This window comes from Streptococcus parasanguinis, assembly GCF_009717775.1.
GTDB lineage: Bacteria > Bacillota > Bacilli > Lactobacillales > Streptococcaceae > Streptococcus > Streptococcus parasanguinis_AG.
The window spans coordinates 573,607-804,292 of sequence record NZ_WMZF01000001.1 but is presented as its reverse complement, the minus strand read 5'-3'; the positions used below and the strand labels follow the sequence as shown (position 1 = coordinate 804,292).

Below are 230,686 nucleotides of genomic sequence, written 5' to 3'. Positions count from 1 at the left end.
AAAAAGAAGTGATTCAAATCATCACGCGCCTTCCTTTTGACAATCCTAAAGATTATATGGTTCAAAAGCTGAATACAAAACTCAGAGAACAGGGGAAAAATCCCTTTTACGACTATAGTCTTCCAGTCGCGATTTTAAGGCTAAAACAGGCTATTGGGAGAACCAGCCGTTTTCAAGATCAGGAATCTCTGGTCCTCTTATTGGATCAGCGGGTGGTAACCAAGCGATATGGAAAACAAATTTTGGACGGGTTGCAACAAGTGTTGCCCCTTCACACGACATTGAGAGAGCGGCTTGTTGAGCAAGCAGCTGACTTTTTTGAAAGGAATTGAGAAAATGAAAAATAAAGGATTTGGACTTGCAATTGCATTTGTACTGGCACTTTGTGCTATGTTGTTGGGAACTTTCTTTCCCATTATTGGCTCCAGTGTTTTTGCCTTAATTTTAGGAATTGTCCTTAATGAATTTGTGGATTTGCCGGAGAATTCACGACCAGGCTTGAACTGGTCCGGTAAGAAATTGTTGCAGTATTCGATTATCTTCATGGGATTTAGCTTGCCCATTGCGACAGTTGCCTCTACAGGTTTATCTTCTTTAAAGATTAGTCTGCCGACGATAACCGTTGCCTTTCTTGCAGCGATTATTTTTGGGAGAGTCTTCCACCTGAAATCTCATCTACGGACCTTAATTGGGTTTGGTACAGCTATTTGTGGTGGATCTGCTATTGCAGCAGCAGCTCCGATCATTGAAGCAGACGAAGAGGAAATTGCCCTATCTATGTCAACTATCTTCTTCTTCAACATTTTGGCTGTCTTTATCTTTCCAGTATTAGGGCATTTATGGCATATGTCTAATTTCCAATTTGGCCTCTGGTCAGGAACAGCCATTAACGATACGTCATCTGTTGTAGCAGCAGCATTTTCATACAGTAAAGCAGCGGGGCAAATGGCTACAATTGTTAAGTTAACACGCGCCCTGATGATTGTACCAGTTTGTTTGGGCTTGATCGGTTTAAAATGGTATAGGAGTAAACAACAAGGAAGAAACAAAGGAATGTTAAAGAAAATTATTCCTTGGTTTATTATCTGGTTTATTGTGGCTTCCATTCTTTCTTCTATTGGCCTGGTACCTAAAGTGGTCCTACCTTACCTAAATGACCTTTCTCACCTCTTTATGGCCATGGCCTTGGTTGGAATCGGAAGCAAGGTTTCTTGGAAACAGTTCCGTGCGGCAGGAGCAGCCCCCCTTCTGGTAGGTTTGATTGCTTGGTTCTGTGTGGCAGGATCTAGCTTGATTCTACAGATGTTGTTCTATTAATTAATTTGATGATTCTCACAGAAAGGAATGTGAATGAAGAAAAATCATTTTTGGACGATCCACCTGGATTATTCGATCATTGGAATTGTCTTCACCCTACTTATGATAGGGATCTTATCCGTTTATGTGGCAGTTTCTCATGATTATCCCCAAATGGTGTGGCCTTTTTTGGGGCAGCAATTAGCCTGGATTGGTGTGGGATGTATCATTTGCCTGATTGTGACGATTTTTAGTACGAAATTTCTTTGGAAAATCACTCCCTTTCTTTACCTACTAGGCTTGGCCTTGATGGTTCTTCCTCTTGTTTTTTATAATCCAAACTTGGTGGCTTCAACAGGTGCAAAAAACTGGGTAGCTTATGGAAACATCACCTTATTTCAGCCTTCAGAATTTATGAAGATTCCCTTCATCCTGATGCTGTCACGTTCTATTGTTCGATTTTTACAAAGAAATAAGGGGCGTGAGCGATTGTTACGACAAGATTGGTTTTTAATTCTAGAGTTGACCATCTATACAATTCCGGTCTTTGCCTTATTGGCCCTCCAGCAGGACTTGGGAACGGCCTTAGTATTCTTGGCCATCTTTGCGGGCTTAGTGCTCGTTTCAGGAGTTTCTTGGAAAATAATCTTGCCGGTCATCTTGCTTCTAGCAGGTGGGTTAGCAGGCTTTCTCTTTCTCTTTCTATCAGAAGGGGGTCGGGCTTTTCTGCACCAGCAAGTAGGGATGCCAACCTACCAAATGAACCGTATTTTAGCCTGGTTAAATCCTTTTGACTATGCACAAACAACCACCTACCAGCAGGCGCAAGGACAGCTAGCCATTGCCAGTGGTGGCCTCTTTGGTCAAGGATTTAATGTATCTAATTTATTGGTTCCCGTAAGGGAAAGTGATATGATTTTTACAGTAGTAGCAGAAGACTTTGGCTTTGTTGGAGCTCTTGTGCTGTTGATTTTATATGTGACCCTGATTTACCGTATTTTAAAAATCACCCTCCAGTCCAACAACCAATTTTATACCTATATTTCCATCGGATTCATTATGATGCTGGTCTTTCATATTTTTGAAAATGTCGGAGCGGTAACGGGCCTTCTCCCTTTGACGGGGATTCCTCTCCCCTTTATCTCACAAGGAGGATCGTCTATTATTAGTAATCTGATTGGTATTGGTCTGGTCCTCTCAATATATAATCATAGTAGCAAAAAGAAAGAGCCAGAAGAAGGGCCTCTAATCCGTAAAAAAATAGTCCTTAAAAAGGCGCAATAGATAGAAAGAAGGAATGAAAATGAAAAAAGTAGCAACGATTTTAGCAAACGGTTTTGAAGAAATTGAAGCCTTGACCATTGTCGATGTTTTGAGACGGGCTGGGATCGACTGTGACCTCGTTGGGATGGAAGAAACGGTCACAGGTTCTCACCAGATCACAGTGGAAGTCGACCGCCTCTGGAATGGAGACCTGTCAGATTATGATGGAATCTTCTTACCAGGTGGGATGCCAGGAGCTGCGAATTTGCGAGATAATCCGGAATTGATTGCAGCTCTCCAAGAAGAAAGTAGGAAAGGAAAAATCATTTCTGCGATTTGTGCAGCACCAATTGTCTTGGCACGTGCCGGCTTCTTAAAAGATAAACACTATACCTGTTACGATGGTTTTGAAGAAGAGATTCAAGATGGGTACTATCAGAAAGAAACAGTGGTGAAAGACGGGAATCTCTTGACCAGTCGTGGTCCTTCAACTGCACTTGCCTTAGCCTACGCCTTGGTAGAGCAATTTGGAGGAGATGCCCAAAGCCTTCGGCAAGGAATGCTCTATCAAGATGTCTTTGGAGATGCTTAACAAAGCTCTTTTGGACACCATATTTTCTGGTGAAAGATCACATTCTATGTCGGAAAATGACTTCTCTTTGATTTAAAATGAAATGACCGTAAAAAATGGCTAAAATCCCCCCTAAATGAGGGTTTTTAGCTTATTTTTTTTGTCCATTTGTGGTATAATATTGACTATGAATTATCATGATTTTATATGGGATCTTGGTGGGACGCTATTGGATAATTACGAAACGTCCACAAATGCCTTTGTAGCGACATTGAAGGACTTTCACATCCAAGCTGATCATGATTCTGTTTATGCAGCATTAAAAATCTCAACACAGGATGCAATTCAAACCTTTGCACCTCATATTTCCAATTTTCGTACGGAATACAAGAAAAAAGAAGCCTTGGGCTTGCAAGAGCCGGTCTTATTTGAGGGAGCAAAAAAGTTACTAGAAGAGATCCAAGCACATGGAGGACGCCATTTTTTGGTATCTCATCGGGATCGCCAAGTTTTGACCCTTATTGAACAGACAGGTATTGCACCCTACTTTACGGAGATTGTAACAGCAGACGAGGGCTTTCCTCGAAAACCAGACCCAGCCTCTATGCTTTATTTGAAAGAAAAATATGGCATTCAAGACGGTCTGGTCATCGGAGATCGTCCGATCGATATAGAAGCTGGGAAGGCTGCAGGGCTTTCGACCTATTTATTTGATTCCATGCCACGCTTACACCAGTTTATATTTGAATAGAAAAGGGAAATTATGACAGAGGATAAACAGCAAGAAAATCAAGCACAAGAATATGATGCCAGTCAGATTCAGGTCTTGGAAGGACTAGAAGCCGTTCGGATGCGTCCGGGAATGTATATTGGTTCTACCTCAAAAGAAGGTCTTCATCACCTGGTCTGGGAAATCGTAGATAACTCGATTGACGAAGCCTTAGCTGGTTTTGCTAGCCATATTGAAGTTTTCATTGAAGCAGATAATTCGATCACGGTTGTCGATGATGGTCGTGGGATCCCAGTGGATATCCAAGAAAAGACAGGTCGACCTGCCGTCGAAACTGTCTTTACCGTACTTCACGCAGGAGGAAAATTCGGCGGAGGCGGCTACAAGGTTTCTGGTGGTCTTCACGGGGTAGGGTCATCCGTTGTCAATGCCCTCTCCACATCCCTCGATGTTCGCGTCTATAAAAATGGCAGTATCCATTACCAAGAGTATCGACGTGGACACGTTGTGGATGATTTGAAAGTCATCGGGGAGACAGATCGGACAGGGACAACCGTCCACTTTATTCCAGACCCAGAAATCTTCACGGAAACCACCGAGTATGATTTTGAAAAATTAAATAAACGGATTCAAGAATTAGCCTTTCTAAATCGTGGTTTGCGTATCTCCTTGACGGATAAGCGAGAAGGCCTGGAGCAAGAAAAGCATTACCACTACGAAGGCGGGATTTCTAGTTACGTTGAATACATCAATGAAAACAAAGATGTCATCTTTGAAACTCCGATCTACACAGATGGGGAAATGGATGATATTACTGTTGAAGTAGCCATGCAATATACCACCGGCTACCATGAGACGGTCATGAGTTTTGCCAATAATATCCATACTCATGAAGGTGGGACGCACGAACAGGGCTTCCGTACAGCTCTCACTCGTGTCATCAATGATTACGCTAAGAAAAATAAACTCTTAAAAGAAAATGAAGACAATCTAACTGGGGAAGATGTTCGAGAAGGCTTAACAGCAGTTATCTCAGTTAAACATCCAAATCCACAGTTTGAAGGACAAACCAAGACCAAACTTGGAAATTCAGAAGTTGTTAAAATTACCAATCGACTCTTTAGTGACGCCTTTTCGGATTTCCTTTTGGAAAATCCACAAATAGCTAAGAAAATCGTCGAAAAAGGGATTTTAGCAGCGAAAGCCCGCGTAGCTGCTAAGCGGGCGCGTGAAGTGACTCGTAAGAAATCAGGACTTGAGATTTCCAACCTACCTGGTAAATTGGCAGATTGTTCTTCAAACAATCCAGAAGAAACAGAACTCTTTATCGTCGAAGGGGATTCAGCCGGAGGATCTGCAAAATCAGGTCGAAATCGGGAATTCCAAGCGATTTTACCAATTCGTGGTAAAATCTTGAACGTTGAAAAAGCAAGTATGGACAAAATTCTAGCCAATGAAGAGATCCGTAGTTTATTTACTGCTATGGGAACTGGATTTGGTGCTGAATTTGATGTCACAAAAGCGCGTTATCAAAAATTAGTCATCATGACCGATGCCGATGTCGATGGCGCACATATTCGAACCCTTCTGTTGACCTTGATCTATCGCTATATGAAACCAGTCTTGGAAGCGGGATATGTTTATATTGCGCAACCACCAATCTATGGGGTCAAAGTCGGTAGTGAGATCAAAGAATATATCCAACCTGGTGCCAACCAAGAAGCAGAATTAGCTGCAGCTTTGGAACGCTATTCAGAAGGTCGCTCAAAACCAACCATCCAACGCTACAAAGGTCTTGGGGAAATGGATGATCACCAATTATGGGAAACAACCATGAACCCCGAACACCGCTTGATGGCACGGGTATCAGTAGACGATGCTGCGGAAGCAGATAAGATATTTGATATGTTGATGGGAGACCGCGTGGAACCACGTCGGGAATTTATTGAAGAAAACGCTGAATATAGTACACTCGATGTATAAAATTCAACGAACGCTTCCCATTAATGGATATTTTATGGTATAATTACTAGGATTACGTTCAAGTAATACGATGAAGGAGTTTTTATATGTCTAGTGGACTAATTGTTCTCATCTTTATTGTCGCCCTTATCTTGATTGTAGGATATGTGGTTGCAGTCATTTTGAGAAAACGAAACGAGGCCTTACTGGCAGCACTGGAAGAACGAAAAGAAAAGTTATATAACCTTCCGGTCAACGATGAAGTTGAGGCCGTAAAAAACATGCATTTGATTGGTCAAAGTCAAGTTGCATTTCGTGAATGGAATCAAAAATGGGTAGATTTATCCTTAAATTCATTTGCTGATATTGAAAACAATCTGTTTGAGGCGGAAGGCTACAATAATTCTTTCCGTTTCATGAAGGCTAAACAAGCTATTGACAATATCGAAAGTCAGATCCAGTTGATCGACGAAGATATCAAGGCGATTCGCCAAGCCCTTTCAGATCTTGAAGAGCAAGAACAAAAAAATAGCGGACGCGTGGTTCATGCCTTAGATATGTTTGAAGAACTTCAAAAAGAAGTCACTTCAGATCCAGATCGTTATGGCAGTGCGCTTCCTGAAATTGAAAAGCAAATTGGAAATATTCAATCTGAGTTTTCACAATTTGTCACCTTGAATTCTTCAGGTGACCCTGTTGAAGCAGCTGAAATCCTTGATACCGCTGAGAATCATATTGTGGCCTTAAAACAAATTGTTGAGCGAGTGCCAGAAATTGTCACCGATCTTCAGTCAAAACTTCCAGACCAATTAGAGGATTTGGAAAGTGGCTACCGAAAGCTTTTGGAATCTGGCTACCACTTCACTGAAACAGATATTGAATCTCGTTTCCAACAGTTGCATGCTTCCTTGAAGAACAATATGGCAAATGTATCCGCGCTTGAATTGGACAATGCTATTTACGAGAATGAGCAAATTCAAGAGGAAATCGATGCATTGTATCACATCTTTACTCGTGAAATCGAATCACAAAAAGTCGTGAAGAAGTTAGTGAAACAACTGCCTGGCTATTTGAAACACGCAAAAGATAACAATAGCAACCTTGCAGCAGAAGTGGAACGCCTTGGTAAAACATTCGTCTTGAATGAAGCTTTCAGCCAACAGTTAAAAGAGTTGGAAGCTGAGCTATCTTCACAAGAAAATGTGGTAGAAGATGCCTTGAAAGATTCATCTGAAACACAAAAGGCCTATTCTATCGTAGAAGAAGAATTAGAAGCCATCGAGGCTCGCTTGAAAGAAATCGAAGATGAGCAAATCGGCTTGAGTGATTCCCTTTCAAAAGTTGAAAAAGACGATGCCAATGCTCGCCAAAAAGTTAACATCTATGCTAACCGTTTGCATGCCATTAAACGCTATATGGACAAGCGAAACTTGCCAGGAATCCCTCAAGAATTCTTGGAATTATTCTTCACAGCAAGCAACAATACAGAGGCTTTGATGGATGAGTTGGAAGGGGATAAAATCAACATCGAATCAACCAATCGTTTGTTAGATATTTTGACCAATGATATGAATGAATTGGAAGAAGCGACTTATCGAATTGTACAAAATGCTACTTTAACAGAGCAGTTGTTGCAATACTCAAACCGTTACCGTTCATTTGATGATCATGTGCAAGCAGCTTTTGATGAATCCCTTTATATTTTCGAAAGAGAATATGACTATGCAGCTTCCTTTAAGGTCATCTCAGATGCTTTGGAGATGGTAGAAGCTGGAGTGACAGATCGCTTTGTTACTTCGTATGAAAAAACTCGGGAGCAAATTCGCTTCTAATAACAAAAAAACGACTTTTTAGGAGGTCGTTTTTTTTATCTTCAAATGATCATTGAAACTTGAAATTTAAACCCTATTTTTGTATAGTAAGGGAGAAATAAGAAGGGAAAGCGATGAAAGAAGTAACAGGTCTCCTCGTTATGGATGTAGATGGAACTTTGATCCAACAAGAAGGAATTGATTTACTAGCTCAAGAAGCTGGCGTGGGACAAAAAGTAGCAGAGATCACGGCACAAGCAATGAATGGCGAGCTGGATTTTTCAGCATCTTTAGAGGCGCGTGTCGCTTTATTGAAGGGATTAGAGGCCTCTATTTTTCCGAAAATTATAGAGCAGATGGACGTTACACCGGGAGCTAAGATTTTAATCACGGAACTTCATCAAAGAGGTTACAAGGTTGGCCTTGTTTCAGGGGGATTTCATGAAGTCATCGATCCTATCGCGAGGTCTTTAGGAATTGATCTGGTTCGTGCTAATCGTTTGCAGACTTTTGATGGCCGTCTGACAGGGAAAGTGCTCGGAGAGATTGTGACCCCTGAAAGAAAAAAAGACTCTCTCCTGACATGGGCGAGAGAAAATCATATTCCACGAAGTCAGACGATTGCGATGGGAGATGGTGCCAATGATCTTCCCATGATTGAAACAGCCGGAATCGGGATTGCCTTTATGGCAAAGCCGATCGTTGCCGAACGAGCTCCATACCGTATTGAAACGAGGGATCTAAGCCTTGTTCTTGAAATTCTAGACCAGCATAGAAAGGAAACAGCATGCATATCCTACTAGCACCGGATTCATTTAAAGAATCCTTATCCGCCAAACAAGTAGCAGAAGCCTTAAAAAAAGGATTTCAAGAGGCTCTACCAGATGCAACTTTTGACCTCCTTCCCATAGGGGATGGTGGCGAAGGAACCATGGATACACTCGCTGACGTTCTGAATTTAACCAAGAAGCATACTCAGGTAACAGGACCATTTGGGAAGCCTGTTTCAATGGCTTACTACCAAAAAGATGAGATGGCATTTTTTGAGATGGCCTCTCTTGTTGGCTTAGGCTCTATCCCAGCTGAAAAACGCAATCCACTAGAACTAGAGACACGAGGAATTGGTGAACTGATTTTGCAATTGGTTGACCAAGGGGTTAAAACGATCTGTGTGGGGATTGGTGGTTCAGCGACCAATGATGGTGGGATTGGGATGGCAGCCGGACTAGGGGTAGCCTTCTATGATGACCAAGGTCATCTGCTTCGTCCTGTAGGTGCTTCGATCGGTCGTGTTGATAGAATAGATACCAGTGCGGTTCCAAATGCTTTACATGACATCGAGCTCCTGGTCTTAACGGATGTCACCAATCCTCTCTGTGGCAGTCAAGGAGCAACCTATATCTTTAGCGGGCAAAAGGGTTTGAATCCCCTTCTGTTTCCAGCTGTCGACCAGGCTATGCAGGATTTTTACCAGCTAGCAGATGCCCGAATTTTATCCATGGCTGGCGCCGGAGCTGGAGGTGGCATGGCAGCAGGCTTGGTCGCTTTTGCGGGAGGTCAGATTTCCTCAGGAATTGAGAAAAGTTTGGATCTAATCGACTTCGATCGTAAGGCTCAAAAAGCGGATCTGGTCGTCGTGGGAGAAGGTAGGATGGACCTCCAATCTCTGTCTGGAAAAGCTCCTGTCGGGGTAGCCAAAAGAACACCAGAGAAGATCCCAGTGCTTGCTATTTGTGGTAGCTTAGCGGACGATTTGCCAGCATTCCCAAGTCATCATATTGAGGCTGCCTTCTCTATTGTGCCAGGTCCTTGTGAGGTGGCAGATGCACTCACTCATGCTGAAAAAAATCTGATTTCCTGTGCTCGAAATATTGGTAACCTCTTAAAAATGAAAGCAAACTAAAAAACCAATTGAAAAGGAATTTCCTTTTCAATTGGTTCTTTCTTTAGCCAAAGAGGCGTTTCCAAAATGATTTTTTTTCAGGTGCTGTGCTCTCTTCTTTCTTTTCAAACAAATTTGGATACTGGAGGCTGATATCGGTTGGAGAAATTCCAGATGGATGATCAGTATGGATGATGAGACCAAAGGGAGAGTGGCGACAGTCATCTGAAACAATGCTTGCCACAAGACCAAGATCCTTTGTCTTTTTCAAATATTGAAGTTGGCTGCTTTCATCCAAGGCAGGCGAAATCTTGACCAAAACAGGATGAAAGCGATCTGAAATATCAGTGAGGATTGTCGAATACTGCTCCAGGTATATCTTGTCCCTTGCCTCCTCCAAGGTGCATGAAGCAATCACCCGCTCCTCATAAGTCTCCAAAAATCGACGCTGCTCATCCGGATTGAATCGAGTAGGACCAGCAGCTTTTTCTAAAATCGTTTTATTAATATCTGTCATAAGCTTAGTATAGCATAAAGCGCAGTAGAAGAATAGAAGAATGCGAAAAAATTAAATAAGTCGGGAAATGAAAGAAAAAAAGAACGTGGAACCGTTTTCTTGTTAAAAACTTCTCAATTTTCGTAGATTTCCTTGTTTTTTCTTGAAAAAATAGCCTAATTACGATATGATAGAGGAGTAAAAAATATAACTCAATAAGGAGAGTAAGAAATGTCAATTATTACTGATGTTTACGCTCGCGAAGTCCTAGACTCACGCGGTAACCCAACACTTGAAGTAGAAGTTTATACTGAATCAGGTGCTCATGGACGTGGTATGGTTCCATCAGGAGCTTCTACTGGTGAACACGAAGCAGTTGAACTTCGTGACGGTGACAAATCTCGTTACGGTGGTCTTGGAACTCAAAAGGCTGTTGACAACGTAAACAACATTATTGCTGAAGCAATCATCGGCTATGATGTACGTGATCAACAAGCTATCGACCGTGCTATGATCGCTCTTGACGGTACTCCTAACAAAGGTAAATTGGGAGCAAACGCAATCCTTGGTGTGTCTATCGCTGTAGCTCGTGCTGCTGCTGACTACCTTGAAATCCCACTTTACAGCTACCTTGGTGGATTCAACACTAAAGTTCTTCCAACTCCAATGATGAACATCATCAATGGTGGATCTCACTCAGATGCTCCAATCGCTTTCCAAGAATTCATGATCGTACCTGCTGGTGCACCTACATTCAAAGAAGCTCTTCGTTGGGGTGCTGAAATCTTCCACGCACTTAAGAAAATCCTTAAAGGTCGTGGTCTTGAAACAGCCGTTGGTGACGAAGGTGGATTTGCTCCTCGTTTCGACGGAACTGAAGATGGTGTAGAAACTATCATCGCTGCTATCGAAGCTGCTGGTTATGTTCCAGGTAAAGACGTATTTATCGGATTTGACTGTGCATCATCAGAATTCTACGATAAAGAACGCAAAGTTTACGATTACACTAAATTCGAAGGTGAAGGAGCTGCTGTCCGCACTGCTGCTGAACAAATCGACTACCTTGAAGAATTGGTAAACAAATACCCAATCATCACTATCGAAGATGGTATGGACGAAAACGACTGGGACGGTTGGAAAGCTCTTACTGAACGTCTTGGTGGTAAAGTTCAATTGGTTGGTGACGACTTCTTCGTAACAAACACTGACTACCTTTCACGTGGTATCGAAGAAAAATGTGCTAACTCTATCCTTATCAAAGTTAACCAAATTGGTACTCTTACTGAAACATTCGATGCTATCGAAATGGCGAAAGAAGCTGGTTACACTGCCGTTGTATCACACCGTTCAGGTGAAACTGAAGATTCAACAATCGCTGACATCGCAGTTGCAACAAACGCAGGACAAATCAAGACTGGTTCACTTTCACGTACAGACCGTATCGCTAAATACAACCAATTGCTTCGCATCGAAGATCAACTTGGTGAAGTAGCTGAATACCGTGGATTGAAATCATTCTACAACCTTAAGAAATAATCTAGTTTACTAGACTAAAAAGATCCTTGAGTCTTCTCAAGGATCTTTTTTGCGATTGGTATAAACAAAAACTCCTCAACTAAAGCGTTGAGGAGTAGTTCTATTAGAACAAGCCTTTGATTTTGTCCAAGGCACCGCTGACCATTTCATTTCCAGATACAAGCCCTTTGGCTTGTTCAAGGTAGTCACCGAGGTTGTCTTTGTTGTCATCAACAAATTTCTTTGCAGCGTCGAAATCTTTCTTTTCGATCATTTCTTTTACTTGGTTAAATAAGTCCATTGGATTCATGCTTGGATCTCCTAAAATATAAGTTGTGAAGTCAGGCTCACGCCTTTTTATCATCTATTTAATCATTTTTTTAGAGGTTTGACAACTAAAACGACTTAATGAAAAACCGTACAAACAGCCTCTGGAACATAGAAGTCGTGGGATAGAAGGGTTAATTTTCCGCTAGCAGAATCTCGCTTGAAGACGGTGGCATTAGGTGAATCTTGATGGGCTGCGATCAAATAGTTTTGATCAGGACTAAGCGTGAAATCACGTGGATTGAGCCCTTGAGTTGGAACAATTTCAATGAGTTCTAGGCTACCATCAGCCACAACTTTGAAGACAGCGATGGAATTGTGAGCACGGTTAGATGCATAGAGGAATTTCCCATCAGCTGAGAGTTTGATCGCAGAAGCCCATTTTTGACCATCGTAGTCTGATGGAAGTGTGGAAACAGTTTGGAAGTGTTCGAATTCACCCATACCATCATAAAAGAGTACATCGATCGTAGCATTTAATTCATTGATGAGGTAAGCAGTCTTATAGTGGGGATGAAAGACCAGGTGACGAGGTCCTGCCCCTGGGGCTGTTTGATACTGATTGATCAGGGTTAGGTTTCCTTCCTCACTGACATCATAGACATGCAAACTGTCTGTTCCTAGGTCACACGTGATCAGGTACTGATCTGGTGTAAGGTCTGCATAGTGGGTATGTGGACTTGCTTGATTGGCATGAGGACCACTTCCTTGGTGGGTGTCTTGATCGACAAAGGACAAACGTCCATCTGCCTCTAGCTGATATACGAGAACTTGGCCTTTGTGATAGTTGGCTCCATAGACCAGTTGACGCTTGTCATCGACAGAGACATAGCAGAGTGGTGCTCCCTCTTCAACAACGTGATTGAGCGGCTGAAAATCAGCTGTAAAGCTTGCGATTCCTCCTTTTCCTTCTTCAGCTCCGACACTGTAGAGGTTGCCTTTTTCAGAAAAAGCGATATAGGTTGGATTGGGCTCAGCTGCCACTAGTTCAAGTTGGCTCAATGTCCCTGTTTCAGGGTCAAATTGTGCCTTGTAAATTCCTTTGGATTCTTTTTTGGTATAGGTACCGAAATAAATGGTTTGAGACATAGGTCACCTCGTATGATTTGTTAGGTTTATTATATCAAAGGTCCTATTGGAAGGCAATTGCTAGTTGAAAAGGGGAGGGCCTTTCTTTCTTATTTTGCTAGTTTTTTCGTAACTTCAAGCTCAAAAAATGCTAAAATAGAAACAGATTGAAATGAAAAGGAGTTCTCTGTGGATAATAAAGAAAAACAGTTTAGTTTGTCCTGGTTTTTTAGATGGTTTTTAGACAACAAGGCCATTACCGTATTTTTAGTTACCTTGCTGTTGGGCTTGAACCTTTTGGTTTTGAGTAAAATCACCTTTATTTTTATTCCTATTTTTGAGTTTGCAGGAGCTGTCATGCTGCCTGTTATTATCTCTGGTTTGCTCTATTACCTGCTTAACCCCATTGTTGACTTTCTTGAAAGAAAAGGACTCAAGCGGATTTTTGCGATTTCCTTAGTCTTTTTCTTGATTGCAGTGCTTTTAATTTGGGGTCTAGCTGTAGTGATTCCATCCGTCCAACGTCAAGTGGTGAGTTTCTTTCATAACCTGCCAACTTATTTGGAAAAGGCCAATGCAACCATCGATGATTTTCTAGATAATCGCGTCTCTTCAGATATCAAACCCCAATTAGATGAAATCACTAAGGAATTGTCTGCAAACATTACTTCTTGGGCGAGTTCGATCTCTGGGCGGGCTGTCAATTGGGTCAGTAACTTGATTGGAGTGGCTTCGCAAGTTATTGTTGCCTTGATCATCATGCCTTTTATTGTCTTTTATCTTCTTCGAGATGGCAAAAATTTAAAGGGCCACATTGTTCGCTTCTTACCGACTAAAATTCGTAAATCGGCTGAACAGGTTCTCTCAGATGTCAATACCCAACTCTCCAACTACGTTCGAGGGCAAATTACGGTAGCCATTGTCGTCGCTATTATGTTCATCATCTTCTTTAAGATCATTGGCTTGCGCTATGCGGTGACACTTGGGATCTCTGCGGGGATCTTGAATTTGATTCCTTACTTGGGTAGTTTCTTAGCCATGTTACCTGCCTTAGTATTGGGCTTGGTAGCAGGACCAGAGATGTTTATCAAGGTCTTGATTGTATTTGCAGTGGAGCAAACCATTGAAGGACGTTTTGTATCACCTTTGGTTTTGGGAAGCCAGTTAAATATCCATCCGATTACCATTTTATTTGTGCTCTTGACATCAGGATCTATGTTTGGAATCTGGGGAGTTTTCCTTGGAATTCCAGTCTATGCATCTGCTAAGGTGGTGATCGGAGCTATCTTTGAATGGTATAAGGTCGTCAGTGGTTTGTATGAAGAACATAATGAAGTAGAAGAGGAAACACACAGTGAGTCATAGTCAACAAATGGTAGAGGCTCTCGATCGGCAAGAGCTAGAAGAGGCAGAAGTTCAATTTCAACAGGCTTTGTTAGAAGATAGTGAAGCACAATTATTGGATTTAGGTCAATATCTTGAAAGTATCGGTTTTTACCCTCAGGCAAAGGAGATCTATGAACAGATTGCAGAAACCTATCCAGAAGTGTATCTAAGTTTGGCAACTATCCTTGCAGAGGAAGGTCAAATGGAAGAGGCCTTTGCTTATTTAGAAGAAATTGAGCAAGACTCTAACTGGTATGTGGCCAGTCTCTTGGTTAAGGCTGATCTCTATCAGATGGAAGGCCTAGCAGATGTGGCGCGTGAAAAATTAGTTGAAGCAGCCCGTCTGTCTGATGATCCCATCATTCAATTAGGGCTAGCTGAAATTGATCTGGAATTGGAACGCTACCAAGAGGCTATCCAAGAGTATGCCCAGTTGGACAATCGGGAGATTTTGGAAGCAACAGGAATTTCCACCTATCAACGAATTGGTTTTGCCTATGCCAATCTTGGTAAGTTTGAAGCAGCTGTTCCTTTCTTAGAGAAAGCTCTGGAGATTGAGTTTGATGACCAGATTGCTTACGAATTAGCGACCCTATTGTCTGACCAAGAAGAATTCCAAAAAGCCTTGATCTACTACAAACAAATTGATACCTTGTCGCCTGATTTTGAGGGCTATGAGTATGGTTATGCCTTGGCTTTACAGGCTGAAAATGACCGTGAAAAAGCACTTAAGATTGCTAAACAAGGGATCCAGAAGAATCCCTTTGATGCCCAATTGAAGCTCCTTGCTTCTCAGCTTTCTTATGAACTTCACCAGCCTGAACAGGCAGAAGCTTATCTATTAGAGGCTAAAGAAGTGGCAGATGATCTCGAAGAGATTGCTCTTCGCCTGACCACCCTTTATTTGGAACAGGAACGCTTTGACCAAGTCTTGGATTGGCAAAATGAAGAAGTCGAAACGGTTGTCACCCGTTGGAACATTGCCCGTGCTTTGGCTGCCTTGGAGAAAACAGAAGAGGCCGTCTCAGCCTACCAAGAGCTCTATGAGGATTTAAAGGACAACCCAGAATTCCTCGAAGCCTATGTTTATTTGTTGCGTGAGGCTGGAGATGTGTCTAAGGCGCGTGAAGTGGCTAATCAGTATTTGGCGATCGTACCAGACGATGTGCAGATGCAAACACTCTATGATAGCCTCTAATCAAAACCATATCGTGAAGATTCGGAATAGTTTGTGGTATACTGGTAGAAGATAGAATGAGGAGAGAAAAACATGGAACCAGTGAAACTTTTTCAATACAATACCTTAGGTGCCCTAATGGCTGGTCTGTACGGGGGTTCATTTACGATTGGAGAACTCTTGGAACACGGAGATCTAGGAGTTGGGACGCTTGATTCTATTGATGGAGAGTTGATCGTATTAGATGGTAAGGCATATCAGGCCAAGGGATCAGGGGATCATCCTGAAATAGTCGAAGTTTCTCCGGATGCCAAGGTTCCTTATGCAGCAGTTGTTCCTCACCAAGCAGAAGTCATTTTCCGCCAACGCTTTGAAATGACGGACGAGGAATTGGAAGCCCGTATCGAGTCTTATTATGATGGGGAAAATCTTTTCCGCTCCATTAAGATTCGTGGCGACTTTGCCAAGATGCATGTCCGTATGATTCCAAAATCCACACCAGAGATGAAGTTTGCAGAGGTTGCAACCCATCAGCCAGAGTATACACGGGAAAATGTCACTGGAACTATTGTCGGTTTTTGGACACCCGAAATTTTCCATGGCGTGAGTGTGGCTGGTTATCATTTGCACTTTATCTCAGATGACCACACCTTTGGTGGCCATGTCATGGATTTTGTCATCACAGAAGGGATTGTAGAGGTGGGGGCCATCGATCAGCTGGATCAACGTTTCCCAGTTCAAGACCGTCAGTACCTCTTTGCCAAATTCAATGTTGATGAGGTCAAAGAAGACATCCATAAAGCAGAATAAAAAGGTTGAGCGAAGCTCAACCTTTTAGAATGTAGACAAACTGTTCTAAGTATGCTGAAAAATAAAATGAGGTATACTTTTAGGCTCATTCAACATATATTGAAACTTTCCGCCGTGAGAAAAGTGCTTGAAATATAATCATTTCAAGCACTCGGGAGTTTTGAGACTTTAGGCTCAAAACTAAGTCATGGAACTTCTTCGAAGTTCGCTGACGTCCGTTCTCACCTAAGGAAAGTTTCTTAAATAACATTATCTTCAACACGAAAGGTTGAGCGTTGCTCAACCTTTTATTTTTGAAATCAGTCTGTTAGTTTCATGGCTTTGATTTTTTCTTCTTCTGGGGTGACCCGCAGAGTCTTCTGGCCGGTGTAGGTGACAAAGCCGGGCTTTCCACCAGTTGGTTTATTGAGTTTCTTAGCTTCGATCATATCTACTTGGACCAAGTTTGAGAGACGGGCCTTGGAATAGTAGGCGGCCAATTCTGCAGCGTCGGTTTTCACTTCATCTGTTGGATCGAGATTTCCTGTAATGACGACGTGGCTTCCCGGGATATCCTTGGCATGGAACCAGAGTTCATCTTTCTTAGCGATCTTAAAGGTCAGTTCATCGTTTTGCAGATTATTGCGACCCACTAAAATGATGGTTTTTCCATCACTAGCCAGGTATTTTTCTGGTTTTTTCCGTTTATGAATTTTTTCGCGGTTGCGCCGTTTGATAAAGCCGGTCTGGATTAGCTCTTCTCGAATCTCTGCCACCTCAGCCAGACTCGCTTGAGAAAGGGCTGTTTCAACCGTTTCAAGATAAGAAATGGTTTCCTTGGTTTCTTGAATGAGGATGGTCAAATGTTTGACGGCTTCTTTTAACTTCTGGTAGCGTTTAAAGTAGCGTTGGGCATTTTGATTGGGGGTCAGGGCCTTGTTGAGTTGGATGGTGATCGGTTCATTGGTATAGTAATTATCCAAAACAACCTGGTCTTGGTCGTTTGGTACCTGATGGAGGAAGGTGGTCAGTAATTCTCCTTTTTGGCGGAATTCTTCCGCATTGTCGGTCGCCGCTAACTCAGCTTCTTGTTTGGCTAATTTTTTTCGGTTCTTTTCAAGATCGTTTTCAACCTTGCGGATTAATTCACTGGCCTGTTGTTGCACCCGATCGCGCTCAGCCTTGTCTCGATAATAGTCATCCAGCAGATCAGAAAGTGTTTCAAAGGTTTGACTGGTCGCATCCTCAAAGGGGATAGCCGAGAAGGATTTGGTCGTTAGGCGTGGCTCAGTTGGAGCTTGGAAAAAGGCACGGAAGGTTTTTAATTTTTCATCCGTCTCAAGTCGCTTGGCCAATTCTTGAGACGTATCTCGCCCCAAACCTTGGAAACATTTTTGAAGGTTCTTTGGGCTTAACTCTTCTTTGTGAAGAAGGGCAAAAAGGGCTTCATCTCCAATTGTAAAAGGATTAACCGCGTCTGTTTTCGGAGGGGCTACATAGATTGATCCAGGAAGAATGGTCCGGTAGCTATTTTGTGAGAAGCCGACATGTTTGATGGCCTCGATGATTTTATTGCTGGTCCGGTCTAGGAGAATAATATTACTGTGCTTGCCCATGATTTCGATCATTAAGCTGACAGAAATGGCATCTCCAATTTCGTTTTTATTGGAGACACGGATTTCGAGAATCCGGTCGTTCTCCAATTGCTCAATCCCTTCGATGACAGCGCCTTGAAGATATTTACGCATGACCATAATAAAGGTATTAGGAAAGGCAGGATTTTCAAAGTTGGTTTGGGTCCGTTGGATCCGTCCGAAAACAGAATGGGCAGAGAGTAAGAGTTTTTGGTTTTTCCGATTGCCTCGGATTTGGAGTACCAATTCTTGCTCGAAAGGTTGATTAATTTTTTGAATGCGACCACTTAAGAGTTCGGCCTTCAATTCTTGCACCATATGGTGTAAAAAAAATCCATCAAAAGACATGGGATTCCTCATCATTCTAGCTGTTATTCTAGTAAATTATATCAAAAATAGAGCGGAAATCCCAGAAAGAAGCAAGGGGATGTAATATAGAAAATGCGAACGTTTCCAAAAAAATACTGAAAAAGTATTGACTTTTTTGAAAGAAAGCTTTAAAATGTAAGAAATTAGAAAAGTAGTAAATGAAAGTTTCAAGAGAGCCCACGGTTGCTGAGAGTGGGTAGCGGCAGTTTATGAAATTGGACTAATGATGAGATGAATTTGAAACAATAAAAATTCGGTTGGCACACCTTATCGTGCAACTTGTTGCTAGACAAGACAGAGATATGGGGGGAGACTATCCTTTTCCCATAAGTGAGGTGGCACCGCGATGACACGTCCTCACATAGCTTTTGCTATGTGTGGGCGTGTTTTTTGTTTTAGATGAGAAGGGAGAAAAGATATGAAGAAACGATGGCGTCGCATTCTTTAGAGGATGAAAAATAGAAGAAAATGAAAAAATAGAAGAGGTAGTAAAATGAAAAATAAACGGTTAATGGGAATTATTGGTTTGATTGCAGCAGCAGTCATTGGGACAGCGATCTATTCAGCTACAGCTGGTAAGGACAACAAGGCAGCAACTAGCAATGAAAAGGCAAAAGTTGGGGTCTTGCAGTTGGTCAGCCACCCTTCGCTTGATTTGATCTACAAGGGGATTCAAGATGGTCTAGCTGAAGAAGGCTATGACAAGGACAAAGTGGACATTGATTTCCTCAATGCAGAAGGGGACCAAAACAAGGTTGCAACTATGAGTAAGCAATTGGCAGAAAAAGATAATCAAGTCTTGATTGGGATTGCAACCCCATCTGCTCAAGGTTTGGCTAGTGCAACCAAAGACAAACCAATTGTCATGGGTGCTGTAACCGATCCAGTCGGTGCAAACTTGGTCAAAGATTTGAAAAAACCAGGTGGCAATATCACTGGGGTATCTGACCACAATCCTACTGAGCAACAGTTGAAATTGATCAAAGAGTTGACTCCAAACGTAAAAACAATCGGGGTTCTTTACTCAACCAGTGAAGACAATTCTAAATCTCAAGTAGAAGAATTTACAAAATTGGCTGAAAAAGCAGGCTACAAGGTGGTTCCGTATTCAGTTCCTTCTACAAACGAAATTGCTTCAACAGTATCGGTTATGTCAGGTAAAGTGGATGCTATCTGGGTTCCAATCGACAATACCATCGCATCAGCATTCTCAACTGTTGTTGAAGCCAATAAAGATGCTAAAAAACCAATCTTCCCAAGTGCGACAGCCATGGTAGAAGCTGGTGGCCTTGGTTCAGTCGTTGTCGACCAACATGATCTTGGGGTAGCAACTGGTAAAATGGCTGCGAAGATCTTGAAAGGTCAAAAACCTGCAGACACACCTGTTGAAATCTTTAGCCAAGGAAAATCTGTCATCAATAAAAAAGTCGCAGATGAATTGGGCATTACTATTCCAGAATCTGTCTTGAAAGATGCTGGACAAGTCATTAAATAAAAAGGAAACGAATCACAAGAGTAGCAGGAGAATTTGGCTTTGATAGGTCTTTTAATCGGGACCTTTGAGGAGAAAGAAATGAAAGTCAAGCTAACGGACCTTCATCCGACCCAACTATACTTATCAGAAAAGAAGTTACAAGCTATCCAGATGCTTGATCAGTCGGCAGAAATCATCAATATGGATCCAATTAGTATTCTTACATTTGGAAATCGCTTCTTGATTACAGACGGGCATCACAGGGCTTATCAGGCTTTGTTGGCGGGTCAAGATACTATTTCTGCTGAGTTTGATAGAGATGGTGGCGATGACTTGTATGCTCTCTATGCGCAAGCTTGCGAGGAAAGAAAGATAGACTCTGTCTTGGATTTAAAAAATCGTATCTTACCTCAAGATGAGTATGAAGCAAAATGGTATAACTGGTGTGATGGTTTTAACCAAGCAGCAACTCTTCTATTGAAAAGGAATGCAGATGAAACCGACCAGGCAAATAGATAATGCATTACGTCCTGTTCCTTCTTCTATTGAAATTAGTCTCATCTAACTTGTTTTTTAACTAAAAATCTGATAAACTAGATAGTAATTGAATAGAAATCTGCAAGACTAGTACCTCAAGGGAAGTGCGACAGGGAGAAGAGCCGTGACTGAAAGCTCTTTGCATGAAAGCTGGGTGAATTCACTTGCGCAAGGATTTAGAAATTAAGGTCTGGTTTACAGATAAAAAACGGATGGTACCGCGTGTCAACGCTCCGATTAGGAGAAGGCACGCGGTTTTTTTCTATGTCTGTAGGTGGACCATGATGGAGGAAATATGTCAACGATTGAAGAACAACTAAAAGCGCTTCGAGAAGAAACGCTGGCAGCCTTGAAGCAGATCTCTGCTGAAAATAAAAAAGAGATGCAAGAACTACGGGTCTCTGTTCTTGGGAAGAAAGGATCTCTGACGGAAATTCTTAAAGGGATGAAGGATGTCTCTGCTGAGATGCGTCCGGTTATTGGAAAACACGTCAATGAAGCCCGTGATGTCTTGACGGCTGCCTTTGAAGAATCAGCCAAACTCTTGGAAGAAAAGAAAGTCCAAGCTAAACTAGCTAGCGAAAGCATCGATGTGACCCTTCCAGGTCGTCCAGTTGCTAGTGGTTACCGTCATATTTTGACCCAAACCAGTGAAGAAATCGAAGATATCTTTATCGGGATGGGGTATCAAGTCGTTGACGGCTTTGAAGTGGAGCAAGACTATTATAACTTTGAACGGATGAATCTGCCTAAAGATCACCCAGCGCGGGATATGCAGGATACCTTCTATATCACAGAAGAAATCTTGCTTCGGACCCATACTTCACCTGTACAGGCGCGGGCTATGGATGCGCATGACTTTAGCAAGGGACCATTGAAGATGATCTCTCCAGGGCGGGTTTTCCGTCGGGATACGGATGATGCGACCCACAGCCACCAATTCCATCAAATCGAAGGCTTGGTCGTTGGGAAAAGCATTTCTATGGCCGACCTTCAAGGAACGCTTCAATTGATCGTGCAAAAGATGTTTGGTGCAGAACGTCAAATCCGTTTGCGTCCTTCTTACTTCCCATTCACTGAGCCATCTGTTGAGGTCGATGTCTCTTGCTTCAAATGTGGTGGAGCGGGATGTAACGTATGTAAGAAAACTGGTTGGATTGAAATCATGGGAGCCGGTATGGTTCACCCACGGGTCCTTGAGATGAGTGGGATTGATCCAACAATCTATTCAGGATTTGCCTTTGGACTTGGTCAAGAGCGTGTGGCCATGCTTCGTTACGGAATCAATGATATCCGTGGCTTCTATCAAGGAGATGTTCGCTTCTCAGAACAGTTTAAATAATCATGTTAGTTAGAGTAAAAATCGATCAATTAGAGACCTTACGTGACCTAGAAGTGGAAACCTATGGGGATACCTTTGGTCCCTATATTGTTGAGGAAGATTTGGAAGATTACTTCTCTACTGTGCTCTCTTTGGAGCAAATCGAGAAGGATCTGCTAGATCCAGAATCTGAAACCTATTTTGTCCTCAATGAAGATCAAGAAATCTGTGGTTTTCTCAAGATCAACTGGGGTCAGGCGCAGACCGAGCCAGTAGAGATGGATAAGTCCTTTGAGATCCAACGGATCTATGTCAAGAAGGAATGTCAAGGGGCTGGTTTCGGCAAGGAAATGTTTACCTTTGCGCTGGATCAAGCCAAGAGTCGTGGCTTTGAGTGGGCTTGGCTAGGTGTATGGGAACGCAACTTTAAGGCGCAAGATTTTTACTACCGCTTTGGATTTGAACGATTTAGTGAACACCAGTATATCACCGGAGATACCGTGGATACAGACTGGTTGTTGCGCAAGCATTTGAAGGATAATCCGTAAGCTTAATTGTGGGTTCAAATTGAGAGAAAGGAATTGAGAAGATCTCACCTAGTGGGATCTTATGATCGGAATTATGTTAGTATCATATAAATGGTTAAAACAATTGGTGGACGTGGATGTGCCATCAGAAGAGTTGGCTGAAAAAATGTCAACCACAGGGATCGAGGTAGAAGGTGTGGAATCGCCTGCTGATGGTCTCTCAAAAATTGTCGTCGGAGAAGTTTTGTCTTGTGAAGATGTGCCAGAGACACACCTTCATGTCTGCCAAGTTAATGTGGGGGAAGAAGAAGCGCGTCAAATCGTCTGTGGAGCACCGAATGTGCGAGCAGGCATCAAGGTCATGGTGGCTCTTCCAGGTGCTCGCATCGCGGACAACTACAAGATCAAAAAAGGGAAAATCCGTGGGTTGGAATCTCTCGGAATGATCTGCTCACTTGGTGAATTGGGCATTTCTGACTCCGTTGTATCGAAAGAATTTGCAGATGGGATCCAAATCTTGCCAGAAGATGCTGTTCCAGGGGATGAAGTTTTCTCTTATCTAGACTTGGATGATGAAATCATCGAGCTTTCTATCACTCCAAACCGTGCAGATGCTCTTTCGATGCGTGGGGTAGCTCACGAAGTAGCAGCCATCTATGACAAGGCAGTCAACTTCAAAGACTTTACCTTGACCGAAACAGACCAAGTTGCAGCGGATGCTCTTTCTATCAGCATTGACACAGACAAGGCGCCTTATTATGCAGCTCGTATCTTGGACAATGTAACCATCGCACCAAGTCCACAATGGTTGCAAAACCTCCTCATGAACGAAGGCATCCGTCCCATCAATAATGTGGTTGACGTGACCAACTATATTCTGCTTTACTTTGGTCAACCTATGCATGCCTTTGACTTGGATACCTTTGAAGGAACTGATATCCGTGTGCGTGAAGCGCGTGCAGGTGAGAAATTGGTGACATTGGACGGGGAAGAGCGTGAGTTGGAAACAAGTGACCTCGTGATTACGGTTGCTGACAAACCTGTTGCCCTTGCAGGTGTCATGGGGGGAGAGGCTACAGAAATCTCTGAAAAGTCTACTCGTGTCGTCCTTGAAGCCGCTGTCTTCAATGGCAAATCGATCCGTAAGACCAGCGGTCGCCTCAACCTTCGTTCTGAATCATCTTCACGCTTTGAAAAAGGGATCAATGTGGCAACCGTCAATGAAGCCCTTGATGTGGCAGCGAGCATGATTGCAGAGCTTGCAGGTGCCACTGTTCGTAAGGGAATCGTTTCAGCAGGCCAGCTTGATACCTCAGATGTAGAAGTTTCTTCTACCCTTGCAGACGTTAACCGTGTCCTAGGGACAGAGCTTTCCTACGCGGATGTCGAAGATGTCTTCCGTCGTCTTGGATTTGGTCTTTCTGGAAACGCTGAAGCCTTTACTGTCAGCGTTCCACGTCGCCGTTGGGACATCACCATCGAAGCGGACCTCTTTGAAGAAATTGCTCGGATTTATGGTTATGACAAATTACCAGCAACCCTTCCAAAAGATGACGGAACAGCAGGTGAATTGACAGCGACTCAAAAATTGCGTCGCCAAGTTCGGACCATTGCTGAAGGAGCAGGCTTGACTGAAATCATCACTTATGCGCTGACAACTCCTGAAAAAGCCGTGGAATTCACAACTGCGCCAAGTAACTTAACAGAGCTCATGTGGCCAATGACTGTGGATCGTTCAGTCCTCCGTCAAAATATGATCTCAGGAATCTTGGATACCGTAGCTTACAACGTCGCTCGTAAGAACAAAGATTTGGCCCTCTACGAGATCGGAAAAGTCTTTGAACAGACAGGCAATCCAAAAGAAGAATTACCAAACGAAATCAACAGCTTTGCCTTTGCTTTAACTGGCCTAGTCGCTGAAAAAGACTTCCAAACTGCAGCTGTTCCAGTTGACTTCTTCTATGCTAAGGGAATCCTTGAAGCCCTCTTTGCTCGCTTGGGTCTTGAAGTGACTTATACAGCAACACAAGAAATCAAGAGTCTCCACCCAGGTCGGACAGCCTTGATCTCACTTGGTGGCCAAGTGATTGGGGTCTTGGGACAAGTCCATCCTGTAACAGCTAAGGCTTATGATATCCCAGAAACCTATGTGGCAGAATTGAACTTATCTGCTATTGAAGCAGCCCTTCAACCAGCCGCAGCCTTTGTGGAAATCACTAAATTCCCAGCCGTGAGCCGTGATATCGCCCTTCTCCTCAAAGCAGAAGTGACCCACCAAGAAGTGGTTGATGCGATTCAAGCTGCTGGCGTGAAACGCTTGACAGACATCAAACTCTTTGACGTCTTCTCAGGTGAAAAACTAGGTCTTGGCATGAAGTCTATGGCCTACAGCTTGACCTTCCAAAATCCAGAAGATAGTTTGACGGATGAAGAAGTCGCTCGCTACATGGAAAAAATCCAAGCTTCTCTCGAAGAAAAAGTTAATGCAGAAGTACGTTAAAAATTTGATGAAAACAGTTGAGACATGCTCTTAGCTGTTTTTGTTTTATTACAATCTTATTACAAGTTTGTGAAAGAATTTACAAATATCATAGGATCGTTTATAATAGAAGAATAAACATTAGTAGATTTACTGAAAAAAGGAAGGAGAATGGGGATGTTAAATATGAGAAAACCTATCCTGTCACTTGTTGGTTTGTTGGCAGTAGTTAGTCTAGTTGGATGTCAACAGGCTGAGGGCAAGAAGGGAAATTCAAAGGAACTAAGTCAAGAACAAATTATCGACAAGGGGCTCCAGGCTTTTGAACACCTCAAAGATGGGGAAATCAAACTGGAGAGTAAGATTGAGAGAAAGTTTAGTGAACCAACAAGTGATGGAGATACACACGCAGTATATACTCTGACTTTTGAAGGATCCTTTGAATTAAAACCAGTGAGGGTACGTGGACTATATACGAACAACGGTACGAGTCAAGAAGAGTATTACGATGCCTTTCACGAGTATTCTAGACCAAAAGACTCATCAGAGTGGGAAATGTTTTCTTATTCTCAAGAGAATAAACAACCTGTGGGGGTAAATCAAGAAGCCATACGCTTCTTTCAGACACAGAAAGACAAGTTTGAAGTGACCAAGAAAAAGGACCAGTATGTCTTAACCTATAAGAGTAAGGATGTCAATCATTTACTAGAACCAAATAACGCCGTGTTGCAAGGCCCTGTTCCCATAGGAGTTAGTTATTTTGAAAATTCAGAAGGGAGCTACCAGATAGACCTCATCGTTTCTAAGGAGAACTTGACACCTTTAGGTGTTACTTATACTTGTACTTCTAATTCATCTTTTGCGAAAGAAAAATTAACGTGTAAAATTACCTATTCAAAACAAAATACTGGTGTCCAAGTAGAAGTACCAGAGGCTGTTGAAAAATTAGGTGGTATTTAGTTCAAAAGGAGTGAAGATATGAAACATAAAAGAAAATTATTAGTGTTTTTCTTATCTCTTCTTGCTTGTCTATTCCTTTCAGCTTGTCAATCGGCTAAAACCCCTTCAAAGGATACGACACAAGATAGTGGGAGTAAAGATGTGAAAACGTATATCCAAGCCATGAGAGATGCAAAAAACATGGAATATGTCAGTAAAATTTATCGAAAGAATCTACTTGAGGTAAAAGGTTCACAATCACTAATGTATGAAACAACCTTACGACATGGGAAAATTCAGTTTGACCCGCAAGTATATAATGAATTTTATACGAAAGATGGAGGAAATGGATCTACGATAGACAGTGATTCAGATCATTTTCGAAGTCTTGCCAATAAAATAGGTTCTACAGGTTATGGGGAGAAAATTTTGAGACTATATTCTCCTGAAAAAGGGGTTCTGTATAAAAAAATAAAGAAGGGAGACGATAGTTGGACTTGGAATAGAGTGGATGAAGCTACAGATCCAGATCTAATATATAAAAATAGAAAAGATCCAGAAGTGGGGCGTCATGAGCTTATTTTAAAACTTTATGAGAAGTATGCGGATCGATTTAAAAAAACTATCGATGGTCAGTATATCTATCTGGAATTTAAGGGTGATGTTAAGAAAGATATTGATCAAATTGGAGAATTTCAAAATACTTTGTTAGATAGTGAGCTTTACACCAAAGGGAAAAAGGAGATTCAGTCCGTCAAGTTGCACATTTATTTGTCTATGAAGAAAGACTCCTCAAATAAAGAAGAAAAATTAGTTCCTAGCGAGGCTAGGATTCAACTAGATACCAAATTGAAAAATGATAAAGGGCGAACGGTGAACAATGAAGACCATTTTGAATTTACTTATCGAGATATTAACCAGATAAAAGAAGTCAAAGCTCCCCAAGATTTTAATATCGTAGAGAATTAAATAGGAGGATAGAAAAACCATTGGTTCAATTGACCAATGGTTTTTTACGTTTCTGATTTCTGGTACACACCAATTCTTTACTGGTGGCGATGCGATTGGTGCATTTCGTCTTTGATGGGGCAGGAACACTTACAATCGCCACAAGAACCTTTTACCTTGAGGTAGGAGCGAAGACCTTGTCCAGCTAAAAAAATAAGGACGGTAATAAGAATAGTTGACATGGTAACCTCCTAGATATGAGTGGTAGATAAGTTTTTTAAGCTGATGAGTTGATCATTACTTTGCTGTGGCTTGTGGAAGATGCAGGGAACAAGGATGATGAAAATGATCAGAGCTAGCCTAGTCCTACTAGTTTAGACTTCATCGATATTAAACACGTGTAAGATTATCTTGTAGCGACCAAAGTTATATTTCTTACTATGGAAGTCTTTTCAGATTCATAGCAGGGAGAAAAGAATCTTTAAAAGGTGCGCAAATGCGGGCCTTTTATTTCTTACCTCAAAATATCCATGTCAACCATCCTTCTATTTTTGACAAATATTTTTTTTTTTTTGAAAAATATACTTGTCAAAAAGAAAAAGAAGTGTTACAATAATTTTAGTTGAAAGAAGGGGAGGTATTCTTATGGGAGCTATATGGATTCTATTTATCCCTTTTCTGGTTATCATTTATGCAAGCTCAGAAAAGAAGATAAAAAAGTTGAACAAACGTATTAAAAGATTAGAAAAACAAGTGAAAGGAAATCAAGAAATGTCTAGACTTTTAGAAGAATTAAAAGGCCAAACGGTCAAGGTGACAGTAAATGGATTTGGAACTACGTGGGAAATTGTTGATTTTGATGAAGATTGGGTCAAACTGACCCGTGTGATTCATAAACAACAGAGGGAAACCAAGTTAGTCCGTATCGAAGATATTCAAGGTATTCAACTATAAGGGGGCTGATGCCATGATTTTAAAAAATCGATTGAAAGAGCTGAGGGCGCGTGATGGACTCAACCAATCCGAGCTAGCCAAGCTAGCAGGGGTCTCGCGCCAGTCCATCAGTCTCTTGGAACGTGGTGAGTATACACCTTCTGTCATTATCGCCATGACCATTGCCCAGATCTTCAATGAACCAGTGGAGAATGTCTTTAGTCTAGTAGAGGGAGAAGAATAATATGAAAAAGCAACAACAAGAACGATCCGCTCGTTACCGGTTTTGGAGAAATGTCGGAATCATTACAGTTTCCGGCTTGATTGGAGGAGTCATTGTTTTTTTGACAGGCATGTTCGGATCCGAAAAACCCCTTGAAATCCAATCCTTCTTTAGTAAAGAAGGACTCCTTTGGGGTTCAATACTTTTGTTTCTTATCGTGTTTATGGTCACGATAGCCTTACTAATAAGCGCGAGAAAAGTCCATCAAAAAATGCTCCAGATAGAAGACGAAGAGGAAGCCTATCACTATGACATCCAGAAGGAAAAACTGTTTGGGTTAGCGACCATTTTTAAAGGAGTCATGATCTTGCCATACTTTTTAGTCATCATCTTTTATAGTCAATGGGTGTATATGGATAGACCTTCCACAGGGCACTTGGCTTTTATCTTTGGAGACTTTACCATGCTCTATCTCTTTCTTGTCTTGATTGCCCTATTTTTCCTATCGGATATCTTCTTTCGCAAGACCTTCCATCTGATTTATGGAAAACCGATTCCCCGCAATGCCAATGCCAAGGAAGTGCGTGAATTTATGATGAGTATGATGGATGAAGCAGAAAAGCAGATTAGCTACGAGGAAAACTATGAAATTATCATTAAGTTAAGCAATTATATCTTGCCGATTTCCTTAATTGCGATATTCTTAGTTGGCATTGCTTTCCATACAGATATCTTGTTAGCATTAGTAGTGGTATCACTGATTTATGTCTATATCTTGGTCTCTCAGTACAAGATTACCAAACGTTATTATAAAGAGTAGAGGAGTCATCCATGTTAGAAATTAGAAATTTAGAAAAAAGCTTTGGGAATAAGCAGGTTCTCTTCGGAGTAGATCTGACAGCTCAACAAGGGCATATCCTTGGCTTAGTTGGGAAAAATGGGGCTGGGAAAACAACTATTTTCCACAGTATCTTGCGCTTTTTGGACTACAGTGGCGAGATTCGCCTAGGTGGCAAAGCGATCACCCAAGAAACCTACAAGGAAATTGGCTATTTGCCAGAAGAACGTAGTCTTATGCCAAAACTCACGATTTTTGAGCAGGTCCGCTATTTGGCTGCCTTAAAAGGAATGAGCACTGCTGAGGTCAAGGAAAAATTACCGACCTGGATGGAAAAACTCCAAGTAAAAGGAAAATTGACCGATAAAATAAAGAGTCTCTCAAAAGGGAACCAACAGAAGGTTCAATTGATCATCACCTTGATCCATGAGCCTAAATTGATCATTTTAGATGAACCCTTTAGCGGCTTGGATCCGGTCAATACAGAAGTGCTCAAGCAGGTCATCTTTGAAGAAAAAGAGCGTGGGGCAACCATTATCTTTTCTGACCACGTCATGACCAATGTCGAAGAGTTGTGCGATGATATTCTAATGATCCGTGATGGTTCAGTTGTCCTTTCAGGGCCAGTCCAAGAGGTCCGGAATAGCTATGGCAAGACTCGCCTCTTTGTCTCTAACGACTTTAGCAAAGAAGAGCTAGAAGCTCTGCCACACGTGACCAAGGTCAGCATGACCAAGCAAGGGACTTGGAAGCTAATCTTGGATGATGCATCAGCTGGTCCAGAATTATTTGACCGCTTGACCAAGGGCCACTACCTAGCAACCTTTGACCACCAAGCCCCAACTATTGATGAGATCTTTAAACTTGAATCAGGAGTAGAAGTATGAAACAGATGTTTGTCGTAATGAAAGAAACCTATATCAGACAAGTAAAATCATGGAGTTTCCTCTTCATGGTCTTCGGTCCCTTCCTCTTTTTAGGATTGAGCATTGGAATCGTTTATCTGACAGGTTCTTCTACAGATGCCAAAAACCAGGTGGCCTTGGTGACAGACGTTCCAGCTGTCAAAGAAAGTCTCAAAGGAACTGATGGCTTGACCTTGGACTACAAGGATGAAGCTGCAGCTAAAAAAGCCATCAAGGATGAGAAAGCAGCTGCTTACCTAACGGTCGATGAAAAAGATGGCCAGCTAGAAGCCACTTATGTGGGCGACCAAGCCATGAAAATGGGATTGAAATCCCTTGTCACTGCGAAATTAAGCCAAGTCCAACAAGGAATCAATCTAGCGCGTGCCAATCTAAGCAAAGAACAACTGACAGCCTTGTCTCAACAGGTTTCTCTGAAAGAAAAGATTGATGAGAAAAAAGAAGGCTTGAAAATGGTGCAAACCATGGTTGCAGGTGCTCTAGGAATGCTGCTTTATATGATTTTGATGTTCTACTCTGGTATCACAGCCCAAGAAGTGGCCAGTGAAAAAGGAACCAAGATCATGGAAGTGGTCTTCTCTAGTATCAAAGCAACCGACTATTTCTTCGCACGCATGCTCGGACTCTTCGGTGTGATTATTACCCATATTTTTGTCTATGTAGTTGGGCTAGTAGCTGTTTGGATCTTTAGAGCAGATATCCCTGTTGTCAAGGATTTTCTCGCTCCAAACTCTCCAATTACCCAACACCTAGCAGAAGCGATCTCGCTCAATACCGTCTTCTTCATTATCCTTGGGGTCTTTATGTATGTGGTGCTCTCTGCCTTCTTAGGCTCCACAGTAGCACGACCTGAAGATTCAGGAAAAGCGATTTCGCCACTGATGATGTTAGTCCTCTTTAGCTTCTTTGGGGTAACCACCTTGGGAAGTGCCGGTGATGTCTTCTTATTGAAGATCGGTTCCTACATTCCATTCATTTCAACCTTCTTCATGCCTTTCCGTACCATTAATGGCTATGCGACTGGTCTTGAATCTTGGGCTTCATTGGGAATTGCGGTTCTCTTTACCATCGTGGGAACAGTGCTCATCGCTCGAATCTACGCGAGCTTAATCCTCCAAACCGATGACCTCGGACCGTGGAAAACTATTAAACGTGCTCTCAGCTATCGCTAATTAGATAAGCTCTCGGTTACAGCTGAGGGCTTTTTGAATGGAGGTTACAATTCTTTTGAAAGACTTGTCTCTAACTATTAATAAATTACAGATAATTTAGTATGTTTTTTCATGGAAGAAAGAGTATTTTTCTTCAAATTATGATATGATGGAGGGGAATAATAAGATTTGAGGGTGAATATATGGATAAACTCCAAATAAAATCCAGCCCAATTGATGCGCAAGCGGCTATTGGTGAGTTGACTGGTGTTGATGTATCACAAAATGAGAATAAACAAGTAGAGTTTAGTTATTCTGCTGGTATTGCAGGTATGGAGAAGGGAAAAGAAGTAAATAATCACTTACTTCAAGCTGTGGGGAAATTTAGTGAAGCTGTTCTAATTCAAGCTAATAAATTTCCTCAAATTGCCGCTGTGCTTGAAAAACGTGATGTAGAACAGGGTCAAAGATGGGAAAGCTAACCATGATGGAGGATGTTAATAAAAATAAGCGAGATAAACTATTCCAAGAAATTGTGAAAACAGAGCGACAAGAAGATCTTATTTTAAATTTAAGTCGTGAGTATCAACAAAGTTTAGATGAATTTTTAGAAGATCTTTCGTTGATCACACGAGAAGCAGAAGAAAAGTTGTCTATTTCATCTCAAAATATCTTATTTTTTCAAGAAAAGAATGAAATGGATTTAATTGCAAGAAATTATGTGGTTAGACAGATGGATGGTGTCAGTGAAGAGTTTCGGAATGTTTTAAAAAACTTAGACATTCAGAGAGAAAAATTGATAAAAGAAAGGAATAGTTTGCCGTGGGAGTGAGATACAGTTCATCAGAATCTGCTACTTTGATTGAAGCTATGAGCAGTAATATTCAAATTGCTACTCAGATTACAGAAAAACTTACTAGTGGAAGTGATCATTTAATTGCAGAAATCGAAGCAGGAATACTTCAAGGTGCTGCATATGAGGCAGGGAAAAATTTATTTGGGAATATTATTATCCCATGTATCAAAAAATTACAAGAAGCGATCGACGATATTCAGATTGAATTAAATTCATACAAAAACGCAGATGCAGTTGTATCAAAATATGGAGAATTAGATTTAGATGATTTGAAGACACAAAAACAGAATTGGGAAAAACAGCTTTCAAAGTATCAAGATCTAATCAGAAAAAATGAGGATTTTTTCAATCGTGTAGGAGCATTTCTTACCGCAAATCTGGATCAAAATTTATCAGAAAATAGAGTACTTCACGAATTGGCTGATAAAACACGGATGCAAATCAAAGATCTTGAAGAAAAAATTGAAAAATTAGAGTGGTTTGTTGAGCAAGTCAATCAGTATTTTTCAGACAGTCTTGAAATTCTTAATTTAGCGATTGAAGGAGCAGGGCAACTAAGTCAAATTATAGTTGATAGCAACGGAAATTACTATGCGGATGGTGTCGACATGACTTGGTTTGACAAAATGAAACAAACAAAAGTTGTTTCCTATGCTAAAAGAGACTATCAGGATGCCTTAACAAGGACTTTAAATCAAGCGTCGAGAGATATGTTATTATCAGATGATGGTGATACCTATTATCGGGAAGAGTTAAAAAAACGCTTAAAAGGACAGGATCGGTCACAGTGGAAAAAAATTATTGATGATTATAACCATACTCTAAAAATTGACAATGAAGGGAATTTAATTGAAATTTTTGATAATAGCGCTTATAAAGATCGTCATTATCAAAAAAATGATAATTTTTCTGTGCTAAAAAATGGGAAGTATGATAGTGTTTCTACGAAAATGATCAATGAAAAATATCAAGAACTTCTTCAAGAAAATTTTGAAGCTAATTCTGCTGAATTTTGGGGTGGAGTTAGTCAGATGTTATCAGGTTTACTGCTTGACTTTGCTAGCGTAGCAGCAGAAACTGGAGGTTTAGCTTTAGCTCCTGAGACAGGTGGGGCAAGTTTTATTGCTGGAACAACTGCAGCAGAGCTTGCTTTAGATGCAGGAAATGCACTCATATTTAGTGGTGTAGTATCTGTAGGATCTGCTATTAGTAAAACAGGTGGCGCAAACGCTGAAATTCAGGTTAATTATTCTAGCAACTACGACAGCTGGAAGGCAAATAAACCGACGAGTAAGTCTTTTGGAAAAAAGATTTCTGGACGAGTTAACGGTAAAAAAGTCGATAATATTCGAGTTGATGCGGAGCCAGATAGTGGGAAAATCCAAGTTCAATCGGGGAGTGGAAAATCAGGTTATGACCTCGACATAGATATCGAGGTTTCAAGGATTTCAAGTAGGCAGGATATTGTAGACTGGGTAAGCAAACGTTCTGAACTAAATGGACTTGGAAAAGGAGCTAAAGAAGAAGTTATCAAAAATATGTGGAAAGCTTTTAAATACTTGACGCAATAAGGAGTGAACAATGAAATTATATTTAAAAGGCGATTATACAAAAAGAGTACCTTATGGTTATTTAGAACTAGCTGGTAAAATGTGGTTTCCAGAAGATGAGCAAATTTCTTACTCAAATGCTGGGAACAATGATGCATTACAAGAAGATTTTTTCTCAAATTTATCCTTGAGGAAAGGCACTGCGGATAAGAGATGGTCTAGTGTCCCCCTAAAGGAAGGAGTACGAAGACTCTTTTCACATCTTGACGAATGTATTGAAATTAATTTTGAAGATGCATTTGCTACGGATTATAATGAAAAGGGAGACTATCTCCGTATTTTAACCACCCATCTAGAAGTTTTGACAGTTGATAAACGGGCTATGTACATTATGGCGCTTGAGATTGCAAAGGTGATTGACGGGCAAATTAGCGAGGATAATAAGAAGACATGGCTAACAGTCGAGAAGTTTAGGAAAAAGCACGAGGCTATTCTATCTCTAACTTTTGAAGAAGCAAATGAACGAAGTTTGAATGAAATTCAAACGATGGATGTGGTAGATGATCCTCTTTGGGAGGAAGAAGCCAATCGTCGAAAAGAATATATACTAGCACATGGAGGCGATATCTCAGATTTATGAGACTCTATATTAAAAGTGATTTTAAGAAAAAAATAACCTTTACGACAAGAGAACTTGTTTGGAAGATGTGGTTTCAAGAATGGAACGGCCATTTGATCACTACTTCTAATGTCGGTGATGATGAGATGCTACGAGATGATTTCTTTTTTGGAGTTCAATTTGATAAATGGCGATTTAATGATAAACGATGGAATCATATACCATATGACAAGAGTGATCCTTGGAATTCGTTTTCTGATGAAAATATTCAATTAGAATTTGAAAATGTTTTTATTACTGATGGGAGAGAACGTGGAGAATACCTTAGGATTGCGACTACCCATACGGACATTTTAACGGTTGATAAACGTGCTATGTATATCATGGCAGTCGAGGTTGCTAGTGCAATTGATGGAAAAATTAGTTCGGACGGCAAACAGACTTGGATAAATGTAGAGATTTTTAAGGAGTTGCACAAGGATGTCTTATCACTAACCTACGATCAAGCAACTGATATCAGTGTGGAGGAACTGAAAAGTATGAGACCTGTGGAAGATCCCTTGTGGGATGAAGAGGAGCGGCTTCGTGAAGAATACATCAAAATTCACGGCGAACGTGTTTATGACGACGAGGAAGATGAGTGAGACTATATCTTAAAGGAAACTACGAGACTAGTATTTATCAAAACTGTATGGAATTCCCTTGGAAAATGTGGTTTAAGGAACGTAAGGGAGTGGAAGTTGGTTTTTCTTACGCACGTGATGATGATTTCTATTTTAGCATTAGTTTGGATAAATTTTCTTCGAATGATGAGCGTTGGGGAATGGCTGATTTTAGAGTAGGCAACGACCCTTGGGCGACTTTTAAGCATGAAAATATAAATTTAAATTTTGAAGACTCCTATGAAAGCGATGGACGAGAAAAAGGAGACTATCTACGAATCATCACGACTCATAAGGATATTCTAACGGTTGATAAGCGAGCTCTCTATATCCTGGCGATTGAAGTAGCATCTACCATTGACGGTAAAATTAGCGAAGACGATAAAGAAACGTGGCTGAGTATTGAAGAATTTAAAACGAAACATGCAGATCTGTTGCATTTGAGCTACGACGAAGCGGTCGATATTAGTTTAGAAGAGATAAAGGTTATGAAAGCGATAGACGAGCCTCTCTGGGAAGAATTGGATAGGAAGCGCGAGGAATACATCAAAATCCATGGTGAAGTGGAGTTGGACGACGATGAGGAAGACGAATGAGACTCTATATAGAAAGTGATTTTAAGCAAAAAATAACATTTACTACTAGAGAGCTAGTTTGGAAGATGTGGTTTAAGGAGCGTAGAGGTAAGCAAATAAGTTTCTCCAATGTCGGGGATGATGAGATGCTACAAGATGATTTTTACTTTGGTGTTCGGTTACACAAATGGGCTTCTGTTGATGAAAGATGGGATAAAGCTTCTTTTATAATTCCGAGCAATCCTTGGTTGTCTTTGGAATATGAGAGTATAACATTGGAATTTGAAAATGATTTTATTACTGATGGGAGAGAACGTGGAGAATATCTACGTATCGCCACATCTCATACAGATGTGTTAACAGTAGACAAACGTGCTTTATACATTATGGCAGTCGAGGTTGCTGGTGCAATTGATGGAAAAATTAGTTCGGACGGCAAACAGACTTGGATAGATGTAGAGACTTTTAAGGAGTTGCAGAAGGAAGTTCTTTCACTGACTTATGATGAAGCGGTTGAACTTAGTTTGGAAGAATTAAAGACAATGGTACCGGTAAGAGATCCTCTATGGGAAGAGGAGGAACGGCTTCGAGAAGAATACATCAAAATCCATGGCGAACGTGTTTATGACGATGAGGAAGATGAGTGAGAATTTATATAAAAGGTGATTACACCAAAGAAATTCCGTTTGATTATTTAGAGCTAGCGAAGAGAATGTGGTTTGATGCTAAAGATGGTAAGCGAGTAGATTTTTCTTATTTTGGAAATACTCGCCCATTTAAAACAGTCCCAACTATTCACTTAAAATTAAATAAGTGGATGCATGATAATAGATGGAATAATGTTCGGTTGAAAGAAGGGCTTACCAACGAATTTGGAAGTCATGTATATGAAAACCTTGAATTAGATTTTGAAGATCATCCAGCAACAGACTATCGAGAAAAAGGAGACTGTCTACGCTTAGCTTCTACCCACCTTGACCTTCTCACTGTTGATAAACGAGCTATGTATATTATGGCCATTGAAATTGCGACTGCTATTGATGGTCAGATTAGCGAAGATGATAAAGAGAGCTGGATAAGTGTGGAGGAATTTAAAAACCGACATGAAGCTATCCTTTCGATGAGTTATGAAGAGGCCAACGAGCTGAGTTTGGAAGAAATTTCGTTTATGGACGATGTGAGAGACCCAATCTGGGAAGAAGATGACCGCAGGAATGAAGAATACATCAAAATCCATGGAGAAGTGGAGTCGGATGACCACGAAATCGAATTCTAACGAATGACCGATTTCTGTCCCACACTCTTTTTGATTTCAAATTGACTTTTGCAACCCTTTTCACTACAATAGAACTACAGAAAAGGAGGCGGACATGAACTATATTGAGTTTGCTGAAAATGAGCGTCTGTCCACGATTGTCCTTGGGATGATGCGGATCAGTCAGATGAGTGAAGATGAGGTGGAGGCCTTGGTGGAAGCTGCCTTGTCGATTGGCATCAACACCTTTGACCTAGCGGATATCTATGGCGATGGCCAGTGTGAGGTCCTGCTGGGGAAGGTTCTCAAGCGTCGTCCGGATCTTCGGGACCAGATGTGGATCCAGTCCAAGTGTGGGATTCGCAAAGACGGCTTTACCTATTTTGATTTTTCTAAGGACTATATTTTGGACTCCGTCGATGGCATCCTCGAGCGTCTGCAGATCGAGCGCTTAGATAGTCTCCTCCTTCACCGACCGGATGCCCTCATGGAGCCTGAAGAAGTTGCAGCAGCTTTTGATCACTTGGAGCAAGCGGGTAAGGTCCGTCATTTTGGGGTGTCCAATCAAAATCCTATGATGATGGAATTGCTCAAAACGGCTGTCAAACAGCCTCTCAAGGTCAACCAATTGCAGTTAAGTGCCGCCTTTACACCGAGCTTTGAAGCTGGTTTTCATATCAATATGGAAGGGCCAAAAGCAGCTGTGCGAGATGGCAGTGTCTTTGAGTATTGTCGCTTAACCGATACGGTGATTCAAGCCTGGTCTGTCCTCCAGCATGGCTTTTTCAAGGGGAATTTTGTCGGCAAAGAAGAGTTTGCGGCCCTCAATCATGTCCTCAATGACTTGGCGAAGAAATACCAGGTCACTCCGACAGCTATCGCCCTTGCTTGGGTCCTTCGCTATCCAGGTAAAATGCAGGCTGTCATCGGAACGACCAAACCCCAGCATGTCCTTGAAGCAGGGAAAGCAGCAGCAGTGACCCTAACGCGTAAGGAATGGTACCAAATCTACTTGGCTGCAGGTAATGATTTGCCTTAGAATCTTGTTAGTAGACCAGTCCTCACTCCTATCAGTGGGCTGGTCTTTTGTTTTATACTTTACGAATTTTTCTTGACAAGTCTTACTTTGTTATGGTATTCTTTTGGGTAACAAGTGTTGCGCAACGACCGTTGCGCGAAAGGAGTCTAATGCCACCCAAGGTTAAATTTAGTAAAGAGGCTATCATTGGGACAGCTTTACAATTGGTGAGAGAAGAGGGAATGGCTAGCTTGACAGCTAGAGCATTAGCGGAGAAACTGGGAGCTACACCGAGAGTCATTTTTGGGCAATTTGCTAATATGTCTGAGTTACAAGCAGAGGTTATTGGTGCTGCGGAGATGGTCGTGGTGGAGTATATTCGCAAGGCCTTAGAAGATGAGAAGCCTTTTCGATCTGTCGGGGTTGCTTATATCCTTTTCGCCTCAAAAGAGCCACAACTCTTTCAATTGCTTTTCCAAAATCCTAGCAAAGATCCGATTCGTCGCTTTCAAGATTTTCTTCCCATGAAGGATCATAGTTACCAATTGGTTCTGGATTCGATTGTCGCAGACTATCCTTTGACTGTAGAGGAGGCTAGTCGCTTGTACCAGCATCTATTTATCTACTCGCACGGGATGGCCTCAATGGTTGCTTCTGGCATTTATCAGTTCAGCATGGAAGAAGTGATTGGATTACTGACAGAGGTTTGTCAATCTCTCATCAAAGAAATGGTAGGAAAGAAATGATTCAACTAGAAAATGTGCACAAAAGTTACGGCCAAACCAAGGTTTTAAAGGGGATTGAGTTGCAGATTCAAGACCAGGATGATGTGGTTATCCTTGGTCCTTCTGGATCGGGCAAGTCAACTCTCTTAAATGTGTTATCAGGCTTAGAAAAGGTAGACGAAGGGCATATCCTTATTCAAGGACAAGATTTATCACAACTCACGGATGCTCAATTGACAGCCTTTCGACGGGAGAAGATTGCCTTTATTTTCCAGCAGTATTATCTATTGCCGAATCTAACGGTCAGACAGAATGTAAAGATGGGTGCTGACCTGGCAAACAATCATGATTTTTTGCAGATCATCGAGGATTTGGGGCTTGGCGATAAGCTGGACAAGTATCCGAGTGAATTGTCGGGTGGGGAACAGCAGAGAGTGTCCATTGCTCGGGCCTTGGCCAAAAAGCCAGAGATTCTCTTCTTGGATGAGCCGACGGGAGCCCTGGATGAAGAAACAGGGCGCAAGATTCTCGACTATATCTGGAAATTGAAGGAAAAGCTGGGCTTTACCTTGATTATGGTGACACACAACCAAAATATTGCGGATATGGCTAGAACCATCATTCGTGTCAATAGTGGCAAGATTACAGAAGTTGTGACCAATGATCAACCTCAGACTGCTTATGAGATTGGATGGTAAGCCATGTTTTCAGTAAAAGATATTCGAAAATTAGTTGTCGTCAGTATCATTGGGGCTTGTGCGGTCTTTGTGGCCAATCTCTTCTTAAATTTTTACTTGGACATCGAGCAATTAGAGATTTCGAAAACCAATCCCATGATTCAGACCTACTATGATGCCCAGGTTTCGCTTTCTTGGATGGTGGCCATGGTCAGTGGGGTCGTCTTGTCCTTGACATCGATTCTTCTCATGTGTTTTTATATCAAACAATTTGTCGATGACCACAAGGAACAATTAGGGATTTTAAAGGCTTTGGGCTACAGCAATGGCCAGTTGGCGAAACGATTTTGGGCCTTTGGACTCAGTTTTGGAGCTGGAGCGCTTCTTGGCTATTTCACTTCATATCTCATGATGGGACATTTTTATGACTTCCGCAATGAAAAGGGGATTCTGCCAGAAATCACCATTCACTTTCACTGGCAGCTCTTGCTTGCCTTGGTGATCCTGCCAACGACCTTCTTTATGCTTCTCGCGATTGGTTATGCTAGAAGACAACTCCAAACGCCAGCGCTTCGCTTATTGAAAAAATCTCCAAGTCCAATCAAGGTCAAAAGGAGAAAGAGGGCTCCTAAGAAAGAGAAAGACTTCCTAAAAGAACTATCCTCGTCACTGATTTGGAGGAGAAAATCGATCTTGTTTTTTGTAGTCTTTGGCTCCATGTGTTTTGCGGCCATGGTCCAATTGTCCTTTGGCCTCAGGGATTACACAGATGATATCATCCAAACCATGATGATCATGATTGGCTTGATCCTTTCTTTCTCGATACTCTTTTTGTCATTGGGGATTGTGGTCTCAGAAAGTCGTGAAACCTTGGCTCTTATGAAGGCTTTTGGCTACACCGATCGTGAATGCCAAAGTCATATTCTCGCTCCCTATCGTTTCTGGGCTTATCTAGGATTTGTTCTTGGGACGGTTTACCAATACGGTATCATGGAAATTTTGATCGGTGTGATCAAAGATACGGTTCCTGAAAAGATTGAGCATCACTTTGATGGGAATGTGTGCTTTTGGACCTTGCTTGCTTTTGCTGTGGTTTACGAAAGCCTCTTTTATCTATCCAACAGAAAACTCCAAAAGCAAACCATTAAAGAAGTGCTTTTAGCAGAATAAATAGAAAAGAGAGTGGGACAGAAGTCCGAGCCTCTCAATTGTCTTTGGATTGTCGAGCAAGACGCAGTGGTTGAGTGGGCTCTACTACGCTGATTTCATCAGCTTTTACAGCCCTACTCAACTGTGCGGAGGTGGGACGACGAAATCGAATTCTAACGAATTACCGATTTCTGTCCCACTCTCTTTCTTTTGAAACGCATTGACAGGGAGAGGCTTTTCCGCTATTCTAGGGGAATAAAAGAAAGGAAAGGGATTGAGATGAAACGGAGTTATTGGCAGGACCTGAAGGGGGCCTTTTACTTAATCTGGCGTAACAAATGGTCCTTTATCTCTGTGGGGATTCTTTTGCAGTTTGTGGTTGGTATAGGGGCTGCGGCCTTGACTTGGCTCTTTCATCTGGCAGTCTTGCTTGCGGGTCAGGCTAATATCGATAAGAACAATCTTGTCTCTGTTATGAGCCATCCCTTGAGCTTACTGGCTCTTTTGGTCTTTATCATGGTCTTTGCTTTCTTGTTTATGCTGGAGATGCGGACCCTGATTTCGGTTATTTACCTGTCGCGAACTGACCGACACTTGTCCTTTAAAAAAGTCTTGCGGCAATCATTTGGTCGTTTGAAGGATTTGTCGGGGAGAAACCTGCTTTACTTTCTGCTCTATCTCCTTTTGACCTTGCCTGTTGCAGGTGTCTTGATAGGATCGACATTGACGGATGGGCTTTATATTCCAACCTTTATCACAGGGGAGTTTGAAAAGACCACGATTGGCTCCATCGGGCTCTTTGTGGTGCAGCTGACCTTTATCTATCTCAATCTTCGCCTCATATATACGGTTCCCAACCTCGTGGTAGAGGAGTTGCCATTTGGGCGTGCCTTGAAAAAAAGCTGGACTATGACCAAAAGAGGAGGTTTTCGTCTCTTATGGAGAATTCTGTCCTTTGAGTTTCTCTTAACCTTTCTAGGGATTTTATTGATCTTGGGTTTGGTCTTTACCTTGACCGTGATCGATAAAGAAGGCCAGTATTTCTGGGTGGTGACCATCTTTTTGGTCTTGATTCGGACCTTCCTGTTTATTTTTACAGTCTTGACAAAGGTGGGATCGCTCGGCATCATCTTGGATTCTGCATGGGAAGTACCGAGCCGATCGGTCATGCACTCCAAAGGCAGTCGAAAGATGAAGGGGCTCTTTGCTCTGACAGTGGTCTTTCTCGTGCTGCAATCGGGGATTTCAGCTTTTGAACTGGCAACCCTAAAAGTCAATGATCAGATCAAGCTCATCGCCCATCGTGGCGATGTCTCTAAAGGGGTAGAAAATTCCCTGGAAGCCCTAGAAGCAGCAGCCAAGGGAAAGGCGGCTTATGCAGAGATGGATATTCTTCTCACCAAGGACCATCAATTTGTCGTCATGCATGACTACAATCTCAAGCGCCTTGCTGGGGTGGACAAGGATGTGAAAGATATGACCCTAGCTGAGGTGCAAGGCCTCAAGATTCAGCAGGATGGTCACACGAGTCATATCCCTTCTTTTGAAGAATATGTTAAACGGGCCAAAGAATTGAACATGAAGTTGTTAGTCGAGCTTAAGCCCCATGGTGGAGAGCCTGCTAATTATGTGGATCTCTTTGTCCAGAAAATGAGGGAGCTGGGGGTTGAAAAAGACTATCCGGCCATGTCTTTGGATCTGTCGGTCATGGAAAAGGTCGAGAAAAAGCTCCTGAGATCAAGACTGGCTATGTTATTCCCATTCAATTCGGTCGCTTTGAGAATGATTCGGTCGACTTCTTTGCGATTGAAGACTTTTCTTATCAGGAGGAATTGGTGACCCAGGCCCATGAGATGAAAAAAGAGCTCTATGTTTGGACCATCAATGACAAGCAGAAGTTGACGAAGTATTTGCAACAACCCATTGATGGCTTGATTACGGATGAATTGACAGAGGCACAAAGACTGAAAAAGGATTTGAAACAAAACAAGTCTTACTTTGATCGTTTCTTGAATCTTGTTGCTACGTCTAAGGAAGAATAAGATAGGATAGGCATAGAGAGAGTGGGACAGAAATCGGTAATTCGCTAGAATTCGATTTCGTCGTCCCACCTCCGCACAGTTGAGTAGGGCTGTAAAAGCTGATGAAATCAGCGTAGTAGGGCCCACTCAACTACTGCGTCTTGCTCGACAATCCAAAGACAATTGAGAGGCTAGGACTTTTGTCCCAGACTCTTTTGTACTGGATCAACAGAAAAACGGATGCTGTCTAAAAATCTTGCATTTTTTTGCAATTTAGGTTACAATGAAGATTATGAAAAACGCGTAATCCCTAGGGTCTTTCCCTCAGGGAATTTTGTGTGTTTTGACCTATTTTTCGGTGGGAAAAAGCTTTGCTTCTACCGCAGAAAAAAGTATGAAAAACTTTGGAGGTAATGATGATTCGATCCTTAATTTCCGAGATCAAGGAATTCAAGAAGCCCTCAATATTGGCTTCCTTGTTCATGGTCTTTGAAGTCATGTTTGAAATTTCGATTCCCTTTGTCATGGCGAGTTTATTGGACCAGGGTGTTCAACAAAGAAACATGAACAATATTTTGTTTTATGGTGGGCTCATGCTGGTCTGTGCCTTCCTCTCCCTCTTTTGTGGAATGCAGTCTGCCCGTTATGGCGCCTATGCTTCCGCTGGTTTTGCCAAAAACCTTCGTCGGGCCATTTTCAAAAAAGTCCAAACCTTCTCATTTGAAAATATTGATCAGTTCTCATCAGGTGGGTTAGTCACTCGGATGATGACGGATGTGACCAATGTGCAAAATGCCTATCAAATGGTGATCCGGATTTGTGTGCGGGCACCGCTCAATTTGATCTTTGCCATTGTAGCTTGTTTCATGATCAATCCGGAAATGGCCATGATCTTTGTTTATGTAACCATCTTTTTGGCGGCTGTCTTAAGTATCATCATGAAGATTGTGTATCCGCTCTTTACAGAAGTATTTGAAGCTTATGACAATCTCAACAACAGCATTCAAGAAAACATCACTAATATGCGGGTGGTGAAGTCCTACGTTAAGGAAGCAGATGAAACGGTTAAATTCAAGAAGGCTTCACGTTTGATTTATAATATGTTTATGAAGGCTATTCGTGTCGTTGTCTTGAGTAGCCCAGCTATGATGCTTTCCATGTATGCTTCCTTCCTTTTGATCTCCTGGATTGGGGCACATCTGATCGTTGGTGGCCAACTCTCTACTGGGAATTTGACCTCTATGTTTAGCTACACCATGACCATTCTGATGTCCCTCATGATGTTTATGATGATTTTTGTCATGTTGTCAATTTCCATGGCCTCAGTCGAGCGGATCAATGAAGTCTTGACGACCAAAGCGACCATTGTCTCTCCGGAAAATGGGATTAAAGAAGTCGCAGATGGATCGATCAACTTTGAGGATGTGACTTTTGCCTATACCGATGAAAATGGGGACAAGACCCATGTCTTGCAAGGCATTAATCTTTCCATTCGTTCAGGGGAAGTCATTGGCATCTTGGGAGGAACAGGATCAGGGAAATCGAGCTTGGTGCAGTTGATTCCTCGTCTCTATGATGTTGAGTCTGGTCGAGTGACAGTAGCAGGTCACGATGTCAAAGAATACGACCTTGATTCCCTTCGTAAGCAAGTGGCGATGGTTCTTCAAACCAATGTCCTTTTCTCTAGTACGATTAAAGAGAATATGCGCTGGGGGAATAAAGATGCGACGGATGAAGAGATTATCGAAGCCTGTAAGATTGCCCAAGCCGATGAATTTATTCAAGATTTCAAAGAGGGCTATGACACAATGATTGAGCGTGGGGGATCCAATGTGTCCGGTGGCCAACGTCAACGTCTCTGTATCGCGCGTGCTCTCCTCATGAATCCAAAGATCTTGATCTTGGATGATTCAACTTCTGCGGTCGATACCAAGACCGACAGTTTAATCCGTCAAGGATTGGCAAGGAGCTTGAAAGAGACGACCAAAATCATCATTGGTCAACGGATTTCCTCTATTCAAGATGCAGATCGTATTATTGTGATGAATGATGGCCAAATCGATGCGATCGGTCGTCACGAAGAATTGCTTGCGACCAATGCCATCTACCAAGAAGTATATGAAATGCAAACACAAGGGAAAGGAGAAGCAGATGAAAACTAAGAAAAAAGCAAATCTAGGCTCTATCCTTCGCCTGCTCGACTTCCTTTGGAAAAACTACAAGGTATCCTTGATTGTTTCCTTTATCTTAATTATTCTATCGTCTCTTGCGACGGTCAATGTAACAGCTTCGATTCAGTCCTTGGTCGACGTCTATGTGGAGCCCATGCTGACAAGTAATAGCCATGATTTTGGACCGCTCTTGTCTTTCTTGACACGAGTTGGTTTGATCTGTTTGATCGGGGTACTTGCCAACTATGGCTTTACCTTGATCATGGCGACTGTTTCACAAGACTCACTTAGAAGTCTTCGAAATCAGTTGTTTGCCCGCATGCAAAAACTGCCAGTTCGTTACTTTGATACCCACCAACATGGGGACATCATGTCTATCTATACCAATGATATTGATGCCCTTCGCCAAGCAATTGAACAATCCATTCCTCAACTCTTATCCTCAGCAATTACCATCCTTGGGGTAACGATTACCATGCTGACGGTTAGTCCACTCTTGTTCTTGATTGTCCTTATGATGCTTGTCGTAATGTTCTATGTCATGAAGAATGTCTCTAGCAAGTCAGGTCGTTACTTCGGGGCCCAACAAAAAAACTTGGGGATTGAAAATGGCTTTATTGAAGAAATGATGACTGGTCAGAAGGTGGTTAAGGCCTTTGTGCACGAAGCTGAAAGCATTGAAGATTTTGATCGGATCAATGACCAACTCTTTGAATCCTCTTATCTAGCCAATCGCTATGCCAATGTCCTCATGCCAATTCTTGGGAACTTGGGAAATGTTTCCTTTGTTCTGACAGCCTTGATCGGTGGACTCTTTGCGCTAAACGGTGTCGGTGGTTTAACCATTGGTGGTCTCATGGCCTTTCTGCAATTGAACCGTTCCTTCACAGGTCCGATTGCCCAGGTCTCTCAACAATTGAACTTTGTCCTCATGGCCTTGGCTGGTGGAGATCGTGTCTTTGATCTTTTGGACGAAGAAGAAGAAGTCGACCAAGGAAAAGTGACGTTGGTCAATTATGAACTGGTCGATGGAGAAATGGTCGAAACCGATCAGAAAACCAACAAATGGGCTTGGAAACACCCACGTCCGAATGGAGATTACCAGCTTGTGAAGATGGTCGGAAATGTGGTCTTTGATGATGTTGATTTCTCTTATGATGGGAAGAAACAAATCCTTCATGGCATCAACTTGTACGCGGATAAGGGACAAAAAGTGGCCTTTGTCGGAGCGACTGGTGCAGGAAAGACAACTATCACCAACTTGATCAACCGGTTCTATGATATCCAATCCGGAATGATCACTTATGATGGAATCGATATTAAATTGATTGAGAAAGATTCTCTTCGTCGTTCCCTCGGAATCGTTCTTCAAGATACCCACTTATTTACTGGTACGATAGCGGAAAACATCGCTTATGGCCGTGCTGATGCAACACGGGAAGAAATCCTTGAAGCAGCTCGGATTGCCAATGTGGATTCCTTTGTCAAGCACTTGGATCAGGGCTATGAGACAGTCTTGACGGATGATGGGGCTGGCCTATCAAATGGTCAACGACAATTAATCGCCATTGCCCGTGCAGCCCTTGCCAATGCGCCTGTCTTGATTCTGGATGAAGCGACGTCTTCGATTGACTCGCGGACAGAGAAAATGGTGCAAGAAGGGATGGATCGCCTGATGGAAGGTCGGACAGTCTTTGTCATCGCCCACCGTCTATCGACAATTGTCAATTCCGATGTCATCATGGTGATGGACCACGGACGTATTATCGAACGAGGCAACCATGCTTCCTTGATGGCAGAACGTGGAACCTATTACCGCCTCTACACCGGTGGACTTGAAATTGATTAATAAAAAAAGCTTGAGCGTTGGCTCAGGCTTTTTTGGCTTATGGATAATGACTTCTTAGAAACTTTCCTTAGGTGAGTACGGACGTCAGGTGAAATTATCCAGTGGATGATTTCAGCAATCCAGGAAGTTCCATGACTAATTATTGAGCCCCTTCGCTCTTTAATTTCTGGGCTCAGGTTAAAACAGTTTCCCAAACTGTTTTACTCTCAAAATTCCTGAGTGCCTGAAACGTTATTGTTTCAGGCACTTTTCTCACAGCGGAAAGTCTCGAAAATAAATAGCCATTCATCAAAAATCCTGACTACACTTTCGGGCTTTTTGCTTATTTCTCAAGTAAGTCTTGGATCAAGTCTTCCATGGCAGCTGGCTCTGTTTTGGAGGAGAAGCGTTGGGCAACTTGGCCTTGTCGGTCGATGACAAATTTTGCGAAGTTCCATTCGATGCGTTTGCCCAGTGGCCCAGCTGCTTGGCTTTTGAGCCAGTCATAAAGAGGAAGGGCTTCTTTACCATTGACCTTGGCTTTAGCGAATCGTGGGAAGGTGGTCTGGTAGTTGAGGCTACAGAAGCTATTGATTTCTTCTGCCGTTCCTGGTGCCTGCCCCATGAATTGGTTACAGGGAATGTCTAGGATTTCCAGCCCCTTTTCCTGGTAGCGCAGGTAGAGATCTTGCAGTCCTTGGTATTGCGGGGTCAAGCCACAGCCTGTTGCTGTATTGACCACGATGAGGACCTTACCTTGGTAGTGAGAAAGTGGAATCTCTTCCCCATTCTGGTTTTCTAAAGAAAAATCATAAATGCTGTTCATAGGTGGTATCCTTTCTGTCTCTTCAGCTTTTATTGTAGCACAAATCTCCTAATATTGGGCCAAGAGGAGCATGACTTCTTGCTTTAGTCCCTCCTGTGAAAATGATATAATAAGAAGATAACAAGCTCTTAAGAAAATGTCAAAAGGAGAACGGATCGGATGAAATTACTCTATACGGATGTTCGGACCCCCTTGACCCAGGTCCTGACACAAGAAGCCGTAGGGTTAGTAGAAGATGGCAAGCGTGTGTTTTACATTGCGCCCAACTCTCTTTCCTTTGAAAAAGAAGCCAAGGTCTTATCCTATTTAGAAGGTCAGGCTTCTTTTGCCATTACCGTCACGCGCTTTGCGCAAATGGCCCGTTATTTCATCCTGAACCAGGTATTTGAGGAGCAACCCTTAGATGACATCGGTCTAGGCATGCTATTTTTTAAAGCTCTTTCCCAGATGAAGGAGCAGGATCTTAAAGTTTACGGGGCCCTGCGCAAGGATCCTCAGTTTATCCAGCAACTGGTCCAGCTCTATCATGAATTGCAGACGGCCCAGATGGATTTTACCGATTTGGAGTTGCTCGAGGAAGCTGAAAAAAGAGAGGACCTCTTGGCTATTTTTGAAGCGGTCTCAGAGATGCTGGTCCAGCACCGGTATGAATCCCAGTCCAAGATTGCCTTTTTCCTCAATCAGGTCGAAGAAGGGCACTTGGAAGAGCAATTACAGGATGTGGCGATCGTTGTCGATGGCTTCACGCGTTTTTCTGCAGAAGAAGAGGCCTTGATTGGTCTCCTTCACCGAAAAGGAGTGGAGATTGTCATCGGGGTCTATGCCAGTGAAAAAGCCTATCGGGCAAGCTTTAGAGAGGGCAATCTTTACCAAGCCAGTGTTGACTTTCTCCTTCAGCTGGCAAAGACTTTTGAGGTACAGCCTCAGTATTGTGGGCAAGCGATCGAAGACTCTTTTAGTCGCATTACCCGCATGCTAGAAGCGCGCTATGATTTTTCACAAGTGGAAAATGAGCTGGAGGACCAAGATCGAACCGCTGTTCAACTCTGGCAAACCAATACGCAAAAGGAAGAGTTGGAATTTGTCGCTAAATCCATCCGTCAGCGTCTTCATGATGGGGCACGCTATCGGGATATTCGGGTCTTGCTAGGCGATGTAGAAGCTTATCAATTGCAGCTCAAGACCATTTTTGACCAGTATCAGATCCCCTTTTACTTGGGACGAAGTGAAGCCATGGTCCACCATCCCTTGATTCAGGTCATTGAATCACTAGGGCGGATCAAGCAGTTCAATTACCAGACGGAAGACGTCATCAACTTGTTAAAAACGGGTCTGTATAGTGATCTGACGCAAGCAGAAGTCGATGCTTTTGAGCAATACCTTCGTTTTGCGGAAATTAAAGGTGCTACAAAATTTCACAAGCCTTTTACTAGCAATCGTCAGGGTAAGTTCAATCTGGAAGAGCTCAATACTCTTCGGGAACGCGTCGTTGAACCTCTAGCCCCTTTCTTTTCACAGCGCAAACAAAAGGTGACCCAACTCTTAACCACATTTACAGAGTTTCTGCAAGAGGCCCAACTTTCTCAGAATCTCCAAGCTTTGATCAAGGATCTAGCCTTGGAGGAGCAGGAGCGCTATGACCAGGTCTGGAAGGCCTTTCTCCATGTCTTAGAAGAGTTGAATGTGGTCTTTAAGGACCAAGAGCTGACAGTGGATGACTTTTTGGCCCTCCTCTTATCGGGGATGCAATTATCTCAATATCGGACAGTTCCTGCTACGGTCGATGTGGTGACCGTTCAGTCCTATGACTTGATTGAACCCTTGACAGCGCCTTATGTCTACGCGATCGGGCTGACCCAGGAGCGTTTTCCAAAGATTGCTCAGAACACCTCTCTACTCAGTGAAGAAGAGCGCCAGCAGCTCAATGAGGCCACCCAAGAAGGAGCAGAGCTCCAGGTGGTGACCAGTGAAAATCTCAAGAAGAATCGCTTTGTGGCGGTTTCGCTCCTCAATGCGGCGACCAATCAACTGGTCCTATCGGCCCCTAGCTTGGTCAATGAAATGGAAGATAGTGTCTCTCCTTACCTTGTCGAATTGACTAAGAAACCTATTGCCATCGAGTGGACGACCAAACAAACCCAAGCCTCGAGTGATGATATCGGGACCTACCGGGCCCTCCTAGCGCGCGTGATCGAACTCCATCAAGAAGAAATTACGAGTGAGTTGTCTCCTGAAGAAGCCAGCTTTTGGGGTGTGGCGGTACGGGTCTTGCGCAAGAAATTAGCCGCTGAAGGCATCCAGATTCCTCAGATTTCAACGGAATTAAAGAGCCGTCAGCTTCAGTCGGATACGCTTCAAGCGCTCTATCCAGAGGGAAAAGCCTTGACCTTATCCGCTTCTGCCTTGAATGAATACTACAAGCACCAGTATGCCTTTTATCTGCGCTATGTCTTGGGCTTACAAGAGGATGAAACGATCCGGCCAGACGCCCGCAGTCATGGGAATTTCTTGCATCGGATCTTTGAACGAGTATTAAAAGATGGCTCCGATCAAGCGTTTGATCGGCGTTTAAACGAGGCGATTCGAGAAACCAGCCAAGAAGCAGAGTTCCAACAATTGTATGGAGAAAATGGAGAGACCGAGTTTATTCGCAACTTGCTTCTTGATACCGCGAAAACGACGGGGCGGGTCCTCGCCCAGCAAAATGGGATCGAGACCATCGGTGAGGAGACCCTCTTTGGCGGAAGTACCCACACCTCTTATCCATTGTCCGATGGCCGTCTCCTGCAGCTACGTGGCAAGGTGGACCGCATTGATCAATTGAGGGATCGGGGAGCCCTCGGAGTCGTGGACTACAAGTCCAGTCTGACGCAGTTCCACTATGACAAGTTCTTTAATGGCCTGAATTCTCAATTGCCGACCTATCTTTCTGCGATTCAGGATTTGAAGGAATACCAAGAGGAGCAGGGGATTTTTGGAGCCATGTATTTGGAAATGGGAGATCCTGTGGTGGATCTGAAAAAGACCAAGACAGTAGAGGATGCCATCAACCAAACCATGAAAAGTCAACAGTACAAGGGGCTCTTTATGGCAGATCAGGCGCCTTATCTGGGCGAGGCCTATGATAAGAACAAGGCTATGATGCTGAGTAAGGAAGAGCTGGACTTGCTCCTCTTGTACAACGCTTATCTCTATAAAACAGCAGCAGAAGGGATCCTCAAGGGGCAATTTGCCATCAATCCCTATAGTGAAAATGGGCGCAATATCGCACCATTCGTGGAGCAGTTTAAATCCATCACAGGATTTGAAGCGGATCGTCACCTAGGTCAGGCACGGTTCTTGACCAAACTAGACCAAAAAGGAATACGCGGTGAAAAGGTGAAAGCCGCTTGGATCGAGAAGATGAAGGAGGTCTTGAACAAATGATCAAACAAGCATTTTTGACAAGAGAAGAAATCAAGGCCCTCCAGGTCCAAGAGGCAGCTTCTACCAAAGAGCAAAAGCGGACGCCAGAACAGATCGATGCCATCTATAGTTCGGGGACCAATATCCTGGTGTCGGCCTCTGCTGGATCAGGAAAGACCTTTGTCATGGTGCAGCGGATACTGGATCAGATGCAGCGTGGCATTTCGATTAAGGAGCTCTTTATCTCAACCTTTACGGTCAAGGCAGCAGGGGAGCTTAAGGAGCGTTTGGAAAGTGAACTTGGAAAAGCCCTGCAAGCGAGCGATGACCCAGAGCTCAAGCAACACCTGGCCCGTCAAATCGCAGATGTCGCCACCAGCGATATCGGAACCATGGACTCTTTTACCCAAAAGGTCCTAACGCGCTATGGCTATTTGCTTGGGTTGGCACCCCAGTTTCGCATTTTTCAAAACGCTAGTGAGCAACGCCTCTTACAAAATGAAGTCTTTCAGGCTGTTTTTGACCGCTATTACCAGGGGGAAAACCAAGAAGCCTTTGTGCAGATGGTCAAGAATTTCACGGGACAGCGCAAAAATTTAACCTTGTTTAAAGAACAGATCTACCAGATCTATGACTTTCTTCAGTCGACCAGTGATCCGGAGAAATGGCTGGAAGAGCATTTCCTAAAAGGTTATGAGGAGACTGATTTTGAACAGGTTGAAGGCGATCTGATGGAGAGCATCCAGCAGGCCCTTTATGAGGCAGAAAGCTTTTTTGCCTTTCATTTGTCCAATGAGGGCCAAGCATTTGGCAAGGCCAAATATTTGGAAGCTGTCGAAGAGGTGCTCGATCAGATTGGAAGCCTGACAGGTAGTGTCAATAAAGAGCAACTGACCTCTGTCCTAAAGGCGGTCGTGGCGATTAGTCGGGCTTCAAATGGGGGAGCCTTGACCAACAGAGCCCGAAAAGAAGAGCTAAAAGACCTAGTCACAGCCTATAACCAAGACAAAACCATACATATCAATTGCCTCAGAGACTTGGAAAATCAGCTCTATCAGCTGGAATTTCAACAAACCTTCCACCAAGAAGAAGGCCCCATGCTCTCCTTGTTGCGGGACTTTATCAGAGACTTCGCTCGCGCTTATCTGGAGCGAAAAATCCAAGAAAAAGCTTATGAATTTGGGGATATCAGTCATTTTGCGATTCAAATTTTAGAGCAATTCCCAGAGGTGAGACAAGCCTATCAAGAGCGCTATCATGAGGTCATGGTCGATGAGTACCAGGATACCAACCACACCCAAGAGCGGATGTTGGATTTGCTGTCAAAGGGCCACAATCGCTTCATGGTGGGAGATATCAAGCAATCCATTTATCGCTTCCGTCAGGCAGATCCACAGATTTTCAATGATAAATTTAAAGCCTACCAAGAAGAAGGGGCGAAAGGGAGGTTGATCCTCCTCAAGGAAAATTTCCGGAGTCATGTGGAGGTATTGGACGCGACCAATGATGTCTTTCGCCATTTGATGGACGAAGAGGTAGGAGAGATTGACTACAATCAAACCCACTATCTGGTCGCAGGAAGCGACAAGCAACGGATGGCCTTGCCACAACATCGGGCAGAATTTTTGCTCTATGATGGCTCCCAAGATCAGGAAGAAAAGACCGAAGACGAGGAAGCTTCCCTTGGAGTCGAGACGATTTCCAAGGGAGAAATTCTCCTGGTCATCAAAGAAATTTTACGTCTCCATCGGGTAGAAAAAGTGCCCTTTAAAGAGATCACGCTCTTAACGGCGACTCGAACGCGAAATGATGCGATTCTGGAAGCTTTTGACCAGTACCAGATCCCGATTGTGGCAGATAGCGGACAGGCGCATTATCTTGAGTCACTGGAAGTGATGGTTATGTTGGATACCTTGCGGACCATTAACAATCCCTTGCATGATTATCCCTTGGTAGCCCTTATGAAATCCCCTATGTTTGACTTTGATGAAGATGAGTTGGCACGGATTTCCTTGCAGACCCTTCCAGAACAAAAGCAAATGGCCTTCTACCACAAGGTCCAGTTAGCCCTTGAAAAGACTGCAGAGCATGCAAATCTGATTGATGCCAAGCTCACAGCTAAAATCGAGAACTTCCTCAAAGTTTTATCTACTTGGAGAGCTGCTGCCAAGACCCGTTCGCTCTATGATTTGCTGTGGAAAATCTATGAGGATCGCTATTACTATGACTATGTCGGCGCCCTTCCAAATGGGGCCCAGCGCCAGGCCAATCTCTATGCCTTGACGCTTCGGGCCAATGATTATGAGAAGGCCAGCTTTAAGGGCTTGTCGCGCTTCATTGCCATGATTGACAAGGTGATCGAAAATGAACACGATTTGGCCAGTGTCCCTCTTGCAGCACCAAAAGATGCCGTCCAGCTCATGACCGTCCATAAGAGTAAGGGACTGGAATTCAAGTATGTCTTTATTCTCAATATGGATAAAGCCTTTAACCGTAAGGATCAATCGGGGCCGATTATCCTCAGTCGTCAAAAAGGGATTGGCTTTAAATATGTAGCGAACCTGCCGGTTGAGACAGAGAATCCAGCTGCTCCAGAAACCATTCGCCTGCAGATCGAAACGCCTTGCTACCAACGCAATGTGGAAGAAACAAAATTGGCCACAATTTCTGAGCAGATGCGTCTTCTTTATGTCGCTATGACGCGGGCCGAGCTCAAGCTCTATCTGGTTGGAAAAGGCCGTGAGGACAAACTGCGCGATACCGATTGGGGGACCAGTCGTAATGGCAAATTGGATCCGGAAAAACGAAAAGAATGGACCTCTTATCAGGACTGGCTCTTTGCCATTCAAGATGTGTTTACCAAGAATACTCTGGCCTATGACACGCGTTTTGTGACAGACGAAGACCTGACACCAGACCAGCTGGAACCGCTAGAGAAGGAGAAGGATTCCCGCCTGGATCAGCTCAAGGATGTCCGTCAGTCCGAGGATATTCGTCGGGCCTTGGATATCTTGGAAAATGTTGATCGGATCAATCAGCTCTATGCTCCGGCCATTCATTTGCCAAGTGTCCGTACCCCTAGTCAGATCAAGAAATTCTACGAGCCAGTCATGGATGCCAATGGCGTCCAGATTATGGATGCAAAGACTGTGACGCCTGACTTTGAGCTTCCAACTTTTGGTCAAGAAAAAGCCGTGACAGGAGCCCAAGTCGGTAGTGCTGTCCATGAACTCATGCAGCGCATGCCGCTTGAAGAAGAAATCACGTTGGATACACTGCGTCAAGCCTTGGAGCAAGTTCAAGCAGAGCCAGCGGTCAAAGCCCGCATCAAGCTAGAGGCCATCCTTGCTTTCTATGAGACACCTTTGGGGGCCTTGCTTCAAAAAGAAGCCCCACGAGTCCGTCGCGAAGCTCCCTTTGCCATGCTGAAGAAAGATCCAGCCAGTGGAGAGGACTTCGTCGTGCGGGGGATCTTGGATGGTTACTTGGTGCTAGAAGATCGGATCCTGCTCTTTGACTACAAGACAGATCACTACAAGGTTCCTAGCCAATTGGTCGTACGTTACCGGGATCAGCTCGATCTCTATGCAGAAGCTCTTCGTCGTTCTTATGGCAAAGAGCAAGTAGAAAAATACCTGGTGCTTCTAGGTGGCCCCCATCTAGAAGTGGTGAAAGTGGAGTAAATCATGGCAATTGCACAGGAAAACATCGAACGGATCCAAAGAATGGAAGGTTATTTGAATGACTATGCCAAAACTTTGGAAGAAACCAAAAAAGCAGTGGATCAGCTAAGAGAGCATCAAGAAAGCTATATCCAACTGCGCGATTATTATAGTAGTCAGGCCTATTTTGATGATTTAGACTTGTCCAATCAGGCTGACTTTCCAGAAGATCTACCATGTGGTGTCTTGTCCGAAGATGTCGTCTATGATTTATTAGACGAGCATTTTCAGATGGGAGTCGAACTCTTGGAGATCGCAACGAAGATGATCAAAGAACGGTGAATTCATTCTTTATATTTTATCTTTCCTTAGGTGACGGCGGACGCTAGCGAACTTCTACGAAGTTCCATAGCTAATTATTGAGCCTAGGGTCTCAATAATTCCGAGTACCTGAAACAGCTCCTGTTTCAGGTACTTTTGTCACTGCGGAAAGAAAAATATGTAAATGATGACATAGAGAATTGTGGGATTACTTGACTAATTCATTGGATATTTCGACTGACTTATTAAAATGTAAAAGCAACTAACAGATACAAAAAAAGCCCCGGTTGCCCGGAGCTTTTTGAATGATTAGTGTGAGACACGGCGACGTGCTGCTTTTTTGCGGTTTTCTTCGATGAAAGCTGCTTTTTGTTCTTCTGGCTCGATTACTTTTTTCTTGAATGTGTAAACTGCACCTGCGACAGCAGCAACTGTACCAGCAACACCAGTAACAAAACCTTTACCAAATCCTTTAGCCATGAGAATTTCTCCTTTTCTGAACTTTAAATATTTATGTTATAATATATGGTAACGAAAAAACGTGAATTTTGCAAGGAAAAACGATGAAAACCAAGATAATTGTGATTGTGGGACCGACTGCTGTTGGAAAAACAGCTCTTGCGATCGATTTGGCGCAAGCCCTCAATGGTGAAATTATCAGTGGCGATAGTCAACAAGTCTATCGCAAGCTGGATATTGGAACAGCCAAGGCGACACCAGAAGAGCAAGCTGCAGCTCCCCATCATTTGATCAATGTGCGGGAGGTGACCGAGTCTTACTCAGCTTTTGATTTTGTAAGAGAAGCCAAGACTGCGATTGAAGAGATCACAGCCCGAGGTAAGCTTCCTATCATTGCAGGTGGGACGGGTCTTTACATCCAAAGTCTGCTCGAAGGTTATCATCTAGGTGGTGAAGTTCCTCATGAAGAGATTCTGGCCTATCGCGCTCAATTGGACGTGCTGTCGGATGAAGACTTGTACCAAAGAGTAGCGGAGCAAGGACTTGTGATTCCTCAGCTCAATCGCCGTCGGGCCATGCGGGCTCTTGAAATTGCGCATTTTGGGCAGGACCTCGCAAACGAAGAGACCGATTATGAACCCTATTTCATCTGTCTAGATGATGAACGGTCCTTGATCTATGATCGTATCAATCGCAGGGTTGATCGCATGCTAGAGGAAGGCTTGCTGGATGAAGCCCGTTGGCTCTATGATGACCATCCGGAGGTTCAGGCAGCTAAAGGGATTGGTTACAAGGAACTCTTTCCTTACTTTAAGGGAGAGCAGAGCCTTGCGGAAGCCAGTGAGATCCTCAAGCGCAATACGCGGCGCTTTGCCAAACGCCAGCTGACCTGGTTTCGAAATCGAATGGAAGTGACCTTTTACGCCATTTCTGCCCCCCACTTCAAGGAGCAGGTTCTTGCAGATGTAAAGGAGTTTTTACAGCATGATTGAAACAGAAAAAAAACAAGAACGCATCCTTTTGGTCGGTGTGGAACTTCAAGGCATGGACAATTTTGACATGTCAATGGAGGAGTTGGCGAGCCTGGCTAAAACAGCTGGTGGAGATGTTAGGGGCTCCTACACACAAAAGCGGGAGAAATACGATACCAAGACCTTTGTCGGCTCAGGAAAACTCGAAGAAATCGCTCAAATGGTCGAAGCAGATGAGATTACGACCGTGGTGGTCAATAACCGCTTGACCCCGCGTCAAAATGTCAACTTAGAAGAAATCCTTGGGGTCAAGGTCATTGATCGGATGCAGTTGATTTTAGATATCTTTGCTATGCGAGCTAGGAGTCATGAAGGCAAGTTGCAGGTGCACTTGGCCCAGCTCAAATACCTCTTGCCACGCCTTGTCGGTCAAGGGATCATGCTCAGCCGTCAAGCTGGGGGAATTGGTTCTCGTGGACCAGGGGAAAGTCAGTTGGAGTTGAACCGCCGGAGCGTTCGCAATCAAATCACCGATATCGAGCGCCAGCTCAAGGCAGTTGAAAAGAACCGGGAAACCCTTCGTGAAAAACGTTTGGAATCACCTGTTTTCAAGATTGGTTTGATCGGCTATACCAATGCAGGAAAGTCGACCATTATGAATCAGCTGACCAGTAAGAGCCAGTATGAAGCCGACGAACTCTTTGCGACCTTGGACGCAACAACCAAGAGCATCCATTTAACAGGCAATCTGCAAGTGACGCTGACCGATACGGTTGGCTTTATCCAAGATCTACCAACAGAACTAGTATCGAGCTTTAAGTCGACCTTGGAAGAAAGTAAGAATGTGGACCTCCTGGTCCATGTCATCGATGCGTCTGATCCCAATCATGAAGAGCATGAAAAGACGGTACTTTCGATCATAAAGGACCTGGATATGCTGGAGATCCCTCGCTTGACGCTTTACAACAAAGCAGATAAAGTAGCAGACTTTACACCAACCCAGACACCTTTTAGCTTGATTTCAGCGCGCTCTGAGACAGCCCGTGAAGATCTCCAGGCTTTGCTTCTAGAAAAACTGAGAGAACTCTTTGTTCCCTTTACCATTCGGGTTCCTTTTTCAAAATCTTATCGGACACATGATTTAGAAATGGTTGCGATCATTGACCAGCGCGAATTTGAAGAGGATGTCGAGGTCATTCAAGGCTATATCGCAGAGAAAAATAAGTGGAAGTTGGAAGAATTTTATGACGGATTACGTTGATTTAGCAATAAAATATGGAGGCTATACCAGCCTCGATCGGGTCTATCTGACCAATCTTTTAAGCACGATCCCTGAGGAATTGCGTCTCCGTGTGATTACGCCTCCCCCAAGTGTGATCAACGCCTATTTTGCAGAGCTCTACCAAAAGAAGAGCCCCAAGGAGGCAATGGATTATTTCTTGGACCTGAGCCGGGCATTTGACTTATTCACAGTTCAGCAAACCTTTGATGAACGAAAGCCCTTTATTCGCCTCAACTTGTCGGGTAAGTCTTATGGCTTGGCTTACGTAAATGAAGAGCTAGCCTGTGTCTTTGCTGAACATCCAGCAGAGGCTATCACTCCCGCCATTTTATTCGAAATTGCAGAGATCTTTCCACATTGTTTGGTCTTTGAAAAAGATGGCAAGATCTGCTTGCAAGAGGCTAAACCAGAAGGGGTCACTAAAACAGAAGCCCTCTCAGCTCTGACTGACTTGATGACCTTGGAGGATGGACGCTTGAAACTGTCGGGTTATAACCAAGAAGAGCTCCTCGAGCTAGCGCAAGCCTACCCAGGCAACCTTTCTTTCCGTTCAGAGAACCGGACGGCCATGATTTATATAGATAGAAAGTAGACAATGGACATTCAATTTTTAGGAACGGGAGCTGGGCAACCCTCAAAAGCCCGTAATGTATCGAGCCTAGCGCTCAAATTGCTGGACGAGATCAATGAAGTCTGGCTCTTTGATTGTGGCGAAGCGACACAGAATCAAATTTTAGAAACGACTATTCGTCCGCGAAAGGTTAGCAAGATCTTTATTACTCACCTACACGGAGATCATATTTTTGGTTTGCCAGGTTTCCTCTCTAGTCGGGCCTTTCAGGCCAATGAAGAGCAGACGGATCTGGATATCTATGGACCAGTAGGGATCAAATCCTTTGTGATGACTAGTCTTCGCGTATCAGGCTCTCGTCTGCCTTACCGCATCCATTTTCATGAATTCGATGAACATTCTCTAGGTAAGATTTTAGAAACTGATAAATTCACGGTTTATGCGGAGGCTTTGGACCACACCATTTTCTGTGTGGGTTACCGGATCATGCAAAAAGACCTCGAAGGGACGCTGGACGCAGATAAGCTGAAGGCAGCGGGTGTTCCCTTTGGACCGCTCTTTGGTCAGGTCAAAAATGGCCAAGATGTCACCCTGGAAGATGGGACTAAGATCATTGCAGCGGATTATATTTCAGCCCCTCGGCCTGGTAAGATTATCACGATCCTTGGAGATACCAGAAAGACTGATGCCAGCGTCCGCCTTGGAGTCAATGCGGATGTCCTCGTCCATGAGTCCACCTATGGCAAGGGCGATGAGAAGATTGCTAAGAAACACGGCCACTCGACCAATATGCAGGCGGCAGAAGTAGCGCGTGAAGCAGGGGCCAAGCGCCTTCTTCTCAACCACATCAGTGCTCGCTTCTTATCAAAAGACATCAGCCAATTGCGCAAGGATGCGTCCAGTATTTTTGAAAATGTCTATGTCGTCAAAGATTTGGAAGAAGTGGAGATCTAAGATGCGCACCATTCTCATAACAGGAGCAAGTGGAGGCTTGGCCCAAGAAATGGTCAAGCTCCTCCCTGAAGATCGGCTCATTCTTCTAGGTAGAAATCAAGAAAAACTGGAACAACTCTATGCTAGTCATCCTCAAGCTGAATGCATCGGGATCGATATCACTGATTCCTCAGCCGTCCAAGATTTGGTAGAAGAGCTCTATCAGCGCTACGGGCAGATCGATATCTTGGTCAACAACGCAGGCTATGGGATTTTTGAGGCTTTTGATCGCATTTCTGACCGGCAGGTGCAGAAAATGTTTGAAGTCAATACCTTTGCCCTCATGCAGCTTTCGCGCTTAATTGGTGCGCACATGAAGTCAGCAGGCAAGGGGCACATCGTCAACATCGTCAGTATGGCGGGGCTCGTTGCAACTGCCAAATCCAGCCTTTATTCGGCGACTAAGTTTGCAGCTATTGGCTTCTCGAATGCCCTGCGTCTAGAACTCATGCCCTTTGGTGTCCATGTGACGACGGTCAATCCAGGCCCCATTCGGACCACTTTCTTTGATCAGGCAGACCCAGACGGAAGCTATGTCAAAGCTGTGGATCGCTATATTTTGGAACCGGACTTTGTGGCCAAGAAGATCGTGAAGAACTTTGGAAAAGCAAAACGTGAGCTCAATCTGCCTTGGCTCTTGAACCTGACCCACAAGCTCTATACCCTTTTCCCACGCATCTCGGACAAGCTAGCTAGCAAGATGTTCAATTTCAAATAGGAGGAGATCGATGGCCGCGAATATTCAAGCCTATTTAGAAAACCTCCGGCAACCCTGGGGACAGATCTATTATGATATCCTTTTTGAACAATTACAGGACATCAAGGGAAAGCGAGTGCTTGATTTCGGCAGTGGTTTTGGCCTTGTAGCCAACCACCTGGCGCAAGACAATCAAGTCCTTGCTGTGGAACCCAATGAGGAAATGGTGACCTTGCGGGTCCAGGACCATCCCTACCAGCAACTCGTTGGGAGTCTGGACCAGATAGAGAGCTTTGAAGATGCCAGCTTTGATGTCATCCTCTGCCATAATGTCTTGGAGTATGTAGAGGATCGCAAGGTGATTCTAAAGGCATTCACTCGTCTCTTGAAACCAGGAGGCCTGCTCTCTATCGTCAAGCACAATGAGGTTGGCCGCGTTCTGCAGACAGTCGTCTTTGAAAATGATACTCAAAAGGCGCTTGATCTCTTAGCAGGTCAGGACTTGGAAACTCACTCCATGGGTTTGGCACAGGCCTATGATCTAGATAGAGCAGTAGACGATCTAGCCCTCGAAGTTCAGGACTACCAAGGGATCCGTGTCTTTTATGCCTTGCAGGACAATCGCTTCAAGGGCCAAGAAGGCTGGCGAGAGTCTATGCTCAAGATGGAGCTGGCCGTTTGCCAAGAGTCCCCTTACCGAGATATCGCCTTCTTCCAGCACTATCGGTTAAAAAGGAGTTAAGATGTTAGATTTTAAAAAAGAAATTCCAGCGATGACAGACCTAGTCGCACTTTACAGTTCGGTCGGTTGGACCAATTATACCAATAATCCAACCATGCTAGAAGAAGCTGTCAAAGCCAGTCTCTGGCAGTTGGCCGTCTATGATGAGAAAGAGCTCGTCGCCTACATTCGCTTGGTAGGTGATGGCCACTCGGTTATTTTTGTGCAGGACCTTTTGGTAAGACCAGATCACCAGCGCCAAGGCATTGGAAAGAAACTTTTAAAAGAGGCTTTAGCGACCTTCCCAAATGTCTATCAACGGCTCCTTGCCACTGAACGTAGCGAGAAAAATCTAGCCTTTTACCAATCCCTGGGCTTTGTTGAACTTTCCGAGCAATCCTGTACAGGGATGATCTATATGAAATAAAGAGAGTGGGACAGAAATCGGTAATTCGTAAGAATTCGATTTCGTCGTACCACCTCCGCACAGTTGAGTAGGGCTGTAAAAGCTGATGAAATCAGCGTAGTAGAGCCCACTCAACCACTGCGTCTTGCTCGACAATCCAAAGACAATTGAGAGGCTAGGACTTTTGTCCCAGCCTCTTATCTATTTGACTGACAAAAGGGGGGATTGATGGTAAAATGAGGATGAGATTAGGAGGAGATGGAATGAAGAAGAAAATAAAATGGGGCCTTGTCTTATGTTCGGTACTTATACCAGTATGTTTGAGTGCCTGCAAACAAGGAACTGTAGAAAAACAAGGTTCTTCGAATAAAGAAGTACAGAAGAAAATCGATCGAAAAAACATTCATTTTGACAAGACAGGACCTGCAGCAACATTTGATTGGGATGCAAAGAACAGTATCAGATACATAACGTTTGAAAAACTTCCACAATATATGAGGTCAGATGATAGCGATGGTATTTCAATATATGGACAGCAACCGAATGAAGTCTCTCTATCTGAGGAAGGAAGAGTTCAAAAAGCTTTGCAGGTCGTTGAAGGAGTCTATGTAGATCCAAGGGGAATAGACACAGTAATCAAGGCCAATGGGGCAAAAAATCAAGAGGATATGTATACTCGACTCTGGAACGATTATATTATCCCTAAAATTGAAAAAAACAGTAGTACTTTTGATCCAAATACTTATGTGGAATATCTTGGTGAGAAGTACCCCCTCAAAATATATGGTCCCATGTATTTGAAGCTCATGACGAATGCATTGAGCTTTGGAAAAAAATATGAATTAAAGGGCTATGCAGTTAAGGGAAACAAAGTATTCATTCGCATTCAGGCACCAACTTACTTCCCAGAGCTTTTATCGAGAGGGAATAAATATTATAAAAATCCTAATGAGTCAGATTTCAATCAAGCCTTCTATGATTGGCTCGATGAATTCCATCAAAGGTATGCTGAAAAAGAAATAAATCGAGATGATCATATTTCCTATATCATGCTTTCAACAGTTTTACAACAGTTAGTTAACAAAAATTTCGAGGCAACCTCATTATCCGGTTATGCTTATAGTAAAACTTCGCCTACGGAATTCACGGTTGAAATGGAAGTGACAAATCAAGGTGATGTTCGAATTGATTTAAAAAACTTGGCTATTCTCTTACAAATCCCTCAGCAAATGAAGGGGGATAATCAGTATGGTAAGCAAGATGAGAATAATATCTTTTGGACCATCCCATCTGGAAATAATAATGACGGACAAAAGATAAAAGAAAAATTAAAGAATTTTAATCCCAAAAATCCTGTTAAAAGTTATGCAATTGGAGAGCCAGTTGTATTTGCTAATGGCTTAGAAGTTACACTGAATAGTGTAACAGACGATCCAAATTTGGATGTTCAGGATGATCAAGACCGTATCGATACAAGGAAAAAACAACATCGATTGATCGTCGAATTCACCCTATCGAATACAACACCTCTCAGTATTGAAAATACTCCAGATTATACAAATGTAGATCTCTATGATGGCCATGGCAAATCTGCTTATATGCTGAATAATACTTTAAATTACAAACAGCCAACAGTCCTTGAGGCAGGAGAGTCGGGTAAATATAAAATTAATTATTTAACAGATGGGGATGGACCATTTACGATCGTTTATGGTGATGCAAAATGGGTCGTTCAAAAATAGTCATGTCATATAATAGGAACTTCTCAATTATCATTAGAATTTTCAATCGGTTCATAGGTTGTTCAGATATGACTGCTGTAAAAAATTAATCGATTAGGTCGGATTTAGCAAGGAGGTCAGGCTATGAAGCCCAACTATTTCAAACTATTCGCAGGAATTCCACTTATTCTTTGTTTCTTTCTTCTTTCCAGTTGTAAGATCATGAAACCGAGTGATTATAAAAAGGCGAAGGAAGTAGTCAGCAGTGAGCTTGCTAAAGTTGGTCTGCATGGGGATGTGACCATAAACAAACTGGATTGGACTGCTTTGGAAATCCCAACCTATCATGTGTCTTATACCTACTCTGAGAAAACCTATGATGGACAAACAGTGACATTAGAAACGGATACGGTGTTTCATAATGATTGGACAGATACAACTAGTGACCATCTTCCAGAGTATAAGGAAGCGTACTTGAAGCAGCAATCTGTCCAAAAGAAGGAGAAGGAAATTGAGAGTCAATTAAAGAAGCAATCTCTAGGTCTTCCTATTAATTTCTTTGGTTTTTTATCTAACTCCAACCGTGATGAGAAGGAGCAAATTCTAGATAGTATCGCAAGTCAAAATCTCAAAGAAGGGAAAAAGGACTTTGCTGGTTACTATCAAATCCCTTTTCAAACCTTAATCGATCAAGAATTAATCACTATGACCATTTATATAAAGGATGGTGTATCCGTTAAGGAAAAAGACTTAAAAGCAGCTGCAAAAAGATTAGATGCTAGCAAACTACCGGATGGTGCCTATGATTTCTACTATTCCAAAGGCAGTTATGCTGATTCCATCAGTTACTCATTCAAGGTTAAAGATGGGAAAGTTGTTTTTTATGAAGATCAAAAAGAGAGAGTAGAAAGCCAAAACTAAAGAAAGATCCTACGTATCCGATTAGAACGTTGGTCAATCTAATTATTCAGTATTTTATAGGGAGCCAGGACTTAACGTCTGGCTCCTTTATATTTGATTGAGATTTTACAAGGAAATTAGCTCTGAAGTCTATTTAATTTATAGGAAGAACAGATTAAAAAAGAGAACCTTTCGGTTCTCTCTATTTGTTTCAACTTCTATGAATGAGAGTAGAAGTTTCTTCGTTAGGGGGTTGATAGAAGTAAGGACTGTTCCTAATGATACGATTAGTTATCAGTCAATTTCCGTTTGATTCCAACAGCACCTGCTAAGACAAGAATTCCGGAGAAGACAAGTCCAGATGCAACAACTTCACCTGTGTTTGGAAGAAGCGATTTGCGACGTCCACCATTGTTTCCACCATTTGAACCTGGCGCACTTGGTGTCGTTGTGGTACCAGAATGACTAGGTTTATTTGGATTTTCTGTTGTAGATGAAGAAGTCTTAGGTTCTACAGTTGTAGTCGTAGTGGTTGTTGTATCTTCCTCACTACTATTATGATTTTCTGGTTCCTCTGGTGTTGTAGTAGGAGGAGTCTCAGGTGTTGTAGTTGAAGTAGTCTTAGGCTCTTCAGTTGTAGTTGAAGTAGTCTTAGGCTCTTCAGTTGTAGTTGAAGTAGTCTTAGGCTCTTCAGTCGTAGTGGTTGTAGTTGTAGGCTCTTGAGTCGTAGTTGTAGTAGTCGTAGTGGTTGTTGTAGTTGGTTTGTTTGATGTATTGACTACTTTAATTACGTTGTCTTCATCAATTTTCTCAACTTTAGAAGTGTAACCTTCTGGAGTGTTGGTTTCCACTACGGAGTACTCAATCTTCTTACCGTCTTTGATACCAGGTAAGTTAGTGAAATCAGCTTTCCAACCAGAATCTTTTGTTAGAGTTTTCGTCAGACCGTCTAATTTTTGACCATCAGCTACTAATTGAACAGTGATATCTTTACGGTCAGACTCTTCATCACCAACCCATTCTTTTTGAACAGTGACAGTTTTGTCACCGCTCACCCAGTATTTCAATTCAGTGTTGTTCCAGAAGGCTGGGTCTGTTTGAGGTGTTGTGATTTCATCAGCTGTCAATGTAGCATTGTTGTCAACGCGAATGGTTGTCTTAGGAATTAAAGTTTGGTATTCAACGATCAATTCATCACTAGATGCTGTTTTAAAGACATCACTGACATCTGATAAGTTTACGGTAAATCCATTACCATCTGCATCGAATTTCACATGTTTCCAGAAGTCCCAACCAGAAGCAACTACTTGTCCACCTTTTCTTAAAGTGAAGGATGGTTTTAAGTAAGTTCCCACAAAGAATTCATTTGCAGCGTGGTTTGCAGCAGGAGCAAAAGTGATTTTTGAGTAATCGACTGCTGGAGCTTGGATTTTATCTGACACAACAGGGTTTGTGATGGCTTGTTTCTTACCATCTCCATTGATACGGATGAACCATTTTGTTAGATAGTAGTCATCTCCAACATTCATCCATGCCCAGTTTTCAGATGCGTCTAATTTGAATTGCTTAGTTACATAGTCACCTGTAAGGTTGTACTTGTTCAACACAGATTCAAATACGCCAGGTCCATCAGGACGTGTGATGACAACGGATTCGGAACCAACTTTTGAAGTAGCTGTTTTGTTTCCAGGATTTCCTGGTGTGCTATCCCATTCTGCTTTGTATGAGAAACCACCCTTCACATTTTGGTTCATGGATTCGATTGCTTTTTTAAAGGTAAAAGTAATCTTTTTGTTTGTCATCGAAATGGTTGCGACTTCAGCTCCATTTGCTTGGAGTGATTGCGTTGCAACTTCAGTGATATTGACACCTTCTGGAGCATCAATGGTAAACGTATCGCCTTCTTTAACTGATTTACCAGTTAAATCCCAGTCAAATGAAAAGTTAACTTTTTGTCCATTTGCCTGAGCCTTTAAATTGGTAACAGTAGGTGAAACAGTGGCCGCGCTTACGGGTTTGATCACAGACAAGCCCAAGGCTACCACGCCGATGATAGCTACAAATGCAACTATCTTTTTATAAAGAGATTTCAATTGGCCTCATTTCCTTTCTTCGGCCTGCCCTTTCCTAAGTTTTTCTATATAGTGATATGTCCTAAAACAGAAAGGCTTCCAATTTCTACTCCATGAAAGCAGTCGCCTCAATCGAGATAGATCGATGAAATGTTTGCTACCTTTAATGTAATAAATGAAAACAAACCCACCGATAAAATCAGCTCAAACCCTCTAACTACGTTTGTTTAGATAGAAAAAACAAGAGAAATGACAAGCGTCGTAATGTCAAAATGATAATAAACGTTATAAATTTAACAGAATAATCATCCCATCGCATATTTAAAAAAGATTATTATCATCAATATTATAAGCTTTTATAGACATAAGTCAAGCTAAATGCAACAAAAATATAGGAAATTGTTCATTTTGTTCCAACCACTACCTGACCGTTTATTTCCCGCCATTTTTGGCTTTCATGATATAATAATCAGATAAGAAAAAGAGGAGACCAAAAGCTAGATGATCACTTCAAAATACGATTGGCAGTTAGCTTCGCCAAGTGCAGATGAGGCCTTTTTAGCCCTTGCCAAAAAAGCAGGCCTGGAAGCATCCGTAGCAACCTTGCTGTATGAGCGTGGCATTCAGACCAAAGAGGATTTAGAAGACTTTTTAGAACCCAAGTTAGAGAACCTTCACGACCCTTATTTGCTCCATGATATGGACAAGGCAGTGGAGCGCATTCGACGGGCCATCGAAGATTACGAGCAGATCTTCATCTATGGAGACTATGACGCGGACGGGATGACTTCGGCCTCTATTATGAAGGAAACTTTGGAGCAGATGGGAGCAGAGGTGCAAGTCTACCTACCCAACCGCTTCACAGACGGCTATGGACCCAACGAGAGTGTCTACAAGTACTTTATCGAGCAGCAAGGTATTTCTTTGATTGTCACGGTGGACAATGGCGTGGCAGGTAATCAAGCCATCGCCATGGCCCAGGCAATGGGAGTGGATGTTATCGTGACCGACCACCACTCTATGCCGGAAGTCTTGCCAGATGCTTATGCGATCATCCATCCGGAGCATCCAGATGCGGCTTATCCCTTCCATTATCTAGCAGGCTGTGGTGTGGCCTTTAAGTTGGCCTGTGCCCTCCTAGAGGAAGTACCAGTTGATCTTTTAGATTTGGTCGCGATCGGGACCATCGCTGACATGGTGAGTCTGACAGATGAAAATCGAATTCTGGTCAAATACGGCCTGGGGGTTCTCCAACATACCCAGCGCATGGGCTTGCAAGAGCTCTTTGAGATCGCTGGGATTCGTCCGGAGGATGTCAATGAAGAAACAATTGGCTTTCAGATCGCCCCTCGTCTCAATGCCCTTGGTCGCCTCGATGACCCAAATCCAGCCATCGAACTACTGACTGGTTTTGACGATGAAGAAGCGCACGAGATTGCTCTCATGATTCATCAAAAGAATGAAGAACGAAAAGAGATCGTCCAAAGCATCTACGACGAAGCCAAAGCCATGGTCGACCCAAGCTTGTCTGCCCAGGTCTTGGCCAAAGAAGGCTGGAATCCGGGAGTGCTTGGCATTGTTGCCGGTCGTCTCTTAGAAGAACTTCACCAGCCGGTTGTTGTTTTAAGTATCGAGGATGGACGAGCTAAAGGAAGCGCTCGGAGTCCTGAGACGGTCAATATCTTTGAGGCTCTCGATCCTCACCGGTCGCTCTTTGTCGCCTTTGGAGGACATGCCGGTGCAGCAGGGATGACGCTCGAAGTGGACCAACTACCTGCCTTGTCTCAGGCCCTGACAGATTACATTCGAGAGCAAGAGATAGATCTCAGCAGCAAGTCAAGCTTAGCCATTGACGAGGAACTGCTTTTAACAGAATTGACGCTTGAAACTCTGAAAAGCTTTGAGCGCTTGAGTCCTTTTGGCATGGACAATAAAAAGCCCGTCTTTCTAGTCCGTAATTTCAAGGTAGAAGGGGCGCGCTCGATGGGTGCCAGCAATACCCACTTGAAACTCAAAATTTCTCAAGAAGATGCGACCTTTGAGGTGGTTGCCTTTGGCTTGGGGAGCTTAGAGGCGGAGTTTGCCCAAGCGCAAGACCTGGAGTTAGCTGTGCAATTGTCAGTCAACCAATGGAATGGCCAAACGACCCTTCAGCTCATGCTGGTTGATGCGCGTGTGGACGGAGTCCAGCTCTTTAATATCCGCTCCAAAACTGCCAGTCTCCCCGCAGGTGTTCCGGTTCTTGATTTTACAAAAGACCTGCCAGATCTAGCGGGTGCTTCCGCTGTAGTGGTTGGAAATATCCCTGAGGATATAGAGTCCTTACGGCAAATTTTTCAAGAGCATGATTTCCAGGCTGTCTATTTCAAAAATGAGATCGCCAAAGCCTACTATCTGACAGGGTATGGGAGCAGGGACCAGTATGCCAAACTCTATAAAACTATTTACCAATACCCAGAGTTTGATGTCCGCTACAAACTGAAAGACCTAGCGGCCTATCTCAAGATCCAGCAGATCCTCTTGGTCAAAATGATCCAGATCTTCCGAGAGCTGGGCTTTGTGACCATTGAAAATGGCATCATGAAGGTCAATAAAGAAGCAGAAAAACGGGAAATCGCAGAAAGTCGCATTTACCAAAAACTCAAACAAACTGTGAAAGAACAGGAGTTGATGGCCCTTGGAACGGTTCGTGAAATCTATGACTATCTGACAGGACAGGCCTTATGAAAAAACACCTAAAAATTACTCTCTGCCTAATTCCCTTCCTGCTTGTTGCTCTTTATTGGTTGGGAATCTACCTAAGCCTAAAAAATCCCATGGAGGAGATTGTTTACTCTGAAAATGGTGGGATGATGCGAAATATGATTGTCAAGTCCTACACTCAAACAATCGGAAGTGAAGCTCCTTGGAAGGAAGATGAAGGATTTCAGACTTTTCCCTATTCTGATAAAATCGTTGGTGGAAAGGAGCATCTAGCTGTTACTATGTTTAGAGGCACTGCAGATTGGTTCTATATGTACAAATACAAATTAAATGAAAGTACCTCAGTTAATCTGATATTTGAATATAACGCCTCTAAAAAGATTTTTTACCAAACCGACCTCTATCTAACAATCGATGAAACAAGCTACGAGGGCCAACAACTCCTTGAACAACTTGCCACCTACGGCAAAGACCGCACGTGGCTTCGAAACCAAAGTAAGAAAGTTGCCGAGCAGTATATTCTTGGTACCTGGTTCAAAAATGGAAGCTCTCGTTATTCCCTGAAAAACTTGGGAGATATGAAAATCAAGTACAACAAATTGATAGAAGAGTAGTAAGTTTTTTTGGAATCCAATCCCACATCATTTTTCGGATGTGGGATTTTTGCATTTGACGCAGAGACTTGGGAAAATGATTTGGCAAAAATGATGCAAGTTAGTAGAATTCATGGTATAATGGAATGTAAAAATTTTTTATGAAAGAAAGTTAACCATGAATTTAAAAGATTACATTGCAAGCATTGAAAACTATCCACAAGAAGGAATTACCTTCCGTGATATCAGCCCTTTGATGGCAGATGGCAATGCTTATAGTTATGCGATTCGTGAAATCGTTCAATACGCAACGGATAAGAAGATCGATATGATCGTTGGTCCTGAAGCGCGTGGGTTCATCGTTGGATGTCCGGTCGCTTTTGAGTTGGGAATTGGATTTGCGCCTGTTCGTAAGCCTGGTAAATTGCCACGTGAAGTTATTTCTGCTGACTACGAAAAAGAATACGGTGTGGATACCCTCTGCATGCACGCAGATGCCATCAAACCAGGTCAACGCGTCCTTATCGTTGATGACCTTTTGGCGACTGGTGGTACGGTGAAAGCAACCATCGAAATGATCGAAAAACTCGGTGGGATCGTTGCAGGGTGTGCCTTCTTGATCGAGTTGGATGAATTGAAAGGTCGCGAAGCGATCGGCGATTACGACTACAAAGTTTTGATGCATTACTGATATAGTCTAATACTATAACTGGATACAGAAAAACCATAATTGAAAACTATAAGCTCCTATCATATAATGTTAGTTAAGAACTTGCACGATGGGAGCTTTTTATGCCAATTACACTAGATAAAAAATTACCTGCAGTAGATATTCTTCGTTCAGAAAATATTTTTGTCATGGATGATGTTCGGGCGACTCACCAGGATATTCGGCCGATGAATGTTCTCATTCTTAATCTGATGCCGACCAAGGTTGCGACAGAAACCCAGCTCTTACGGCTTCTTGCCAACACGCCCTTGCAGATCAATGTAGATTTCCTCTACATGGCCAGCCATGAATCCAAGAATACAGCGGCAGAGCATATGGAGAGTTTTTACAAGACTTTTGAGGATATCAAGGATAATTACTATGACGGCTTGATTGTGACGGGGGCGCCTGTCGAAAAGATGGACTTTGAGGAAGTGGACTACTGGGAAGAATTAACCCAGGTCTTTGAATGGGCCAAGCGTCATGTTTTTTCTACCTTACACCTTTGTTGGGGAGCCCAGGCTGGATTGTATCACCGCTACGGGATTCAAAAAGTAGAGCTCTGTGACAAGCTATCCGGTATCTATGACCAAGCAGTGGTGCGTCCTGATAGTCTGCTCATGAGAGGATTTGACGATCGCTTCCTTGCCCCTCATTCTCGCTATACAGATATTCCTTTGAAGGAAGTCCTTGAAAAGAGCAATCTTCAAGTGATCGCTCAGGGAAATGAAGTTGGACTTTCCATCATTGCTAGTCCAGACATGCGTGAGGTCTATAGCTTTGGCCATCTGGAATATGATCGCGATACACTGGCAAAAGAATACCACCGAGATGTCAAGGCGGGCTTGGATCCGGACGTTCCCAAGAATTACTTTGATGGGGATGACGCTAATACAGAGCCTCGCATTCGTTGGAATCTAGCTGCGACGACTTTCTTTAGTAATTGGATCAACTATGCGGTTTATCAAGAAACACCTTACCGCTTGGAAGAATTGGAAAAAGATATTTCATTTTATGGTTACCTATAAAGGGGAATTATGACATATTCACAAGCATTTAAGTATGGCAACTTGGTTCTTCCAAGTGCCTTGCTTTTTCATTATCATGAATTGTTTGACCAAGCAGATGATTACTTGGTTTGGCAGTTTTTCTTCCTTCAAAATACGACTGGCCAAGAGGCCTTAACTCCCAATCAGATTGCTAGTCATCTAGGAAAAACGGTGACAGAGGTCAATCGGATTATGTCCAATTTGACCACCAAGGGACTTCTTCAATACCGGACTATTGAGCTCAATGGCGAGATTGAAGCCATCTTTGATGCGACCATTGCCCTGGAGCGCTTGGATGAGATTTTAGAAGCCCAGACACAAGGGAAGGCACAAAGCGCGCCTGCGAAGGGAAATGTCATCAAGGACTTGGTGGAAACCTTCCAACAAGAACTGGGACGACTCTTGACACCTTTTGAAATTGAAGACCTGACCAAGACTGTGCGCGAGGATCAGACAGATCCAGACGTGATCAAGGCAGCCCTACGAGAAGCTGTCTTTAACGGCAAGCCTCACTGGAAATATATCCAAGCCATTTTACGCAACTGGCGCAGTGAAGGCATCAACAGCCTGGCCCAAGTAGAGGCGAAACTACAAGAACGTGAGCAAAACAACCCACGCAATGTGACCGTTTCAGACGATTTCTTGAAGGCCATGGATTTGTGGAAGGATTAAAAAAACTAGCACTTTATAAAAGTGCTAGCTGCAGATGGAAGGTAAAGTCTTCCTAGAAACTTTCCTTATGTGAGTACGGACGTCAGCGAACTTCGAAGAAGTTCCATGACTAATTATTGAGCCCCTTCGCTCTTTAATTTCTGGGCTCAGGCTAAAACAGTTTCCCAAACTGTTTTACTCTCAAAACTCCCGAGTGCCTGAAACAATAGTGTTTCAGGCACTTTTCTCACGGCGGAAAGTTTTTAGTTTATACTTGAATAGTTTTAAAAATAAGACATTATTTTTACTGAAACAAATAGGTTCTTAATTGAAAAATAATTTTTAACCATACAAAAAGCTAGCAGTCATATATTGCTAGCATTTTTCGTTTATAGATAGTCTGCATAGGCTTTTTCTAGTTTGGTAAGGAGTTTTTGTTTTTCCTCGTCACTAGCAAAGGAAGCCTGGATAGCATCGACATTGTGTTGGTAAAAGTCAGTTTCCTTGGTTTGGAAGTGCTGATGGTAGAGGGCATATTCCTTGGTGAGGTCGGTATCAGATACAGTCCGGTTATCGGTATTGATACTGATTCGAGCACCTGCTTCCTTCATTTTCAAATAAGGGAAATCCTCTAAAGTCGGCGCTGCTTTTGTCTGTAGGTTGCTGGTCAAGCAGAGTTCACCAGTGACCCCATTGTCAATAAAGGATTGGAGTAAGGCTGGTTCATGAGATAGAGCTGTCACGTGGCCATTGCGTTTGATACCAAATGCAATCGATTGGGCAACAAAGTGTGGGCAATGACACTCACCTGCATGAAGCGTCATGGGCCGATGGTAACTCTTGACTTGCTCGATTAAAGGTCGAATATCTTCTGGGGAGTAGTTGTGCTCATCCCCAGCAAAGTCAAAACCAACAAAATCCTGATCGCTAACTTGGTTAGCTTCTGCAAGAATGCGAGATGTGACTTCTTGATCTGACTGGCGCATGCCACAGACCAAGGCTTTTGCAACAATGCCAAATTCCTCCTGGGCTTGGCGTAGACCATCGCAGACAGCATCGATCGTTTCTGGGACTGTAAGTCCTTGGTCCATGGACAATTCTGGGGCAAAACGAACCTCGATGTAGAGGACATTCTCCAGAGCCGCTTGCTTAGCGACATCGTAAGCAGCAAGGGTCAAGGCTTCCTTGGTTTGAAGGAGGGGCCGGATGTAGTCAAAGGCCTCCAAATAGTCCAAAAGATTCTCACAGTGGGCAGGGGCAGTGACATGGTGTCTGAGCTCTTCATCGCTAGCAGGGAGGTCAATATTGGCCATAGCTGCCAATTGGCGAATAGTCGGAAGAGACAAGGAACCGTCTAAGTGACAGTGGAGTTCCGTCTTTGCCAAACTATGAAAATCGATCATGGACATATTTTTTCTCCTTAAAATGTATTTTTTCTATACTATCATTTTGCCAAGAAAAGTCAAGTAAAGCTAGCGTAGCAGATTTTTGAAAGTAACGCCTGGATTTGATATGCTAAGAGTAGCGAAATAAAGGAGAAGAAAGATGTCAGACTATCAATTACCAGAAGTATGGGAAGCGCCAAATCAAATGGGTGGAGCCTGGGGTAGCTTGAACCAACCAACAGCAGGTGCCCGCTTTGAACAAACTCTTCCAAAAGGCGACCAGCCTTTCCAACTCTATACTCTTCCAACCCCAAATGGAATCAAGGTGACTATTATGCTGGAAGAGCTCAAAGAGCTGGGAGTGGATGCAGGCTATGACGCTTATCGCATCAAGATTGGAGAGGGAGATCAGTTTGGTAGTGACTTTGTAGCCATCAATCCCAACTCAAAAATTCCAGCCATGTTGGATCAATCAGGCGACCAAGCCATTCGGGTCTTTGAATCAGCCAATATTCTCCTGTATCTGGCCGAGAAATTTGGACAATTGATTCCAGCAGATCCTGCTAAACGGACCGAAGTGCTTAACTGGCTCTTCTGGCAGACAGGGGCTGCGCCATTTTTAGGTGGAGGCTTTGGACATTTCTTCCACTACGCACCTGAAAAAATCGAGTATGCCATCAACCGCTTTGCCATGGAAGCCAAACGCCAATTGGACCTACTGGACAAAGAATTGGCTACAAAACCTTATATTGCAGGAGATGACTACACCATTGCGGATATTGCCATCTGGTCTTGGTATGGCCGTCTAGCTCAAGACAAGGTCTGGGATCGTGCGGGAATTTTCCTAGATGTGAAGGAATACAAGCATTTGCAGGCTTGGACAGAGAAAATCTCCAATCGCCCAGCTGTGAAACGTGGCTTGGAAGTAAGCTATAAGGAAATTAACTAAAGTCTAGTATCGGCTTGTTGAGGATGATAGCGAGAGTTTCCGCCGTGAGTATAGCACATGAAACGTATAAGTTTCATGTGCCCGGAAGTTTTGAGACATTAGACTCAAAACTTAGTCATGGAATTTCTTCGAAGTTCGCTGACGTCCGGACTCACCTAAGGAAAGTCTAAATAATACCTTTCCATAATAGACAAGGCGCCGTTGCGCCTTTTTTTAATGGTGCAAACATGGTATACTAAAGGGTGGAATAAAAGTTTAGAAAGTAGCACATGGAATTTACAAAATTATCAAATCGCTTGGACTTGGTGGCTAGTTTCGTCCCAGCTGGGGCGCGTCTGTTGGATGTGGGGAGTGACCATGCTTATCTCCCAATCGCCCTCTTACAAGAAGGCAAGATTGAGGCTGCTATTGCTGGTGAAGTGGTTGAGGGACCTTATCAATCTGCCCTCCAAAATGTTGCGGATAATGGCTTAGAAGACAAGATCGAAGTCCGCCTGGCCAATGGCTTGGCTGCCTTTGAACCAGCAGACGGCATTTCCTGTATCACTATTGCTGGCATGGGAGGACGCTTGATTGCAGATATCCTAGCGGCAGGTCTTGAGAAATTAGCCAATGTCTCTCGCTTGGTTCTACAGCCCAATAATCGGGAAGATGAACTGCGGGCTTGGTTGGTAAACCATGATTTCCGCATTGTTGATGAAGCCATCTTGGAAGAAAATGAGAAGTTCTATGAGATCCTCGTGGTGGAACAGGGTTCTCAAGAGTTGACAGCCAAGGAACTGCGTTTTGGTCCCTATTTGATGCGGGAACAAGCTCCAGCCTTTGTCCAAAAGTGGTCCAAGGAAGTGGAGAAATTAGCCTTTGCCTTGGAGCAGGTCCCTGTCGAGAATCAATCTGCCAGAGCATCGTTAGAAGAGCGCATCGCTCACATCAAGGAGGTTCTACATGTTAGCAAGTGAAGTCATCAAACGCTATGAAGCCTACTGTCCTCAGGAACTATCCATGGACGGAGATGTCCGTGGGCTACAGGTCGGCACTTTGCAAAAAGACATCCATAAGGTCATGGTGGCCTTAGATATCCGCGAGCAGACGGTGGCGGAAGCTATCGCTCATGGGGTGGACTTGATCATCGTCAAGCACGCGCCGATTTTCCGTCCCATCAAGGATTTGGTAGCTGATCGGGCTCAAAATCAGATCTATATCAATTTGATCAAGCATGATATCGCAGTCTACGTCAGCCATACCAATATTGACATTGTCCCAGATGGTCTCAACGATTGGTTCTGCCAGCTCTTGGACATTGAAAATACAGAGCCCCTCAGTTTGACGAGAGAAGGGCTCGGAATTGGTCGCATCGGTCGGGTAGCTACTCAAACCTTTGGCCAGTTGGCTAGCAAGGTCAAAGAAACCTTTGGCTTAGATGCTTTGCGCTTGGTCAGTTATGATCAGGCTGACCTGGATCGGGTCATTGAGTGCGTCGCCATCTGTGGAGGAAGTGGCCAGTCCTTTTACAAGGATGCTCTCGCCAGGGGAGCAGAGGTCTATATCACAGGAGATATCTACTATCACACGGCTCAGGACATGCTGAGCGATGGTCTCCTGGCCTTGGATCCAGGACACCATATCGAAGTTCTTTTTGTGTCAAAATTAGTAGAAAAGCTCAATCAGTGGAAGGCTGAAGAAGTGTGGGAGATTGAGGTGATTGGCAGTCAAGCCAGCACCAATCCTTTTTATCATATCTAAGGGGTCATGATGAAAGTTGCCATTATTGGTGCAGGGATCGTGGGATCTACTGCAGCCTATTATTTATCTAAAGAAGCACAGGTGAATGTGACCGTCTATGACCATGGAGTGGGCCAAGCAACTAAGGCGGCGGCAGGCATTATTAGCCCTTGGTTTTCCAAGCGGAGAAATAAAGCCTGGTATCGCCTGGCTCGTCTGGGAGCAGATTTTTACCAAGAATTGGTAGAAGATCTGGTCAAGGACGGAATTAAAACAGATTTTTACCAGCAGACCGGTGTCTATCTCCTCAAGAAAAATGAGGAAAAATTAGAGGAACTCTATCAGTTGGCGCTGAGCCGTCGGGAAGAATCTCCCTTGATTGGAGACTTGGCGATTTTAACCAAAGAAGAAGTAGCCCAGCAATTCCCAGGTCTGCAAGGTTTTGAGAAGCTGGTCTATGCATCAGGTGGAGCCCATGTAGAAGGAGCTCTTCTGACGGAAACCCTTCTTCAGGCAAGTGGGGCAAGAGTGGTCCAGGAAGAGGCTACCCTCTCAGTCTCAAGTGATGGCTATCAGATTGCTGGTGAAAACTATGACCAAGTCATCCTAGCAACAGGGGCCTGGCTGGGGCAAATCCTCGATCCACTTGGCTACCAAGTCGATGTCCGTCCCCAAAAAGGACAGTTGAGGGATTATCAGCTAGAGCTAGATACTGATGACTATCCTGTTGTCATGCCGGAAGGAGAGCTGGATATCATTCCATTTCAGCAGGGCAAGATCAGTATGGGAGCCACCCATGAAAATGAGATGGGCTTTGACCTGACGGTGGATCAAGCTCTGCTAAATCAGATGGAAATAGAAGCTCTGTTTTACTATCCAGAACTAGCTCAAGCGGAAGTCGTCGGGGAGCGCGTGGGAAGTCGTGCCTACACCAGTGATTTTTCACCATTTTGGGGAGCTGTTCCTGATCGAGCAGGCCTCTATGTCGCTAGTGGACTTGGTTCGTCTGGCCTCACAACAGGTCCCATCATTGGGTGGCACCTGGCCCAACTAGTGGTAGGAGGAAAGGTGCGCTTAGATTCAGCGGATTATCCAGTTGAACAATATGTGAAGAAGTAGGCTGGGACAAAAGTCCTAGCCTCTCAATTGTCTTTGGATTGTCGAGCAAGACGCAATAAAGAGTATGAAGTTAGCCTTATAAAGACCTTGAAGAATTCTTACGAGGGAATTGAGGAGATTGAGATTCTAAATCCTTCGTATAGCTCCATTCCGTCAGACGCATGGGGAGCTGAGGTAAAACTCACATTTTCTGATGGGAGTTCCAAGAAACATGTACTAGCCTATAATAAAGATGCGAATAAAATTAAGATAGGCGTCTATCATAATGAAGATGAAGAATATCAGAGCTTTATGGATTCTAGGAGAGGCACGACAAAATCAAGAGTAAGGGTAAGATATTCGGATGGTTCAGAAGAGAAGCAGTGATCAGTGAATTAAAGGATATCAGGGAGCTTTAGTCAAAGTGCCCTATTTGAAACACGATAATGAAGATCGTTAACGAGACTATAGAACCAACAACCTGTCATCACCTTGTAACACAAATGCAAGGTGACTTTTTTATATAAACATGATAAAATAAGGGTAATGACTACGTAGAAAGGCCTAACATTATGAAAGGTATTATTTTAGCAGGGGGCTCAGGAACTCGCTTGTATCCATTGACACGTGCGGCTTCTAAACAATTGATGCCCATTTATGACAAACCAATGATCTACTATCCGCTGTCAACCCTTATGTTGGCTGGGATCAAAGATATCCTGATTATCTCGACTCCTCAAGACCTACCTCGTTTTGAAGAGCTTCTTGGAGATGGTTCTGAGCTAGGAATTTCTCTCTCTTATGCAGAGCAACCAAGTCCTGATGGTTTGGCGCAAGCCTTCATCATCGGAGAAGACTTTATTGGTGACGACCACGTTGCCCTCATCCTTGGGGATAATATCTTCCACGGAAATGGCTTAACCAAGATGTTGCAACGGGCAGAAGCCAAAGAAAAAGGTGCGACTGTCTTTGGTTACCAAGTCAAAGATCCAGAACGCTTTGGTGTGGTAGAGTTTGACGCGGATATGAACGCTATCTCTATCGAAGAAAAACCAGAACATCCGAAATCCAACTTTGCGGTGACAGGACTTTACTTCTATGACAATGATGTGGTAGAGATTGCCAAAAACATCAAACCAAGTCCTCGTGGCGAGCTTGAAATCACCGATGTTAACAAGGCTTATTTGGAGCGTGGAGATCTCTCTGTTGAGCTCATGGGCCGTGGCTTTGCTTGGTTGGATACGGGGACTCACGAAAGCCTCTTGCAAGCATCTCAATATATCGAAACTGTTCAACGCTTGCAAAATGTCCAAGTAGCTAACCTTGAGGAAATTGCCTATCGCATGGGTTATATCACCAAAGAACAAGTCCATGAATTAGCGCAATCACTGAAGAAAAACGAATACGGACAATATTTGCTCCGTTTGATTGGAGAAGCATAATGACGGAACAATTTTTTGATAAAGAATTAGCAGCCCGCAAAATTGAAGCCATCCCAGGCTTGATGGAGTTTGATATTCCAGTTCATGGGGATAACCGTGGTTGGTTCAAGGAAAACTTCCAAAAGGAAAAAATGCTTCCTCTTGGATTTCCTGAAAGCTTCTTTGCGGAAGGCAAGTTACAAAACAACGTTTCTTTTTCACGCAAGCATGTCTTACGTGGTCTGCATGCAGAACCTTGGGACAAGTACATCTCTGTAGCAGATGAAGGCAAGGTTCTTGGAACTTGGGTAGACCTTCGCGAAGGCGATAGCTTTGGGAACACCTACCAAACTGTGATTGACGCCTCTAAAGGGATCTTCGTACCTCGTGGCGTAGCCAATGGCTTCCAAGTCTTGTCTGACAAAGTGGCCTACAGCTATTTGGTCAATGACTACTGGGCATTGGAGCTCAAGCCAAAATATGCTTTTGTCAACTACGCAGACCCAAGCCTAGACATTCAATGGGAAAACTTGGCAGAAGCAGAAGTTTCAGAAGCAGACAAGAACCACCCATTGCTCAAAGATGTCAAACCCCTAAAAGCAGAAGATTTGTAAGAATGAACCTTGCAGAGCAGTATCGCGACTGCAAGGAGCCTGGTAGGATTGTTCCTGCCCTAGTGGAAACAAGATTGCCGTAGGGAATCTTGTAGGGAAATCCGGAGACTTCGGCTTCCGATTGAGCCATGAAACCGAAGGGTTGCTGGCATCCCCCACTAGCTAAAGGAAAAATCAAAACTAAAAACTATTTGGAGAAAAAATGTCAGAATATAAACATATCATCGTAACCGGTGGAGCTGGTTTCATCGGTTCAAACTTCGTACACTATGTCTACAACAACCATCCAGACGTGCATGTGACTGTCCTTGACAAACTCACTTACGCTGGTAACCGTGCCAACATCGAAGAAATCCTTGGGGACCGTGTTGAATTGGTTGTGGGAGACATCGCTGATGCTGAATTAGTTGACAAATTGGCTGTCAAGGCTGATGCTATTGTTCACTATGCGGCTGAAAGCCACAATGATAACTCCCTCAAAGATCCATCTCCATTTATCTATACAAACTTTGTTGGAACTTACACACTCTTGGAAGCAGCTCGTAAATACGACATTCGTTTCCACCACGTGTCAACAGACGAAGTGTATGGAGACCTTCCATTGCGCGAAGATCTTCCTGGACATGGAGAAGGTCCTGGTGAAAAATTCACTGCTGAAACCAAATACAACCCATCATCACCTTATTCATCAACCAAGGCTGCTTCAGACTTGATTGTGAAAGCTTGGGTTCGTTCCTTTGGTGTTAAAGCAACCATTTCAAACTGTTCTAACAACTACGGGCCATACCAACACATCGAAAAATTCATCCCACGTCAAATCACCAATATCTTGTCTGGCATCAAGCCAAAACTTTATGGTGAAGGGAAGAACGTCCGTGACTGGATCCACACCAACGACCACTCAACTGGTGTTTGGGCTATCCTCACCAAAGGCCGTATTGGTGAAACTTACTTGATCGGTGCCGATGGTGAAAAGAACAACAAGGAAGTGCTTGAGCTCATCCTTGAAAAAATGGGTCAACCAAAAGACGCCTACGACCGTGTAACAGACCGCGCTGGTCACGATTTGCGTTACGCCATCGATTCAACTAAATTGCGTGAAGAATTGGGTTGGGAACCACAATTCACAAACTTCGAAGCAGGTTTGGAAGATACCATCAAGTGGTACACAGACCACCAAGACTGGTGGAAAGCTGAAAAAGAAGCTGTAGAAGCCAACTACGCGAAAACACAAAAAGTTTTGAAATAATGAAGAAGGTCCAAGTGGGAAATCGCTTGGACTTTTTCAGATATTTTTCTGAAAATCAAAAAATTAACCATGGATTTGTGGTATAATATGATTAGTTTTTAGGATAAATCAATAAGGGGGATATGATGAATCAAAAAGATTGGGTTGAATACTTTGAAGCGGTCAATGGTCGCAAGCCAAGTATGCAAGAATTTCAAGAAGCGCGTGAAAAAGGGGAGTTTGTCGTAGAGCGAAAAGAAGCGCCAGCTCCAACAACTGAGGCACCAGCTCCAGCAACTGAAGCGCAGGCTCCTTCTCAGGAAGCACCTGTTGCACCTAGCGCACCTCTTTCACAAGAACAGACAGCTGTTGTCCAACCGCAGCCATCTGCGAAAACCTTACAACCTGTTCCAAGACCGAAAAAATTGACATTTTCTTTCAATAAACAAGCCCAAATTGGAGGCGCAGTTGGAGGACTTGTCGCAGTGATTGCTTTTGCTTGGTTCTTTTTCTTTTCAGGTGGACCAAGTGTAGATGGCGTTTGGTTGAGAAATACGGATTCAAGTCCTATCACTTATGAACTAAGTGGAAAGAAACAAAGAGTCAATGGTGATGAGACCATCAAAAAGGTTCTCAAGGGCAATGAAGCGAAAAAAGAATTTAATACAGCACTTTCTTTGTTAAATGCGACGGACTTGCATTCACTTGCGGATGTCGATAAGAAATTTAACCTGAAGACGACAGAAATAGTTGTTATTAAGTCTGGCGGGAACACACGCTATAACTTGCTCCAAAAAGATGGAAGCAATATTATTTTAAGAAATGATTTATTCGACTTGAAAACTTATAAATCATACGAAGGAAACTTTGAAGAAAATTTGGTCTATCACAAGGTTGAAACACCAAAGGCCATGGTTGGAAAATGGAAGAATGTGACAGAAGGAGATAATACAACTGTTCAGATTTCAGATCACGGAATTATTAGTGATAAGTATTACGATAGCAAGGCTTACGCATTCTATTCTCTAGCTGATTCAGAAAAGTATGATGGAGACACGACTTCTAAAGAAGAGATCGAACACACATTTGAAGTAATTCAAGAAGCGGTGAAATCAGAAGGCTATCAAGTGAAGAGCGCTAAGGAAGTCTATATACAAGCTAATTCAAATTATTGTTTCGTACCTGTAAACGGTGGAAAAAATATACTCGTCTTACGTGGTGGTAATGAATTTGCTGCAAAATTAGAAAAAGTTAAATAATGAAAGGACCGCAAGGTCCTTTTAGATTGAAGACAAAGTCATCTTAGAAACTTTCCTTAGGTGAGGACGGACGTCAGCGAACTTCGAAGAAGTTCCATGACTTAGTTTTGAACCTAAGGTTTCAAAACTCCCGAGTGCTAGAAACATCACTGTTTCTAGCACTTTTCTCACGGCGGAAAGTTTCAGTATATTCTTGATTCATTTAAAAAATTAGAACGCATTTTTATTTCTTTGCAAGATCACTTGGCTTTTTTTCTAAAGAACTAGTTTATCTAAATAATCAAAGGACCGGAAGGTCTTTTTTATTTTCAAACTTCATACTGAAAAACTATTCATGTCTAGGCAAAAATATGGTAAAATGGATAAGATGTGTTTGAGATGTCTATTTCTTCTCAGGCGACTACAGGTAATGGAGTAGAAAATGCAAAATAGACCTATTATTATTGGTGTTACTGGTGGTTCTGGTGGTGGAAAGACCAGTGTGTCTCGTGCCATTTTGGCCAATTTCCCGAATGAAAAGATTGCCATGATTGAGCATGATTCCTATTACAAGGACCAAAGTCATTTGACCTTTGAGGAGCGGATCAAGACTAACTATGACCATCCTTTTGCCTTTGATACGGACTTGATGATTGCGCAGATCAATGAACTCTTGGAGGGTCGTCCGGTAGATATTCCAACTTATGACTATGCGGAGCATACGCGCAGCAGCAAGACCTATCGTCAGGAACCTCAGGATGTCTTCATCGTGGAAGGGATCTTAGTCCTTGAAGACAAGCGCCTTCGGGACTTGATGGACATCAAGATTTTCGTTGACACGGATGATGATGTACGGATCATTCGCCGGATCAAGCGCGATATGGAGGAGCGTGGCCGGAGTCTTGATAGCGTCATTGAGCAATACCTTGGTGTGGTAAAACCGATGTACCACCAGTTCATCGAGCCAACCAAGCGCTATGCGGATGTGATCATTCCTGAGGGCGTGACCAATACGGTTGCGATTGATTTGATCACAACCAAGATTGAGAAAATCCTCAACGAGGCGCGTGAAGGGAAATAGAAAGTTGGAGTGAGGGTAATCGATCTCCAATCCTTAGCTATTAGATGCAATAATTGAATATCGCAGTAGTTGATTGGACTCTTCATTCGCCTAAAAGCTCGAAAGAGTTCTCAATCAATGTTTCGGGGGTGGTATGAGAAATGTTTTTTAACATTCTGTACCACTCCCTCTTTTTCCTAGGGAGAATGGAAATGAAAAGGGAGTTTCATTCGCGGACCAAGGCGTTCGCTTGTTTATTGACCATGTGTGCTGGTTTTTCAGATGCCTATACCTTTATCTGTCGGGGTGGAACCTTGGCGGCTGGTCAGACAGGAAATGTGGTCTTTCTATCGGTCGGTTTGATTGGCCAGCAGATCTCGGATGTGGAAGTAAAGTTGGCAACCATGCTGGCCTTTATGTTGGGAATCTTTTTGATGACGGTTTTGCGTCGCTTGATTGACAACTCAGTTTGGCGCCTCAGTACCTTGGTACCCTTTATCCTCACAACCTTGGTGACGGGATTTTTGCCAGCATCGGTAAAAAATGTCTTCATCGTGCCTTTTTTTGGCCTGAGTTTGGGAATCGTAGCGACCTCATTTGGAGAAGTAGGTAGCTATGCCTACAACCACTCTTTTATGACCGGAAATCTCAAGAAAACCATGGTGGCTTATGGAAATTTTGTCAGAGAAAAGGAGATGAAATTCCTCTGGGAAGCCATCTTTATGACCTGCTTGATCGGGAGTTTCGTCTGTGGGGCCATCTTTTCGACCTACTTGATCCAGTTTTATGGTTTAAAAACTATCTGGCTAGTGGCCATCATCTTGACCATCTTTTTAATCTACCGGGCCATTCAATATTTTGAAGTCTTTCACTTCAATCGGCGGCATGAATAGATAAAATAATTTTTAGAAGAATGAGTTAAATGATTCTGCAAAGAAATAAAACTGAGATTTCATTTTTAAAATGAATCAAGAAAATATTGAAACTTTCCGCCGTGAGAAAAGTGCTAGAAACACAATTGTTTCTAGCACTCGGAATTATTGAGACCTTAGGCTCAATAATTAGCCATGGAACTTCTTCGAAGTTCGCTGACGTCCGTCCTCACCTAAGGAAAGTTTTTAAGATAACTTTATCTATATTCCAGAGGCTGGGACAAAAGTCCTAGCCTCTCAATTATTTTAGGATTGTCGAGCAAGACGCAGTGGTTGAGTGGGCTCTACTACGCTGATTTAATCAGCTTTTACAGCCCTACTCAACTTTGCGGAGATGGGACGACGAAATCGAATTCTAACGAATGACCGATTTCTGTCCCACTCTCTTTTCTTTCGCTGTTTGAAGCTTAATTTTTGGGCAAAGATTTGGTATAATGAAAGGTATGAAACATTCGGAAAAAGAATCACAATACCAACTTTTACTGGCACAGTTAGACGCTCTCTTAACAGGTGAAAGCAATGCCTTGGCCAATTTGTCTAACGCCAGTGCCCTCTTAAATCAAGCCCTGCCTCGTTCTGTCTTTGCGGGTTTTTATTTGTATGACCAGTCAGAATTGATCTTGGGACCCTTTCAGGGGGGCGTCTCTTGTGTCCACATCGCACTTGGAAAGGGTGTCTGTGGAGAAGCAGCTCAAAAGCAGGAAACCATGATTGTCGATGATGTCCGCCAACATGCCAACTATATTTCCTGTGATAGCCGGGCCATGAGTGAAATTGTGGTACCTATGGTCAAGGACGGTCAGCTCCTTGGGGTATTAGACCTGGACTCAGAATGCGTCTCTGACTACGATCAGCTGGATCAAGAGTATTTGGAAGAGTTTGTCGCTCTCTTGATCGAAAAGACAAACTGGGACTTTAAGATGTTTGGAGTTAAGAACTAATGTATCAAGCTTTATATCGGAAATACCGTAGCCAGACCTTTGGTCAATTGGTCGGCCAGCAAGTGGTGGCACGGACTTTGAGACAGGCAGTGGAGCAGGACAAGATCAGCCATGCCTATCTCTTTTCTGGACCTCGTGGAACTGGGAAAACCAGTGTGGCCAAGATCTTTGCTAAGGCTATGAACTGTCCTAATCAAGTCAATGGGGAGCCTTGTAACGACTGCTATATCTGTGAATCCATTACCAATGGGAGCCTAGAAGATGTCATCGAGATCGATGCGGCCTCCAACAATGGGGTCGATGAGATTCGAGATATTCGCGACAAATCCACTTATGCTCCAAGTCTAGCCAAGCACAAGGTCTACATTATTGATGAGGTCCATATGCTCTCAACAGGGGCCTTTAATGCCTTGTTGAAGACGTTGGAAGAGCCAACGGAAAACGTGGTCTTTATCCTCGCAACAACGGAGTTACACAAAATTCCAGCCACCATTCTGTCTCGGGTGCAACGCTTTGAATTCAAATCCATCAAACTGCCGGATATCGTTCACCATTTGGAAAGCATCCTAGCTACAGAAGGGATTGCCTATGAAGCAGATGCTGTGCAGATCATCGCTCGACGCGCTGAAGGTGGGATGCGGGATGCCTTGTCCATTTTGGACCAAGCCCTGAGTCTGACTGCGGGTAGTGAGTTGACGACAGCAATCGCTGAAGAAATTACAGGCTCCATCAGTCTAGCTGCGCTCGATCAGTACGTGGCTGCCATCCTGGCTCATGATGCGACGGCGGCGCTGGATCAGCTGGCGATTATCTTTGATAACGGGAAGAATATGGCCCGTTTCGTCACGGACATACTTCAATACCTGAGAGATCTCTTGATTGTTCAGACAGGCGGAGAAAACACTCACGCTAGTGACTTATTTGCGGCGAATCTTGAAGCCGATCAAGCCCGTCTTTTTGACCTGATTGACCAGGCGACGACCAGTCTAGCGGATATCAAAAATAGTCTGCAACCGCGCATCTACACTGAAATGATGACCATTAAATTGGCTGAAAGCACAGGCCAAGCTACTAACTCAGTAGCAGTGGAGGTTCCTTCCAATGTGCTAGCTCAGCTGGAAGACTTGAAGAAGGAAGTCGCTCAGCTCAAGCAACAGTTAGCGCAATCAGGTAGCAGTCTTCCTGCTTCAAAACCAGCAGTAGCTCGCCCTACCAAGTCGAGCAAGGGGTACCGGGCAGATCGCAACAAGGTCAACGCCATTTTACAAGAGGCGGTTGAAAACCCAGAGTTAGCACGGACCAACTTGATCCGTCTTCAGAACGCTTGGGGGGAAATTATCGAGAGCTTGGCAGGTGCGGATAAGGCCCTCTTAATCGGATCTCAGCCGGTCGCTGCCAATGAAAATCACGCTATTTTAGCCTTTGAATCGGCCTTTAATGCTGAACAGACCATGAAGCGGGACAACCTCAATACCATGTTTGGAAATATCCTCAGCAATGCTGCTGGCTTCTCGCCAGAGATTTTAGCGGTTTCGATGGAAGAATGGACCCAAATCCGGGCAGAGTTTTCGGCTAAGGCGCGTGGGCCAAAAGCGGAAGTGGTAGAAGAAGAGGAAAGTGTCATCCCTGAGGAATTTCACTTTTTATCCGATAAAATCACCCTGCAAGACGATTAATACATGAATTTTTTACTGAATCATGGTAAAATAATTTTATGAATAGAAAACAATTTGCAGTGTTAGCAGTCTTTACTGCTATGGAGACATACTTTTTCAATGAAGCGACCATAGCGGGTCAAATGCTCTTTGCATGTTTTTGGGCCCTCTTGATCTTGCGCAATCTCCAGACGGCCTATATGGTGGAGAAAATTGCTAGTGCCATTGAAAAAGAAATTAAGAAGAAAAGAAAATGAAACCTTTGAAAAGAAATTCTTTTTCAAAGGTTTTTTTCTTGTTTTAAAAGGCTTTTTGGCATTGTTTGCGGTAATCTCCTGGGGAGAGGCCGACCTTTTGTTTAAAAGCCTTTGTAAAGTAAGAGTAGTTGTCGTAGCCCACCTGGAGGGCGACTTGGTAAATGGGGGTATTGCTTTGCGATAGCATCTCTTTTGCGGCGGCCATCCGTTTATCGGTGATGTATTTCACCAGGGTTTCGCCGGTATCGCGCTTAAACATCCGTGCTAGATGGTCTGGACTAAGAAAAACCATTTCGGCCAACTTAGTGCGACTGATATCCTCCTTGTAATGGTGATCGATGTAGTCAATGATCCGCTGGATGAGATTGGATTGGTGTTCTAGATCGATCACATAATGGCGAGCAGAGCTCCAGTAATCCCCAATATAGGCTTCAAATGCTTCGATGGCATGAAACCGCCGTTCGAAGAGAAATTGATGGTGTTTGTTTTGAAATAACTTGTGGGCGAGAATGCCGTTCTTATCCAGATAAATCCCAATTTGCTGGGTCCAGTCTAGCTGGAGTTCACTAAGAGCTGAGAGCGGAATGCGATCTTGATTCTCTAAGCTATGGATGATTTGGAGAAGCTGTTCTGTCTCTAGTTGATTTGTAAAAGCAAGCGATATTCGATGAGCGGGCTTTTGAGGTGCTGGATTTGAGGAAGTGTAGGAGTGGATACTGTTCCAATGGAAAACTTGTTCTTCACTGTATTGGCAGAGTTGCAGAGCCTTCATCAAGAGCGTCTCAAGGGAAATGGCATCTGAATAGAGAAGGATAGAGGATCGGTCTAAGTCTTGCTGGATCTTCTGCTGGATAGCCTTTAGGAAGTCTGCACACTCTGTAGTCTGATTCTTTTTGAAGAGGCAGAGGTAGCGATCGGTCTGGCTTTCGATTTTACTGAGGGCGCAGTAGTGGACTGGAAAATCTAGGGAGAGATCCTTGATACAATGGCGGAGCTGCAAGCGCCAAGAAGGGACGCTGGGGTGAAAGTCTTCTTCAACTAAGTGGAGAGTGATGAGGACTAAGAGGTAGTCTTCATGTGGTTTGGGGCTATAGCCTCGTTTTGTTACTTCTTGAAGGAGCAGTTCTGCTTGAGATGGACGCGGTTTTCGCAAGTAGTCATGCCAAAATTCAGCTTCTTTTTGCCCTTGCTGGGCTAATTGGGTCGCACTCTTGTGGCGCTTTATCTTATTGAGGGCTTTTTGAATGATAAATTCTAAGCGTTCGGGGTCAATCGGTTTGAGGTAGTATTCAAAACTTTGGAGTTCAATGGCTTTTTGGGCATAATTGAAATCAGCATAATTGGTGAGGAAGATCGTTTGAATGTCATATTTTTCTGACCGGACCCAAGCTAGGAGATCTAGCCCACTGCCTTGTGGCATCTCTATATCACTGATCATGAGGGCGATTGGGTGGCTTTGAATGATGGCTTGGGCTTGGCTCAGACTGGAGGCGGTATATACCTGCTCAATGCCCAAGGCTTCCCAATGGATGGTTTCCTGCAGGGCTTTAATGATAAAACGATCATCGTCAACGAGTAGGATATTCATGTGTGTCTCCTTTGTAGGGTTCATAAGGAAGGCTCAGTTGGATGTGGGCACCTCCTTGGGATCCATTTGAAAATTGAAGCGTGTAGTGATCTGGATAGAGGAGATCTAGTCGCTCTCGTGCATTGGTCAAACCAATGTGGTGGCCATCTTCTGTGACTAAGGATTTCTTTTCTACTAGATCTTGTAAGATAGCGGAGCTAAAACCAGGACCGTTATCCTGAAGGGAAATGGCAAGCTGTTGGTTTGCTTCTTCATGAATGGCAAGCTGGATGTGGAAGAAATCTTGGAAAGAAAAGCCGTGTTTGATGGCATTTTCCACAAAGGTTTGTAAAAGCAGAGGGGGGATGGCCGCATCTTTCAGACCAGGATCCCAGTCCAGGTCAAAGTGGATGCTGTCCCCATAGCGGATTTTCTGGATCTCTAGGTAATTTCGGATATGTTGGATTTCATCTGCTAAGCGATTGAAATCTTGGTTGGCTTGAAAGAGGTGACGCAAGTAGTTGGAAGTCACCTTGGTCAACTCCTCGATTTCTTTATAGTCCTTGGTTTGGAGCATGCTGTGAATCATGGAGAGCATGTTGAGGTAAAAATGGGGTCGGACTTGATTTTTGAGGTAATTGAGTTCGACCTTTTTGAGGTTGAGTTGCGCGTGGTAGGCTCGAATTTGGAGGTCCTTCATATGGATTAGGACCTGATTGAGCTTGTGATTGGCCTGATCGATCTCTAAGATCCCTTGGTCTTCGATCACATCTAGCTTGGTAGAAGCGGCATCTAGCTGAGAAAGACGCTGGGTGAGTCGTTTCATCGGTTGGATCATCCGTTGACGAATATAAAGGATCAGAATGGTAGAGAGAACGGCGATGATCAAAGGGACCAAGGAGAGAAGGGTTTCCAGTACGATATTTGTACGGAAAACGTCCCCGTAATCGACCGTCACATACAGATCAAAAGGCAGATGGGTTTGATTGCTATCGGCTTGAATGACGGAATCTGTAGCATGGATCTGGTTGGGACGATCGATGGATAAGCGTCCTTTTTTCCCAATATTGAGCTTTTGCAAGGGTTTTAAAATATCCTGGGTAGAAATGATGGCATAGATAGACTTTCCCTTGTAATGGAGAGATTTCAAGAGATAATCATGCTGGTTCAGACTGATTCGTTGCCATTTTTGACTGGTCTTGTCTGTTTCTTTGTCATAGGTTTTAAGATGATCTTTCAATTGTACATAGTCCAGGTAAGGCAGTTGAAGACTGGAGGCATTGATAAAATGAGGGATATCTCTTGTCTCTATGAAAAAGGTAATGGGGCTATCCATCTGGTACTGAAACTCCGTGAAATCGATTCGCAATTTTTTTAGATTTTCATGAAAATCCGTGAAATCAAGCGGGGTATTGAGCTCTGTCAAATAGTCATTGTGGCTAATAGTACTGTACATAAAACGCTCAACGGAGTGAAGCTCTGTATTTAAGGAATCCGCATAAATATGAATTGAGTCCTCTAAATGGAGCATATTTTGGTGTTTAATAAAATTTCGGCTAATCCCACCAATCAAAAGGTTGATCAAGGTATTGACGACTAAGAGGAGAAAGAGTAGGCGCGAAAAAAATTGAATCGAGTGATCTCGTGTACTTCTGTGAATAGCTTTCATAATGAGCACCTCACATATATTATAGCACTATTTGAAAACGGATTCATGGACAAAACCGATAGTAAAGTAAAAAAAATCGGGAAAGTGCATGTTTTTGTGTGGTGAAAACGGAAAAGTGAATGAAGATGCACGAAAAAGTTCTATAAAGATGGAAAGGATTCCTATAAAATAGAGGAGAAAGAAAAGGAGGGCCTTATGAAAAGTGAAGTAAATGCGAAGCAGAGTAAATTTAAGAAAAATATTCCTTTATATGTGCTGCTCCTACCATCGATTATTTTATTGCTTTTATTTGCCTATATCCCTATGGCAGGTCTAGTCATCGCTTTTAAAGATTACTCTCCCGCTACTGGGATATTTGGAAGTCCTTGGGCTGGTCTTAAGTATTTTAACCAGTTCTTCTCATCCTTCCAGTTTGCGACAACCATGAAGAATACCTTGAAAATTTCTATTTACAGTATTCTGGTTGGTTTTCCCTTGCCGATTGTTCTAGCCATCATTTGCAACCAGATTCGTGTGGGCAAGTTCAAAAAAATCTTTCAAGTAACGACTTATTTGCCTCATTTTATCTCGACCATGGTCATGTGTGGGATGATTATTCTCTTTCTCTCTCCAAGTAGTGGACTGTTAGCCAATGTCCTCAAATTAGTCGGCTTAAAGATGCCTGCCCTCTTATCTAAACCAGGTAGCTTTGCGGGTGTCTATGTCTGGAGTGATGTCTGGCAACATATCGGTTGGGATAGTATCATCTATCTAGCCGCTTTATCAGCCATTGATCCGACTTTTTATGAAGCAGCGACTATGGACGGAGCGAGTCGATTGCAAAAGATCCGTCATATTGACTTACCCTTACTGTTACCAACGGCGATGATTCTCCTGATTCTCAGAGCAGGAAGTCTACTCAGTGTTGGTTTTGAAAAGGTCTTGCTCTTGCAAAATCCACTCAATCTGGCAGGAAGTGAAATCATTTCGACCTATGTCTACAAAGTGGGGATGATTAATTTTCAATATAGTTACTCGACAGCGATCGGTCTCTTTAATACCTTGGTCAACTTGATCATCTTACTGTCGGTCAACTGGTTTGCGAAACGCTATACCAAGACAGGATTGTTCTAGGAAGGAGGAGAAATTGTGAAATTATTTCAACATGCGAGAAAGACCAAGTCAGAAATCCTCTTTGATATTTTTATCTATGGTCTAGCGATTTGCTTGATTCTGTTGATTGTCTACCCTTTGTGGTTTGTCATTATTGCCTCCTTTAGTAATCCGTCTGATGTGGCAACTGGTAAGGTGTGGTTTATCCCGAGGGAATGGCGACTAGATGGCTATCAACGCTTGATTGAACAGCCTTTGTTTCTAAAGAGCTATCTCAACACTATCCTCTACACGGTTGTTGGAACCATCGTTGCTCTGGTCATTAATATCCCGGCTGGTTACGCCTTGTCGCGAAAGGACCTCTTTGCTAAGAAATGGGTCAGTGTCTTCTTTATCGTTCCCATGTTTGTCTCTGGGGGCTTGATTCCCATTTATTTGACAGTTAAACAATTGGGATTGGTCGACACCTTCTGGGTAATGGTCGTACCGTTTGCAGTATCTCCTTACAATATTGTTGTAGCTCGGACTTTCTTTAACAATAGTATTCCAGAAGGGATGTGGGAAGCCGCACAGATCGATGGGTGCGGAACCATTCATTACTTCAGAAAGATCGTGCTCCCCTTGTCCAAGGCTATTATTGCCGTTATTGGACTTTGGACAGCAGTAGGGATCTGGAATTCTTGGTTCAATGCCCTGATTTATTTGACCAATGAAAATCTTCAACCCCTGCAATTGATCCTGCGCCGTCTCTTAATTAGTAATCAAATGTTGCAATCGCAAGCAACAGGGGAGGTAGCTTCTGACCTCCGTATTAAGGCTGATATGATGAAATATGCAGCCATCGTTATCTCAACAGCACCGATTATGATGCTGTATCCATTCGTCCAAAAATACTTTAATCAAGGTGTCATGATAGGGGCCTTGAAAGAATAGGAGAAGATCATGAAAAACAGGAAATTTGCCTATCTGCTCCTGGGAGCAGCTGCTTTAGCTGGCTTGACGGCTTGTGGAGCTTCCACAAATAAATCAAGCACTGACAAGAATGATGGAAATACCTTCAAGATCACGACCGTTCGTTGGTCGGATTGGGGGGAAGACTATCACAAAGGTTTTCTAGATGATTCAGCCAAGGAATCGGGTATCAAGATCAAATGGGATACCATGGTGGCTGCAGACTGGTCTGATAAGAAATCTGTCCTTGTTGCCAGTGGAGATTTACCAGACGCTTTTTTGGGATCCAATGCCTTCACGGATTCTGAAATTGCTCAGAACCAAAACATGTTCATTCCATTGGAAGACTTGATCAAGGATAATATGCCAAACTTGAACAAGGCCTTTGAAAAAGAACCGAAATTAAAAGCTATGGTGACCAACCCAGATGGTCATATTTACAGCCTGCCTAAGAAATTGCCGATGCGGCCAATCGTCGGCAACCAGCTCTTTATTAATAAGAAATGGTTGGATAACCTTGGCTTGAAGATGCCAGAAACCTATGATGAATTGGTGACTGTTTTACAAGCCTTCAAGGATAAGGATGCCAATGGCAATGGGGATGTCAATGATGAAATTCCATTTGGTTCTGGTAACTTTGATCCGACTTTCTCTTATATCTTGCCATTCAACAACCGTCTGGGTGGAGATAATACCTATGAAATGTCCGTCAAAGATGGCAAACCGGTCTACCTCCGGACGGAAGAAAGTTATAAACAAGGGATAGCGGCTATGCATGAAGCCTACAAGAAAGGCTTGATCGACCCTGAACTCTTTACAGAAGATACCTCTATGTCTGTTGCCAAACGGATGGACAAGGGAGTGGCGCGTGTCGGTGTATCAAGTGGTTGGACAGCAGATGCAACCTTTGGCCAACATGCCAGCGAATATGCTCCTCTTCCAGCATTGAAAGGCCCTGATGGCAAACAATATGTCATTTCTGACCCAGATCATTTGAACTATGGACGCAATGAAATCTTGATCACGAATAAGTGCAAGGACCCTGCAAAATTGCTCAAATGGTTGGATAAATTCTACACGGATGATGCCAGCATCCAAAACTTCTATGGTTCCTTTGGCATTGCAACTGAAAAAGATGGTGACAAGTACAAGGTCTTGGCTCCAAAAGATGGTAAATCAGCCGATGAATGGGCTTGGATCAATTCCCTTCGTGACTTTGGACCAAAATATGTGTCAGATGATATCAATAGTCATGTCGACATCGACCAAACACAAGGTGATGGTCTCAAATTGAAGATGGACAAAGAATTGAAACAATATGCTTTGCCAGCATATCCAAATGTCATCTACTCTCAAGAAGAATTGAACAAATTGTCCTCTATTTATGTAGATATCAACTCTTATGTTACCCAACAAGCTTCTAAATGGGTAGTCGAAGGGGGAGTCGAAAAAGAATGGGATGATTACAAAGCAACCTTGAAGAAGATGGGCATTGATGACTTTATGAAGATTCAACAGGATGCCTATGATCGTTACCAAAAAGAAGTGAAGTAATAGGGGTCTAAATGGATTCAAGTAAATAACTCAGGGGCTCTACGCCCCTGAGTGCTTCCTTAGAGGAAGTAGCAGAAATTGGGATGAAGAACAAGGAGAAGAAGATGCAAAAATTATTTTCATTGGATGGACGCTTGGTCAAGACCTTGACTCGGTTGACAGACATCATTATCTTGAACACCTTGTTTATCGTTTGCTGCCTTCCGATTTTCACGATCGGTGCATCGCTTACGGCTTTAGCAACCATGTGGCACCGCTTGTTGAAAGGGGAAGATACGGATCTTGTCTTTCATTTTTTCCGTCTCTTTCGCGCTAATTTCAAGCAAGCGACGATGATTTGGCTGACTTGTCTAGGCTTATCAGTACTACTTTATCTGGATTACTGTCTTTTTTCAAATACGGCCTTCTTAAGCGAGTATGGGATTTGGATCTTGCTCCCTTTTATCGTCCTTTTATGTGGAGGGATGACCTTGATCTTCCCTTATATCGGTCTCTTTGAAGATCCTACAAGAAAGGTCTGTTTGAATAGCTTCCTCATTGCTCTCTTAAATCCTATTCAAACCATCTTTCTTGTCTTCTTCAATCTAGCAGTAGTTTATATCAGTCTTAGTAGTCCTGAACGGTTACTGACAGCTATTTATCTCTTTACCTTTGGTGGTTTTGCTCTTTGGAGCTTCTTGAATGTTCGACTGACCGATCAGATCTTTTCAAGGATCCAAGAAGGAGAAATCTTTGAAAAATAAGGTCAAGCAAGTGGGACGTATGTTATACAGAATATTATATAAATCGAATAAAGTTTCCTAGAAAATCTAGGAAACTTTTTCTATTTCATAAACATTTCACATTTCTTTTCTATAATAACTATAACAAATGATGAAAGCGTCCACATTGTATTGTCGTGGACCTTGAAATGGAGGGTGAGATCATGCTCTTACAACAGGCAATCGCCTATATTTCTCGAAAAAGAACGAGGAATCTAGTTCTCTTTTTGATTCTCCTCTTAATCCTCTCTTGCTTGTATTTCTGTTTTTCACTGATGCAAGTGGGAGGAAGGCTGGAGGACCATATCAAACAGTCGGCTGGGACCAGTTTTGCTCTGACCAGTAAACAGGGGAATGCTCCCTTTGCTCTGAAGGAAGCTAAAAAAGTGCAACAACTAGCTGGGGTAGGATCCATGGTCCCACAATATGAAAGTCCCGTTCGCATTCTTGGTAAAGAAGCGGTGACGGGACAGCAGTCGGTAGAACGGGATGATCTGGGGCAGGAAGCTAAGCAAGCACTAGGCGCTGTCTTTACCCAGAAGACAGACCAGCACCTGGATTTCCGCAGTGGCAGTTTCCAACTGGTGCAAGGCAAGCACTTATCCGACAAGGCTCGCGGCCAGATCTTGATCCACCAAGAGTTGGCTAAGAAGAACAAGCTAAAGGTCGGAGATTCCTTGACCTTATCTAGCTTTCAGATGGGAGAGACTCCTGCCAAAGAGCAAACCTTTAAAATCGTTGGGATCTTTTCGGGTAAGAAACAGGAAAAATTCACAGGGATGACCTCTGATCTGAGTGAAAACCAAGTCTACCTCCCTTATGAGGATGCGGCTAAGCTCTTAGGGCTCAGTCAGCAAGAAGTGACCCAGGTCACCTTTGGGGTCAAAGATCCTGAGAAAATCGATGCCATCTTGAAGCAAGTCAAAAGCTTGGATCTGGATTGGCAGTCTCTGCGCGTGGTCGAAGATCGCAAAGCCTTTGACCAGATGAAAGAATCCTCTCAGACCTTAGAAGGCCTGGTACGGATCATGATGATCGTCCTTCTGGTGACGGGAGCCGGTGCCCTATCTCTCTTACTCAGTCTCTGGACACGGGAGCGGATCCATGAAATCGGCGTCCTCTTATCCATTGGGAAGAGCAAGGGCCGGATTTTTGGACAGTTCCTCTTAGAAGTGGTGCTGGTATCCTTACTAGCACTGATCCCGGCCTTTCTCATCGGGCGGATGGTCAGCCATCGTTTCTTAGAGCAGTTTGTCGGACAGACCGGTCAACAGCAGACCCTAGAATTACTCAACCAAATCCCGCAAGGCCTTTCCTTGGGAATCGCCTATGCTAGCCTCTTGTGCTTGATCCTTCTGTCGCTCGGTGTAACTACCAGCATGATCTGGCGCAAGAGCCCAAAAGAAATATTAACAAAAATGAGTTAAGGAGAAATGACATCTATGTTAGAACTCAAACATGTATCCTATAGTTACCAAAGCTACCAAGAAGAGATCTTCTCAGACGTGAACTATCAGTTCGCAAATGGGACTTTTTACAGCATTATCGGTCAATCGGGAGCAGGGAAATCAACCCTCCTCTCGCTCTTGGCTGGACTGGACAATCCCAAGAAGGGGCAGGTTCTCTTTGATGGGGAGGACATCCAGACCAAAGGGTCTAGCTACCACCGCAAGCACCATGTTTCCCTGGTCTTTCAGAATTACAATTTGATTGATTATTTGACGCCACTGGAAAATGTTCGCCTGGTTAACAAACAAGCTGGGAAAGACATTCTCTTAGAATTGGGGCTGGACGAAACGCAAATCAAACGCAATGTCCTGCAACTATCCGGAGGGCAGCAGCAACGGGTGGCTATTGCGCGTGCGCTCGTTTCAGAAGCACCTGTCATCTTGGCCGATGAGCCGACAGGAAACCTTGACGAACAGACAGCCGGTGACATCATTGCCATTTTGAAGAAGTTGGCCAAGGAACGCCAAAAATGTGTCATCGTCGTCACCCACAGTAAGGAAGTGGCAGAGGCCTCCAATGTGGTCTTGGAATTGAGTCGCCGTAGCCTCGTTGAGAAGAGCAAGTAAGGAGGGAATGCTATGTTGCGCAATGCTTTTGCTTATATCACACGTAAATGGCCCAAGTCTCTCTTGCTCTTTGCCATCATTCTCCTCATGGGGACCTTGAGCTTGATCGGACTCTCCATGAAGGGAGCGACCCAAAAAGCTTCATCGGAAAGCCTGGGATCCATTACCAATAGCTTCTCCATGCAGATCAACCGCAGAACCAATCCAGGAACCCCTCGGGGAGCTGGGAATCTCAGAGGAGAGGATATCGAAAAAATCAGTCAGGTAGAGGGGATCACCTCCTCCATCAGGCGGATCAATGCCATTGCGGATATCCTAGACCACGAGATCATTGAGACCGAAGAAACCCTGCAAAATCAGTCTCCAGAGCGGGCCAAATACTTCAAGAATACCTTGATGGTGACGGGGGTCAATGACTCTTCAAAAGAAGATAAATTTGTCTCTGGGGCCTACAAACTGGTCCAAGGGGAGCACCTGACAGATAAGGACAAAAACCAAATCCTCATGCACGAAGATTTGGCGAAAAAGAATGGTCTTAAGGTGGGCGATAAGGTGCGTCTCAAGTCCAATCTCTACGATGCTGACAATGAAAAAGGGGCTAATGAAACTGTCGAAGTGACCATCAAGGGCTTGTTCTCAGGGAAGAACCAAGCTCCTCTAACTTACGCCCAAGAGTTGTACGAAGATACCCTCATCTCTGACCTGGATACAGCTGCCAGACTCTATGGCAATACTGTCCAAACAGCTACCTATGAGGATGCGACCTTCTTTGCCAAAGGGGATCAGGATCTGGATGCCTTGATCGAAAAAATCAAAGCACTCGATATTGACTGGAACCTCTATGACCTGGTTAAGAGCTCTTCCAACTACCCAGCCTTGCAAAAATCCATCAGCAGCATGTTCCAAGTGGCAGACTACTTGTTTATCGGAAGTCTCGTCTTTGCTAGCTTGCTTCTCACTCTTCTCCTCGTCTTGTGGCTCAATGCCCGTCGCAGAGAAGTGGGAATCTTATTGGCTCTAGGACTTTCTAAGGTACAGATTGCGGGACAATTCGTGGCAGAATTGGTCATGATCTCCATTCCAGCCTTCCTCCTTTCCTATGGAGTCGCAGGTCTTCTTGCCAAAGGAGTCGGAGATACGGTGCTTAAAAACGTAACCAGTGGCATTGCCAAACAAATGGCTCAAGAATCCTCTGCAGCCAACCTTGGTGGAGGAGCTGAGGCGGAAAGCTTCAGTAAGACCCTGACAGATCTCCATATGGACATCCAACCGAGCCAATTGCTGGTGATTGTTTTGGTCGGTGGGCTCCTCTTGATTCTCGTATCCATCCTTTCTTCACAATGGCTCTTGCATAAGAAACCAAAGGAACTTTTGGTGGATGTCGAATAAGAGATTGTTTCCTAAAATAGAAATAGGGTATAATAGGAGGTAGAAGTTTCTTAGATAAAAAGGAAAGTGTATGAAGATACTAATCGTAGAAGATGAAGTCCTGATTCGAGAAGGGATGAGCGACTATCTCATGGAATGTGGCTATGAGGTCTTTGAAGCAGGCGATGGGCAGGAGGCCCTGGACCTCTTTCACAGAGAAGCGCCGGATCTAGTCTTGCTGGACATCCAGCTTCCTATCCTCAATGGCTTGGAAGTCCTCAAGACTATTCGCAAGACCAGTTCAGTCCCTGTCCTCATGCTGACGGCCTTTCATGATGAGGACTATAAGTTGACGGCCTTTGGAGAGATGGCAGATGGCTACCTGGAAAAACCCTTCTCCTTGTCCCTCTTGAAGGTCCGTATCGAAGCCATTTTTAAAAAGCTCCAGCCTTCACGGGTCTTCACCTATGGAGAGGCACGGGTGGATTTTGAGAGTTATACAGCCAGCCTAGCTGGGCAAGCCATCTCCATGAATGCCAAGGAGTTGGAAATCTTGGAATACTTGCTCCAGCATGAGGGCAAGGCCCGGACCCGCTCTCAGATCCTCGATGCCGTCTGGAAGGAGACGGAGGAGATTCCTTTTGACCGGGTGATCGATGTCTATATCAAGGAACTACGAAAAAAACTAGAGCTGGACTGTATCGTTACGGTACGCAATGTCGGCTATAAATTGGAGAGACCATGACCAAACGGAGTATCTTTGCAAAAATCTTTCTGATCACCTTTGCCCTTTTTAGTAGCTTAGTCATCCTTCTCCATGCTTCGGTTTACTTTATTTTTCCATCGACCTATATCGAGTCCCAGCGCCAGACAATTTTGAAGAAATCGCAAGCCCTGGCCAAGAGTTTCCAGGGCCAGGAAGAAGGGACCATTGAGTCGGTCATCGACCTTTATTCCAAGACCAATGATATCAAGGTGTCTATCAAAGGAAAGCAAAAACAAAATGCCATAGAGGTTAAGGATGACCTGCTCCTGAACCCTGACAGCCAGAACAATTCCCTGGTCATTGAAGAGCGAAAGATTCAGACCAAGGAAGGGAAAGACTTAACCTTGCAATTCTTAGCGACCGTCGATTCGCAAAAGGAAGCGCGGGACATCAGTCTGGGCTTTCTTCCCTATAGTCTCCTTGCTTCCTTTGTTCTGTCGCTAATTGCCTCCTATCTCTATGCCCGCATGATTTCCGCTCCGATCCTTGAAATCAAGCAGATGACCAAGCGGATGAAACGGCTGGATCGGACAGCCAGTCTTCCCATTAATTCGCAGGATGAGATCGGCGTTCTCAAGCAACAGATCAACGACCTATATCATCATCTTTTAGAAGTGATCGACAATCTAGAGCAGCAGAAACAGGAAAATCTGAAGTTGGAGCAGATGAAGGTTGAATTTCTAAGAGGGGCTTCGCATGAGCTCAAGACTCCTCTGGCCAGCTTGAAGATTATCCTAGAAAATATGCGGGATAAGATCGGCCGCTACAAGGATCGGGATCGCTATCTGGCGGTCTCCCTCGATATCGTCGATGAGATGAACCAGATCGTCCTGGAAATCCTCTCCCTGTCCTCTGTCCAAGAATTGGCCGGAGACAAGGAGTGGATCCAGCTGGATCAAGTCTTGGAGCAGATCCTTGACCAGTACAAGGTCTTGGCTCAATCCCGCGCGCTCACGATTGACAATCAAATCTCTGGCAAAGCAGTTTATATGGACCCAGCCATTCTGAAATTGGTCCTCTCAAATGTTATCAGTAATGCCGTTAAGCATTCGGATGCCGGTGGAGAGATCCAGCTCCGTCTCGAAGAAGAAGGGACGCACTTGGCTGTTGAAAATACCAGCCAGGAAATGGTAGAGGCCGCTGAGATGCCAATGACCGCTAGCCGCCAGAAGAAGGAAGGTGGCTTGGGGCTCTTTGTGGTCCAACACTTGCTAGACCATGAAGAACTGGCCTATCAATTTGATAAAACGGCTATGGGCTTACGCTTCCGTATGGAACTGCCCAAAGATCCTCAAGAATAAAAACTAGCGAACAAGAGAAATGCTTGTTCGCTAGTTTGTATTTAATCAACCTTTTCTACCTTTAGCAACTGGCCGTGTTTTAATTCATAAATGGTATCCACATAGGCCAGGATGGAGCGGTCATGGGTCACCATGATGGCGCTCTTGTTTTTGGATTTGACTTCTTTCCGGATCAATTGGGCGATTTCTTGCCCTCGATCCGGGTCTAGGCTAGCGGTTGGCTCATCAGCTAAAATGACCTGCGGATTTCCGATAAAGGCCCGAGCGATGGCTGCCCGTTGTTTTTGCCCACCAGACATCTGATTCGGGTATTGGTGGTAACAAGCTTCGATGCCCAGATCTGCCAACAAGGCTTTGACTTCTTCTTGGCGTTTTTTCTTGTCCTTTTCCCCCTTCAATTTGGCCACCAGTTCTAACTGGTCACCGATTTTCATATAGGAGAGGAGCTGGTGATCTTGAAAGATAAAGCCGAGCAAGTCTAGCCGTTTTTGCGTCCACTGGCCTTGGTTGAGGCCAGTCAAGTCTTGGCCTGCGATGCGAATCCGCCCCTCATCCGCTGATAAAAGCAAGCCAGCGATGGCTAAAAGCGTGGACTTTCCAGATCCTGAAGGGCCCAAGATGGCGACAAATTCGTTGGGTTCGACGCTTAAATTAAGCTGGTTGAGGACATGGTGCATCTGATTGCCATCGGCGTAGGATTTTCTGATATTTTCTAATGCAATAATAGCCATCTTATTCTCCATTTCCACCAATGACTTCGATTGGATCTACTTTTTTTATTTTGACAAGGGACAAGGCACCACACAAAATAGAGGTCAGGATAAAGCTAACTGAAATGGTGAGGTTGTCTTTCAGGGTCATAAAGGAAGGGACGCTATTGGGTAAAAATGGCGCCATCATGGTTGCCAGGCCAAGACCCAGCAGTACTCCGATGAGGGAGATGATGGTGAGCTGGGATAGTTGGACATAGGTAATCTGGCTCATGGACATGCCAATGGCCTTCAAGACGCCGAACTGTTTCAACTTCTGCAGGGTCAGGATATAGAAGAAAACCCCAAGGATAGCAGAAGAAGCGAGTAGTAGCACCCACGTGATCATCCGTAGCGTCAGGTTTTGAGCCTTGTAGCCAGGGATTTTATCGATCACTTGCTTCTTATCCGCCACCATTAAGTTACTGGATAGATCGTTAGAAGTGATGCTCTTCTTGGTCACAAGGGTTTGGGCTTGCCATTGATAGCTTGGATCTGTTTTTTGCCGCATGCCTGTGTAGGTCTCCGAGCTGATAAAGCCAATCTCGCTATAGCCATATTTAGCATTTTTCGCAAAGGCCACGACCTTGAGTTTTTGCTTAGAGGTTTTGTCAATCACTTGATCGCCGACTTGGATCCCTTCGTCCTCTTTGAAAGAACTGTCCAAAATGACCTCGTTTTTCTGTAAGTCGGAGATCTTGAGCTCTGTATCTTCCATGATTGGATTGAGGATTTCCTCCTCATTATGATCGGTCGCGAAGTAGGTGATGTCCAGGGTATTGGAATCCTCTGATTTTGAGATGGTTGCCCGCTGGATGGACAAGCCAGAATAGTCTATCCCTTCTATCTTTTGGACCTCATCTAAATCTTTCGCCGTAATGGTTGAAAAGGGGATAATCCCTTCTGAATCCGTCGAAAGGATGTAGTGCAGAGCCCCATAGTTATCGATTTGGGCCGATACCGAACGGCCCAGTCCATTTGTCAGACCGGACAAAAACACCACCATAAACATGAGAATGGTAATGAGAAGTTCAATCAGGATAAACTTCTTAGGTTGGAATTTAATTTCATTCCATGCAATTTTCATTATCGTCTCCTTTTAACACGGAGGTGCTCAAGTAGCTTGGCACCTAAACATACTCTACCATCATACCACAAGTAGCGGGATAATAGGGGGATGATGTTTGGTAGAGTGTTTCAAAAACATTATTCTTATTATCTTTCCTTTAGATACTTAAATGCCTATGAATCTGTTATTCTTCTTGTTAAGTAGACTCTGATACATATGGTTTGTGGTATACTGGGATTATAGAGAAACGATGCTAAAAACCAAATCGGAGGATAACATGTTAGAAAACTTTATTAAAGAGGCAGATATGCCCCAAGAAGTCATTGAAAAGTATAAGGATCAAGTTCCTACTGAGTTGCTACAGATTTGGCAAGAGGATGGTCTGGGAACCTTTTTAGATGGTTATTTGAAGGTGATTAATCCAGAGGATTATCTTGAGCTTCTCCGAGATAGCTATTTCAGAGGAGATATCGCTTTCCCTATGTTCATAACAGCATTTGGAGATATTATTACTTGGGAAGAGAACGCCTACGTAGGAATTGTCCAATATAATATTCAGGATTTGGATATTATGATTAAGCGTATGGATCGCTTCATAGAGTATGTTGATGATGAAGATTTCAAAGACGATTATTTCGATATTCCACTCTACAAAATAGCTGTAGCCAAACATGGTCAACTAGCCTACGATGAATGTTTCGGTTTTGTCCCGCTCTTGGCATTAGGAGGCTTTAAAGATGTGGATCACATGGATAAAGTAAAAGTCCTGGAACACATTTATCTCATGTACCAACTCACAGGCGGAGTGTTTGACGATTGATAGAAAAAGAGCCGCCAACGAGGTGGTTTTCTTGTGGTTTAATCAAAGATGGTACATATGGAATGTGGTATACTAGTCTTGTTGTGAATTTGAACTTTTGATCAATGGTAGTAGCTGCTGTTTTCTTAATGTGGATTAAACTGATAATTAATTTTATTTCAACTTATAAATTGAACAAATATCGTTATATAAAAAAATAAAAGAGGTATTATGTCTATTTCGTTTACTTATTGTGGAGTTGCATGTGGAGTCCTTTCTATTGATAATAAATTTTATATAGGAATTGATCCCGATTTATCTCCCAAAGGAACTTTAGTTCAGTTTAAAGGATTTGTGTCCGAGAAACAAACTGATGTCAATAATGATAAGTCTCTTCTTAATAAAGTTGATGTATGGCTAATAACTCATGGTCATCATGATCATTTAGATGATGTAGGAAGAAATTATTTAAAGGGTAAAACTGTAATTTCTCCTAATAAGAAAATCTTAAATGGGTTATCTGGCTTAAATAACTTTGTTTTAAAATGGGGCGAAGAAAAGCAGTTTTATGTCGGTGACTATCTTATTACTATCAAAGCCTTACCAGCCTATCATGCTAGTAATTTCATTATGCAAAAAATAGTTGGTAAAGTTAATGGTTATCAAATATCAATTGCAAGTTCATCAGAAACTAAGGTGATTTATTTTACGGGTGATACTATTTTCTATTCAAATTTAACAAAAAGTGTTCCAAAAAATATAGATGCTATTTTTGCTAATTTAGGTGCTGTAAAATCTGATTCGTTTGGTGGACCATTTACAATGGATTTGAAAATGCTAAACCAAATGAATGATCTACTTCAACCTAAAAATATTTATCCAATTCATATTGAAGACTATAGTCATTATAATACGACAAATAAAGAAGTCGAAGACGCAAACTATACAGTTTTATCTATTGGAGAAACTATTGATATCTAATTGATTTGATGAATAAATGTATAGTAGAAAAGTTTTTGAATAAAAAAATCCAAAGTAGGTCTTAAAATAGAGTTTACTCGTGCCAATACTGATAAAGTTTGGGTAGCAGAGGTAGAATTTTTGTAGCTGTGTATTATGAAATTCGGATGAAGAAGAGAAAATTTGTATTCTATTCGTTACTAGTAGTTCTGTTATTATCTTTCAGTGGCTTTTAGTACTATAAGCATCAACGAATACATAATATTTTTGATGAAATATACTATGAGGAAAGTGATGTCGGAAGGTATTTGTCCGACATCTTTTTATGAATAATCATCATTGTTACTTTTGTGCTTTTGATACGATATAATAAAAGCACGAAAGTAACAACCGGGAGGCTGAAATGATTCAAAAACAAATACAGGAAATGCTAGATCATCAGTCTATTATTAGAACATCGGATGTAGTTAAAAGTTGAAAGATGGATTGGTGCCGAAAGGTTATCAAGTGCACCATGAATTGCCACTTAATGATAGTGGAACCAACGACTTTAGCATTTTGGTCTTGATAAAGAATGAACTTTACCATAAAGTTATTACCAATTATCAAAACAGTTTTGCTAGAACAATGAAAATCTGGGACAATAAGGAAGTTTTGTGGTCGATCATTGGAAAAAACATATATAATTAGTGAGGTAATTAAATGTGGCTTGAACTTTTAGAAAAAATAGAAAGAATTGAATCTGGTTATGGGGAAAAGTTAAATTCTCCAATTGATTTAGATAAAATTAAATCTCTTAGCAAAAATGAAATAAACGAAGTTAAAATATTTATAGAACAAGAATATTCACGATTTTTAACAAAAGTAAATGGTCTTGATTTTAATGGGAGTGTACTTTATGGTTTAAAAACAGATGATAATTGTTCTGCTGAGGTTTATGATTTCTTTGATTATAATAATATTTGGCATGAAGTTGAAGAAAATAAACGGTTTGTTTTTATCGGAGAGAACAATATTAGTTGGTTTGTATATAATCCTAGTAACAATGAATATTTGGAATTAGATACGCCATCTGCGGAGGTAGTAGAGAAATTTAATTCTTTGGATGATTTACTTGAAAGTTTTCTTTCAGATGCTATTGAATATGCCTCTTGAAAAGATAGGTAAAATATGATAAATAATTTTCCAACGGCAGATATGGAAGCCTTCCAAAGAGAGCATAATAGAAACTAGATGATACAATCAAAAAAGCCACCCTTGGGTGGCTTTTTCTATACTTCATTTCACCATTTCGTCAAGGAAATTTCTCCACTATTGAGCCAGATTTCTTCTTGATTGTCTAATTGGACCAAGAGTTGGCCGGTATCAGAGATGTCTTTGGCGAGTCCTTGATAGGTCTGTTGGTTCTGCCCAAAAGTGACAGTTCGTCCTAGGACCAGGGAGCGCTCTTTATAGAGGTAGACCAGTTCATCAATATCCGTTTGGAAGAATTCCTTCCAGATCTCGCTGATAAGGTCATTGCGGGTGATGGGACAAGGCCCTTCAAATAAGGAACCAGCCTTACTTTCTAGCTCTTCTGGGAAAGTAGGGATGGCTAAATTGAGACCGACTCCGATAATGACATCCGTGACAAGACCAGTCTCGATTGACGTGATGGCTTCAGTTAAGATTCCCCCAATTTTTTTATGGCGGTAGTAAATATCATTGACCCACTTGATATCGATATCGATCAGGGTCAGGTTTTTAATAGCCTTGTAGATAGCCCCAGCGACCATGAGGGTATATGGGGGGAGCTCCGCAGGGGGCAGTTGTGGCTTGAGATGAAGGGACATGTAGATGCCCCCTTGATCGGGGCAGTAGTAGTCACGACCAAAGCGGCCCTTTCCAGCGGATTGCGAATTGGCTAGGTAGAGCGCCTTGCCTTCTTGATGGGCTTCTATGCCTAATTTGGCATCCAATTGGGTGGAGCTACATTGTTCATTTAAGGAAACGGTCAATTGGGTATTTTTTGCGATGACCTCAGGTAGCAGAATATCGCCTGAGACCAGTTTGTAGCCCTTCTTTTTGAGGGATTCGATAACGACCCCATCTTTTTCTAGACGTTGGATAGCCTTCCAGATAGAGGTGCGGGAAACACCTAGTTCTTGCGCCAGCTGCTCCCCGTTGACATAATCATCTGCCTGAGAAAGGGTTTGAAAGAGGATTTCGTGTGTTTTCATAAGACCTCCTAGCGACTGCTGTCTCGAATCGTGAGTTTGGTGGCTAATTTGACCATATAGGGAACACTTGGTTGAGCCCCTTGAAAGGTCTGCCGCAACATCTGAATAGCTTGCTTGCCCATTTCTTCTGTGTAGACGGTTACTGTAGAGAGAGCGGGAAAAACATACTTAGCAATCGATGTATCATTGAAGGAAATGAGACTGACGCGATCAGGAACTGCGATTTGGTGCTCCTGAAGAGACCGCAGGGCTCCAACAGCTAAGGCATCACTAGCCATGAAAAAGGCAGTTGGCAAGACGTCGCCCAAGTCTTGAATCAGCTGCTCCATCATCTGATAACCTGACTCAGTTGAGAATTGACCAACAGAGACAAAGCGCTCCTCATAAAGTCCTTTTTCCGTGAGAAACTGTTGAAAGCTCCGTTGACGGGGATCCATCTGTAGCGGTGTCGCATCTGCCGTCTCTTCCTGCCCGACCAAGAGCCCGATCTCCTTGTGGCCCTGCTCAAGAAAGTACTCGAGAGCAGTGATGACAGAATCTTCTAAATCGGTCGTCACACAGGAATGCCCTAAATAGAGGGTATTGCTATCGACAAAGATCAGGGGTTTGCCGTAGCTTTCTAGATCTCGAATGGTCTTGGGACTGAATTTTCCAAGAGCGATGATGCCGTCTGCCTCTTGAATCAAGGACCAATCGTCATTATTGAAGATACGAAAGATCTCATAGCCTAATTCCTGGGCTTGTTTTTCTAACCCCATCCGAATGGCATAGTAGTAGAGGTCATCTAATTCTTCTTCGCGTGTGTACCATTCAAAGATGATGATTTTATGAAAATCCTCAACTGGTTGAGGCGCTGTTTTGCGGCTTTTCTTTTGGTAATGCAGTTCCTCAGCGATGCGAAGAATCCGACTGCGTGTGTCTTCACTGACCGATAAGGTCGCATCCTGGTTGAGAACGCGAGAGACCGTTGCTTGTGAAACGCCTGCTTTTTCCGCAATGTCTTTAATCGTTGCCATAGTTCATCCTTTATTGCTTACTAGTTCCAGTATACTCTAAAAAATAGTAAAAAGAAATAAAATTTTACTAAATTTTATGTTTGCTACGATATTGGCTAGGAGTCAGTTGGCTATAGGCCTTAAAAGCCTTTGAAAAATAGAGGGGATCCGAAAAGCCCACCGAGTAAGCTACAATCTTAATGCTTTCGTCCGTGTTGGTCAGTAACTGTTGGGCACGTTGCATGCGGACCGAGTGCAAGAATTCCTTGGGAGAGATCTGGTGAAACTCCTTAAAGATAGTTGTCAGATAGGAGCGATGGACATTGAGGTCATCAGCGATCTCTTGAATACTTAGATGCTCTTTATTGTAATGTGTCTCAATCACATGCTTGCAGGTCAGATAGAGCTGATAGGTGGGAGATGGATGGCTCCGATGGATATCGGGAGCCACTTCACTGATAAGAAATAGCAGTTCATAGATCTGCGAGAGAAGGTGGAGTTGGTAGTGAGAAGTCATTTTCGAAGCCTCTGCCTTGTGGACGAGTCGCTCCATAAACTGGCCGATCTTTTCTGTTTCCACCTCTGTTTTCTTTAGAAAACCTTTTTCATGCAGGGTTGAAAAACGCATGAAATCACTCACCTTGGTGCCACTGATGCCAATCCAGTAGTAGGACCAAGGTTCTTCGGCATCGGCCTTGTAGTAGGTCACTATATTTTTAGGGAGGAGAAAGAGATCCCCAGCCTCTAGGTGGATTTCTTTTTTATTGAAGTGGAAGACTCCCTTCCCTTCTGTAATAAAATGCAGGACAAAATTATCTCGGACGCTAGGGCCAAATTCATAGTTCTTCGGGCAATCTTCGTAGCCATAAAAATCAAGGGCTAGGTCAATGGTATCGGTTTGGTATTCAGAAAAGACTAACATCGGTAAACCTCCTACCTAACATTTTACCATATATGTCCAACAAAATTCTATTTTCGAAAGCGTTTACATCAAGTAAAATAAAGACATGCTAAAAAAGAAAGTTATTGGAACTGAAATTAAAAATACATAGTGATATTTTTCGGGTCCAATGGAGGAAGATATGGCAATTCGTATTGAACAGAATTTGTTCTATGTAGAAAGTAAGGGACTGAGCCTGATCCTTGAAAATCGAGATGGCTACCTGATGCTTAAGCATCTGGGGCGCCCGATCCCGTCTTATCATTTTTCCAATACCGTGCATGAGAAGGATCATGCTTTCTCTGGAAATCCAACACCTGACCATCGAACCTTCAGCTTGGATACCCAGCGTCAGATCTTAGGACAGCACGGGCTTGGAGATTTTCGAAAGCCGTCTATTCAAATCCAGCACGGTGCCACAGAGGTGACAGATTTCCTCTATGTCGGAGCCAATATCTACTCTGGCAGTGTCGAGGCAACTGGTCTTCCCAATCCCCATACAGTAGATAGTGCTGAAACCTTGGCCTTGGTCTTTGAAGATGATCAAGCGGCCCTTCGTTTGACCCTCTATTACACAGCCTACGAGGATCGGACAACCATCACCAGCTTTTCAAAGATTGAAAACTGTAGTGATGAAACCGTCGTGATCCACAAGGCTCTCAGTGTGTTGGCAGATCTCCCAGCAGGTGACTATGATGTCATCACCCTTCAAGGGGCCTATGCGAGAGAAAAAACAGTCCGCCGCCAGCAAGTAGAGCAAGGAATCTTCTCCATCAGCTCCAACCGTGGTGCTTCTGGACACGCCCAGACTCCTGCCCTTATTCTAGCAGATCATGAAGTGACCGAAGATGCCGGTTCAGCCCTTGCCTTCCAACTGCTCTACAGTGGGAATTTTGAAGGATTTGTTCAAAAGAATCAACTCAATGAAGTTCGGGTTGGATTGGGAATCAATCCAGAAAACTTCTCTTGGGAGTTAGCGCCAAATCAGAGCTTTGATACGCCGGTAGCCATGATCAGCTACTCACATGAGGGATTGACTGGCCTCAGTCAAGAAAGTCAAGCATTTGTCCAAGACCATATCATTCCTAGCCCCTTTGCCCATAAAGAACGTCCAATTCTTATCAACAACTGGGAAGCAACCTACTTTGATTTCAAGAAAGAAAAGTTATTGGAGCTGGCAGATGAGGCTCAAAAAGTGGGAATCGAGCTCTTTGTTCTTGATGATGGCTGGTTTGGCAATCGCTATGATGATAATCGGGCCCTTGGTGACTGGACTGTCAATGAAGAAAAATTAGGAGGAAGCCTTGCAGAACTGATCCAAGGCATCCATGACAAGGGACTTCAATTTGGCCTTTGGGTGGAGCCAGAAATGATTTCTGTTGATAGCGACCTCTATCGTGCTCATCCGGACTGGGCTATTCAAGTCCCAGGCTACGAACACACCTATTCACGGAATCAACTGGTGCTCGATTTCGCAAATAAAGAAGTAGTGGCTTATATCAAGCAGGTCTTGGATGACTTACTTGGAAAGCATGAGATCGACTATATCAAATGGGATATGAACCGCAATATCACTAAACTTGGAAATGGTAAAACCTACCTTGAAACCAAGATGCAATCCCATGCTTATATCTTGGGCCTCTATGAAGTGGTTTCTTACTTAACAGAGAAGTACGAGAACATCCTCTTTGAGTCCTGCTCCGGAGGTGGTGGCCGCAATGACCTCGGTATGATGCGTTACTTCCCGCAGGTATGGGCGAGTGACAATACGGATGCCATTGCCAGACTTCCGATACAGTACGGTTCTAGCTACCTCTATCCTACCATTTCTATGGGGGCTCACGTATCAGCGGTGCCAAATCACCAGATGGGACGGATGACACCGCTTGAAACGCGAGGTCATGTAGCCATGATGGGAAATTTGGGCTATGAATTGGATCTGACTAGTCTTCCGCAAGAGGAGTTGGATCGGATCGCAGCTCAAGTCGCTCATTACAAAACGATTCGACCACTGGTTCAATTCGGAAAACACTACCGCTTGATCAATCCAAGCCAAGGTAGCAATCAAGCAGCCGTCCAGTTCACTTATCAAGACCGCACGGTTGTAACCTATGTACGGGTCTTATCAACGGTTGAAGAGATCGAGCCGACCCTGAAACTCAAAGGGTTGGAAGAAGATGCGCTCTATAGCCTAGAAGGGACGGATCAAGTCTATTCAGGAGCCGAGCTAATGTATGCTGGCTTAACCGTCATTCTTCCTCAGGGAGATTTCCTCAGCAAACAATATGTTTTTGTCAAAAAATAAAAGGAGACAGCCAAATGAAATGGTATAAAAAAATCGGACTTCTTGCGACTACAGGCTTAGCCTTGTTTGGGCTTGGCGCTTGCTCCAACGATGGTAAATCTGCTGATGGCACAGTGACCATCGAGTATTTCAACCAGAAAAAAGAAATGACCAAAACCTTGGAAGAAATCGCGCGTGATTTTGAAAAGGAAAATCCAAAGGTCAAGGTCAAAGTTGTCAATGTACCAAACGCTGGTGAGGTGTTGAAGACACGTGTCCTCGCAGGAGATGTGCCAGATGTGGTCAATATTTACCCACAGTCCATCGAATTGCAAGAATGGGCGAAAGCGGGTGTCTTCGAAGATTTAAGCAATAAAGACTATCTGAAACGTGTAAAAAATGGCTACGCTGAAAAATATGCCGTAAATGGAAAAGTCTACAACGTTCCTTTCACAGCCAATGCTTACGGAATCTACTACAACAAAGATAAATTCGAAGAGCTGGGTTTGAAGGTTCCTGAAACTTGGGACGAATTTGAACAGTTGGTAAAAGACATCGTTGCCAAAGGACAAACTCCATTTGGGATTGCAGGAGCAGATGCTTGGACCCTCAATGGTTACAATCAATTGGCCTTCGCGACAGCAGCAGGTGGAGGAAAAGAAGCCAACCAATACCTTCGTTATTCTAAGCCAAATTCCATTAAATTGTCTGATCCGATTATGAAGGATGACATCAAGGTCATGGATATCCTTCGCATTAAAGGTTCTAAGCAAAAGAACTGGGAAGGTGCAGGTTATACAGACGTTATCGGAGCCTTCGCGCGTGGGGATGTCCTCATGACACCAAATGGGTCTTGGGCTATCACCGCGATCAATGAACAAAAACCGAAATTTAAGATTGGGACCTTCATGATTCCAGGGAAAGAAAAAGGACAAAGCTTAACCGTTGGTGCGGGAGACTTAGCATGGTCTATCTCAGCTACTACCAAACATCCAAAAGAAGCCAATGCCTTTGTGGAATACATGACCCGTCCAGAAGTCATGCAAAAATACTATGATGTGGACGGATCTCCAACAGCGATCGAAGGGGTCAAACAAGCAGGAGAGGATTCACCGCTTGCTGGGATGACCAAATATGCCTTTACGGATCGTCACTTGGTCTGGTTGCAACAGTACTGGACCAGTGAAGCAGACTTCCATACCTTGACGATGAACTATGTCTTGACAGGTGATAAGCAAGGAATGGTCAATGATTTGAATGCCTTCTTTAACCCGATGAAAGCGGATGTGGATTAGGAGTAGAGAGACGATGAAAAAAGTATTACAAAAATATTGGGCATGGGCTTTTGTGGTCATTCCCCTCTTATTACAAGCAATTTTATTCTATGTGCCAATGTTCCAAGGAGCCTTTTACAGTTTTACCAACTGGACAGGTTTGACCTATAACTACAAGTTTGTTGGCTTGAACAACTTTAAGCTCCTCTTTATGGATCCAAAATTCATGAATGCCATTGGCTTTACTGCGATCATCACGATTGCCATGGTGGTTGGTGAAATTGCCCTTGGGATCTTCATTGCGCGTGTCTTGAACTCTAAAATCAAAGGGCAAACCTTCTTCCGTGCTTGGTTCTTCTTCCCAGCTGTTTTGTCTGGTTTGACAGTGGCTTTGATCTTCAAACAAGTCTTCAACTATGGTCTACCAGCCATTGGGAATGCCCTTCATATTGAGTTTCTCCAAACCAGTCTTTTAGGGACTAAGTGGGGAGCGATCTTTGCGGCTGTCTTTGTCCTTCTTTGGCAAGGGGTGGCCATGCCCATCATTATCTTCCTAGCTGGTCTGCAATCTATCCCAACTGAGATTACAGAAGCAGCAAGAATCGATGGTGCAACGAGCAAGCAAGTCTTCTGGAATGTTGAATTGCCTTACTTGCTACCAAGTGTCTCTATGGTCTTTATCCTAGCCCTAAAAGGTGGGCTTACCGCCTTTGACCAAGTCTTTGCCATGACTGGTGGGGGTCCAAACAATGCCACAACCTCACTTGGGCTCTTGGTTTATAACTACGCCTTTAAAAACAACCAATTCGGATACGCCAATGCCATTGCCGTAATCTTGTTCTTCTTGATTGTAGTGATTTCGATCATCCAATTGAGAGTATCTAAGAAATTTGAAATTTAAGAGGAGAAGCACGATGAAACAAGATGAAAGAAAAGCTTTGATTGGCAAATACATTCTATTGATTCTAGGATCGGTTCTGATTTTAGTGCCGCTCCTTGCCACCCTCTTTAGTTCCTTCAAACCCACCAAGGATATCGTAGATAATTTCTTTGGATTCCCGACGAATTTCACATGGGACAACTTTAGTCGACTCTTGTCAGATGGAATCGGAGGCTATTATTGGAACTCTGTCGTCATCACTGTCTTGTCTTTACTTGCAGTAATGATCTTTATCCCCATGGCAGCATACTCCATCGCACGTAATATGAGTAAGAGAAAAGCCTTTACCATCATGTACACCCTCTTGATCCTTGGGATTTTCGTACCTTTCCAAGTCATCATGATTCCGATTACGGTTATGATGAGTAAACTCGGTTTGGCTAACACCTTTGGTTTGATCTTGCTCTACTTGACCTATGCGATTCCACAGACCCTCTTTCTCTATGTAGGGTATATCAAAATCTCGATTCCAGAAAGTTTGGATGAAGCAGCAGAGATCGATGGGGCTAATAAGTTTACAACCTATTTCCGCATCATCTTCCCAATGATGAAACCGATGCATGCGACAACCATGATTATCAATGCCCTTTGGTTCTGGAATGACTTCATGTTGCCACTCCTTGTCTTGAACCGCGATTCCAAAATGTGGACCTTGCCTTTGTTCCAATACAACTACGCAGGCCAATATTTCAACGACTACGGACCAAGCTTTGCTTCCTACGTTGTCGGTATTATCAGTATCACCATTGTCTATCTCTTCTTCCAACGCCATATCATCGCAGGAATGAGCAACGGCGCAGTGAAATAACAAGATACAAAGGGACGATTTAGCTTGCTGATTTCAATCGTATCCTAGGAAGCAATTCTAAAATAGAAAAACTCATGAAAGCCAGGTCCTCAAAGACTTGGCTTTCAAAAAAGAAAGGGAACCATTATGCCAATTCAAAACAAAACAATGTTAATTACTTACTCAGATAGCTTAGGAAATAACCTGAAGGATCTCTATGAAAATCTGGAGAAGCACTTTGGGGATGCAGTAGGTGGGGTTCACCTCTTGCCATTTTTTCCATCAACCGGTGACCGTGGCTTTGCGCCTGTGGACTATGACCAAGTGGATCCAGCCTTTGGAGATTGGGAAGATGTCAAACGCTTGGGCGACAAGTATTATCTTATGTTTGACTTTATGATTAATCACATTTCTCGTCAATCTAAATACTACAGGGACTACCAAGAAAAGCACGACCAAAGTGCCTACAAGGATCTCTTTCTCAACTGGGACAAGTTCTGGCCGGAGAATCGTCCGACTCAAGCAGATGTAGATTTGATTTATAAGCGGAAAGATCGAGCTCCTAAACAAGCTATCACTTTTGCGGATGGGACGACTGAGCATCTCTGGAATACCTTTGGGGAAGAGCAGATTGATCTAGACGTGACCAAGGAAGTAACTATGGACTTTATTCGAAAGACCATCGAACATCTGGCAAGCAATGGCTGTGACCTCATTCGCCTAGATGCCTTTGCCTATGCAGTGAAGAAATTGGACACAAATGATTTCTTCGTGGAGCCAGACATTTGGGATTTGTTGGATAAGGTGCGCGATATGGCAGCAGGCTACGGTGCTGAGCTTTTGCCAGAGATTCATGAGCACTATTCTATCCAATTTAAGATTGCCGATCACGACTATTATGTCTATGACTTCGCGCTACCCATGGTAACCCTCTATACCCTCTATAGCTCAAAAGTGGAGCGCCTTGCCAAGTGGTTGAAGATGAGTCCGATGAAGCAGTTCACGACGCTGGACACCCATGACGGGATTGGGGTGGTCGATGTCAAGGATATCTTGACGGATGAAGAGATTGACTATGCTTCAAATGAGCTTTATAAGGTTGGGGCAAATGTTAAACGCAAATATTCAACAGCAGAATACAACAACTTGGACATCTACCAAATCAATTCGACCTACTATTCAGCGCTTGGTGATGACGATCGTAAGTACTTCCTAGCCCGCTTAATTCAAGCTTTTGCACCAGGTATTCCACAAGTTTATTATGTTGGATTCCTAGCTGGGAAGAATGATTTGGAACTTTTAGAAAATACCAAAGAAGGCCGCAATATTAACCGTCATTACTACAGCAATGAAGAAATCGCTCAAGAAGTGGAGCGACCAGTCGTGCAATCCCTTCTCAAGCTCTTTAGTTTCCGGAACAACTCGCAAGCTTTTGACTTAGAAGGAAGCATCGAGGTGGAAACACCAGATGAACATACCATTGTCATCACGCGCCAAAACAAAGACCAAACTGTCACAGCAGTAGCCCGAATCGATCTTGCTGAGGGCACTTACCAAGTGACAGAAAATGGTCAAGAAATGGTGTTTTAAAAAAATATGAACGAAGTTAAGGATAAGTAAAAAATGCTTATCCTTTTTCTGTTTTAGATATTGCAACCGTTTACAAAACTATAAAACAATGGTACAATATCTATTGAAAGAAAGGAGGTCGCTTTATGAAAAAAATCATTTATCCATCTGCGGCCCTATTAACGGCTTTTGCTCTATTATCCGTTCAAACAGCAAAAGCAGACACAGCTCAAGCGTCGGATCAAGCCAATGAACCGGTAGCAACAGTAGAAGAGGTGGTGGCTTCTCCAACTCCAGAAAGTACCACAGAAAATCAGGGAGAAGTGGCCGAAACGCCGACTTCAACAGACCGTGCAGCTGTTCCTTCTGCCTCCCCAACGGTAACATCGACAGAGACGGCATCTCCTGAAGTGGAAAAACTGATTGAAAACATGCCACTCAAGCAAAAAGTGACTCAAATGATCATGCCGGACTTCCGTAAGTGGCAGGAGGCTAATCAGGAGTCGCCACAGGATCTCACCAAGGTCAATGCTGAAGTAGCGGATGCGATTGATAAATACGATTTTGGAGGCGTCATTCTTTTTGCTGAAAACGTCAAAGAAACCAAGCAGACCCTTGCTCTGACGCAAGATATGCAAAAGGCAGCGATCGAAAACAAGGCCAACAATGGGAAGATTCCGCTATTGTTAGCCATCGACCAAGAAGGGGGGATCGTCTACCGCTTGGGTACGGGTACAGCCCTTCCCGGTAATATGGCCATCGGAGCTACCAATGATCCCAAACTAGCGAAAGAAGCTGGTCAAATTATCGGACGTGAACTTTCTGCACTAGGCTTGAATGTGGATTTTGCTCCGGTTCTAGATACCAATAACAATCCTCAAAATCCTGTGATTGGGCTTCGTTCCTTCTCATCTGATCCAAACCGGGTTGCCTACTTGGGTATTCCGATGATGAAAGGCATTCAGGACTACAATGTGGCTGTAGCAGCCAAGCATTTCCCAGGTCACGGAGATACAGCGGTCGATTCACATACGGGTCTCCCATTGGTGGATAAATCACTTGCTGAGCTTGAAAAATTGGAACTCCTTCCATTCAAAAAAGCTATGGATGAAGGGGTAGACCTCTTGATGACGGCTCATATCCAATACCCGCAGATTGAAAAAGATCAGGTCGTTTCAAAAGAAACAGGTGAGAAAATCTATGTTCCAGCGACGCTCTCTGATGATATTTTAACGGGCTTGGTACGAAAGAAATACGGCTATAAGGGCGTGATTGTCTCCGATGCCATGGGAATGGATGCTATCGCTAAGAACTTCGGTGAGGTGGAAGCTGTGAAGATGGCCATCAAAGCAGGAGTTGACCTGGTCTTGATGCCAACGACCCTTCGCAGTAAAGCGGATTTGACCAAGATTGATACCATTGTCAATGCGGTGGTAGATGCCGTGAAAACGGGTGACATTTCTGAAGATCGCTTAAATGAGTCGGTTCGCCGGATCCTGACCCTCAAAGAAAAACGTGGGGTCCTGAATTTTGATCCAAGTGCTAGGACGGCTGAAAAAGCAGAAGAAGCAGTCGGATCAACCCTCAACCGTGACTTGGAACGCAAGATTGCTGCAGCTGCAGTGACGGTTGTAAAAAATGAAGACAATACCTTGCCGTTTAAGGTGCAAACAGGAGACCATGTCTTACTCTTAGGAGCTTTTGAAAACGAAGTTCCTGGACTCAATTTGAGCATGCGTCGCTTAATTGCTGACGGAGTGCTTCCAAAAGATACCTCCTTTGTGACCAAGAACTTCACTAAAGAATCTACCCTTGATAGTCTAAAAGAAGACCTCGAAAAAGCCACCCATATCGTAGTGATTTCAGAGATCGGTTATGAAGGGCACCTGGATAAAGATTTCTGGCGGACCAAGATCCCAACAGAGATCGTCAATTATGCCAATACCAATCATAAGAAGGCAGCTGTCCTTTCTATCTCTAAACCTTATGATGTAGCCAACTATCCAGCAGCCAAAGCCATTTTAGCAGTCTATGGAAATAAGGGAATGGATCCAACGGAATCCCTCAAACCAGATAATGCATTTGGTCCTAATATTCCTGCAGGAGTGGAAGTCATCTTCAATGGCAAGGAACATCTAGGTACCTTGCCGGTTGATATTCCAAAAATTGTAGACGGAAAAATGTCGGAAACAGAGTACGCCTACCGCATTGGTCATGGTCTCTTCTATCCAGCACCGGCACCATTGCCAACACCAGAAACCCAAGATCCAACTTCACCAGTCCAAGATCCAACCCATCAGACACAACCAGTAGAGGTTGGTAACACAGGAACTCAGGTCCTTGTTAGCAAGCAAGAAAAAGCTAGCACTCTTGATGCTCCACAAGTTATTCCGATCGCTGTGAAACAAGCCACTGATCAGGCTCCTGTCAGCGTGTCAGCCAGTCCTGCCTCATCGGTATTGCCAAAAACTGGTCAAACAGAGAATCTCCTCTCCCTCATAGGCATCAGCCTCTTAACCTTCCTTGGATCTTTTGTCTATCCAAGAAAGAAACACTAAAGGATTCAGAATCTCAATTGGGTCACTCCCAATTGAGATTTTTTGGTAAAGTTTTACTAAAATTAACTCAAGTCGGCAATTATCGAATAGAAGTTTTAATCGGAGGAAAACCCTTTGTTATAGCCTTCTTTGGCATAAAATAAAAAATTAATAAAATTTTACTAAAAATACTTGAAGTTTTACTTGCGATCAGATATAATACAAGTATAAAAACGTTTACAAAACTAAAGGAGTTTCTCATGACGACAACAATCACATCTCAAGATTTACAAGCAAAATTCCAGGCTGTCTTTGGGGAAAAGGCTGACCACACTTTCTTTTCACCAGGACGGATTAATCTGATCGGTGAACACACGGACTATAATGGTGGGCATGTCTTCCCAGCAGCCATTACACTTGGTACCTACGGAGCTGCAAGAAAGCGTGAGGATAAGGTCTTGCGTTTCTTCTCAGGAAACTTTGAAGACAAGGGGATCATTGAAGTTCCACTGGATAATCTCCACTTTGAAAAAGAGCACAACTGGACCAACTATCCAAAAGGCGTGCTCCACTTCTTGCAAGAAGCTGGTCATGTCATTGATAGCGGAATGGACGTCTATGTCTACGGCAATATTCCAAACGGATCCGGTCTTTCTTCTTCAGCATCGCTTGAGCTCTTGATTGGCGTCATCGCTGAGAAACTATATGATCTTCAGTTAGATCGTCTAGATCTGGTCAAGATCGGCAAACAAACTGAAAATCACTTCATCGGAGTCAACTCTGGGATCATGGACCAATTTGCCATCGGTATGGGAGCCGACCAACGGGCTATTTATCTCGATACCAACACCCTAGAGTATGATCTGGTACCGCTGGACCTCAAAGACAATGTCGTAGTCATCATGAATACCAACAAACGCCGGGAATTAGCGGATTCAAAATACAATGAACGTCGTTCAGAATGTGAAACTGCCGTTTCTGAACTCCAAGAAAAATTGGATATCCAAACCTTAGGGGAATTGGACCTCTGGGCTTTTGATGCCTACAGCTACTTAATCAAGGATGAAAATCGCATCAAACGGGCTCGTCATGCTGTACTTGAAAACCAACGGACCCTCCAAGCACGCAAGGCACTTGAAGCAGGTGATTTGGAAGGTTTTGGCCGTCTCATGAATGCTTCCCACGTATCCTTGGAGCATGACTACGAAGTGACAGGTCTAGAATTGGATACCTTGGTGCATACAGCCTGGGAACAAGAAGGCGTCTTGGGCGCTCGTATGACAGGAGCAGGCTTTGGTGGTTGCGCCATCGCCCTTGTAAACAAAGATAAGGTTGAAGCATTTAAAGATGCTGTCGGCAAACGCTATGAAGAAGTCGTTGGCTATGCGCCTAGCTTTTATATTGCAGAAGTTGCTGCGGGTACACGGGTGCTTGATTAAAAAGGAGATAGGATGACAGAACAGGTATTAGATGCATTTGTCACAGCCGTCATTGCGGCAAGTGACTACGAAGAGATGGATCGGATTTATCTAAAAAATCGCATCATGAGTCGCGTTGGAGAAGAAGGGCTAGATGCTCCAGCTCATATGGCAGACTTGATTGCGCTCAAAGATCAGTTGGTGGAGATTGCGGTTGCGAATAATATGATCCAGGACAGTATGGCCACCAAGGACAGCTTGGGTGCAGAGTTGATGGATTGGATCACCCCTAGTCCTAGTCAGGTCAACCATCGTTTTTGGGAGACTTACCGTCAGTCTAAGGAAGACGCGATTGCGGATTTCTATGCCCTCTCTAAGCGCAATGATTACATCAAGGTCAAAGCGATTGCGCAAAATATTGCCTTTGCGGCAGAAACTCCCTACGGTTCTCTTGAAATCACCATCAATCTGTCAAAACCTGAAAAAGATCCTAAAGACATTGCAGCGGCCAAACTTGCCAAAGCCAGTCATTATCCAGCCTGCCAATTGTGTTTTGAAAATGAAGGCTATCAAGGTCGCCTAGACCATCCAGCTCGGGCCAATCATCGGATTATTCGCTTTGACATGGACGGTCATGATTGGGGCTTCCAGTATTCCCCTTATGCCTACTTCAATGAACATTGTATTTTCCTCGATAGCCAGCATGTACCCATGGTCATTAGTCGTAAGACCTTTGAGCGACTCTTGACCATTGTCGAGACTTTCCCAGGCTATTTTGCGGGGTCCAATGCAGATCTGCCCATTGTAGGGGGATCCATCCTGACTCATGACCATTACCAAGGCGGACGCCACACCTTCCCTATGGAGCTGGCTCCTGTTGAGGAAAGTTTCACCATTGAGGGATTTGAAGCTGTATCGGTAGGAATTGTTAACTGGCCCATGTCAGTTCTTCGTTTGAATTCAGATGACAAGGCGCAATTGATTGCCCTGGCAGACCATATCCTCACAGCCTGGCGAGGCTACTCGGATCCAGCCGTTCAAGTCTTAGCAGCATCCGACGGTCAGCCCCACCATACCATTACCCCCATTGCACGGATTCGTGATGGGCATTATGAATTGGACTTGGTGCTCCGTGACAACCAAACCTCACCAGAGCATCCAGATGGCATTTATCACCCACATGCGGATGTGCAACACATCAAAAAAGAAAATATCGGCCTGATCGAAGTCATGGGCTTGGCCATTTTGCCACCTCGCCTCAAGGAAGAGCTCAAGCAGGTTCAAGACTATTTGATTGGACGTGAGAATACTGTGGCGACCTACCACCAGCCTTGGGCAGATGATTTGAAAGCCACTCACCCAGCCATCACAGACGAAGCAGAGGCAGAAGCCCTTGTCCGTGAATCAGTTGGCCAGATCTTTGCGCGTGTGCTCGAAGATGCTGGTGTCTACAAGAGAACAGCAGAAGGACAAGCTGCCTTTAGACGCTTTGTTGCGACACTTTAAGTGTGGAGAAGTGGCAGAAATTTGGTACAATAAGAGAGAAGACAAGAAGCGAAAGGAAAACAAATGGCAATACTCGTACTCGGAGGAGCTGGCTATATCGGTTCCCACATGGTCGACCGTTTGGTCAATGAAGGACAGGAAAAAGTCGTCGTGGTCGATAGCCTGGTCACAGGCCACCGTGCAGCGGTGCATCCAGATGCCGTCTTTTACCAAGGAGACCTGGCGGATCAAGACTTTATGCGCACTGTTTTTAAGGAACATGCAGATATCGATGCGGTCATCCACTTTGCTGCCTACTCACTGGTCGCTGAATCCATGGCCGATCCATTGAAATATTTTGATAACAATACAGCAGGCATGGTCAAGCTCTTGGAAGTCATGCATGAATGTGGAGTGCACTACATCGTCTTTTCTTCAACTGCTGCCACCTACGGCATTCCAGAAGAAATTCCGATTCTTGAAACCACTCCACAAAAACCAATCAATCCTTATGGCGAAAGCAAGCTCATGATGGAAACCATTATGCGCTGGGCCGATCAAGCCTACGGGATCAAGTACGTGCCCCTTCGTTACTTTAATGTTGCGGGTGCTAAGCCAGATGGATCCATCGGAGAAGACCATGGACCAGAGACCCATCTCTTGCCGATCGTCTTACAAGTAGCCCAAGGCAAACGCGAGAAGATCTCTATTTTTGGAGATGACTACAAGACACCAGATGGGACCAATGTTCGGGACTACGTCCATCCATTTGACTTGGCAGATGCCCATCTTTTAGCAGTGGAGTATCTGCGTAATGGCAACCCTTCTACCGCCTTTAATCTGGGCTCATCGACAGGATTCTCTAATCTTCAAATCGTTGAAGCGGCCCGCAAGGTGACGGGTCATCCGATCCCACTTGAGCTGGCCGATCGCAGACCAGGAGATCCAGATACCCTGATCGCATCCTCTGAGAAGGCGCGTGCCATCCTCGGTTGGCAACCAAAATTTGACAATATCGAAACCATCATCCAAACAGCCTGGGCTTGGCATTCCAGCCACCCAGATGGCTACAATGATCGATAAGGAGGGACTGCGAACATCATTTTTGAGACTTTTTTAATAACATTTAAAATTACAGTTGATCTTGCCAAATGACTCGTTTCAGACGTTAGTCATTTCCTTAACCATCATAAAAAGTGAGGTATTCAAAATGAATAAAACCACAAAAATGTTAGCCGTCTTCTTGACAGCAGGTCTTCTTTTAGCTGGTTGCGCACAAAAAGAGAGTACAAAATCTACTAGTCAATCGTCTACTAAGGCGACCAGTAAAGCAACAAGCAAATCATCCGCCAAAGAGAAGACAAAAGAGTCATCAACTGATGAAAGCAAAAAAGAAGATGCACTAGCAGGTGCACAAAAGACTGTTCTCGAAACGAGTGATGAAGCAGGTAAGTCAACTATCACCTTGTATTACAAGGGAGATACCTTGTTATTACAAGAAAAAGTTGATGATTACGACGTCTCAAAAGTGCCTGGTGAGAACCCTCTTGAAACCATGAAAGAAGCCGTCGCTAAGAGCCAAGAAAAATTCAAAGATCTGATGGGACATGGATTTGAACTAACATCAGAATACAAAGACGGAATCTTTTATATCCGCAATACCATTGATTACACAAAAATCGATTTTAATAAATTAAAAGAAATCGTCCCAGGCTTTAATCCCCTAGATGACAAAACAGTCAGTTATTCAGTAACGAAAGACAGTCTTATCAAGGGCGGTATGGTCGAAAAATAAACCAAAAAGAGAGCAGCTCAGTTTGCTGCTCTTTTTTGTTTTCGTATGAATTCATGGGTATATTTTGGTAGAATAGGATTTAAGGAAAATAGTGAAATGGATGAACACGTCATTATGATAGCAGGAGCATAGGGTGAATATTCTTAAAAAAATTGAAGATAAAACATATCAAAATGAGGACTTAATATATAATATAGATTTAAATCCTATAGTTTCTTATCATATTATCAAAGAAATTGTTAACAGCAAGAACAATGATATTAACGTTATTGATAAATTAATAGAAATTTCTGTCAGACTGTCTGTCAATGATTCAGTTTTAGGTCCAATTTGTTTAGGTCATATGTCTTTAGCTGCGTTAAGAAAATTAGGAATTGATGTAAGGAAAGTTGATAATCATTCAGCTATTTCTGATTACGATTGGGAATTAGTTGATAAATTTTATCACGAAAATGGCTGGTGAGAGAATAGATTATTTCTAGAAATAGGAAAGTCAATTCAATTAATTGTATACTAAATTGAAAGAATACAGAGGACGCTGAGGTATAATTGATGAAAAGAACCTATTCCATAGTCTCTTTAGGAAATGAGCAAACAGATCAGATGCTGATTTTGAAGTTTACTGATCGAAAATTTCAATCGTTGTCAGACTTTTTAAATTCTGAGGTTCATAATTTTTACCATCATATTTATAAAGAATTGGAGGCGGTTGTTACTGGTCAAAAAGAAGAATCAGACTTTGGCGGTAATATGCTAAATATTGATATAGGTAAAAAAGAGACAGAAGTATATTATCAAATGGATGATGAAAGACTTGGAGATCCTTGCTTCATTTCAACCGAAGAACTGTATAAATTAGCGATTGAGTAGAGAAAGTAGTGGGACAGATAGTTTTCTGGTAATTATCAAAGAATTCGATGTCAATAAAAAACTACCATTCCGAGAAAGAGATAGTGAGAGGTATGAAATCGTGAAAAATAGAATTCATTACATTACAAAACTTGAATTGAAAGATCGATTGACTTTCAGTGGCTTTGTAGCAATTTTTGATGGGAAGCAGATCCAAAACAAAGAAGAGCTATTTCATTTTCTTGAAAAAATTGTCGGCCTTCCCGATGCGAATAATTGGTCGTCTATTACGGATTGGCTAACGGACCTCTCATGGATAAAAGCTGAAGAATACAGCTTTATTTTTGAAAATTATGATAGTTTCTTAAAAGATGACTTATCTTCTAAAGACTTATTTTTAGAAATTTTGGAAGAAAATGTTCTTCCTTGGTGGGAAAGTGATGTTGAAAAACATGTTGTTGACGGTAAGGTCAATAGTTTTCAAGTTTACATAGTGGAAAATTAAAAAATGGTACAAATTTTTATGGAGCTGCTTTAAGGTAACATAATCTTTATCAAAAAGGTAAATCTCGGGGCCCTGAACGAATAGTCATTGGTGATGATGGTTCAATTTGGTTTATTGAAGATCACTATCAACCATTTAATAGAATACGGTAGCATATGATTAGAAAATTTACAGAGAAGCTGATCAAGTTTTATTACCAAATCCATGGCCATTAGACTGGATAGTTGATATACGAATTGTACCAAGTAAGGTTTTGAATTATGAAAAATAAATATAAGAAATATACAGACAAATTACAAGATTTAATTGACTTAGAATATCCAAGTCAGAAGTTATACCCGGGAATTATACAGGATATATATAACTTAACTAAGAGTATAGGAAGAGGAGAAAATCTCGGCGATATTAGTTTTTTTAGTTTAGCAAGAAGATTTGTAGATGAAACTATGGATTATAAAAGCGAAATTTTAGTAGTCTTAAAACAATTAGAGAAAGAGTTAAAAAAAGAAAATTGATGGACAATAGATTAATTGATTTGATAACGAAACTAAGAATTGATTCCAATTGCTGAGAAACAGTGGATCGAATCTGAAGGTAAACTTCCAGATGATTCTGTATCGCCACTTAAGTAAGGAAGGTATAAAATGAAACCAACAAACCTAGAATGGGAAGATGTTATTCAATTTGAGGAAATAAAAGGTTATGGTCAGCATATCTGGAGAGATGGTAATCATTTTTATTACGTTACTGAGGAGGGAGGAATTGCCCCTCAGCGTGTAGTTTATGAATTACCAAATGAGCTGTTTGCCTTATTAGAAAGTGGAGAGAGATCGCTACTCGAAATATCTTGGAAGATTAAGACCGATCGTTGGCCACCGACGGAAGAAGAAAAGAAAGCTAGTGAGAAACAATTTGTATTAAAAGGCTTAACTCCTTTAATAGCTAGTCCTAAGAGTTGGGAATTATTTACTCAGGAAGAACTTGAAAGATTAATTCCGCTTGCTGAACAAAAATGGATTGACTGGAGAGGCAAACTTCCAGATGATTATGTATCACCATTGAAATAGCTAGCCTGCGTAGAACTTGTTTAGACACTGTTAGTTGTGGACAAGTTTTTTTAATTTAGGTACACTAAATGAATCTCTCCCAAAATGTGTTGAAAATATAGATAGAACCCCGGCCTTCTCTTAATGCAAGTGCGGGAAGAGTTGTTAAACTCACCCTATAACCCTCTCCTCAAGCTATTCCATTTAACACCCTAAGTTTGGTATGAATGTCGCAATGATCAATAATAAGGAACTCAAGTCAGTTGGCTTGAGTTTTTTTGTGTGGGCGAATGTGCTGAGAATACCACTAACTAGGCTTTTTTATAGCTGTGAAAGATGTTATAATATGAAAAAATTTAAAGGAGAAATGAATGGGAGATAAATACACAGTAAAAAGTGATCTTTCGGTGGCTGCTAAGCATGCTACTGCAATAGGATCTGCCAATAATCATTCAGCTATTACAGTTCAAAGAGATGAACAAACGACAGTTGCTGGTAATAATAGTGCCAAAAATGGTATTAGTCAATTTGAGAATCTTCAGACTCAACTATCGAATCATATTGTGAATATGATTCAAAATATCCATAGCTTGGCCGACCAATTTGAAGATAAGGACGCCATGATTCGTCAAAATTTAAATATTTTGAATACCATTCAGTCTAAGCCGTCATTCTCAAATGAAGCGAAATCAAAATACTTAGATGTGTTAGAGGATTAGATATGAGTGCAGAAGAGACATGGAATAAACTCCATGAGAAAGAACGACAACTTTCAGATAAGGAGTGGGACTTATATCAGCGGATAGAAAAATTAGATTCGAAAAAAATGGAAGTAATGGATCAGCTGTTGAATGATTCTCATTGGTTAAATGATCTAGATTTTCTTTTCGAAGGTAGCAGATATCAAATTCAAATGATGGATGACCAGTTAGAATTCCAGCATCAAGTGAGAATAATGGAATACAGTCTGGATGAAGAATTAGAAAAACTTCGGAAAGAACATAAATCTATTGAAATGAAGTTAGATTCGATTCACCAAGAAAAAAGACGATTAGTGACGGAGGAAATCACATGAGTATAGATATGTATCTAGAATCCGCCAGAAGCCAGGCAACTAGTTTATCTAGTATATCCGCCCAGTGCGTGCAACAGAATATTGAATTGATTAAAGTTCTTGAAAATTTTGTAGCTGAAGAAGAGTTAAAAGGGCATGCTTACGACTCAGCAAAAGCGCATATTACAAGTACTGTAATTCCATTAATCCAAGGGATTGTCTTGTACCAAGAATCACTGGCGGAGGAGTGTCAAAAATTTGTCAGTCAATATACCTCTGATGTAGATAGTAAAAGTTGGCGTCAAGTGGATTTAGAAGAAAAAATTAGGGAAGCAGATCAAAAGATTTCCAGTCTAAGACAGTTAATGGAAACAAAATCGGATAATAAGATTTCAGCTTTACTAAATCTTTCGGTATCCATAGCCGTATTTGAGGGAGTAAAACAAAAGTTACAGAAAATATTGATTAGCCTGCTTACTTATAATGCAGTCTCTCCAATTATCTTTTTAAATTCAGAGCGGTATTTATTGGCCGTTCAAAACGGGTTTGCACAAGTTGCACAATCATGGGATGCTGCTAGTGGAACCTACTTGCCTCCAAGTAATGGAGCTGATCTATCATGGAAGCAAACAATATCTTTAGGATGGCAAAAACGACAAGCCATTCTGAATAAAGTGAAGAATCCGAAAGTTGAAACGTTAGATGAAAAACTTTCAAAAATGTCACGTGCAGAACTGGAGGAAGAGTATGGTTCTGTAATTCAATCATATAAAAGGTTTCTTACAATGGGACAAGGCGATAATGTGACTGCTACTATGGATTTTGAGGATGTGAAACTAATTTGGAAGCGATATAATGAAGTGAAAGATGATCATTTAGGATTATTACCTTCAGAATTAGCCAAGGTGGACCCGAAATTTAAAAAACGTATTGATGCAATGGATCAAGAAGCGTTAGAAGAGGCCTATCCAGAACTTAAAACATTGATCTCCATGGCTCATGTGAATCCCTATGCACAATTATTTAAATCTGAAACAGAACGCGCTAATTATGATTACCTACTAGATCGCTATTTCCTTTTAGATAGTCAAAAAATGCTTAGTTGGCGAGATCCCGCCTTTCAAACTAAATATGATTATTATATAATTGAAGAAGGAATTGATCCTTTTACAGGCAAACCTGCTACACAGGAAGAAATCAATCGGGCAAAAAATATCAAAAAGGTGAGAACTGTTACTGAGAGCTTCCAACTGGCAAGTACCCTGTATACCTCTTATGTTGGATACAATCAGTACTACAATAAACCCTATACAACGTTCTCGGATGTATTTAGTAAAGTAAAAGGGAAAGTTCCATTCTTCAATAGGAAACCAGTAATTCCTGAGGTAAACCCTAAGGTAGATACCAATGTTAAAACTATAACAGAACCAGCAAAAACTTATGATCGTGAACGTATTTTACGAAATATAGAAGAGAGCAAAATTGCTAGGGAATCCAGTAACTTTGACCAATATTTGTCGAAGGAGAAATTCCAGAAGACCTTGATCGATATGGAACCGGGGGATCGTCAGAGATATCTTCAATGGCACAAATATGCGGAGGCAGGTATAGACCCATCCGATAGAGCTAAATTGAGAAATTGGGCATATCCACCTGATCCAGAATTTTATCTTAAAAATAAAAATGTATACGATAATCCAGATTTTTTTAATCAGTTAACAGGGAATACAATTTATCCAGGGACTCCGGAAAGTGCCTTAGGAAGAGTTGATGGTAGTATACATAAAGATGGATTTTTGGATGGGAAATACAAAGAATCTGTAATATTACCCGGAACCCGAATAAATAGAATTGGTTCTAATCCGACAGGAAGATATTTCTCTCCTGAAGGAGCAACTTTTGGCGAGAAAGCTTTACCTCCTTTTATGAAACTCCAACCGAATTCAGATTACATTGTTCTGAAAGAAATACCAACAAAAGTAGGATTAGTTGCCCCATGGTTTGATGAACCAGGTATGGGTATTCAATATTTTACATATTCAACGATTGATGAATTAGAAAAAGGTAGATTTTTACTTAGATTGAAATAGGGATAATAAAATGATAATAAAATTAAAAAACAAAATTGAATCCGAAGTTGCAAAAATTGGAAATTTAAAATTAGATGAATTTGGAATTTATTTTTCTGAACAACCTTCCTACTATCCGGAGGGAATTTCTGTAATAGAGGATGGAAGTGGAAGATATAATCTAGTCTTTACTGAACGAGGGGAAATAACATCCGAGATTTCTAAATTAGATGATAACGAGGTAACTTATCAAATTTTAAAGATAATCATTAAAAATATTTCATCACATAACATTGAAGAAAAAGATGTAGATTTAATTGATAAATTGATCAAAAATAATGAATTTGAAAAAGTTAGTCAATTGGTTGAGAGAATACAAGAGAATAGATATAGATATGAAAAGGAATTATTTGAAAAGATTAATCCATTATATACTTCATGGTACGAAAGAGAGCATGAATAATTCGTATAATTCCGATTGCTGAGCAAATGTAGATTGATCAGAGGGGTAAACTTCCAGATGATTATGTATCGCCGCTTAAGTAAGGAAGGTATAAAATGAAACCAACAAACCTAGAATGGGGAGATGTTACCCAATTTGAGGAAATTGAAGGATATGGAAAATCCATTTGGAAAAATGAGGACAAATATTATTTAGTTTTAGAAGAAGGCACCGTAGCTTCTTGATTAGTAGTCTATGAACTACCACAAGAATTATTTGCTCTATTAGAGAGTGGAGAGAGAACACTACATGAAGTTTCCTGGAAAGTTCAGAATGACTGTTGGCCACCGACGGAAGAAGAAAAGAAAGCTAGTGAGAAACGATTCATAGAAGAGAGTCCTACATCATTAATTGATTTACCTGAAACTAGAGAGTTATTTACTCAGGAAGAGCTTGAAAGATTAATTCCAATTGCTGAGCAAATGTGGATTGACTGGAGAGGTAAACTTCCAGATGATTATGTGTCACTACTTAAGTAAAAGAGATATAAAATGAAACCAACAAGACTACAATGGGAAGTTGTTATCCAGTTCGAAGAAGTAAAAGGTTATGGTCAGCATATATGGAGAGATGGCAATAATCTTTATTACGTTACTGAGGAGGGAGAAATTGCCCCTCAGCGTGTAGTTTATGAATTACCAAATGAGTTATTTACCTTACTGGAGAGTGGGGAGAGAACGATACGAGAATTATCTTATAGAGTAAAGAACAATTATTGGCCACCAACTGAAGAAGAGAGAAAAGAGTCTAGAAGAAAATTTATAAGTAAATATCCGGCTTCTTTGATAGATGTCCCTAAAAATTGGAAACTGTTTTCTAAGGAAGAACTTGAAGAATTGATTCCAATTGCTGAGAAACAGTGGATTGAATCTGAAGGCAAACTTCCAGACGATTATGTATCACCACTTAAGTAAGGAATGTATAAATGAAACCAACAAGACTACAATGGGAAGATGTTATCCAATTTGAAGAGGTAAAAGGATACGGTCAGCATGTCTGGAGAGATGGTAATCATTTTTATTACGTTACTGAGGAGGGAGGAATTGCCCCTCAGCGTGTGGTTTATGAATTGCCAAATGAGTTATTTGCCTTACTAGAGAGTGGTGAGAGAACGCTACGCGAAGTTTCTTGGAAGATTCAGAATGATTGTTGGCCACCAACGGAAGAAGAAAAGAACGAAATAAGAAAAAAAAGAGCTAGAGAAAAGCAAATTGTGCTGATATCAAACCGTAAAAATCAGTTGCTTTTTAGTAATAAAGAACTTGAAATACTTATTCCTCAAGCCGAACAACAATGGATAGAATCAATGGGTGAACTTCCAGACGATTATGTATCACCACTTAAGTAAAAGAGGTTTGAAATGAAACCAACAAACCTAGAATGGGAAGATGTTACCAAGTTTGAAGAGGTTGAAGGATATGGGAAATCCATCTGGAAAAATGAGGATAAATATTATTTAGTTTCAGAAGAGGGAACTGTAGCTTCTTGGTTAGTGGTTTATGAATTACCCCAAGAATTATTCTCTCTATTAGATAGTGGAGAGAGATCACTACTCGAAATATCTTGGAAGATTAAGCACGATTCTTGGCCACCGAACGTGACACAAGAAGAAGCTAATAAAAATTTCTTTAGGCAATTTCCAGAAGTTGAACTGTAGCTATGGAGCTGTTTTATGGTAACAAAATGGATGTTCATCCTTATCAAAAAGATAAATCTCGGTGCCCTGAACGAATAGCAATTGGTGATGATGCTTCAATTTGGTTTACTGAGGATCATTATCAAACATTTAATAGAATACGGTAGCATATGATTAGCAAATATACAGATGAAGTCTTTACAAAAATTGAAGAAATTTATGGGTTGGTTTTGCCTCTTGAATTTAAGAAAGTATATCGTGATTTTGAACAACTCCCAATTGGATGGCATAACTGGGCAGATTTTTCAAGAGAAAATACTGACTATTTAAAGAAACAAATGAAAGAAGTGATGGGTGAGATGACGGATCAAATAGATGAGATTGAATGGAATGATAACTGGGGAGAATGTCCAAATACCATTCATGATGTTCATCATTTTATAAAAAGTAAAATGAAATCTGCACCAGCTTTAATGCCGATAGTTGGCCATCGATATATTGCTTGTGAACCTACTGCGATTTCGACAGTATTCTCAATTGTTGGATCAGAAATTATTTATTATTCAGCAAGTTTAACAGATTTCTTAAAAGGTAAAACAATAACACAGGAAACTGAGCTAACAGACTTAACACAGATTGCATTCTGGTCTGAGATAGCTCAGTAATTTTGCAATTCAAAATAAAGGATTCTCTATCCTCAAAAGGAATACCATATGTTAAAATTAAGTCGTTTGGTTCAACATCCTTACAATATCAAAGTAGACTACTATACTCCTCTTTCGATTGAAGTAACCAATATACCTCCTTATTCAGATAAGAATTATTTTCGTTTGGTAAAAAGCGAAAACTTGCTCGAAATTGGATTGGATGCAACCTCTTATCAATTAACCAATATTATTCTAGTTCAAGCATCAAACGTCAGCTTAGTTGAGAAACTATCTCTAAAAAACGTAGAAATGAAACAAGGATGCCCTGTTTTTCTTGATGATATTTCGTTTGCCAATGGTCTACATGATCTAGACCAGTCATTTCAAGTTTTCTTATCTAAAGATAAGTTAAAGATCCAGTTAATCAATCTAGAAGAAGTATTTTATTTGGTTAATGGAAGGCTCTATTTAGGATTTTCTCAAGACGAAAGACTAGTAACTATCATACTGCTGGATTTAAATGATGAGGAATATGAAGATTTGAAAGATAGTTTTAAACTTTAATAATTAAAAAACAGTTGATTCTAACTTTACCTAGCAGTAAATAAATAGAAGGATATAGGACGTAACAAATGTTAAAAAGAGAATATGGAATATTTAAATACCCTGACGGTGATATTAGATTATCAATAAAATTTTTGGATGAAAACTATCAAACTTTAGGTGATTTTTTTATCATTGAGGTTCATACTTTTTACCCTCACATTTATAAAGAATTAGAGGCAGTTGTTACAGGTCAAAAAGAAGTTTCAGACTTTGGCGGTAATATGCTCAATATTGATATAGGTAAAGAAGAAACAGAAGTATATTATCAAATGGATGATGAAAACCTTGGAGACCCTTGTTTTATTCCAACTGAAGAACTGTATAAATTAGTTTTAGAGTGGAAAGAAATGGAAGGTAAAATGCGTAGTGGGGAAGATTGTTTTCCAGTGACTTTAGAGGATTAATGATGAAAAACCTCACCCTGTAACCTCTCCTATAGCTATTCCACTTAACACCCTAGGTTTGGTATGAATAGCAACTAGAAGGTTACAATAATCTATAAGAAGGAACTCAAGTGAGTCAGCTTGAGTTTTTTATGTGCGTGAATGAGCTGGGAATACCACTAACTAGGCTTTTTTCTAGCGGTGAAAGATGTTATAATATGAAAAAATTTAAAGGAGAAATGAATGGGAGATAAATACACAGTAAAAAGTGATCTTTCGGTGGCTGCTAAGCATGCTACTGCAATAGGATCTGCCAATAATCATTCAGCTATTACAGTTCAAAGAGATGAACAAACGACAGTTGCTGGTAATAATAGTGCCAAAAATGGTATTAGTCAATTTGAGAATCTTCAGACTCAACTATCGAATCATATTGTGAATATGATTCAAAATATCCATAGCTTGGCCGACCAATTTGAAGATAAGGACGCCATGATTCGTCAAAATTTAAATATTTTGAATACCATTCAGTCTAAGCCATCATTCTCAAATGAAGCGAAATCAAAATACTTAGATGTATTAGAGGATTAGATATGAGTATAGAAGATACATGGAATAAGCTCCATGAGAAAGAACGACAACTTTCAGAGAAGGAGTGGGACTTATATCAGCGGATAGAAAAATTAGATTCGAAAAAAATGGAAGTATTGGATCAGCTCTTAAATGATTCACATTGGTTAAATGATCTAGGTTTTCTTTTCGAAGGTAGTAGATATCAAAGTCAAATGATGGATGACCGGTTAGAATTTCAGCATCAAGTGAGAATAATGGAATACAGTTTGGATGAAGAATTAGAAAAACTTCGGAAAGAACATAAATCTATTGAAATGAAGTTAGATTCAATTCACCAAGAAAAAAGACGATTAGTGACGGAGGAAATCACATGAGTATAGATATGTATCTAGAATCCGCCAGAAGTCAGGCAACTAGTTTATCTAGTATATCCACCCAGTGCGTGCAACAGAATATGGAATTGATTAAAGTTCTTGAAAATTTTGTCGCTGAAGAAGAGTTAAAAGGGCATGCTTACGACTCAGCAAAGGCGCATATTACAAGTACTGTAATTCCATTAATTCAAGGAATTGTCTTATACCAAGAATCACTGGCGGAGGAGTGTCAAAAATTTGTCAGTCAATATACCTCTGACGTAGATAGTAAAAGTTGGCGTCAAGTGGATTTAGAGGAAAAAATTAGGGAAGCAGATCAAAAGATTTCCAGTCTACGACAGTTAATGGAAGTAAAATCGAATAATAAGATTTCAGCTTTTCTAAGTCTTTCGGTATCCATAGCCGTATTTGAGGGAGTAAAACAAAAATTACAGAAAATATTAATTAGTCTGCTTACTTTTAATGCAGTCTCTCCAACTATCTTTTTAAATTCAGAACGGTACTTATTGGCCGTTCAAAATGGTTTTGCCCAAGCTGCACAATCATGGGATGCTGCTAGTGGAACCTACTTGCCTCCAAGTAGTGGATCTGATCTATCGTGGAAGCAAACAATCTCTTTAGGATGGCAAAAACGACAAGCAGTCCTGAACAAAGTGAAGAATCCGAAGGTTGAAACATTAGAAGACAAACTCTCAAAAATGTCACGTGCAGAACTGGAGGAAGAGTATGGAGACGTGATTCAAGCCTATAAAAGATTTACGACTATGGGGCAGGGTGATGTGGTTCTCTCCAAGTGGGATATGAATGATCTCAAATTGTTATGGAAGAGATATAATGAAGTTAAGAATGATCATTTAGGATTATTACCTTCAGAATTAGCCAAGGTGGACCCAAAATTTAAGAAACGTATCGATGCAATGGATCAAGAAGCGTTAGAAGAGGCCTACCCAGAACTTAAAACATTGATCTCCATGGCTCATGTGAATCCATATGCACAACTATTTAAATCTGAAACAGAGCGAGCTAATTATCATTACCTACTAGACCGTTATTTCTTTTTGGATAGTCAAAAAATGCTCAGTTGGCGAGATCCTGCTTTTCAAACTAAATATGATTATTATATAATTGAAGAAGGTATTGATCCTTTTACAGGCAAACCTGCTACACAGGAAGAAATCAATCGGGCAAAAGATATCAAGAACGTGAGGGCTTTTACTGAGAGCCTTCAATTAGCAAGTACCTTGTATACCTCTTATGTTGGATATAATCAGTACTACAATAAACCCTATACAACGTTCTCGGATGTATTTAGTAAAGTAAAAGGGAAGGTTCCATTTGTCAATAGGAAAATTGAAAGTTGGAATCGGAATGCTTCTGAATTCAAAATGTACAATATGGATGACTTAGCAAATCTCAAACATACAGAGAATTTTACTGAGAAGTCTTTGAGTCACATTTTTGAAGGTGATTTAAATAGGAGAGGGCAATCAGGTGGTTATCACTATGATATGGTAGAGAGTACTTCTGGCAGTATCATAGAAGGTACGAAAGGCCCTGACCTAAACGATGCTGGGGTTTATGAGGCAAGGGTAGAAGTTAATGGAATTCCTAAAAAAGCAAATGGAGGCTATTCAACCTTCTTCCCTGACCATATGAGCCCTCAGGAAGTTGTAGATACCATTAATGAGGCATATGAAACAAGAGAATTTAAAATAAAAACAAGGAATACCTACGAAGGATTTAGCAAAAACGGAATGAAGATTACGATGTATTTGGATTCTGATGAAAAGATTATTTCAGCGTATCCTAGCAAATAATAAGTAAATATTGAACTATAAGATGAGAAAGAGGAGAAAAATGTTAAAAAGAGAATACGATATATTCAAATATCAAAACACTAGTACTAGCTTAATGATAAGTTTTTTTGACCCCTATTATCAAACCTTGTGTGAATTTTTTGATACAGAAGTCCATAATTTTTATCCCCACATTTACAAAGAATTGGAAGCCGTTGTTACTGGTCAAAAAGAAGAATCAGACTTTGGCGGTAATATGCTCAATATTGATATAGGCAAAGAAGAAACAGAAGTATACTATCAAATGGATGATGAAAGTCTTGGTGACCCTTGCTTTATTCCAACTGAAGAACTGTATAAATTAGTTCTTGAATGGAAAGAAATGGAAGAAAGAATGAAAAGAGGGGAAGAAATTTTTCCGGTGACTTTAGAGGATTGATGTTCAAAAAACTCTTCTCTGTAACCTCTCCTCTAGCTATTCCACCTATTTCATGCTAGAATAAAGAAAAACACATTTGGAGGCATTATGAATCAGACAGTGACTTATTTGCAGGAATTGACAGCCATTCCTTCACCGACCGGTTTTACACGGGAGATCGCAGACTACTTGGTCAAAACCATTGAAGGCTTTGGGTATGAAGTAACTCGGACTGCTAAGGGTGGCGTGAATGTGACCGTGCCTGGTGTGATCACAGACAAGCAACGCTATGTCACAGCCCATGTGGACACCTTGGGGGCTATTGTCCGCGCTGTGAAAGCAGATGGTCGCCTCAAGCTAGACCGTATCGGTGGTTTCCCTTGGAATATGATTGAAGGGGAAAATTGTACAGTCCATGTAGCCAATACAGGAAAGACCCATTCGGGGACAATTTTGGTCCATCAGACTTCATGTCACGTCTACAAGGATGCGGGAACTGTCGAACGGACCCAGGACAATATGGAAGTCCGTCTGGATGAAAAAGTGACCAATGAGAAAGAAACCCGTGCCCTTGGCATTGAAGTGGGTGATTTTGTCAGTTTTGATCCCCGGACCATTGTGACAGACACCGGCTTTATCAAATCTCGTCACTTGGATGACAAGGTGAGTGCAGCGATTCTCTTGAATCTTCTGCGCGCCTACAAGAAAGAGAAGATCCAATTGCCAGTAACGACTACCTTTGCCTTTTCAGTCTTTGAAGAAGTGGGGCATGGGGCTAATTCTAGTATCCCAGCTGAAGTGGTAGAATACTTGGCAGTGGACATGGGAGCTATGGGAGATGACCAAGCGACGGATGAATACACGGTATCCATCTGTGTCAAAGACGCTTCAGGACCGTATCACTACGAATTCCGTCAGCATTTGGTAGCCTTGGCAAAAGCCCAAGAAATCCCTTATCAATTGGATATCTATCCTTTCTATGGATCAGATGCCTCTGCAGCCATGAGCGCAGGAGCAGAAGTGAAACACGCTCTTCTCGGGGCAGGGATCGAATCTAGCCACTCATATGAGCGGACCCACTTGGATTCTGTAGTCGCAACAGAGCGCATGGTCGATGCCTACCTCAAGAGCGACTTAGTAGATTAAAAATTGGAACTACTTTTGTGAGCTAGTTTGAGAAAGAAAATAATGTTTTTTCTTAGAAAATAACATAAGAAGTCTTTTTATAAAATATCCAGTCCTTATAGTTTTTCAAATCAAAACTGAGACTTTCCGCCGTGAGAAAAGTGCTTGAAATAGAATCATTTCAAGCACTCGGGAGTTTTGAAACTTTAGGTTCAAAACTAAGTCATGGAACTTCGTAGAAGTTCGCTGACGTCCGTACTCACCTAAGGAAAGTCTCAAATAAGTCTTAAAGTTAAATTGATAACTACTCTCCGGAGTAGTTTTTTTATAAACTAAAATTTTCTGAAAATTCTTTTCTTCTGAAAATCTTTGTGGTATAATCTTAAAATAAACTTAAAATTTCTTAAGGAGTTTTACATGAAAAAAAGAAATGTCATTGCACTTGCGGGAGTTGCCCTCCTTTCAGCAGGTATCCTAGCAGCTTGTTCGGGTGGTTCTAAATCATCTAGCTCAAGCAACGGTCAAAAATTCTCATATGTCTATGAGACTGAGCCAGAAAACCTAAACTATATCACATCTGGTAAAGCAGCAACCCACGATATCACTGGAAACTTGATTGATGGTTTGTTTGAAAATGATAAATACGGGAACTTGATTCCATCTCTTGCAAAAGATTGGACAGTTTCGCAAGATGGCTTGACTTATACTTATAAACTTCGTGATGATGCCAAATGGTATGATTCAGAAGGCGAAGAGTATGCAGATGTAACAGCTAAAGATTTCGTCACAGGAATCAAATATGCGGCTGATAACAAATCAGAAATGCTCTACATCATCCAAGATTCTATCAAAGGCTTGAATGACTACGTCAGTGGCAAAAATAAAGATTTCTCAGCTGTAGGAGTAAAAGCAGTTGATGATCATACCCTTCAAATCACTTTGAACCAACCAGAATCTTACTGGAACTCTAAATTGACACTTGGGATCACTTTCCCTGTCAACGAAAAATTCGTAAAATCAAAAGGGGATAAATTCGCTCAAGCAAGTGATACTAGCTCCCTTCTTTACAATGGTCCTTACATCTTGAAGAGCTTTACTTCAAAATCTTCTATCGAAATGACTAAGAATGAAAACTACTGGGATAAAGACAAGGTCTACGTCTCAGATGTAAAATTGGAATTCTACGATGGACAAGACCAAAGTAAATTGGCCAAATCATTCGGTGAAAATGCTCTTAGCTTGGCAAAACTTTTCCCAACTGGATCTGGTTACTCAGAGCAAGCCAAAGAATTTAAAGACGAAATCACCTACACTCCTCAAGATGCTGCTTCTTATGTCATTGGTACCAACATCGACCGTCAATCTTACAAACACACAGCTAAGAAGACCGATGAAGAAAAACAATCTACTAAGAAAGCCCTCTTGAACAAGGACTTCCGTCAAGCGATCAGCTTTGCCTTCAATCGTGAAGCTTATGCTGCTCAATTGAACGGAAAAGACGGAGCAAGCAAGATCATCCGTAACCTCTACATTCCACCAACATTTGTCCAAGCTGATGGCAAGACCTTCGGTGAAATGGTGAAAACACAATTGGATACCTATGGAGATGAGTGGAAATCTACTAAACTAGATGATGGTCAAAACGGTCTCTTCGATGCGAAGAAAGCGAAGGAAGAGTTTGCAAAAGCGAAGACTGCCTTGGAAGCAGATGGTGTGAAATTCCCAATTCACATCGATATGCCTGTGGACCAAACCACTCCATCAAGAGTTCAACGGGTGCAATCTTTCAAACAATCAGTTGAAGAAGCGCTTGGTAAAGAAAATGTCGTCATCGATATCCAAATGCTTTCGAAAGAAGACCTTCAAAATGTGACCCTCTTTGCACCAAATGCGGCTGGCGAAGACTGGGATCTCTCTGATAATGTTGGATGGAGCCCTGACTACCAAGACCCATCAACTTACATGGATATCTTGAAAGCTTCATCTGGTGAAAATACTAAGACTTTCCTTGGATTTGACCCAAGTGAAAACAATGAAGCAGCTAAAAAAGTTGGTCTGTACGACTTTGAAAAGATGATCAAAGATGCTGGTGCAGAAACACAAGACGTCAACAAACGCTATGAAAAATATGCGGCTGCGCAAGCTTGGTTGACTGATAGCGCCCTTGTTATGCCAACTTCTTCATCAACTGGACGTCCATTCTTGACACGTATCGAACCATTCTCAGCTCCATTTGCATGGACTGGTGGTAAAGGAAAAGACCACGTGATCTACAAAGGAATGAAACTCCAAGACAAAGCTGTGACAAGTGCTGATTACAACAAAGCCCTTGAAAAATGGCAAAAAGAACAAGCAGAGTCAAATAAAAAAGCACAAGAAGATCTTAAGAAACACGTTAAATAAGGATCGATAACCGAGGCTGATGCCTCGGTTTTTTTGTGGATCAGATGAATATCTGTTTGATCTTAAAACGCTTACATAGTATAATGGGAGTGTTGATTACAAAAAGTTAGGAGACTGACATGAAAAAGAAAACAATGGTTTCCATTGTCGCATCAAGTTTATTGATCGCACCGATGGTCTTGCATCAAGTAGCAGCAGCAGATGAGCAGACAGAAGAGTTAGCTCCATCGACAGAAGTGGTCCATGCTCCATCTACTGAAGCAACACCGACAGCACGTGACACAAGTACTAGCTCTAGTGAAGAAGGAGCGAGCTTGAGTGAGGCATCGCTGGATCGGACGGCAGTTGCAAATCAAGTAGCCCCTGCTACAGAAGAACACACAAGACAAAGTGAGCCTACGGTCCCAGTAGCAAGTCCAGCAACAACCAACAGGGAAGCTGCACCTCAATCTGCTCCCAGTTCAGAAGCTCCGGCAACAAGTAATGATTTAGCAAAGGTTACAGGTAGCACCCTTGCAGCTGATCAGGCCCCTAAAGAGTTGACGGTCCAAGATGCTGTTAATGGCTTGCTTCAATGGGCAGCAACAGATCCTAGCCAATTGGGCCAAAGCCAAGCAGATCGCGAACGCTTTGCCAAGAGTTTAGGCTTGATTGAAAAATCAGAAGATTTGACTCGTAAGGTTAGTCAGCCAGAATTGGCCAAGATGTATGAAACAGCTAAGAAACTCTACGATGCCTACCGGGCTGAAAAGAAAAGCCCGCTCTTTTTAAATGGTCGTGCCCAGCCGATTTTCCCTTATACGACGGGAGAAAAAGCAGACCAAGACTACAAATATGAAGACAGCCAAATTGTACGCTTCCCTGTCTATGTCGAAACGGACTACGACACCGACGCAGATGGCAAGCCTGACTTAGTCAAAGCCATTGTTCAACTACCAAAAGCAGTAGCGCAAGGTGATTTTAAGGCAGCCACTATTCTGGAAGCGCGCCCTTACGTAGCGGGGACGCTTGATGAAAACTACGTGACCCTCGAAAGTTTGGGGCTTCCAACGGACGGTAGCTATGACATGAAGAAACTGCACAGCCAACCTGCAAAGAGACAGCCAGTAAGCAGTGAAACAACAGTAGAAGCAGCCAAAAAAGCCAAGGCATCGGATTGGTATTACTACAGTCCCTACGAGTATATCTATGACTACGAAGATCTGAACTGGTACGACTATTTCTTGGTCAGAGGCTATGCCTTTATCTCGAGTGCGGGACTTGGTACCAAGGGATCAGAAGGATTTAACACCACAGGTTCTGATCTCGAAATCAATGCCTTCAAGAATATCATCGAGTGGGTCAATGGCAAACGCAAGGCCTACACCGATAAGACTAGCAATGTTGAAATCAAGGCCTACACCGATAAGACTAGCAATGTTGAAATCAAGGCAGACTGGGCAACAGGCAATGTCGCTATGACCGGTCTCTCCTGGGCTGGAACCACGACCTTTGGTGTGGCAGCGACAGGCGTAGAAGGCCTAAAGACCATCGTTCCAGCAGCAGGGATTGCCTCTTGGTATGATTATTTCAATAGCCAAGGAACCCAGTTTGGCAATGCGCCTTATAGTGATCTTTCATGGCTATCCCTCTACGTTAGCACGCGGATGCTGGACCAAGACGACTGGGCAGGGATTTGGCAAAACTATTCCAACTACATCAACCAATTGAACAAGGACCAGTACGCCCATGATCGTAACTACAGTGATGTCTGGAAGGAGCGGGATTATACCCTTCATCCGGAAAATCTCAAGACCAGCGCCCTGATCGTCCATGGCTTGAATGATGACAATGTCAAGACCAAACACTTTGAACTCATGTACGATGCCCTCAAGAAAGCAGGCCAAGATGTCAAGCTCTATCTCCACCAAGGAGATCACGTCTATCCAGCGGCTATGTCACGGGGATACGGCATCACCGCCAATGGTCAGGACTTTTATGACCTGCTCAATACCTGGCTGACCCATTACCTCTACGGAGTGGACAATCACGTCGAAAGCTTGCCAGCGGTCCTAGCTCAAAACAACTATGATCCAAGCAAGTGGACCAGCTATGATAACTGGAAGAGCAGTCAACGTCTCTTCTTGAATGCAAGCTCGAAACGTCTAGAAGAAACCATTTCTAGTGATTATGCGGCTGCAGGTGTTGAGATCGCTAACCGTAATGAAACTGTCAGCAAAGCCTCCTCTAAGGCCAATCTGACCTTCGTTTCTGATGTTACTGAGGACACTACGATCAAGGGCCACATCCCTGTTCATTTCAAGGCAGCTCTTGCCAAGGGTCAAGGAAAGAATTTCCAAATCAACGCCCTCTTGGTAGATGTGGCAGATGAGGACTTTGACGTGGTAGGAAATGGTAGCGTCAAGCAAGATAAAACGGCAGACGCTTTCTGGATGGGAAGCAATTTAAGCAACCTATCTGTTGCCGAATACGAAACCATCAAGACCAAGTACAAGGTGATTGCGAAAGGCTGGATCAACCTTGCGAACCCTGAGTCTGGCTACGATTCAGCAAGCTCACGAGCTAGCATCGAGCCAAAAGTGGGAGAATACCACGATTATACGGTCTATCTCCAACCAAATCTCTATACGGTTAAGAAAGGTCACAAGTTAGCACTTGTTTTCAACACCTATGACCCATCTGATTTAACGGTGGAGCATCCATATGAAGTGACCTTTAAGACAGATTCTATCCAGGCGGCGATTCCAATTGTTGAAAAGACCCGCGCCCAAAAGGCAGCTTATGTACCAAGTGCAACAGATACAGACTATGCGAATTTACCAGAAGTTGAAGGTGCTGCTCTAGTCGCTCCAGAAGTGCACTACAAGGAAGAATATAGGCTTCCAAGCCCAGAATCCTTTGTCCAACCAAGCCAAACTCTTCCTGAAAAAGCAGAGCAGATGCAAATAGGATCAGCAAGACAAGAGCACTCTCTTCATACACTAGCTGTATCTTATGGACCTCAATTTGTTTCACAAGGATTGGCAGAAGATCCTCAAGCTGCAACTCTTGTAGTGGGAGGAGAGAAAGCAGATCATACGCTTCCTCAAACAGGGAGCAAAGACCATTCTCTGGGTCTCTTAGGGGTGATTAGCCTAACAGCTTCTAGCCTCATCTTTTGGCGCAAAAAGAGAGAAGATGCCTAAGGACTCCCCGTAGCAAATATTTCTAAAATGGCATCTTTTAGTGTAAAATAAAAGTAGAAATGCAGAATCAGTAGTCACTACTGAAAAAGGAGGAAATATGGCACACATAATCACAGATGCAACTTTTGAACAAGAAACCAGCCAAGGCCTTGTCTTGATTGACTTTTGGGCAACTTGGTGCGGTCCATGCCGCATGCAAGCTCCAATCTTGGATCAGTTGGCAGAAGAAGTACATGAAGATGATTTGAAAATCTGTAAGATGGATGTCGATGAAAATCCAAATACAGCGCGTCAATTCGGTATCATGTCGATTCCAACTCTTCTCTTTAAAAAAGATGGACAAGTTGTCAAACAAGTGGCTGGAGTTCATACGAAAGCCCAATTGAAAGAAATCATTGCAGAATTGAGCTAAAAAGAAGACTCGTTTTCCAAACCGGAAAACGAGTTTTTTTGATGCTCTTTATTTCTTTCAAATAGACGCGATACCCATTGACAGCGCTTTCTTATAGTGCTAAAATGAAGCTGTATTTCCTATAAAATTTTTACAGGAAAAAATTCTCCTAGGAAGGTGTAGATCCTAGGAGAAAATTACATATAAAGGTTATTGCCCCTCTGTATCTTGGGCTACCCAGACACTGACGGAACGTTCTGCCACTGGGAATTCAGCAGTACCGTCTTCTTGGACTTGGACGGTTTCGCTACAATTTTCTAGTACATCATAGTAGGTGAGGCCTGCGTAGGATGAGCCGATCTCCATGACTTTTGTAGCAGCTTGGTTATTGGAAATCAAGCAGGCGATTGGTGCTGATTCTTCTGAACCTGAACGTGTCCAACCGATGCAATTAGGATCATCGAAGTAGTCCGTTTCTTCCCCATAGGCCAGATCTTTACGAACCCATAAGAGTCGATCGAGGACCCCTTGGAAACTTTCTTGCGCAAATTGGCCCTCGATACCGTAGTAGTCTCCATAGAAGACACAAGGCAAACCAGCTTCACGAAGTAAGATCAAGGCATAGGCTGCAGGCTTAAACCATTCTTCAATGTTAGATTCCAAGGCTTGCCCTCGTTGGGTATCATGGTTGTCCACAAAGGTTACGGCCTGTTCAGGATGATTGAGTGCTAGTGTTCCGTCAAAAATAGTTCGAAGGTCGAAATTTTCACCCTCTTGACTAGCTCTGAAGAGATTTTGGTGGAGGGCTACGTCGACCAGGTCATACAGGTAATCAATACTTTCCAAGTACTCATCGTTGGTTTCTGTGTCCCCATTCCAAAATTCACCAAAGACGTAGAAATCTTCTCCATATTTTTTGGTGATATTGTGGATGAAATTCTTCATAAAGAAGGAGTCAATGTGCTTGACTGCATCCAGACGGAAGCCCTCAACCCCTGTTGTTTCGATAAACCATTCAGCCCATTGGTCGAGATTTTCTATAACCTCGGGATGTTTGAAATCGATATCGGCGTACATGAGGTAATCGTAGTTTCCGTTTTCTTTGTCTACCAGATCTCCATGAGCCCAACCTTTGTTGTCCCCTTGGATTTGGTAGATCCCATTCTTATTACGTGAAGCATCGTAGTCAGTGCCGGTGAAGTGGTACCAATGCCAGTGGAAGTCATTATAGGCGCCATTTCGGCCATCAAAGGTGAATTTGGTCCATCCTTGAATGGTGAAGGGTTCAGTGAGAACCTTGTTTCGATCCATGGGATCGACCTCAACGACCTCGAATTCCTCTAAGCCATCGGCAGCAGCTTTATGGTTGAGAACGACATCGGCCATTGGTTGAATCCCTGCATCTTTGAGGGCTTGGATGGCTTGAAGATAATCGTCTTTGAAACCGTATTTGGTACGAACCGTTCCTTTTTGATCGAACTCGCCCAAATCAAAGAGGTCATAGACTCCGTACCCAACGTCATTGTTAGAAGTAGCTTTAAAGGCAGGTGGCATCCAGACCTTGCGAATACCCAAGTCTGCTAAGTGTTGCGCATCTTCAGCAAGACGCGTCCAGTGGTTCCCATCAGCGGGCAAATACCACTCAAAATATTGCATTAAGGTTTGATTTTCCATCGTTATTTCTTCTTTCATGTGAATGTCCCTATTTTACCAAAAATAGTTGGATGCGACAAACGTTTGCGCTGGAAGCAAGCCCTTTCTGGAAAAGAAATCGCATACATGAAAGAAATGAAGTGAGAATATAAAAAGTAGCATTTTATCTACGTAGAAATATCAGTCTGATACATATATTTCTATTCATTCATTTAGTTTGATTATATCAAAGGAGGATTGGTTTGAAAGTGAAAACCACCAATAGAGAGAGCATCGAAACGATTTTTACCGAAGCCTTGGCGATCCCAAGCTTCACCAATACTGAGACCGAGCAAGGAATCGAAGCCTACCTGGATCAACGGATTGCTAAGATCCCCTATTTCAGGGAACATCCGGACCATTTTGGGCGCTATCAGGTACCACAGGATCACTTGCATCGGTCGGTCAATTGGGCCTTGGTTGATAAGGGCAAGAAAAAAACAGTTATCCTTTTCCACCACCATGATACAGTCGATCTAGAAGACTATGGAAATTTGGCAGAAATCGCGCTCGATTCTGATCAAGTAGCAGAAGCCTTGAAAACACTGGATAGGCGACCAGATATGCAGGAAGATTTAGCTTCTGGGGAGTGGAAATTTGGCAGAGGGTCTTGCGATATGAAAGCAGCCCTAGCCCTTCAATTGGGGGTTCTGGAAGCCTATGCAGCAAACCCCACAGAAGGTCAGGTCAATCTGCTCTATCTCTCTGTTGGAGACGAGGAATCCTATTCACGTGGGATGCGTGGAGCCTTGGGCCTCCTCACAGATTTGCAGGAAAAGTTTGATCTGAATTATGTATTAGCAGTGGATTCAGAGCCCTTTGAATCGGAAGTAGGAAAAGAAAAGGTCCTTCACATTGGCACAGTCGGCAAACTCATGCCAGTCGTTGTGTCGCAAGGCGTCTTGTCCCATATGAAGGAGCCCCTTAAAGGGATCAATGCCTTGTCCCTCTTAGTAGCCATTGCAAGCCAGCTAGATCTTCATCCCGATCTGGCAGATCAGGCCTTGGGAGAAACGTCTCCCCTCCCTTCTTGGTCCTATCTCAGAGATTTGAAGGAGCAGTACGATGTATCGACCGTGCTTTATGCGGCTGGTTATTTCAGTGTGTTGCATTTGAAGAAAACACCACAAGAGCTCTTGCGACGAATCTATGAGCTTAGTCAGGAGGCCTTGGACGCCTTTTACGTGAAGTACGAGCACTTGCAGGATCAGGCTGGCCAAGACCATATGATTGCAAGACCAAGAGTCATCACCTATCAAGAACTAGAGGAACGTTGCCAAGCCTTAGAGGGCTACCAAGACTATAGAGAAGCTTCTAATAAAAAAGCGGAGCAAGATTTTCGTAATGGGACCAGCTACCAGAGCCTTGCGATTCAGCAAATCCAGCGACTCCTTGAGTTTCTCGGAGATAAAGATCCCATAGTAGTCATCGGTTTTGCGCCCCCATATTATCCTTCCATGAATTGTCGCTTTTTAGACAATACCGATTTCAATATTGTGTCCCTCATCACTGATTACCGCGAGTATCTGGACACAAGAGGTTACCTCTTAAAAGTCGAAGAATACTTTATGGGGATTAACGACACCAGTTATTGTGCCTTGGAAAAGGATGTGGCTTCTTATCAAGTCGTCCTAGATAGCCTAGCCACACCAGCTCAGGTCTATGATCTGGATCTGGAAAAAATTGCTCAAATTCAGGTTCCAGCAGTTAATCTAGGACCATGGGGTAAAGAATTGCATAAGCGAGGAGAGCGGGTCTACAAAGAAGACTTCTTGGAGACCATTCCAAACTATCTGCTAGAATTGCTCTACCATTTCGATGATCGCTTATCAACAGAATAAGAAAAAACGGTCCCAATGAGGATCAATTAGGGAGTTAACATGATTACATTTCACGGAGTTACCAAAGATTACGATGGGCATATTGCCCTCAACCACTTGGATCTGACCATCGAAGATGGGCAAATTGTCGGACTGATTGGCCACAACGGAGCCGGTAAGTCAACGACGATTAAGAGCCTGGTCAGTGTCATCACCCCAACCACTGGATCCATTGAAGTGGATGGTCAGGACCTCTATAGCCATCGGCTTGCGATCAAAAAGAAGATCGGTTATGTGGCGGATTCGCCAGATCTTTTCTTGCGTCTCACAGCCAATGAATTCTGGGAATTGGTTGCGACCTCTTATGATATGAGTCAGAAAGACTGTGATCAACGCTTGGAAGAGCTTCTTACGATCTTTGATTTTCAGAGTCACCGCTATGAAGTGATTGAATCCTTTTCACATGGGATGCGCCAGAAGGTCTTCGTCATTGCAGCCCTCTTGTCGGATCCAGATATCTGGGTCTTGGACGAACCCATGACCGGTTTGGATCCACAGGCTTCATACGATTTAAAACAAATGATGCGCCAGCATGCGGATCGGGGCAAGACGGTTATTTTCTCTACCCACGTCTTAGAAGTGGCTGAACAACTCTGTGATAGAATCGCCATTCTCAAAAAGGGTAATCTCATTTTCTATGGGACGATCGAGGAATTGAAGGGCCAACATCCCGAACAAAGTCTGGAAAGTATCTATCTCAGTCTAGCGGGTCGGAAGGAAGAAGGTGGCGATCATGCGTCTTAAGATCATCCGGCAGCTGGTCAATGTCAATATGATCTATGCCAGTCAGCCCGCTCAGATCGCAAAATTACGTGCCAAACAGGCCAAAAAACCGGACGTCAAACTCAATGTTGCCCGTAAATCGGTGCTCAACTACCTCTTTTTAGGCCTGGTCTATTTCCTCATATTTGGCTTGCTCTTTAGTATCTATGATTTTGTCCATCAGCCAGCCTTCTTTGTCAATATGGTGGCCCTCTTTTCCTTGATGACCATTTCCCAAGGCTTTATGAGTTTTTACAATGTCTTTTATGAAAGCAAGGACCTCCAGTTTTACCGGCCCTATGCCTTCTCAGATGCGGAAGTCATTGCTGGAAAAAGTATCTCGGTCATCCTGACCCTTCTCATGGCTATCCTTCCATTGATCAGCTATTTTTTGATCCTGCCTGTCCAAGCAGGCGGCTTCAATCCGTTAGGGATCCTGCTAGGCCTCTTTTGTGCCGTGATTCTCTTAGGCGTTCTCTTTTTAGCGACGATTTTACTAGCTCATTTGATCACTAAGACCCTTTTTTTCAAAAAACACACGACCCTGGTCTCCAACATCATGGTCGGAATTGGTTCTCTTCTGAGCCTAGGAGCTTATCTCTATCTGAATCTAGTCCAAACCCATCGGGTAGAGGTGTCGGGTGGAGCGGATATTCCCATTCTATTTCCACCTTTTACAGCCTTTCATCAGTTTATCCTCCATCCTTTTGATGGTGGAGCGATCCTTGGCCTTCTGGGCTGGATAGCGGTGCTTTTGGTCTTGATCGGCCTGGTTCGCAAAATCGTGATCCCACAATTCTATGATGCAGCCCTTGCGGTTGCGACCAACCAAACCGTCAAAGAGCGCGTGAAAGCCATCCATGTGGGCCAGAAAGACTCCTTTAGACAGTTTGTCATTCAGTATCATCGCAGACTCTTGAGCGATGGAACCCTTATGGTGCAAGTCCTATTGATGATGAGTATTCTGCCATATATTTTCCTCCTCAGTGGAGCAGCAGGAGCATCAAAAAATATAGGAAGCCTCAGTCCTTACTTGACACCCCAGTATCTGGTACCACTGACCCTTGTTGCCATCTTGATCGGTGTTTTCAATAGTTTTGGAGGCTTGACCAGTATCGGTATTTCGCTAGAGCGCGAAAACTTTGAATACTTGAGATCCCTCCCTGTTGATTTCAAACGCTATCTCTTTATGAAGTTTTGGTTGCTCTATCTGGTGCAATCCATCCTTCCTTTCATTCTTCTAGTTGGCGTTTGTCTCTATTTTGGCGTCCATCCCTTGGCTATCCTTGCCATGTTACTGATCTGGGTTGTAACGACCATTCCGATCTGCATCCGAGACTATGTCAAAGATTTTCAGAACTTTAGCACCAATTGGACCAATATCACAGAGTTGATGACCCGTCATCGTGGGAATGCAGTTCTTCAGTCTATCCTCTTGATTGTCTTTCTCTTTGTGATGTTTCTCCTGATCATTGTCAGCTTCATTTGGACCTATCATTCCGTCAGCACCCTGCTGGCCGTGATCCTTTATAGTGTCATACTGCTAATTGGAGCTGGGATCAGCTATACCATTTACCGCAAAAAAATCCGTACCCTCTACCAAGAGATCGGAGAATAAAAAAAGAGAGTGGGACAGAAATCGGTCATTCGTTAGAATTCAATTTCGTCGTCCCACCTCCGCACAGTTGAGTAGGGCTGTAAAGCTGATGAAATCAGTGTAATAGAGCCCACTCAACCGCTGCGTCTTGCTCGACAATCCAAAAACAATTGAGAGGCTAGGACTTTTGTCCTAGCCTCTTTTAGTGGTAACTTAAATTTCATACCCCATGAGGAGGCCGCCTTCTTCGGCGTAGAAACTACAAAGTCCAGAAGTAGGAAGGACTTCGATCATTGCATGGGCAAATTTTTCACGAACCAATGCAGAGAATTGCTCAATAAATTTTTCATTGTTGCGGTGGGCGATGGTGATATGACCGCCAGCATAACCCGCCTTGATCAATTCATCAAAAGCAGCTTTGATCGCTTTCTTTTGGCCCCGAGCTTTTTGGAGCAACTCAAGAGTACCGGTCTTACTAGCTTCCCCGACCATACGGATATTGAGGAGTCCGACAACAGTCCCGATCAATTTGCTGAGACGCCCATTTTTGACCAGATTATCAACCTTGGCCAAAACAAAGAGCAACTTCGTCTTAGACTGGTAGGTCGTGATCACATCGACTACTTGATCAAAATCGAGGCCTTCAGCGACCAACTGATTGAGCTTGCGAACGATCAGGTCCACCTCACCCCCAGCTGACAAGCTATTAATGACGTGGATATTGGTATTCGGATGCTCTTCTAGATAAATCTTCTTGGCCACCTCAGCACTATTGTAGCTACCTGAAAGGGTTCCAGTGATGGTCACAACGACGATATTTTCAGCTCCTTCAAAGGACTTCATATAATCATCGGGACTCGGACAGGCAGACTTAGAAGCAGTCGTAGTCGCATACATCTCTTCCATCATCTGATCGATATTGAGTTGGACATCATCTGTGTAGATAGTTTCTCCCACTTGGATGGTCAATGGGACACTGACAAACTCCGTATCCGGTGCCAGATTGTCCAAAGAGCGGTAGTCACAGCCTGAATCCGCAATAATTTTCCATTTCATCAGTTCATACCTCATAATTGTATAAAAATGTACATTGACAAGTAGTATGTCTTCTTTTACAATTATATCATGAAGTACAATGCTATCCAAGCAGATATCATCAGGTGAGACAGATAGAAAGTAAATGTTATGGCAGAAAGAAAAATATCCGAGAAATCCTTGGAAAATCTCAAACGATTTAACCGAGAAAACAATGCGATTACACGAGAATCCATCGAAATCTCTCTCCTGCAATTGTTGGAGAAAAAAGATCTGAAAAAGATCACCATCTCTGAGCTGGTTCAGCGTGCGGGTGTCTCTCGCGCAGCCTTTTACCGTAATTATGACTCCAAAGAAGAGATTCTAGAGTCCATCTTTCAATCTAGTATCGCAAAGATTACCAAGTCTTTAGATGGCTACAATCTCAAGACAGACCTTTACCAAGTCTGGGTCTACCTCTTTAAGGAAGTCAAGAAAGAAGCCAAGATCATCAGTCTAGCTATTGATTATAATTTCGAACGGCTCTTGACTAAGGCTGTTTATGATTTTTTAGAAAAAAGAAATGGCAGCTCCTCGAATGGCGCTGGCAGCTACCTCAATTCCTTCTGGAGCTCAGCCATTGTCTCTGTCATCTCCAAATGGATTAAGGATGGTATGAAGATCCCCGCCGAGAAGATCGCGACACTTGGTCTGCCCCTCTTTCCACAAAAGAAGAAGTAAACACCACCGAGAGGTGGTGTTTTTTCTTGCAACTATTTCCAACTAGTGAGGAAGTTGCCCCAGTCGCAAAATTTCGGTATGATGGTAGGAGTTAACTACGAGCGTGGAGGTTGAAATGAAACGAGTGAATAAGAAAGTAGTAGGAGTGCTAGTCCTTTTAGTAAGTATAGGCTCTTTCTATATGTGGAAGCAAGTTCAAAAACATGAAAAAACGAGTCAGCAAGAAACCGAGCAGAAATATATTGATGCGAAAACCGAGAAACCTACAATTCATGTTTTTGATGACAATAAATTTGTATTTGTTGCGCAAAAAGATGGGATAGGTGGGATAGCATTCGGTCAAGACTATATTTCAGTTTTGGATGTCCATCAAAAAGAGATCAATCAAAGTATGATTGATAGAGAGAAAAATGGTTCACCTAAAATTGCAAAAGATGAGTATTTTAATATTATTTCTTATGATTTGAATGCTTCTGGCTTTCCAAGTAAAAAGACGGAAGTATATCAATTATTAGGGAAAAAAGAGTATCGAGGTGCGTACGATATCAGTCAGTATTATGCTGATAACAAGGATTACATACCGGTAACTTTGTATAAAGTTGGAAATAATGATAGTAGAAAAATCATAGTTGATATTACGAATCAAAAAATTGAAAATCTTGAAAATTTTGAGGATAATGGAAAATCAACTTTTTCTGCCGCTGAGCAGGAATTGTCAAAAGGGAATGTATATAATAACATTCGACAAGCTATGAAAGAGAAGTACCATTTGAAATTCACGGCTGGTTATATTGATACCTTACTTTCAAAAGAAGATCGTGAAAAGATAGATATCTCCAATACAAACTTTGCCCAAGACTATCCGGAAATGGCTAAGGATATAAAGGATTTAGCTCGTTTATATATGAGACCTAAACAGTACTCAACCAAAGAGTGGTTTGATACAGTTCTTCATTGGTTTGCACCAAAGGGGCAGGACGTGTTAGAGGTCTATGCGACGGATCCAAAGACTGGTGAGAAAACACAAATAAAATCCTACGATGAACTGCAGGTTTGGTCTGCTAATCATACAGACTAGAAAGGGTAAGAAATATTATGAAAAGAAAAAGTGTTATAGTAACACTAGTATTAGTAACTTTGTTACTGATTTGGACGAATGTCTGTCAAAGTTTTCCTCAAAGCAAAATCAAATGAGTTTGATATGAGGTTGATAGGATACACGTCATATCTCAATAACAACAAAGGAGATTTATGGTTAAAGATTATAAAGAACTAAGAAGACGATACAATATTCCAGTGATAGTCCTATTGGTCATTCTAGCCTTACCGTTTTTATATATCGTGCAAGTGACCCAAAGTAAAAGGATCGCGACTATTTGTTTTTTGATTTACTTACTGATGGAGCTGATTCTAGTTATCATTAAAGATACTCTTTTAGTCAAAAAGTTGAATAGTCTTATCTATCAGGATATAAATCTTGACTTGATGGCAAGCTATATTCTGAACCAAAAAAGAAAGAGTATCAAAACTATTAAAGCGCGTGTACAGTTTGCCACTATTTTCTATTCCTATAGGATTGGTGACTTTGCTGCCATCGAAGCAGTTGTAGACGAACTCAAAAATAATCAAAAGTTTACAGATGTTGAACAAGTAAAATTAAACGAAATTCTATTGAATGCAAACTTATTTTCAAGGCCAGATTTGAAGGAGGATGAGTTTGAGGAGTTACTAGCTAACTATTTGGCAGATGTTGAACCACTCAAGATGGCATACAGAGCTCGCTATGATCTACTGGTCAAAAAAGAGTCCAATGATGCCGTTCTAAAGGAAGTGACAAACAACAAGTTCTCACAATTGGAATCTATGTATCTGAAGGCAGTCAATGAGTACCTCAAAGGGAATAGAAATAAGGCAATGGAGCTATTTCGTACCATTGCGAAAGAAGATGAGGGATTGTATCTGGTCCGAATGGCTCAGGCCTATCTAGATAGTGAAAACTCGGGAGAAAAGAGTGTTTCGCTTGATACGAGACAAGAAGAAGTTACTTTGAAATTATTGCGAATGAAGCTGGTAGAAGTCAAACCAGCTAAATCAACTAAATCCACAAAAGGACTTTCTTTTTTCAAAGGCTGGAAAATTGCTTTACTGTTAATCCCGCCGTTTTTATTGTATGCGATGGTCTTAGTTGTAATAGCAGTCTTCAAAAAAATAGGGGCATTCGTTCTCTCGAAATCTGGAAAATAGGTGAAATATTCTTATATTCAGAAGTACACATAGAAAATAACTGAATAGAAGCAAGGTGAAAAATCAATGGAATTAAAATTTAAAAATTCAAATATGACCTGTTTTCAGATTGTCCAGATAGATCAAGAATCGAAGAAGTATATCATGGATACGAGTACAATGAGACCTAAGAGTTACTACTGGGGAATTAAAACAGATACGATTACAGTGGATATGGTGGAGATCGAAAAGAATAACAATCATTTCGAAATTAAGCCCACAACACCTGTCAGTACGACAATGGCAGCCATCATTGTCCAACCAATTGTCAAAGTTGGTTATGATGTTCTAAAGCGGCTTTTTATTCAAAACAATCTTAGTGAGCAAGTGTTATTAAAGTTATTGCTCTTTGCAATTTCAATGCTGATTTCTTATTTTGCCATTCTGATTTCATTAAAGTTGGCCCATAAAAAAGCAGATAAATGGATTCCTAAAAACAGTCGTAAATACACAGTTACCTTTAAAACTATTAAGAAAAGTAACGGAGGAGTATATCCTTTAGTAGGGGTAATTTTCATTTGTTTACTTTTCTTCCTTGGTGAAAATAATGGAACTGAAGGTGCTTTTTTGGTAATCAATGGAATCGTATGCTTATTCTTTTTCATGTTTACTCTAGGAAGTTTCCCAATTGCTCTTCCCTATAAGCAAGGTCAAATTGTTCTTGAAAACATAGAAGAACAGTAGAAGTTTTGTGATATCGTAGAAGTTACATAATTGGCAAATACCATTAATTCAGAAAGTGATCGAATAAAATAAATGGAAGTTAATTTTAAAGCCTTGGATGTCTATTATTTTGGCATCCTTGAAATGAATGGAAAAAGGTATGTTTTAGATTCAAATTCGTTGACATCTAAACGTTACTATTGGGGATTTGCTCCTAAGGAGTTCAAGTTGGATATCATAGAGTTAGAGGCTTCAAATAGAAACTTTGACAAAAAGATTAAAATGGCTCCAGAAGGTAGACGTTCGATAGCGATAAGTATTAGTGTTGCACTTAGTTCAGCTCTATATAGAATAGGGGCTGGAATTTTTAGATATTATAGCATTAGTCAGAATCTCTATTTAAAAATCTTGTTATTTCTAATTTCAATTCTGGTAGCTTTTGTCATTTATAGGGGAATCCTTTAGAAATCTCGAAAGGAAATTGCCAGACGACTCACACCCAATCGTCCAAAGTGTAAGATTGTCTTTCGAAATGTAAAGAAGCAGCGACAATTTCATGCTTATCTTTTTCTTATTCCAATTTTTATTGTGTTTGGATTCTATATGAATACTCATGATGGAACTGAAGCTTGTTTTCTTTATATCAATGGCATGTTGGTTTATCTTTGTATTTGGATAGAGTCAGGTAGTCTTCTATTTGAATATGCGTTTGAGAAAGGGCGTGTTGAATTTGAGAGACTGGAAGCAGTGGATGAGGATAAATCTGTTTACAAAGAAAATTAGAAGGAACTATGCATGCTAAAAAAAGCAAAAATAGAACAATTATCAAAAATTAATCTTCGTTACCGGATCTTACAAATGGATGGTGAGTCTTATTTAGTCGATGCCGATCGTCCCTTTCTCATTAGCTATTTCTTTCCATGGATTTTAAGCTTCATCCCTCATCGAGCCTATCCTTTAACTAAGGAAGAAGTGCAGACTCTAGCTCCCTCGGATCTTTCTAAAGTTCTCAATAAAAAGGATACTCGGAAGAAAGGTTTTGCTTCAGCTTTCGGTATGGGTACAACTGCCGTGCTGTTATCGAAGGCTTTTCCTGTTGAAAAATATCTTTATTTTACTTCACATGTGCTAAATTTTGGAATGTTGGCTCTAGTTTTTAGCCTTGTAATAGGGATTCGGATATAGACAAGCATTCGGAAACCAATGCCCAACATTGTAAATAGCAACCACCCTATAAAGATATACCTCGTCGCAAATGATAGAAAGCATCGATTATTATCAATGATAGCTCCAACTTTTTTTGCTGGGTTGGTTGTATTTTCATCTTGTGCAATATTTAGTAATATTGCACAAAACTTTATCCTTCATATAGCTTTGTTGATATTTTTATCGCTGTTTGTGTTTTCTGGTAATATGCTATTTTTTTCACCAGTGGTGGATTACAAAGTGAAAATTAAATCTCCTAGAAAGGATCTATTTAAATCGTGAAAATGACAAAGAAAAAAATGATGCTATCCTTACTGGTTTTGCTCTCGCTCATTGGTGGGATTTGGCTCTATATACGCTTTTCAACTGAGAGTTATTACAAGCAATTTCAGGAATATAGTGGAAAAGCCAAAATTGATGACTATGAGATGATTGCGGATGGTGCAGGCATGATTACTCACTGGAAATCAACCGATCCCAAGGAAGACCGGTTGATGAGGGCATATGGGTCTTATTATTATTTTGATCCTGTCAGAGTCGGTTCAAAGCATATTTTGCATATGAATATGAAATTGAGAGAGGATCTGTACTTTCAGGAAAAACATCCATCTAAGGATGAATATTGGACTGTTAGTGTTTACAAAGTTGATGGAGAACGATTAAAAGAAGAGAAAGAGATTGATTTGTTTAAAGTTGTTGAACAGTTCGATCCGGATTATATTCCTACAGAATTAGGTTCAGTGTATTCATGGAATGGACGTGAGTTAGCTGCATTACAAATTCGCAGTACCAAAGATAACTCGGTTCGGAAGATGATGTATTTAAATTTAGATACTCGTAAACTGGAACGAAATGAAACCTTAGAGAATGATCACCAAAGAAAACCGGTTCCGGCTTTCAATGCACGACTTGATCGTGATAAGAGCAGTATTGAAGAATTGAAATTTTTTGATAATTGGTTTTCAATTGATCCTAAGGATCTCTCAAAATCGCAATTTAAGAAATCTTCCAAGGCCTATCAGCTCTTAAAGGAAAAAGATACCAAAGTCATAGTAATAAAACCCCAGAATAGTGCGGATCAATATGCAAGAAGTATTGCTGTATTTGAACTCTTTATGAAGAAGGGTGTGAATCTCTATCAAGATGTCACCATTCCAGCTGAGGTATCAAAAGATGGTCAGGTGCATACCACTCAAACAAAAGGAGAATTTGATCACTATTATGATTTAGAAAAGGCAGGCAAAGCCTACCATGAGATTGATTGAAGTAAGAAATACAAAGGACAAGAACGATGATCGAAGAACGAATCCAAGCTGCTAAGCAGTATGTAAAATCCTTATTTGCTGATCGAGCGGATGGCCATGATGTGGAGCATACCCTCCGCGTCTATACCAATGCTATGAGAATCGCACAAGCAGAAGGTCCATGTGATCTGGAGATAGTGGGCTTGTCAGCTCTTCTTCACGATGCTGATGATGATAAATTGTTTCAAACAGAGAATCATGCGAATGCTCGTAAGTTTCTAGAAGAGATCGGTACTCCTAAAAACCAAATCGAGCAGATTTGTCGGGTAATCAATGCTGTTTCTTTCAGCAAAAATCGCGGTAAACATCCAGAAACCTTAGAAGGCAAGATTGTCCAGGATGCAGACCGGCTCGATGCGATAGGAGCTGTAGGAATTGCGCGAACTTTTTCCTATGGTGGCCACAAAGGGAGACCCCTTACTGATACCGTCCAACATTTCCACGACAAGTTGCTCCTCTTAAAAGATGAAATGAACACGGAGACTGCCAAACAAATGGCAGAAAGTCGCCATCAATTTTTAATCACCTTTCTAAAAGAACTAGAGAAGGAATTGGACTGAGTGAAATATTGAAATTAACTTTTATAAAAGACTTATTTGAAAGAAAGATATGCTAAATCAACTAATAAAGAAACCTATTTTAAGTTGTTCAATTATATTTGTTATCTGCTCAGTAGCAAGGCTATTCGAATACTTGTATATGAGGACAGATGATACTTTTTTATCGGAGAATTTTCTACACAAACTTTTTGGAATACTTTTATTGTGGGGAATTCTTTCAATTAGCAAATTAAGATGGATAGATATTGGTTTTACACCTAATGGAATTATAAGAGGTATAGGAAATGGCCTGCTCTTTGGTTTAGTGTGCTCCATCTTTGCATATACAGTTGAGTGTATTGTTCTCTTGTTTCTTCATGGCAATGTTCACTTATCGTTTTATGCCAGTGGTTTTTCCTTAACAAACGAAAAAGGATCACAAGCAGGTATCTTGTTTATCATGTTAAGTATCTTATTTAACCTGATAAACGTGTGGATGGAAGAAGGAGTTTTTCGTGGCCTTTTCACCAAAATTCTTGAAGGGATTTCTTACCGTAAGAGTCTATTCTTTATAGCCTTCCTATTTGGAATATGGCACTTGGCAATGCCGTTCAGAGATTATCTTCAAGGAGAATCGTCACTCTTAAATCTTATTACCATGGGGATTGGCTATGTTATCCTAGCGGGAATGATGAGCATCAAATGGTCCTTACTTTACAAAATGACAGGTTCCTTGTGGCTAGGACTAGGAGATCATCTTTTCAACAATCTTGCTTCAAATCTGGTCCATGTTGTCTCAAATTCTGAATCAGATAGCTTGCAGATAGTAAGAATTATTCTTTGGCAGTTGTTGTCATTTGCAATTGTTTTGAGCATTTATAAAAGAAAGTCAAAGACTATAGCAAATCAATGTTGAAGCTCTTTTAAAAATTTTTGAATCCTATTACAGTTTATGAATCAACGATAAAAAATTTTTTATAAGTAACTCTAACAAAAGAGGCTGGGACAAAAGTCCTAGCCTCTCAATTATTTTTGGATTGTCGAGCAAGACGCAGTGGTTGAGTGGGCTCTACTACGCTGATTTCATCAGCTTTTACAGCCCTACTCAACTGTGCGGAGGTGGGACGACGAAATCGAATTCTAACGAATTACCGATTTCTGTCCCACTCTCTTTCTTTATTCTTGGATCATGGCTAGGAGATCCTCTCCTGTAGTGGTTGGAAGGATCCGGACTCGTTTGAGGGAATAGAGTCCATCAGCGGAGCTGGCTAGTCCATTTTTAGTGGTGAGGCCTAGTTTGTAGTCAGCTTTCTTGGCTTGGTCGATCGTGACCTGGCTGTAGCGACCGGATGGGTAGACGATAACGCTGGTATTTTGATCCAGCACCTTATCTAGCAGGCGTTTAGAAGCAACTAGCTCATTCTTTTGGGTCTCAAGACTGGAATTGGCTAGGTCTGGATGATTGACCGTATGGCTTTCAAAGGTCAAGCCAGCACTTTTCATCTCTTTGATTTGGTCAAAGGTCAGGACATTTTCTTTTTCCTTTTGGGTAAAGTCCGTGATGATATTATTGGTGGCGGTCATCTTGTACTTCTTAAGAAGCGGATAGACGATAGTATAGAAATCTTCGACGCCATCATCAAAGGTCAGCCAGACAAATTTCTTTCCTTTGGGTACTTCGTTCTTGACGAGGATGCGATAGGCTTCCCCAGGTGTCAGGGTGTAGTAACCCGCTTTTTTTAGGGCCTTTAGTTGGCTTTCAAAGGTTTCTGGATCAACGATCAAATTAGCATTGGCAGCTTCAGACTCGGCCATATTGTGCACGGAGTGGTACATGAGGATGGGCAGTTTGACCGGCTTTTTCACCCGAGTCCACTCGATAGAGGAGCTACCTTCTTCGAGAGAACGCGTCATGGCAGTGCCACTGGTATTCCCCTCATTCGGCTGAGTGATCCGCTTGATCAGAAGAAAGCTACAAATAAAGATACAGACCAGTAGGAGGGCATTGATTCCAAGTAGGGCTTTGATTTTTTTAGGTACTCTTCGTTTACTCATAGTGTCACCGTTTTCATTATTTTCTTTATTGTACCACAAATTCTAGGTTCTTTTCCAGAACTTGCTACAGGCAGATCCTGTCATGAAAATTCAGAATTTTTAAGGCAATTGGCTGTCAAACGCTCAAGTTTTTGTTATAATGGAGCTACTATAGAAAATTCAAGGAGTCAATAGGATGTCTGTTAAGATTGCCTTACTAGGATTTGGTACTGTTGCAAGTGGCGTACCATTTTTATTAAAAGAAAACCATGAAAAAATCACCCAGGCAGCTCAAGATGAAATCGAGATCGCCAAGGTCTTGGTTCGAGATGATGCTGAGAAGGAAAAATTACAAGCTGCTGGTCATGACTACAACTTTGTGACCAATGTCGATGAGATCATTGAAGACAAGGACATTGCCATCGTGGTTGAATTGATGGGTCGTATCGAGCCAGCTAAGACCTTTATCACCCGTGCTCTTGAAGCAGGGAAGCACGTGGTTTCTGCTAACAAAGACCTTCTTGCCGTTCATGGAAGCGAGTTGCTAGAGATTGCTAAAAAACACCAAGTGGCTCTTTATTATGAAGCTGCCGTAGCTGGTGGGATCCCAATCCTTCGGACCTTGGTGAATTCCCTTGCTTCCGACAAGGTGACCAAAGTGCTCGGGGTGGTCAATGGAACATCTAACTTCATGATGACCAAAATGGTCGAAGAAGGCTGGACTTATGAGGATGCTTTAGCAGAAGCGCAACGTCTTGGTTACGCTGAAAGTGATCCAACCAACGACGTTGAAGGTATCGATGCTGCATACAAGATGGTGATCTTGAGCCAGTTCGCTTTTGGGATGAATATCCAATTTGACCAAGTAGGTCACAAAGGAATTAGCCAGATCACTCCTCAAGATGTATCGGTTGCTCAAAGCCTTGGATATGTCATTAAGCTGGTCGGATCTATCGTTGAAACAGAGTCAGGGATCGCAGCAGAAGTGACACCAACCTTCCTTCCAAAACAACATCCACTCGCAGGAGTGAATGATGTCATGAATGCGGTCTATGTGGAATCCATCGGTATTGGTGAGTCTATGTACTACGGACCAGGTGCTGGTCAAAAACCAACTGCGACAAGTGTCGTAGCCGACCTCGTCCGCATTGTCCGTCGTCTAAAAGAAGGAACGATCGGTAAAGCCTTCAATGAATACAGTCGCCCTCTTCAATTGGCTAAGCCAGAAGACGTGAAGAACAATTATTACTTCTCAATCAAGGCACCAGATGCGACTGGTCAAATCTTGCGTCTTGCGGAAATCTTTAATGCAGAAGGAGCTTCCTTCAAGCAAATCCTTCAAGAAGACTCAGATGGTCACTATGCAAGTGTTGTCATCATTACTCACCAAGTTAACCAAACTCAATTCAAGAACTTGGTTGAAAAATTGGATTCAGAGGCGAATTTCGAACTCTTGAATACCTTTAAAGTCTTGGGAGAATAAGCATGAAAATTATTGTTCCAGCAACCAGTGCCAATGTAGGGCCAGGATTTGATTCTGTTGGGATTGCCGTGACTCGCTATTTGACCATTGAAGTCCTTGAACCAGCAGATGCTTGGTTTATTGAGCATGATCTTGGAGCAGGGATTCCGACAGATGAGAAAAACCTTTTGCTCTCAACAGCTCTTTCTATCTCAACTGATATGCAACCCCATCGGATCAAGATGACTAGTGAAGTGCCTTTGGCGCGTGGTCTTGGCTCTTCTAGCTCGGTCATTGTCGCAGGGATTGAATTGGCCAACCAATTAGCCAACCTCCAGCTATCAGACGCTGAGAAATTACGCATCGCGACCGAGATCGAAGGTCATCCGGATAATGTAGCTCCAGCTATCTTTGGGAATATGGTCATTGCGAGCTACATCGGTGAAGATGTCCAATATGTCACGGCTGACTTCCCAAGCTGTGACCTTGTGGCCTTTGTACCGAGCTACCAATTGAAGACCAGTGATAGTCGGAATGTCCTACCGAAAGAATGGTCTTATAAGGAAGCTGTTGCAGCCAGTAGCGTAGCCAATGTCGCTATCGCAGCTCTCCTCAAGGGAGATTTGCTGACGGCTGGTCGCTCCATCGAGTCTGATCATTTCCACGAACGCTACCGTCAATCTCTTGTCAAAGAGTTTCCTCAGGTCAAAGAAGTCGCCCATGCGCATGGGGCTTACGCCACCTATCTGTCGGGAGCAGGCCCAACGATCATGAACCTCTTAGCGCCAGAGCATGCAGCAGCCTTTGTTGCAGCTCTCGAAAAACTCGGGCTAGATGGTCAGATTTTCCAACTTAAAATTGACACATTTGGCGTTCGTGTTGAGAATTAAACCCGAATGTAACACAAATGAAAGAAGGATGTATACGAATGTATATGTCCTTTTTGCTTCTCCTATGGTAGAATGGGAACAGTATGGGGAAAAGCTCAAGCTTTCCTGAAAATCTAGGGGGAAACATGAAACCAGAATATTTATATAGTATTGCTACCGATCTTGGTCTGCAATTTGATGGCGAAGCTCGTGTGATGTATGGAGAGCGTGAAGGCTTCTTGTTGGTCATTGAAGGCGCTCAAACCAAGAATGTATTTACCATTTCACTCAGTGTGAAACAAGGTTCCGAAGGAGACTTGATCGAAGATAGTGAAATTCTTTGGAATGAATTAAAAGAACAATCAAAAGCCATTAATGCTATCTCTTCTGATGGTTACTTGACCTCGATCGTTGTCAAAGGTGGAATGATCAAAGGGAAGGCTGTCGAAACCTTATGGACAGCTATCCAAGATATTGTTGATTTCTTACTCAACCACCAATTTGTGCAAGTGAATGCGGAAACGGGTGAGGAAGGACCAATCGGTCTGTATCAAATTGGAGATGCGATCTTTTTAATCGACGATGCAACCTTTAGAGCCTACCAAGCCGAAGTGCAAGATACAGTTGAGGCTTATGAAGCGCGGGAAGAAAACTTCCTTTTGGGGATTGTAGGGGCTGTGATCGGTGTAATCATCGGTGGAGCAGTTGCCCTCTTGTTAGCGCGTCTTGGCTATGTATCTGTTTTAGCAGGGGCTGCCCTCGGTTATTGTACCATCAAAGGTTATGAGATTCTTGGTAAGAAATTGACTAAAAAAGGTGTGGTAGTTTCAGCTATTTTGATGGTCTTGACCGTCTTTTTGGTCAACCAATTAGATTATACTTTGGCGCTTATGAGTGAACTGGATTTGCCATTTGATATGTCCTGGACGCTTCTCAATGAAGCGACATTCTCAGGGGATGTCCCTGATAAATTTTACTTGAATCTAGCACTCTTAGCTGTCTTTACTCTTGGTGGTGCTTGGATTTCGGTCAAATCAGCTCTGGATGGACAAAAGAATCGTGCCATTGCTCGTAAAATTGCATAATGAATGATAAAAGGAAGGCCTGAATATTATAGGTCTTCTTTTGTTTTTTAGGGTCGAAAAATAGTCAAAAATTTGGTATAATAGTTTGTATTTTTATAGAGAGAGAGCAGACAGAAAGATGAATGAAAAAATAAATCAAATTCTTGAAGGGATTGATATCCGTTTTCAAGAACCTTTAAAACATTATACCTTCACAAAGGTAGGTGGGAATGCTGAATTTTTAGCCTTTCCCCGCAACCAATACGAATTAAAACGCATCGTTCAATTTGCCAACCAAGAGCAAATTCCATGGATGGTCCTGGGCAATGCATCCAATATCATTGTCCGCGATGGGGGCATTCCGGGATTTGTCATTATGTTTGATCGCTTGCGTGACATCAGTGTGGATGGGTATGTGATCGAAGCAGAGGCAGGTGCTAAACTCATCGACACCACCCATGTGGCCTTGCACCATAGTTTGAAAGGTTTTGAGTTTGCTAGTGGCATTCCAGGCAGTGTCGGTGGTGCAGTCTTTATGAATGCGGGAGCCTATGGAGGAGAGATCGCGCATGTCCTAGTATCCTGTAAGGTCTTGACCAAAGACGGAGAGATCGAAACTCTGTCAGCGAGTGAACTAGCTTTTGGCTACCGTCAATCTAAGATTCAAGAGACAGGTGCTGTCGTCATCTCTGCCAAATTTGCTTTGTCTCCTGGCAATCACGAGCAAATCAAGCAGGAGATGGATCGGTTGACCCATCTTCGTCAGTTGAAACAACCCCTTGAATACCCTTCTTGTGGATCCGTCTTTAAGCGTCCTGTCGGTCATTTTGCAGGTCAATTGATCAGTGAAGCAGGTCTGAAAGGCTATCGAATCGGTGGTGTGGAAGTTTCTGAAAAGCATGCCGGCTTTATGGTCAATGTCGACAATGGAACTGCTAAGGATTACGAAGATTTGATCGCCCATGTCATTGAGGCAGTAGAAGCTCACTCAGGCGTCCGTTTAGAACCAGAAGTTCGCATAATCGGCCAAGCCTAAGAACTTAAGTATTGAAGAACAATTGATAGTGAACCATCGATAGCATCAGTCGGAGAGGGGGTGAGTGCCTATCGATACCGTAAATAGGTGGGGCAGTCTAGTAAGTCCCCGAGAGGTATTGGTGGCCTGACAGGTCTTCCTGTCAGCCGCTGCGTTTTCGTTTGAAAAGCAGTTTGGTAATCGTAGTAAAGAAGGAATTTATGTGAATTGAAAAAACCAATTATTGAGTTTAAAAATGTTACAAAGGTCTTTGAAGATAGCGGAACCGTTGTCCTAAAGGATATCAATTTTGAATTGGAAGAAGGGAAGTTCTATACCCTGCTCGGTGCATCTGGATCAGGAAAATCAACTATCCTTAATATAATTGCCGGTCTTTTAGATGCTAGCTCTGGAGATGTCTACCTTGATGGGGAACGGATCAATGATGTCCCTACCAACAAGCGGGATGTCCACACCGTCTTTCAGTCCTATGCCCTGTTTCCGCATATGACGGTCTTTGAAAATGTGGCTTTTCCCCTTCGTTTGAAAAAGCTGGACAAGGCTGAGATCGAACGTCGGGTTTCAGAAGTATTGAAAATGGTCCAGTTAGCAGGATTTGAAAAACGCTCGATCCAAAAATTATCGGGTGGTCAACGCCAGCGGGTAGCTATTGCACGGGCTATTATCAATGAACCACGAGTAGTCCTTTTAGATGAGCCTTTGTCTGCACTTGACTTGAAACTTCGGACAGACATGCAGTATGAGTTGCGGGAATTGCAACAACGCTTGGGCATTACCTTTGTCTTTGTTACCCACGACCAAGAAGAAGCCCTTGCAATGAGTGACTGGATCTTTGTCATGAATGAAGGAGAGATCGTCCAATCTGGTACACCGGTTGATATCTATGATGAACCGATCAACCACTTTGTAGCGACTTTTATCGGGGAGTCCAACATCCTAGATGGTCGCATGATCGAGGACTACTTGGTTGAGTTCAATGGCAAACGCTTTGAAGCCGTCGATGGAGGGATGCGTCCAAATGAACCAGTTGAAGTCGTCATTCGTCCAGAAGACTTGCAAATCACCCTTCCTGAAGAAGGCAAGCTCCAAGTGAAGGTGGACACCCAGCTCTTCCGTGGTGTGCATTACGAGATCATCGCCTATGATGATTTGGGTAATGAGTGGATGATTCACTCCACTCGTAAGGCCATTGTGGGAGAAGTCATCGGGCTAGACTTTGAACCAGAAGATATCCACGTTATGCGTCTCAATGAAACCGAGGAAGAATTCGATGCGCGGATCGAAGAGTACGTTGAAGTGGAAGAGCAAGAAGCTGGTTTGATTAATGCCATTGAGGAGGAAAGAGATGAAGAAAACAACCTCTAATCTATTTATCCTCCCCTATTTCTTGTGGATTTTTCTCTTTGTCTTGGCTCCTGTAGTCATGATCATCTTTCAATCGTTTTTCAACGTTGAAGGGCAGTTTTCACTTGAAAACTACAAAGAGTTCTTTACTTCGCAAAATCTGACCTATTTAAAGATGAGTTTTAATTCGGTCCTTTATGCCGGAATTGTCACCCTGGTGACGCTCTTGATCTCCTATCCGACTGCTTACTTTTTGACGCTGCTCAAACACCGGCAGTTGTGGTTGATGTTGATCGTCTTGCCAACCTGGGTCAATCTCTTGCTCAAGGCCTATGCCTTTATCGGAATCTTTGGGCAAAACGGCTCCATCAATAGCTTTTTAAGCTTTCTCGGAGTCGCTCCCCAGCAGATCCTCTTTACCGATTTCTCCTTTATCTTTGTAGCCAGCTACATCGAGTTGCCGTTTATGATTTTGCCGATCTTTAATGTCTTAGATGACTTGGATCCAAACTTGATCAATGCCAGCTATGATTTGGGAGCCAATCGTTGGGATACCTTCCGTCATGTGGTCTTCCCCTTGTCCATGAATGGAGTCCGCTCAGGTGTGCAGTCTGTCTTTATTCCTAGTCTGAGTCTCTTCATGTTGACACGGATGATCGGTGGAAATCGCGTCATTACCTTAGGGACTGCGATTGAACAGCACTTCCTAACAACACAAAACTGGGGAATGGGTTCTACCATCGGAGTTGTTCTGATCCTTGCTATGCTCTTTACCATGTGGGCAACGAGAGAAAGGAGAGAACGATGAAAAAAGTATCTCATTTCTATCTAGGCTTCGTCTTTCTGATCCTCTATCTTCCAATCTTCTATTTGATCTTTTATGCTTTCAATAAAGGGGGAGATATGAATGCCTTCACAGGCTTCACGCTTGAGCATTTCAATGAATTGTTCGCAGATAGTCGCCTGATGCTGATCTTATCAGAGACCTTCCTCTTGGCCTTCTTGTCAGCCTTGATTGCGACGGTGATCGGAACCTTTGGAGCCATTTATATCTACCAATCCAAGAAAAAGTTAGAAGGACCTTTGCTCTCCATCAATAACATTCTCATGGTAGCACCAGACGTTATGATTGGGGCCAGCTTCTTGATTCTCTTTACGACGGTGAAGTACCAGCTAGGTTTCCTATCTGTTCTGGCTAGCCACGTGGCCTTCTCGATTCCCATTGTGGTCTTGATGGTCTTGCCACGTCTCAAGGAAATGAACCGGGATATGGTTAATGCTGCCTATGACTTGGGAGCTACTCAAGTGCAAATGCTCAAAGAGATCATGTTGCCGTATCTGACACCAGCCATCATTGCGGGCTACTTTATGGCCTTTACCTATTCGCTTGATGACTTCGCCGTGACCTTCTTTGTAACTGGAAATGGCTTTACAACCTTGTCTGTAGAGATCTACTCACGTGCCCGTCAAGGAATTTCCCTCAGTATCAATGCCTTGTCTGCCCTTGTCTTTCTCTTTAGTGTGCTCTTGGTCATCGGTTATTACTTTATTACCCGTGAAAAGGAGGAAACAGCATGAAAAAACTTTATTCATTCCTAACTGGGATTGTCCTTGTCATTCTGGTCCTCTGGGGAATTAGCCACCAGATCGAAGCGAGCATGAATACCAAGAATAGTGACAAGCTGGTCATTTACAACTGGGGAGATTATATCGATCCAGACTTGCTCAAGGAATTTACCAAAGAAACAGGAATTCAGGTGCAATATGATACCTTTGATTCCAACGAAGCCATGTACACTAAGATCAAGCAAGGGGGAACTACCTACGATATTGCGATTCCTAGTGAATACATGATTGCTAAGATGATGGATGAGCATCTGGTTGAAAAGTTGGACCAATCAAAGATCAAAGGGATGGAAAATATTGATCCAAAACTCTTGAACCAATCGTTTGATCCGGGTAACCAATATTCAGTCCCTTACTTCTGGGGTACCTTGGGGATTATCTACAATACCAAGATGGTCAAAAATGCTCCTGAACATTGGTCAGATCTCTGGCGTGAAGAGTACAGAAATGACATCATGATGTACGATGGTGCGCGTGAGGTCATGGGAATTGGTCTCAATACCTTGGGCTATAGCCTCAATGAAAAGGATCCAAAGAAATTGCAAGAGGCAGTAGATAAACTCTACACCTTGACGCCAAACATCAAAGCTTTGGTTGCTGATGAGATGAAAGGCTATATGATCCAAAACAATGCGGCTATTGGGGTTACCTTTTCAGGAGAAGCCAGCCAAATGCTCGAAGCCAATAAGGATCTTCGCTATGTCGTCCCAACTGAAGCCAGCAACCTTTGGTTTGATAACATTGTCATTCCAAAAACCGTGAAAAATAAAGAAGCAGCATATGCCTTCATTAACTTCATGCTTCGTCCTAAAAATGCTTTAAAAAATGCTCTTTATGTCGGCTACTCAACGCCAAATAAAAAAGCCAAAGCCATGTTGCCAAAAGAAATCCAAAATGACCAATCCTTCTATCCAAGCGATGAAACACTGGACCATTTGGAAGTCTATCAACAATTAGGCAAGAAGTTGCTTGGAGTCTATAACGATCTTTACCTTCAGGTCAAGATGTATCGAAAATAACAAAAAGGAACCTTCGGGTTCCTTTTTGATTGAAGATAAACTCCTCTTAGAAACTTTCCTTAAGTGAGTACGGACGTTAGGTGAAATTATCCAGTGGATGATTTCAGCAATCCACGAAGTTCCATGACTTAGTTTTGAACCCCTTCGCTTTTTAATTTTTAGGCTCAGGCTAAAACAGTTTCCCAAACTGTTTTACTCCCAAAACTCCCGAGTGCTAGAAACAATGGTGTTTCTAGCACTTTTCTCACAGCGGAAAGTTTCATTATATATTTAGATACTCTACATAAATGCAACATTTGAATTCTTAGCATCACTTAGGTTGTTATTTGTAAAAAAGGATTACCTATATTCTAGAAGAACCCCGAAAGTTCTTTTATGATTGCTGCATATAGTCTCTAACTAGTGAGTTAGATTGAGATTCAAATGAAAGATGCTATAATAGTAAGGAAAGTGACTGGCCCATCCAGTCATGAAAGGAAGGATTGGAGAAGAATAGATGAAGAGACAACTGGAACTATTTTTGATTATTTTGTTACCGATCCTAGGACTGGTTTTTCTAGGAGGAAAAATCATGACCCTGACCAAAAGACCCGAACAGAAGATAACGGCCTCATCTTCAAAGAAAGTCGTACAAAAATCAGAAGAAGAAATAAAAAAAGAACAAATAGCTTTTCTCAAGGAACACGAGCAAGAAATCGTCGATTTTGTGAAAGCCCAAAATCCGAAAGTCGAATCCGTTCAGATTGATTGGGATCAAACTCAGTGGGGAGTAGCAGGAAATGGGACGCCACAAGGTGGTGACGAGATGATTCTCATTTTTGGCGGATTTAATCAAAATCCTGAATCTGGTTGGCGAGTTGATTTGGTTGTGGAAGATGGAAAGATTAATTTAAAGACGATGTCACTTGGGCAAAACTTAAGCATAGGTCAAGAAATTTTCGAGTGATTAAATTGATAGATTGATTCGAAGTGTGGTTATTTTTGGCAGTCTATCATAGTTTGGAGAAGAAGAGATGAAGAGACAACTGGAATTATTTTTGATTATTCTGTTACCGATCCTAGGAATTGTTTTTCTAGGAGGAAAAATCATGACACTGACCAAAAGACCGGAGCAGAAGATAACAACCACTTCTTCAAAGAAAGTCATTCAAAAATCAGAAGAAGAGATAAAAAAAGAACAAGTAGCCTATTTGAAAAAACATGAACAAGAAATCGTCGATTTTGTAAAGGCTCAAAATCCGAAAGTTGAATCCGTTCAGATTGATTGGGATCAAACTCAGATGAGTGATGGTGGTCTTACAACTCCCGAATATTATATGAATGTTTTTGGGCGCATTAATCATATCGAGAACTCAGGATGGGGAGTGGATATTCCAATTAATGATGATCAATCAATTAACATGCGAGAAATGTTTATGCTTCATGAACCTACGATTGACGGAAAGCCTATTTCCTAAGTAAGTACAATACATTTTGAAAACGAACTGGTTTAGAGAAAGATAGCACATGATAAAACAAACGGCGTTTAAATTAATCACTACATTAGCTCTCCTTGCAAGTATAGGAGGATGTACCATAAAATCAAAAGAGCAAACGAAACAAGCACCCATTGTAACCCCTTCGACAACCAAGGAAGATAAAGAAGCGACGAAGCAAAAACAAATCACCTACCTGAAAGAACATGAACAAGAAATCGTGGATTTTGTAAAGTCAAAAAATTCTAAAATAGCATCCATTCAGGTTAATTGGAGTGATATTCGATGGGGCGAAGCAGGCAACGGAACTCCTCAAGGAGGTGGCGAAATCATCGAGTTGTATGGTGGTTTTAATCATATTGAAAATTCTGGTTGGAATGTCACGATTGAGATTGTTAATGAAATGCCTGATCTAAAAACTATGATGTTAAGCAATGGTTTTGGTGTTGGAGGAGAAGTATTTGAGTAATTTGGATAAGGAAAAGCTATGAAATTACAAACAAGACAAATCATGGTAACAGTTGTTGCCATTGCTGGATTTTTAAGCCTTGGAGGCTGTCTTGGAAATCCAAAAAAACAGACGAAACCAATAAATCACATCGCTTCTTCATCAACTAAAGAAGACAAAGAAGCCATTAAACAAAAACAGCTCGCCTATCTGAAAGAACACGAGCAAGAAATGACAGCCTATGTTAAAGCTCATAATGCTAACATTACGCAGGTGTCTTATGACTGGGACAGCATTAAAACAGTTGTAGGAGGTAATGGAACACCTCAGGGAGGTGACGAAATACTATTAGTTTATGGTTATGCCAATGGAAGTGATCTAACAAATTTTAGCTTGAATTTTACGTTAGACGAAAATAAGATGCCTAAAATAGATTCAATTGGTTCTGATAGTTTGTATCGGGTAGAAAAGAAATGATCCGTCCGTTAGACAATGAGAGATGCAATAGAGGAATCACTTTTAAACGAAATAAAATTATGAGAAAACAAATAAACAATCTGATGATCGCACTTGCTTTCGTTTCAACACTTGGATGTCTAGTAGGATGTGTGAAGCAGGAACGTGAAAAGAGCAGACAAGCGCAAACTGGGACCTCTTCAACCAAAAAAGAAGACAAAGAAACCATTAAACAAAAGCAGCTAACCTATTTGAAAGAACACGAGCAAGAAATCGTCGATTTTGTGAAAGCCCAAAATCCGAAAGTTGAATCCGTTCAAATATATTGGGATGAAACTGAGTGGGGCGTGGCAGGAAATGGAACACCTCAAGGTGGTGACGAAATGATTCTCATTTTTGGTGGATTTGATAAAAATCCTGAATCTAGTTGGCGAGTTGATGTAGTCGTGGAAGATGGAAAGATTAATTTAAAGACGATGTCTCTGGGACAAAACTTAAGCATAGATTAAGAAATTTTCGAGTGACTCAGTTGATAGATCAATTAAAAGTGTGTAGATTGGAGAGAATTGAATGAAGAGACAAATGGAACTATTTTTGATTATTTTGTTACCGATCCTAGGACTGGTTTTTCTTGGAGGAAAAATCATGACCCTGACAAAAAGACCCGAACAGAAGATAACGGCCTCGTCTTCAAAGAAAGTCGTACAAAAACCAGAAGGAGACATAAAAAAAGAACAACTGGACTACCTAAAAGAACACGAACAGAAGGTTATTGATTTAGTCAAAGCACAAAATTCAAAAGTCGAATCCGTTCAGATTGATTGGGAGCATACACAATGGAGTGATGGTGGGCTTACAACTCCTGAATATTATATGAATGTTTATGGAGGTATAAATAATATTGAAGAATCGAGTTGGGGAGTAGATATCCCAATTAATGAGGACAATACATTAAATTTAGATGAGATGTATCTAGGATCCGACATTAGAATAGGGGGGAGATTATTTGAGTAATTGGAACTTAAAATGATAGGAAAAAAACGTGCTATGTGTAAGTAATAGACCAATAGTCTAAATTGTCACTTGCATCATAGCTTTTTAATTTAAAGATTTGATGATTAAAAGTAAAGAAATCATTAACTCATGTTTTAAAAAGCTCTATGTAGTGTGATAGCTTGTTTTTCAAACTATAAATGCTATCATAACCGGAATAACATTTATCCAGTTTCCAATTTTAGAGAATAATCTGTACAGAATGATAGGAGGACTCATGAAAAGTCGAAAAATCATGATAATAGTTGCTTCAATTGCAGTGTTGCTAAGTATAGGAGGATGTACCGTGAAACATAAAGATGATACAAAACAAGGAAAAACGATTGCTGCTTCATCTACGAAAGACCTAAAGGAAGATGAAGAAACTATAAAGAAAAAACAACTGGACTATCTAAAAGAACACGAACAGGAGATTGTTGATTTAGTCAAAGCACAAAATTCAAAAGTTGAATCCGTTCAGATTGATTGGGATCAGACACAATGGAGTGATGGTGGACTGACAACTCCTGAATATTATATGAATGTTTTTGGACGTATAAATAATATTGAAGAATCGGGTTGGGGAGTAGATATCCCAATTAATGAGGATAATACATTAAATTTAGATGAGATGTATGTAGGATCCTACATTAGAGTAGGGGGGAAATTATTTGACTAATTGGAATTTGAGCAGTTTTGATAATCAATATGCTTCATTAGCTGAATCAACATATAGAGATAGACTCCAACAAGTTTCCATATGAACAATTGGATCAAATCCAGGAAGAGCGTTCAAAGCTCAAATGGGAGTATGACAACGAGATAGATGCTTTCTATAAAAATCAGAAAATGCTGGAATCGAAAGATAAAAAAAAACAGTAAGGTTGTCCTTACTGTTTTTTTAGTTGGTTCCAGATGATGCTGTATCTGCGCCACTGTCTGTTGCTGTGGAGCCTTGGTCTTGTGCGGCAGATGAACTGGTTTCTGTAGCAGATGAGCTATCGGTTTCTTTTTGTGAACTTGTTTCTGTATTGCTTGAATTGGTTTGTGTATTGGTGTTAGCATCTGTATTGGTAGCGCTTGAGTCAGATCCCTTATCGTGAACCACGACGACGCTGGTGCTACTAGATGGTTTGTCTTCTGTTTTTTGATTGTCTTTATTGAGCAGGCTCATAATGGTAAAGGAAGTGACGATAATCCCTAAGAGACTGGCAATCGTAGCTACAACGGTTTGAAATACGGACAAACCTTGTTTGACTTTCTCACCGCGAGATGGTCTTGTATCTGCTTTTTCCTCAGGTTTTTGGTTTTTGTTACTTCTTGAATATTGTGACATGTTCATTCTCTTTCTATCAAAAATTGTTTTTTAACACTTTCCTATTATAAGTCATTTTCTGAAAAATGTCTAAAAAGAACTGAATTTTATAGAGTGATTTTGCCGCATCTCTCTTTATCAAATCCTTGTCCCAAGCGGTCAGAAATGATAAAATAGAAGTTACGTAAAAAGAAAGTGATGGATGCGTAGGACATGATTTATTTTGACAATTCAGCAACGACCAAACCTTATCCAGAAGCCCTTGCGACTTATACAGAGGTAGCGACTCGGATTTGGGGAAACCCTTCTAGTTTGCACAATCTAGGTAGTCAAGCTACTCGTATTTTGGAAGCTTCTCGGAAACAAATTGCGGAGCTAGTTGGCAAGAAAGCTGATGAAATTTACTTCACGTCTGGTGGGACAGAAGGAGACAACTGGATCCTCAAGGGTGTCGCCTTTGAGAAAGCCCCTTATGGCAAGCATATCATTGTCTCTGACATCGAGCATCCTGCCATCAAGGAATCAGCTGCTTGGTTAAAGACGCAGGGATTCGAAGTGGATTACGCTCCTGTGGATGCGCGTGGCTTTGTCAAGGTGGATGCCTTGGCTAGTCTTCTCCGTCCGGATACGACCTTAGTCTCTGTCATGGCTGTCAATAATGAGATTGGCTCCATCCAGCCCATCCATGACATCGCGGCTCTTCTGGAAAATCGGCCAACGGTTAGTTTCCATGTCGATGCTGTTCAAGCTTTGGCAAAGGTAGCAACAGAAGTTTATCTACCAGAGCGCGTGGACTTTGCGACCTTCTCTAGTCACAAATTCCATGGCCTTCGCGGAGTCGGCTTTGTCTACATCAAAGAAGGCAAAAAGATCACCCCTCTCTTAACCGGAGGTGGTCAAGAAAAAGAAATGCGCTCGACAACTGAGAATGTGGCAGGCATCGCAGCAACGGCAAAAGCCCTACGCTTAGCCATGGAAAACCAAGAAGCTTTTGCCAGCAAGACCCAGCAGATGAAAGAAGTCATCCGCAAAGAATTGGCCAACTATCCAGATGTCACTATCTTTTCTGGTGAGGATCACTTTGCGCCTCACATCTTGACTTTCGGGATCAAAGGAGTTCGTGGAGAAGTAGTGGTCCATGCCTTTGAAGAGTTTGATATTTACATCTCGACAACCAGTGCCTGCTCGTCCAAAGCTGGTAAGCCAGCTGGAACCTTGATTGCCATGGGAGTGGACAAGAGCATTGCACAGACAGCTGTCCGCTTGAGTCTCGATCTTGAAAATGACATGAGCCAAGTTGAGCAATTCTTGACCAAGTTCAAACTGATTTACGAACAAACACGAAAAGTACGTTAATTATAGAAGGAAATCAACATGACCTTAACCTATTCAGAAATTATGATTCGCTATGGAGAACTTTCTACTAAAGGAAAGAACCGCATGCGTTTCATCAATAAACTTCGCAATAATATCCAAGATGTTTTATCTATCTATCCAGCTGTCAAAGTGATAGCCGACCGCGATCGGGCGCATGCTTATCTGCATGGGACGAATTATGAGCCAGTAGCAGAATCCCTCAAGCAGGTTTTTGGAATCCAAAATTTTTCACCTGTTTACAAGATTGAAAAATCTGTTCCGGCCTTAAAATCGGCAGTGCAAGAGATCATGAAGGAGATTTACAAGGATGGCTTGACCTTTAAAATCTCAAGTAAGCGCAGTGACCATACCTTTGAACTCGATAGTCGCGAGCTCAACCAAACCTTGGGAGGTGCGGTCTTTGAAGCGATCCCAACCATCCAAGCTCAGATGAAAAAACCAGATATCAACTTGCAAGTTGAAATTCGAGAAGAAGCAGCTTACATCTCTTATGAAACCATTAAGGGAGCAGGTGGCCTTCCTGTTGGTACGTCTGGCAAGGGCATGCTCATGCTTTCTGGTGGGATCGACTCTCCAGTAGCTGGTTACCTAGCCTTGAAGCGTGGAGTGGATATCGAGGCAGTACACTTTGCTAGCCCACCTTATACCAGCCCAGGTGCTCTTAAAAAAGCCCATGATTTAACACGGAAGTTGACCAAGTTTGGGGGAAATATCCAATTTATCGAGGTGCCCTTCACAGAGATCCAAGAGGAAATCAAGGCAAAAGCGCCAGAAGCTTACCTCATGACTTTGACCCGTCGCTTTATGATGCGCATTACAGACCGTATTCGCGAGGTTCGCGGTGGTTTGGTGATTATCAATGGTGAAAGCTTGGGACAAGTGGCTAGCCAAACCTTAGAGAGTATGCAGGCCATCAATGCAGTGACCAATACGCCGGTTATCCGTCCGGTGGTGACCATGGACAAATTGGAAATCATCGATATTGCTCAAGCCATTGATACCTTTGAAATTTCTATCCAGCCATTCGAAGATTGTTGTACCATCTTTGCACCGGATCGTCCAAAGACGAATCCGAAACTCAAAAATGCGGAGCAGTATGAGCAACGGATGGATGTGGAAGCTTTGGTTGAGCGTGCGGTAGCAGGAATCATCGTAACAGAGATCACACCAAAAGCAGAAAAAGATGAGGTCGATGACCTGATCGAGGATTTGCTATAGGAGAGACTGGGAGTATCCAGCCTCTTTTTCTAACCAACTTAAAGGAGACAAAATGAAAAAAGTTATCGTTTTAATGACAAGTTTGCTTCTGTTGACAGGCTGTGTTAAAGTATCATTTACTGGCCCGAAAAAAGAAGAAAAGACCAGCCAGTCAACCAGCAGTAAAAAAGAACCCCTCACATTTGTCAGAGCCAACCAGTACAAAGATCAGGACAACGAAGTCCTGGAAGCATCTGAAAAATTTATCAAGGAACATCCAACGCTTGGAGAACCAGGAAAATTATTTGTCTTTTTCCCAGGCTATACCTTTGGAAATGAGGAAAACCGCTTCGCCTTGTTCTTTATCGTGAATCGTACCACCACAACCATCGATCGTGATGGATCCTTTGTTCTAAATTTGGAATATGATGGAGAGCCACTTTTTAAAGATGTCACAGTGGACTATGAAGTGAGCGAATCAGGGGTGTTGAAACCCAATACGGCTGCAGCCATTCCTATCAAAATCACCAAGGAACAAGAAGAAAAGATGAAGAGCATGAACGATTCGTCTAAAGCAAAAATGAGCTTCAATGACTTTAAATTTAAGGATAAGTAGATGAAGAAGTCGGACTGACAAGCAATCTTAAAATAAAAGATACAAAATAATCCATTTTATAAAAGAAATTCGTTTTCAAAGCGCAAAAATACTTGTCTTTGTCTGATAGAAGTGATATACTTAGAGAGTTGACTATGCACATGCCTGTGCAACCGCTCGAACATCGTCGCTCATTTCCATGAGAGTAAGTGGTTCGTCCCACGATGCTAGGCGAGTCTTCACAAAAATACGGGGAAACCCAAAAATACATAGGAGGTGCATAATGAGCACATACGCAATCATTAAAACTGGCGGAAAACAAGTTAAAGTTGAAGTTGGTCAAGCAGTCTACGTTGAAAAATTGAACGTTGAAGCTGGTCAAGAAGTTACATTTAACGAAGTTGTTCTTGTTGGTGGTGAAAACACTGTTGTCGGAACTCCACTTGTTTCAGGAGCTACTGTTGTTGGAACTGTTGAAAAACAAGGAAAACAAAAGAAAGTTGTTACTTACAAGTACAAACCTAAAAAAGGTAGCCACCGTAAACAAGGTCACCGTCAACCTTACACTAAAGTTGTCATCAACGCAATCAACGCTTAATTTTTAGGAGAACACATGATACAAGCAGTCTTTGAACGAGCCGAAGATGGCGAGCTGAGGAGTGCAGAAATCACTGGGCACGCTGGAAGCGGTGAATATGGCTTTGATGTCGTGTGTGCATCGGTTTCGACTCTAGCCATTAACTTTGTCAACTCTGTTGAGAAATTTGCAGGCTACGAACCGGATCTAGAATTAAACGAAGAAGAAGGTGGCTTCCTTCGGGTCACAATCCCGACAGATATTCCACCACATCAAAGAGAAATGACCCAACTATTCTTTGAATCATTTTTCTTAGGGATGGCAAACTTATCGGAGAACTCTTCAGAGTTCGTCCAAACAAGAGTTATCACAGAAAACTAACATGGAGGAAAACAATTATGTTGAAATTGAATCTTGCTAACTTGCAACTTTTCGCCCACAAAAAAGGTGGAGGTTCTACATCAAACGGACGTGATTCACAAGCAAAACGTCTTGGAGCTAAAGCAGCTGATGGACAAACTGTAACAGGTGGATCTATCCTTTACCGTCAACGCGGTACTCACATCTACCCAGGTGTGAACGTTGGACGTGGTGGAGACGATACTTTGTTTGCAAAAGTTGAAGGCGTTGTACGCTTCGAACGTAAAGGTCGCGATAAAAAACAAGTTTCTGTTTACCCAATCGCAAAATAAAAAGGTTTCCTTAACCTTTTTATCCCGAGCCTTGATCCAAAGGTGAGGAAGCTAGAAATAGCATAAATGAAAGCTTTCCGGATTGACGGAAGGCTTTTTTCTTTTATTTATTTAAAAATATCATGTTTACTCTTGTTAATATAATGTTTGAATTTGTGTTTTTTGAAAAAAGTAGTATAATAGAGAAAAATATAGTAGGAATGGAAGTAGTACCATGAAAGATAGCAGACATGTTGAAATTCTTCAGGAACTGGATCGAAAAAGTGTGGTATCGGTCAAAGAGCTAAAGGAACTCTTTGGGGTGACAGACATGACCATTCGTCGCGATCTGATCGATCTTGAAAAACAAGGTCTTTTAGTTCGTGTACATGGTGGGGCCCACAAAAAAGTCAAAGATAGTTTATTAGAAGCTTCTCACAGTGAGAAAAATCTGATCAATATTGATGAGAAACGATCCATTGCCAAAAAATGTGCGGAGTTGATCGAAAATGGGGATACCGTCTTTATTGGCTCTGGTACAACAACAGACTTTATCGGAGATTATTTGGAAGGAAAAGAAATTAGCATCGTCACTAATTCCCTGCCTATTTTTGAGAAACTCAAGGATTTCCCAAATTATGACTTGATCTTAGTTGGTGGTCGTTACCGGGTAAAGACACAAACCTTTGTCGGTCAATTTGCCAATAAACTATTGAAAGAAATCAAGGTTTCTAAAGCCTTCATCGGGGTCAATGGAATCGATGGCCATAGTGTCTCCACAGCTAATGAAGAAGAAGGAAATGGCAATGCCATTATTCTGAACAATGCGATAGAGAAATATGTGGTAGCTGATAACAGCAAGTTTGATAGTTATTCCTTCTACAGTTTCTATCGTGTGGAAGATCTAAATGCCATTATTACCGATGATAGCATTCCTAAAAAGATCAAAGATAAATATGGCTTTTATACGAAAATCATTTAAGATCAAGTGGCTGGGACAAAAGTCCTAGCCTCTCAATTATTTTTGGATTGTCGAGCAAGACGCAGTGGTTGAGTGGGCTCTACTACGCTGATTTCATCAGCTTTTGCAGCCCTACTCAACTGTGCGGAGGTGGGACGACGAAATCGAATTCTAACGAATTACCGATTTCTGTCCCACTCTCACTTTTTACTTTTTTAATAATGTTAGAAAATGACGATTAGGAAGCGCTTTAAAGATGAATATAAACAAAAATAAACAAAATACGACAAAAAATGATTGACAATCAATCAATATAGTGATATACTCTAACCATAAAATAAATAGTTAGATAAGGAGGTGGCAACAATGGGATTAAATCAACTCTTTAACAAAGATCTTGTATTTTGCCTACATGCCAAGGATCAAACAGATCTCTTTGAGCAGGTAGCAAGCTTATTGGAAGAGCGACAGATTGTGACACCAACCTATCGTTCCGCTTTGATTGAGCGTGAAAAGTCTTTCCCGACTGGATTAGACATGGAATTTCTTGGTAAAGACTTACCAAATGTGGCGATCCCGCACACAGACATTGTCCATAATCTCACTGAGAATGTGGTCGTGGTTCGTTTGGATCAACCGGTAACCTTCCATAATATGATTGCTCCAGATAAGGAAGTTCAAGTTTCACTTTTATTCTTCATTATCAACAATTCAAGCTCTAGCCAAACCAATATTTTGGCCCAGCTGATGGATTTCTTTACATCCAATGGAAATCTCGAAGCTCTATCAAAATTAGATAGTGAAGATAAGCTTTATCAATACATAACGGAAACTATTTCCTAAAACATTCGTAAATATTTATAATGGAGGACATCCAAATGATTAAAATTTTAGCTGCCTGTGGTGCAGGTGTTAACTCTAGCCACCAAATTAAGAGTGCGGTAGAAGAAGAGTTGTCAAACCGCGGTTATGATGTGCGTTGTGACGCTGTCATGGTCAAAGACGTGAATGAAGACTTGATTTCAGGTTATGATATCTTTACTCCAATTGCTGCAACTGATTTGGGATTCGATCCTGGTATTCCAGTGGTAGAAGCAGGACCAATTTTATTCCGTATTCCAGCGATGAGTGCGCCAGTCTTTGATAACATCGAAGCTGCCATTAAAGAACATGGATTAAGTTAATATTTTTTTAAACAAGTTTGTAAGCGTTATCCAATAAAAAATTGGGAACACTTTATGCCGTAAATTACAAAAAAATTATAAATCGGGAGGATTTATTATGAATGGCATTATTGATTTTGCCAATAAATTTTTCAAACCCATCCTAGATATGGGTGCTCCGATCATCATGTTGATCGTCTTGACTTTATTGGCTCTCTTGTTTGGAGTGAAATTCTCTAAAGCCCTTGAAGGTGGTATTAAACTTGCCATCGCCCTTACTGGTATCGGTGCCATCATCGGTATGTTGAATGGAGCTTTCTCAGCGTCTCTTGCAAAATTCGTTGAGAACACAGGTATTCAATTGAATATCACTGACGTTGGTTGGGCACCTCTTGCGACCATCACTTGGGGGTCTGCCTGGACACTTTACTTCTTGTTGATTATGTTGATTGTCAACGTTATCATGCTTGCGATCAAGAAAACAGATACACTTGACGTCGATATCTTCGATATCTGGCACTTGTCTATCACTGGTCTTTTGATCAAATGGTATGCGGACAACAACGGTGTCAGCCAAGGTTTATCACTCTTCTTGGCAACTCTTGCAGTTGTCCTTGTAGGGATTATGAAAATCATCAACTCAGACTTGATGAAACCAACATTTGATGATCTTTTGAATGCACCAAGTTCATCACCTATGACTTCAACTCACATGAACTACATGATGAACCCAATCATCATGGTCTTGGATAAAATCTTTGACAAATTCTTCCCAGGTCTTGATAAATACGACTTCGACGCTGCTAAATTGAACAAGAAGATCGGTTTCTGGGGATCTAAATTCTTTATCGGTTTCCTTCTTGGTATCGTCATCGGTATCATGGGTACTCCACATCCAGTTGCTGGCGTCGCAGATGCTGACAAATGGGAATTGGTTATTAAAGGTTGGTTGAGCCTTGGTTTGACTGCCGGTGTCTGCTTGGAATTGTTCTCATTGATCGGTTCTTGGTTCATCGCAGCGGTAGAACCATTGTCACAAGGTATTACAAACGTTGCTACTAAACGTCTTCAAGGACGTAAATTCAACATCGGTTTGGACTGGCCATTTATCGCTGGTCGTGCTGAAATCTGGGCTTGTGCCAACGTACTTGCACCAATCATGTTGATCGAAGCAGTGCTTCTTTCTAAAGTCGGAAATGGTATCTTGCCACTTGCAGGTATCATCGCTATGGGTGTGACTCCAGCCTTGTTGGTTGTAACACGCGGTAAATTGATCCGTATGATCATCTTCGGAAGCCTTCTCTTGCCACTCTTCCTTCTTTCAGGTACATTGATTGCACCATTTGCAACTCAATTGGCTAAGAGTGTTGATGCCTTCCCTAAAGGGGTAGCTTCTACTCAATTGATCACTCACTCAACTCTTGAAGGACCAGTTGAAAAATTGCTCGGTTGGACAATCGGTAACGCAACAACTGGTGATATCAAAGCTATCCTTGGTGTAGTTGTCTTCTTGGCATTCTATATCGGAATCTTCGCTTGGTACAGAAAACAAATGATCAAACGTAACGAAGAATATGCTGCAAATGCAAAATAATCGTCATATGTAGTTTGAAAACTGACACCATATCTTTTGTGGATATGGTGTTTTTATTTTAAAAAAATGTTCGAAAATAAACAATTTAATGTTGACTTTCGTTCAAAATAGGTGTAATATAATATCAAAAGTAAGAAAATGTTTCTTTGTGAAAATTTAACAACAGGGATATTTGCTGAAACAAACAAAAGGAGGACAGGACATGTCTATTGTAATTGGTGCAGATGCTGCAGGATTAAGATTAAAAGATCTCGTGAAAGAGTTTCTTGTAAAAGAAAACTTCGACGTTGTGGATGTAACTGCTGAAGGTCAAGATTTTGTAGATGTGACACTTGCAGTTGCGAGCGAAGTGAACAAAAACGATCAAAATCTTGGAATCGTGATTGATGCTTACGGTGCTGGTCCATTTATGGTTGCAACTAAAATCAAAGGAATGGTGGCAGCAGAAGTTTCAGATGAACGTTCTGCTTATATGACACGTGGACACAACAATTCTCGTATGATTACCATGGGTGCTGAAATTGTTGGGGATGAATTGGCCAAGAACATTGCCAAAGGCTTCGTCAATGGTAAATACGACGGTGGTCGTCACCAAATCCGTGTCGATATGTTGAATAAGATGTGCTAATGAGAGGAGAATTCAAATGAGAATTGCAATTGGTTGTGATCACATTGTGACAAATGAAAAAATGGCTGTTTCTGATTTTTTGAAATCAAAAGGATACGAAGTGCTCGACTTTGGGACTTATGACCATACACGTACCCACTATCCAATCTTTGGTAAGAAAGTCGGTGAAGCCGTAGCAAGTGGCCAAGCAGATCTTGGTGTTTGTATCTGTGGTACTGGTGTTGGGATTAACAATGCTGTTAACAAAGTACCTGGTATCCGTTCTGCCTTGGTACGCGATATGACAACTGCTCTTTATGCAAAAGAAGAATTGAACGCGAATGTCATCGGGTTTGGGGGTAAAATTACTGGTGAATTGCTCATGTGCGATATCATTGAAGCATTCATCCACGCTGAATACAAACCAACTGAAGAAAATAAAAAATTGATCGCTAAGATCCAACATGTGGAATCCCATAATGCTCATCAAGCGGATGCTGATTTCTTTACAGAATTCCTTGAAAAATGGGACCGTGGTGAATACCACGACTAAGAGGTGACGTATGATATTAACGGTCACGATGAACCCTTCGATTGATATTTCTTATCCTTTGGATGTACTCCAGTTGGATACAGTCAATCGTGTAGCTGAGGTGAGTAAGACAGCTGGTGGAAAAGGTCTCAATGTTACCCGTGTACTTTCTGAGATAAAGGATCCAGTGGCAGCGACTGGCCTACTTGGTGGTCGGACGGGGCAATTCATTCTCGATCATTTAGGAGAAGGGATAGAGGAACGTTTCTTTGAAATTGCTGGAGATACACGTAATTGTATCGCCATCCTTCACGAAGGCAAGCAAACAGAAATCTTAGAAAAAGGTCCAACCATTTCTGAGAAAGAAGGCCAAGACTTTCTCGACCATTATCGTCACTTGGTTGAACAAGTAGAGGTTGTTGCCATCTCTGGAAGTCTTCCTGCTGGTTTACCAGTGGACTACTATGCTAGCCTTGTCAAGATTGCAAGGGAAGCTGGGAAACCAGTCGTACTTGATTGCTCGGGAGCTTCTTTAGAAGCTGCCATTCAAACAGCTGTCAAGCCTACGGTCATTAAACCAAACAATGAAGAATTATCTCAGTTGTTAGGAAAAGAAGTGAGTAAGAATGTGGAAGACTTAAAAGAAGTTCTTCAGGATTCTCTCTTTGATGGCATCGAATGGGTGATTGTCTCCCTTGGTGCAAATGGCGCTTTCGCTAAGCATGGGGATGTCTTCTATAAGGTAGATATTCCTAAGATCGATGTCGTCAATCCAGTCGGATCTGGTGATTCGACTGTTGCAGGGATTGCATCTGGTCTCTATCATCATGAGAGTGACGCAGACTTGCTCAAGAAAGCAAATGTTCTTGGAATGTTAAATGCGCAAGAAGCACAAACAGGACATGTCAACATGGGGCATTATGATGCCTTGTATCAACAATTAATCGTAAAAGAGGTATAAAATGGTATTAACAGAACAAAAACGCAACTATTTGGAACGTCTTAGTACAAAAGACGGTGTCATTTCAGCTTTGGCCTTCGACCAACGTGGGGCTTTGAAACGCTTGATGGCCAAATATCAAGACACAGAACCAACAGTAGCACAAATGGAAGAATTAAAAGTCCTTGTAGCTGATGAATTGACAAAATATGCTTCATCTATGTTATTGGACCCAGAATATGGTCTACCTGCTACAAAAGCCTTGGACAAAGATGCTGGTCTCTTACTTGCCTATGAAAAAACAGGTTACGATACATCAAGCACCAAGCGCTTGCCAGACTGCTTGAACCTTTGGTCAGCAAAACGCATCAAAGAACAAGGCGCAGATGCTGTGAAATTCTTGCTCTACTATGATGTAGACAGTGCAGATGAACTCAACCAAGAAAAACAAGCTTATATCGAACGCATCGGTTCTGAATGCGCTGCTGAAGATATTCCATTCTTCCTTGAAATCTTGGCTTATGATGAAGGAATTGCAGATGCAACCTCTGCTGAATATGCGAAAGTGAAACCTCGTAAGGTGATTGAGGCTATGAAAGTCTTTTCAGATCCTCGTTTCAATATCGATGTCTTGAAAGTGGAAGTTCCAGTTAATGTGAACTTCGTGGAAGGATTTGGAGAAGGAGAAGTTGTCTATAGTCGTGAAGAAGCAGCTGCTTTCTTCAAAGAACAAGAAGAAGCAACCAACCTTCCATACATCTACCTCAGTGCTGGTGTATCCGCAAAACTTTTCCAAGAAACTTTGGAATTTGCACATGCATCAGGTGCCAACTTCAACGGTGTTCTTTGTGGACGTGCGACATGGGCAGGTTCAGTAGAAGCTTACATCAAAGATGGAGAAGCAGCTGCTCGTGAATGGCTTCGTACAGAAGGTCGTCAAAATATTGAAGAATTGAACGCAGTCTTGGCTAAAGTGGCAACACCTTGGACAGAACGCGTGTAAGAAACAAATCGTTATTGCCTCCTAAAGCAACATTTAGAACATTGGAAGGAAGAAATTCCTTCCAATGTTCTTCATTATTTCTAGGCTTTGTTTCTTTTTTATAAAAAAATGTTTAAAAATTTTCGCTGTAAGGGTTTACAAAACAAAAAGTTTATGATAGAATAAGTTTATAAGTTGAATAGCAGTGAGCGTTACTAAGTTAGATTAGGCGTGACCACAAGTAGACTGAACAATTAGTGTAGGCTAGTTTTTTCGGTTGCTTCGTGGTCATTTTTATTTGCTTTTAACAAATTTTACAAAGGAGAGCCTCATGTATCGTATTATCCATCCAATGAACAATAATGTTGCTTTGGTTCAAAATGAACTACAACAAGAGTTGATTGTTATTGGGAGTGGGATTGCATTTGGGAAAAAGAAAAATGATCTAGTAGCTGATGATAAGGTCGAAAAAGTATTTCGTTTAAATACGGATGAGTCAAGAGAAAACTTTATGGCCCTTCTAAAGGATGTTCCTCTTGATTTCATTACAACCACTTATGAAGTGATTGATACCTTGTCTAAGAAATATGCCTATCCTGTTCAAGAATATATCTATGTGACATTAACAGATCACATCTTTTGTTCTTACCAGGCAGTTCAACAGGGAAGATATAAATACAGTGACCTTCCTGATGTGTCTGCTATGCATCCGATTCCCTATAAAATCGCAAAAGAAGCGATTGAGATCTTTCGAAAGCGGCTCTTGGATCAATTTCCTGACGATGAAGTGAATCGCATCGCTTATCATTTCATTAATGCACAAGGGGAAATGATTCATGAGCAAGATCCAGATGTCCAGGACCGACAAGTTATTTTGAAAGCTGTAGAAGAAAAACTAGCTCAAAATGGCTTGAAACGGAAAGAAGAAAACAGTCATTTCTATGATCGCTTTATGATCCATCTCAATTATTTCCTAGATTCGCTAGATAAGGGAAGAGAAGATCCAGAAGGTTTGAGCGAGATGGAACAACTGATTCAGCTAAGTTATCCAAAGGCTTATGAGATTAGTCATCAAATCTACCAAACCATCGCTGAACAGACAGGAGCCAAGATATCTCCTAATGAAAAAGTCTATTTAGCCCTTCATATTCAACGTCTATTATAAAAATTTTCAAAAGGTATCATAAGGAGGAACCAACATGAATAAAGAAGAAGTCCAATTACTTGGCTTTGAAATTGTCGCTTATGCCGGTGACGCTCGATCAAAATTAGTGGAAGCCTTAAAAGCTGCTGAAAATGGTGATTTTGCTAAAGCAGAATCCTTAGTAGAAGAAGCAGGGTCCTGTATCGCTGAGGCTCACAAATCTCAAACGACCATGCTAGCGCATGAAGCAGCAGGAGAAGAAATCCCCTATAGCATTACCATGATGCATGGTCAAGACCATCTCATGACAACGATCCTATTAAAAGACGTGATTCACCATCTGATTGAACTATATAAAAGAGGAGCGAAATAATGAATAAACTGATTGAACTGATTGAAAAAGGGAAACCTTTCTTTGAAAAGATTTCTCGAAACAAATATTTGCGAGCGATTCGTGATGGTTTCATTGCAGGAATGCCTGTAATCTTATTCTCATCTATCTTCATCCTAATTGCGTATGTACCAAACGCTTGGGGATTCCATTGGTCTAAAGATATTGAAACTTTCTTGATGACTCCATATAGCTATTCTATGGGCATCTTGGCCTTCTTCGTTGGTGGGACAACGGCTAAGGCTTTGACTGATTCAATGAACCGTGACCTCCCAGCAACCAACCAAATCAACTTCATTTCTACAATGTTGGCTTCTATGGTTGGCTTCTTGCTCATGGCTGCCGAACCTGCTAAAGAAGGTGGATTCTTAACAGCCTTCATGGGTACAAAAGGTCTGTTGACAGCCTTCATTGCAGCCTTTGTTACAGTTAATGTTTATAAGGTCTGTGTGAAAAATAATGTGACGATTCGCATGCCGGACGAGGTTCCACCAAATATTTCACAAGTATTTAAAGACCTGATTCCATTTACATTGTCAGTTGTACTCTTGTATGCACTTGAATTAGTTGTGAAAGCAAGCCTTCATGTAACGGTTGCTGAATCAATCGGTACCCTTCTTGCTCCTCTATTCTCAGCAGCAGACGGTTATGTTGGTATTACGATTATTTTCGGTGCCTTTGCATTCTTCTGGTTTATTGGTATTCACGGCCCATCTATCGTTGAGCCTGCGATTGCAGCGATTACTTATGCAAATGCCGAAGTCAACTTGAACCTTCTTCAACAAGGTATGCACGCTGATAAGATCCTTACATCTGGTACACAAATGTTTATCGTCACTATGGGTGGTACTGGTGCAACTCTTGTGGTTCCATTCATGTTTATGTGGTTATGTAAATCAAAACGAAATCGTGCTATTGGACGTGCTTCAGTAGTTCCTACATTCTTCGGTGTAAACGAACCAATCTTGTTTGGTGCACCGCTTGTTTTGAACCCAATCTTCTTTATCCCATTCATCTTTGCACCAATTGCAAACGTATGGATCTTTAAGTTCTTTATTGAAACACTTGGCATGAACTCATTTACTGCCAACCTTCCATGGACTACACCAGGACCTCTTGGTATTGTTCTTGGTACAAACTTCCAGTTCTTATCATTCGCTCTTGCAGCATTATTAATTGTGGTAGATATTGTTATCTACTATCCATTCCTCAAGGTTTATGATGAACAAATTCTTGAAGAAGAACGTTCAGGTAAATCAAACGATAGCTTGAAAGAAAAAGTTGCTGCAAACTTTAACACTGCTAAAGCAGATGCTATTCTTGAAAAAGCTGGTGTTGAAGATGAACCAGTTCAAAACAATATCACAAAAGAAACAAACGTATTAGTTCTTTGTGCCGGTGGTGGAACAAGTGGTCTTCTTGCTAACGCTTTGAATAAAGCTGCTGCAGAATACAATGTTCCTGTGAAGGCTGCTGCTGGTGGTTACGGTGCTCACCGTGAAATGTTGCCAGAATTTGACCTGGTTATTCTTGCTCCTCAAGTAGCTTCAAACTATGAAGATATGAAGGCTGAAACAGATAAACTTGGAATCAAATTGGCTAAGACTGAAGGAGCTCAATACATCAAGTTGACTCGTGATGGTAAAGGCGCTCTTGCATTCGTTCAAGAACAATTTCAATAATAAATACATTTACTGTTGATTAAAGTGAGATGGAGAAGGATTGCTCACTTACTCCTCTCCATCTTGCTTTATTTTTATTTTATGATTGAGAAGGGGAAACTTATGTCAAAAACACTTCCTAAAGATTTTATTTTCGGTGGCGCAACAGCGGCATATCAGGCTGAAGGTGCAACTCATACTGATGGTAAAGGACCAGTTGCATGGGATAAATACTTAGCAGACAACTATTGGTATACTGCTGAACCAGCAAGTGATTTCTACCATAAATATCCAGTAGACTTACAGTTGGCGGAAGAATATGGCGTAAACGGAATTCGTATTTCTATTGCTTGGTCACGTATTTTCCCAACTGGTTATGGTGAAGTCAATCCAAAAGGGGTAGAATTCTATCATAAGTTATTTGCGGAATGCCACAAACGTCATGTAGAACCATTCGTAACTCTTCACCACTTTGATACTCCTGAAGCTCTTCACTCAAATGGAGACTTCTTGAATCGTGAAAATATCGAACACTTTGTAGATTACGCTGCCTTCTGTTTCGAAGAATTCCCAGAAGTCAACTACTGGACAACCTTCAATGAAATTGGCCCAATCGGTGATGGTCAATACTTGGTTGGTAAATTCCCACCAGGTATTCAATATGACCTTGCCAAAGTCTTCCAATCACACCACAATATGATGGTTTCTCATGCACGTGCTGTGAAATTGTACAAAGACAAAGGCTATAAAGGTGAAATCGGGGTTGTTCACGCCCTTCCAACTAAGTATCCATTGGATCCTAAAAATCCTGCAGACGTACGTGCTGCTGAGTTGGAAGATATCATCCACAACAAATTTATCTTGGATGCGACATACCTCGGACACTATTCAGATGCAACCATGGAAGGTGTAAACCACATTCTTTCAGTTAATGGTGGTAGGCTGGATCTTCGGGACGAAGACTTTGCAGCACTTGAAGCAGCTAAAGATCTAAACGACTTCCTTGGAATTAACTACTACATGAGTGACTGGATGGAAGCCTTTGATGGTGAAACTGAAATCATCCACAATGGTAAAGGGGAAAAAGGAAGCTCTAAATACCAAATCAAAGGTGTTGGACGTCGTGTAGCTCCTGACTATGTCCCTCGGACGGATTGGGACTGGATCATCTACCCTCAAGGTTTGTATGATCAAATCATGCGTGTCAAGAAAGATTATCCAAACTACAAGAAGATCTACATCACTGAAAACGGACTTGGATACAAAGATGAATTTGTGGACAACACGGTTTACGATGATGGCCGGATCGATTATGTGAAACAACACTTGGAAGTCTTGTCTGATGCGATTGCCGATGGTGCAAACGTCAAGGGCTACTTCATCTGGTCATTAATGGACGTCTTCTCATGGTCTAATGGTTATGAAAAACGTTACGGACTCTTCTACGTTGATTTCGATACACAAGAACGTTATCCTAAGAAATCTGCACATTGGTACAAGAAATTAGCTGAAACTCAAGTGATTGAATAAGTATCAACTGGAACTGTTTTAGTTCCAGTTTTTTATTTTCACTTGATGAAGGTCTCTTAAACGCATCTCTTCTTTCAGCCCCTAATTTATGGTATAATAGATCGATACTGTAATAAGGAAAATAGAATGAATATACAACAATTACGATATGTAGTCGCGATTGCCAATAGTGGTACTTTTCGTGAGGCTGCTGAAAAAATGTATGTGAGTCAGCCGAGCTTGTCTATTTCAGTACGCGATCTGGAAAAGGAACTGGGCTTTAAAATTTTTCGTCGAACTAGTTCGGGGACATTTTTGACCCGTCGGGGAATGGAATTTTATGAAAAAGCGCAGGACGTGGTTAAGGGGTTTGATATTTTTCAAAATCAATATGCCAGTCCTGAAGAAGAGAAGAAAGAATTCTCTATTTCTAGTCAACACTATGACTTCTTGCCACCATTGATGACGGAATTCTCGATCCGCTATCCGGAAAATAAAAACTTCCGCATCTTTGAGTCAACGACGGTCCAAATTTTGGATGAAGTGGCTCAAGGGCATAGTGAGTTGGGGATTATTTATCTCAACCGTCAAAATACCAAGGGAATTATGCAACGGGTTGATAAATTAGGACTTGAAGTGGTGGATTTGATTCCTTTTCAGACTCATATTTACCTTCGCAAGGGACACCCTCTGGCTAAGAAGAAAAAACTGGTCATGGAAGATCTAGCTCAATTGCCAACTGTTCGCTTTACCCAAGAAAAAGATGAGTACCTCTATTATTCAGAGAATTTTGTCGATACCAGTTCGAGCTCCCAAATGTTCAATGTAACCGACCGGGCCACCTTGAATGGGATCTTGGAGCGGACAGATGCTTATGCGACAGGATCAGGCTTTTTAGATAGCCAGTCAGTGAATGGTATTACCGTGATTCCTTTAGAAGACAACTTGGACAATAAAATGGTCTATGTCAAACGCGAAGAGATGGATCTCTCCCCTGTAGCAGAGAAGTTTGTCGAGGTCATGGTAGAGTATTTTGATCAAAAGAGGTAAGAAATGAAGAGAAAAATAATGGTTCCAGTAGCAATTGTGCTATTGGTCCTACTGGATCAGTTGGTCAAATGGTATGTAGTCAAGAACATTCCACTGGGTGTCGTTAAGTCTTTTATTCCCCATGTGGTCAGCCTGACCTATCTTCAAAACACAGGTGCAGCTTTTTCACTTCTTGAAAATCAGCAATGGTTCTTTACCCTCATCACGCTAGTCGTGATGGTAGGGGCCTTTTACTATCTCTATAAGCACCTCAAGGGGTCGCTTTGGATTGTGACGGGCTTGACCTTGGTCATTGCAGGTGGCTTGGGGAATTTTATCGATCGCCTGCGTCAGGGCTTCGTGGTTGATATGTTCCACCTGGACTTTATGAATTTTGCAATTTTTAATGTAGCAGATAGTTATTTGACAGTTGGAGTTTTCTTGCTCCTGATCCTGATGTTGAAAGAGGAAACGCATGGAAATTAAAATCGAAGTAGCCGGTGCGCGACTGGATAAGGCTTTGGCGGATTTGACTCCCTTGTCACGAGCTGTAGCCAATGAGCAGATCAAAGAAGGAAAAGTTCTGGTCAATGGAACTGTGAAAAAAGCTAAGTATACGGTCAAAGAAGGAGACATCATCCAGTATGAAGTCCCAGAAGTGGAAGAGGTCAGCTATGAAGCAGAAGATCTGCCCTTAGACATCGTCTATGAGGACCAGGATGTCGTCGTCGTCAATAAACCCCAAGGCATGGTTGTTCACCCAAGTGCAGGTCATACCAGCGGGACCTTGGTCAATGCGCTGTTATACCATGTCAAGGACCTTTCAGGGATCAATGGAGAATTGCGTCCAGGGATCGTTCATCGGATCGATAAAGACACGTCAGGGCTCTTGATGGTCGCAAAAAATGACCAAGCTCACGTCGCCTTAGCAGAGGAACTCAAAGACAAAAAATCTCTACGGAAGTATTGGGCCATTGTTCATGGCAACCTTCCGAACGATCGAGGGATGATTGAAGCACCAATTGGTCGCAGTGAAAAGGACCGGAAAAAACAGGCGGTGACGGCTAAAGGCAAGCCTGCAGTGACCCGTTTTCAGGTTTTGGAACGCTTTGGAAATTACACGCTGGTAGAGTTGCAACTGGAGACTGGTCGGACCCACCAAATTCGGGTGCACATGGCCTATATTGGCCATCCCGTGGCTGGAGATCCTGCTTATGGTCCTAAGAAGACACTTAAAGGACAAGGACAGTTTCTTCATGCACGGACACTTGGTTTTACCCACCCTCGCACAGGAGTGACTTTGGAATTTACAGCAGAAGTGCCAGCGATCTTTGAGAAAACGCTGGAAGATCTTCGAAAAGGATAATGAAGATGGCTGAATGGAGATTCAGTCACTTTCATTACATACGAAATAAATAGTATTAGAAAGAAACATAGAGATGAAAGCAAAACGAATCGTCTTTAAAGTAGGGACCTCGTCTTTGACCAATCCCGATGGGAGTCTCTCCAGACAGAAGGTCAAGGTCATCACCCAGCAGTTGGCTCTCTTACACGAATCGGGCCATGAGTTGATCTTGGTCTCATCAGGGGCGGTTGCTGCTGGGTTTGGTGCCCTTGGTTTTAAGAAACGACCGACTAAGGTGGCAGACAAGCAAGCCTCTGCAGCAGTTGGTCAAGGTTTATTGATGGAAGAATATACCTCTAATCTTCTTTTACGCAACATTGTTTCTGCACAAATTTTATTAACCCAGGATGACTTTGCGGATCAACGTCGCTATAAGAATGCCCACCAGGCCCTTTCTGTCTTACTAAACCGTGGGGCGATTCCGATTATCAATGAAAATGATACGGTCTCTATCGCTGAGCTAAAAGTTGGTGACAATGATACCTTGAGTGCGCAGGTTGCGGCCATGGCCCAAGCGGATCTTTTGGTGCTGTTGACGGATGTGGATGGCCTCTATACAGCCAATCCTTCTCAGGATCCAACAGCTAAGCGCTTGGATCGAATCGAACACATTTCTCGCGAGATGATCGAGATGGCTGGTGGTGCTGGCAGTAGCAACGGGACCGGCGGTATGCTGACCAAACTCAAGGCAGCGACCCTTGCGACCGAGTCTGGGGTTCCTGTCTATATTTGCTCGTCTCTCAAGTCTGATGCCTTGATCGAAGCAGCGCAAGAGCAAGCGGATGGCAGTTACTTCCTTGCAGAGGACAAGGGTTTAAAAACCCAGAAGCAATGGCTAGCCTTTTATGCAGAAAGTAAAGGAGCCGTTTGGGTGGATGCTGGAGCAGCGGAAGCCCTGTTGGATCATGGAAAGAGTTTGTTGATTTCTGGTGTGACCAAGGCAGAAGGGGATTTCTCTTATCACGACATCGTCAGCGTCTATCATCAAGAGTCAGGACAATTGCTAGGAAAAGGCAAGGTTCGTCTCGGCCAATCAGCTGTGCGCGATCTACTCCAATATAAAAAAGCTAAGGGAATCCTTATCCACCGGGATGATTGGATCTCGGTAACTCCTGAGATTGACCTACTCTTTTCAGAATTTTAGAGGAAATTGTATGGAAACAACACAAGAACAATTAGCCTTAGCGAGATCAGCTAAGAAAAGCATCAATACAGCCAGTACAGCTCTTAAAGATCAAGCCTTGGAGGCCATGGCTAGCCAGCTTCTGAAAGCGACGGAAGCCATTTTAGCAGCCAATCAGATCGATATGGAAGCAGCACGCGGGAAGATCTCTGAAGTCATGCTGGATCGCCTATTTCTTGATCAAGAGCGGATTGCCGGGATGGCCCAAGGAATTCGTGCTTTAATAGACCTGCCAGATCCGATTGGGGAGGTGCTGGATACTGAAGTCTTGGAAAATGGTCTTGAAATCCAGAAAGTCCGAGTCGCCATGGGTGTTATTGGCATCATTTATGAAAGCCGTCCAAATGTAACGTCAGACGCTGCAGCGCTTGCCATCAAGAGTGGAAATGCAGTGGTTCTTCGTACTGGAAAGGATGCCTTTCATTCTGCCCAAGCGATCGTGACCGCACTCAAGGCTGGATTGGAAGAAGTCGGACTCAATCCAGACCTTCTCCAATTGATCCAAGATACGAGTCGAGCTTCCAGCCTTGCTATGATGAAGGCTAAGGGCTATCTAGATTTGCTCATTCCACGTGGTGGTGCTGGATTGATCCAAGCGGTGGTTGAAAATGCCATTGTCCCCGTGATCGAGACAGGAACTGGAATTGTTCATGTCTATGTGGACAAGGAGGCTGACTTCCAGAAAGCCCTAGCGATTATTGAAAATGCCAAGACCAGTCGCCCCTCTGTCTGCAACGCTATGGAGGTCTTGTTGGTCGATCGAGCGATCGCGTCTGATTTCTTGCCTTTGGTCAAAGAGCGCTTAGTGGATGCACGAGAAAGATCCGTTGAGTTGCGCCTAGATGAGCAAGCACAGGCCATCATTTCGGGAACAGCAGCACAGGAGCAGGATTTTGATACCGAATTTTTAGATTATATATTAGCAGTCAAGGTCGTTGATGGAGTTGAGGAAGCGGTGGACCACATAGAAGCCCACAGCACCCATCATTCGGATGCCATTGTGACTGAAAATCCTGAGACAGCCGCTTATTTTACAAAGCAAGTAGATTCAGCAGCCGTTTATGTCAATGCGTCTACACGCTTTACAGATGGGGGTCAATTTGGCCTAGGTTGTGAAATGGGGATCTCGACGCAGAAACTCCATGCGCGTGGACCAATGGGACTGCGGGAGATGACTAGTTACAAGTATATCGTCAGTGGAAATGGTCAAGTGAGGTAAGTCATGAAAGTAGCATTTATCGGTCTTGGAAATATGGGAGCTAGTCTGGCCAAAGCGGTCGCAAAAGAAGTGGCTAGCACAGACCTGCTCTTGGTCAATCGTTCCCCACAAAAGGTGGAAGAGTTTATCAGCCAGTATGGGGGAACGGCGTCTGATCTTGAACAAGTCTTTCAAGAGGCTGAAGTAATCTTTTTAGGGGTCAAACCCTATCAACTCAGCCCTTTACTTGAAGAGTACCAGGTCATTTTGGGCCAACGTTCCAATCTCCTGTTGGTTTCTATGGCAGCAGGTCTGGAACTGGAGCAAATGTCAAGTGTAGTTAAAAATGAGCGGGTGGGTCTCATCCGCATCATGCCTAATACACCAGTAGCCATTGGTCAAGGTGTCATCAGTTTGGCCCGCTCCCAAGCAGTAACAGACCAGCAGATAGCGCAAGTCAACCAGCTCTTATCAGGAGCAGGGGCCCTCTACGAAATTGAAGAAAAATTGATGGATCCTGCAACGGCTGTCGCAGGCTGTGGACCAGCCTTTGTCTATCAGATGATTGAAGCCATGGCAGATGCAGGAGTAAGCTTGGGACTTTCACGAGAGCAAGCCTTGAAGATGGCTGCCGAGACCTTCCACGGCGCTAGTCAAATGGTCCTAGAGACAGGCGAACATCCAGCCCGCTTGCGAGATGCAGTTTGTAGCCCAGGTGGCTCTACCATCGCAGGAGTCAATCGCCTGGAACAAGTCGGCTTACGGGGCGACATTATTGCAGGAGTGGAAGCAGCCTATAAACGCACTCAAGAATTAGGACAAGAGACGAAAGAATGAGAATCGAAATGGGTCAACCTGTTTCGGTTTTTTTTCTTATTTTGAGCCATCTTTGCCCCTATTTTTACCATCAGTTTTAAGCCATTTTATGGTATAATTAAAGGTATGCATACAAAACCAACGTCCGCTTATGTCCACATCCCATTTTGTACCCAGATTTGTTTTTATTGTGATTTTTCGAAGGTCTTTATCAAGAACCAACCGGTCGATGCTTATCTAGATCATTTGATCCAAGAATTTCGTCGGGAAGAAATCACAAACCTACGGACTCTCTATATTGGGGGTGGGACACCGACAGCTCTAACTGCGGATCAGCTAGCCTATCTGCTCAAGGAGCTGACCAAGTCGCTTGATCTGTCTCAGATGGAAGAGCTGACGATCGAGGTCAATCCTGGTGATTTGGATCCGGATAAGATTGCGGTCTTGAAGGATTCGCCAGTTAATCGGGTTTCATTGGGCGTGCAGACCTTTGATAATCGCTTGCTCAAGAAGATCGGTCGGAGCCATCAAGAGCAGGATATTTATGACAATATCGACCGTCTGAAGCTGGCTGGTTTTGACAATATTTCGATCGACCTCATCTATGCGCTTCCGACACAAACCATGGACCAGGTCAAAGAGAATGTTGCGAAGGCTCGTGCCCTTGACATTCCCCACATGAGTCTTTATAGCTTGATTCTGGAGAATCACACAGTCTTTATGAATCGCATGAGACGGGGCAAGCTTCCTCTACCAAAAGAGGAGTTGGAAGCAGAGATGTTTGAATACATTATTCAGGAGTTGGAGCGAGCGGGCTTTGAGCATTACGAAATTTCTAATTTCTCCAAGCCTGGTTTTGAAAGTCGACACAATCTCATGTATTGGGACAATGCTGAGTATTATGGTCTGGGAGCTGGTGCATCCGGCTATGTCGATGGGATTCGCTACAAGAATCATGGCCCCATTCGTCACTATATGCAAGCTGTCGAAGAGGGAAATGCGCGTGTCCAAGAAGAGCATCTGACTCAGACAGAAATGATGGAGGAAGAGATGTTTCTAGGACTACGTAAGAAAACAGGCGTTTCCAAGAAGCGTTTTGAAGAAAAATTTGGTGTGAATTTTGACCAACAATATGGACCGGTGGTTGAGGAATTGATCCAGCAGGGACTTTTGGTCCCTGACAAGGACATTGTACGAATGACCAAGAAAGGTCTCTTTTTAGGAGACACTGTAGCAGAGAAGTTTATTTTGGAGTAGAAAATGGCAAAAACATTTGAATACAGCATGAAAATTCCGTTTGATATGAGCGATGTCAATGGTTATATTAAGATTCCCCAATTGATCTTGCTGTCTTTACAGGTATCGGGCATGCAATCGATTGAGCTGGGTATGAGTGATATGTACATTTTAGAGAACTACAATCTAGTCTGGATTATCACGGATTACAATATGAAGATCGAGCGTCTCCCTGTTTTTGATGAGAAAATCACTATCGAAACCTATGCCAAGAGTCACAATCGACTTTTCTGCTACCGGGCCTTTAATATCAAGGATGAAGCAGGAAATACTATCATTGAGATGGTCGCGACCTTTGTCTTGATGGATCGTGATACACGCAAGGTTCATCCTGTTATGAGTGAAATCACGGATGCCTTTGACTCTGAATTTTCAAAAACCATGCTCCGTGGTCCCCGTTTCAAAGAATTAGAAGGCGGCGTCGAACAAGAATACCGGGTTCGGTTTTACGACTTGGATATGAACGGACATGTCAACAATAGCAAGTACTTGGACTGGGTTTTTGAGGTGATGGGAGCAGACTTCTTGACCCATCATATCCCTAAAAAAGTTCATCTAAAATATGTCAAAGAAGTGCTAGCAGGAGGTCTCATCACCTCTCAATATGAACAAGAGGGCTTGAAAACTCAGCACCAAATTACTTCAGATAGTCAGATCAATGCCCAAGCTGAAATTGAGTGGGAAGAAGTAGAAGAAAAGGGTTGGAATTATGGAAAGTAGAAGATTAAAAAATAAAAAACAGGAACTTGAAAGCTATCAAAAACGGGTTGTGGCCTATGCCAAGCGTCAAAAGAACCCTTTGTACATGTTGGGAGATTGGCTCTTGACTCTTTGTGCTTTGGGCATCATCCTGGTAGAGGAAATTTATAAATTTTTCCGCTATCGCTTGAATTTAGAGAGTTTTAATCGCTTTTTAAGAGAAGATATACGCTGGTATCGGGTCTGGATCCATTTCACCTTGGCCTTTCTTTTACCGGTCATGATCTTCTCGATTGGGATTACTAGCCAATCAGGATCCTTCTGGTCCAATTTCTATCACCGCTTGTCTCAAGGCGTGCTCTTTAGCACAACAGTCAGCCTCGCTGCGACCTTAGTGACGGATTTTGTGGAGAATTTGCAACCAGAAACTAAGTCTGACGGGAAAAATCGGAGCACTAAACGCACGGTTTATCAAATCAGTGTGGATCAGGCAACCGTGATAGGCTTGTTATTGACCATTGTGATCCTCATGGTAGCATCCTTCTTGTTCACCCAATCGGGAAGTCAAGGGATTAATTTTACAGGTTTGGTGTTACAATTTGTCCTCTATGCTGGAGCATTGCTCTTATATGGTTCTGGTGGACGAGTCGATGCAGAGAAGTTTCATGAAGAAGCTGACACAGAAAGGGAAGAATAAATGCACTATAAGGGCTATTTGATTGATTTGGATGGCACTATTTACAAAGGAAAATCACGAATTCCTGCAGGAGAAGCTTTTGTTCATGAACTGCAGGCGCGTGAGATTCCCTATCTCTTTGTGACCAACAATACAACCCGCACACCAGAGACTGTTCGGGATATGCTGGCTACTCATTTCAATATAAAAACCCCAGTTTCGACTATCTATACAGCTACCCTTGCGACCATTGACTACATGAATGACCAAAATTTGGGCAAAAAGGTCTATGTGATCGGAGAAGCGGGGCTCAAAGACGCTATTGAAGAAGCTGGCTATATCATCGATGAAGAAGCACCTGATTATGTGGTGATTGGCCTGGATTGGCAAGTGGATTATGAGAAGTTTGCTATTGCGACCTTGGCGATTCAAAAAGGAGCACACTTTATTGGGACCAATCCGGACCTGAACATTCCAACAGAGCGTGGCTTGATGCCAGGGGCAGGATCCCTGATTGCCCTTGTCGAAGCAGCGACACGGGTCAAGCCAGTGATCATTGGGAAACCAAAGGCCATCATCATGGATAAGGCTATTGAACATCTGGGGTTTGAAAGAGAAGAAGTCGTTATGGTAGGGGATAATTATCTAACAGATATTCGTGCTGGTATTGACAATGGGATTCCAACCCTTTTGGTGACGACAGGTTTTACCAAACCAGAAGAAGTGCCGACCTTACCAATTGCACCGACACATGTTGTTTCCAGTTTAGCGGAGTGGGATTTTGATGCTTAGAAGTTTGAAATCAATCAACCAATTTTTCTTTATCTTGTCAGCTACGATTCTTCTCACCATTGCTCTAGCTTGGGCCCTCTATCCCGTGGAGATTCATTGGTTGGGGATTCAAAGTCGAACTGGTTTTTCGGCTTCAGTCATCATGAAGAATTTTAATGTCTTGATGAACTATTTGACCAATCCTTTTCAATGGGTGTTGAAGATGCCTCAATTCCCCTCTTCAAAAAATGGTTTGCACCATTTTGAGGCTGTCAAGTACCTGTTTCATTTGGTGACGGTCGTTTTCTTGGTCACTCTACCTGGTTTTATCCATTTTATGCGGACAGTCGTCAAAAAAGGCTACCTGGCCTTGTACCGAAGTCTCTTCTTTTGGATGATGGTTTTACCAGTAGTGCTTGCAGTGATGACTGTTATAATTGGTTTTGATCAATTCTTTACGCTTTTTCATCAGGTCTTATTTGCTGGGGACAATACTTGGCTCTTTGATCCGCGCGTGGATTCGATTATTCTTGCATTACCAGAAGACTACTTTATGCATGCCTTTTTGATTTTCTTTGTCTTATACGAAGGAATGTGTGCGAGTTTTTATCTATTTTCTAGGAGGAAGAAATGAACCAATACAACCGATTATTAGACCCTAAAAAAGATATAGGAAGGTATTCCGGGACACTTGCCATTTATCTCTTGGTAATGACCTTGGTAACCGTCCTGTGGGAAGTCCTCCTTGGATTGACCATAGCAGGCTCTCTCAGAAAAGATCCAAGTCAAGTAACGGAAAAACTCAATGCCCTGAATGTTTGGGCTGGTATTCCCTACCTTATCTCTATTTCCATTGGACTCTTTCTCTTTAATGCCTATCGCAAGAAGGCCCTTTATAAATATGATCTTAAGCACAAGGGACGTAAGATGACTCTTTCAGTCTTCTTTATTCTTCTCGCCTTTCTTGGCTTTTCTCAAGTCTTTTCATCTGTGATGACACAAGTGATTGAGCGCATGTTTGAGACCATTGGCCTTCATTCTCCAACACCCGATCTAGGTGATACGATTGAGCGATCATGGACCATGCTCTTGTATGCTGGATTTTTTGGTCCTATCACAGAGGAATTCTTCTTCCGTGGGGCCGGCTTGCGAGGCTTGGAGCGTTACGGGAAAATCTTTGCCATTGTTATGACGGCTATCTTATTTGGACTCTTCCATGCCAATTTTGATCAGCTCTTCTTTGCGAGTATCATCGGTTTAGGATTTGGCTACATTGCCTTTGAATACAATATCTGGTGGGCTATTTTCTATCACATTTTCAATAACTTTGTCATTTCCCAAGGCTTGCATTATGTGGCCTATCATGTGGACGAGGGACTAGCGAATTGGCTCCAAATCGGTGTTTTAGCCATTGGTTCCATTGTCATGATAGTGGTTCTCGCGACTAAATGGCCAGCTATCAAGGCTTATATTCAAGCCAATAAACCTCAACCGGGAGTTTTCCAGCGTGCCCTCGCTTCCTTCTGGTTCTGGTTCTTCGTGCTATTCACTATCCTGATGTCTATTGTTCCTTATGTGATTCCGATCTTCCAGATGGCTAATCTCAAAGGCTGAGGATGTAAAGTTGGATACATACAATTGAGAGGTATGCGCCTCTCTTTTTTGATATAATAGAGAGTATGAATAACTTGATTAAATCCAAGCTCGAGCTCTTGCCGACGAGTCCGGGCTGTTACATTCACAAAGATAAGAACGGTACCATCATCTATGTGGGGAAGGCTAAGAATCTTCGCAATCGCGTGCGGTCCTATTTCAGAGGAAGCCACGATACCAAGACAGAAGCGCTGGTATCTGAGATTGTGGATTTTGAGTTTATCGTCACTGAGTCCAATATTGAGGCCTTGCTTCTTGAGATCAACCTGATCAAGGAGAACAAGCCTAAGTACAATATCATGCTCAAGGACGACAAGTCCTATCCCTTCATCAAGATTACCAATGAGCGTTATCCCCGTCTTATCATCACGCGCCAGGTCAAAAAAGATGGCGGTCTCTATTTCGGTCCCTATCCAGACGTAGGAGCGGCTAATGAGATCAAAAGGCTTTTGGACCGGATTTTTCCTTTCCGCAAGTGTACCAATCCCCCTTCCAAGGTCTGCTTTTATTACCATTTAGGGCAATGTATGGCCCACACAGTCTGCCACAAGGATGAGGCTTATTTCAAGGGCATGGCCCAGGAGGTTTCTGATTTCCTCAAAGGGCAGGATGACAAGATTATCGATGAGCTCAAGCTCAAGATGAATACCGCTGCGCAAAACATGGAATTCGAGCGGGCAGCCGAGTATCGGGATCTGATCCAGGCTATTGGGACCCTGCGGACCAAACAGCGGGTCATGGCCAAGGATTTGCAGAACCGGGATGTTTTTGGCTACTACGTGGACAAGGGCTGGATGTGTGTGCAGGTCTTCTTTGTCCGTCAGGGCAAGCTGATTGAGCGTGACGTCAATCTCTTTCCATACTACAATGATCCAGACGAGGATTTGTTGACCTATGTGGGGCAGTTTTACCAGGAGAAATCTCACCTGATTCCTAATGAAATCCTTATCCCTCAGGATATCGATGAGGAAGCGGTCAAGGCACTAGTGGATACCAAGGTCCTCAAACCCCAGCGTGGGGAGAAGAAACAATTGGTCAATCTGGCCATTAAGAATGCGCGTGTCAGTCTGGAGCAGAAGTTCAATCTCCTTGAAAAATCCATGGAGAAGACCCAAGGTGCCATTGAAAATCTTGGAAAACTCCTGCAAATTCCAACTCCTGTGCGCATTGAGTCCTTTGATAACTCCAACATTATGGGGACCAGTCCCGTATCTGCCATGGTGGTCTTTGTCAATGGGAAGCCAAGCAAAAAGGACTACCGCAAGTACAAGATCAAGACCGTTGTCGGACCAGATGACTATGCCAGCATGCGAGAAGTCATTCGCAGACGCTACAGCCGGGTTATGCGGGATGGCCTGACGCCACCAGATCTGATCGTCATAGATGGGGGTCAGGGTCAGGTTAATGTCGCTAAGCAAGTCATCCAAGACGAGTTGGGGTTAGATATTCCCATTGCAGGTTTGCAAAAGAATGACAAGCACCAGACCCATGAATTGCTCTTCGGTGATCCCCTCCAAGTCATCGAACTCTCTCGAACCTCGCAGGAATTTTTCCTCCTCCAACGGATCCAGGATGAGGTCCACCGTTTCGCCATCACCTTCCACCGCCAGCTCCGATCCAAGAATTCCTTCTCCTCCCAGCTGGACGGCATCGAAGGTTTGGGACCAAAACGCAAGCAGTTGCTGATGAAGTACTTCAAGTCGCTGACCAAGATCAAAGAAGCTACTGTAGATGAGATTGTCACAGTCGGCATCCCGCGAGCAGTGGCGGAGGCAGTGCAAGCCAAGCTCAATCAAGGAAAGCAAGAAGAAGAAAGTCCATTGATGGAAGTGGCGGAGTCCGCAAAAGACTTGCAGTAAAGATAGGACACCAGAGGGTCAAGAGCTTGATTATTTATTGGAAATCGTAGAGTCATTGGGATATGAAGTTCAATATGATAAGCGAGAACGATTTTTCCATATTAACTTGCAGCAAGTTGAGAATTTTCGTTTTGGTTTTCATTTTGTTTTTGAACATGGTAGATTGGAATTGATTTGGGTCATATATGAAGGAGATAAAGCCATCATGGGTAGTCCCTTTGAAATGGCTAATTTCTAGAGAGTATATTATTCTAGATCCAGTTATTTCTGATTATATTGATTTTCGGGATGTTATGAAAATTGCTTTTGAAATGTATGTGGATTTTAAACAAGCATTTGTAAAGATTGCTAAAGATCAATAATTTAAAAATTTCAATTGACCATCATGCTACTTCTACGCAAAAATGTGATAACTAGAGTGTTATCGCATTTTTTATTTTTGTAAGTTTTTGTTATACTGGATTTAAACTTCTAACACTTTATTACCAGTCAGCTACTGGCCACCTTGGAAATAAATACAAATCCTACCGAGTAAGTCAAGCAGCCAATGTCAACATCCACAGTGGAGAAGCGACTAGTTTTAAGGCTAGCATAAAAGATCGCGTCAAAACAACTTGGACAGATGTTAAGACCAAGGTGGGTGATGTCAAGGTTCAAGCTGGAGAAGCTTTTGAACACTTCAAGAACCGTGTTTCAAATGTGAAGAACAAAACCGTTGCGGCAGGAGCAGAGGCGCTTTCCACTAAAGTTTGGAACTTCAATGATGCGATGGAAACAGGTCGACAAAATGTTCAAAACATGATGGATTCCATTGGAAATCAACGTCAACCTGCCTTTGCTCTTGCAGGGGATGGAAATGTTAATCTACCAAAGTCTAACGTCTCAACGAAGATAGATGATTTCGCCGATCGCATCCAACAAATCTCAGTCGATCGCAAACAGAAGATTGCGGCATTTGAAGGTAGGGGTGGGGGAAGAACGATCCCTACTCCAGTTAATAATATGCAAGAATTTTTTGAGACAGATTTTGGTGAACAGTTAAAAAATTCGGTGAGAAAGACAAAGAAACGATATGATGGACAAACTATTTATGAAGTGGTAGATAAGAGTATTCCTGGGCTTAAAAAAGGTGATCAGATATATTTAGATGGTATGCATAAAGACCATTTGGAAGTATTTAAGTCGAATGGAGAATTTAAAAAAGTAATAAATATTGACGGTACAATAAACAAAATGAAGACCAAATTAGGAGCAGGGCGGAGACTAAATAAATGATTGAAGTAAGCAAACTAATAAGACAATATATCGATTTTTTTGAACAATTAAATATTAAACAGCATATAGATAATTCTGAATATCTTATTGATTTAAAAACTTGTGAGAATGAAATAGAAGACTACTTGGAGCAATTAAAAAATGGAATTACCTTGTTAGACAAAAAGAAAGATAAGATTTCTTCATCAAAAGATCAAGATTATACAACTGGTTTTGTAGATGTCTTTTTGGCTCTAGACGGATTAGCAGATAGCTTTTCAGAGTTTAAGCAAATGTCCATAAAATTAAATAAGCAATTTATGTATCATAGCGGTGAAATCACTCATGAAGAATACCTAGATAATGGTTACTTGAATGTAGAGGTTGTAGAGGATGAAGAAGCCGATGATGAAGGGAATATCTAGTTCATTCTAGAACCTTATTATAATATAGTCTAAACCATTCATATTCATGTGGATGGTTTTCACGTTTTGTACTCGTTTTTGTTATACTAGTTTTATTGTATGCTGATTTAGGCGGGGCGAGATGTGATCACACGTCTTAAAATACAATAGGAACGAATGGATTTTAGGTTTGATGGAAAATAACTTACTACTGACAGGAGTAGATTTTGGTGGGGTTAGTCCTTTGTCTCTTAAAGAGTTGAAAACTAATCTAGAGTCTATTTCTGATGAAAAAGAATGTATTTTACTGATTGCAGAGATATTAAAAAAGGGGGATTTTTCAGTTAAACCATTGTTGATTGAACTGATGAATCAAACGAAAGATGAATCTGTCTTAAATTTGTGTATTCGATTGTTTTGCTCGGTATGCACCAATGAAGATTTAAGGGATGTTTCCAATCTTAGATGTTTATCCGATGTGTCAGAATTTGCTATTTTTACATTTGTCACTGGTGCTGTGGACACGATGTCCTATGAAGTAGTTCCTTATTTGCTTGCACTTTGGGACGAGTGGGAAGATAGCGATTCAGACATTGAATATGCGATCCAAGATGCATTGGATGATTATTTTTATGATCAGAAATTATCGACGGAGGAAGCAACCGAAGAAGAGGTTGAAGAATTATGGTCGTTAGTAAGCGAACAGAAAGAACCAGATACCTATTACTATAAGGGCTCTCCTGTCTTTCCGGGAATGTTTGCTAAGGAAATCATGACTTCATTGTATACTGGTATCCAAGTTGAAGGTAAGTTTCATAAATACCTTCAATCTGCTCTCCTTTCTACATTTACTGGTAAAAGGGTTCCAGTAAAAGTTAACGAAACAATTTCAAGAAAAGATATCGATAATATGATTGATTACATTGAAGATGTTTCCAAGCGAGACTGGGTCGAAGGAAGAAAATATTTTTATGGTTTTGAAATCAAATGATGACTGGTCGTTTAAAATGTGATATCCAAGTGTGATCACATTTTTTATTTTTGCTCGTTTTTGTTATACTTAAGGCACACAGATTTTTCAATCCAAAAAGGAGTAGTTATGAACCATCGAATCGCCATTTTATCTGATATTCACGGAGATACAACAGCCCTCAAGGCAGTGATTGCGGATGCGCGTGCTCTAGGCGCGACGGAATACTGGCTTTTAGGGGACATTTTGCTTCCGGGGCCTGGACGAGAGGACCTTTTTGAGTTACTGGATGCGATTCCGATTACAGCGGCTGTTCGTGGAAATTGGGACGATTGTGTCCTAGAGGCCTTGGATGGCGAGTACGGACTTGAGGATCCACAGGAGATCCAGCTTCTCCGTCTTACTCAGTACCTCATGGAAGGACTAGATCCTAAGCGGATCGATTGGCTTCGCGCCCTTCCATTGGTAGAGAAGAAGGAGGTCAATGGTATTCGCTTTTCACTGACCCACAATTTGCCAGAAAAGAATTATGGTGGAGATTTGCGTCCAGCAAATGCGACGGAGAACTTTGACCAACTGCTGGATGATCAGACGGATATGGCGATCTACGGTCATGTCCATAAGCAGTTGCTTCGCTATGGCAGTCAGGGCCAACAGATCCTCAATCCAGGAACTATTGGCATGCCTTATTTCGACTGGGAACCAATTCAAAACCACAGAGCTCAGTATGCTCTGATCGATGTCGAAGAAGACGGAGTGACCAACCTGCAATTTCGGAAGGTGGCCTATGACTATGAAGCAGAGCTCCAAGATGCCAAAGACAAGGGCCTTCCTTTTATTGAGATGTACGAAGAATTAAGACGCGAGGATAACTATCGGGGCCATAACATCGAGCTTCTAACTAGCTTAATTGAGAAATACGGTTATGCCAAAGAAGTAGCTACCTATTTCAATCTTTCCAATGAATCATAGGTAGGTCTCTTATGTATTCAACCTATAACAAAGAAGCGGATCTTCAAAATGTCTGCTTCTTTTTTCACAATCTTAGGCTGTAAAACCCTGCAAGCTCTTTCATTTTGTGTTAAAATAGAGGTAACAGAAATAGAAAAGGAAGAAGCTTATGAAATTTCTAGAGCTCAATAAAAAACGCCATGCGATCAAGCATTTCACTGACCAACCGGTCGATCCAAAGGATGTACGGACTGCCATTGAGATCGCAACCTTGGCCCCTAGCGCCCACAATAGCCAGCCTTGGAAATTTGTGGTCGTTCGTCAAAAAAATGCGGAATTGGCAAAATTAGCCTATGGTGCAAACTACGATCAAGTCATGGAAGCACCTGTGACCATCGCCCTCTTTACAGATACTGATTTGCAAAAACGGGCTCGCAAGATTGCGCGTGTCGGTGGGGTTAAAAACTTCACAGACGAGCAGTTGCAATACTTTATGCAAAATCTTCCTGCTGAATTTGCACGCTATGATGCCCAACAAACAAGTGATTACTTGGCTTTGAATGCTGGTCTTGTGGCCATGAACTTGGTACTTGCTTTGACGGACCAAGGCATTGGAACCAATATTATCTTGGGATTTGATAAATCGAAAATCAATGAAGTATTGGACATCGAAGAGCGTTTCCGTCCGGAAGTCTTGATTACGGTTGGCTATGCGGCTGAAAAAGTAGAGCCAAGCTATCGCTTACCAGTGGACGAAATCATTGACAAACGCTAAGCCAATTAGCAAATAGAAGATTGAGGAGGAATTCATGACAACAGTTGACTTTAAAGCAGAAGTAGAAAAACGTCGCGATGAGATGATGGCTGACTTATACAGCCTCTTGGAAATCAATTCTGAACGCGATGACAGCAAGGCAGATGCAGAGCATCCTTTTGGACCTGGTCCTGTAAAAGCTCTTGAAAAATTCTTGGAAATTGCCAAACGTGATGGCTATGAAACCAAGAATGTCGACAATTATGCCGGTCATTTTACTTTTGGTGAAGGAGAAGAAGAGCTTGGGATCTTTGCCCATATGGACGTCGTGCCTGCAGGTAGTGGCTGGAAGACGGATCCCTACAAACCAGAAATTATCGATGGCAAGCTCTATGCGCGTGGTTCGTCTGATGATAAAGGGCCTACAATGGCCTGCTACTATGGTTTGAAGATCATTAAAGACCTAGGACTCCCTGTTTCTAAGCGCGTGCGCTTTGTTGTCGGTACGGATGAAGAATCAGGCTGGGGCGACATGGATTATTATTTCAAACATGTCGGACTTCCTGAGCCAGATTTTGGCTTCTCACCAGATGCGGAATTCCCAATCATCAATGGGGAAAAAGGAAACATCACTGAGTACCTTCATTTTGGAAATGATAACACAGGAAGTGCTCATCTCCATAGCTTTACAGGTGGACTTCGTGAAAACATGGTACCAGAGTCAGCGACTGCAGTAGTTTCTGGACAACTACCAGATCTTGCTGGCCTCTTAGATGCCTTTGCCAAGGAACACCAACTCAAGTATGAAATCTCAACTGTCGATGAAGAAACCTATACCGTTACGATTGTTGGGAAATCTGCTCATGGATCAACTCCTGAAGATGGAATTAATGGTGCGACCTACTTGGCTCTCTTGTTGAACCAATTTGATTTTGGTGGTGCTGCTAAGGCTTACCTTCATGTGACAGCTTCACTTCTTCACGAAGATTTTGCAGGTGAAAAATTAGGAATTGCCCATACAGATGCCAAAATGGGACCATTGAGTATGAATGCAGGTGTCTTCCATTTTGATGACAGCCAAGCAGACAACACTATTGCCCTCAATATCCGTTACCCTCAAGGTACAGATCCTGAAACTATCAAAGCTATCCTTGAAAAGATCGAAGGAGTGGCTACAGTAAGCTTGTCAGCCCATGGTCACACACCTCACTATGTTCCGATGGATGACGAATTGGTATCCACTCTCTTGCGTGTTTACGAAAAACAAACTGGCCTCAAAGGACACGAACAAGTGATCGGTGGTGGTACCTTTGGTCGCCTCTTGAAACGTGGCGTTGCTTTTGGTGCTATGTTCCCAGACTATGTCAATACTATGCACCAAGCTAATGAATTCGCAGATGTTGAAGATCTCTATCGTGCAGCAGCTATTTACGCAGAAGCCATCTACGAATTAATCAAATAATCCACTACTCGGCCAGTTTTTCTGGCTGAGTTTTTCCATAGAAGGAGGACTTATGTCAACGATTGAAAGCATTAAACAAGCCATTATGGCAGATCCTAAAAATAAAGAATATACAGAGAAAGGGATAGAGCCACTCTTTGCAGCCCCAAAGACAGCTCGTATCAATATTATCGGACAAGCTCCAGGGATGAAGACGGAAGAAGCTGGTATTTACTGGAAGGATAAGAGTGGTGATCGTCTGCGCGAATGGTTAGGAGTTGACGAAGATACCTTTTACCATTCTGGTTTGTTTGCGGTCATTCCCATGGACTTTTATTTCCCAGGGCATGGGAAATCTGGTGACCTTCCCCCTCGCAAAGGGTTTGCGGAAAAGTGGCACCCTCAACTTCTCAAGGAGTGTCCGGATATTGAGTTGACCCTCTTAATTGGACAATATGCCCAAGCATACTACCTTCATGAGAAGGTTAGCGGCAAGGTAACCGAACGCGTTCACCATTTTAAAGACTATTTGCCAACCTATTTTCCACTCGTTCACCCTTCCCCTCGCAATCAAATCTGGATGGCTAAAAATCCTTGGTTTGAAGCAGAGGTGGTTCCAGAATTGCAAACCTTAGTACAAGAGATCATTCAAAAATAAAGGAGAGCGAAGATGGACCCTTATCAACAAGTTAAAGAAAAATTAGATGAGTTGGGAATTTCATTTGATGTGGTGGAACACCCACCTGCATTCACAACTGAGCAGGCCGATTCTTACATTGAAGGCTTAGAAGGTGTTCGGACCAAGTCCATGTTTTTGACCAACAAGAAGAAAACCCAATTCTATCTGCTCATCATGGACGACCAGAAACCATTGGATATGGAGGATTTCAAAGAACAAGTGGAAGCCAACCGGATCCGCATGGCTTCAGCAGATTCTTTAGCTGAAAAAATGCAATTACCGCCAGGTACGGTTTCTCCATTTGGTTTATTGAACAATGGAGAAAAAGATATTCGAGTCTATTTCGATAAAGACATTGTGTCAGAGGAGATCATGACTTTCCATCCCAATACTAACGAAAAGACGATCTTTATTAAAACCCAAGACTTGTTACGATTTTTAGAGGCTATTGGCTTTCATTATGAAATTCTAACCCTCCCATAACATACCTGATAGGAGAAATCATGAAAGAAATTCCATTTTCAAGCTTTTACCAAGCTTATCAAAAAGGAGACTTACACGTTCTTGATGTACGCGAGCAGGAGGAATATGATGCCCTTCACTTAGACGGAGTTCGTCTTCTTCCCTTATCTGAGTTAGCAGATCGCTACCAGGAATTAGAGAAGGATCATCCCTATTATGTCATCTGCAAGTCTGGTCGACGCTCAGCACGTGCTTGCCAATTTTTGGAAGAGCAAGGCTATGATGTGACCAACGTCCAAGGTGGCATGGATGCATTTGAATCCTAAAAGAGAGTGGGACAGAAATCGGTAATTCATTAAGAATTCGATTTCGTCGTCCCACCTCCGCACAGTTGAGTAGGGCTGTAAAAGCTGATGAAATCAGCGTAGTAGAGCCCACTCAACCACTGTGTCTTGCTCGACAATCCAAAAATAATTGAGAGGCTAGGACTTTTTTCCCAGCCTCTTTCTTTACTAATTTCTAAAAATGAGTAGAATTTGTATGTTTTCAAAAGATATTACAGGGATTTTCCAGTCTTTCATTGAAAATGGTTCAGAAATTTTGTATAATACCCTAGTATAAACAATAGTTAAGGAGATTCATTATGTCAAAACAAGATTGGCTGGATTATTTCGAAGCCGTAAATGGTCGTTCTGCTAGTGCAGAAGAAATTGCTCAAGCACTGGCTGCAGGAGAATTTCAAGAAGAAGTAGTGGTTCCAGAAACTCCACAAGCCCCAGAATTTATCGCAGCACCAACTGCCCCTGTGGAAGAACCAGTAGCAGCTCCACAAGCCCCAGAGTTTGTTGCAGCGCCAACTGCCCCTGTTGAAGAACCAGTAGCAGCTCCACAAGCCCCAGAGTTTGTCGCAGCGCCAACTGCCCCTGTTGAAGAACCAGTAGCAGCCCCACAAGCCCCAGACTTTGTCGCAGCGCCAGCAGCTCCTGCAGCGCCAACTGCTCCTACAGAAGAACCAGTCGTAGCTCCAGTTCAAGAGCCTGCCCCTCAAGCTGCTCCAGCGAATGGACCTGCTTTCCAACAAGCTCCACAACAAGCCTACCAACAACCTACTCAAGCAGCTTATCAACAAGCTCCTTACCAAGGTCAACCAGGACAACCTTATCCTGCCCAACCAAGTCAATTTGGTGTAGCCGTTGGTGGTTACTGGAATTGGTTCCTTTCAGCTTTGAAACGTCCTACAGCTGTAGAAAATCCAAAAGCTCTTAACGGAATTTTACAGTATGTCTTAACTGCCTTTGTCTTGACCCTATCAACTTTCTTCACAGCTAGTGGAGCTACAGGTGGTTATGGAATGGATTTCCGTGCCTTTATGTTGACATTGATTTCCCTATTCTTTAGCGTTTACGCCTTCCAAGTGGCTGGATTCTTTGTTCGTCGTGTGGTTCTTCAAGATAAGGAATACAGTTACGGTCGTTCATTTGAAGAGTTTGGACGTTTGTCTGTTTACACTTTGCCACTTGCCCTTCTTGCTTTCTTAGTAGGTCTTGTAAAAGTTTATGAATTTTATGGCTTTGTAAACTTCCTTATTTTCTTCTTGTTCTTTGTTGGAACATGCTATGTCGTTCATCAAGGATTGAACAAGACAAGCTTTAAAGCAGATAAATTCTTGCTTCTAGTAGCATCATCTTTTGTCTTGCTTCTCATTGCCATCTTTGTTCTTTATGTAAATGCTCGTATTTTAGAACAAGTAGCTACTGGATTTATTCCAAGTGCTCCAAATTTCTCTAACTTTGGATTCTAACAATATCACAAAATGGAAGGTGGGGGGACCCACTTTCCCTATTTTATACTGAGGGAGAAGAGATCCATGCAAAAGAAATGGGTTGAATTATTTGAAAAAGTGATCGGTCGCAAACCGTCGCCAGAAGAGTTTATGGCTGGGAAAGCCTGTGGATTTGATTTAAAACAAATTCAGTCTATCGCAGGCAATGCCCCAGAAGAGAATCTATCACCTGTCGAGGAACCGGTGCTTGAACCAGTTGAAGAAGTGAAGAATGTTGATCCACTTCTGGCGGCTCGTCAGGCTTGGTTGCAACATTTTGAAGAAACCTATGGACGCAAGCCAAGTGCAGAAGAATTTACCGCTGCTAAAAGTCAGAACTTCGAGTTTTTTGTAAGACCTGTTCCTGAAGCAGAATTTACGAACCCAGATTCAACTGAAGAAACACAGAAATATGTCCCTCAGCAGCCTACTCAAGAGTATACGGCTCCACTTGCTACTGAGCAAACGCAGGTCTTTGCTGGTCCAAATGTTACAGAAGCAGGTCCAGCTCAGAAAAAACAAAAGGCCCCTAAAACGAAGAGTGGGAAAAAAGGTTCTAAGAAGAAAATTGGGATTATTTCTGCCATTGCTGTTCTTGTAATTGCTTTGGTGGCAGCCTTCTTTTACTTCCAGTCTACAACACGTGTCGAAGTGACTGCAGATAAATTTATTAAGGCAGTGGACACCAAGGATTATCGCGAAGCAGCAGACCTGCTTTCAACTGATAACGATAAATGGACAAAGGATGAAGCCGAAAGTTTGATCACCAGCATGGAAGATCAAGGAGTCGATATTGGCACAGAGTTGAACAAGATCATCGATAATGGTGGAGAAGGCAGCTATACGGATAAATCTGGTAACAAGATCTTAGGTTTGGAAAAGGCGGACAAGAAATTTGGAATCTTCCAAGAATACCGTGTGGCCAGCTATCCAGTGCAAGTCAAGGTCAAGACCAATTTGGACCAAGCCAAACTCAAAGTGGCTACTAATAAAACCGTGACCTTGAAGAAAGATGCAGTGACAGATCTTGGTTCTTTCCATTACAATACAAAAGAAATGGAATTGACTGCTAAAACAGAAGTCGGAAATGTCACTTCTAAGATCCATCTCAATCCTAAAAAAGCAACGAAGAATAACTTAGAATTGCAGTTGAATTCTGAAAAACGGAATTTAGAAGTTGAGTTCCCAGATGAAGTTGAAAACCCAACGGATGTGAAGGTTGTGGTCAACGGTAAAGAAGTCGGAACTAGCACGACCTTTGAAGTAGACAGCATCCCTTATCAAGAAATTGAAGTGCACGCCGTCTTCAATATGAATGGGGAAACCTACACAACCGAAAAGGCTAAGGTGACGATTGAAGAGGGTGAAAACGATCCGATCGAACTTAAACTAGCCAAAGATACCTTAAAACGCATCAAGAGTGCACAAGATGCTAAGAAAGCGCAAGCAGCCAAAGAAGAACAAAATCGGACCTTGGCAGAAGAGTTCTTGAAAGAGTACCGCGACGCTGTCTTTAGCTCAGTTTCAAATCGAAATAACACCTACTCTAAATACTATGACACACAAAGTCAAGCCTACAAAGACATGGTTGAATTCACAACGGGTGATGGTGTTCGAAAGGCTAAAATTGACTACTATACACCAGGAGCTTTGGATATTCAAAGTGTCACTGAAGAAAATGGTGTGGTGACGATTAAGACTTATGAAGACTTTACCGTGCATTATACAGATAGTCATCCAGATTCACAAAACCGTAAGTACAAGACCTACACCTTGAAAAAAGTAGGTGCAAGTTATGTGATCACGGATATTGTCGTAACAAAAGAATCATAGGAGATTCCCCATGAAAGCAAGATTTTCCAAATTAACGTTGGTGACAGTTGCCTTGTTAACCCTGACAGCTTGCTCCCAATCTCAATCCACTAGTTCTAAATCTTCTGCAAAAGAAGAAACCAAGCAAACGCAAACCAAGTCTTCCAAAGAAATGTCTTCTGCAAAGAATCCATCAAAAGAGACTGGCAAAGAAGAGTCGTCAAAAGCTGGTAAGTCAGATGTGAAAGTGGACTCTGGTGTCAGCTACAATGGTTCTTACTATAGTGTTAAAGGGAAATATGGGGAGGTGATGATCGCCAACAAACATTATCCTTTGGCGCCGGACTTTAACCCAGGTGAAGATCCTGAAGCTGTTTCGGCCCTTCATGAATTGATTGCAGCCATGCAGGCAGAGGGTTATCCGATCAGTGACCAATATAGTGGTTTTCGTAGCTACGATACCCAAGTTGAACTCTATCAAAACTATGTCAATCAAGATGGTCAGGAAGCCGCAGATCGTTATTCCGCAAGACCAGGCTATAGTGAACACCAAACTGGTTTGACCTTTGATTTGATCGATACCAGTGGTAATTTGGTAACCGAACCTGGACCAAGTAAGTGGTTGCTCAAGAATGCTGCTAAATATGGCTTTGTGGTTCGTTACCAAGAAGGAAAAGAAAAAGTAACAGGCTACATGCCAGAAAGCTGGCATCTCCGCTATATCGGAAAAGAAGCCCAAGAGATTGCTGATTCAGGCTTGAGTCTGGAAGAATACTATGGCTTCACCGGCGGAGATTACGTTGATAAATAAGAAAAGGCTGGGATTTTAATCCCAACCTTTTCTTATTGTATTGTTTTTAGAAATGCATCTAGCTCTTTTTGATTCTTGAGAGAGATAAATTTGTCTGGATAGGTAGAACGGATATTTCGATACCTTTCTTTGGCATTCTTAGTTCGACCGTCCCAGAGAATCCAACGGATGAATTCCCAGTCAAAGCGTTCAGGGCAGCCTGCTGCCATACTCTCGCGAACGCGTCCCTTATAACGACGGTATCGTTTCCAGGCTCTATAGAGGCAGTTCCAACGAGAGAAATTAAGAAAGATAATGTGATCGGCTTGCTCCATTCTTTCCTCATAGCAACACCATGAATAATTTCCATCAATGACCCAGTCTTTATGTTGGCTAAGAAACTGTTTCATCTGTCCCTCCATCCAATCCCGGTCACTGTCTACCCATCCCGGTTGAAATTGAAGGGTATCCATGTGGAGCTTGGGGATGGAGTAGTGGCGAGATAAGGCTCCAGCCAAAGTTGACTTGCCAGAACCTGAATAGCCGATAATAACAATTTTCATAAGCACCTCTCAAAAATTTAGGAACAAAAAAAGCTCCGGAGAGCTTGATTTTTATGCTGTTCTTGATTAACCAAGTTTCGCTGCAAGACGTGCTTTATCACGGCTAGCTTTGTTCTTGTGGATCAAACCTTTAGTTTCTGCTTTATCGATAGCTGAGCTAGCAGCGCGGTAAAGTTCTTCAGATGGGTTTGCTTCAAAAGCTTTGATTGCAGTACGCATAGCTGATTTTTGAGCTGAGTTTTTTTCGTTTTGTTTAACGTTCAATTCAGCGCGTTTGATAGCTGATTTAATGTTTGCCAAGTTATTCACCTCCATTGATAATCTAACTATCTCATTATATATGAAAAGTTATGATTTGACAAGCCTAAAATAGCTTTTCCTTAAAAAAGTACCGGTAAAAGGCCATTTTCTCTAGCGTTTGAGATAAATTTCGTCGATTTCATGGTTGGTTGCCTTATGGAGAATCAGATCAGCTCGGTTTCTGGTTGGTTGAATGTAATGTTGCAAGTTGACTAAATTAATGGATTCCCAGACCTGATGGGCCATGCTTAAAACTTCATCTAGGGGTTGCTCTGTAAATCGATAGTAGTAGTTATTGGGATCATTCTGAGCTAATGCCAAGAGTTTTTGGAAGCGATCGATATACCAAGTCTCGATATCATCGACTGCGGCATCCACATAGATTGAAAAATCAAAGAAATCGGTCATATAGAGACTGTCATTTTGCGGATTTTGAAAGACATTGATTCCTTCTACAATGACAAAATCAGCCGGTAAAATCGTTTGCTTCTCATCTGGGACAATATCGTAAATTTCGTGGGAATAGACAGGGATTTCTACACTCTTGTTGTTTTTGATTTGATTGAGAAAATCAAGAAGCAATTCCATGTCATAGCTTTCAGGAAATCCTTTTCGATTGAGGAGCTCTTGTTCTTTTAAGATAGCATTTGGATAGAGAAAGCCATCTGTTGTCACCAATTCTACGGTCGAGCCTTCGAAGGTCCGCGAAAGTAGGATTTGGAGAAGACGGCTAGTAGTCGATTTCCCAACAGCGACACTCCCAGAAACCCCAATGATAAAGGGTTGGCGTTCACTGGTTTTTTGAAGAAAAATCCCTTTTGAGAAGGCCAAATCTTCTTTGGAACGCTTGTAGATTCCGATCAAGTTTGTCAAAGGCAGGTAGACGTCACGCACATCCTGGAGGTTGATGCGGTCGTTAAAACTTTTAATAGAATTGAGCTCTGTTTGAGAGAGAGGCGGGGTGGTTTTGCGATGCAAATTTTGCCAGGTTTCCCGATTGATTTTTTCAAAATGTAGAAATTCTTTGTCCATATGTCACTCCTATTTGTAGTCTTTAGTATACCAATTTTTAGAGGTCGTGTAAACGATTTAAAAAACGAATGAATTATGATAAAATAACCTTATGAGTAAAATGTATTTCGATATAAACCCAGATGCAGCCCATGATATTCATGATCTGGCTGTTGTTTTATTGGGACAAAAGATGAATTTCTATACAGATGCGGGCGTCTTTAGTAAAAAAATGATAGATTATGGAAGTCAGGTGCTCTTATCAACCCTGGATTTCCAAGGAGGGGAAAGCGTTCTTGATGTCGGTTGTGGCTATGGTCCAATTGGCCTTTCTCTAGCTAAAGCACAGGGAGTCGCCGTGACCATGGTGGATGTCAATGAGCGGGCGCTAGACTTGGCTAAGAAAAATGCCAGCCGAAATGGCGTGGAAGCTCAGATCTTTTCTTCGGATGTCTATGAAGCGGTTGAAGGGGTCTTTGACCATGTGATCAGTAATCCGCCAATCCGAGCTGGTAAAAAAGTGGTTCACCAGGTGATCACCGGTAGTTTTGATCATTTGAAGCCAGGTGGAGACTTGACCATTGTCGTTCAGAAAAAGCAAGGGGCTCCAAGTGCTAAGGCCAAGATGGAAGAGACGTTTGGCAATTGTGAGACAGTAAAAAAAGACAAAGGCTATTATATTTTAAGAAGTGAGAAAGAATCATGAGAGCTGTAGATATCATTCAGAAAAAAAGAGATGGTCTTGCCTTAAACAAAGAAGAAATTGAATGGCTGATTGAGGGATATGTGGCTGGAACAGTTCCAGATTACCAAATGTCCGCTTTTGCTATGGCTGTTTATTTTAAAGGGATGACGACAGAAGAAATCTCCCATATGACCATGAAGATGGTCCAAACAGGCCAACAGTTTGACCTGTCAGCTATTCCAGGAATTAAGGTGGACAAACATTCAACTGGTGGTGTGGGAGACAAGGTGACCTTGGTCTTGGTACCTCTGGTTGCAAGTTTCGGAGTGCCAGTTGCTAAAATGAGCGGTCGTGGCTTAGGCCACACGGGAGGAACGATTGATAAATTAGAATCGATTAAAGGATTCCAAATTGAGCGGACTCAAGAGGAATTTATCCAGCAGGTGCAGGAGATCGGCTTATCGGTTATTGGTCAATCTGATCAACTTGTGAAAGCAGATAAACTCTTGTATGCTCTTCGGGACGTGACGGCGACAGTGGATACCATTCCTTTGATTGCTAGCTCCGTCATGAGTAAGAAAATTGCTGCTGGAGCAGATGCCATCCTTCTCGATGTCACCGTTGGAGAAGGGGCCTTTATGAAGACCATTGAAGAGGCGCGTGAACTAGCTCGTACCATGGTGGATCTCGGTAATGCCGTAGGGCGCAAGACAATCGCTGTCATTACAGATATGAGCCAACCTTTGGGAACCAGTATTGGCAATCGTTTAGAGATTTTGGAAGCCTTGGATATTCTAAAAGGACAGGGGCGTGCTGATGTCACAGAGTTTATTTGTGAATTAGCACAAATCATGTTGAAATTGGCCAATGTAGATCAATCGATTGAAGCCATTCATGAACACTTGAGCAATGAACAAGCCTTAGCCAAGTTTGAAGAAATGGTCGTGGCACAAGGTGGAGACTTAGAGGATTTGCATCGTCCCGTCAAAGTAGATCAGGTCCTTGAAGTAACAGCAGATCAAGATGGCGTCATTGCAGCTTTACCTGCCATGGAATTTGGCCTGTTAGCCATGCGACTTGGTGCTGGCCGTGCTGTCAAATCGGATCCGCTTGATTATGAAACAGGGATTGTATTTGACAAAAAAGTGGGAGAGCAGGTTAAAAAAGGGGAACGCATTGCTCGTATTTTCGTGAATGAAAAAAATTCACAAGAAAGCGTTACAGAATTCAAAAAAAATGTTAAAATACTAGAAGGGGCTGAAAGCGTTAAAGAAATTATTGAAATAATATCTTAAGTAGCTCAGGAGATTATATGAAGTTAAATAAATATATCGATCACACTCTTTTAAAACCAGATGCGCAACAAGAACAGATCGAAAAATTGATCGAAGAAGCTAAGGCATATGATTTTGCGAGTGTCTGTGTGAATCCGACATGGGTGAATTTTGCAGCTGAGGGCTTGCGCGATTCAGATGTAAAAGTTTGTACCGTCATTGGTTTTCCTTTGGGAGCAAATACCCCTTTTGTCAAAGCGTGTGAAACAAAAAATGCGATTCAAAATGGTGCCGATGAGATTGACATGGTCATTAATATCGGGGCTCTTAAGTCTAAGAATTTAGCACTAGTTAAGGAAGATATCCAAGCTGTAGTCGAAGCAAGCGGTGATAAGCTGGTCAAAGTCATCATTGAGACTTGTCTTTTAACAGATGATGAAAAGATCGTTGCTTGCCAAATTGCTAAGTCAGCTGGCGCAGACTTTGTGAAGACTTCAACTGGCTTTTCAACTGGAGGAGCAACGGTAGAAGATGTGGCCTTAATGCGTCAAACTGTTGGACCCGACATGGGTGTCAAAGCTTCTGGTGGTGCTCGCTCTTATGAAGATGCTCTTGCTTTTATCGAAGCTGGTGCGACCCGTATCGGGACTTCTTCTGGTGTAGCCATCATGGAAGGAAAGGTGGCTCATGGCGACTACTGAGTTGATTGACTTAGCAGTTGAAGTGAGTAAACAAGCCTATGTGCCTTACTCTCATTTCCCAATTGGAGCTGTACTGCTAACGAAGGATGGAGAAATCTATACAGGTGTCAATATCGAAAATGCCAGTTTTGGATTAACCAACTGTGGAGAACGGACAGCCATTTTTAAAGCTGTTTCTGAAGGAGCTCGCGATTTCAAAGAGCTCATTATCTACGGGCAAACAGAAAAGCCCATCTCTCCATGTGGTGCTTGTCGCCAGGTCATGGCTGAATTTTTTGAACCAGACCTTCCTGTAACCTTAGTATCTAAAGATAAATCGACGGTCGTGATGACGGTCAAGGAATTACTTCCATATTCCTTTACAGACCTGACTTAATAGGTCTGTGAGGCGGTCTTTTGACCCTTTCAATACTTCGCAACAATGTTGCACAATAATTTAGGAGGTTCAGTAATGAACAAGAAACAATGGCTAGGCCTTGGTCTAGTAACTGTCGCTGCTATCGGACTTGCAGCATGTGGAAATCGTGCGTCTAAAAAAGATAGCGCAAACTCAGAATCTAAAACAGATTTGAAAGCTGCTATCATTACCGATACTGGTGGTGTGGATGACAAATCATTCAACCAATCTGCTTGGGAAGGTTTGCAAGCTTGGGGTAAAGAAAACGGTCTTTCTAAAGGGAACGGATTTGACTACTTCCAATCAACAGATGAATCTCAATATGCGACAAACCTTGATGAAGCTGTTTCTAACGACTACAAATTGATCTTTGGTGTTGGTTTTGCCTTGAGCGACTCTGTTAAAAAAGCTGCAAAAGACAACGAAGATGTGAACTATGTCATCATCGATGACCGTATTGAAGGACAAAAGAACGTAGCATCTGCTGTTTATGCCGATAACGAAGCTGGTTACCTTGCTGGTATTGCTGCTGCGAAAACTACAAAAACTAAACAAGTTGGTTTTGTAGGTGGTATGGAAAGTGAAGTTATCACTCGTTTCCGCGCTGGATTTGAAGCTGGTGTTAAATCTGTTGACCCATCTATCAAAGTTCAAGTAGACTACGCTGGTTCATTCGGTGACTCTGCGAAAGGTAAAACAATTGCCGCTGCACAATACGCTGCAGGTGCAGACGTTATCTACCAAGTAGCTGGTGGTACTGGTGCAGGTGTCTTCTCTGAAGCTAAAGACTTGAACGAGAAGAAAAATGAAGACGAAAAAGTTTGGGTTCTTGGTGTTGACCGTGACCAAAAAGCTGAAGGTGAATACACTTCTAAAGATGGTAAAAAATCTAACTTTGTATTGGCTTCAAGCTTGAAGAAAGTCGGAGAATCTGTAAAAGACTTGGCTAAGAAAACTGCTGACGGTAAATTCCCTGGCGGTAAAGTGATTACTTATAGCTTGAAAGATGGTGGAGTTGATTTGACAACTGACAACCTTTCTGCAGATGCTAAAAAAGCTGTAGAAGACGCTAAAGCTAAAATCCTTGACGGGTCTCTTAAAGTTCCTGAAAAATAATATTTGATTGGATCGGCCCGACCTTCAAGGGCCGTTCCTTTTAATAAATTGAGACATTTTTGTCTCAGTAAAATCTATTAGCAACCCTAGTAGATTTTATTGAAATAAAAATAGATTTGAAAGGAAACACCCCATGACACATGAATATGTCATCGAAATGCGTGAGATTACCAAAAAATTTGGTGACTTTGTAGCAAATGACAAGATTAATCTTCAGTTGCGCAAAGGTGAAATCCATGCACTTCTTGGAGAAAATGGTGCAGGGAAATCTACCCTGATGAATATGCTGGCTGGTTTGTTGGAACCAACTAGCGGAGACATCGTGGTAAATGGAAAAACTGTTAACCTAGACTCACCTTCAAAAGCAGCCTCTTTAGGAATTGGAATGGTGCACCAACACTTTATGTTGGTTGAAGCCTTCACTGTTGCTGAAAATATTATCCTTGGGTCTGAAACCACTAAACATGGTATTTTGGATCTTAAGAAAGCCAGTCAAGATATCCTTGATTTGTCTAAAAAATATGGCTTAGCAGTGGATCCAAATGCTAAAGTTGAGGATATTTCCGTCGGTGCGCAGCAACGTGTGGAAATTTTAAAGACGCTTTATCGTGGAGCCGACATCCTAATCTTCGATGAACCAACTGCGGTGTTGACACCAGCTGAAATCGAAGAATTGATGACAATCATGAAGAACTTGGCAAATGAAGGAAAATCCATTATCTTGATTACGCACAAGTTGGATGAAATTCGTGCTGTTTCAGACCGGGTAACGGTTATCCGTCGTGGGAAATCAATTGAGACAGTCGAGATTGGTGGAGCTACCAACCAAGACTTGGCCGAAATGATGGTCGGTCGTTCTGTTTCCTTTAAAACGGAGAAAGGTCCTTCTCAACCGAAAGAAGTCGTCTTGTCGATCGAAAACTTGGTTGTAAACGAAAACCGGGGTGTCCCAGCTGTTAAGAAACTTTCACTGGAACTTCGTGCTGGTGAGGTCGTCGGGATTGCAGGGATTGACGGAAATGGTCAGTCTGAGTTGATCCAAGCCATTACAGGACTACGGAAGGTAAAATCCGGTTCAATCAAGATTAAAGGCAAGGAAGTTGTAGGACTTCGCCCACGTCAAATCACAGAAATGAAGGTAGGGCACGTCCCTGAAGACCGTCATCGTGATGGATTAGTCCTTGATATGATGATCTCTGAAAACATTGCCCTTCAAACCTACTATAAAGAACCTCTTAGCAAGAATGGTATTTTGAATTATCCAAATATTACCTCTTATGCCAAGAAGTTGATGGAAGAGTTTGACGTTCGTGCAGCCAGTGAAGTGGTACCTGCTAAGGCTCTCTCTGGAGGGAACCAGCAAAAAGCTATTATCGCTCGCGAAATCGATCGCGATCCAGATCTCTTAATCGTCAGCCAGCCAACTCGTGGATTGGACGTTGGAGCGATTGAATATATCCACAAACGTTTGATCCAAGAACGGGATAATGGAAAAGCCGTTCTGGTTGTCAGCTTTGAATTAGATGAAATTTTGAATGTTTCTGACCGTATTGCGGTTATTCATGATGGGAAGATCCAAGGGATCGTAACCCCTGAAACAACGAATAAGCAAGAACTTGGAATCCTCATGGCAGGAGGCCAAGTAAAGGAGGGAGCATCAAATGAATAAGAATTTAAAACAAATTGCCGTTCCATTGGTGTCTGTCCTTTTAGGATTGGTCTTGGGTGCCATTATTATGTGGGCCTTCAGCTATGATGCCCTTTGGGGATATGAATTGCTGTTTAAAAAAGCCTTTGGTTCGATTAAGAGTTGGGGAAATATTTCCCGTGCCATGGGGCCACTGATTTTGGTTGCTCTTGGATTTTCAGTAGCTAGCCGGGCCGGCTTCTTTAACGTTGGACTTCCTGGTCAGGCTTTTGCAGGATGGATCATGGCGACTTGGTTTGCCCTCTCCTTCCCAAATATGCCTCGCTTACTGATGATTCCGATGACCGTTTTGATTGCGGCTATTGCAGGTGGATTTATTGGAGCGATTCCTGGTTTCCTTCGTGCCTATCTCGGAACCAGTGAGGTCATTATCACCATTATGATGAACTACATTGTTCTCTATGGTGGGAATGCCTTGATTCATAGCTTCCCAGCTTCCTTGATGAAAAACAAGGACTCAACCATTGATGTGGGAGCCAACGCTGTCTACCAAACGGAGTGGTTGCGTAATTTGACAGACAAATCACAAATGAACATCGGGATCTTCTTTGCCATCATCGCAGTGGTGGTCATCTGGTTCTTGATGAAGAAAACAACACTTGGTTTTGAAATCCGTGCCGTTGGTCTCAATTCGAATGCGGCAGAATACGCTGGGATGTCTGCAAAACGGACCATTATCCTTTCTATGATCATTTCTGGTGCTCTTGCTGGTATTGGTGGGGTAGCAGAAGGTCTGGGTATTTACTCAAATGTCTACGTTCAAACCAGCTCGATGAGTGTTGGATTTAACGGAATGGCCGTAGCCCTTCTTGCGATGAATTCACCAATTGGTATTCCATTTGCTGCCTTCTTGTTTGGTGCACTTCAAATTGGGGGAGTTGGTATGAAGCCAGCTGCAATCCCTGAAGAAGTCGTTCAAATTGTGACAGCATCTATTATCTTCTTCGTATGTGCCCACTACATTATTGAAAAGATGATCTCGATGCGTTCAGCTAAAAAAGGAGGAGCAAACTAATGAGTATTGTAACGATTTTAAGTATTCTTGTTTCCTCTATGATTGTGTATGCAGCGCCGCTGATCTTCACAAGTATCGGAGGAGCATACTCAGAACACGCTGGGGTTGTTAACGTTGGTCTGGAAGGAATCATGGTTATGGGAGCCTTCTCAGGTATTATCTTTAACTTGACTTTTGAGCCTACCTTAGGGAATATGACACCATGGTTGTCCTTGATTGTTGCTGCAGGAATTGGAGTACTTTTCTCCTTGATCCACGCAGTGGCAACGATTCATTTCCGTGCTGACCATATCGTTTCAGGTACAGTATTGAACTTGATGGCCCCTCCATTAGCCGTCTTTCTAGTTAAAGCAATGTACAACAAAGGGCAAACTGATAATATCAAAGTTGCCTTTGGGAAAACATCCATTCCGGTCTTATCTAAAATTCCGGTGATTGGGGATATTTTCTTCAACAATGCCAGCATCATCGGCTGGGTTGCAATTCTTTTCTCATTCTTTGCTTGGTTCGTCATGTTCAAGACAAAATTTGGTTTGCGTCTTCGTTCAGTTGGTGAACACCCACAAGCAGCAGATACATTGGGAATCAATGTTTATAAAATGCGCTACTTAGGAGTCATGATCTCAGGTGCCCTAGCAGGTATCGGAGGAGCCATATACGCTCAGTCAGTTTCTGTTAACTTTGCGGTAACTACTATTGTAGGTCCTGGATTTATCGCCCTTGCGGCTATGATTTTCGGGAAATGGAACCCAATCGGTGCCATGTTGGCTAGTCTCTTCTTTGGAGCTTCACAAAGTTTGGCAGTTATCGGGAATCAATTGCCTTTGCTTAAAGGTATCCCATCCATCTACTTGCAAATTGCGCCTTACGTCTTGACCATGGTTGTCTTGGCAGCCTTCTTCGGACAAGCAGTTGCACCAAAAGCAGATGGTGTTAACTACATTAAATCGAAATAATGCACAAAGAGAGGTTGGGACAAAAGTCCTAGCCTCTCAATTGTTTTTGGATTGTCGAGTAAGACGCAGTGGTTGAGTGGGCTCTACTACGCTGATTTCATCAGCTTTTACAGCCCTACTCAACTGTGCGGAGGTGGGACGACGAAATCGAATTCTAACGAATTACCGATTTCTGTCCCACGCTCTCTTTTGCTTTGTAAAGGCCCCTCTTAGTCGCAATTTCTTTAGATTTAGGGTACAATAAGAATACAACTTTTCATGTATCGGAGGAGCAGATGTTTAAGTGGATAAGACGCCTGATTGGCATGGTGATCGTTTTATTTATTTTATTAGTGATCCTGTTGGTTCCTGGATCAATTCCTGAAGGGGAGCAGCTGAGAAATGTGCAGGCAGGGAGTTCTTTGATTGAGCTGGCTAAAAATGCAGTTTCAAACGCTTCTGTGAGCACCGAAGGGCTCTCAACTGAGCTAAGTCTCAATTCTGTGCAATTGAGTCAGGTCGTAAAAGCAAGTGCTGGATCTGCTCTTGACAATTCTGACTTTCAAAAGTTGGCACTTGGAATGGATGGCAATGACCTTCACGTCAAAGTTCCTGTTTCCTTAGGGCCAGTCGATAGCTATCTAGATATAACCATGACAGGTCAAGTTGAAAACAATGTCATGAATTTGACTGTGACCGGTGCTAAATTAGGGAAAATGCCCATTCCAAAATCCTTGGTTCTCAACTATTTGAAGGATCAATCCAATCAAAATGGAGGCGGCTTCACAGTGAACGGTGATCAGATTACGCTTGAAATCCCTCAAGCAGGTTATACTATCTCAAAAGCCCGAGTAGAAAATGGCAATGCCAAGGTGACGGTTAGTATCTCCTTATTTTAAGTCTATGAAAATGGGGTTGTCATGATTGTCTTTGAATTTTGTGCAGAGAATTTAACTTTTATTGATAAGGCGATTGCTGCTGGGGCAGGTCGCATTGAACTGTGTGACAACCTTGCAGTAGGCGGGACCACACCGAGCTTAGGGGTGATCAAGGAAGCAATCAGACTGACAGAAGAGAAGTCAGTGGATCTATGTGTCATTATCCGGCCCCGTGGTGGAGATTTTGTCTACACTGATCTGGAAGTCCAAGCTATGCTGACGGATATTCGGGCTGCGAAGGAAATAGGTGTTTCTAGTTTTGTGCTGGGTGCGCTGACGAGCGATCGAAAGTTGGACCAGAGGGTCATGCAGCTTTTACTAGCAGCCTGTGGAGAGGCAGAGGTTGTCTTTCATATGGCTTTTGATGAGTTAGCTCATACAGATCAGCTAGAAGCGATTGAGTGGCTTTCTATCCATGGTGTGGCTCGAATTTTAACTCGAGCTGGAAGTATAGACGCAACACTAGAGCAACGTTTTGAACATTACCATCGTTTATTAGATGCGGCTAAGGGAAAGATTCAGATCCTACCAGGTGGAGGTGTGACCCTTGACAATCGTCAGCTCTTTTTGGAGCAATTGGGTGTTTGTCAACTGCATGGCACGCGCATCGTGTTTTAAAAAAGAAACGCTCACTGCCTGAAGTAGTTTTGAAGATCCGTTATCAAGGTTGGAGACGTTGTTTCCAGCCTCTTCTAGTGCAAAAATGAATAAGGGAGAGAAAATGTTTTTAGAGCATTATTTTGACCGATACACCTTTCAGCCAGAAAAGGGATTGGCTTTTGGATTTGAAAAGAGAGGGGCAGGCTATGAGTACCAGTGTCCCGTCTTATCGGACTCTTTTCTCTTAAAGGTCCGTGTCTGCGACCAGAAGATATCTTTTCAGGTCTATGATCAGGATACAGGGGACGAGTATATCCAGATCCATCAGGAACAGCTACAAGGAAATTTCGTTGGCCAAGTCAGAGAAGCTTGTCAGGAAAGTCTTGCAAGGATTCGCCAAGCTTGTTTTGAGGTAGAGAAATTTCTCTATCCTCAAGCCAAGCGTCTCATGGCCTATATCTCTCTGTACTATCAGGGAACGATTGAGTATTTGTGGGAGAGATCTCCAGAATCTGGTGCCATTCGCCACCGAGACACCCTCAAGTGGTATGGTGTCTTTATGACCATTGATTGGAAAAAACTAGATGCTGGCAAGTCTGGGAAAATAGAAGTTTTGAATGTTAAGTCTGATCAAGTAGCCCGTTTCATCCAGCAGAAGGGGATTTATCCAGCTTTTCATATGAATAAAAAATATTGGGTGAGTATCCCCTTAGATGGAACAATTGCTGATGAGGAGTTGTTTGCTCTAGTGGATAGTAGTTGGCAACTCACAAAAAAGGGGAAATAAGATGAATCTGTTGAGGAAATTATCTTGGTTTTTTAATTTAGAGAAGAAGCGATACTTGATCGGGATAGGGGCCTTGATCTTGGTTAGCTTTTTAAATCTCATTCCTCCAAGAATCATGGGCCTTGTGATCGATTTGATCGATAAAAGAAGGCTGACACTGGGGCAGTTAGTTGTGGATATCGCCCTTTTGGTCCTCGCAGCTCTTGCTATGTATGGCCTTCGTTTTATTTGGAGACGCTATATTTTTGGGACGGCCAATAAGTTGGCTCGGATCTTGCGTTACCGTTTGTTCAAGCAATTTACGCTCATGTCTCCGTCTTTTTATCAGCGTTATCGGACAGGGAATCTCATGGCCCATGCTACTAATGATATCAATGCGGTAACCATGTTTGCCGGTGGCGGGGTTATGTCTGCAGTGGATGCTTCCGTGACCGCCTTGGTGACCCTGGTCAGCATGTTTTTCATGATTGATTGGCGCTTAACCCTCTTGGTTATTTTGCCCCTACCGGTTATGGTGGTAGTGACTTCAGCTATTGGACGCAAAAATCACAAAGCCTTCAAAGAGGCCCAAGAAGGCTTCTCAGAGCTGAACAACTTTGTTCAGGAATCAGTATCAGGGGTTAAGGTGACCAAATCCTTTGGCTTTCAGGCAGATGAGATTCGGGCTTTTGAAAAAACTAATCAAATGGTCTTTTCAAAGAATATGACTTCAGCCGGTTACAATGCTTTGTTTGATCCGACTACTCTTCTTTTTGTCGGTCTCTCCTATGTTTTGACGCTCTACTTCGGGGGGCTATTTGTTCAGGAAGGGAGCCTGACGGTTGGACAAATCGTAACCTTTATTACCTATCTCAATATGCTCGTCTGGCCCCTTCAAGCCATGGGCTTCTTGTTTAATATTAGTCAGCGTGCTAGCGTCTCCTATGATCGGATTGAGACACTTTTGGCAGAAATACCTGATATTCAAGATTCAACTCAACCAGTCACAGTCATTCAAAACGGCAATCTGGAATATAACATTAAAGAATTCGCGTATGAGAAAGAGCCTGTCCTTGAAAAGGTTGTCTTTCATTTAGAAAAAGGGCAAACCCTTGGAATTGTGGGTCCAACTGGATCTGGAAAGACCACCTTGTTGCGTCTCTTGCTTAGGGAGCATGACTTGGAGCAGGGAGATATTTTGTTCAATGGAATCTCCATCAAACATTATCGCTTAGAGGATCTTCGAAGCTTGATCGGCTATGTCCCTCAGGATCAGATCCTTTTTGCCATGACCATTCGTGAGAATGTAGCTTTTTCAGATCCACAGATCGAGGAAGAAGAGGTAATGAAGGCTCTGAGAACTTGTGGAGTCTATGAGGACGTCTTGGCTATGCCAGACCAGATGGAGACAGTGTTAGGAGAGAGAGGGGTCTCTCTTTCTGGCGGGCAAAAGCAACGGATTGCCATGAGTCGAGCATTGGTCATGAATCCTGAGATCTTGATTCTGGATGATTCCCTGTCTGCAGTAGATGCTAAAACGGAGCACCAAATCATTGAAAATATGAAGCTAGAACGCAAGGGGAAAACAACGATCATTACAGCCCACCGCCTATCAGCGATCGTTCATGCGGATTTGATTCTGGTAATGGAGAATGGACAGATCAAGGAGCGCGGAAATCACGAGGAATTAATGGCTCAAAAAGGTTGGTACTATGAAACCTACCAAGCACAACAATTATCAGAAGAAATGGAGGGAAAGCTGAATGAAAACATCTGAAGCTCGTGTGATGAAGCGGCTCTTGACTTACATGTGGCGTTATAAATGGCTAACAGCCCTAGCCTTAGCCTTTACCTTCCTAACTAGTCTGTTATTGACGGCGATCCCTCTTGCAGCCCGCTGGTATATTGACCACCTAGTGGATCCAACAGAAGCAAGCTCCTCAGTTATGACAGCTTTTCAGTTTTTGATTCTCTACTATGGGTTATTCATTGGGCGCGTGCTAGCAACTTATCTGAGTCAATTAACCTTTGCGCGTGTATCCAATTCCATCGTAAGAGATATCCGTCTAGATATTTTCAAAAATCTTCAAAGACTGGGTATGTCCTTTTATGACCAGACAGCAGCAGGTTCGATTGTTTCGCGTGTGACCAATGATACACAGGCAGTCGCAGATATGTTTTCTACGGTCTTTTCAAGCCTGGTTTCATCCTTTTTACTTTTTATAGTCACTCTTGTAACCATGTTTAGCTTGGACTGGCATTTGACTATTTGGATCCTGCCTTTTCTTCCCATTATTTGGTTTTCCATTCGTCTCTATCGCAAGTTATCCAATCGCTTGGTCAAGATGACACGACAAAAATTATCAGATATCAATGTGAAATTATCGGAATCCATTGAAGGAATGCGGATCGTACAGGCCTTTCGTCAAGAAAAGCGCTTGACGGATGAATTCGAACAGATAAATGGGGAACATTTAGACTATGCCAACCGATCTGTGGATGTCAATTCCCTCTTTTTGAGGCCAGCTATGACCCTGTTACAGGTTCTGGCTTATGCGGTTATTCTAACCTTTTTCGGCCTAAAATGGCAGTCCTCTGGCTTTACAGCAGGTCTTATCTATGCCTTTATCCAGTATGTTAGCCAGCTTTTCCAGCCCTTGATTGATGTCACCCAAAATTTTGCAACTTTGCAGACCTCAACCATTTCTGCAGGGCGTGTCTTTGAAATGATGGATCGAGATGACTACGAGCCAAAGCAAGCTGGTAGCCTGAAAGAAATCGAGCGGGGAGATATTCGCTTTGACCATGTATCTTTTTCTTATGATGGCAAACGGGATGTCCTAAAAGATATCTCCTTTGAGGTCAAAAATGGACAAACCATCGCTTTTGTTGGCCATACTGGTTCTGGTAAATCGTCTATTATCAATCTCTTTATGCGCTTTTATGAATTTGATCGCGGCCAGATCTTGATTGATGGACAGGATATCAAGGACTACAGCCAGGAAGCCTTGCGCAAGTCCATTGGTCTAGTGCTGCAGGAACCCTTCCTCTATCATGGAACCATTGCTTCTAATATCCGGATGTACCATAAAGAATTGACAGATGAGGACGTCCGACAAGCAGCTGCATTTGTGGATGTGGCAGATTTTATCGAGAGTCTACCTGGTGGTTATGATCATCCGGTAACCGAGCGAGGTTCTACCTTATCGACGGGTCAGCGACAGCTTCTGGCTTTTGCCCGGACCATTGCTGCCCAGCCTAAGATCCTCATTTTGGATGAGGCTACTGCCAATATCGATCAAGAGACGGAAGAGATGATTCAAAACTCTCTGAAGAAGATGCGCCAAGGGCGGACAACCATTGCCATCGCCCATCGCCTTTCTACCATCCAAGATGCCGATTGCATCTATGTTCTCGATAAAGGAAAAATCATCGAATCAGGCAACCACGACCAACTCATTGCTCTAGGAGGAACGTATAAGAAAATGTATGACCTCCAAGCCGGTATGATGAAATAAGGATAAACAAGGTCTAAATGCAAATTTAACCTTGTTTTTCTTTCTTGAAAGCTGTAAAATAAAGAAAAGAAAAGAAAAAGGGAGCATACACCATGTCAAACGATCTGATCCTGATGGGAGTTGTCATTGTCTTATTTGGACTTTATTTCACTCTTCAAGTTGAGCTCAATAAAGTCAGAAATCAATTCACTCACTATCTTCTTAAACCAGGTAGCATCTCCAAGGAACAAAGAGAGAAGTACCTCAAAGAACCAGAGATGGAAGCGATTCGCCTAATTCGCCTCGATTATCGGATCGGCCTTCAAAATGCTAAACTTATCTATGAGCAATTAAAGAAATAAGAAAGACCCTCGTATAGTCTATACGAGGGTTTCTCTTTCAAAAAAAGGCGTAAGCTTTGGTAAAACAGTGGCCACATCTGCAGATTTGATCTTGGCGAGTTGATAAGGACAAGTAGTAATGTAAGCTGCTTCAAAGAAATCAAGCGGGAGTCCACTGTGTTTTAAGGCAGCAAGGGATTGAACTTGACTGAGTTCTAGAAGGATCCCATCGTGGGTCAGGGTCAGATGAGGGAGAAGAGAAGACTGATCCATCAAGGTATTCAATCTTTCTTCTTCCTCTTTTTTTCTGGCTAGGAGTCGTTTTTTATTGGTCAGATACATACCGTTATCAATGTAGAGACTCAAAGCCTTTTGCATGATCAGATTACTATCATAGTCCAGAATCGTCTTATAGGTCAAGACCGGCTTAAGAAGGTCTTGGGGAAGGATCATGGAAGTGATACGAAGAGCAGAAAAGAGATTGGTCGAAAAAGATTTGATATAGATGACTCGGTCCTTTTGATCCAAATAATGAAAAGATGGAGCATTGCTGCCATCAAGATCTCCAAGATAGTCATCCTCAACAAGGTAGACATCATATTGGTCAGCTAGTTGCAAGATCGCTTCTTTCTGCTTGGTCGAATAGCTATGACCAAGCGGATAGTGAAAACGAGGGATCGTGTAGAAGAATTTGATATGGCCACTTTTGAAAATCTCTTCAAGTTCCTCGAGATCAATCCCCGTTAAATTACGTTGAATGGTACGGTAGGCAAGTCGCTGCGAATCTAAGAGTTGGTTCATCCGATGATAAGTCGGTTGCTCGATCAAGATCTGCGATTTTTTATTGGGAAAGTCAATCTGGCTGAGGATATTGAGCGCCTGCTGGGTACCAGCAGTCAAAACAATCTGATCCGCAGTCGTATAAATACCTTCTTCCTTCAATAAGCCTTGAATCGATTGACGTACTTCGAGTAAGCCTGCTTGGTCCGAAAAGTTGTTGAAGAGATAATTCTCCCGTCCAATCAAGGTTTCATTGATACAGGTCCGGAAGTCCTCAAAAGCCTGGTTGCGGTCTTTCTCTAATTTTAGTGGAAGATCCTCATGTCGATTAGGTTCTTGCTCCAAAACATAGTAGCCACTTTGAGGCTTAGCATAGAGGAAGTGCTGGTAAGTCAAGTCCAGCAAGGCCCGTTGCACTGTGTCCTTACTACAAGAAAATTGACTAGCTAACTGGCGAACGGAGGGAATTTTCTCTCCAGTTTCCAGTTCTCCATCTTGAATGGCTTTTTTTAGTACATGAATAATTTGTTGGTATTTGCTCGTCTTCATCCTGACTGTCCCCATACAGTTTTTTTCTATTGTACAGAAAAAATCACAAAAAAACCACTCCGAAGAGTGGTGAGCGTATTACATAAAGTAAACGATGGCTAAATACTGAAGAGCAGAAGCTGCCAGGATGAAGAGGTGCCAAATCATGTGGAAGTATGGTTTTTTCTTAGCATAAAAGCCAGCTCCAACCGTGTAGCACAGACCGCCCATGAGCATGAGACCCCAGAAGATCGGATTGGTTTGGCTAACGATTTGGGGAATAATAAAGATGACCAACCAGCCCATGATCAAGTAAAGAGCGAGACTGAACTTTTCATTGACTTTTTTGGCAAAGATTTTGTAGAGAATACCAAAGATGGTGGTCCCCCATTGGATCAAGATAATGCTGTAGCCCATCCAGTTGTTCATCAAGGTGAGGACGACCGGTGTGTAACTACCTGCGATCGCAATGTAAATCATGGAATGGTCGATAATACGAAGCACATACTTTTGAGGTGAATCGTAAGACATAGCATGGTAGACGGTCGAAGACAGAAACATCAAAAAGAGGCTGATCACAAAGATAGAAGTCCCAAAAGCACTGAGGAGACCGTGTTGCTCAAAGCTATAGACTGCTGAGATCGGAAGTAAGATCAACATGAGGAGGGCGCCAACAGCATGGGTTACGCTATTGGCGATCTCTTCTCCAAAGGATAATTTTTTACTTAGTTTCATGGTGTAATTCATTAGTTTCTTCCTCCGTTTTTGCTGGTTGAATGTAAGATAGGGTTTCAAGATAAAGTTGAACCGTCTGACAGGCAGAGCGAATGATGGGAGCGATCGGCTCTTTTTGCTCATTGAGATAAGCGACAAAGCTATTATAGAGAAGATCTGAACTCGCCTGGTCCTGCAAGAAATTTAAGGTAGAAGCGATCTCCTGAATAGAAAAGACCGTTTTTAAGGTTGTAATAGCGATCAAGCGAGCCACCTGTCTACGCTGGTATTTCTTCTTACCTGGTTTTTCGACATAGCCATGTTTTACGTAATTGTTGATCATGGCAGCCGTCAAGCCCTTATCTGAAGAAGGGAGGACAGGTGCACAGGTTTTATTGACATAAAGTAGAACCTGATCGAGATAGAGATCTAGCTCAGGTAGTTGCTCCCACGTTGGATAGGAAAAAGTGGTCACGAAATCTTCACCTTTCTTAAATCTAGTTTTCATAACTAGATAATAACATTAATAAAAACTCCTGTCAAGAAAATTTGAAAAATATGGTACAATAGACCTATGAAACTATTAATTCCATCCGCCAAAGAACTGAACGAACAGGCTCGTATCGTCGAGCCCCAACCCTTGTCAGAGAAGACAAAAACCATCCTTCAAGCTTTGAAGGCATTCTCCCTAGAAGAATTAGCGACCTTTTACGGCATCTCAGAAGAAAGAGCCCTAGTAGAAAAAGAAAGAATTGAGGCTCTGTTAGCTGGGAGTGCTAAAACCTATCCTGCTTTGGAACTGTTTGATGGCCTCATGTACCGTAGTATCGAGCGTCAAGACTTATCCCAAAAAGAGCAGGTTTATCTGCAGGAACATTTGTTGATCACGACTGCTTTATACGGTGTACTACCTGCCTATGAAGGAATTGCTCCCCATCGCTTAGATTTTATGATGAAGCTAAAACCAGCTGGAAAGTCTCTAAAGGCATTCTGGAAAGAGGACTATGATCAGGCAGTAGAAGGTGAGAAACAGATCTTATCCCTTTTGTCTTCTGAGTTTGAACAGGTCTTCTCAAAAGCTATTCGTGAGCGAATGACTCGGATCAAATTCATGGAGAATCGTGGTGGGACACTGAAGATTCACTCGACGATTTCAAAAAAAGCACGTGGGGCCATGGTGACAGCTATGATGAAGAAAGAAATCACCCAGCTAGAAGATCTGAAATCACTAGAAGTGGCAGGTTTCTCTTATCGTGAGGATTTATCGCAAGAGAAGGAATGGGCCTTTGTGAAAGAATAAATAAAAATATTCCTGAGAAGCGTCAGGAATATTTTTTTGATCTGTTAGATAAAGAGAATGCACGATGAAAACTCCAAAATAGAGGATTTTGGAGTCAGAATCGTCTTGAGCAGTAGGCTTAGGCGATATGTTTGAATTTCTTCAAGAGTTCTGTCAACTCAGCTTGCTCGCCACTATTAAAGACTTGCATCAAGCGTTGAATATTTTTGATATGATCTGGAAGAGCTTCTTCGATCTTTTTACGACCGGCATCTGTAATAGATACAAGATAAGCACGGCGGTCTTCTGGATCGGTTTCGCGTGTAATCCAACCATCGCGGACCATATTGCGAATAACCACAGTCATATTTCCAGAGGTCGCAAGAATGCTATCAATCAGATCTTGAATGCGGAGATCGCCTTTGCTGTACAAGGTCTCAAGTACAGAGAATTGAGTTGGTGTCAACTGGTGCTTTTTAAAGATATGAGCCTCAGAGGCACGGATCAATCGTTCTGCCTTGTGGAAGACGATCATGGTTTTTAAATCTACGTTTGCTTCTTTGAATAATCTCTTTAAATTTTCCATATCTATATTTTATCAATAAATAGTATTTCTGTCGTTTAATTTTATTTTCAAATTAGTTACAAAATTGTGACAAATTTTTTAAACTATGAACAAATGATAGCAAAGGTGTTAATTTTACTTTGTTTATCAAACAATTTTATACTAAAACATTGTAACAGGTATGAAATATTAGTAACAATTCTTTCTTGAAAATCTATAGAATTCTAGGTGGCTTTGGTGTATAATGAGGGAGTGAAACAGAAAAATAATCTTTTTATAATATGGCAACATATAATAGGAATCTGTATCTTAGTATTGACGGTCCTTTTTTCTTGGCTATTTCTTGCTGAAAAAACTTCTGATCACATGCAGGATCAAATGGCGCAAGCAAGAAAAATAGCTCTGTCTCACTCTTCGATTGCTACCATTGAGACGGAGAGTTTCTTTCATGGCAAAGAAGCGTATCTTTCCTTTATTGGAAAGGACCAAGAGGGGCAAGGACTAGCGGTTTTGGTGGCGCAGGCGGATGATGCAGTCTATACTTACCCTTTGAAAGAAGGAGTTAGTTCTAAAGAGGCAGCTTTTGTCGTCAAAGAGAAGAGTCAGGACGCGATTGATGGGGTAACTTTTGGACGCTTTAAAGGCAAACCGATCTGGGAAGTCAAGGCTGGGAGCTCCTATTATGTGGTGGATTTCAAGACTGGGAAAGTCACCGGTGTTTTTTAAGATTTGAGGAGGAAATATGAAATTATCAAATCGTGTATTGGAAATGGAAGAAAGTGTGACCTTGGCTGCAAATGCGCGTGCCAAAGCTTTGGCAGCAGAAGGTCGTGATATCTTGAGTTTGACCCTGGGTCAACCTGACTTTGCGACTCCAAAAAATATTCAAGAAGCAGCAGTCGCATCCATTGAGGATGGTCGCGCTAGCTTTTATACGGTCGCATCTGGACTTCCAGAATTGAAGGATGCCATTAGCGACTATATGAAAGAGTTTTATGGCTATGCAGTGAATCGAAATGAGGTTGTGGTCGGCACTGGTGCCAAGTTTATCCTCTATGCCTTCTTTACTTCTGTCATCAATCCAGGTGATGAAGTCATCATTCCAACCCCTTGCTGGGTTTCTTATGTTGACCAGGTCAAGATGGTAGAAGGCACACCTGTTACTTTCCAAACAACAGAAGAAAATCACTTCAAGGCAACGGTAGAGCAACTGGAAGCAGCACGGACAGACAAGACAAAAGTTGTCTTGCTGAATTCGCCTTCTAATCCAACAGGAATGATCTACAGTAAAGAAGAACTCGAAGCAATTGGAAATTGGGCTGTCGAGCATGATATCTTGATTTTGGCAGACGATATCTATGGTCGATTGGTCTATAATGGCAATAGTTTTACACCAATTTCTAGCTTATCTGAAGCGATTCGCAAGCAAACTATCGTGATTAACGGAGTTTCTAAAACCTATGCTATGACTGGTTGGCGGGTTGGTTTTGCAGTGGGTGATCCTGAGATTATTGGAGCCATGGCCAAGGTGATCAGCCAAACAACTTCCAACTTAACAACCGTTTCCCAATATGCCGCCATCGAAGCCCTAACAGGAGATCAATCTTCTATTGAGATCATGCGTCAAGCTTTTGAAGAGCGCTTGAATACTATTTATCCTTTGTTGAATGAAGTACCTGGTTTTGAAGCCATCAAACCTCAAGGAGCCTTCTATCTCTTCCCAAATGTCAAGAAGGCCATGGAAATGAAGGGGTATACAGATGTGACGGAATTTACCACAGCAATTTTAGAAGAAGCAGAGGTTGCTTTAGTAACGGGAGCTGGCTTTGGTGCCCCTGAAAATGTTCGCTTGTCTTATGCGACAGATTTGGATACCCTTAAAGAAGCTGTTTGCCGACTCAAGGCCTTTATGGAAAAATAAAATTACAAGATCCTTAGTAATGAGCTGAGGATCTTTTTCTTTAAAAAAAATCTGGTTTTCACAGGTAGAGCCTAGCACTGAAAGCCTTTTTATGATACAATTAAGAAGATAATGTCTTCGGACAAGTTTAACGAGAAAAGGAAGATGAATGATGACAAAACGGATTACTATCATCGAAGTAAAAGACTATGTTGGTCAAGAAGTGACCATCGGTGCTTGGGTGGCCAACAAATCAGGTAAAGGAAAAATTGCTTTCTTGCAATTGCGTGACGGGACTGCCTTTTTCCAAGGTGTGGCTTTTAAACCAAACTTTATCGAAAAATTCGGCGAAGAAGTGGGGCTTGAAAAATTTGATACCATCAAACGCTTGAGCCAAGAAACATCAGTGTTTGTAACTGGTATTGTCAAAGAAGACGAGCGTTCAAAATTTGGCTACGAGTTGGATATTACGGACATCGAAGTCATTGGTGAATCCCAAGATTACCCAATCACTCCAAAAGAACACGGGACAGACTTCTTGATGGACAACCGCCACTTGTGGTTGCGTTCACGCAAACAAGTTGCTGTGATGCAAATCCGTAATGCCATTATCTATGCAACTTATGAGTTCTTTGATAAGAATGGCTTCATGAAGTTTGATAGTCCAATTCTTTCAGGAAATGCGGCAGAAGATTCAACTGAACTTTTTGAAACAGACTACTTTGGAACACCAGCCTACTTGAGTCAATCCGGTCAGCTTTACCTTGAAGCTGGTGCGATGGCCCTTGGTCGCGTCTTTGACTTTGGTCCAGTATTCCGTGCTGAAAAATCAAAAACTCGTCGTCACTTGACTGAGTTCTGGATGATGGATGCTGAGTATTCATACTTGACACACGATGAGTCACTTGACTTGCAAGAAGCTTATGTGAAAGCTCTTCTACAAGGTGTTTTGGACCGTGCACCTCAAGCCTTGGAAACCTTGGAACGTGATACAGAGCTCTTGAAACGCTA

At 42.4% G+C, this 230,686-nt stretch carries 227 protein-coding genes, 6 pseudogenes and 2 other annotated features (2 of these 235 running past the window's edge); of the genes and pseudogenes, 206 read left to right on the top strand and 27 right to left on the bottom strand.

The window, feature by feature from the left end:
* From GMC92_RS04105 to GMC92_RS04065, 9 genes are all read left to right on the top strand, one after another.
* Positions 1-332 carry the final stretch of a bifunctional DnaQ family exonuclease/ATP-dependent helicase gene (locus GMC92_RS04105; protein ID WP_155199832.1) on the top strand. Its footprint begins 2,122 nt before the window's first position, so only the last 332 of its 2,454 coding nucleotides appear in the window; its start codon lies off the left edge, out of view; it ends in the stop codon at positions 330-332.
* Between the two features lie 4 nt (positions 333-336).
* On the top strand, positions 337-1,317 hold the full coding sequence (locus tag GMC92_RS04100) for a YeiH family protein (protein WP_049472428.1): 981 nt from the start codon (positions 337-339) through the stop codon (positions 1,315-1,317).
* 33 nt (positions 1,318-1,350) lie between these two features.
* Positions 1,351-2,580 carry an FtsW/RodA/SpoVE family cell cycle protein gene (locus tag GMC92_RS04095; protein WP_155199803.1) on the top strand — a complete coding sequence of 410 codons (1,230 nt, stop codon included), beginning with the start codon at positions 1,351-1,353 and terminating at the stop codon, positions 2,578-2,580.
* 19 nt (positions 2,581-2,599) lie between these two features.
* A complete protein-coding gene (locus tag GMC92_RS04090; RefSeq protein WP_155199802.1) occupies positions 2,600-3,151 on the top strand; it encodes a DJ-1 family glyoxalase III in 552 nt (183 codons plus the stop codon).
* Positions 3,152-3,317: 166 nt separating this feature from the next.
* The gene (locus tag GMC92_RS04085; RefSeq protein WP_049491087.1) at positions 3,318-3,881 is read left to right on the top strand and encodes an HAD-IA family hydrolase; all 564 of its coding nucleotides are present in this window, start codon (positions 3,318-3,320) and stop codon (positions 3,879-3,881) included.
* 12 nt (positions 3,882-3,893) lie between these two features.
* Complete coding sequence (gene gyrB, locus GMC92_RS04080) at positions 3,894-5,843, top strand: DNA topoisomerase (ATP-hydrolyzing) subunit B (RefSeq protein ID WP_031574061.1); 1,950 nt, start codon at positions 3,894-3,896, stop codon at positions 5,841-5,843.
* Positions 5,844-5,929: 86 nt separating this feature from the next.
* On the top strand, positions 5,930-7,654 hold the full coding sequence (gene ezrA, locus GMC92_RS04075) for a septation ring formation regulator EzrA (RefSeq protein ID WP_155199801.1): 1,725 nt from the start codon (positions 5,930-5,932) through the stop codon (positions 7,652-7,654).
* 113 nt (positions 7,655-7,767) lie between these two features.
* On the top strand, positions 7,768-8,436 hold the full coding sequence (gene serB, locus GMC92_RS04070) for a phosphoserine phosphatase SerB (protein ID WP_155199800.1): 669 nt from the start codon (positions 7,768-7,770) through the stop codon (positions 8,434-8,436).
* Positions 8,421-9,536: a glycerate kinase gene (locus GMC92_RS04065; RefSeq protein ID WP_155199799.1), complete on the top strand. Its 1,116-nt coding sequence runs from the start codon at positions 8,421-8,423 to the stop codon at positions 9,534-9,536. Before serB ends, GMC92_RS04065 begins: the two co-directional genes overlap by 16 nt.
* 43 nt (positions 9,537-9,579) lie before the next feature.
* Here the strand turns inward: GMC92_RS04065 and GMC92_RS04060 are convergent, their stop codons facing one another.
* Positions 9,580-10,032: a DUF1694 domain-containing protein gene (locus GMC92_RS04060; RefSeq protein WP_155199798.1), complete on the bottom strand. Its 453-nt coding sequence runs from the start codon at positions 10,030-10,032 to the stop codon at positions 9,580-9,582.
* A gap of 210 nt (positions 10,033-10,242) precedes the next feature.
* On the opposite strand from GMC92_RS04060, the gene eno reads away from it, so the two are divergent.
* Complete coding sequence (gene eno, locus GMC92_RS04055; RefSeq protein ID WP_021153554.1) at positions 10,243-11,547, top strand: surface-displayed alpha-enolase; 1,305 nt, start codon at positions 10,243-10,245, stop codon at positions 11,545-11,547.
* A gap of 103 nt (positions 11,548-11,650) precedes the next feature.
* Here the strand turns inward: eno and GMC92_RS04050 are convergent, their stop codons facing one another.
* Both GMC92_RS04050 and GMC92_RS04045 read right to left on the bottom strand, forming a co-directional pair.
* Entirely contained in the window at positions 11,651-11,836 is a 186-nt protein-coding gene (locus tag GMC92_RS04050) for a hypothetical protein (RefSeq protein WP_009731358.1), read from the bottom strand.
* Positions 11,837-11,931: 95 nt separating this feature from the next.
* Positions 11,932-12,942, bottom strand: coding sequence for a lactonase family protein (locus GMC92_RS04045; protein ID WP_155199797.1), 1,011 nt, complete (start codon positions 12,940-12,942; stop codon positions 11,932-11,934).
* A 168-nt stretch (positions 12,943-13,110) separates the two neighbouring features.
* Between GMC92_RS04045 and GMC92_RS04040 the strand changes: the two genes are divergently transcribed.
* The 3 genes from GMC92_RS04040 to budA all read left to right on the top strand — a co-directional run bounded on the left by GMC92_RS04040 (position 13,111) and on the right by budA (position 16,294).
* A complete protein-coding gene (locus tag GMC92_RS04040) occupies positions 13,111-14,286 on the top strand; it encodes an AI-2E family transporter (RefSeq protein WP_070506531.1) in 1,176 nt (391 codons plus the stop codon).
* Entirely contained in the window at positions 14,276-15,505 is a 1,230-nt protein-coding gene (locus GMC92_RS04035) for a tetratricopeptide repeat protein (protein WP_129824082.1), read from the top strand. The genes GMC92_RS04040 and GMC92_RS04035 overlap by 11 nt, the downstream gene beginning before the upstream one ends.
* 72 nt (positions 15,506-15,577) lie before the next feature.
* Positions 15,578-16,294, top strand: a complete 717-nt coding sequence (gene budA, locus GMC92_RS04030; protein WP_049491069.1) for an acetolactate decarboxylase — start codon at positions 15,578-15,580, stop codon at positions 16,292-16,294.
* 299 nt (positions 16,295-16,593) lie between these two features.
* Here budA and GMC92_RS04025 read toward each other — a convergent pair whose 3' ends face one another.
* Positions 16,594-18,255, bottom strand: a complete 1,662-nt coding sequence (locus GMC92_RS04025) for an Rqc2 family fibronectin-binding protein (protein ID WP_031574530.1) — start codon at positions 18,253-18,255, stop codon at positions 16,594-16,596.
* A 150-nt stretch (positions 18,256-18,405) separates the two neighbouring features.
* Positions 18,406-18,638: a binding site (T-box leader), on the top strand.
* A gap of 131 nt (positions 18,639-18,769) precedes the next feature.
* On the opposite strand from GMC92_RS04025, the gene trpX reads away from it, so the two are divergent.
* From trpX to GMC92_RS03990, 7 genes are all read left to right on the top strand, one after another.
* Complete coding sequence (gene trpX / locus GMC92_RS04020; RefSeq protein ID WP_031574527.1) at positions 18,770-19,771, top strand: tryptophan ABC transporter substrate-binding protein; 1,002 nt, start codon at positions 18,770-18,772, stop codon at positions 19,769-19,771.
* A gap of 78 nt (positions 19,772-19,849) precedes the next feature.
* Entirely contained in the window at positions 19,850-20,269 is a 420-nt protein-coding gene (locus GMC92_RS04015) for a chromosome partitioning protein ParB (RefSeq protein ID WP_129824083.1), read from the top strand.
* 313 nt (positions 20,270-20,582) lie between these two features.
* Complete coding sequence (pheS, locus tag GMC92_RS04010) at positions 20,583-21,629, top strand: phenylalanine--tRNA ligase subunit alpha (RefSeq protein WP_031574521.1); 1,047 nt, start codon at positions 20,583-20,585, stop codon at positions 21,627-21,629.
* A 2-nt stretch (positions 21,630-21,631) separates the two neighbouring features.
* A complete protein-coding gene (locus GMC92_RS04005) occupies positions 21,632-22,156 on the top strand; it encodes a GNAT family N-acetyltransferase (RefSeq protein WP_031574518.1) in 525 nt (174 codons plus the stop codon).
* A gap of 73 nt (positions 22,157-22,229) precedes the next feature.
* Positions 22,230-24,635 (top strand): phenylalanine--tRNA ligase subunit beta, encoded by a 2,406-nt coding sequence (gene pheT / locus GMC92_RS04000; protein ID WP_155199830.1) that lies wholly within the window; start codon positions 22,230-22,232, stop codon positions 24,633-24,635.
* 156 nt (positions 24,636-24,791) lie between these two features.
* Positions 24,792-25,574, top strand: coding sequence for a DUF6612 family protein (locus GMC92_RS03995; RefSeq protein ID WP_151378616.1), 783 nt, complete (start codon positions 24,792-24,794; stop codon positions 25,572-25,574).
* A gap of 18 nt (positions 25,575-25,592) precedes the next feature.
* Positions 25,593-26,522: a hypothetical protein gene (locus GMC92_RS03990; RefSeq protein WP_155126215.1), complete on the top strand. Its 930-nt coding sequence runs from the start codon at positions 25,593-25,595 to the stop codon at positions 26,520-26,522.
* A 77-nt stretch (positions 26,523-26,599) separates the two neighbouring features.
* Here GMC92_RS03990 and GMC92_RS03985 read toward each other — a convergent pair whose 3' ends face one another.
* Positions 26,600-26,743, bottom strand: coding sequence for a FeoB-associated Cys-rich membrane protein (locus tag GMC92_RS03985; protein ID WP_155126213.1), 144 nt, complete (start codon positions 26,741-26,743; stop codon positions 26,600-26,602).
* 403 nt (positions 26,744-27,146) lie between these two features.
* Between GMC92_RS03985 and GMC92_RS03980 the strand changes: the two genes are divergently transcribed.
* From GMC92_RS03980 to GMC92_RS03875, 21 genes are all read left to right on the top strand, one after another.
* The gene (locus GMC92_RS03980) at positions 27,147-27,455 is read left to right on the top strand and encodes a hypothetical protein (RefSeq protein WP_155126211.1); all 309 of its coding nucleotides are present in this window, start codon (positions 27,147-27,149) and stop codon (positions 27,453-27,455) included.
* A gap of 13 nt (positions 27,456-27,468) precedes the next feature.
* A complete protein-coding gene (locus GMC92_RS03975; RefSeq protein WP_024056334.1) occupies positions 27,469-27,678 on the top strand; it encodes a helix-turn-helix transcriptional regulator in 210 nt (69 codons plus the stop codon).
* A gap of 1 nt (position 27,679) precedes the next feature.
* Complete coding sequence (locus tag GMC92_RS03970; RefSeq protein WP_155199796.1) at positions 27,680-28,477, top strand: DUF3169 family protein; 798 nt, start codon at positions 27,680-27,682, stop codon at positions 28,475-28,477.
* A gap of 11 nt (positions 28,478-28,488) precedes the next feature.
* Complete coding sequence (locus GMC92_RS03965) at positions 28,489-29,382, top strand: ABC transporter ATP-binding protein (RefSeq protein ID WP_021153540.1); 894 nt, start codon at positions 28,489-28,491, stop codon at positions 29,380-29,382.
* The gene (locus tag GMC92_RS03960) at positions 29,379-30,593 is read left to right on the top strand and encodes an ABC transporter permease (protein ID WP_155199795.1); all 1,215 of its coding nucleotides are present in this window, start codon (positions 29,379-29,381) and stop codon (positions 30,591-30,593) included. The genes GMC92_RS03965 and GMC92_RS03960 overlap by 4 nt, the downstream gene beginning before the upstream one ends.
* Before the next feature lie 182 nt (positions 30,594-30,775).
* A complete protein-coding gene (locus tag GMC92_RS03955; RefSeq protein ID WP_155199794.1) occupies positions 30,776-31,054 on the top strand; it encodes a TIGR04197 family type VII secretion effector in 279 nt (92 codons plus the stop codon).
* Positions 31,055-31,056: 2 nt separating this feature from the next.
* A complete protein-coding gene (locus GMC92_RS03950) occupies positions 31,057-31,404 on the top strand; it encodes a cingulin (RefSeq protein WP_155199793.1) in 348 nt (115 codons plus the stop codon).
* Positions 31,395-32,999: a virulence protein gene (locus GMC92_RS03945; RefSeq protein WP_338324031.1), complete on the top strand. Its 1,605-nt coding sequence runs from the start codon at positions 31,395-31,397 to the stop codon at positions 32,997-32,999. The genes GMC92_RS03950 and GMC92_RS03945 overlap by 10 nt, the downstream gene beginning before the upstream one ends.
* 10 nt (positions 33,000-33,009) lie before the next feature.
* Positions 33,010-33,618: a hypothetical protein gene (locus GMC92_RS03940; RefSeq protein WP_155199792.1), complete on the top strand. Its 609-nt coding sequence runs from the start codon at positions 33,010-33,012 to the stop codon at positions 33,616-33,618.
* Positions 33,615-34,241, top strand: coding sequence for a hypothetical protein (locus GMC92_RS03935; protein ID WP_155199791.1), 627 nt, complete (start codon positions 33,615-33,617; stop codon positions 34,239-34,241). Before GMC92_RS03940 ends, GMC92_RS03935 begins: the two co-directional genes overlap by 4 nt.
* On the top strand, positions 34,238-34,855 hold the full coding sequence (locus tag GMC92_RS03930; protein ID WP_338324030.1) for a hypothetical protein: 618 nt from the start codon (positions 34,238-34,240) through the stop codon (positions 34,853-34,855). Before GMC92_RS03935 ends, GMC92_RS03930 begins: the two co-directional genes overlap by 4 nt.
* A complete protein-coding gene (locus tag GMC92_RS03925) occupies positions 34,852-35,481 on the top strand; it encodes a hypothetical protein (RefSeq protein ID WP_155199790.1) in 630 nt (209 codons plus the stop codon). The genes GMC92_RS03930 and GMC92_RS03925 overlap by 4 nt, the downstream gene beginning before the upstream one ends.
* A complete protein-coding gene (locus tag GMC92_RS03920; RefSeq protein WP_338324029.1) occupies positions 35,478-36,110 on the top strand; it encodes a hypothetical protein in 633 nt (210 codons plus the stop codon). The genes GMC92_RS03925 and GMC92_RS03920 overlap by 4 nt, the downstream gene beginning before the upstream one ends.
* 94 nt (positions 36,111-36,204) lie before the next feature.
* Complete coding sequence (locus tag GMC92_RS03915) at positions 36,205-37,128, top strand: aldo/keto reductase (protein ID WP_155199789.1); 924 nt, start codon at positions 36,205-36,207, stop codon at positions 37,126-37,128.
* Positions 37,129-37,277: 149 nt separating this feature from the next.
* Positions 37,278-37,853, top strand: coding sequence for a TetR/AcrR family transcriptional regulator (locus GMC92_RS03910; RefSeq protein WP_155199788.1), 576 nt, complete (start codon positions 37,278-37,280; stop codon positions 37,851-37,853).
* On the top strand, positions 37,850-38,530 hold the full coding sequence (locus GMC92_RS03905; RefSeq protein WP_155199787.1) for an ABC transporter ATP-binding protein: 681 nt from the start codon (positions 37,850-37,852) through the stop codon (positions 38,528-38,530). Before GMC92_RS03910 ends, GMC92_RS03905 begins: the two co-directional genes overlap by 4 nt.
* Before the next feature lie 3 nt (positions 38,531-38,533).
* Complete coding sequence (locus tag GMC92_RS03900) at positions 38,534-39,679, top strand: FtsX-like permease family protein (protein ID WP_155199786.1); 1,146 nt, start codon at positions 38,534-38,536, stop codon at positions 39,677-39,679.
* Positions 39,680-39,937: 258 nt separating this feature from the next.
* Positions 39,938-41,497 carry a glycerophosphoryl diester phosphodiesterase membrane domain-containing protein gene (locus tag GMC92_RS03890; RefSeq protein WP_241672885.1) on the top strand — a complete coding sequence of 520 codons (1,560 nt, stop codon included), beginning with the start codon at positions 39,938-39,940 and terminating at the stop codon, positions 41,495-41,497.
* Positions 41,494-41,700, top strand: coding sequence for a hypothetical protein (locus GMC92_RS10840; protein WP_241672884.1), 207 nt, complete (start codon positions 41,494-41,496; stop codon positions 41,698-41,700). Before GMC92_RS03890 ends, GMC92_RS10840 begins: the two co-directional genes overlap by 4 nt.
* 395 nt (positions 41,701-42,095) lie before the next feature.
* Positions 42,096-43,841: an ABC transporter ATP-binding protein gene (locus GMC92_RS03880; RefSeq protein WP_155199785.1), complete on the top strand. Its 1,746-nt coding sequence runs from the start codon at positions 42,096-42,098 to the stop codon at positions 43,839-43,841.
* Positions 43,831-45,699, top strand: coding sequence for an ABC transporter ATP-binding protein (locus GMC92_RS03875; protein ID WP_155199784.1), 1,869 nt, complete (start codon positions 43,831-43,833; stop codon positions 45,697-45,699). Before GMC92_RS03880 ends, GMC92_RS03875 begins: the two co-directional genes overlap by 11 nt.
* Positions 45,700-46,021: 322 nt before the next feature.
* On the opposite strand, the gene GMC92_RS03870 is transcribed toward GMC92_RS03875, so the two are convergent.
* Positions 46,022-46,504, bottom strand: a complete 483-nt coding sequence (locus tag GMC92_RS03870; RefSeq protein ID WP_155199783.1) for a glutathione peroxidase — start codon at positions 46,502-46,504, stop codon at positions 46,022-46,024.
* A gap of 159 nt (positions 46,505-46,663) precedes the next feature.
* Here GMC92_RS03870 and rexB point away from each other — a divergent pair, with 159 nt between their 5' ends.
* From rexB to GMC92_RS03855, 3 genes are read left to right on the top strand one after another with little or no spacing between them, the layout of a single operon-like run.
* Positions 46,664-49,930, top strand: a complete 3,267-nt coding sequence (rexB, locus tag GMC92_RS03865) for an ATP-dependent nuclease subunit B (protein WP_155199782.1) — start codon at positions 46,664-46,666, stop codon at positions 49,928-49,930.
* Entirely contained in the window at positions 49,927-53,592 is a 3,666-nt protein-coding gene (gene addA, locus GMC92_RS03860; RefSeq protein ID WP_155199781.1) for a helicase-exonuclease AddAB subunit AddA, read from the top strand. The genes rexB and addA overlap by 4 nt, the downstream gene beginning before the upstream one ends.
* Positions 53,593-53,595: 3 nt before the next feature.
* Positions 53,596-53,913 (top strand): DUF4298 domain-containing protein, encoded by a 318-nt coding sequence (locus GMC92_RS03855; RefSeq protein ID WP_155199780.1) that lies wholly within the window; start codon positions 53,596-53,598, stop codon positions 53,911-53,913.
* Between the two features lie 288 nt (positions 53,914-54,201).
* Here the strand turns inward: GMC92_RS03855 and GMC92_RS03850 are convergent, their stop codons facing one another.
* Positions 54,202-54,372 carry a DUF3042 family protein gene (locus tag GMC92_RS03850; protein WP_003002781.1) on the bottom strand — a complete coding sequence of 57 codons (171 nt, stop codon included), beginning with the start codon at positions 54,370-54,372 and terminating at the stop codon, positions 54,202-54,204.
* 83 nt (positions 54,373-54,455) lie between these two features.
* On the opposite strand from GMC92_RS03850, the gene miaA reads away from it, so the two are divergent.
* The 9 genes from miaA to GMC92_RS10830 all read left to right on the top strand — a co-directional run bounded on the left by miaA (position 54,456) and on the right by GMC92_RS10830 (position 62,634).
* A complete protein-coding gene (gene miaA / locus GMC92_RS03845; RefSeq protein ID WP_155199779.1) occupies positions 54,456-55,343 on the top strand; it encodes a tRNA (adenosine(37)-N6)-dimethylallyltransferase MiaA in 888 nt (295 codons plus the stop codon).
* The gene (gene hflX / locus GMC92_RS03840) at positions 55,336-56,583 is read left to right on the top strand and encodes a GTPase HflX (RefSeq protein ID WP_070588854.1); all 1,248 of its coding nucleotides are present in this window, start codon (positions 55,336-55,338) and stop codon (positions 56,581-56,583) included. The genes miaA and hflX overlap by 8 nt, the downstream gene beginning before the upstream one ends.
* Entirely contained in the window at positions 56,567-57,196 is a 630-nt protein-coding gene (locus GMC92_RS03835) for a cystathionine beta-lyase (RefSeq protein ID WP_049472331.1), read from the top strand. The genes hflX and GMC92_RS03835 overlap by 17 nt, the downstream gene beginning before the upstream one ends.
* Positions 57,197-57,199: 3 nt before the next feature.
* A complete protein-coding gene (rnz, locus tag GMC92_RS03830) occupies positions 57,200-58,129 on the top strand; it encodes a ribonuclease Z (RefSeq protein WP_003011107.1) in 930 nt (309 codons plus the stop codon).
* A 1-nt stretch (position 58,130) separates the two neighbouring features.
* Positions 58,131-58,886, top strand: coding sequence for an SDR family NAD(P)-dependent oxidoreductase (locus tag GMC92_RS03825; RefSeq protein WP_155199778.1), 756 nt, complete (start codon positions 58,131-58,133; stop codon positions 58,884-58,886).
* A 10-nt stretch (positions 58,887-58,896) separates the two neighbouring features.
* Positions 58,897-59,607 carry a class I SAM-dependent methyltransferase gene (locus GMC92_RS03820; protein WP_155199777.1) on the top strand — a complete coding sequence of 237 codons (711 nt, stop codon included), beginning with the start codon at positions 58,897-58,899 and terminating at the stop codon, positions 59,605-59,607.
* 1 nt (position 59,608) lies between these two features.
* Complete coding sequence (locus tag GMC92_RS03815) at positions 59,609-60,013, top strand: GNAT family N-acetyltransferase (RefSeq protein ID WP_155199776.1); 405 nt, start codon at positions 59,609-59,611, stop codon at positions 60,011-60,013.
* 242 nt (positions 60,014-60,255) lie between these two features.
* Positions 60,256-61,734 (top strand): hypothetical protein, encoded by a 1,479-nt coding sequence (locus tag GMC92_RS03810; protein ID WP_241672883.1) that lies wholly within the window; start codon positions 60,256-60,258, stop codon positions 61,732-61,734.
* A gap of 123 nt (positions 61,735-61,857) precedes the next feature.
* On the top strand, positions 61,858-62,634 hold the full coding sequence (locus GMC92_RS10830) for a hypothetical protein (RefSeq protein ID WP_241672882.1): 777 nt from the start codon (positions 61,858-61,860) through the stop codon (positions 62,632-62,634).
* 266 nt (positions 62,635-62,900) lie between these two features.
* On the opposite strand, the gene GMC92_RS03795 is transcribed toward GMC92_RS10830, so the two are convergent.
* Positions 62,901-64,706, bottom strand: coding sequence for an Ig-like domain-containing protein (locus GMC92_RS03795; RefSeq protein ID WP_155199773.1), 1,806 nt, complete (start codon positions 64,704-64,706; stop codon positions 62,901-62,903).
* 480 nt (positions 64,707-65,186) lie between these two features.
* Between GMC92_RS03795 and recJ the strand changes: the two genes are divergently transcribed.
* From recJ to GMC92_RS03770, 5 genes are all read left to right on the top strand, one after another.
* On the top strand, positions 65,187-67,412 hold the full coding sequence (recJ, locus tag GMC92_RS03790) for a single-stranded-DNA-specific exonuclease RecJ (RefSeq protein ID WP_155199772.1): 2,226 nt from the start codon (positions 65,187-65,189) through the stop codon (positions 67,410-67,412).
* Entirely contained in the window at positions 67,409-68,002 is a 594-nt protein-coding gene (locus GMC92_RS03785; RefSeq protein ID WP_155199771.1) for a TipC family immunity protein, read from the top strand. Before recJ ends, GMC92_RS03785 begins: the two co-directional genes overlap by 4 nt.
* A gap of 157 nt (positions 68,003-68,159) precedes the next feature.
* Positions 68,160-68,672, top strand: coding sequence for an adenine phosphoribosyltransferase (locus tag GMC92_RS03780; RefSeq protein ID WP_045759627.1), 513 nt, complete (start codon positions 68,160-68,162; stop codon positions 68,670-68,672).
* A 101-nt stretch (positions 68,673-68,773) separates the two neighbouring features.
* Positions 68,774-69,718: a homoserine O-acetyltransferase MetA gene (gene metA, locus GMC92_RS03775; RefSeq protein WP_155124784.1), complete on the top strand. Its 945-nt coding sequence runs from the start codon at positions 68,774-68,776 to the stop codon at positions 69,716-69,718.
* Positions 69,719-69,727: 9 nt separating this feature from the next.
* Positions 69,728-70,411: a DnaD domain-containing protein gene (locus GMC92_RS03770; protein ID WP_155199770.1), complete on the top strand. Its 684-nt coding sequence runs from the start codon at positions 69,728-69,730 to the stop codon at positions 70,409-70,411.
* A 368-nt stretch (positions 70,412-70,779) separates the two neighbouring features.
* Here GMC92_RS03770 and add read toward each other — a convergent pair whose 3' ends face one another.
* Positions 70,780-71,799 (bottom strand): adenosine deaminase, encoded by a 1,020-nt coding sequence (gene add, locus GMC92_RS03765; RefSeq protein WP_155199769.1) that lies wholly within the window; start codon positions 71,797-71,799, stop codon positions 70,780-70,782.
* A 136-nt stretch (positions 71,800-71,935) separates the two neighbouring features.
* On the opposite strand from add, the gene yghU reads away from it, so the two are divergent.
* The 13 genes from yghU to GMC92_RS03700 all read left to right on the top strand — a co-directional run bounded on the left by yghU (position 71,936) and on the right by GMC92_RS03700 (position 84,890).
* Positions 71,936-72,724, top strand: coding sequence for a glutathione-dependent disulfide-bond oxidoreductase (yghU, locus tag GMC92_RS03760; protein ID WP_155199768.1), 789 nt, complete (start codon positions 71,936-71,938; stop codon positions 72,722-72,724).
* 269 nt (positions 72,725-72,993) lie between these two features.
* On the top strand, positions 72,994-73,683 hold the full coding sequence (locus GMC92_RS03755; protein WP_155199767.1) for a tRNA (adenine(22)-N(1))-methyltransferase: 690 nt from the start codon (positions 72,994-72,996) through the stop codon (positions 73,681-73,683).
* The gene (locus GMC92_RS03750; RefSeq protein ID WP_155199766.1) at positions 73,670-74,467 is read left to right on the top strand and encodes a Nif3-like dinuclear metal center hexameric protein; all 798 of its coding nucleotides are present in this window, start codon (positions 73,670-73,672) and stop codon (positions 74,465-74,467) included. Before GMC92_RS03755 ends, GMC92_RS03750 begins: the two co-directional genes overlap by 14 nt.
* A gap of 6 nt (positions 74,468-74,473) precedes the next feature.
* Positions 74,474-75,565, top strand: coding sequence for an NAD(P)/FAD-dependent oxidoreductase (locus GMC92_RS03745; protein WP_173019401.1), 1,092 nt, complete (start codon positions 74,474-74,476; stop codon positions 75,563-75,565).
* A gap of 551 nt (positions 75,566-76,116) precedes the next feature.
* Positions 76,117-76,986, top strand: a complete 870-nt coding sequence (rfbA, locus tag GMC92_RS03740; RefSeq protein ID WP_003002772.1) for a glucose-1-phosphate thymidylyltransferase RfbA — start codon at positions 76,117-76,119, stop codon at positions 76,984-76,986.
* Entirely contained in the window at positions 76,986-77,579 is a 594-nt protein-coding gene (locus GMC92_RS03735; RefSeq protein WP_155169518.1) for a dTDP-4-dehydrorhamnose 3,5-epimerase family protein, read from the top strand. Before rfbA ends, GMC92_RS03735 begins: the two co-directional genes overlap by 1 nt.
* A gap of 202 nt (positions 77,580-77,781) precedes the next feature.
* The gene (rfbB, locus tag GMC92_RS03730; RefSeq protein ID WP_155199764.1) at positions 77,782-78,828 is read left to right on the top strand and encodes a dTDP-glucose 4,6-dehydratase; all 1,047 of its coding nucleotides are present in this window, start codon (positions 77,782-77,784) and stop codon (positions 78,826-78,828) included.
* A 125-nt stretch (positions 78,829-78,953) separates the two neighbouring features.
* A complete protein-coding gene (locus GMC92_RS03725; RefSeq protein ID WP_155199763.1) occupies positions 78,954-80,066 on the top strand; it encodes a hypothetical protein in 1,113 nt (370 codons plus the stop codon).
* Between the two features lie 421 nt (positions 80,067-80,487).
* On the top strand, positions 80,488-81,126 hold the full coding sequence (udk, locus tag GMC92_RS03720) for a uridine kinase (protein ID WP_003002524.1): 639 nt from the start codon (positions 80,488-80,490) through the stop codon (positions 81,124-81,126).
* A 191-nt stretch (positions 81,127-81,317) separates the two neighbouring features.
* Positions 81,318-81,998 (top strand): YoaK family protein, encoded by a 681-nt coding sequence (locus GMC92_RS03715; protein ID WP_155199762.1) that lies wholly within the window; start codon positions 81,318-81,320, stop codon positions 81,996-81,998.
* Between the two features lie 482 nt (positions 81,999-82,480).
* The gene (locus GMC92_RS03710; RefSeq protein WP_049515482.1) at positions 82,481-82,978 is read left to right on the top strand and encodes a GAF domain-containing protein; all 498 of its coding nucleotides are present in this window, start codon (positions 82,481-82,483) and stop codon (positions 82,976-82,978) included.
* Positions 82,978-84,654, top strand: coding sequence for a DNA polymerase III subunit gamma/tau (gene dnaX / locus GMC92_RS03705; RefSeq protein WP_155199761.1), 1,677 nt, complete (start codon positions 82,978-82,980; stop codon positions 84,652-84,654). The genes GMC92_RS03710 and dnaX overlap by 1 nt, the downstream gene beginning before the upstream one ends.
* Positions 84,655-84,692: 38 nt before the next feature.
* The gene (locus GMC92_RS03700; RefSeq protein WP_155199760.1) at positions 84,693-84,890 is read left to right on the top strand and encodes a DUF3272 family protein; all 198 of its coding nucleotides are present in this window, start codon (positions 84,693-84,695) and stop codon (positions 84,888-84,890) included.
* 43 nt (positions 84,891-84,933) lie between these two features.
* Here the strand turns inward: GMC92_RS03700 and GMC92_RS03695 are convergent, their stop codons facing one another.
* Both GMC92_RS03695 and GMC92_RS03690 read right to left on the bottom strand, forming a co-directional pair.
* A complete protein-coding gene (locus GMC92_RS03695) occupies positions 84,934-86,478 on the bottom strand; it encodes a helix-turn-helix domain-containing protein (protein ID WP_049488403.1) in 1,545 nt (514 codons plus the stop codon).
* Positions 86,459-88,126 (bottom strand): sensor histidine kinase, encoded by a 1,668-nt coding sequence (locus GMC92_RS03690; protein WP_049488401.1) that lies wholly within the window; start codon positions 88,124-88,126, stop codon positions 86,459-86,461. Before GMC92_RS03690 ends, GMC92_RS03695 begins: the two co-directional genes overlap by 20 nt.
* Before the next feature lie 195 nt (positions 88,127-88,321).
* Between GMC92_RS03690 and GMC92_RS03685 the strand changes: the two genes are divergently transcribed.
* The 9 genes from GMC92_RS03685 to GMC92_RS03645 all read left to right on the top strand — a co-directional run bounded on the left by GMC92_RS03685 (position 88,322) and on the right by GMC92_RS03645 (position 97,994).
* A complete protein-coding gene (locus GMC92_RS03685) occupies positions 88,322-89,239 on the top strand; it encodes an ABC transporter permease (protein WP_049488399.1) in 918 nt (305 codons plus the stop codon).
* 15 nt (positions 89,240-89,254) lie between these two features.
* A complete protein-coding gene (locus GMC92_RS03680; RefSeq protein WP_014713543.1) occupies positions 89,255-90,151 on the top strand; it encodes a carbohydrate ABC transporter permease in 897 nt (298 codons plus the stop codon).
* Positions 90,152-90,160: 9 nt separating this feature from the next.
* On the top strand, positions 90,161-91,723 hold the full coding sequence (locus GMC92_RS03675) for a type 2 periplasmic-binding domain-containing protein (protein ID WP_155199759.1): 1,563 nt from the start codon (positions 90,161-90,163) through the stop codon (positions 91,721-91,723).
* A gap of 104 nt (positions 91,724-91,827) precedes the next feature.
* Entirely contained in the window at positions 91,828-92,466 is a 639-nt protein-coding gene (locus GMC92_RS03670) for a YesL family protein (protein WP_070588878.1), read from the top strand.
* Between the two features lie 182 nt (positions 92,467-92,648).
* Positions 92,649-93,911 carry an ABC transporter permease gene (locus GMC92_RS03665; RefSeq protein WP_155199758.1) on the top strand — a complete coding sequence of 421 codons (1,263 nt, stop codon included), beginning with the start codon at positions 92,649-92,651 and terminating at the stop codon, positions 93,909-93,911.
* Between the two features lie 6 nt (positions 93,912-93,917).
* On the top strand, positions 93,918-94,559 hold the full coding sequence (locus tag GMC92_RS03660) for an ABC transporter ATP-binding protein (protein ID WP_155199757.1): 642 nt from the start codon (positions 93,918-93,920) through the stop codon (positions 94,557-94,559).
* Positions 94,560-94,571: 12 nt separating this feature from the next.
* Positions 94,572-95,948 carry an ABC transporter permease gene (locus tag GMC92_RS03655; RefSeq protein WP_155199756.1) on the top strand — a complete coding sequence of 459 codons (1,377 nt, stop codon included), beginning with the start codon at positions 94,572-94,574 and terminating at the stop codon, positions 95,946-95,948.
* Between the two features lie 70 nt (positions 95,949-96,018).
* Positions 96,019-96,672, top strand: coding sequence for a response regulator transcription factor (locus GMC92_RS03650; protein WP_125374807.1), 654 nt, complete (start codon positions 96,019-96,021; stop codon positions 96,670-96,672).
* Positions 96,669-97,994: a sensor histidine kinase gene (locus GMC92_RS03645; protein WP_155199755.1), complete on the top strand. Its 1,326-nt coding sequence runs from the start codon at positions 96,669-96,671 to the stop codon at positions 97,992-97,994. Before GMC92_RS03650 ends, GMC92_RS03645 begins: the two co-directional genes overlap by 4 nt.
* A gap of 41 nt (positions 97,995-98,035) precedes the next feature.
* On the opposite strand, the gene GMC92_RS03640 is transcribed toward GMC92_RS03645, so the two are convergent.
* The gene (locus tag GMC92_RS03640) at positions 98,036-98,725 is read right to left on the bottom strand and encodes an ABC transporter ATP-binding protein (RefSeq protein WP_155199754.1); all 690 of its coding nucleotides are present in this window, start codon (positions 98,723-98,725) and stop codon (positions 98,036-98,038) included.
* Between the two features lies 1 nt (position 98,726).
* On the bottom strand, positions 98,727-99,830 hold the full coding sequence (locus tag GMC92_RS03635; protein ID WP_155199753.1) for an ABC transporter permease: 1,104 nt from the start codon (positions 99,828-99,830) through the stop codon (positions 98,727-98,729).
* Positions 99,831-100,089: 259 nt separating this feature from the next.
* Here GMC92_RS03635 and GMC92_RS03630 point away from each other — a divergent pair, with 259 nt between their 5' ends.
* From GMC92_RS03630 to GMC92_RS03620, 3 genes are all read left to right on the top strand, one after another.
* Positions 100,090-100,632, top strand: a complete 543-nt coding sequence (locus GMC92_RS03630) for a T6SS immunity protein Tdi1 domain-containing protein (RefSeq protein WP_155199752.1) — start codon at positions 100,090-100,092, stop codon at positions 100,630-100,632.
* A gap of 210 nt (positions 100,633-100,842) precedes the next feature.
* A complete protein-coding gene (locus tag GMC92_RS03625) occupies positions 100,843-101,592 on the top strand; it encodes an MBL fold metallo-hydrolase (protein ID WP_155199751.1) in 750 nt (249 codons plus the stop codon).
* Between the two features lie 681 nt (positions 101,593-102,273).
* Positions 102,274-102,726, top strand: a complete 453-nt coding sequence (locus tag GMC92_RS03620) for a YrhA family protein (protein ID WP_155199750.1) — start codon at positions 102,274-102,276, stop codon at positions 102,724-102,726.
* Positions 102,727-102,854: 128 nt separating this feature from the next.
* On the opposite strand, the gene birA is transcribed toward GMC92_RS03620, so the two are convergent.
* The 3 genes from birA to GMC92_RS03605 all read right to left on the bottom strand — a co-directional run bounded on the left by birA (position 102,855) and on the right by GMC92_RS03605 (position 105,707).
* Positions 102,855-103,790, bottom strand: a complete 936-nt coding sequence (gene birA / locus GMC92_RS03615; protein ID WP_155199749.1) for a bifunctional biotin--[acetyl-CoA-carboxylase] ligase/biotin operon repressor BirA — start codon at positions 103,788-103,790, stop codon at positions 102,855-102,857.
* 8 nt (positions 103,791-103,798) lie between these two features.
* The gene (locus GMC92_RS03610; protein WP_155199748.1) at positions 103,799-104,806 is read right to left on the bottom strand and encodes a LacI family DNA-binding transcriptional regulator; all 1,008 of its coding nucleotides are present in this window, start codon (positions 104,804-104,806) and stop codon (positions 103,799-103,801) included.
* 67 nt (positions 104,807-104,873) lie between these two features.
* On the bottom strand, positions 104,874-105,707 hold the full coding sequence (locus GMC92_RS03605) for an AraC family transcriptional regulator (protein ID WP_155199747.1): 834 nt from the start codon (positions 105,705-105,707) through the stop codon (positions 104,874-104,876).
* 160 nt (positions 105,708-105,867) lie between these two features.
* Here GMC92_RS03605 and GMC92_RS03600 point away from each other — a divergent pair, with 160 nt between their 5' ends.
* The 35 genes and pseudogenes from GMC92_RS03600 to trxA all read left to right on the top strand — a co-directional run bounded on the left by GMC92_RS03600 (position 105,868) and on the right by trxA (position 139,397).
* Complete coding sequence (locus GMC92_RS03600) at positions 105,868-108,030, top strand: alpha-galactosidase (protein ID WP_155199746.1); 2,163 nt, start codon at positions 105,868-105,870, stop codon at positions 108,028-108,030.
* Positions 108,031-108,044: 14 nt separating this feature from the next.
* Positions 108,045-109,304 (top strand): extracellular solute-binding protein, encoded by a 1,260-nt coding sequence (locus tag GMC92_RS03595; protein ID WP_155199745.1) that lies wholly within the window; start codon positions 108,045-108,047, stop codon positions 109,302-109,304.
* Between the two features lie 13 nt (positions 109,305-109,317).
* Positions 109,318-110,184: a carbohydrate ABC transporter permease gene (locus tag GMC92_RS03590; protein WP_173019399.1), complete on the top strand. Its 867-nt coding sequence runs from the start codon at positions 109,318-109,320 to the stop codon at positions 110,182-110,184.
* A 13-nt stretch (positions 110,185-110,197) separates the two neighbouring features.
* Entirely contained in the window at positions 110,198-111,031 is an 834-nt protein-coding gene (locus GMC92_RS03585; protein ID WP_023918448.1) for a carbohydrate ABC transporter permease, read from the top strand.
* A 126-nt stretch (positions 111,032-111,157) separates the two neighbouring features.
* The gene (gene gtfA / locus GMC92_RS03580; RefSeq protein WP_155199743.1) at positions 111,158-112,600 is read left to right on the top strand and encodes a sucrose phosphorylase; all 1,443 of its coding nucleotides are present in this window, start codon (positions 111,158-111,160) and stop codon (positions 112,598-112,600) included.
* 125 nt (positions 112,601-112,725) lie between these two features.
* Positions 112,726-115,137: a glycoside hydrolase family 3 protein gene (locus GMC92_RS03575; protein ID WP_155199742.1), complete on the top strand. Its 2,412-nt coding sequence runs from the start codon at positions 112,726-112,728 to the stop codon at positions 115,135-115,137.
* A gap of 239 nt (positions 115,138-115,376) precedes the next feature.
* Positions 115,377-116,555, top strand: coding sequence for a galactokinase (locus GMC92_RS03570; RefSeq protein ID WP_155199741.1), 1,179 nt, complete (start codon positions 115,377-115,379; stop codon positions 116,553-116,555).
* Positions 116,556-116,567: 12 nt separating this feature from the next.
* A complete protein-coding gene (galT, locus tag GMC92_RS03565) occupies positions 116,568-118,040 on the top strand; it encodes a UDP-glucose--hexose-1-phosphate uridylyltransferase (RefSeq protein ID WP_155199740.1) in 1,473 nt (490 codons plus the stop codon).
* A 63-nt stretch (positions 118,041-118,103) separates the two neighbouring features.
* A complete protein-coding gene (gene galE / locus GMC92_RS03560) occupies positions 118,104-119,102 on the top strand; it encodes a UDP-glucose 4-epimerase GalE (RefSeq protein WP_049517998.1) in 999 nt (332 codons plus the stop codon).
* Between the two features lie 127 nt (positions 119,103-119,229).
* Positions 119,230-119,814, top strand: coding sequence for a DUF1307 domain-containing protein (locus GMC92_RS03555; protein ID WP_155199739.1), 585 nt, complete (start codon positions 119,230-119,232; stop codon positions 119,812-119,814).
* Between the two features lie 133 nt (positions 119,815-119,947).
* The gene (locus tag GMC92_RS03550) at positions 119,948-120,277 is read left to right on the top strand and encodes a hypothetical protein (RefSeq protein WP_241672881.1); all 330 of its coding nucleotides are present in this window, start codon (positions 119,948-119,950) and stop codon (positions 120,275-120,277) included.
* Between the two features lie 86 nt (positions 120,278-120,363).
* Positions 120,364-120,681, top strand: a pseudogene (locus tag GMC92_RS03545) (hypothetical protein); the annotation flags it as partial.
* Positions 120,682-120,784: 103 nt separating this feature from the next.
* The gene (locus tag GMC92_RS03540) at positions 120,785-121,168 is read left to right on the top strand and encodes a barstar family protein (protein WP_338324027.1); all 384 of its coding nucleotides are present in this window, start codon (positions 120,785-120,787) and stop codon (positions 121,166-121,168) included.
* 62 nt (positions 121,169-121,230) lie between these two features.
* Positions 121,231-121,320 (top strand): annotated as a pseudogene (locus GMC92_RS10925) (ribonuclease domain-containing protein); the annotation flags it as partial.
* 108 nt (positions 121,321-121,428) lie between these two features.
* Entirely contained in the window at positions 121,429-121,683 is a 255-nt protein-coding gene (locus GMC92_RS03530) for a hypothetical protein (RefSeq protein ID WP_155199738.1), read from the top strand.
* 129 nt (positions 121,684-121,812) lie between these two features.
* Complete coding sequence (locus tag GMC92_RS03525; protein WP_155199737.1) at positions 121,813-122,235, top strand: hypothetical protein; 423 nt, start codon at positions 121,813-121,815, stop codon at positions 122,233-122,235.
* A gap of 350 nt (positions 122,236-122,585) precedes the next feature.
* On the top strand, positions 122,586-122,933 hold the full coding sequence (locus GMC92_RS03520; protein WP_021153438.1) for a TIGR04197 family type VII secretion effector: 348 nt from the start codon (positions 122,586-122,588) through the stop codon (positions 122,931-122,933).
* A 2-nt stretch (positions 122,934-122,935) separates the two neighbouring features.
* Positions 122,936-123,289 carry a DUF3958 family protein gene (locus tag GMC92_RS03515; protein ID WP_155199736.1) on the top strand — a complete coding sequence of 118 codons (354 nt, stop codon included), beginning with the start codon at positions 122,936-122,938 and terminating at the stop codon, positions 123,287-123,289.
* Positions 123,286-125,358: a TNT domain-containing protein gene (locus GMC92_RS03510; protein WP_155199735.1), complete on the top strand. Its 2,073-nt coding sequence runs from the start codon at positions 123,286-123,288 to the stop codon at positions 125,356-125,358. Before GMC92_RS03515 ends, GMC92_RS03510 begins: the two co-directional genes overlap by 4 nt.
* A gap of 10 nt (positions 125,359-125,368) precedes the next feature.
* Positions 125,369-125,800 (top strand): hypothetical protein, encoded by a 432-nt coding sequence (locus tag GMC92_RS03505; protein ID WP_155199734.1) that lies wholly within the window; start codon positions 125,369-125,371, stop codon positions 125,798-125,800.
* 95 nt (positions 125,801-125,895) lie between these two features.
* Positions 125,896-126,318: pseudogene (locus GMC92_RS03500) on the top strand (hypothetical protein).
* A gap of 12 nt (positions 126,319-126,330) precedes the next feature.
* Complete coding sequence (locus tag GMC92_RS03495) at positions 126,331-126,753, top strand: hypothetical protein (protein ID WP_155199733.1); 423 nt, start codon at positions 126,331-126,333, stop codon at positions 126,751-126,753.
* An 11-nt stretch (positions 126,754-126,764) separates the two neighbouring features.
* On the top strand, positions 126,765-127,187 hold the full coding sequence (locus tag GMC92_RS03490) for a hypothetical protein (RefSeq protein WP_155199732.1): 423 nt from the start codon (positions 126,765-126,767) through the stop codon (positions 127,185-127,187).
* Between the two features lie 12 nt (positions 127,188-127,199).
* Positions 127,200-127,481, top strand: a pseudogene (locus GMC92_RS03485) (hypothetical protein); the annotation flags it as partial.
* A gap of 164 nt (positions 127,482-127,645) precedes the next feature.
* Positions 127,646-128,140 (top strand): hypothetical protein, encoded by a 495-nt coding sequence (locus GMC92_RS03475; protein ID WP_194210437.1) that lies wholly within the window; start codon positions 127,646-127,648, stop codon positions 128,138-128,140.
* Positions 128,141-128,188: 48 nt separating this feature from the next.
* Complete coding sequence (locus tag GMC92_RS03470) at positions 128,189-128,686, top strand: hypothetical protein (protein ID WP_155199730.1); 498 nt, start codon at positions 128,189-128,191, stop codon at positions 128,684-128,686.
* A gap of 68 nt (positions 128,687-128,754) precedes the next feature.
* A complete protein-coding gene (locus GMC92_RS03465; protein ID WP_155199729.1) occupies positions 128,755-129,132 on the top strand; it encodes a hypothetical protein in 378 nt (125 codons plus the stop codon).
* 222 nt (positions 129,133-129,354) lie between these two features.
* Complete coding sequence (locus GMC92_RS03460; protein ID WP_021153438.1) at positions 129,355-129,702, top strand: TIGR04197 family type VII secretion effector; 348 nt, start codon at positions 129,355-129,357, stop codon at positions 129,700-129,702.
* A gap of 2 nt (positions 129,703-129,704) precedes the next feature.
* On the top strand, positions 129,705-130,058 hold the full coding sequence (locus GMC92_RS03455) for a DUF3958 family protein (protein WP_155199728.1): 354 nt from the start codon (positions 129,705-129,707) through the stop codon (positions 130,056-130,058).
* Complete coding sequence (locus GMC92_RS03450; protein WP_155199727.1) at positions 130,055-131,875, top strand: EndoU domain-containing protein; 1,821 nt, start codon at positions 130,055-130,057, stop codon at positions 131,873-131,875. Before GMC92_RS03455 ends, GMC92_RS03450 begins: the two co-directional genes overlap by 4 nt.
* Before the next feature lie 40 nt (positions 131,876-131,915).
* Positions 131,916-132,293, top strand: a complete 378-nt coding sequence (locus tag GMC92_RS03445; RefSeq protein WP_155199726.1) for a hypothetical protein — start codon at positions 131,916-131,918, stop codon at positions 132,291-132,293.
* Positions 132,294-132,380: 87 nt separating this feature from the next.
* The gene (locus GMC92_RS03440; RefSeq protein ID WP_155199725.1) at positions 132,381-133,418 is read left to right on the top strand and encodes a M42 family metallopeptidase; all 1,038 of its coding nucleotides are present in this window, start codon (positions 132,381-132,383) and stop codon (positions 133,416-133,418) included.
* 396 nt (positions 133,419-133,814) lie between these two features.
* A complete protein-coding gene (locus tag GMC92_RS03435; RefSeq protein WP_070449107.1) occupies positions 133,815-135,800 on the top strand; it encodes a peptide ABC transporter substrate-binding protein in 1,986 nt (661 codons plus the stop codon).
* Between the two features lie 119 nt (positions 135,801-135,919).
* On the top strand, positions 135,920-138,985 hold the full coding sequence (locus GMC92_RS03430; protein ID WP_155199724.1) for a CocE/NonD family hydrolase: 3,066 nt from the start codon (positions 135,920-135,922) through the stop codon (positions 138,983-138,985).
* 97 nt (positions 138,986-139,082) lie between these two features.
* Positions 139,083-139,397 (top strand): thioredoxin, encoded by a 315-nt coding sequence (trxA, locus tag GMC92_RS03425; RefSeq protein WP_049483759.1) that lies wholly within the window; start codon positions 139,083-139,085, stop codon positions 139,395-139,397.
* 189 nt (positions 139,398-139,586) lie between these two features.
* On the opposite strand, the gene GMC92_RS03420 is transcribed toward trxA, so the two are convergent.
* A complete protein-coding gene (locus GMC92_RS03420) occupies positions 139,587-141,068 on the bottom strand; it encodes an alpha-amylase (protein ID WP_155199723.1) in 1,482 nt (493 codons plus the stop codon).
* 209 nt (positions 141,069-141,277) lie between these two features.
* On the opposite strand from GMC92_RS03420, the gene GMC92_RS03415 reads away from it, so the two are divergent.
* The 3 genes from GMC92_RS03415 to GMC92_RS03405 are packed head-to-tail and all read left to right on the top strand — an operon-like array spanning position 141,278 to position 145,328.
* Positions 141,278-142,909 carry a M20/M25/M40 family metallo-hydrolase gene (locus tag GMC92_RS03415; RefSeq protein WP_338324037.1) on the top strand — a complete coding sequence of 544 codons (1,632 nt, stop codon included), beginning with the start codon at positions 141,278-141,280 and terminating at the stop codon, positions 142,907-142,909.
* A gap of 39 nt (positions 142,910-142,948) precedes the next feature.
* Positions 142,949-143,692 (top strand): ABC transporter ATP-binding protein, encoded by a 744-nt coding sequence (locus GMC92_RS03410; RefSeq protein ID WP_155199721.1) that lies wholly within the window; start codon positions 142,949-142,951, stop codon positions 143,690-143,692.
* Positions 143,682-145,328, top strand: a complete 1,647-nt coding sequence (locus GMC92_RS03405) for a hypothetical protein (RefSeq protein WP_155199720.1) — start codon at positions 143,682-143,684, stop codon at positions 145,326-145,328. The genes GMC92_RS03410 and GMC92_RS03405 overlap by 11 nt, the downstream gene beginning before the upstream one ends.
* 192 nt (positions 145,329-145,520) lie before the next feature.
* On the opposite strand, the gene GMC92_RS03395 is transcribed toward GMC92_RS03405, so the two are convergent.
* Positions 145,521-146,363 carry a DegV family protein gene (locus GMC92_RS03395; RefSeq protein ID WP_023918400.1) on the bottom strand — a complete coding sequence of 281 codons (843 nt, stop codon included), beginning with the start codon at positions 146,361-146,363 and terminating at the stop codon, positions 145,521-145,523.
* A gap of 129 nt (positions 146,364-146,492) precedes the next feature.
* On the opposite strand from GMC92_RS03395, the gene GMC92_RS03390 reads away from it, so the two are divergent.
* The 9 genes and pseudogenes from GMC92_RS03390 to GMC92_RS03345 all read left to right on the top strand — a co-directional run bounded on the left by GMC92_RS03390 (position 146,493) and on the right by GMC92_RS03345 (position 153,973).
* On the top strand, positions 146,493-147,062 hold the full coding sequence (locus GMC92_RS03390; protein ID WP_003010925.1) for a TetR/AcrR family transcriptional regulator: 570 nt from the start codon (positions 146,493-146,495) through the stop codon (positions 147,060-147,062).
* Positions 147,063-147,177: 115 nt separating this feature from the next.
* The gene (locus tag GMC92_RS03385; RefSeq protein ID WP_070587256.1) at positions 147,178-148,140 is read left to right on the top strand and encodes a hypothetical protein; all 963 of its coding nucleotides are present in this window, start codon (positions 147,178-147,180) and stop codon (positions 148,138-148,140) included.
* A 173-nt stretch (positions 148,141-148,313) separates the two neighbouring features.
* Positions 148,314-149,306, top strand: coding sequence for a hypothetical protein (locus tag GMC92_RS03380; protein WP_155199719.1), 993 nt, complete (start codon positions 148,314-148,316; stop codon positions 149,304-149,306).
* A 66-nt stretch (positions 149,307-149,372) separates the two neighbouring features.
* Positions 149,373-150,029, top strand: coding sequence for a DUF443 domain-containing protein (locus GMC92_RS03375; RefSeq protein ID WP_083307942.1), 657 nt, complete (start codon positions 149,373-149,375; stop codon positions 150,027-150,029).
* 72 nt (positions 150,030-150,101) lie between these two features.
* Positions 150,102-150,791 (top strand): annotated as a pseudogene (locus tag GMC92_RS03370) (DUF443 domain-containing protein).
* 12 nt (positions 150,792-150,803) lie between these two features.
* A pseudogene (locus GMC92_RS10825) lies at positions 150,804-151,496 on the top strand (DUF443 family protein).
* 2 nt (positions 151,497-151,498) lie between these two features.
* Positions 151,499-152,479 (top strand): hypothetical protein, encoded by a 981-nt coding sequence (locus tag GMC92_RS03355; protein ID WP_241672888.1) that lies wholly within the window; start codon positions 151,499-151,501, stop codon positions 152,477-152,479.
* Positions 152,480-152,505: 26 nt separating this feature from the next.
* On the top strand, positions 152,506-153,078 hold the full coding sequence (locus GMC92_RS03350) for an HD domain-containing protein (RefSeq protein WP_155199716.1): 573 nt from the start codon (positions 152,506-152,508) through the stop codon (positions 153,076-153,078).
* A gap of 49 nt (positions 153,079-153,127) precedes the next feature.
* Entirely contained in the window at positions 153,128-153,973 is an 846-nt protein-coding gene (locus tag GMC92_RS03345) for a CPBP family intramembrane glutamic endopeptidase (RefSeq protein ID WP_049492035.1), read from the top strand.
* Between the two features lie 260 nt (positions 153,974-154,233).
* On the opposite strand, the gene GMC92_RS03335 is transcribed toward GMC92_RS03345, so the two are convergent.
* Positions 154,234-155,112 carry a polysaccharide deacetylase family protein gene (locus tag GMC92_RS03335; protein WP_049492061.1) on the bottom strand — a complete coding sequence of 293 codons (879 nt, stop codon included), beginning with the start codon at positions 155,110-155,112 and terminating at the stop codon, positions 154,234-154,236.
* A 175-nt stretch (positions 155,113-155,287) separates the two neighbouring features.
* Here GMC92_RS03335 and GMC92_RS03330 point away from each other — a divergent pair, with 175 nt between their 5' ends.
* The 15 genes from GMC92_RS03330 to GMC92_RS03260 all read left to right on the top strand — a co-directional run bounded on the left by GMC92_RS03330 (position 155,288) and on the right by GMC92_RS03260 (position 167,601).
* The gene (locus GMC92_RS03330) at positions 155,288-156,574 is read left to right on the top strand and encodes a homoserine dehydrogenase (protein WP_023918393.1); all 1,287 of its coding nucleotides are present in this window, start codon (positions 155,288-155,290) and stop codon (positions 156,572-156,574) included.
* A gap of 2 nt (positions 156,575-156,576) precedes the next feature.
* Complete coding sequence (gene thrB, locus GMC92_RS03325; RefSeq protein ID WP_049492031.1) at positions 156,577-157,443, top strand: homoserine kinase; 867 nt, start codon at positions 156,577-156,579, stop codon at positions 157,441-157,443.
* 83 nt (positions 157,444-157,526) lie between these two features.
* On the top strand, positions 157,527-158,507 hold the full coding sequence (locus tag GMC92_RS03320) for a hypothetical protein (RefSeq protein ID WP_155199715.1): 981 nt from the start codon (positions 157,527-157,529) through the stop codon (positions 158,505-158,507).
* A gap of 118 nt (positions 158,508-158,625) precedes the next feature.
* On the top strand, positions 158,626-159,522 hold the full coding sequence (gene murB, locus GMC92_RS03315; protein ID WP_049492025.1) for a UDP-N-acetylmuramate dehydrogenase: 897 nt from the start codon (positions 158,626-158,628) through the stop codon (positions 159,520-159,522).
* A gap of 207 nt (positions 159,523-159,729) precedes the next feature.
* Positions 159,730-160,887: an ABC transporter ATP-binding protein gene (locus tag GMC92_RS03310; protein WP_045759571.1), complete on the top strand. Its 1,158-nt coding sequence runs from the start codon at positions 159,730-159,732 to the stop codon at positions 160,885-160,887.
* Positions 160,868-161,674: an ABC transporter permease gene (locus GMC92_RS03305; protein ID WP_003011144.1), complete on the top strand. Its 807-nt coding sequence runs from the start codon at positions 160,868-160,870 to the stop codon at positions 161,672-161,674. Before GMC92_RS03310 ends, GMC92_RS03305 begins: the two co-directional genes overlap by 20 nt.
* Positions 161,671-162,444: an ABC transporter permease gene (locus GMC92_RS03300; RefSeq protein WP_003016507.1), complete on the top strand. Its 774-nt coding sequence runs from the start codon at positions 161,671-161,673 to the stop codon at positions 162,442-162,444. Before GMC92_RS03305 ends, GMC92_RS03300 begins: the two co-directional genes overlap by 4 nt.
* On the top strand, positions 162,441-163,511 hold the full coding sequence (locus GMC92_RS03295) for an ABC transporter substrate-binding protein (protein ID WP_118095301.1): 1,071 nt from the start codon (positions 162,441-162,443) through the stop codon (positions 163,509-163,511). The genes GMC92_RS03300 and GMC92_RS03295 overlap by 4 nt, the downstream gene beginning before the upstream one ends.
* A 496-nt stretch (positions 163,512-164,007) precedes the next feature.
* On the top strand, positions 164,008-164,457 hold the full coding sequence (locus GMC92_RS03290; RefSeq protein ID WP_118095300.1) for a hypothetical protein: 450 nt from the start codon (positions 164,008-164,010) through the stop codon (positions 164,455-164,457).
* Positions 164,458-164,524: 67 nt separating this feature from the next.
* The gene (locus GMC92_RS03285) at positions 164,525-164,968 is read left to right on the top strand and encodes a hypothetical protein (protein WP_118095299.1); all 444 of its coding nucleotides are present in this window, start codon (positions 164,525-164,527) and stop codon (positions 164,966-164,968) included.
* 49 nt (positions 164,969-165,017) lie between these two features.
* Positions 165,018-165,455 (top strand): hypothetical protein, encoded by a 438-nt coding sequence (locus GMC92_RS03280; RefSeq protein ID WP_155199714.1) that lies wholly within the window; start codon positions 165,018-165,020, stop codon positions 165,453-165,455.
* 18 nt (positions 165,456-165,473) lie between these two features.
* Positions 165,474-165,911, top strand: a complete 438-nt coding sequence (locus GMC92_RS03275; protein WP_118095298.1) for a hypothetical protein — start codon at positions 165,474-165,476, stop codon at positions 165,909-165,911.
* Positions 165,912-165,970: 59 nt separating this feature from the next.
* Positions 165,971-166,399: a lipoprotein BUG3 gene (locus GMC92_RS03270; protein ID WP_241672878.1), complete on the top strand. Its 429-nt coding sequence runs from the start codon at positions 165,971-165,973 to the stop codon at positions 166,397-166,399.
* Positions 166,400-166,460: 61 nt separating this feature from the next.
* Positions 166,461-166,904, top strand: coding sequence for a hypothetical protein (locus GMC92_RS03265; protein WP_173019398.1), 444 nt, complete (start codon positions 166,461-166,463; stop codon positions 166,902-166,904).
* A 256-nt stretch (positions 166,905-167,160) separates the two neighbouring features.
* On the top strand, positions 167,161-167,601 hold the full coding sequence (locus GMC92_RS03260; RefSeq protein WP_049507341.1) for a hypothetical protein: 441 nt from the start codon (positions 167,161-167,163) through the stop codon (positions 167,599-167,601).
* Between the two features lie 222 nt (positions 167,602-167,823).
* Here GMC92_RS03260 and GMC92_RS03255 read toward each other — a convergent pair whose 3' ends face one another.
* On the bottom strand, positions 167,824-168,258 hold the full coding sequence (locus GMC92_RS03255; RefSeq protein WP_155199713.1) for a DUF6556 family protein: 435 nt from the start codon (positions 168,256-168,258) through the stop codon (positions 167,824-167,826).
* A gap of 192 nt (positions 168,259-168,450) precedes the next feature.
* On the opposite strand from GMC92_RS03255, the gene GMC92_RS03250 reads away from it, so the two are divergent.
* The 43 genes from GMC92_RS03250 (at position 168,451) to ldcB (ending at position 208,083) form a co-directional block, all read left to right on the top strand.
* Positions 168,451-169,593, top strand: a complete 1,143-nt coding sequence (locus GMC92_RS03250) for a cysteine desulfurase family protein (protein WP_155199712.1) — start codon at positions 168,451-168,453, stop codon at positions 169,591-169,593.
* A gap of 18 nt (positions 169,594-169,611) precedes the next feature.
* A complete protein-coding gene (gene thiI, locus GMC92_RS03245) occupies positions 169,612-170,832 on the top strand; it encodes a tRNA uracil 4-sulfurtransferase ThiI (protein ID WP_155199711.1) in 1,221 nt (406 codons plus the stop codon).
* A gap of 52 nt (positions 170,833-170,884) precedes the next feature.
* Positions 170,885-171,427, top strand: coding sequence for a hypothetical protein (locus tag GMC92_RS03240; RefSeq protein WP_155199710.1), 543 nt, complete (start codon positions 170,885-170,887; stop codon positions 171,425-171,427).
* 140 nt (positions 171,428-171,567) lie between these two features.
* Positions 171,568-171,655: a sequence feature (ribosomal protein L21 leader region), on the top strand.
* Positions 171,656-171,689: 34 nt separating this feature from the next.
* Positions 171,690-172,004 carry a 50S ribosomal protein L21 gene (gene rplU, locus GMC92_RS03235; protein ID WP_003007734.1) on the top strand — a complete coding sequence of 105 codons (315 nt, stop codon included), beginning with the start codon at positions 171,690-171,692 and terminating at the stop codon, positions 172,002-172,004.
* A 15-nt stretch (positions 172,005-172,019) separates the two neighbouring features.
* The gene (locus GMC92_RS03230; protein ID WP_003002581.1) at positions 172,020-172,364 is read left to right on the top strand and encodes a ribosomal-processing cysteine protease Prp; all 345 of its coding nucleotides are present in this window, start codon (positions 172,020-172,022) and stop codon (positions 172,362-172,364) included.
* A gap of 17 nt (positions 172,365-172,381) precedes the next feature.
* Complete coding sequence (gene rpmA / locus GMC92_RS03225; protein WP_003002805.1) at positions 172,382-172,675, top strand: 50S ribosomal protein L27; 294 nt, start codon at positions 172,382-172,384, stop codon at positions 172,673-172,675.
* A 214-nt stretch (positions 172,676-172,889) separates the two neighbouring features.
* Entirely contained in the window at positions 172,890-173,636 is a 747-nt protein-coding gene (locus GMC92_RS03220; RefSeq protein WP_155124823.1) for a DeoR/GlpR family DNA-binding transcription regulator, read from the top strand.
* A 345-nt stretch (positions 173,637-173,981) separates the two neighbouring features.
* The gene (locus GMC92_RS03215) at positions 173,982-174,458 is read left to right on the top strand and encodes a PTS sugar transporter subunit IIA (RefSeq protein ID WP_003007730.1); all 477 of its coding nucleotides are present in this window, start codon (positions 173,982-173,984) and stop codon (positions 174,456-174,458) included.
* A gap of 35 nt (positions 174,459-174,493) precedes the next feature.
* Positions 174,494-174,799: a PTS sugar transporter subunit IIB gene (locus GMC92_RS03210; protein WP_003010999.1), complete on the top strand. Its 306-nt coding sequence runs from the start codon at positions 174,494-174,496 to the stop codon at positions 174,797-174,799.
* Between the two features lie 97 nt (positions 174,800-174,896).
* Positions 174,897-176,372 carry a PTS transporter subunit IIC gene (locus tag GMC92_RS03205; RefSeq protein ID WP_003007726.1) on the top strand — a complete coding sequence of 492 codons (1,476 nt, stop codon included), beginning with the start codon at positions 174,897-174,899 and terminating at the stop codon, positions 176,370-176,372.
* Positions 176,373-176,574: 202 nt separating this feature from the next.
* Positions 176,575-177,000 (top strand): galactose-6-phosphate isomerase subunit LacA, encoded by a 426-nt coding sequence (gene lacA / locus GMC92_RS03200; protein WP_003007724.1) that lies wholly within the window; start codon positions 176,575-176,577, stop codon positions 176,998-177,000.
* A gap of 16 nt (positions 177,001-177,016) precedes the next feature.
* Entirely contained in the window at positions 177,017-177,532 is a 516-nt protein-coding gene (gene lacB, locus GMC92_RS03195) for a galactose-6-phosphate isomerase subunit LacB (protein WP_155124824.1), read from the top strand.
* 10 nt (positions 177,533-177,542) lie between these two features.
* Complete coding sequence (locus tag GMC92_RS03190; protein WP_155124825.1) at positions 177,543-178,472, top strand: tagatose-6-phosphate kinase; 930 nt, start codon at positions 177,543-177,545, stop codon at positions 178,470-178,472.
* A gap of 1 nt (position 178,473) precedes the next feature.
* Positions 178,474-179,454, top strand: coding sequence for a tagatose-bisphosphate aldolase (gene lacD, locus GMC92_RS03185; RefSeq protein WP_003007720.1), 981 nt, complete (start codon positions 178,474-178,476; stop codon positions 179,452-179,454).
* Between the two features lie 310 nt (positions 179,455-179,764).
* Positions 179,765-180,598: a PRD domain-containing protein gene (locus GMC92_RS03180; RefSeq protein WP_021153391.1), complete on the top strand. Its 834-nt coding sequence runs from the start codon at positions 179,765-179,767 to the stop codon at positions 180,596-180,598.
* Between the two features lie 34 nt (positions 180,599-180,632).
* Positions 180,633-180,950 (top strand): PTS lactose/cellobiose transporter subunit IIA, encoded by a 318-nt coding sequence (locus GMC92_RS03175; RefSeq protein WP_003007713.1) that lies wholly within the window; start codon positions 180,633-180,635, stop codon positions 180,948-180,950.
* Positions 180,950-182,650 carry a lactose-specific PTS transporter subunit EIIC gene (locus GMC92_RS03170; RefSeq protein WP_155199709.1) on the top strand — a complete coding sequence of 567 codons (1,701 nt, stop codon included), beginning with the start codon at positions 180,950-180,952 and terminating at the stop codon, positions 182,648-182,650. The genes GMC92_RS03175 and GMC92_RS03170 overlap by 1 nt, the downstream gene beginning before the upstream one ends.
* A gap of 102 nt (positions 182,651-182,752) precedes the next feature.
* Positions 182,753-184,159, top strand: coding sequence for a 6-phospho-beta-galactosidase (lacG, locus tag GMC92_RS03165; protein ID WP_173019397.1), 1,407 nt, complete (start codon positions 182,753-182,755; stop codon positions 184,157-184,159).
* Between the two features lie 126 nt (positions 184,160-184,285).
* Complete coding sequence (locus GMC92_RS03160) at positions 184,286-185,188, top strand: LysR family transcriptional regulator (protein WP_003001728.1); 903 nt, start codon at positions 184,286-184,288, stop codon at positions 185,186-185,188.
* A gap of 3 nt (positions 185,189-185,191) precedes the next feature.
* Positions 185,192-185,653, top strand: a complete 462-nt coding sequence (gene lspA, locus GMC92_RS03155) for a signal peptidase II (RefSeq protein WP_155199708.1) — start codon at positions 185,192-185,194, stop codon at positions 185,651-185,653.
* On the top strand, positions 185,643-186,533 hold the full coding sequence (locus GMC92_RS03150) for an RluA family pseudouridine synthase (RefSeq protein WP_155199707.1): 891 nt from the start codon (positions 185,643-185,645) through the stop codon (positions 186,531-186,533). Before lspA ends, GMC92_RS03150 begins: the two co-directional genes overlap by 11 nt.
* A gap of 73 nt (positions 186,534-186,606) precedes the next feature.
* A complete protein-coding gene (gene proB / locus GMC92_RS03145) occupies positions 186,607-187,716 on the top strand; it encodes a glutamate 5-kinase (protein WP_155199706.1) in 1,110 nt (369 codons plus the stop codon).
* 10 nt (positions 187,717-187,726) lie between these two features.
* Positions 187,727-188,974, top strand: coding sequence for a glutamate-5-semialdehyde dehydrogenase (locus tag GMC92_RS03140; protein WP_155199705.1), 1,248 nt, complete (start codon positions 187,727-187,729; stop codon positions 188,972-188,974).
* 3 nt (positions 188,975-188,977) lie between these two features.
* A complete protein-coding gene (gene proC, locus GMC92_RS03135) occupies positions 188,978-189,790 on the top strand; it encodes a pyrroline-5-carboxylate reductase (RefSeq protein WP_155199704.1) in 813 nt (270 codons plus the stop codon).
* Positions 189,791-189,895: 105 nt separating this feature from the next.
* Complete coding sequence (hemW, locus tag GMC92_RS03130) at positions 189,896-191,026, top strand: radical SAM family heme chaperone HemW (RefSeq protein WP_155199703.1); 1,131 nt, start codon at positions 189,896-189,898, stop codon at positions 191,024-191,026.
* A 3-nt stretch (positions 191,027-191,029) separates the two neighbouring features.
* The gene (locus GMC92_RS03125; protein WP_021153379.1) at positions 191,030-191,785 is read left to right on the top strand and encodes an acyl-ACP thioesterase domain-containing protein; all 756 of its coding nucleotides are present in this window, start codon (positions 191,030-191,032) and stop codon (positions 191,783-191,785) included.
* The gene (locus GMC92_RS03120; protein ID WP_021153378.1) at positions 191,775-192,461 is read left to right on the top strand and encodes a hypothetical protein; all 687 of its coding nucleotides are present in this window, start codon (positions 191,775-191,777) and stop codon (positions 192,459-192,461) included. The genes GMC92_RS03125 and GMC92_RS03120 overlap by 11 nt, the downstream gene beginning before the upstream one ends.
* Positions 192,462-193,232 (top strand): TIGR01457 family HAD-type hydrolase, encoded by a 771-nt coding sequence (locus GMC92_RS03115; protein ID WP_155199702.1) that lies wholly within the window; start codon positions 192,462-192,464, stop codon positions 193,230-193,232.
* Positions 193,225-193,845, top strand: coding sequence for a TIGR01906 family membrane protein (locus GMC92_RS03110; RefSeq protein ID WP_021153376.1), 621 nt, complete (start codon positions 193,225-193,227; stop codon positions 193,843-193,845). Before GMC92_RS03115 ends, GMC92_RS03110 begins: the two co-directional genes overlap by 8 nt.
* Positions 193,842-194,825 (top strand): CPBP family intramembrane glutamic endopeptidase, encoded by a 984-nt coding sequence (locus GMC92_RS03105; RefSeq protein ID WP_049485450.1) that lies wholly within the window; start codon positions 193,842-193,844, stop codon positions 194,823-194,825. Before GMC92_RS03110 ends, GMC92_RS03105 begins: the two co-directional genes overlap by 4 nt.
* Positions 194,826-194,890: 65 nt before the next feature.
* A complete protein-coding gene (uvrC, locus tag GMC92_RS03100; protein WP_155199701.1) occupies positions 194,891-196,723 on the top strand; it encodes an excinuclease ABC subunit UvrC in 1,833 nt (610 codons plus the stop codon).
* A gap of 636 nt (positions 196,724-197,359) precedes the next feature.
* On the top strand, positions 197,360-197,998 hold the full coding sequence (locus tag GMC92_RS10820) for a hypothetical protein (RefSeq protein WP_241672877.1): 639 nt from the start codon (positions 197,360-197,362) through the stop codon (positions 197,996-197,998).
* Positions 197,995-198,402 (top strand): hypothetical protein, encoded by a 408-nt coding sequence (locus GMC92_RS03090; protein WP_024054867.1) that lies wholly within the window; start codon positions 197,995-197,997, stop codon positions 198,400-198,402. The genes GMC92_RS10820 and GMC92_RS03090 overlap by 4 nt, the downstream gene beginning before the upstream one ends.
* A gap of 172 nt (positions 198,403-198,574) precedes the next feature.
* Positions 198,575-199,372 carry an Imm47 family immunity protein gene (gene imm47 / locus GMC92_RS03085; RefSeq protein ID WP_024054868.1) on the top strand — a complete coding sequence of 266 codons (798 nt, stop codon included), beginning with the start codon at positions 198,575-198,577 and terminating at the stop codon, positions 199,370-199,372.
* Between the two features lie 108 nt (positions 199,373-199,480).
* Entirely contained in the window at positions 199,481-200,323 is an 843-nt protein-coding gene (locus tag GMC92_RS03080) for a metallophosphoesterase family protein (protein WP_155199700.1), read from the top strand.
* A 148-nt stretch (positions 200,324-200,471) separates the two neighbouring features.
* On the top strand, positions 200,472-201,077 hold the full coding sequence (locus tag GMC92_RS03075; RefSeq protein ID WP_003001591.1) for a nitroreductase family protein: 606 nt from the start codon (positions 200,472-200,474) through the stop codon (positions 201,075-201,077).
* Positions 201,078-201,111: 34 nt separating this feature from the next.
* Positions 201,112-202,518 carry a dipeptidase PepV gene (gene pepV / locus GMC92_RS03070; RefSeq protein WP_155199699.1) on the top strand — a complete coding sequence of 469 codons (1,407 nt, stop codon included), beginning with the start codon at positions 201,112-201,114 and terminating at the stop codon, positions 202,516-202,518.
* 52 nt (positions 202,519-202,570) lie between these two features.
* Positions 202,571-203,155 (top strand): uracil-DNA glycosylase family protein, encoded by a 585-nt coding sequence (locus GMC92_RS03065; protein ID WP_155199698.1) that lies wholly within the window; start codon positions 202,571-202,573, stop codon positions 203,153-203,155.
* A 12-nt stretch (positions 203,156-203,167) separates the two neighbouring features.
* Positions 203,168-203,659: a prolyl-tRNA synthetase associated domain-containing protein gene (locus tag GMC92_RS03060; RefSeq protein ID WP_155199697.1), complete on the top strand. Its 492-nt coding sequence runs from the start codon at positions 203,168-203,170 to the stop codon at positions 203,657-203,659.
* 20 nt (positions 203,660-203,679) lie between these two features.
* Complete coding sequence (locus GMC92_RS03055; protein WP_070449063.1) at positions 203,680-203,964, top strand: rhodanese-like domain-containing protein; 285 nt, start codon at positions 203,680-203,682, stop codon at positions 203,962-203,964.
* Between the two features lie 317 nt (positions 203,965-204,281).
* The gene (locus tag GMC92_RS03050) at positions 204,282-205,439 is read left to right on the top strand and encodes a DUF6574 domain-containing protein (protein WP_155199696.1); all 1,158 of its coding nucleotides are present in this window, start codon (positions 204,282-204,284) and stop codon (positions 205,437-205,439) included.
* Positions 205,440-205,505: 66 nt separating this feature from the next.
* The gene (locus GMC92_RS03045) at positions 205,506-207,293 is read left to right on the top strand and encodes a TcaA second domain-containing protein (RefSeq protein ID WP_155199695.1); all 1,788 of its coding nucleotides are present in this window, start codon (positions 205,506-205,508) and stop codon (positions 207,291-207,293) included.
* 10 nt (positions 207,294-207,303) lie between these two features.
* Positions 207,304-208,083, top strand: a complete 780-nt coding sequence (gene ldcB / locus GMC92_RS03040) for an LD-carboxypeptidase LdcB/DacB (RefSeq protein WP_155199694.1) — start codon at positions 207,304-207,306, stop codon at positions 208,081-208,083.
* 32 nt (positions 208,084-208,115) lie between these two features.
* On the opposite strand, the gene GMC92_RS03035 is transcribed toward ldcB, so the two are convergent.
* From GMC92_RS03035 to coaA, 3 genes are all read right to left on the bottom strand, one after another.
* Entirely contained in the window at positions 208,116-208,625 is a 510-nt protein-coding gene (locus GMC92_RS03035; protein ID WP_070846527.1) for a DNA topology modulation protein, read from the bottom strand.
* A gap of 66 nt (positions 208,626-208,691) precedes the next feature.
* A complete protein-coding gene (gene rpsT, locus GMC92_RS03030; RefSeq protein WP_003007640.1) occupies positions 208,692-208,940 on the bottom strand; it encodes a 30S ribosomal protein S20 in 249 nt (82 codons plus the stop codon).
* Between the two features lie 96 nt (positions 208,941-209,036).
* Entirely contained in the window at positions 209,037-209,957 is a 921-nt protein-coding gene (gene coaA / locus GMC92_RS03025) for a type I pantothenate kinase (RefSeq protein WP_155199693.1), read from the bottom strand.
* A gap of 91 nt (positions 209,958-210,048) precedes the next feature.
* Here coaA and GMC92_RS03020 point away from each other — a divergent pair, with 91 nt between their 5' ends.
* The 14 genes from GMC92_RS03020 (at position 210,049) to GMC92_RS02950 (ending at position 223,930) form a co-directional block, all read left to right on the top strand.
* Positions 210,049-210,642 (top strand): class I SAM-dependent methyltransferase, encoded by a 594-nt coding sequence (locus GMC92_RS03020; RefSeq protein ID WP_155199692.1) that lies wholly within the window; start codon positions 210,049-210,051, stop codon positions 210,640-210,642.
* Entirely contained in the window at positions 210,639-211,916 is a 1,278-nt protein-coding gene (locus tag GMC92_RS03015; RefSeq protein ID WP_155199691.1) for a pyrimidine-nucleoside phosphorylase, read from the top strand. Before GMC92_RS03020 ends, GMC92_RS03015 begins: the two co-directional genes overlap by 4 nt.
* 17 nt (positions 211,917-211,933) lie before the next feature.
* Positions 211,934-212,596, top strand: coding sequence for a deoxyribose-phosphate aldolase (gene deoC, locus GMC92_RS03010; RefSeq protein ID WP_155199690.1), 663 nt, complete (start codon positions 211,934-211,936; stop codon positions 212,594-212,596).
* A complete protein-coding gene (locus GMC92_RS03005) occupies positions 212,583-212,972 on the top strand; it encodes a cytidine deaminase (protein ID WP_070466087.1) in 390 nt (129 codons plus the stop codon). The genes deoC and GMC92_RS03005 overlap by 14 nt, the downstream gene beginning before the upstream one ends.
* A 75-nt stretch (positions 212,973-213,047) precedes the next feature.
* Positions 213,048-214,109: a BMP family lipoprotein gene (locus GMC92_RS03000; protein ID WP_049485439.1), complete on the top strand. Its 1,062-nt coding sequence runs from the start codon at positions 213,048-213,050 to the stop codon at positions 214,107-214,109.
* Positions 214,110-214,242: 133 nt separating this feature from the next.
* A complete protein-coding gene (locus tag GMC92_RS02995; protein WP_155199689.1) occupies positions 214,243-215,778 on the top strand; it encodes an ABC transporter ATP-binding protein in 1,536 nt (511 codons plus the stop codon).
* On the top strand, positions 215,771-216,832 hold the full coding sequence (locus GMC92_RS02990; protein WP_049485437.1) for an ABC transporter permease: 1,062 nt from the start codon (positions 215,771-215,773) through the stop codon (positions 216,830-216,832). Before GMC92_RS02995 ends, GMC92_RS02990 begins: the two co-directional genes overlap by 8 nt.
* Positions 216,832-217,788 (top strand): ABC transporter permease, encoded by a 957-nt coding sequence (locus tag GMC92_RS02985; RefSeq protein WP_155199688.1) that lies wholly within the window; start codon positions 216,832-216,834, stop codon positions 217,786-217,788. The genes GMC92_RS02990 and GMC92_RS02985 overlap by 1 nt, the downstream gene beginning before the upstream one ends.
* Positions 217,789-218,063: 275 nt before the next feature.
* Entirely contained in the window at positions 218,064-218,666 is a 603-nt protein-coding gene (locus tag GMC92_RS02975) for a hypothetical protein (protein WP_155199687.1), read from the top strand.
* A gap of 21 nt (positions 218,667-218,687) precedes the next feature.
* The gene (locus GMC92_RS02970) at positions 218,688-219,323 is read left to right on the top strand and encodes a copper homeostasis protein CutC (protein ID WP_155199686.1); all 636 of its coding nucleotides are present in this window, start codon (positions 218,688-218,690) and stop codon (positions 219,321-219,323) included.
* A 103-nt stretch (positions 219,324-219,426) separates the two neighbouring features.
* Positions 219,427-220,092 (top strand): MmcQ/YjbR family DNA-binding protein, encoded by a 666-nt coding sequence (locus GMC92_RS02965; protein ID WP_049514729.1) that lies wholly within the window; start codon positions 219,427-219,429, stop codon positions 220,090-220,092.
* Position 220,093: 1 nt separating this feature from the next.
* Positions 220,094-221,848: an ABC transporter ATP-binding protein gene (locus GMC92_RS02960; protein ID WP_155199685.1), complete on the top strand. Its 1,755-nt coding sequence runs from the start codon at positions 220,094-220,096 to the stop codon at positions 221,846-221,848.
* Entirely contained in the window at positions 221,835-223,589 is a 1,755-nt protein-coding gene (locus GMC92_RS02955; protein ID WP_155199684.1) for an ABC transporter ATP-binding protein, read from the top strand. Before GMC92_RS02960 ends, GMC92_RS02955 begins: the two co-directional genes overlap by 14 nt.
* Positions 223,590-223,681: 92 nt before the next feature.
* Positions 223,682-223,930: a hypothetical protein gene (locus GMC92_RS02950; RefSeq protein WP_003001593.1), complete on the top strand. Its 249-nt coding sequence runs from the start codon at positions 223,682-223,684 to the stop codon at positions 223,928-223,930.
* An 18-nt stretch (positions 223,931-223,948) separates the two neighbouring features.
* Here GMC92_RS02950 and GMC92_RS02945 read toward each other — a convergent pair whose 3' ends face one another.
* From GMC92_RS02945 to GMC92_RS02935, 3 genes are all read right to left on the bottom strand, one after another.
* Positions 223,949-225,253 (bottom strand): aminotransferase-like domain-containing protein, encoded by a 1,305-nt coding sequence (locus tag GMC92_RS02945; protein ID WP_125826921.1) that lies wholly within the window; start codon positions 225,251-225,253, stop codon positions 223,949-223,951.
* Between the two features lie 63 nt (positions 225,254-225,316).
* Positions 225,317-225,964, bottom strand: a complete 648-nt coding sequence (gene trhA / locus GMC92_RS02940; protein ID WP_003011253.1) for a PAQR family membrane homeostasis protein TrhA — start codon at positions 225,962-225,964, stop codon at positions 225,317-225,319.
* Complete coding sequence (locus GMC92_RS02935; protein WP_155199683.1) at positions 225,939-226,439, bottom strand: DUF1836 domain-containing protein; 501 nt, start codon at positions 226,437-226,439, stop codon at positions 225,939-225,941. Before GMC92_RS02935 ends, trhA begins: the two co-directional genes overlap by 26 nt.
* A gap of 66 nt (positions 226,440-226,505) precedes the next feature.
* On the opposite strand from GMC92_RS02935, the gene yaaA reads away from it, so the two are divergent.
* Positions 226,506-227,231 (top strand): peroxide stress protein YaaA, encoded by a 726-nt coding sequence (gene yaaA, locus GMC92_RS02930; protein ID WP_155199682.1) that lies wholly within the window; start codon positions 226,506-226,508, stop codon positions 227,229-227,231.
* 118 nt (positions 227,232-227,349) lie between these two features.
* Here yaaA and GMC92_RS02925 read toward each other — a convergent pair whose 3' ends face one another.
* Complete coding sequence (locus GMC92_RS02925; protein ID WP_003001765.1) at positions 227,350-227,796, bottom strand: MarR family winged helix-turn-helix transcriptional regulator; 447 nt, start codon at positions 227,794-227,796, stop codon at positions 227,350-227,352.
* A gap of 357 nt (positions 227,797-228,153) precedes the next feature.
* Here GMC92_RS02925 and GMC92_RS02920 point away from each other — a divergent pair, with 357 nt between their 5' ends.
* From GMC92_RS02920 to asnS, 3 genes are all read left to right on the top strand, one after another.
* On the top strand, positions 228,154-228,501 hold the full coding sequence (locus GMC92_RS02920) for a cell wall elongation regulator TseB-like domain-containing protein (protein ID WP_241672876.1): 348 nt from the start codon (positions 228,154-228,156) through the stop codon (positions 228,499-228,501).
* 16 nt (positions 228,502-228,517) lie between these two features.
* The gene (locus GMC92_RS02915) at positions 228,518-229,696 is read left to right on the top strand and encodes a pyridoxal phosphate-dependent aminotransferase (protein WP_155199680.1); all 1,179 of its coding nucleotides are present in this window, start codon (positions 228,518-228,520) and stop codon (positions 229,694-229,696) included.
* 148 nt (positions 229,697-229,844) lie between these two features.
* Positions 229,845-230,686: the 5' portion of an asparagine--tRNA ligase gene (gene asnS, locus GMC92_RS02910; protein ID WP_155199679.1), read on the top strand. 505 nt of this gene lie beyond the right edge of the window; the window shows 842 of its 1,347 coding nt (coding positions 1-842); the start codon lies at positions 229,845-229,847; the stop codon falls past the right edge of the window.

Excerpts from the sequence above, each read along its gene's own strand:
- GMC92_RS03990 (WP_155126215.1), top strand. The coding sequence starts at position 25,593 with ATGAAACATAAAAGAAAATTATTAGTGTTTTTCTTATCTCTTCTTGCT.
- GMC92_RS03355 (WP_241672888.1), top strand. The coding sequence starts at position 151,499 with ATGACAAAGAAAAAAATGATGCTATCCTTACTGGTTTTGCTCTCGCTC.
- GMC92_RS04050 (WP_009731358.1), bottom strand. The coding sequence starts at position 11,836 with ATGAATCCAATGGACTTATTTAACCAAGTAAAAGAAATGATCGAAAAG.
- GMC92_RS03980 (WP_155126211.1), top strand. The coding sequence starts at position 27,147 with ATGGGAGCTATATGGATTCTATTTATCCCTTTTCTGGTTATCATTTAT.
- GMC92_RS03280 (WP_155199714.1), top strand. The coding sequence starts at position 165,018 with ATGATAAAACAAACGGCGTTTAAATTAATCACTACATTAGCTCTCCTT.
- GMC92_RS03575 (WP_155199742.1), top strand. The coding sequence starts at position 112,726 with ATGAAAAAAATCATTTATCCATCTGCGGCCCTATTAACGGCTTTTGCT.
- lacB (WP_155124824.1), top strand. The coding sequence starts at position 177,017 with ATGAGAATTGCAATTGGTTGTGATCACATTGTGACAAATGAAAAAATG.
- GMC92_RS03755 (WP_155199767.1), top strand. The coding sequence starts at position 72,994 with ATGGAATTTACAAAATTATCAAATCGCTTGGACTTGGTGGCTAGTTTC.
- rfbB (WP_155199764.1), top strand. The coding sequence starts at position 77,782 with ATGTCAGAATATAAACATATCATCGTAACCGGTGGAGCTGGTTTCATC.
- proB (WP_155199706.1), top strand. The coding sequence starts at position 186,607 with ATGAAAGCAAAACGAATCGTCTTTAAAGTAGGGACCTCGTCTTTGACC.
- GMC92_RS03610 (WP_155199748.1), bottom strand. The coding sequence starts at position 104,806 with ATGGCAACGATTAAAGACATTGCGGAAAAAGCAGGCGTTTCACAAGCA.
- coaA (WP_155199693.1), bottom strand. The coding sequence starts at position 209,957 with ATGGACAAAGAATTTCTACATTTTGAAAAAATCAATCGGGAAACCTGG.
- GMC92_RS03140 (WP_155199705.1), top strand. The coding sequence starts at position 187,727 with ATGGAAACAACACAAGAACAATTAGCCTTAGCGAGATCAGCTAAGAAA.
- GMC92_RS03770 (WP_155199770.1), top strand. The coding sequence starts at position 69,728 with ATGACATATTCACAAGCATTTAAGTATGGCAACTTGGTTCTTCCAAGT.
- GMC92_RS03620 (WP_155199750.1), top strand. The coding sequence starts at position 102,274 with ATGTGGCTTGAACTTTTAGAAAAAATAGAAAGAATTGAATCTGGTTAT.
- GMC92_RS03450 (WP_155199727.1), top strand. The coding sequence starts at position 130,055 with ATGAGTATAGATATGTATCTAGAATCCGCCAGAAGTCAGGCAACTAGT.
- GMC92_RS03160 (WP_003001728.1), top strand. The coding sequence starts at position 184,286 with ATGAATATACAACAATTACGATATGTAGTCGCGATTGCCAATAGTGGT.
- proC (WP_155199704.1), top strand. The coding sequence starts at position 188,978 with ATGAAAGTAGCATTTATCGGTCTTGGAAATATGGGAGCTAGTCTGGCC.
- GMC92_RS03640 (WP_155199754.1), bottom strand. The coding sequence starts at position 98,725 with ATGGCTATTATTGCATTAGAAAATATCAGAAAATCCTACGCCGATGGC.
- GMC92_RS04015 (WP_129824083.1), top strand. The coding sequence starts at position 19,850 with ATGAAAGTCAAGCTAACGGACCTTCATCCGACCCAACTATACTTATCA.
- GMC92_RS03345 (WP_049492035.1), top strand. The coding sequence starts at position 153,128 with ATGCTAAATCAACTAATAAAGAAACCTATTTTAAGTTGTTCAATTATA.
- birA (WP_155199749.1), bottom strand. The coding sequence starts at position 103,790 with ATGAAAACACACGAAATCCTCTTTCAAACCCTTTCTCAGGCAGATGAT.
- GMC92_RS04085 (WP_049491087.1), top strand. The coding sequence starts at position 3,318 with ATGAATTATCATGATTTTATATGGGATCTTGGTGGGACGCTATTGGAT.
- GMC92_RS03785 (WP_155199771.1), top strand. The coding sequence starts at position 67,409 with ATGAAAAAACACCTAAAAATTACTCTCTGCCTAATTCCCTTCCTGCTT.
- pheT (WP_155199830.1), top strand. The coding sequence starts at position 22,230 with ATGTTAGTATCATATAAATGGTTAAAACAATTGGTGGACGTGGATGTG.
- GMC92_RS03090 (WP_024054867.1), top strand. The coding sequence starts at position 197,995 with ATGATTGAAGTAAGCAAACTAATAAGACAATATATCGATTTTTTTGAA.
- GMC92_RS03855 (WP_155199780.1), top strand. The coding sequence starts at position 53,596 with ATGGCAATTGCACAGGAAAACATCGAACGGATCCAAAGAATGGAAGGT.
- GMC92_RS02985 (WP_155199688.1), top strand. The coding sequence starts at position 216,832 with ATGAGTATTGTAACGATTTTAAGTATTCTTGTTTCCTCTATGATTGTG.
- GMC92_RS03700 (WP_155199760.1), top strand. The coding sequence starts at position 84,693 with ATGAATAGAAAACAATTTGCAGTGTTAGCAGTCTTTACTGCTATGGAG.
- GMC92_RS03410 (WP_155199721.1), top strand. The coding sequence starts at position 142,949 with ATGATTACATTTCACGGAGTTACCAAAGATTACGATGGGCATATTGCC.
- GMC92_RS03380 (WP_155199719.1), top strand. The coding sequence starts at position 148,314 with ATGGTTAAAGATTATAAAGAACTAAGAAGACGATACAATATTCCAGTG.
- pepV (WP_155199699.1), top strand. The coding sequence starts at position 201,112 with ATGACAACAGTTGACTTTAAAGCAGAAGTAGAAAAACGTCGCGATGAG.
- GMC92_RS03935 (WP_155199791.1), top strand. The coding sequence starts at position 33,615 with ATGAGACTCTATATTAAAAGTGATTTTAAGAAAAAAATAACCTTTACG.
- trpX (WP_031574527.1), top strand. The coding sequence starts at position 18,770 with ATGAAAAATAAACGGTTAATGGGAATTATTGGTTTGATTGCAGCAGCA.
- rplU (WP_003007734.1), top strand. The coding sequence starts at position 171,690 with ATGAGCACATACGCAATCATTAAAACTGGCGGAAAACAAGTTAAAGTT.
- galE (WP_049517998.1), top strand. The coding sequence starts at position 118,104 with ATGGCAATACTCGTACTCGGAGGAGCTGGCTATATCGGTTCCCACATG.
- GMC92_RS03625 (WP_155199751.1), top strand. The coding sequence starts at position 100,843 with ATGTCTATTTCGTTTACTTATTGTGGAGTTGCATGTGGAGTCCTTTCT.
- GMC92_RS03465 (WP_155199729.1), top strand. The coding sequence starts at position 128,755 with ATGTTAAAAAGAGAATATGGAATATTTAAATACCCTGACGGTGATATT.
- miaA (WP_155199779.1), top strand. The coding sequence starts at position 54,456 with ATGAAAACCAAGATAATTGTGATTGTGGGACCGACTGCTGTTGGAAAA.
- GMC92_RS03520 (WP_021153438.1), top strand. The coding sequence starts at position 122,586 with ATGGGAGATAAATACACAGTAAAAAGTGATCTTTCGGTGGCTGCTAAG.
- gyrB (WP_031574061.1), top strand. The coding sequence starts at position 3,894 with ATGACAGAGGATAAACAGCAAGAAAATCAAGCACAAGAATATGATGCC.
- GMC92_RS04100 (WP_049472428.1), top strand. The coding sequence starts at position 337 with ATGAAAAATAAAGGATTTGGACTTGCAATTGCATTTGTACTGGCACTT.
- udk (WP_003002524.1), top strand. The coding sequence starts at position 80,488 with ATGCAAAATAGACCTATTATTATTGGTGTTACTGGTGGTTCTGGTGGT.
- GMC92_RS02915 (WP_155199680.1), top strand. The coding sequence starts at position 228,518 with ATGAAATTATCAAATCGTGTATTGGAAATGGAAGAAAGTGTGACCTTG.
- GMC92_RS03120 (WP_021153378.1), top strand. The coding sequence starts at position 191,775 with ATGGAAAGTAGAAGATTAAAAAATAAAAAACAGGAACTTGAAAGCTAT.
- GMC92_RS03335 (WP_049492061.1), bottom strand. The coding sequence starts at position 155,112 with ATGAGTAAACGAAGAGTACCTAAAAAAATCAAAGCCCTACTTGGAATC.
- hflX (WP_070588854.1), top strand. The coding sequence starts at position 55,336 with ATGATTGAAACAGAAAAAAAACAAGAACGCATCCTTTTGGTCGGTGTG.
- GMC92_RS03725 (WP_155199763.1), top strand. The coding sequence starts at position 78,954 with ATGAATCAAAAAGATTGGGTTGAATACTTTGAAGCGGTCAATGGTCGC.
- GMC92_RS03375 (WP_083307942.1), top strand. The coding sequence starts at position 149,373 with ATGGAATTAAAATTTAAAAATTCAAATATGACCTGTTTTCAGATTGTC.
- GMC92_RS03470 (WP_155199730.1), top strand. The coding sequence starts at position 128,189 with ATGTTAAAATTAAGTCGTTTGGTTCAACATCCTTACAATATCAAAGTA.
- GMC92_RS03900 (WP_155199786.1), top strand. The coding sequence starts at position 38,534 with ATGTTTTCAGTAAAAGATATTCGAAAATTAGTTGTCGTCAGTATCATT.
- GMC92_RS03260 (WP_049507341.1), top strand. The coding sequence starts at position 167,161 with ATGAAAAGTCGAAAAATCATGATAATAGTTGCTTCAATTGCAGTGTTG.
- GMC92_RS02960 (WP_155199685.1), top strand. The coding sequence starts at position 220,094 with ATGAATCTGTTGAGGAAATTATCTTGGTTTTTTAATTTAGAGAAGAAG.
- GMC92_RS02995 (WP_155199689.1), top strand. The coding sequence starts at position 214,243 with ATGACACATGAATATGTCATCGAAATGCGTGAGATTACCAAAAAATTT.
- lacA (WP_003007724.1), top strand. The coding sequence starts at position 176,575 with ATGTCTATTGTAATTGGTGCAGATGCTGCAGGATTAAGATTAAAAGAT.
- GMC92_RS03630 (WP_155199752.1), top strand. The coding sequence starts at position 100,090 with ATGTTAGAAAACTTTATTAAAGAGGCAGATATGCCCCAAGAAGTCATT.
- GMC92_RS03965 (WP_021153540.1), top strand. The coding sequence starts at position 28,489 with ATGTTAGAAATTAGAAATTTAGAAAAAAGCTTTGGGAATAAGCAGGTT.
- GMC92_RS03995 (WP_151378616.1), top strand. The coding sequence starts at position 24,792 with ATGTTAAATATGAGAAAACCTATCCTGTCACTTGTTGGTTTGTTGGCA.
- GMC92_RS03665 (WP_155199758.1), top strand. The coding sequence starts at position 92,649 with ATGCTCTTACAACAGGCAATCGCCTATATTTCTCGAAAAAGAACGAGG.
- GMC92_RS03490 (WP_155199732.1), top strand. The coding sequence starts at position 126,765 with ATGAAACCAACAAGACTACAATGGGAAGATGTTATCCAATTTGAAGAG.
- budA (WP_049491069.1), top strand. The coding sequence starts at position 15,578 with ATGGAACCAGTGAAACTTTTTCAATACAATACCTTAGGTGCCCTAATG.
- GMC92_RS03475 (WP_194210437.1), top strand. The coding sequence starts at position 127,646 with ATGATTAGCAAATATACAGATGAAGTCTTTACAAAAATTGAAGAAATT.
- GMC92_RS03015 (WP_155199691.1), top strand. The coding sequence starts at position 210,639 with ATGAGAGCTGTAGATATCATTCAGAAAAAAAGAGATGGTCTTGCCTTA.
- GMC92_RS03590 (WP_173019399.1), top strand. The coding sequence starts at position 109,318 with ATGAAAAAAGTATTACAAAAATATTGGGCATGGGCTTTTGTGGTCATT.
- pheS (WP_031574521.1), top strand. The coding sequence starts at position 20,583 with ATGTCAACGATTGAAGAACAACTAAAAGCGCTTCGAGAAGAAACGCTG.
- GMC92_RS03825 (WP_155199778.1), top strand. The coding sequence starts at position 58,131 with ATGCGCACCATTCTCATAACAGGAGCAAGTGGAGGCTTGGCCCAAGAA.
- GMC92_RS03595 (WP_155199745.1), top strand. The coding sequence starts at position 108,045 with ATGAAATGGTATAAAAAAATCGGACTTCTTGCGACTACAGGCTTAGCC.
- GMC92_RS10830 (WP_241672882.1), top strand. The coding sequence starts at position 61,858 with ATGAAGCCCAACTATTTCAAACTATTCGCAGGAATTCCACTTATTCTT.
- GMC92_RS03460 (WP_021153438.1), top strand. The coding sequence starts at position 129,355 with ATGGGAGATAAATACACAGTAAAAAGTGATCTTTCGGTGGCTGCTAAG.
- GMC92_RS03970 (WP_155199796.1), top strand. The coding sequence starts at position 27,680 with ATGAAAAAGCAACAACAAGAACGATCCGCTCGTTACCGGTTTTGGAGA.
- yghU (WP_155199768.1), top strand. The coding sequence starts at position 71,936 with ATGTCAGACTATCAATTACCAGAAGTATGGGAAGCGCCAAATCAAATG.
- GMC92_RS04025 (WP_031574530.1), bottom strand. The coding sequence starts at position 18,255 with ATGTCTTTTGATGGATTTTTTTTACACCATATGGTGCAAGAATTGAAG.
- GMC92_RS02925 (WP_003001765.1), bottom strand. The coding sequence starts at position 227,796 with ATGGAAAATTTAAAGAGATTATTCAAAGAAGCAAACGTAGATTTAAAA.
- GMC92_RS03440 (WP_155199725.1), top strand. The coding sequence starts at position 132,381 with ATGAATCAGACAGTGACTTATTTGCAGGAATTGACAGCCATTCCTTCA.
- galT (WP_155199740.1), top strand. The coding sequence starts at position 116,568 with ATGACAGAACAGGTATTAGATGCATTTGTCACAGCCGTCATTGCGGCA.
- rnz (WP_003011107.1), top strand. The coding sequence starts at position 57,200 with ATGGACATTCAATTTTTAGGAACGGGAGCTGGGCAACCCTCAAAAGCC.
- GMC92_RS03780 (WP_045759627.1), top strand. The coding sequence starts at position 68,160 with ATGAATTTAAAAGATTACATTGCAAGCATTGAAAACTATCCACAAGAA.
- GMC92_RS02970 (WP_155199686.1), top strand. The coding sequence starts at position 218,688 with ATGATTGTCTTTGAATTTTGTGCAGAGAATTTAACTTTTATTGATAAG.
- GMC92_RS03350 (WP_155199716.1), top strand. The coding sequence starts at position 152,506 with ATGATCGAAGAACGAATCCAAGCTGCTAAGCAGTATGTAAAATCCTTA.
- yaaA (WP_155199682.1), top strand. The coding sequence starts at position 226,506 with ATGAAACTATTAATTCCATCCGCCAAAGAACTGAACGAACAGGCTCGT.
- GMC92_RS04005 (WP_031574518.1), top strand. The coding sequence starts at position 21,632 with ATGTTAGTTAGAGTAAAAATCGATCAATTAGAGACCTTACGTGACCTA.
- GMC92_RS03675 (WP_155199759.1), top strand. The coding sequence starts at position 90,161 with ATGAAAAACAGGAAATTTGCCTATCTGCTCCTGGGAGCAGCTGCTTTA.
- GMC92_RS03285 (WP_118095299.1), top strand. The coding sequence starts at position 164,525 with ATGAAGAGACAACTGGAATTATTTTTGATTATTCTGTTACCGATCCTA.
- ezrA (WP_155199801.1), top strand. The coding sequence starts at position 5,930 with ATGTCTAGTGGACTAATTGTTCTCATCTTTATTGTCGCCCTTATCTTG.
- GMC92_RS02955 (WP_155199684.1), top strand. The coding sequence starts at position 221,835 with ATGAAAACATCTGAAGCTCGTGTGATGAAGCGGCTCTTGACTTACATG.
- GMC92_RS03715 (WP_155199762.1), top strand. The coding sequence starts at position 81,318 with ATGAAAAGGGAGTTTCATTCGCGGACCAAGGCGTTCGCTTGTTTATTG.
- GMC92_RS03110 (WP_021153376.1), top strand. The coding sequence starts at position 193,225 with ATGCTTAGAAGTTTGAAATCAATCAACCAATTTTTCTTTATCTTGTCA.
- addA (WP_155199781.1), top strand. The coding sequence starts at position 49,927 with ATGATCAAACAAGCATTTTTGACAAGAGAAGAAATCAAGGCCCTCCAG.
- rpmA (WP_003002805.1), top strand. The coding sequence starts at position 172,382 with ATGTTGAAATTGAATCTTGCTAACTTGCAACTTTTCGCCCACAAAAAA.
- GMC92_RS03330 (WP_023918393.1), top strand. The coding sequence starts at position 155,288 with ATGTCTGTTAAGATTGCCTTACTAGGATTTGGTACTGTTGCAAGTGGC.
- GMC92_RS03295 (WP_118095301.1), top strand. The coding sequence starts at position 162,441 with ATGAAAAAACTTTATTCATTCCTAACTGGGATTGTCCTTGTCATTCTG.
- GMC92_RS03735 (WP_155169518.1), top strand. The coding sequence starts at position 76,986 with ATGACGGAACAATTTTTTGATAAAGAATTAGCAGCCCGCAAAATTGAA.
- GMC92_RS03000 (WP_049485439.1), top strand. The coding sequence starts at position 213,048 with ATGAACAAGAAACAATGGCTAGGCCTTGGTCTAGTAACTGTCGCTGCT.
- GMC92_RS03230 (WP_003002581.1), top strand. The coding sequence starts at position 172,020 with ATGATACAAGCAGTCTTTGAACGAGCCGAAGATGGCGAGCTGAGGAGT.
- lspA (WP_155199708.1), top strand. The coding sequence starts at position 185,192 with ATGAAGAGAAAAATAATGGTTCCAGTAGCAATTGTGCTATTGGTCCTA.
- GMC92_RS03910 (WP_155199788.1), top strand. The coding sequence starts at position 37,278 with ATGCCACCCAAGGTTAAATTTAGTAAAGAGGCTATCATTGGGACAGCT.
- GMC92_RS03690 (WP_049488401.1), bottom strand. The coding sequence starts at position 88,126 with ATGAAAGCTATTCACAGAAGTACACGAGATCACTCGATTCAATTTTTT.
- GMC92_RS03125 (WP_021153379.1), top strand. The coding sequence starts at position 191,030 with ATGGCAAAAACATTTGAATACAGCATGAAAATTCCGTTTGATATGAGC.
- GMC92_RS03385 (WP_070587256.1), top strand. The coding sequence starts at position 147,178 with ATGAAACGAGTGAATAAGAAAGTAGTAGGAGTGCTAGTCCTTTTAGTA.
- GMC92_RS02935 (WP_155199683.1), bottom strand. The coding sequence starts at position 226,439 with ATGAAAACTAGATTTAAGAAAGGTGAAGATTTCGTGACCACTTTTTCC.
- GMC92_RS03035 (WP_070846527.1), bottom strand. The coding sequence starts at position 208,625 with ATGAAAATTGTTATTATCGGCTATTCAGGTTCTGGCAAGTCAACTTTG.
- murB (WP_049492025.1), top strand. The coding sequence starts at position 158,626 with ATGAATGAAAAAATAAATCAAATTCTTGAAGGGATTGATATCCGTTTT.
- GMC92_RS03660 (WP_155199757.1), top strand. The coding sequence starts at position 93,918 with ATGACATCTATGTTAGAACTCAAACATGTATCCTATAGTTACCAAAGC.
- GMC92_RS03570 (WP_155199741.1), top strand. The coding sequence starts at position 115,377 with ATGACGACAACAATCACATCTCAAGATTTACAAGCAAAATTCCAGGCT.
- GMC92_RS03320 (WP_155199715.1), top strand. The coding sequence starts at position 157,527 with ATGGGGAAAAGCTCAAGCTTTCCTGAAAATCTAGGGGGAAACATGAAA.
- hemW (WP_155199703.1), top strand. The coding sequence starts at position 189,896 with ATGCATACAAAACCAACGTCCGCTTATGTCCACATCCCATTTTGTACC.
- GMC92_RS03960 (WP_155199795.1), top strand. The coding sequence starts at position 29,379 with ATGAAACAGATGTTTGTCGTAATGAAAGAAACCTATATCAGACAAGTA.
- GMC92_RS02975 (WP_155199687.1), top strand. The coding sequence starts at position 218,064 with ATGTTTAAGTGGATAAGACGCCTGATTGGCATGGTGATCGTTTTATTT.
- GMC92_RS03915 (WP_155199789.1), top strand. The coding sequence starts at position 36,205 with ATGAACTATATTGAGTTTGCTGAAAATGAGCGTCTGTCCACGATTGTC.
- GMC92_RS03115 (WP_155199702.1), top strand. The coding sequence starts at position 192,462 with ATGCACTATAAGGGCTATTTGATTGATTTGGATGGCACTATTTACAAA.
- GMC92_RS02965 (WP_049514729.1), top strand. The coding sequence starts at position 219,427 with ATGTTTTTAGAGCATTATTTTGACCGATACACCTTTCAGCCAGAAAAG.
- GMC92_RS03205 (WP_003007726.1), top strand. The coding sequence starts at position 174,897 with ATGAATGGCATTATTGATTTTGCCAATAAATTTTTCAAACCCATCCTA.
- dnaX (WP_155199761.1), top strand. The coding sequence starts at position 82,978 with ATGTATCAAGCTTTATATCGGAAATACCGTAGCCAGACCTTTGGTCAA.
- GMC92_RS03255 (WP_155199713.1), bottom strand. The coding sequence starts at position 168,258 with ATGTCACAATATTCAAGAAGTAACAAAAACCAAAAACCTGAGGAAAAA.
- GMC92_RS03880 (WP_155199785.1), top strand. The coding sequence starts at position 42,096 with ATGATTCGATCCTTAATTTCCGAGATCAAGGAATTCAAGAAGCCCTCA.
- thrB (WP_049492031.1), top strand. The coding sequence starts at position 156,577 with ATGAAAATTATTGTTCCAGCAACCAGTGCCAATGTAGGGCCAGGATTT.
- rpsT (WP_003007640.1), bottom strand. The coding sequence starts at position 208,940 with ATGGAGGTGAATAACTTGGCAAACATTAAATCAGCTATCAAACGCGCT.
- GMC92_RS03850 (WP_003002781.1), bottom strand. The coding sequence starts at position 54,372 with ATGGCTAAAGGATTTGGTAAAGGTTTTGTTACTGGTGTTGCTGGTACA.
- GMC92_RS03515 (WP_155199736.1), top strand. The coding sequence starts at position 122,936 with ATGAGTGCAGAAGAGACATGGAATAAACTCCATGAGAAAGAACGACAA.
- GMC92_RS03390 (WP_003010925.1), top strand. The coding sequence starts at position 146,493 with ATGGCAGAAAGAAAAATATCCGAGAAATCCTTGGAAAATCTCAAACGA.
- deoC (WP_155199690.1), top strand. The coding sequence starts at position 211,934 with ATGAAGTTAAATAAATATATCGATCACACTCTTTTAAAACCAGATGCG.
- GMC92_RS03240 (WP_155199710.1), top strand. The coding sequence starts at position 170,885 with ATGAAAAAAGTTATCGTTTTAATGACAAGTTTGCTTCTGTTGACAGGC.
- GMC92_RS03275 (WP_118095298.1), top strand. The coding sequence starts at position 165,474 with ATGAAATTACAAACAAGACAAATCATGGTAACAGTTGTTGCCATTGCT.
- GMC92_RS02990 (WP_049485437.1), top strand. The coding sequence starts at position 215,771 with ATGAATAAGAATTTAAAACAAATTGCCGTTCCATTGGTGTCTGTCCTT.
- GMC92_RS04095 (WP_155199803.1), top strand. The coding sequence starts at position 1,351 with ATGAAGAAAAATCATTTTTGGACGATCCACCTGGATTATTCGATCATT.
- GMC92_RS03455 (WP_155199728.1), top strand. The coding sequence starts at position 129,705 with ATGAGTATAGAAGATACATGGAATAAGCTCCATGAGAAAGAACGACAA.
- GMC92_RS03820 (WP_155199777.1), top strand. The coding sequence starts at position 58,897 with ATGGCCGCGAATATTCAAGCCTATTTAGAAAACCTCCGGCAACCCTGG.
- GMC92_RS04090 (WP_155199802.1), top strand. The coding sequence starts at position 2,600 with ATGAAAAAAGTAGCAACGATTTTAGCAAACGGTTTTGAAGAAATTGAA.
- GMC92_RS03745 (WP_173019401.1), top strand. The coding sequence starts at position 74,474 with ATGATGAAAGTTGCCATTATTGGTGCAGGGATCGTGGGATCTACTGCA.
- GMC92_RS03215 (WP_003007730.1), top strand. The coding sequence starts at position 173,982 with ATGGGATTAAATCAACTCTTTAACAAAGATCTTGTATTTTGCCTACAT.
- lacG (WP_173019397.1), top strand. The coding sequence starts at position 182,753 with ATGTCAAAAACACTTCCTAAAGATTTTATTTTCGGTGGCGCAACAGCG.
- GMC92_RS03055 (WP_070449063.1), top strand. The coding sequence starts at position 203,680 with ATGAAAGAAATTCCATTTTCAAGCTTTTACCAAGCTTATCAAAAAGGA.
- GMC92_RS03420 (WP_155199723.1), bottom strand. The coding sequence starts at position 141,068 with ATGAAAGAAGAAATAACGATGGAAAATCAAACCTTAATGCAATATTTT.
- metA (WP_155124784.1), top strand. The coding sequence starts at position 68,774 with ATGCCAATTACACTAGATAAAAAATTACCTGCAGTAGATATTCTTCGT.
- GMC92_RS03650 (WP_125374807.1), top strand. The coding sequence starts at position 96,019 with ATGAAGATACTAATCGTAGAAGATGAAGTCCTGATTCGAGAAGGGATG.
- GMC92_RS04065 (WP_155199799.1), top strand. The coding sequence starts at position 8,421 with ATGCATATCCTACTAGCACCGGATTCATTTAAAGAATCCTTATCCGCC.
- GMC92_RS03585 (WP_023918448.1), top strand. The coding sequence starts at position 110,198 with ATGAAACAAGATGAAAGAAAAGCTTTGATTGGCAAATACATTCTATTG.
- GMC92_RS03950 (WP_155199793.1), top strand. The coding sequence starts at position 31,057 with ATGATGGAGGATGTTAATAAAAATAAGCGAGATAAACTATTCCAAGAA.
- GMC92_RS03645 (WP_155199755.1), top strand. The coding sequence starts at position 96,669 with ATGACCAAACGGAGTATCTTTGCAAAAATCTTTCTGATCACCTTTGCC.
- trhA (WP_003011253.1), bottom strand. The coding sequence starts at position 225,964 with ATGAATTACACCATGAAACTAAGTAAAAAATTATCCTTTGGAGAAGAG.
- thiI (WP_155199711.1), top strand. The coding sequence starts at position 169,612 with ATGACCTTAACCTATTCAGAAATTATGATTCGCTATGGAGAACTTTCT.
- GMC92_RS03530 (WP_155199738.1), top strand. The coding sequence starts at position 121,429 with ATGAAAAATAAATATAAGAAATATACAGACAAATTACAAGATTTAATT.
- GMC92_RS03905 (WP_155199787.1), top strand. The coding sequence starts at position 37,850 with ATGATTCAACTAGAAAATGTGCACAAAAGTTACGGCCAAACCAAGGTT.
- GMC92_RS03750 (WP_155199766.1), top strand. The coding sequence starts at position 73,670 with ATGTTAGCAAGTGAAGTCATCAAACGCTATGAAGCCTACTGTCCTCAG.
- GMC92_RS03105 (WP_049485450.1), top strand. The coding sequence starts at position 193,842 with ATGAACCAATACAACCGATTATTAGACCCTAAAAAAGATATAGGAAGG.
- GMC92_RS03695 (WP_049488403.1), bottom strand. The coding sequence starts at position 86,478 with ATGAATATCCTACTCGTTGACGATGATCGTTTTATCATTAAAGCCCTG.
- GMC92_RS03835 (WP_049472331.1), top strand. The coding sequence starts at position 56,567 with ATGACGGATTACGTTGATTTAGCAATAAAATATGGAGGCTATACCAGC.
- GMC92_RS03060 (WP_155199697.1), top strand. The coding sequence starts at position 203,168 with ATGGACCCTTATCAACAAGTTAAAGAAAAATTAGATGAGTTGGGAATT.
- GMC92_RS03710 (WP_049515482.1), top strand. The coding sequence starts at position 82,481 with ATGAAACATTCGGAAAAAGAATCACAATACCAACTTTTACTGGCACAG.
- GMC92_RS03975 (WP_024056334.1), top strand. The coding sequence starts at position 27,469 with ATGATTTTAAAAAATCGATTGAAAGAGCTGAGGGCGCGTGATGGACTC.
- eno (WP_021153554.1), top strand. The coding sequence starts at position 10,243 with ATGTCAATTATTACTGATGTTTACGCTCGCGAAGTCCTAGACTCACGC.
- GMC92_RS03985 (WP_155126213.1), bottom strand. The coding sequence starts at position 26,743 with ATGTCAACTATTCTTATTACCGTCCTTATTTTTTTAGCTGGACAAGGT.
- GMC92_RS03065 (WP_155199698.1), top strand. The coding sequence starts at position 202,571 with ATGTCAACGATTGAAAGCATTAAACAAGCCATTATGGCAGATCCTAAA.
- GMC92_RS03210 (WP_003010999.1), top strand. The coding sequence starts at position 174,494 with ATGATTAAAATTTTAGCTGCCTGTGGTGCAGGTGTTAACTCTAGCCAC.
- GMC92_RS03670 (WP_070588878.1), top strand. The coding sequence starts at position 91,828 with ATGCAAAAATTATTTTCATTGGATGGACGCTTGGTCAAGACCTTGACT.
- add (WP_155199769.1), bottom strand. The coding sequence starts at position 71,799 with ATGTCCATGATCGATTTTCATAGTTTGGCAAAGACGGAACTCCACTGT.
- GMC92_RS03890 (WP_241672885.1), top strand. The coding sequence starts at position 39,938 with ATGAAACGGAGTTATTGGCAGGACCTGAAGGGGGCCTTTTACTTAATC.
- recJ (WP_155199772.1), top strand. The coding sequence starts at position 65,187 with ATGATCACTTCAAAATACGATTGGCAGTTAGCTTCGCCAAGTGCAGAT.
- lacD (WP_003007720.1), top strand. The coding sequence starts at position 178,474 with ATGGTATTAACAGAACAAAAACGCAACTATTTGGAACGTCTTAGTACA.
- GMC92_RS03510 (WP_155199735.1), top strand. The coding sequence starts at position 123,286 with ATGAGTATAGATATGTATCTAGAATCCGCCAGAAGCCAGGCAACTAGT.
- GMC92_RS02950 (WP_003001593.1), top strand. The coding sequence starts at position 223,682 with ATGTCAAACGATCTGATCCTGATGGGAGTTGTCATTGTCTTATTTGGA.
- GMC92_RS03810 (WP_241672883.1), top strand. The coding sequence starts at position 60,256 with ATGAAGAAGAAAATAAAATGGGGCCTTGTCTTATGTTCGGTACTTATA.
- trxA (WP_049483759.1), top strand. The coding sequence starts at position 139,083 with ATGGCACACATAATCACAGATGCAACTTTTGAACAAGAAACCAGCCAA.
- imm47 (WP_024054868.1), top strand. The coding sequence starts at position 198,575 with ATGGAAAATAACTTACTACTGACAGGAGTAGATTTTGGTGGGGTTAGT.
- GMC92_RS04060 (WP_155199798.1), bottom strand. The coding sequence starts at position 10,032 with ATGACAGATATTAATAAAACGATTTTAGAAAAAGCTGCTGGTCCTACT.
- GMC92_RS03405 (WP_155199720.1), top strand. The coding sequence starts at position 143,682 with ATGCGTCTTAAGATCATCCGGCAGCTGGTCAATGTCAATATGATCTAT.
- GMC92_RS03250 (WP_155199712.1), top strand. The coding sequence starts at position 168,451 with ATGATTTATTTTGACAATTCAGCAACGACCAAACCTTATCCAGAAGCC.
- GMC92_RS04045 (WP_155199797.1), bottom strand. The coding sequence starts at position 12,942 with ATGTCTCAAACCATTTATTTCGGTACCTATACCAAAAAAGAATCCAAA.
- GMC92_RS02920 (WP_241672876.1), top strand. The coding sequence starts at position 228,154 with ATGGCGCAAGCAAGAAAAATAGCTCTGTCTCACTCTTCGATTGCTACC.
- uvrC (WP_155199701.1), top strand. The coding sequence starts at position 194,891 with ATGAATAACTTGATTAAATCCAAGCTCGAGCTCTTGCCGACGAGTCCG.
- GMC92_RS03020 (WP_155199692.1), top strand. The coding sequence starts at position 210,049 with ATGAGTAAAATGTATTTCGATATAAACCCAGATGCAGCCCATGATATT.
- GMC92_RS03075 (WP_003001591.1), top strand. The coding sequence starts at position 200,472 with ATGAAATTTCTAGAGCTCAATAAAAAACGCCATGCGATCAAGCATTTC.
- GMC92_RS03430 (WP_155199724.1), top strand. The coding sequence starts at position 135,920 with ATGAAAAAGAAAACAATGGTTTCCATTGTCGCATCAAGTTTATTGATC.
- GMC92_RS03270 (WP_241672878.1), top strand. The coding sequence starts at position 165,971 with ATGAGAAAACAAATAAACAATCTGATGATCGCACTTGCTTTCGTTTCA.
- GMC92_RS03940 (WP_155199792.1), top strand. The coding sequence starts at position 33,010 with ATGAAATTATATTTAAAAGGCGATTATACAAAAAGAGTACCTTATGGT.
- GMC92_RS03435 (WP_070449107.1), top strand. The coding sequence starts at position 133,815 with ATGAAAAAAAGAAATGTCATTGCACTTGCGGGAGTTGCCCTCCTTTCA.
- GMC92_RS03605 (WP_155199747.1), bottom strand. The coding sequence starts at position 105,707 with ATGTTAGTCTTTTCTGAATACCAAACCGATACCATTGACCTAGCCCTT.
- GMC92_RS03080 (WP_155199700.1), top strand. The coding sequence starts at position 199,481 with ATGAACCATCGAATCGCCATTTTATCTGATATTCACGGAGATACAACA.
- GMC92_RS03290 (WP_118095300.1), top strand. The coding sequence starts at position 164,008 with ATGAAGAGACAACTGGAACTATTTTTGATTATTTTGTTACCGATCCTA.
- GMC92_RS03685 (WP_049488399.1), top strand. The coding sequence starts at position 88,322 with ATGAAAAGTGAAGTAAATGCGAAGCAGAGTAAATTTAAGAAAAATATT.
- gtfA (WP_155199743.1), top strand. The coding sequence starts at position 111,158 with ATGCCAATTCAAAACAAAACAATGTTAATTACTTACTCAGATAGCTTA.
- GMC92_RS03555 (WP_155199739.1), top strand. The coding sequence starts at position 119,230 with ATGAATAAAACCACAAAAATGTTAGCCGTCTTCTTGACAGCAGGTCTT.
- GMC92_RS03305 (WP_003011144.1), top strand. The coding sequence starts at position 160,868 with ATGAAGAAAACAACCTCTAATCTATTTATCCTCCCCTATTTCTTGTGG.
- GMC92_RS03045 (WP_155199695.1), top strand. The coding sequence starts at position 205,506 with ATGCAAAAGAAATGGGTTGAATTATTTGAAAAAGTGATCGGTCGCAAA.
- GMC92_RS03220 (WP_155124823.1), top strand. The coding sequence starts at position 172,890 with ATGAAAGATAGCAGACATGTTGAAATTCTTCAGGAACTGGATCGAAAA.
- GMC92_RS03955 (WP_155199794.1), top strand. The coding sequence starts at position 30,776 with ATGGATAAACTCCAAATAAAATCCAGCCCAATTGATGCGCAAGCGGCT.
- ldcB (WP_155199694.1), top strand. The coding sequence starts at position 207,304 with ATGAAAGCAAGATTTTCCAAATTAACGTTGGTGACAGTTGCCTTGTTA.
- GMC92_RS02945 (WP_125826921.1), bottom strand. The coding sequence starts at position 225,253 with ATGGGGACAGTCAGGATGAAGACGAGCAAATACCAACAAATTATTCAT.
- GMC92_RS03050 (WP_155199696.1), top strand. The coding sequence starts at position 204,282 with ATGTCAAAACAAGATTGGCTGGATTATTTCGAAGCCGTAAATGGTCGT.
- rfbA (WP_003002772.1), top strand. The coding sequence starts at position 76,117 with ATGAAAGGTATTATTTTAGCAGGGGGCTCAGGAACTCGCTTGTATCCA.
- GMC92_RS03505 (WP_155199734.1), top strand. The coding sequence starts at position 125,369 with ATGATAATAAAATTAAAAAACAAAATTGAATCCGAAGTTGCAAAAATT.
- GMC92_RS03175 (WP_003007713.1), top strand. The coding sequence starts at position 180,633 with ATGAATAAAGAAGAAGTCCAATTACTTGGCTTTGAAATTGTCGCTTAT.
- GMC92_RS03300 (WP_003016507.1), top strand. The coding sequence starts at position 161,671 with ATGAAAAAAGTATCTCATTTCTATCTAGGCTTCGTCTTTCTGATCCTC.
- GMC92_RS03655 (WP_155199756.1), top strand. The coding sequence starts at position 94,572 with ATGTTGCGCAATGCTTTTGCTTATATCACACGTAAATGGCCCAAGTCT.
- GMC92_RS03495 (WP_155199733.1), top strand. The coding sequence starts at position 126,331 with ATGAAACCAACAAGACTACAATGGGAAGTTGTTATCCAGTTCGAAGAA.
- GMC92_RS03815 (WP_155199776.1), top strand. The coding sequence starts at position 59,609 with ATGTTAGATTTTAAAAAAGAAATTCCAGCGATGACAGACCTAGTCGCA.
- GMC92_RS03525 (WP_155199737.1), top strand. The coding sequence starts at position 121,813 with ATGAAACCAACAAACCTAGAATGGGAAGATGTTATTCAATTTGAGGAA.
- GMC92_RS03170 (WP_155199709.1), top strand. The coding sequence starts at position 180,950 with ATGAATAAACTGATTGAACTGATTGAAAAAGGGAAACCTTTCTTTGAA.
- rexB (WP_155199782.1), top strand. The coding sequence starts at position 46,664 with ATGAAATTACTCTATACGGATGTTCGGACCCCCTTGACCCAGGTCCTG.
- GMC92_RS03875 (WP_155199784.1), top strand. The coding sequence starts at position 43,831 with ATGAAAACTAAGAAAAAAGCAAATCTAGGCTCTATCCTTCGCCTGCTC.
- GMC92_RS03600 (WP_155199746.1), top strand. The coding sequence starts at position 105,868 with ATGGCAATTCGTATTGAACAGAATTTGTTCTATGTAGAAAGTAAGGGA.
- GMC92_RS03445 (WP_155199726.1), top strand. The coding sequence starts at position 131,916 with ATGTTAAAAAGAGAATACGATATATTCAAATATCAAAACACTAGTACT.
- GMC92_RS03150 (WP_155199707.1), top strand. The coding sequence starts at position 185,643 with ATGGAAATTAAAATCGAAGTAGCCGGTGCGCGACTGGATAAGGCTTTG.
- GMC92_RS03190 (WP_155124825.1), top strand. The coding sequence starts at position 177,543 with ATGATATTAACGGTCACGATGAACCCTTCGATTGATATTTCTTATCCT.
- GMC92_RS03395 (WP_023918400.1), bottom strand. The coding sequence starts at position 146,363 with ATGAAATGGAAAATTATTGCGGATTCAGGCTGTGACTACCGCTCTTTG.
- GMC92_RS03635 (WP_155199753.1), bottom strand. The coding sequence starts at position 99,830 with ATGAAAATTGCATGGAATGAAATTAAATTCCAACCTAAGAAGTTTATC.
- GMC92_RS03870 (WP_155199783.1), bottom strand. The coding sequence starts at position 46,504 with ATGAACAGCATTTATGATTTTTCTTTAGAAAACCAGAATGGGGAAGAG.
- GMC92_RS03180 (WP_021153391.1), top strand. The coding sequence starts at position 179,765 with ATGTATCGTATTATCCATCCAATGAACAATAATGTTGCTTTGGTTCAA.
- GMC92_RS03265 (WP_173019398.1), top strand. The coding sequence starts at position 166,461 with ATGAAGAGACAAATGGAACTATTTTTGATTATTTTGTTACCGATCCTA.
- serB (WP_155199800.1), top strand. The coding sequence starts at position 7,768 with ATGAAAGAAGTAACAGGTCTCCTCGTTATGGATGTAGATGGAACTTTG.
- GMC92_RS03005 (WP_070466087.1), top strand. The coding sequence starts at position 212,583 with ATGGCGACTACTGAGTTGATTGACTTAGCAGTTGAAGTGAGTAAACAA.
- GMC92_RS03925 (WP_155199790.1), top strand. The coding sequence starts at position 34,852 with ATGAGACTCTATATAGAAAGTGATTTTAAGCAAAAAATAACATTTACT.